This is a genomic window from Desulfobaculum sp. SPO524 (assembly GCF_044987625.1).
In the GTDB taxonomy this organism is placed as follows: Bacteria; Desulfobacterota; Desulfovibrionia; order Desulfovibrionales; family Desulfovibrionaceae; genus Desulfobaculum.
Window position 1 is genome coordinate 1 of the sequence record NZ_JBJDSB010000006.1, and the last position, 191,511, is coordinate 191,511.

At 64.0% G+C, this 191,511-nt stretch carries 156 protein-coding genes, 4 tRNA genes and 1 riboswitch; of the genes, 49 read left to right on the forward strand and 111 right to left on the reverse strand.

Going from position 1 to position 191,511, the window contains the following annotated elements:
- Positions 1 to 664 precede the first annotated feature (664 nt).
- Both ACI3L3_RS15450 and asnS read right to left on the reverse strand, forming a co-directional pair.
- Positions 665 to 1,243 carry a TetR/AcrR family transcriptional regulator gene (locus ACI3L3_RS15450; protein WP_404846204.1) on the reverse strand — a complete coding sequence of 193 codons (579 nt, stop codon included), beginning with the start codon at positions 1,241 to 1,243 and terminating at the stop codon, positions 665 to 667.
- A 1,030-nt stretch (positions 1,244 to 2,273) separates the two neighbouring features.
- The gene (gene asnS, locus ACI3L3_RS15455; RefSeq protein WP_404846054.1) at positions 2,274 to 3,665 is read right to left on the reverse strand and encodes an asparagine--tRNA ligase; all 1,392 of its coding nucleotides are present in this window, start codon (positions 3,663 to 3,665) and stop codon (positions 2,274 to 2,276) included.
- A gap of 229 nt (positions 3,666 to 3,894) precedes the next feature.
- On the opposite strand from asnS, the gene ftsY reads away from it, so the two are divergent.
- A complete protein-coding gene (gene ftsY / locus ACI3L3_RS15460; protein WP_404846055.1) occupies positions 3,895 to 5,406 on the forward strand; it encodes a signal recognition particle-docking protein FtsY in 1,512 nt (503 codons plus the stop codon).
- 138 nt (positions 5,407 to 5,544) lie between these two features.
- On the opposite strand, the gene ACI3L3_RS15465 is transcribed toward ftsY, so the two are convergent.
- From ACI3L3_RS15465 to ACI3L3_RS15475, 3 genes are all read right to left on the reverse strand, one after another.
- On the reverse strand, positions 5,545 to 7,701 hold the full coding sequence (locus ACI3L3_RS15465; protein ID WP_404846056.1) for a methyl-accepting chemotaxis protein: 2,157 nt from the start codon (positions 7,699 to 7,701) through the stop codon (positions 5,545 to 5,547).
- A 121-nt stretch (positions 7,702 to 7,822) separates the two neighbouring features.
- The gene (locus tag ACI3L3_RS15470; RefSeq protein ID WP_404846057.1) at positions 7,823 to 9,271 is read right to left on the reverse strand and encodes a response regulator; all 1,449 of its coding nucleotides are present in this window, start codon (positions 9,269 to 9,271) and stop codon (positions 7,823 to 7,825) included.
- Positions 9,268 to 10,653, reverse strand: coding sequence for a sensor histidine kinase (locus ACI3L3_RS15475; RefSeq protein ID WP_404846058.1), 1,386 nt, complete (start codon positions 10,651 to 10,653; stop codon positions 9,268 to 9,270). The genes ACI3L3_RS15470 and ACI3L3_RS15475 overlap by 4 nt, the downstream gene beginning before the upstream one ends.
- 199 nt (positions 10,654 to 10,852) lie before the next feature.
- Positions 10,853 to 10,932: riboswitch (cyclic di-GMP riboswitch) on the forward strand.
- A gap of 127 nt (positions 10,933 to 11,059) precedes the next feature.
- On the opposite strand from ACI3L3_RS15475, the gene ACI3L3_RS15480 reads away from it, so the two are divergent.
- On the forward strand, positions 11,060 to 11,563 hold the full coding sequence (locus ACI3L3_RS15480; protein ID WP_404846059.1) for a chemotaxis protein CheX: 504 nt from the start codon (positions 11,060 to 11,062) through the stop codon (positions 11,561 to 11,563).
- A 360-nt stretch (positions 11,564 to 11,923) separates the two neighbouring features.
- On the opposite strand, the gene ACI3L3_RS15485 is transcribed toward ACI3L3_RS15480, so the two are convergent.
- From ACI3L3_RS15485 to ACI3L3_RS15505, 5 genes are all read right to left on the reverse strand, one after another.
- Positions 11,924 to 12,649 (reverse strand): MgtC/SapB family protein, encoded by a 726-nt coding sequence (locus ACI3L3_RS15485; protein ID WP_404846060.1) that lies wholly within the window; start codon positions 12,647 to 12,649, stop codon positions 11,924 to 11,926.
- Positions 12,650 to 12,846: 197 nt separating this feature from the next.
- The gene (locus ACI3L3_RS15490) at positions 12,847 to 13,578 is read right to left on the reverse strand and encodes a M48 family metallopeptidase (RefSeq protein ID WP_404846061.1); all 732 of its coding nucleotides are present in this window, start codon (positions 13,576 to 13,578) and stop codon (positions 12,847 to 12,849) included.
- 236 nt (positions 13,579 to 13,814) lie between these two features.
- Complete coding sequence (locus tag ACI3L3_RS15495) at positions 13,815 to 14,309, reverse strand: YchJ family protein (RefSeq protein WP_404846062.1); 495 nt, start codon at positions 14,307 to 14,309, stop codon at positions 13,815 to 13,817.
- Positions 14,306 to 14,575: a hypothetical protein gene (locus ACI3L3_RS15500; RefSeq protein ID WP_404846063.1), complete on the reverse strand. Its 270-nt coding sequence runs from the start codon at positions 14,573 to 14,575 to the stop codon at positions 14,306 to 14,308. Before ACI3L3_RS15500 ends, ACI3L3_RS15495 begins: the two co-directional genes overlap by 4 nt.
- Positions 14,576 to 14,613: 38 nt before the next feature.
- The gene (locus ACI3L3_RS15505; protein ID WP_404846064.1) at positions 14,614 to 15,033 is read right to left on the reverse strand and encodes a NifB/NifX family molybdenum-iron cluster-binding protein; all 420 of its coding nucleotides are present in this window, start codon (positions 15,031 to 15,033) and stop codon (positions 14,614 to 14,616) included.
- Between the two features lie 72 nt (positions 15,034 to 15,105).
- Here ACI3L3_RS15505 and arfB point away from each other — a divergent pair, with 72 nt between their 5' ends.
- On the forward strand, positions 15,106 to 15,525 hold the full coding sequence (gene arfB / locus ACI3L3_RS15510; protein ID WP_404846065.1) for an alternative ribosome rescue aminoacyl-tRNA hydrolase ArfB: 420 nt from the start codon (positions 15,106 to 15,108) through the stop codon (positions 15,523 to 15,525).
- Between the two features lie 316 nt (positions 15,526 to 15,841).
- On the opposite strand, the gene pheS is transcribed toward arfB, so the two are convergent.
- The 6 genes from pheS to ACI3L3_RS15540 all read right to left on the reverse strand — a co-directional run bounded on the left by pheS (position 15,842) and on the right by ACI3L3_RS15540 (position 20,346).
- Positions 15,842 to 16,894, reverse strand: a complete 1,053-nt coding sequence (gene pheS / locus ACI3L3_RS15515; RefSeq protein ID WP_404846066.1) for a phenylalanine--tRNA ligase subunit alpha — start codon at positions 16,892 to 16,894, stop codon at positions 15,842 to 15,844.
- Between the two features lie 2 nt (positions 16,895 to 16,896).
- On the reverse strand, positions 16,897 to 17,250 hold the full coding sequence (gene rplT / locus ACI3L3_RS15520) for a 50S ribosomal protein L20 (RefSeq protein ID WP_404846067.1): 354 nt from the start codon (positions 17,248 to 17,250) through the stop codon (positions 16,897 to 16,899).
- Between the two features lie 93 nt (positions 17,251 to 17,343).
- A complete protein-coding gene (gene rpmI / locus ACI3L3_RS15525; RefSeq protein ID WP_404846068.1) occupies positions 17,344 to 17,544 on the reverse strand; it encodes a 50S ribosomal protein L35 in 201 nt (66 codons plus the stop codon).
- A gap of 131 nt (positions 17,545 to 17,675) precedes the next feature.
- Positions 17,676 to 18,203, reverse strand: coding sequence for a translation initiation factor IF-3 (gene infC / locus ACI3L3_RS15530; protein WP_404846205.1), 528 nt, complete (start codon positions 18,201 to 18,203; stop codon positions 17,676 to 17,678).
- Positions 18,172 to 20,121 carry a threonine--tRNA ligase gene (gene thrS, locus ACI3L3_RS15535; RefSeq protein ID WP_404846069.1) on the reverse strand — a complete coding sequence of 650 codons (1,950 nt, stop codon included), beginning with the start codon at positions 20,119 to 20,121 and terminating at the stop codon, positions 18,172 to 18,174. The genes infC and thrS overlap by 32 nt, the downstream gene beginning before the upstream one ends.
- A gap of 150 nt (positions 20,122 to 20,271) precedes the next feature.
- Positions 20,272 to 20,346, reverse strand: a tRNA-Val gene (locus ACI3L3_RS15540).
- A gap of 348 nt (positions 20,347 to 20,694) precedes the next feature.
- On the opposite strand from ACI3L3_RS15540, the gene ACI3L3_RS15545 reads away from it, so the two are divergent.
- The 11 genes from ACI3L3_RS15545 (at position 20,695) to ACI3L3_RS15595 (ending at position 35,134) form a co-directional block, all read left to right on the forward strand.
- Complete coding sequence (locus ACI3L3_RS15545; RefSeq protein ID WP_404846070.1) at positions 20,695 to 21,381, forward strand: glycosyl transferase family 2; 687 nt, start codon at positions 20,695 to 20,697, stop codon at positions 21,379 to 21,381.
- A 589-nt stretch (positions 21,382 to 21,970) separates the two neighbouring features.
- The gene (locus ACI3L3_RS15550; RefSeq protein ID WP_404846071.1) at positions 21,971 to 22,246 is read left to right on the forward strand and encodes a hypothetical protein; all 276 of its coding nucleotides are present in this window, start codon (positions 21,971 to 21,973) and stop codon (positions 22,244 to 22,246) included.
- A gap of 397 nt (positions 22,247 to 22,643) precedes the next feature.
- On the forward strand, positions 22,644 to 26,240 hold the full coding sequence (locus tag ACI3L3_RS15555; protein WP_404846072.1) for an EAL domain-containing protein: 3,597 nt from the start codon (positions 22,644 to 22,646) through the stop codon (positions 26,238 to 26,240).
- 516 nt (positions 26,241 to 26,756) lie between these two features.
- Positions 26,757 to 28,313, forward strand: coding sequence for an ABC transporter substrate-binding protein (locus ACI3L3_RS15560; RefSeq protein WP_404846073.1), 1,557 nt, complete (start codon positions 26,757 to 26,759; stop codon positions 28,311 to 28,313).
- A 198-nt stretch (positions 28,314 to 28,511) separates the two neighbouring features.
- Complete coding sequence (locus tag ACI3L3_RS15565) at positions 28,512 to 29,489, forward strand: ABC transporter permease (protein ID WP_404846074.1); 978 nt, start codon at positions 28,512 to 28,514, stop codon at positions 29,487 to 29,489.
- 2 nt (positions 29,490 to 29,491) lie between these two features.
- Positions 29,492 to 30,409 carry an ABC transporter permease gene (locus ACI3L3_RS15570; RefSeq protein ID WP_404846075.1) on the forward strand — a complete coding sequence of 306 codons (918 nt, stop codon included), beginning with the start codon at positions 29,492 to 29,494 and terminating at the stop codon, positions 30,407 to 30,409.
- Between the two features lie 81 nt (positions 30,410 to 30,490).
- Positions 30,491 to 31,408 carry an ABC transporter ATP-binding protein gene (locus ACI3L3_RS15575; protein ID WP_404846206.1) on the forward strand — a complete coding sequence of 306 codons (918 nt, stop codon included), beginning with the start codon at positions 30,491 to 30,493 and terminating at the stop codon, positions 31,406 to 31,408.
- A gap of 97 nt (positions 31,409 to 31,505) precedes the next feature.
- A complete protein-coding gene (locus ACI3L3_RS15580; protein ID WP_404846207.1) occupies positions 31,506 to 32,456 on the forward strand; it encodes an ABC transporter ATP-binding protein in 951 nt (316 codons plus the stop codon).
- A 91-nt stretch (positions 32,457 to 32,547) separates the two neighbouring features.
- Positions 32,548 to 32,865, forward strand: coding sequence for a GIY-YIG nuclease family protein (locus tag ACI3L3_RS15585; protein WP_404846076.1), 318 nt, complete (start codon positions 32,548 to 32,550; stop codon positions 32,863 to 32,865).
- A 3-nt stretch (positions 32,866 to 32,868) separates the two neighbouring features.
- Positions 32,869 to 34,470, forward strand: coding sequence for a peptide chain release factor 3 (locus ACI3L3_RS15590; RefSeq protein WP_404846077.1), 1,602 nt, complete (start codon positions 32,869 to 32,871; stop codon positions 34,468 to 34,470).
- A gap of 46 nt (positions 34,471 to 34,516) precedes the next feature.
- Positions 34,517 to 35,134: a 3'-5' exonuclease gene (locus ACI3L3_RS15595; protein WP_404846078.1), complete on the forward strand. Its 618-nt coding sequence runs from the start codon at positions 34,517 to 34,519 to the stop codon at positions 35,132 to 35,134.
- A gap of 255 nt (positions 35,135 to 35,389) precedes the next feature.
- Here ACI3L3_RS15595 and acs read toward each other — a convergent pair whose 3' ends face one another.
- The 4 genes from acs to ACI3L3_RS15615 all read right to left on the reverse strand — a co-directional run bounded on the left by acs (position 35,390) and on the right by ACI3L3_RS15615 (position 40,804).
- Positions 35,390 to 37,333, reverse strand: a complete 1,944-nt coding sequence (gene acs / locus ACI3L3_RS15600; RefSeq protein ID WP_404846079.1) for an acetate--CoA ligase — start codon at positions 37,331 to 37,333, stop codon at positions 35,390 to 35,392.
- Positions 37,334 to 37,470: 137 nt separating this feature from the next.
- Complete coding sequence (locus tag ACI3L3_RS15605) at positions 37,471 to 38,337, reverse strand: LytR/AlgR family response regulator transcription factor (protein WP_404846080.1); 867 nt, start codon at positions 38,335 to 38,337, stop codon at positions 37,471 to 37,473.
- Between the two features lie 157 nt (positions 38,338 to 38,494).
- Positions 38,495 to 39,082: a glycerol-3-phosphate 1-O-acyltransferase PlsY gene (plsY, locus tag ACI3L3_RS15610; protein WP_404846081.1), complete on the reverse strand. Its 588-nt coding sequence runs from the start codon at positions 39,080 to 39,082 to the stop codon at positions 38,495 to 38,497.
- Positions 39,083 to 39,307: 225 nt separating this feature from the next.
- Complete coding sequence (locus ACI3L3_RS15615) at positions 39,308 to 40,804, reverse strand: sodium-dependent transporter (protein ID WP_404846082.1); 1,497 nt, start codon at positions 40,802 to 40,804, stop codon at positions 39,308 to 39,310.
- 472 nt (positions 40,805 to 41,276) lie between these two features.
- On the opposite strand from ACI3L3_RS15615, the gene lepA reads away from it, so the two are divergent.
- The 4 genes from lepA to ACI3L3_RS15635 all read left to right on the forward strand — a co-directional run bounded on the left by lepA (position 41,277) and on the right by ACI3L3_RS15635 (position 45,664).
- Positions 41,277 to 43,082, forward strand: a complete 1,806-nt coding sequence (gene lepA, locus ACI3L3_RS15620; RefSeq protein WP_404846083.1) for a translation elongation factor 4 — start codon at positions 41,277 to 41,279, stop codon at positions 43,080 to 43,082.
- A 76-nt stretch (positions 43,083 to 43,158) separates the two neighbouring features.
- Positions 43,159 to 43,758 carry a signal peptidase I gene (gene lepB / locus ACI3L3_RS15625; RefSeq protein ID WP_404846084.1) on the forward strand — a complete coding sequence of 200 codons (600 nt, stop codon included), beginning with the start codon at positions 43,159 to 43,161 and terminating at the stop codon, positions 43,756 to 43,758.
- A gap of 182 nt (positions 43,759 to 43,940) precedes the next feature.
- Positions 43,941 to 45,470: a YifB family Mg chelatase-like AAA ATPase gene (locus ACI3L3_RS15630; RefSeq protein ID WP_404846085.1), complete on the forward strand. Its 1,530-nt coding sequence runs from the start codon at positions 43,941 to 43,943 to the stop codon at positions 45,468 to 45,470.
- Between the two features lie 20 nt (positions 45,471 to 45,490).
- Positions 45,491 to 45,664 (forward strand): hypothetical protein, encoded by a 174-nt coding sequence (locus ACI3L3_RS15635; RefSeq protein ID WP_404846086.1) that lies wholly within the window; start codon positions 45,491 to 45,493, stop codon positions 45,662 to 45,664.
- A gap of 59 nt (positions 45,665 to 45,723) precedes the next feature.
- On the opposite strand, the gene ACI3L3_RS15640 is transcribed toward ACI3L3_RS15635, so the two are convergent.
- The 5 genes from ACI3L3_RS15640 to ACI3L3_RS15660 all read right to left on the reverse strand — a co-directional run bounded on the left by ACI3L3_RS15640 (position 45,724) and on the right by ACI3L3_RS15660 (position 55,421).
- Positions 45,724 to 48,798 carry an EAL domain-containing protein gene (locus ACI3L3_RS15640; RefSeq protein ID WP_404846208.1) on the reverse strand — a complete coding sequence of 1,025 codons (3,075 nt, stop codon included), beginning with the start codon at positions 48,796 to 48,798 and terminating at the stop codon, positions 45,724 to 45,726.
- A gap of 190 nt (positions 48,799 to 48,988) precedes the next feature.
- On the reverse strand, positions 48,989 to 49,387 hold the full coding sequence (locus ACI3L3_RS15645; RefSeq protein ID WP_404846087.1) for a hypothetical protein: 399 nt from the start codon (positions 49,385 to 49,387) through the stop codon (positions 48,989 to 48,991).
- Positions 49,388 to 49,688: 301 nt separating this feature from the next.
- Positions 49,689 to 51,899, reverse strand: a complete 2,211-nt coding sequence (locus tag ACI3L3_RS15650) for a carboxypeptidase-like regulatory domain-containing protein (protein WP_404846088.1) — start codon at positions 51,897 to 51,899, stop codon at positions 49,689 to 49,691.
- Positions 51,900 to 52,253: 354 nt separating this feature from the next.
- On the reverse strand, positions 52,254 to 53,363 hold the full coding sequence (locus tag ACI3L3_RS15655) for a radical SAM/SPASM domain-containing protein (RefSeq protein ID WP_404846089.1): 1,110 nt from the start codon (positions 53,361 to 53,363) through the stop codon (positions 52,254 to 52,256).
- A gap of 9 nt (positions 53,364 to 53,372) precedes the next feature.
- Positions 53,373 to 55,421, reverse strand: coding sequence for a glycosyltransferase (locus ACI3L3_RS15660; protein ID WP_404846090.1), 2,049 nt, complete (start codon positions 55,419 to 55,421; stop codon positions 53,373 to 53,375).
- A 423-nt stretch (positions 55,422 to 55,844) separates the two neighbouring features.
- On the opposite strand from ACI3L3_RS15660, the gene ACI3L3_RS15665 reads away from it, so the two are divergent.
- The 3 genes from ACI3L3_RS15665 (at position 55,845) to ACI3L3_RS15675 (ending at position 58,396) form a co-directional block, all read left to right on the forward strand.
- Positions 55,845 to 57,347: a sodium-dependent transporter gene (locus ACI3L3_RS15665; protein ID WP_404846091.1), complete on the forward strand. Its 1,503-nt coding sequence runs from the start codon at positions 55,845 to 55,847 to the stop codon at positions 57,345 to 57,347.
- A gap of 6 nt (positions 57,348 to 57,353) precedes the next feature.
- A complete protein-coding gene (locus ACI3L3_RS15670; protein WP_404846092.1) occupies positions 57,354 to 57,446 on the forward strand; it encodes a MetS family NSS transporter small subunit in 93 nt (30 codons plus the stop codon).
- Between the two features lie 497 nt (positions 57,447 to 57,943).
- A complete protein-coding gene (locus tag ACI3L3_RS15675; protein WP_404846093.1) occupies positions 57,944 to 58,396 on the forward strand; it encodes a DUF2721 domain-containing protein in 453 nt (150 codons plus the stop codon).
- Positions 58,397 to 58,622: 226 nt separating this feature from the next.
- Here the strand turns inward: ACI3L3_RS15675 and ACI3L3_RS15680 are convergent, their stop codons facing one another.
- Positions 58,623 to 58,964, reverse strand: coding sequence for a NifB/NifX family molybdenum-iron cluster-binding protein (locus ACI3L3_RS15680; RefSeq protein WP_404846094.1), 342 nt, complete (start codon positions 58,962 to 58,964; stop codon positions 58,623 to 58,625).
- 587 nt (positions 58,965 to 59,551) lie between these two features.
- On the opposite strand from ACI3L3_RS15680, the gene ACI3L3_RS15685 reads away from it, so the two are divergent.
- Positions 59,552 to 61,858, forward strand: coding sequence for a methyl-accepting chemotaxis protein (locus ACI3L3_RS15685; RefSeq protein ID WP_404846095.1), 2,307 nt, complete (start codon positions 59,552 to 59,554; stop codon positions 61,856 to 61,858).
- 190 nt (positions 61,859 to 62,048) lie between these two features.
- A complete protein-coding gene (locus ACI3L3_RS15690) occupies positions 62,049 to 62,639 on the forward strand; it encodes a TetR/AcrR family transcriptional regulator (RefSeq protein WP_404846096.1) in 591 nt (196 codons plus the stop codon).
- 106 nt (positions 62,640 to 62,745) lie between these two features.
- Here ACI3L3_RS15690 and ACI3L3_RS15695 read toward each other — a convergent pair whose 3' ends face one another.
- Positions 62,746 to 63,024 carry a peptidylprolyl isomerase gene (locus ACI3L3_RS15695; protein WP_404846097.1) on the reverse strand — a complete coding sequence of 93 codons (279 nt, stop codon included), beginning with the start codon at positions 63,022 to 63,024 and terminating at the stop codon, positions 62,746 to 62,748.
- Between the two features lie 176 nt (positions 63,025 to 63,200).
- On the opposite strand from ACI3L3_RS15695, the gene ACI3L3_RS15700 reads away from it, so the two are divergent.
- Positions 63,201 to 64,109, forward strand: a complete 909-nt coding sequence (locus ACI3L3_RS15700; protein WP_404846098.1) for a Tim44 domain-containing protein — start codon at positions 63,201 to 63,203, stop codon at positions 64,107 to 64,109.
- A 644-nt stretch (positions 64,110 to 64,753) separates the two neighbouring features.
- Here the strand turns inward: ACI3L3_RS15700 and ACI3L3_RS15705 are convergent.
- The 7 genes from ACI3L3_RS15705 to flgB are packed head-to-tail and all read right to left on the reverse strand — an operon-like array spanning position 64,754 to position 70,765.
- Positions 64,754 to 66,064 carry a FliI/YscN family ATPase gene (locus ACI3L3_RS15705; protein ID WP_404846209.1) on the reverse strand — a complete coding sequence of 437 codons (1,311 nt, stop codon included), beginning with the start codon at positions 66,062 to 66,064 and terminating at the stop codon, positions 64,754 to 64,756.
- 2 nt (positions 66,065 to 66,066) lie between these two features.
- Entirely contained in the window at positions 66,067 to 66,825 is a 759-nt protein-coding gene (locus tag ACI3L3_RS15710; protein ID WP_404846099.1) for a FliH/SctL family protein, read from the reverse strand.
- Positions 66,812 to 67,807, reverse strand: coding sequence for a flagellar motor switch protein FliG (gene fliG / locus ACI3L3_RS15715; RefSeq protein ID WP_404846100.1), 996 nt, complete (start codon positions 67,805 to 67,807; stop codon positions 66,812 to 66,814). Before fliG ends, ACI3L3_RS15710 begins: the two co-directional genes overlap by 14 nt.
- A complete protein-coding gene (gene fliF, locus ACI3L3_RS15720) occupies positions 67,807 to 69,417 on the reverse strand; it encodes a flagellar basal-body MS-ring/collar protein FliF (RefSeq protein WP_404846101.1) in 1,611 nt (536 codons plus the stop codon). The genes fliG and fliF overlap by 1 nt, the downstream gene beginning before the upstream one ends.
- A 37-nt stretch (positions 69,418 to 69,454) precedes the next feature.
- Positions 69,455 to 69,892 carry a flagellar hook-basal body complex protein FliE gene (fliE, locus tag ACI3L3_RS15725; protein WP_404846102.1) on the reverse strand — a complete coding sequence of 146 codons (438 nt, stop codon included), beginning with the start codon at positions 69,890 to 69,892 and terminating at the stop codon, positions 69,455 to 69,457.
- A gap of 18 nt (positions 69,893 to 69,910) precedes the next feature.
- Positions 69,911 to 70,351, reverse strand: a complete 441-nt coding sequence (flgC, locus tag ACI3L3_RS15730; RefSeq protein WP_404846103.1) for a flagellar basal body rod protein FlgC — start codon at positions 70,349 to 70,351, stop codon at positions 69,911 to 69,913.
- Between the two features lie 3 nt (positions 70,352 to 70,354).
- Complete coding sequence (gene flgB, locus ACI3L3_RS15735) at positions 70,355 to 70,765, reverse strand: flagellar basal body rod protein FlgB (protein WP_404846104.1); 411 nt, start codon at positions 70,763 to 70,765, stop codon at positions 70,355 to 70,357.
- A 350-nt stretch (positions 70,766 to 71,115) separates the two neighbouring features.
- Here flgB and ACI3L3_RS15740 point away from each other — a divergent pair, with 350 nt between their 5' ends.
- The 3 genes from ACI3L3_RS15740 to hflX all read left to right on the forward strand — a co-directional run bounded on the left by ACI3L3_RS15740 (position 71,116) and on the right by hflX (position 74,411).
- Entirely contained in the window at positions 71,116 to 71,679 is a 564-nt protein-coding gene (locus ACI3L3_RS15740) for a tetratricopeptide repeat protein (protein WP_404846105.1), read from the forward strand.
- A gap of 235 nt (positions 71,680 to 71,914) precedes the next feature.
- Positions 71,915 to 72,514 (forward strand): IMP cyclohydrolase, encoded by a 600-nt coding sequence (locus ACI3L3_RS15745; protein ID WP_404846106.1) that lies wholly within the window; start codon positions 71,915 to 71,917, stop codon positions 72,512 to 72,514.
- A gap of 265 nt (positions 72,515 to 72,779) precedes the next feature.
- A complete protein-coding gene (hflX, locus tag ACI3L3_RS15750) occupies positions 72,780 to 74,411 on the forward strand; it encodes a GTPase HflX (RefSeq protein ID WP_404846107.1) in 1,632 nt (543 codons plus the stop codon).
- Here hflX and ACI3L3_RS15755 read toward each other — a convergent pair.
- From ACI3L3_RS15755 to asnB (ACI3L3_RS15765), 3 genes are read right to left on the reverse strand one after another with little or no spacing between them, the layout of a single operon-like run.
- Positions 74,356 to 75,510 carry a glycosyltransferase gene (locus ACI3L3_RS15755; protein ID WP_404846108.1) on the reverse strand — a complete coding sequence of 385 codons (1,155 nt, stop codon included), beginning with the start codon at positions 75,508 to 75,510 and terminating at the stop codon, positions 74,356 to 74,358. The two genes, hflX and ACI3L3_RS15755, sit on opposite strands and share 56 nt — an antisense overlap.
- Positions 75,511 to 75,529: 19 nt before the next feature.
- Positions 75,530 to 77,704: a hypothetical protein gene (locus ACI3L3_RS15760; protein ID WP_404846109.1), complete on the reverse strand. Its 2,175-nt coding sequence runs from the start codon at positions 77,702 to 77,704 to the stop codon at positions 75,530 to 75,532.
- On the reverse strand, positions 77,701 to 79,719 hold the full coding sequence (gene asnB / locus ACI3L3_RS15765) for an asparagine synthase (glutamine-hydrolyzing) (protein WP_404846110.1): 2,019 nt from the start codon (positions 79,717 to 79,719) through the stop codon (positions 77,701 to 77,703). Before asnB (ACI3L3_RS15765) ends, ACI3L3_RS15760 begins: the two co-directional genes overlap by 4 nt.
- 229 nt (positions 79,720 to 79,948) lie before the next feature.
- Here asnB (ACI3L3_RS15765) and ACI3L3_RS15770 point away from each other — a divergent pair, with 229 nt between their 5' ends.
- The 4 genes from ACI3L3_RS15770 to asnB (ACI3L3_RS15785) are packed head-to-tail and all read left to right on the forward strand — an operon-like array spanning position 79,949 to position 85,045.
- Positions 79,949 to 81,133: a glycosyltransferase gene (locus tag ACI3L3_RS15770; RefSeq protein ID WP_404846111.1), complete on the forward strand. Its 1,185-nt coding sequence runs from the start codon at positions 79,949 to 79,951 to the stop codon at positions 81,131 to 81,133.
- Positions 81,124 to 82,107: a D-glucuronyl C5-epimerase family protein gene (locus ACI3L3_RS15775; RefSeq protein WP_404846112.1), complete on the forward strand. Its 984-nt coding sequence runs from the start codon at positions 81,124 to 81,126 to the stop codon at positions 82,105 to 82,107. Before ACI3L3_RS15770 ends, ACI3L3_RS15775 begins: the two co-directional genes overlap by 10 nt.
- Complete coding sequence (locus tag ACI3L3_RS15780; protein ID WP_404846113.1) at positions 82,104 to 83,252, forward strand: radical SAM protein; 1,149 nt, start codon at positions 82,104 to 82,106, stop codon at positions 83,250 to 83,252. The genes ACI3L3_RS15775 and ACI3L3_RS15780 overlap by 4 nt, the downstream gene beginning before the upstream one ends.
- A 2-nt stretch (positions 83,253 to 83,254) precedes the next feature.
- Positions 83,255 to 85,045, forward strand: a complete 1,791-nt coding sequence (gene asnB, locus ACI3L3_RS15785) for an asparagine synthase (glutamine-hydrolyzing) (RefSeq protein WP_404846114.1) — start codon at positions 83,255 to 83,257, stop codon at positions 85,043 to 85,045.
- Positions 85,046 to 86,746: 1,701 nt separating this feature from the next.
- Here asnB (ACI3L3_RS15785) and ACI3L3_RS15790 read toward each other — a convergent pair.
- The 40 genes from ACI3L3_RS15790 to ACI3L3_RS15985 all read right to left on the reverse strand — a co-directional run bounded on the left by ACI3L3_RS15790 (position 86,747) and on the right by ACI3L3_RS15985 (position 128,076).
- Positions 86,747 to 88,507 (reverse strand): hypothetical protein, encoded by a 1,761-nt coding sequence (locus ACI3L3_RS15790; protein ID WP_404846115.1) that lies wholly within the window; start codon positions 88,505 to 88,507, stop codon positions 86,747 to 86,749.
- A 100-nt stretch (positions 88,508 to 88,607) separates the two neighbouring features.
- Entirely contained in the window at positions 88,608 to 89,366 is a 759-nt protein-coding gene (locus ACI3L3_RS15795) for a class I SAM-dependent methyltransferase (protein WP_404846116.1), read from the reverse strand.
- Complete coding sequence (locus ACI3L3_RS15800) at positions 89,363 to 90,541, reverse strand: hypothetical protein (protein WP_404846117.1); 1,179 nt, start codon at positions 90,539 to 90,541, stop codon at positions 89,363 to 89,365. The genes ACI3L3_RS15795 and ACI3L3_RS15800 overlap by 4 nt, the downstream gene beginning before the upstream one ends.
- The gene (locus ACI3L3_RS15805; protein WP_404846118.1) at positions 90,528 to 91,475 is read right to left on the reverse strand and encodes a glycosyltransferase family 2 protein; all 948 of its coding nucleotides are present in this window, start codon (positions 91,473 to 91,475) and stop codon (positions 90,528 to 90,530) included. Before ACI3L3_RS15805 ends, ACI3L3_RS15800 begins: the two co-directional genes overlap by 14 nt.
- Positions 91,472 to 92,116, reverse strand: coding sequence for a NeuD/PglB/VioB family sugar acetyltransferase (locus ACI3L3_RS15810; RefSeq protein ID WP_404846119.1), 645 nt, complete (start codon positions 92,114 to 92,116; stop codon positions 91,472 to 91,474). The genes ACI3L3_RS15805 and ACI3L3_RS15810 overlap by 4 nt, the downstream gene beginning before the upstream one ends.
- Positions 92,106 to 93,344 (reverse strand): DegT/DnrJ/EryC1/StrS family aminotransferase, encoded by a 1,239-nt coding sequence (locus tag ACI3L3_RS15815; protein WP_404846120.1) that lies wholly within the window; start codon positions 93,342 to 93,344, stop codon positions 92,106 to 92,108. The genes ACI3L3_RS15810 and ACI3L3_RS15815 overlap by 11 nt, the downstream gene beginning before the upstream one ends.
- Complete coding sequence (locus ACI3L3_RS15820; RefSeq protein WP_404846121.1) at positions 93,344 to 94,351, reverse strand: NAD-dependent epimerase/dehydratase family protein; 1,008 nt, start codon at positions 94,349 to 94,351, stop codon at positions 93,344 to 93,346. Before ACI3L3_RS15820 ends, ACI3L3_RS15815 begins: the two co-directional genes overlap by 1 nt.
- A gap of 34 nt (positions 94,352 to 94,385) precedes the next feature.
- The gene (locus tag ACI3L3_RS15825; RefSeq protein ID WP_404846122.1) at positions 94,386 to 95,495 is read right to left on the reverse strand and encodes a DegT/DnrJ/EryC1/StrS family aminotransferase; all 1,110 of its coding nucleotides are present in this window, start codon (positions 95,493 to 95,495) and stop codon (positions 94,386 to 94,388) included.
- Positions 95,495 to 95,977, reverse strand: coding sequence for an acyltransferase (locus ACI3L3_RS15830; RefSeq protein WP_404846123.1), 483 nt, complete (start codon positions 95,975 to 95,977; stop codon positions 95,495 to 95,497). The genes ACI3L3_RS15825 and ACI3L3_RS15830 overlap by 1 nt, the downstream gene beginning before the upstream one ends.
- Complete coding sequence (locus tag ACI3L3_RS15835; protein WP_404846124.1) at positions 95,974 to 97,008, reverse strand: Gfo/Idh/MocA family protein; 1,035 nt, start codon at positions 97,006 to 97,008, stop codon at positions 95,974 to 95,976. The genes ACI3L3_RS15830 and ACI3L3_RS15835 overlap by 4 nt, the downstream gene beginning before the upstream one ends.
- The gene (locus ACI3L3_RS15840; RefSeq protein WP_404846125.1) at positions 97,005 to 97,964 is read right to left on the reverse strand and encodes a glycosyltransferase family 2 protein; all 960 of its coding nucleotides are present in this window, start codon (positions 97,962 to 97,964) and stop codon (positions 97,005 to 97,007) included. The genes ACI3L3_RS15835 and ACI3L3_RS15840 overlap by 4 nt, the downstream gene beginning before the upstream one ends.
- Positions 97,961 to 98,989 (reverse strand): NAD-dependent epimerase/dehydratase family protein, encoded by a 1,029-nt coding sequence (locus ACI3L3_RS15845; protein WP_404846126.1) that lies wholly within the window; start codon positions 98,987 to 98,989, stop codon positions 97,961 to 97,963. The genes ACI3L3_RS15840 and ACI3L3_RS15845 overlap by 4 nt, the downstream gene beginning before the upstream one ends.
- 44 nt (positions 98,990 to 99,033) lie before the next feature.
- Positions 99,034 to 99,408, reverse strand: a complete 375-nt coding sequence (locus tag ACI3L3_RS15850) for an EamA family transporter (protein ID WP_404846127.1) — start codon at positions 99,406 to 99,408, stop codon at positions 99,034 to 99,036.
- A 29-nt stretch (positions 99,409 to 99,437) separates the two neighbouring features.
- Entirely contained in the window at positions 99,438 to 100,469 is a 1,032-nt protein-coding gene (locus ACI3L3_RS15855; protein WP_404846128.1) for a glycosyltransferase family 2 protein, read from the reverse strand.
- Entirely contained in the window at positions 100,466 to 101,341 is an 876-nt protein-coding gene (locus ACI3L3_RS15860; RefSeq protein ID WP_404846129.1) for a sulfotransferase family protein, read from the reverse strand. The genes ACI3L3_RS15855 and ACI3L3_RS15860 overlap by 4 nt, the downstream gene beginning before the upstream one ends.
- 53 nt (positions 101,342 to 101,394) lie before the next feature.
- Positions 101,395 to 103,410, reverse strand: coding sequence for a hypothetical protein (locus ACI3L3_RS15865; protein ID WP_404846130.1), 2,016 nt, complete (start codon positions 103,408 to 103,410; stop codon positions 101,395 to 101,397).
- Complete coding sequence (locus tag ACI3L3_RS15870; protein ID WP_404846131.1) at positions 103,407 to 104,561, reverse strand: radical SAM protein; 1,155 nt, start codon at positions 104,559 to 104,561, stop codon at positions 103,407 to 103,409. The genes ACI3L3_RS15865 and ACI3L3_RS15870 overlap by 4 nt, the downstream gene beginning before the upstream one ends.
- Entirely contained in the window at positions 104,558 to 105,571 is a 1,014-nt protein-coding gene (locus ACI3L3_RS15875) for a class I SAM-dependent methyltransferase (protein ID WP_404846132.1), read from the reverse strand. Before ACI3L3_RS15875 ends, ACI3L3_RS15870 begins: the two co-directional genes overlap by 4 nt.
- Positions 105,568 to 106,224, reverse strand: a complete 657-nt coding sequence (locus ACI3L3_RS15880; protein ID WP_404846133.1) for a PIG-L deacetylase family protein — start codon at positions 106,222 to 106,224, stop codon at positions 105,568 to 105,570. The genes ACI3L3_RS15875 and ACI3L3_RS15880 overlap by 4 nt, the downstream gene beginning before the upstream one ends.
- The gene (locus ACI3L3_RS15885; RefSeq protein WP_404846134.1) at positions 106,217 to 107,176 is read right to left on the reverse strand and encodes a class I SAM-dependent methyltransferase; all 960 of its coding nucleotides are present in this window, start codon (positions 107,174 to 107,176) and stop codon (positions 106,217 to 106,219) included. The genes ACI3L3_RS15880 and ACI3L3_RS15885 overlap by 8 nt, the downstream gene beginning before the upstream one ends.
- Positions 107,163 to 108,233: a radical SAM/SPASM domain-containing protein gene (locus ACI3L3_RS15890; RefSeq protein ID WP_404846135.1), complete on the reverse strand. Its 1,071-nt coding sequence runs from the start codon at positions 108,231 to 108,233 to the stop codon at positions 107,163 to 107,165. Before ACI3L3_RS15890 ends, ACI3L3_RS15885 begins: the two co-directional genes overlap by 14 nt.
- On the reverse strand, positions 108,209 to 108,958 hold the full coding sequence (locus ACI3L3_RS15895) for a WbqC family protein (protein ID WP_404846136.1): 750 nt from the start codon (positions 108,956 to 108,958) through the stop codon (positions 108,209 to 108,211). The genes ACI3L3_RS15890 and ACI3L3_RS15895 overlap by 25 nt, the downstream gene beginning before the upstream one ends.
- Positions 108,949 to 109,668, reverse strand: a complete 720-nt coding sequence (locus tag ACI3L3_RS15900; RefSeq protein ID WP_404846137.1) for a cytidylyltransferase domain-containing protein — start codon at positions 109,666 to 109,668, stop codon at positions 108,949 to 108,951. The genes ACI3L3_RS15895 and ACI3L3_RS15900 overlap by 10 nt, the downstream gene beginning before the upstream one ends.
- Complete coding sequence (locus tag ACI3L3_RS15905) at positions 109,658 to 110,683, reverse strand: hypothetical protein (protein WP_404846138.1); 1,026 nt, start codon at positions 110,681 to 110,683, stop codon at positions 109,658 to 109,660. The genes ACI3L3_RS15900 and ACI3L3_RS15905 overlap by 11 nt, the downstream gene beginning before the upstream one ends.
- Positions 110,680 to 111,750 carry an N-acetylneuraminate synthase family protein gene (locus ACI3L3_RS15910; RefSeq protein ID WP_404846139.1) on the reverse strand — a complete coding sequence of 357 codons (1,071 nt, stop codon included), beginning with the start codon at positions 111,748 to 111,750 and terminating at the stop codon, positions 110,680 to 110,682. Before ACI3L3_RS15910 ends, ACI3L3_RS15905 begins: the two co-directional genes overlap by 4 nt.
- A 33-nt stretch (positions 111,751 to 111,783) precedes the next feature.
- Positions 111,784 to 112,641 (reverse strand): ABC transporter permease, encoded by an 858-nt coding sequence (locus ACI3L3_RS15915; protein WP_404846140.1) that lies wholly within the window; start codon positions 112,639 to 112,641, stop codon positions 111,784 to 111,786.
- Entirely contained in the window at positions 112,638 to 113,963 is a 1,326-nt protein-coding gene (locus ACI3L3_RS15920) for an ABC transporter ATP-binding protein (RefSeq protein WP_404846141.1), read from the reverse strand. The genes ACI3L3_RS15915 and ACI3L3_RS15920 overlap by 4 nt, the downstream gene beginning before the upstream one ends.
- On the reverse strand, positions 113,960 to 114,826 hold the full coding sequence (locus ACI3L3_RS15925; protein WP_404846142.1) for a hypothetical protein: 867 nt from the start codon (positions 114,824 to 114,826) through the stop codon (positions 113,960 to 113,962). Before ACI3L3_RS15925 ends, ACI3L3_RS15920 begins: the two co-directional genes overlap by 4 nt.
- Positions 114,823 to 116,526: a class I SAM-dependent methyltransferase gene (locus ACI3L3_RS15930; RefSeq protein WP_404846143.1), complete on the reverse strand. Its 1,704-nt coding sequence runs from the start codon at positions 116,524 to 116,526 to the stop codon at positions 114,823 to 114,825. The genes ACI3L3_RS15925 and ACI3L3_RS15930 overlap by 4 nt, the downstream gene beginning before the upstream one ends.
- The gene (locus ACI3L3_RS15935; protein ID WP_404846144.1) at positions 116,519 to 117,802 is read right to left on the reverse strand and encodes a glycosyltransferase; all 1,284 of its coding nucleotides are present in this window, start codon (positions 117,800 to 117,802) and stop codon (positions 116,519 to 116,521) included. The genes ACI3L3_RS15930 and ACI3L3_RS15935 overlap by 8 nt, the downstream gene beginning before the upstream one ends.
- Entirely contained in the window at positions 117,802 to 118,887 is a 1,086-nt protein-coding gene (locus ACI3L3_RS15940; RefSeq protein WP_404846145.1) for an enolase C-terminal domain-like protein, read from the reverse strand. The genes ACI3L3_RS15935 and ACI3L3_RS15940 overlap by 1 nt, the downstream gene beginning before the upstream one ends.
- A complete protein-coding gene (locus ACI3L3_RS15945; RefSeq protein WP_404846146.1) occupies positions 118,884 to 120,314 on the reverse strand; it encodes an NAD(P)H-dependent oxidoreductase in 1,431 nt (476 codons plus the stop codon). The genes ACI3L3_RS15940 and ACI3L3_RS15945 overlap by 4 nt, the downstream gene beginning before the upstream one ends.
- Positions 120,315 to 120,323: 9 nt before the next feature.
- Positions 120,324 to 121,328, reverse strand: coding sequence for an ATP-grasp domain-containing protein (locus ACI3L3_RS15950; RefSeq protein ID WP_404846147.1), 1,005 nt, complete (start codon positions 121,326 to 121,328; stop codon positions 120,324 to 120,326).
- A 43-nt stretch (positions 121,329 to 121,371) separates the two neighbouring features.
- On the reverse strand, positions 121,372 to 122,544 hold the full coding sequence (locus ACI3L3_RS15955; protein WP_404846148.1) for a glycosyltransferase family 4 protein: 1,173 nt from the start codon (positions 122,542 to 122,544) through the stop codon (positions 121,372 to 121,374).
- Positions 122,541 to 123,650: a hypothetical protein gene (locus ACI3L3_RS15960; RefSeq protein WP_404846149.1), complete on the reverse strand. Its 1,110-nt coding sequence runs from the start codon at positions 123,648 to 123,650 to the stop codon at positions 122,541 to 122,543. The genes ACI3L3_RS15955 and ACI3L3_RS15960 overlap by 4 nt, the downstream gene beginning before the upstream one ends.
- Entirely contained in the window at positions 123,647 to 124,108 is a 462-nt protein-coding gene (locus ACI3L3_RS15965; protein WP_404846150.1) for a hypothetical protein, read from the reverse strand. The genes ACI3L3_RS15960 and ACI3L3_RS15965 overlap by 4 nt, the downstream gene beginning before the upstream one ends.
- 875 nt (positions 124,109 to 124,983) lie before the next feature.
- Positions 124,984 to 125,060: transfer RNA gene (locus ACI3L3_RS15970), tRNA-Glu, on the reverse strand.
- Between the two features lies 1 nt (position 125,061).
- Positions 125,062 to 125,137: transfer RNA gene (locus ACI3L3_RS15975), tRNA-Lys, on the reverse strand.
- A 120-nt stretch (positions 125,138 to 125,257) separates the two neighbouring features.
- A complete protein-coding gene (gene serS, locus ACI3L3_RS15980) occupies positions 125,258 to 126,538 on the reverse strand; it encodes a serine--tRNA ligase (protein ID WP_404846151.1) in 1,281 nt (426 codons plus the stop codon).
- Positions 126,539 to 126,795: 257 nt separating this feature from the next.
- The gene (locus tag ACI3L3_RS15985; protein WP_404846152.1) at positions 126,796 to 128,076 is read right to left on the reverse strand and encodes an adenylosuccinate synthase; all 1,281 of its coding nucleotides are present in this window, start codon (positions 128,074 to 128,076) and stop codon (positions 126,796 to 126,798) included.
- A gap of 162 nt (positions 128,077 to 128,238) precedes the next feature.
- Here ACI3L3_RS15985 and ACI3L3_RS15990 point away from each other — a divergent pair, with 162 nt between their 5' ends.
- Positions 128,239 to 129,657, forward strand: a complete 1,419-nt coding sequence (locus tag ACI3L3_RS15990; protein WP_404846153.1) for a transglycosylase SLT domain-containing protein — start codon at positions 128,239 to 128,241, stop codon at positions 129,655 to 129,657.
- On the opposite strand, the gene ACI3L3_RS15995 is transcribed toward ACI3L3_RS15990, so the two are convergent.
- On the reverse strand, positions 129,580 to 129,912 hold the full coding sequence (locus tag ACI3L3_RS15995; RefSeq protein ID WP_404846154.1) for a hypothetical protein: 333 nt from the start codon (positions 129,910 to 129,912) through the stop codon (positions 129,580 to 129,582). The two genes, ACI3L3_RS15990 and ACI3L3_RS15995, sit on opposite strands and share 78 nt — an antisense overlap.
- A 125-nt stretch (positions 129,913 to 130,037) precedes the next feature.
- Between ACI3L3_RS15995 and ACI3L3_RS16000 the strand changes: the two genes are divergently transcribed.
- Together ACI3L3_RS16000 and ACI3L3_RS16005 are read left to right on the forward strand one after the other, a co-directional pair.
- Entirely contained in the window at positions 130,038 to 131,312 is a 1,275-nt protein-coding gene (locus ACI3L3_RS16000) for an IMP cyclohydrolase (protein WP_404846155.1), read from the forward strand.
- A 173-nt stretch (positions 131,313 to 131,485) separates the two neighbouring features.
- Positions 131,486 to 133,534: a ribonuclease catalytic domain-containing protein gene (locus ACI3L3_RS16005; protein WP_404846156.1), complete on the forward strand. Its 2,049-nt coding sequence runs from the start codon at positions 131,486 to 131,488 to the stop codon at positions 133,532 to 133,534.
- 91 nt (positions 133,535 to 133,625) lie between these two features.
- On the opposite strand, the gene ACI3L3_RS16010 is transcribed toward ACI3L3_RS16005, so the two are convergent.
- From ACI3L3_RS16010 to ACI3L3_RS16060, 11 genes are all read right to left on the reverse strand, one after another.
- Complete coding sequence (locus ACI3L3_RS16010) at positions 133,626 to 134,921, reverse strand: hypothetical protein (RefSeq protein WP_404846157.1); 1,296 nt, start codon at positions 134,919 to 134,921, stop codon at positions 133,626 to 133,628.
- 2 nt (positions 134,922 to 134,923) lie between these two features.
- Positions 134,924 to 135,613, reverse strand: a complete 690-nt coding sequence (locus ACI3L3_RS16015) for an ABC transporter ATP-binding protein (RefSeq protein WP_404846158.1) — start codon at positions 135,611 to 135,613, stop codon at positions 134,924 to 134,926.
- Between the two features lie 31 nt (positions 135,614 to 135,644).
- Positions 135,645 to 136,865 (reverse strand): ABC transporter permease, encoded by a 1,221-nt coding sequence (locus ACI3L3_RS16020; RefSeq protein ID WP_404846159.1) that lies wholly within the window; start codon positions 136,863 to 136,865, stop codon positions 135,645 to 135,647.
- Positions 136,866 to 136,876: 11 nt separating this feature from the next.
- Positions 136,877 to 138,106 (reverse strand): ABC transporter permease, encoded by a 1,230-nt coding sequence (locus ACI3L3_RS16025; protein WP_404846160.1) that lies wholly within the window; start codon positions 138,104 to 138,106, stop codon positions 136,877 to 136,879.
- A 2-nt stretch (positions 138,107 to 138,108) separates the two neighbouring features.
- The gene (locus tag ACI3L3_RS16030) at positions 138,109 to 138,969 is read right to left on the reverse strand and encodes an outer membrane lipoprotein-sorting protein (RefSeq protein WP_404846161.1); all 861 of its coding nucleotides are present in this window, start codon (positions 138,967 to 138,969) and stop codon (positions 138,109 to 138,111) included.
- Positions 138,970 to 139,158: 189 nt separating this feature from the next.
- Positions 139,159 to 141,288 carry a TonB-dependent receptor gene (locus tag ACI3L3_RS16035; protein WP_404846162.1) on the reverse strand — a complete coding sequence of 710 codons (2,130 nt, stop codon included), beginning with the start codon at positions 141,286 to 141,288 and terminating at the stop codon, positions 139,159 to 139,161.
- Positions 141,289 to 141,371: 83 nt separating this feature from the next.
- On the reverse strand, positions 141,372 to 142,496 hold the full coding sequence (locus ACI3L3_RS16040; RefSeq protein WP_404846163.1) for an FmdE family protein: 1,125 nt from the start codon (positions 142,494 to 142,496) through the stop codon (positions 141,372 to 141,374).
- Between the two features lie 25 nt (positions 142,497 to 142,521).
- Entirely contained in the window at positions 142,522 to 143,190 is a 669-nt protein-coding gene (locus ACI3L3_RS16045; protein ID WP_404846164.1) for a TonB family protein, read from the reverse strand.
- Positions 143,187 to 143,600, reverse strand: a complete 414-nt coding sequence (locus tag ACI3L3_RS16050; protein WP_404846165.1) for an ExbD/TolR family protein — start codon at positions 143,598 to 143,600, stop codon at positions 143,187 to 143,189. Before ACI3L3_RS16050 ends, ACI3L3_RS16045 begins: the two co-directional genes overlap by 4 nt.
- Complete coding sequence (locus tag ACI3L3_RS16055; RefSeq protein ID WP_404846166.1) at positions 143,597 to 144,214, reverse strand: MotA/TolQ/ExbB proton channel family protein; 618 nt, start codon at positions 144,212 to 144,214, stop codon at positions 143,597 to 143,599. The genes ACI3L3_RS16050 and ACI3L3_RS16055 overlap by 4 nt, the downstream gene beginning before the upstream one ends.
- Positions 144,195 to 145,919: a hypothetical protein gene (locus ACI3L3_RS16060; RefSeq protein WP_404846167.1), complete on the reverse strand. Its 1,725-nt coding sequence runs from the start codon at positions 145,917 to 145,919 to the stop codon at positions 144,195 to 144,197. Before ACI3L3_RS16060 ends, ACI3L3_RS16055 begins: the two co-directional genes overlap by 20 nt.
- Positions 145,920 to 146,241: 322 nt before the next feature.
- On the opposite strand from ACI3L3_RS16060, the gene ACI3L3_RS16065 reads away from it, so the two are divergent.
- The 10 genes from ACI3L3_RS16065 (at position 146,242) to asnB (ACI3L3_RS16110) (ending at position 158,606) form a co-directional block, all read left to right on the forward strand.
- Complete coding sequence (locus tag ACI3L3_RS16065) at positions 146,242 to 148,386, forward strand: Tex family protein (protein WP_404846168.1); 2,145 nt, start codon at positions 146,242 to 146,244, stop codon at positions 148,384 to 148,386.
- A 217-nt stretch (positions 148,387 to 148,603) separates the two neighbouring features.
- Complete coding sequence (locus ACI3L3_RS16070) at positions 148,604 to 149,050, forward strand: hypothetical protein (RefSeq protein WP_404846169.1); 447 nt, start codon at positions 148,604 to 148,606, stop codon at positions 149,048 to 149,050.
- A gap of 9 nt (positions 149,051 to 149,059) precedes the next feature.
- Positions 149,060 to 150,187 carry a DegT/DnrJ/EryC1/StrS family aminotransferase gene (locus ACI3L3_RS16075; RefSeq protein WP_404846170.1) on the forward strand — a complete coding sequence of 376 codons (1,128 nt, stop codon included), beginning with the start codon at positions 149,060 to 149,062 and terminating at the stop codon, positions 150,185 to 150,187.
- Complete coding sequence (locus ACI3L3_RS16080) at positions 150,177 to 150,983, forward strand: class I SAM-dependent DNA methyltransferase (RefSeq protein WP_404846171.1); 807 nt, start codon at positions 150,177 to 150,179, stop codon at positions 150,981 to 150,983. Before ACI3L3_RS16075 ends, ACI3L3_RS16080 begins: the two co-directional genes overlap by 11 nt.
- The gene (locus ACI3L3_RS16085) at positions 150,980 to 152,158 is read left to right on the forward strand and encodes a glycosyltransferase (RefSeq protein ID WP_404846172.1); all 1,179 of its coding nucleotides are present in this window, start codon (positions 150,980 to 150,982) and stop codon (positions 152,156 to 152,158) included. Before ACI3L3_RS16080 ends, ACI3L3_RS16085 begins: the two co-directional genes overlap by 4 nt.
- Positions 152,155 to 153,015 carry a glycosyltransferase family 2 protein gene (locus ACI3L3_RS16090; RefSeq protein ID WP_404846173.1) on the forward strand — a complete coding sequence of 287 codons (861 nt, stop codon included), beginning with the start codon at positions 152,155 to 152,157 and terminating at the stop codon, positions 153,013 to 153,015. The genes ACI3L3_RS16085 and ACI3L3_RS16090 overlap by 4 nt, the downstream gene beginning before the upstream one ends.
- Positions 153,008 to 154,285, forward strand: coding sequence for a glycosyltransferase (locus ACI3L3_RS16095; protein ID WP_404846174.1), 1,278 nt, complete (start codon positions 153,008 to 153,010; stop codon positions 154,283 to 154,285). Before ACI3L3_RS16090 ends, ACI3L3_RS16095 begins: the two co-directional genes overlap by 8 nt.
- On the forward strand, positions 154,264 to 155,034 hold the full coding sequence (locus ACI3L3_RS16100; protein WP_404846175.1) for a TylF/MycF/NovP-related O-methyltransferase: 771 nt from the start codon (positions 154,264 to 154,266) through the stop codon (positions 155,032 to 155,034). The genes ACI3L3_RS16095 and ACI3L3_RS16100 overlap by 22 nt, the downstream gene beginning before the upstream one ends.
- The gene (locus ACI3L3_RS16105; protein ID WP_404846176.1) at positions 155,031 to 156,695 is read left to right on the forward strand and encodes a glycosyltransferase; all 1,665 of its coding nucleotides are present in this window, start codon (positions 155,031 to 155,033) and stop codon (positions 156,693 to 156,695) included. The genes ACI3L3_RS16100 and ACI3L3_RS16105 overlap by 4 nt, the downstream gene beginning before the upstream one ends.
- 3 nt (positions 156,696 to 156,698) lie before the next feature.
- Positions 156,699 to 158,606, forward strand: a complete 1,908-nt coding sequence (gene asnB / locus ACI3L3_RS16110; protein WP_404846177.1) for an asparagine synthase (glutamine-hydrolyzing) — start codon at positions 156,699 to 156,701, stop codon at positions 158,604 to 158,606.
- Between the two features lie 121 nt (positions 158,607 to 158,727).
- On the opposite strand, the gene ACI3L3_RS16115 is transcribed toward asnB (ACI3L3_RS16110), so the two are convergent.
- Positions 158,728 to 158,988 (reverse strand): hypothetical protein, encoded by a 261-nt coding sequence (locus tag ACI3L3_RS16115; RefSeq protein WP_404846178.1) that lies wholly within the window; start codon positions 158,986 to 158,988, stop codon positions 158,728 to 158,730.
- Positions 158,989 to 159,064: 76 nt separating this feature from the next.
- Positions 159,065 to 160,336, reverse strand: coding sequence for a M48 family metallopeptidase (locus ACI3L3_RS16120; RefSeq protein WP_404846179.1), 1,272 nt, complete (start codon positions 160,334 to 160,336; stop codon positions 159,065 to 159,067).
- Between the two features lie 44 nt (positions 160,337 to 160,380).
- Between ACI3L3_RS16120 and ACI3L3_RS16125 the strand changes: the two genes are divergently transcribed.
- Positions 160,381 to 161,184 carry a Mut7-C RNAse domain-containing protein gene (locus ACI3L3_RS16125; RefSeq protein WP_404846180.1) on the forward strand — a complete coding sequence of 268 codons (804 nt, stop codon included), beginning with the start codon at positions 160,381 to 160,383 and terminating at the stop codon, positions 161,182 to 161,184.
- 75 nt (positions 161,185 to 161,259) lie between these two features.
- Here the strand turns inward: ACI3L3_RS16125 and ACI3L3_RS16130 are convergent.
- Positions 161,260 to 161,336, reverse strand: a tRNA-Glu gene (locus ACI3L3_RS16130).
- Positions 161,337 to 161,595: 259 nt separating this feature from the next.
- Here ACI3L3_RS16130 and ACI3L3_RS16135 point away from each other — a divergent pair.
- Complete coding sequence (locus tag ACI3L3_RS16135; RefSeq protein ID WP_404846181.1) at positions 161,596 to 163,551, forward strand: methyl-accepting chemotaxis protein; 1,956 nt, start codon at positions 161,596 to 161,598, stop codon at positions 163,549 to 163,551.
- A 1,600-nt stretch (positions 163,552 to 165,151) separates the two neighbouring features.
- Here the strand turns inward: ACI3L3_RS16135 and ACI3L3_RS16140 are convergent.
- The 3 genes from ACI3L3_RS16140 to ACI3L3_RS16150 form a co-directional block, all read right to left on the reverse strand.
- A complete protein-coding gene (locus ACI3L3_RS16140) occupies positions 165,152 to 166,528 on the reverse strand; it encodes a sigma-54-dependent transcriptional regulator (protein WP_404846182.1) in 1,377 nt (458 codons plus the stop codon).
- 64 nt (positions 166,529 to 166,592) lie between these two features.
- Positions 166,593 to 168,026 carry a sensor histidine kinase gene (locus ACI3L3_RS16145; protein ID WP_404846183.1) on the reverse strand — a complete coding sequence of 478 codons (1,434 nt, stop codon included), beginning with the start codon at positions 168,024 to 168,026 and terminating at the stop codon, positions 166,593 to 166,595.
- 258 nt (positions 168,027 to 168,284) lie between these two features.
- The gene (locus tag ACI3L3_RS16150) at positions 168,285 to 169,460 is read right to left on the reverse strand and encodes a pyridoxal phosphate-dependent aminotransferase (RefSeq protein WP_404846184.1); all 1,176 of its coding nucleotides are present in this window, start codon (positions 169,458 to 169,460) and stop codon (positions 168,285 to 168,287) included.
- Positions 169,461 to 169,612: 152 nt separating this feature from the next.
- On the opposite strand from ACI3L3_RS16150, the gene sfsA reads away from it, so the two are divergent.
- A complete protein-coding gene (gene sfsA, locus ACI3L3_RS16155; protein ID WP_404846185.1) occupies positions 169,613 to 170,332 on the forward strand; it encodes a DNA/RNA nuclease SfsA in 720 nt (239 codons plus the stop codon).
- A gap of 10 nt (positions 170,333 to 170,342) precedes the next feature.
- On the opposite strand, the gene ACI3L3_RS16160 is transcribed toward sfsA, so the two are convergent.
- The 15 genes from ACI3L3_RS16160 to ACI3L3_RS16230 form a co-directional block, all read right to left on the reverse strand.
- On the reverse strand, positions 170,343 to 171,185 hold the full coding sequence (locus tag ACI3L3_RS16160) for a tetratricopeptide repeat protein (RefSeq protein WP_404846186.1): 843 nt from the start codon (positions 171,183 to 171,185) through the stop codon (positions 170,343 to 170,345).
- A gap of 100 nt (positions 171,186 to 171,285) precedes the next feature.
- Entirely contained in the window at positions 171,286 to 171,813 is a 528-nt protein-coding gene (locus tag ACI3L3_RS16165; protein ID WP_404846187.1) for a Tfp pilus assembly protein FimT/FimU, read from the reverse strand.
- Positions 171,782 to 172,234, reverse strand: coding sequence for a type II secretion system major pseudopilin GspG (gspG, locus tag ACI3L3_RS16170; RefSeq protein ID WP_404846188.1), 453 nt, complete (start codon positions 172,232 to 172,234; stop codon positions 171,782 to 171,784). Before gspG ends, ACI3L3_RS16165 begins: the two co-directional genes overlap by 32 nt.
- Positions 172,231 to 172,788 (reverse strand): hypothetical protein, encoded by a 558-nt coding sequence (locus ACI3L3_RS16175; RefSeq protein ID WP_404846189.1) that lies wholly within the window; start codon positions 172,786 to 172,788, stop codon positions 172,231 to 172,233. The genes gspG and ACI3L3_RS16175 overlap by 4 nt, the downstream gene beginning before the upstream one ends.
- Positions 172,785 to 174,170, reverse strand: a complete 1,386-nt coding sequence (locus tag ACI3L3_RS16180) for a hypothetical protein (RefSeq protein ID WP_404846190.1) — start codon at positions 174,168 to 174,170, stop codon at positions 172,785 to 172,787. Before ACI3L3_RS16180 ends, ACI3L3_RS16175 begins: the two co-directional genes overlap by 4 nt.
- Positions 174,167 to 175,213 carry a hypothetical protein gene (locus ACI3L3_RS16185; RefSeq protein ID WP_404846191.1) on the reverse strand — a complete coding sequence of 349 codons (1,047 nt, stop codon included), beginning with the start codon at positions 175,211 to 175,213 and terminating at the stop codon, positions 174,167 to 174,169. The genes ACI3L3_RS16180 and ACI3L3_RS16185 overlap by 4 nt, the downstream gene beginning before the upstream one ends.
- Positions 175,210 to 175,863: a prepilin-type N-terminal cleavage/methylation domain-containing protein gene (locus tag ACI3L3_RS16190; RefSeq protein WP_404846192.1), complete on the reverse strand. Its 654-nt coding sequence runs from the start codon at positions 175,861 to 175,863 to the stop codon at positions 175,210 to 175,212. Before ACI3L3_RS16190 ends, ACI3L3_RS16185 begins: the two co-directional genes overlap by 4 nt.
- Positions 175,860 to 176,294 carry a prepilin-type N-terminal cleavage/methylation domain-containing protein gene (locus ACI3L3_RS16195; RefSeq protein WP_404846193.1) on the reverse strand — a complete coding sequence of 145 codons (435 nt, stop codon included), beginning with the start codon at positions 176,292 to 176,294 and terminating at the stop codon, positions 175,860 to 175,862. Before ACI3L3_RS16195 ends, ACI3L3_RS16190 begins: the two co-directional genes overlap by 4 nt.
- A 2-nt stretch (positions 176,295 to 176,296) precedes the next feature.
- On the reverse strand, positions 176,297 to 178,081 hold the full coding sequence (locus ACI3L3_RS16200; RefSeq protein WP_404846194.1) for a GspE/PulE family protein: 1,785 nt from the start codon (positions 178,079 to 178,081) through the stop codon (positions 176,297 to 176,299).
- Positions 178,078 to 180,042, reverse strand: a complete 1,965-nt coding sequence (gene gspD, locus ACI3L3_RS16205; RefSeq protein WP_404846195.1) for a type II secretion system secretin GspD — start codon at positions 180,040 to 180,042, stop codon at positions 178,078 to 178,080. Before gspD ends, ACI3L3_RS16200 begins: the two co-directional genes overlap by 4 nt.
- The gene (locus ACI3L3_RS16210) at positions 180,039 to 180,860 is read right to left on the reverse strand and encodes a PDZ domain-containing protein (RefSeq protein ID WP_404846196.1); all 822 of its coding nucleotides are present in this window, start codon (positions 180,858 to 180,860) and stop codon (positions 180,039 to 180,041) included. The genes gspD and ACI3L3_RS16210 overlap by 4 nt, the downstream gene beginning before the upstream one ends.
- A gap of 391 nt (positions 180,861 to 181,251) precedes the next feature.
- Entirely contained in the window at positions 181,252 to 182,235 is a 984-nt protein-coding gene (gene galE / locus ACI3L3_RS16215) for a UDP-glucose 4-epimerase GalE (RefSeq protein WP_404846197.1), read from the reverse strand.
- A 114-nt stretch (positions 182,236 to 182,349) separates the two neighbouring features.
- Positions 182,350 to 183,585, reverse strand: coding sequence for a type II secretion system F family protein (locus ACI3L3_RS16220; protein WP_404846198.1), 1,236 nt, complete (start codon positions 183,583 to 183,585; stop codon positions 182,350 to 182,352).
- A gap of 91 nt (positions 183,586 to 183,676) precedes the next feature.
- Complete coding sequence (locus ACI3L3_RS16225; protein ID WP_404846199.1) at positions 183,677 to 187,942, reverse strand: acyl-CoA dehydratase activase; 4,266 nt, start codon at positions 187,940 to 187,942, stop codon at positions 183,677 to 183,679.
- A 3-nt stretch (positions 187,943 to 187,945) separates the two neighbouring features.
- Positions 187,946 to 189,025 (reverse strand): hypothetical protein, encoded by a 1,080-nt coding sequence (locus tag ACI3L3_RS16230; protein ID WP_404846200.1) that lies wholly within the window; start codon positions 189,023 to 189,025, stop codon positions 187,946 to 187,948.
- A gap of 156 nt (positions 189,026 to 189,181) precedes the next feature.
- Between ACI3L3_RS16230 and ACI3L3_RS16235 the strand changes: the two genes are divergently transcribed.
- Positions 189,182 to 190,075 (forward strand): GyrI-like domain-containing protein, encoded by an 894-nt coding sequence (locus ACI3L3_RS16235; protein WP_404846201.1) that lies wholly within the window; start codon positions 189,182 to 189,184, stop codon positions 190,073 to 190,075.
- 88 nt (positions 190,076 to 190,163) lie between these two features.
- Entirely contained in the window at positions 190,164 to 190,661 is a 498-nt protein-coding gene (locus ACI3L3_RS16240; protein WP_404846202.1) for a GyrI-like domain-containing protein, read from the forward strand.
- A 135-nt stretch (positions 190,662 to 190,796) separates the two neighbouring features.
- On the opposite strand, the gene ACI3L3_RS16245 is transcribed toward ACI3L3_RS16240, so the two are convergent.
- The gene (locus tag ACI3L3_RS16245; RefSeq protein WP_404846203.1) at positions 190,797 to 191,339 is read right to left on the reverse strand and encodes a GNAT family N-acetyltransferase; all 543 of its coding nucleotides are present in this window, start codon (positions 191,337 to 191,339) and stop codon (positions 190,797 to 190,799) included.
- Positions 191,340 to 191,511 lie beyond the last annotated feature (172 nt).

The following is a 191,511-nucleotide window of genomic DNA, read 5'->3' on the forward strand; positions in this document are numbered from 1 at the left end:
ACACCCCGCATCGCGGGAACCCGCATGAATGCTCGGTTTGCGCTTTCGCGCAGGAAGAGAGGGAAGACGCCTCCGGCGGGTTAAGGGAATGATTCCCTTAACAATCCCCAGGTTTTCGGGCCAGAAGCTGGCCCGAAAAAGGGTTTGGGTGGGTGATTCGCAGCAAAGTCACTCCGCGAAACCATCCCGCCCGCCCATATACTATAGAATGGGCCTCACCCTCTTCACGCTTCCCGTCTCCACTCAAACAGGGATCCTCACCGCCCATCCGGGCCACCAACGCCCCCCAAAAAACTCTCTTCCATCCACAATCGCGGGAGCACCACAGGGGTGACGACAGTACCCGCCAAAGGAAGCCGGTCTGTGCGCAAACGGGATATCTAAGGGCCCGCGGCCCTTAGACCGCCGGAGACAAACAAAAAGCCCTGCAGCCCCACCACTCGCCCCCCCACCACTCGCTCCTCCCGCACCTTTCCCGCCATCCTCGTACCACTTCCCATGTTGCCTCACTCGTCTCACCTCATCTCCCCTCCCCTACACACATTCCTCCGCCCGCCCCCACGACCCCACGCGCACACCTCTCCACAGGCCAAGGCATCGCCATAGAAAAAGCCCCGCTACCGGTGTTGGCAGCGGGGCTGAAAAGCGTTTTGGGGCCGCGGGCTTATTGGGGCTTGGCGGCGATGCTTCTGGTGACGAACTGATAGATGTCGTCGTACATGGTATCGGGATAATAGGGGGTCAGCAGGCGGGTACGTACGCCGCCGACGAGGTTGCACTGGATGGCGGTAGAGGTCTCCTCGATGGGGAGGTCGCGAATGGTGCCGTCTTTGACGCCGCGTTCGACGCTTGCCTTGAGGGTTTCGAGCACTTCGGTGAACTTGTGCTCCATCTCTTGCCTGTCGTCTCTGGTTTTGACGTCACTGTATGGCGAACAGCGAATGAGCACGAGGAAGTGCTCGTTGGGATCGATGGAAAACTCGAAATATTTGTGAACGAAGCGCTGCACGGCGTCGAGACCGTTCTCGGCGGGTGCGACGGCTTCGTTGAGCTGATCGACGAGGTGATGGAGAACGTCCATACCTGCGGCGATGAAGAGTTTTTCCTTGTTCCCGTAGTGATGGGTCAACAGTCCCAGCGCAACGCCGGCTTTCTCCGAGATTTTCTTAAACGTTGTCTCGGAATACCCGTACACACCGAAGAGTTCTTTGGCTGCTTCCAGCAAGAGTTCTTTTTTCGTCATGGTCACTACCGCGTGCTCCCTTAATGCTCTCTACCCTTGGCGCGGCAAGTGCTGCGCCTCTCCCCCAGCCTCTGACAGGGGCGTGCTCTTAGGGGAAAACCTGTTAAACGTTATGCACCAAACCGTCAATATCCCCAAGGCAGAAGACCGCCCTTACAGCCCCCGCGCTGACAAAAGACAAACCCCCTTGGACAAGGGGGTTTGCAGAGGAGGTGTTACTCAACACGATATAAAAACGCCCAAGGAAGTTTGAGCTTGAAGCCGAAAATTAGCGGTGTGATGAAATGCGTACATGCTGTGTACCGTGCGTGCTGGCTGGCGCTTTGCGCCGCGGCATTCTTGGGAGTGCAGTCAAGCCGGAGCGGTGAAGCAACCGCCCCGGCGGACTGTCTGTGCACTCAACCAATTCTCATGGTCACTGCCGGAACACCCGCATGTCCATAGCGGGCAGCAACGGATTATCGTTCAACCTCTGCCACTTGTCGCCTGTTCCCATAAGGAAACCATGTTCCGGCAAATATTGTGAAGCACGTGCGTGCGTCATTTCAATCATCGTGTCAGTGGGCGTTGATTGAACACACAACCAACTGACAATTCCTTTTTACGACCAGTCCCTGCATCCTGTCAAGCGTCTTTCTTCACAAGACTCGGTGATGGGCGCAAAAACGCTCGTTGCTGCTTCAATCGAACTGAAGTCCATGTTACTGTGCACAGGAAAGGAGGGGGAACTCATGCCGTGGGATCCAAAACAGCCAGACCGACGCAAAGGGGAACGTCGCCAAGACGACGATAGAAGACGCAACATACAAGACCGACGGTCCATTGCGGACCCGCTTGATATTGTGGAACGCCGCCGTAACGAACGCCGCAGCGAGGATGACCGGCGAAGTGGCGAGGACCGGCGCAAGGACGATATGAGCTAAAGCACAAGGCTGGTCAGCCCCGGCTGCTTCAACACGCGCAAAAAGCAGCGCCCCGATGGTCGACATCGGGGCGCTGTTGTTCTCTGACGCGGGGCGGCCCGCCGGAATTAGAATTCGAGATGCTTGGGCGTACGGGGGCAAGGGATGACGTCGCGGATGTTGGAAACGCCGGTCACCATCATGAGCAACCGTTCGAAGCCCATGCCGAAGCCTGCGTGGGGCACGGAGCCAAAGCGGCGCAGGTCCATATACCACCAGTAATCCTCTTCGGTGAGGCCAAGCTCCTCGATGCGCTTCTTGAGGACGTCGAGGCGTTCCTCACGCTGGCTGCCGCCGATAAGCTCGCCAACTCTGGGCACAAGGATGTCCATGGCGGCGACGGTCTTGCCGTCGTCATTCATGCGCATGTAGAAGGCCTTAATGTCCTTGGGATAGTCGTAGACGATGACGGGACGCTTGAAGTGCTCGTCAGTGAGAAAGCGCTCGTGCTCGGTCTGCAGGTCCACGCCCCACTCTACGGGATATTCAAAGCGGCTTTTGCCCTTCTTGGTCTTGGCATTCTTTTTCAGAATCTCAATGGCCTCGGTGTAGGGCAGACGCACGAACTCGTTGTTCTCGATGGAGTCGAGGGTCTCGGTGAGGCCCTTGTCCACCCACTTGGCGAAGAGTTCGAGGTCTTCGGCGCAGTGCTTGCGCAGGTGGCCGACCACGCTCTTGATAAAGGCTTCGCCAAGGTCCATGTCGTCGGACAGGTCGGCGAAGGCCATTTCCGGCTCAACCATCCAAAACTCAGCGGCGTGCCGGGGCGTGTTGGAATTTTCGGCGCGGAAGGTGGGGCCGAAGGTGTACACATCGCCCAGGGAGGTGGCGAAGATTTCCGCGGTCAACTGGCCGGACACGGTGAGGGCGGCTTCCTGCCCGAAGAAGTCATTCTCGGGGGCTTTGGCCTCGGTGCTGGCGGGGTCGAGGGTGGTCACGCGGAACATTTCGCCTGCGCCCTCGCAGTCGGAGCCGGTGATGATGGGCGAATGCACGTAGGCAAAGCCGTTGTCGTGAAAAAATTTATGAATGGCGTAGGACGCCTCGGAGCGGATGCGGAAGATAGCGCCAAACTTATTGGTTCGCGGACGCAGGTGCGCGATGGAGCGCAAAAATTCATCGGAGTGGCGCTTCTTCTGCAGGGGGAAGGTTTCGGGGTCGGCCTCGCCGACAACCTTGATGCCGGCGGCGCGCACTTCCCACTTCTGGCCCTTGCCGGGGGATTCCACAAGGGAACCTTCCACAGCAATGGAGGCGCCGGTGGTGACCTTATCAATGGCGTCCCAGCCGGGAATACCCTCGTCAGCAATGACCTGAATGTTCATGAGGCAGGATCCATCGTTAAGCTCGATGAAGGCAAACCCCTTATTTTCCCGCTTGGTACGGACCCAGCCCTTGACCACAATGTTCTCTACCGGCGCTGTAGCTTCCAGCGCCTGACGGACGCGAAGGCGATTCATCTGCATCTCCTGACAACTGTTCTCTCTAATGGTATGCCCAAGCCTCGCACTTGACGGAATCCGGCATCTGGGCAAAGTAACCCGGACCGACCACACGCCATGGCCGAGCACGTCCTATTAATGACTTGGCCGACGGCTACGCTGTATACGATTTTTTCATGAACCGCCACATCAGGGCGCTGCGCGAGTTGTCGCCTCCGCCACGCGTCATCACAAAGGGGACTCCGATATGGGCTTCTTCTCCAAGCTGAAATTCTGGGAAAAAGACAAGAAAAACGAGGCGGATACCGCGCCGGAACATTCTGCAGAAGACGCCGCCGTCCAGCAGATGCCTGCGGAAGAGCCCGCGCCCGCGGAGCCTGCGTCACCCGCGCAGACTGCTGACAAGACGCCCACCGCGCCCCAGCCCGAGGCCGCCGCGCCCGAAACGACTGCCCCTGCGCAGACGGATGAGGAACCCGCGCCAGAAGCCCCCGCTCCCACACCGGCCAAGGCGCCCGCGCCGGAGGCCCTTGCCCCCGAGGAAACTCCTCTGCGCGCCGAAGAGCCATGGCAGCAGGAACTCACCCTCAAACTGCGCGAGGCCGAACCCCGCCTGTCCGAATGGCTGACGCTTGTCCTTGAGGGCGTTTCGGAAAAAAGCCCGGAACTGTGGACGCGCCTGCGCTTTTTGTTCCGCGCCCTTGGCGCGCCGGAGGCCGAGGCCGACGACTTTATCCAGCGCTTCGACAGCTGGCTGGATATGATGGAATACGAAATGGTGGAGGACTTCCGCTCGGAGCTCCAATACCGCCTGGCCCTTGCGCTGGACCTTGAGGACGAAGAGGACGAGCGCAGCCGCCTGTTCCTGAAGCTGTCCGAAGGCCTTGAAAAGACCAAAGAAAAAATCTCCCGCCAGATCGAGGGCCTGCTGTCCAGCCACGACACCATGGACGACGCCTTCTGGGAAGAGCTGGAAGAAATCCTCATCATGGCGGACGTGGGCTACGAGGCCACCACCCAGCTCGTGGAAAACCTGCGCGAGCGCGTGCGCAAGGCCGGAACCACCGACCCGTCGGACTTTAAGGCCCTGATGCGCGAGGAACTGGAAGAGGTCTTCAAGACCGAGCGCCGCATCTCCGCCGTGAATCCGCCCGAGGTTGTGCTGATGATTGGCGTCAACGGTGCGGGCAAGACCACCACCATCGCCAAGCTGGCGCACCGTGCGCAGATGCAGGGTAAAAAAGTGCTGGTGGCGGCTGGCGACACCTTCCGCGCCGCCGCGCTGGAGCAGCTGGAAGTCTGGGCCGGACGCGTTGGCGCGGGCTTCTACGGCAAGGGCGAAGGCGCGGACCCCGCAGCCGTGGCCTACGAGGCCGTCGATATTGCCATCCGCGACGGCTACGACATGATTTTTGTGGATACGGCGGGCCGCCTGCACACCAAGGTGGACCTGATGGACGAACTGAACAAAATCTACAAGGTGCTGGGCAAAAAGCACCCCGGTGCGCCCCACCGCAGCATTCTCGTTCTCGACGCCACAACCGGTCAGAATGCCCTGTCGCAGGTGAAGCTGTTCTCCGAGTCCTGCGGCATTGATGAAATTGTCCTGACCAAGCTGGACGGCACGGCCAAGGGCGGCGTTGTTGTCGCCATTGCCCTGCAGTACGGCGTGCCCATTACCTTTATAGGCCTTGGGGAAAAGATGGAGGACCTGCGCCCCTTCAACGGGCAGGACTTCGCCACCGCCCTCTTGGGCTAACCCCCTCGCCCCAACCGACCATCATGCGCCCCTGCCATGCGGGGGCGCTTTTTTTTGGCAAGGCAACCCTGCCACGCAAAACGCAAAACGGCCCGGCGCAGAGTGCGCCGGGCCGTCGTCATGTCGTGCCGGAGCCTGTTAGGAGTTCTTGAGCTCCTCGATGAGGTTTTGCAATTCCTCGGCGAGGTGGGCCAATTCGGTCACGGCCTGAGCGGACTGGTTCATGGCCTCGGCGGTTTCCGTGGCGATGCGGTTGACCTCGTCCGTGCTGCGATTGATTTCCTCAGACGCAGCGGATTGCTCCTCACTTGCCGTGGCGATGGCCCGCACCTGGTCGGCGGTCTCCTCAACAATCCCCACGATGACGCGCAGGGTATCGCCGGCCTTCTTGGCGAGTTCCGTGGTGGTCGCCACAGTCTCGGCCGTGGAGTTCATCCCCTTGATATTGTTCTGCGTGCCTTCCTGAATGGCGGACACGGCGTCGCCCACTTCCTTGGTGGCGGCCATGGTCTTTTCCGCCAGCTTGCGGACCTCGTCCGCGACAACGGCGAACCCGCGGCCAGCTTCGCCAGCGCGCGCGGCCTCAATGGCTGCGTTCAGGGCGAGAAGGTTGGTCTGGTCCGCAATGTCGGTGATGACGTTCATAACCTTGCCGATGTCTTCGGCCTGCGTGCCCAGCTCGTTGAGGCCTTCCACCATCTGTTCGGCTTCGCCCTGCAGGCGGTCGATGCTGGTGACAACCTCGTCCACCACGCGTCCGCCCTCTTCGGCGTTGCGTCTGGCGTCCTCGGCGCTTTCTGCGGTCTTGCCTGCGTTGCTGGCGACCTCCAGCACCGATGCGTTCATCTGCTCCATGGCGGTTGCGGCCTCGGTGGTCCGCTCGCGCTGCTGCTCGGAGCCGCGGCTGGATTCCTCAATCTGCGACGCTAGCTCTTCAGAAGCGGAGGTGACGCGGCTGACAATGTCCGACAGTTGGCTGGCCGCCTGCAACATGCCCTCGCGCTTTGCGCTTTCGGCCTGCTTCCGGGCTTCTTCGGCCTCCTGCAGGGCCACATTGGCCTTGGCGCTCTGCTCTTCGGCCATTTCCGTCTTCTCGTCGGCGGTCTTGATGAGGTCCGTCAGGTTCTCCACCATGCGGGCCAAAGCGTTGAACAGTGTCAGCAGTTCGCCGCCAAAGCCCCGGGCATCGGGCATGGAGTCAAAGTGCCCGGCGGAGATATCCTCTGCCGCATTCACAAGCAGACCGATGGGCTTGGAGATGCTGCGCGCCACAAAGAGCACGATGAGCACCACGAGGGCGACCGCGCCAAGGGAAAGGAACGCGCTCAGCACCATAAAGGCCCGCACATCGGCAAAGACCTTATCCGTCGGCAGCGCAAGGCCGATGGACCACGGCGTGCTTACGCCTGCGATATTGATCGGTTCGAAGAGGTATTCATATTCCTCCCCGTCCAGCGGAGAATCGAGGTGCTTGACCCAGCGCTCGCCGTTTTTGATGGCGGCCAGCAGTTCGGCGTGGACCTCTTCCGGGAAGACCTCGGTGATGCTCTTGTTGCCGAACTTGGGATCCTTGTGCCCCACCAGCTTACCGCCGTTGGACACAACCATGGCGTAACCGGTGCCAAAGGGCTTGATATCCTCCACCATGCGCTGGAACGCGCCGATGGTAAAATCAATGCCGACAATGCCGATGAAGGTGCCGTTCTTGATCATGGGTACACTGATTGTGGCCAAAATTTCATCAACAACGGTGGTGGTGTAGGGTTCGGTCAACACCGGACGGCGGGAGTCGCGCGGTCCCTTGTACCACGCGCGCGTTTCGCCGGGGTTGTACTGGATGAGGTCCTCGGCTGCGATGCCGCCGTCCTTGCGGTAGAAATACGGTCCGTAACGGCCGTCCGGGCCGTACCACGGACGCACGCCGATATACTCGGCATCGCGGCCGTCCAGGGCATTGGGTTCAAACACTGCCTGAATGCCGTAGAATGTGGGATCGGAGAGGGTGACCTTTTTTTGCACCTCGTCCACGATGTCACGGCTCACTGCATCCTTGTGTTCGGTCATGGCGATAAAGGCGGCGGCTGTTGCGGCGGAAGCATCCAGCGCCTTTTCGATGTTGTTCTTCACCTGATTGCCGTAGCGTGCAGCCATCTGTTGCGCCATGGACATGGCACTTTCCTCGGCCATGGTCTGCGTGCGCTGCTGCACCACAAAGGTATACACGGCAAGGATAAGAATCATGGCCGAACAAATGCTCACGCCAATCTTCAAGCCAATCTTCATGTTCCTGAACATGCACGCCTCCAGCGCTGGATGTCTGTATAAAAAAAGATGAGGTATAGGTGAATATACCTCATCCACGGGACTTTTCACAAGTAGTGATATAATTTGGAACAAGATTGGCCGACTTTACTATTTATTTCGGCTCATTGCGTTCCGGGAGGGTGCGGGGAAGGGAAATGGTAAAGATGACGGTGCCATTTTGCTGTTCGAAGGATAAATGCCCGCCAAGATTCTTTAAATTGCGAAAACTGACGGCCAAACTCTGGGAGCCTTCCTCGCCATCGAAGGGCAGGAGCAGAAGTTCATTCTTTTTGGCAAGTTCCGCGCCGCCGGGGGCCGTTACCGTGAACACCACAGCCACATGCCCTGCAATGTCGCGGGTGGCAACATCCAGCGTACCTTTGTGCGACACCGCGCTTTGAATGTGATTCAAGACGTTCACAAAGGTTTCGGTGAGGATGTCTGCATCGGAATTAATGACGGCGAGGTCATTATCCAGATTGGTGGTAACGTCCAGCCGCTCCTTGGCGGAAGACCCGGACAGCCGGTCCAGACAAAAGGTGAGCAGCGCGTTCACTGAGCACATCTTGCTTTTGACCGGCACGGGCGCAAGGTAGGAGCTGATGCGGTTCATGAGTTCCTCAATGCGCTGGGTCTCGCTGAGGATGACCTCCACCTCGTCCATGTCCGGGTGCTTTTTGGCCAGCATCCGGGCAAAGCCGCCAAGTGCCATAAGCGGGTTGCGGATTTCGTGGGCGAGCTCGTGGGCGATGGCGCCAAGGGTGTTCAGCTTCTCCCGCTGGATGAGCACCTTGTCCAGAAACTGGCGCTCTGTGACATCGGTGATGAGGCCTTGCACGCGGGGGCCGAGTTCGGCGTCGTCGTCCGTCTCAATGGAATGGGCGTGCAGATAAAGCTGGTAACCATCCTTATGCTCAAAACGGAAATCCTGCGTAAAGCTCCCGGTCTCAAAGGCCTGCTGCAACGCGGCAAGCAGGGCCTCGCGGTCCTCTTCGGCGGCGTTATCCACCAGCCAGCGCGGCGCGCCCGTGGCCTCGGCAGGCGTATAGCCCAGAACGTTTTCGCAGGTGGCGTTGATAAAATCCAGCGTCAGGTCCGGCGTCAGGGAAAAAATGATGATGGGCAGATTTTGAATAAGATGCTGGTAGCGGTTTTGGGCGCGGCGCACTTCCTCGCGCAGGTCCTTGCGCTCCATGCAGTTGCGGATGGTCTGCTCAAGGATGTCGAAATTGATGATGGGCTTGGTGATATAATCCCACGCCCCGGCCTTGAAGGCGCTAATGGCGTCGCTGATGTCCGCTTTGGCGGAGACGATAATCACCGGGGTATCCGGCGTATGCTCCTGAATGCGTTCCAGCACCTCCAGCCCGTTCATCCCCGGCAGTCCCATATCCAGCAGCACCAGGTCCGGCAATTCGCGCTTAAAGACCTCCACGCCGCTTGGGCCGTCTTCGGCCTCCAGCATTTCGTAGCCGCTGTCGCCCAGCCAATCCACGATGGACTCGCGCACACGCATTTCATCTTCCACACTCAGGATGCGGACAACGCGCCGTTCGGTCATGACCCTGCCTCCTCAGTTCGCGCCGGAACAGGGAGCACCACCACAAAGGTGTTCAGCCCGTCGTCATGCTCGTACCACACCTTGCCGCCGTGCAGCTCCACAATCTGCCGCACAAAATACAGCCCGTGCCCCGTGCCCGCCTGCTCGGTGGAATTTTGCCCGCGGTAGCCTGCTTCAAACAGCTGTGCGGAGTCTGCCTCCGCCACGGGATTGCCCGACGACCCGACACGGAAGCACACGCCGTCGGCGTCCGCACCAAAGGCTTCGGAAACATGGCGCCACCCCACCACAAGGCGCTTCCCGGTCCCGTCCACCTCCTCGGCATATTTGGCGGCGTTGGAGAACAGATTGGAAAACACCTGCGCCATCAGGCCAACGTCCACCTGAAGATGCAGCGCCTCGTCCGGCGCGTCCCGCTCGCCCTGCTCCACTCGGATGGCGTTCTCGCGGAACCGCCCGGCATTTTGGGCAAGCTGCGGGTCAATAATCATGGATGGCAAGTGGCAGGTCCGGCGCTCCAGCACATAGTGCCCTTTTTCAAAGTGGCTCTGGCGCAGCAACGTTTCCAGATAGAGGCTGGTCTGCTCATAGTGGCGGGCAATTTCGTCGTACTGGTCCAACAGGTTCTGATGCACCTTGTGCAGCTCGTCGCTGTCGCCGCACTCCGGCACCACCAGTTCGCCCAGTTCGTCAATGCGTCGCCGCAAGCGGTTAAAATACAGCTTAAAGTACATGTTCGGCACAATGACGTTGTGCCCGATGTCCTTCACCAAGTTACGGATGAACTGCAAATGGTCGTGGTTGGCGCCATGAATCATGCGCAGGTGCTGCTGAAAACCGATGCGGTTCGCAAACTTTTCCAAAAAAAGTTGGTCCTGGGGCGTGAGTTTGCCCTTGGGGTCCACCTCCAGATAGCCGATGACGTCATCCTTGGGGGCAAAGGGCAATTGGTCGATAAAGCGGCGGTTGCCCCGGATGGGGGCGCAGAACCGCCCCTGCAAGCAGGAAGGGACAGATGGCAGGTGATTTGTGGACCGGCAGACGGCGTCCTCCTGCGGCATGGTGGAGTAGGCGCACTCCAGCTCCGAGGACGGCGTCAGCAAAAACAGCGCCGCGTCAAAGCCGAGGATGACCTTGGGCACCATCACGCACACGGCGTGGAAGTCCTCCTCGGATTCAAACTCCTGCACAAGGTCAAAAAAAATATTCAGGGTCCGGCTTTGGGCGGGCGGGAACTCATAGCGGCGGTAGTCCTCCACTTTTTGGAGCACCCGCATCCGTATGTGGTCCTCCAGCGCCGCGCCCGAAAGACGGCCCCCGCACGCGGGGGCATCGGCGCGGTCTTCGGCGGGCGCGTGGTCGTTCTTGTGCTTGTCGGCCATGGCGTATCCGATTCGTTGGGGAGTGCTCACGCAAGTCGCGTATACTACGACGCTCCCGCATTGTGGCACATTAAACCGAAAATTCAAGCACCTTTCGCGAAGCCGATGTGGCAAAAGGGATATGTGCGCCCACAAAATCTGCATACATCACTATAAAAGGGTTGACTCCCATAGAGGATTATATCTAGTTTCCATCTTCATCATGTAAAGCCAAACCCGTTGCGAGACGGGGACGGAAAGCCACGGGACTCGTGCCAACGAGTAAGCCGGGTTGCTGCAAGCGGCCAGTCGCGCACTGGTCCCGTCCCTTCGTACGGCCTGCAGGCCGTTTTTTTTGTGGAGCGTCGCTGGTGACGGGCAGGGTACAGGAAAGAGACCGGAAAGGTCCGGCCGAAGAGAGGATCAGATGTCCCGAATCGACGTGAATGTCGTCAACCCGTTTCTGACGGGCGTGCAGGATGTGCTTGGCACCATGGCGCGCGTCACCGCCCAGCCCGGGCGCCCGTACATCAAGCGCGACCACACAGCGCGCGGCACTGTTACTGGCCTTATCGACCTCAAGGGCGACAAGCCCGGAACCATCGCCGTCACATTTTGCGAGCGCGCGGCCTGCGAAATCGCCGGGCGTATGCTGGGCGAGCGCTTCGAAGTGCTCAACGCCGATGTCTGCGACGCCGTGGGCGAAATCACGAACATGATTTCCGGTCAAGCCCGTCAGGGTCTGGCCGCAAACGGCAGCAACTACAAGGCGGGCATCCCCTCCATCCTGCGCGGCTCGGACCACATCATCCAGCATTGTAGCGACGGCCCCATCCTTGCCCTGGCCTTTACCACCATGTTTGGCGAGGTCACGGTTGAAGTCTGCTTTGGCGAACGGCTGGAAGCCTGCATGTCCAACCCAAGGAACTAACCTCCGCTTCGGGCAACCGCTCACAGGCCCCCGCTCTTTGGCCGCCGCACCGCACATTCGCCAGCACCCGCTTTCCGCAGTCGCTCCCTTTTTCTCTTCTCCTCGCGCCTTCTCCGCCTCCGTCCCACCAGACGCTCCGCGCTACGGCGCGCCGCGTAGCCGCGCTCTTTGCCCCTGCGCGGCAGGATGCCCCATGCCCGGCGTCTGCCGAGGTGCGTCTTTCAGTCCCCGCCGGGTCAAGACCGAGCAGCCAGCCCACAGCGCCACCACGAAAAAACACGCCCACCGCAGCCGTATCGGCGCGGTGGGCGTGTTTTTCTACAGCATACGCTGTGGCGGGGCAGCGCCTGTGTGGGACCGCTATGGCACGTCGGCCTCTTCCCACGACACAGCCTCCAGCCCTTCCAGCTGGAGCAGGTCCCCCAAAATTTGGGCGCGCGGAATGTCGTCCTTGGACATCAGCCGCAAGCGGTAGGTGGTCAGCCCGTCCTTCACATTCTTTTGCAGATTCACGGTGTGGATTTGCACGCCGTGCATCTCAAGGACGTTGCGGATGTGCTTGAGCGTGGTCACCGGGCAATGGCACGAGACCGTCAGCAGGGAAAATAGATCGTGGGGGATGGTGCGCGTCAGCTTATGCCCAATGCCCGACAACAGGCTCAGGCTCACCAGCGTGACCATCACCGCGGGCGAATAGAACCCCGCGCCGCAGCACAGGCCAATGCCCGTCACCATCCACAGGCTGGCGGCCGTGGTCAGCCCGCGGACCGTGCCGCGTCCTTTGATGATGGCCCCCGCGCCCAGAAAACCCATACTCGCAATGGCGTAGGACGCAATGCGCGACGGGTCCAGACGCACGACACTGGCCTGCGTCAGATGGCGGTACATGACCTCCATCTCCACGGACAGCTGCATCATCAGGCACGCGCCAAGGGCCACGAGAATATTGGTGCGGAAGCCCGCAGCCTGCCCGTGGGCCTCACGTTCCCATCCGATGGCCCCGCCAAGAATGACGGCCAGCACGATTTTGCCGAACTGTTCGCCCAGATTCATCACGTCCGGCGTCAACAGACCAAGAACATCCATAAACTCTACTCCACCTCGAATTCCGCGGCGCAATGCGCAGTGTCACCATCTTGTAACATACCACTATTCCACGCAGAGCCAAAGCGCAAGCTCGCCCGCCCCGCCAGAGCGCGGCGCCCCTAGGCGCGCGGGCAATTCTCCGAGGCGAGGCCCATATGGTTCACGGCGCAAGGCCAGCGCGCCATCACAAGCCAAGCTTAGGACAGCCACAAGGGAACAGAAGCATTGGCCGCATTCAGCGCGCGGTCCAGCTCATACCAGCGGGGTTCATAGCGGGCCACAAGGGCCCAGAAATTTTGGGAATGGTTCATGTGCCGGGTATGGCACAGCTCATGGATAAGCACATACCGTGCAAGCTCACGCGGGAGGAACAGCAGGGTCCAGTTCAGGCTGATGGTGCCGCGCACGGAACAGCTTCCCCACCGTGTGCGCTGGCCGCGCACCTGCGCGCGCTCAAAAGGCAGACCAAGCTCGGCTGAGAGTTCGCGCAACCACGGCACCAGTACGGCGCGGCCACGGGCCTGCAGCCAGCGGCGCACAGCGGCGCGGGCGCCCTCGTTGCCGTCGCGCCCCGTGGTGACAAGCAGCCGTCCCGGTCCGCTTTGCCGCACGCGCGAGGTTGGCGCCTCCCGCTCCACAAACTCCAGCCGCCACGTTTCATCCACTGCGCAAAGATGCAAGGCATCCGGCGTGGCAACAGGCGCGCCGGGCACAATGCCCCGCCGCTCCAGCCGCGCAAAAGTCTGGCGAAGCCAGTCGGCCTTGTCAGCCACAATGCCCGGCACGCGCGAGGTATCAAAACCGCGCGGCACAACAATCTCAAGGCCCCTGCGCGGCGTCACACGCAGAATAACGCGCTTGGCGCGGGCACTCTCTCGGACCGTATAGTCCGGCAGCGGCGTGGGGGATGGCGTTTGAGATTTGGGCATGGCGACGTCGTAGGGTTGCCGTTGGCGGCGTAGGGGAAAGAGGCCATCTCAGGCAGACGGCGTGAAAGGCAAAAAAGCGAAAAGCCTCAAAGGGGTGCGCTCTTCTGGCGCGACGTTCCTGCAGGCGAAAGAGGAAACCGTGTCAACCACGAACGGCTCCCGCCCCGGGCGCGGGCAACGCAGGCATGCGCCGCCCGAAAACCGCCCGGTGGGAATATATATTGCGTCAGGACCGCCTAGCGGCCACAGCACTTCTTGAATTTTTTGCCGCTGCCGCAGGGGCACGGGTCGTTGCGGCCAACTTTGGGTTCCTCACGGCGCACCGTGGGATTGCCGCGCACGCGGCCGTCGGTGTACACCCAGTTGCCGTCCTCGCGCTCAAAAAAGCTGAGTTCGGTGTGCTCGTGGCGCACGCCGCCCTGCTCGTAGGTGGCGGTGAATTCCACTTCGCCGATGTTGTCATCCGGGCCGCCGTCCTTGGTGGAATGGACGGTCAGCCCCACCCAGGTGCTGGTCTCCGCCCATTCTCGCACGGCCTCGGGGTCGTGGTGGGGGCGCTTTTTTGCGCACAGGGTGTCGTACAGATAGTCCAGCGCGCCGTTACAGTAGGCGCTGTAGCGGGCGCGCATCAGCGCCTCGGCAGTGGCGGGAACTTCAGCGCCGATGATATACGGCTCACAGCAGGCAGCAAAGCCCTTTCCCGACCCGCAGGGGCAATTGGTCTGACTCATTCGGTGGTTCCTTTTTCGCCCGCCTGCCCGGCCTGAAAGGCCGCCGCGGTTTCCGCAGCCAGCGCTTCCATGCCGTCCTTTTCAAGCGGGGCGACATCTGTAAGAAAAGCTATGATAAATCGTACGCCATCACTGGAGAGTGACACCTTGGTCTCGGTGGTGTACGCCGCCAAGGCGGCCTCCAAGTGTTCGACGTAGGCGGCAAGAGATGCTACCTGCGCATCGAAGGACACCTCAAGACGAAAAAACGCCAACGCGGCGTCCATGGGAAATCGCTGTATGGCTACATGCGGTCCGTCAGACACTATTCCCCCAGCGGACGCAGGGTAGGTGCTTCGTGCCCGTGATGGCAGGCGTGGCCGTCTTCGTCGTGATGGTCGCAAATTTCGGCGTTGTCCTCGACTTCGCCAGCCAGCCACTTGGCCACAATGTCCTCAACGGAGCCATCGCAACCACGCAGTACCTGTATGCCGACACCGGCCAGCTTGTCCACTGCGCCCTGGCCCATGTTGCCAGCCAGCATCACGGTGACGCCGTCGGCAGCCAGCAGGTCAGCAACGTTGGACTTGCAGCCGCAGCCCTCGGGAGCGTCCACACGCGTTGTGGCGCTCACAGCCTTGGCGGCCTCGTCCACGGTCACAACCGTAAAATATTCGCAGTGGCCAAAGTGGCTGTCCACAACGGCAACATTGTCGACGGTCTTGGTCGGAAGCGCTATTTTCATGTGTCATCTCCTGATAGTCATGAAGGTGTAAGGCCCCTTTGGGCCTGCATAAGGGATAAAGGTAGATATGCAATGCTCAAAGTCAACAACAATTGCCAGATTTCCGATGGGGAAATAGGATTTGAAACCTCGCGGTCCGGCGGTCCCGGCGGACAGCACGTCAACAAAGTGGAAACCCGCGTCACTGCCGTCTTTGACGTAGCGGCCTCCGAAAGCCTGACCACGGACCAAAAGGCGCGCATTATGACGCGCCTCGGCTCGCGCCTCGACAGCCGGGGCGTGCTGCGCGTCAGTGTCAGCGACACCCGCAGCCAACAGCGCAACAAGGCCCTCGCTCTCGAACGCCTTGCTGAAATCCTGCGCGACGCCCTTGTCACCCAAAAGAAACGCCGCAACACCCGCCCCACCCTCGCCTCACGCCGCCGCCGGGTGGACAGCAAGAAAAAACGCGGCGCCATAAAAAAACTACGCCGGCGGGTGGATTCGGAGTAGAGGGGACGCGCTGCCGCGTGCCGCCTTTCCAGCCAGAGCAGAACAGCCCCGCATTCCGTCCCCTTTTTCCCTCCCCGCGCAACGCGCACGGGCCACGCCAGGGCCAATGCGACCGACCGCAATGTTCGACAGCGCCCGAACTCGTGCTTTCTATACCGCACAGCATAGCGAGCGCTTCCGCCCAGCAACATGAGAAGAGCTTCCGGAGGAATGAGCTGGCACCTCAGGCCCAACCAGCCCTTTCGCGCGCGATAAAAAAGCCCCCGCAACAGCGTTGCGGGGGCTTTGCCAGCGATAGTGTCCGGTCTGTTAGGACCTAGCAGAACTGTCGCAGGAAACGCGTGTCGTTCTCGAAGAACATGCGCAGGTCGCCGATGCCGTGCTTGAGCATGGCGACTCGCTCAATACCGAGACCGAAAGCGAAACCGGTGTAGACTTCGGGGTCGTACCCAACGGCCTTGAAGACCTCGGGGTCGACCATGCCGCAGCCGAGGATTTCAACCCAGCCGGTCTGCTTGCAGACGCGGCAAGGCTCGCCATCGACTTCACCGGTGCCGCCACACATCACACAGCTGATATCTACTTCCGCGCTCGGTTCAGTGAACGGGAAGAAGCTGGGACGGAAGCGCACTTCGGTATCTGTACCGAAAATCTGGCGCACGAACGACGTCAGCGTGCCGCGAAGGTCGGCCATGCTCACGTTGTGGTCCACAAGCAATCCTTCGATCTGGTGGAACATGGGCGTGTGCGTCAGGTCGGAGTCGCGGCGGTAGACCCTGCCGGGCGCGATGACCGCCACGGGCGGCTTGCGCTTCAGCATGGTCCGAACCTGCAACGGCGAGGTATGCGTCCTGAGCAGCACCTGATCCGTGATGTACAGGGTATCCTGCATATCGCGGGCGGGGTGCTCGGGGGGCAAGTTCAGTGCCTCGAAGTTGTAGAAGTCGGTTTCGACTTCGGGGCCGGTGACCACCTCGAATCCCAAGCCGCCGAACACGGAGCAAATATCCTCCATGACGGTGGTAATGGGGTGCAAGGACCCCATCTCGGGAGTGCGGCCGGGCATGGTGGGGTCAAAGGTCGCCATGGCGGCGTCCTCTTTCTCCTGTGCCAGGGCCTTTTCACGGGCGTCAAACAGATCGGTAAGCTCGGTCTTGACCAGATTACCGGTCTTGCCCGCCTCGGGGCGGTCTTCGGCGGAAAGGTCGCGCAGGCCGGCGAGCAATGTCGCCAACTGGCCCTTGCGGCCCAGGAACTTCACACGAAGTTCCTCCAGGGCCTCAGCAGAACCGGCCTGACCAAGCTCGTCCTTAAAGGACGGGATCAGGGCCTTGAGTTCGTCTATGAGCTTCTTTCCTGCGTCAGACATGATTAACCGAGCTTGGCTTTTGCGATCTCTGCCACCTTGGCGAAGGCAGCCTTCTCACGAACGGCGAGGTCGGCCAGAACCTTACGGTTCAGCTCCACACCGGCCAGCTTCAGGCCATGCATGAACTTGCTGTAGGACATGCCGTGCTCGCGGGCAGCGGCATTGATACGCATGATCCACAGCTTGCGGAACTCGCGCTTGCGGACCTTACGGTCGCGGTAAGCGTAAACGAGTGCGCGTTCGACGGTCTCACGGGCGGTGGTGTACAGCGCATGGCGTGCACCACGGTAGCCCTTGGCCATCTTCAAATATTTCTTATGACGTCTCTTGGCGTTAACGCCTCTTTTGACTCTCATCGTTCCTTTCCTCCTTTACCCTACCCCCAAGGTTACCCCGGTACGGCAGGGAGAACGATTTACAGGATGTTGTGTTGTAAAACGGTCGTCAGACTAGTTCAGCGCGGGAACCATGCGCTTCACGGCCTTCTCGTTGGTCGAATCAACGAGAGAGCCCTGACCCAGACGGCGCTTACGCTTGGCGCTCTTCTTGGTCAGAATGTGGCGCAGACCCTGCTTGCGACGGCGGATCTTGCCGGAACCAGTCTTGGTGAAACGCTTGGCAGCGCTTCTGTTGGTCTTGATCTTAGGCATTGTTGTCTCCTTAGCTGTGGAAAGCACACAAACAGCGGTCCCCGCGAGGTGGCAGGAACCGCCGAGCGTTTTCCTATTCCGGACATATCGCATGGCCGACAGGCGGCCGTGGCGTCGTTACGTGCGGAGGATTACGGCTTCTTGGCCAGCGGTGCAACCAGAAGACTCATGACACGGCCTTCGGAGCGGGGCTGCTGCTCGACACGTGCAATGTCGGATACAGCCTCGACCATGCGTTCAAGCATCATGAGACCACGATCCTTGTGCACGATCTCTCGCCCTCGGAAGAACACGGTCACCTTCACACGGTCGCCGGCTTCGAGGAAGCGGCGGACGTGCTTGAGCTTGGTGTTGAAATCATGCTCGTCCGTCTTGGGGCGAACCTTGATTTCCTTGATCTGGACGACGGACTGTTTTTTCCGGGCAGCCTGCAATTTCTTCTGCTGCTCGTACTTATACTTGCCAAAGTCCATGATCTTGCAGACCGGCGGCTTGGCATTAGGTGCCACTTCCACCAGATCCAGCCCAAGTTCTTGGGCCATCCGCAGGGCCTCATCAGTCGGCAAAACACCGGCCTGCTCTCCGTCAGCGCCGATCAACCGCACTTCGCGTGCGCGAATCTGCCTGTTACACCGGGCACGAATAGCTGCTGAAGCTATAGCTCATTCCTCCGCGTTTGAATGGTTCCAGGCTATCTGCCTGAACCATGTTTACAGCCTCCTCCAGGGTCTTGAGCCCCAGATTCTCTCCCCGAAGACGTACATTGACGCCTCCGGACTCTACTTCCTTGTCTCCCACGACAAGAATGTATGGCACCTTTTCAAGCTGCGCTTCGCGCACCTTGTAGCCGAGCTTTTCATTACGCAAATCCGCCTCCACACGAATTCCCCGAGCCTTGAGGAACTTGCGTGCCTCAACGGCGAAATCGTGCTGAGCGTCCGTGACGGTCAGGATGCGGGCTTGCTCCGGCGCGAGCCACGTGGGGAACGCGCCGGCGTAGTGCTCGGTCAGGACACCGATGAAACGCTCCACCGAACCCATGATGGCTCTGTGGACCATGACCGGACGATGTCTCTCACCATCCTCGCCGATGTAAACCATGTCAAATCGTTCTGGCAAGGTGAAATCGACCTGAATTGTAGAACACTGCCATTCACGGCCGAGACAATCGTGCAGTTTCACATCAATCTTAGGCCCGTAGAACGCACCGTCGCCTTCGTTGATTTCATATGGCAGCCCCATGCTGTCCATTGCTTCACTCAGGGCGGTGGTGGCGCGCTCCCAGTCCTCGGCAGAACCGATGGACTTCTCCGGGCGCGTGCTCAGTTCCATAGTGTACTCAAAGTCAAACAGACCCATCAAGTCCTGGATCCACTTCATCACGTCCTTGATCTCGTCCTGAAGCTGGTCGGGACGGCAAATGACGTGCGCATCGTCCTGAGTAAACTGGCGAACACGCAGCAATCCGTGCAGCACGCCGGACTTCTCGTGGCGGTGGACCACGCCGAACTCAAAATAGCGCTTCGGCAGGTCGCGGTAGCTGCGCAGATGGGAGTTGTAGATAAGCATGTGCGCAACACAGTTCATGGGCTTCACGCCGTAGGGCTGGTCGTCGATCTCCGTGAAGTACATGTTCTCACGGTAGTTGTCGTAGTGACCGGAAGCCTCCCACAGTTCCCGCTTCAGGATCTGGGGGGTGCGCACAATATCGTAGTCGCGGCGAAGCATCTCGCGCGAGACGAAGTCTTCAAGGATAGTGCGGAGCAGAGCGCCCTTGGGGTGCCAGTAGGCCATACCCGAGCCGCCACGCTCCTGAAAGCTGAACAGGTCCAACTGGGGACCCAGCTTTCTGTGGTCGCGCTTTTTCGCTTCCTCAATCTGCTTGAGGTACTTTTTCAGGTCCTTCTCGTTCGCAAAGGCGGTGCCGTAGATGCGCTGGAGCATCTTGTTGTTCTCATCGCCTCGCCAGTATGCACCGGCGCAGTTGGTCAGCTTGAAGGCCTTGAGGAAACGTGTGGACGGGATGTGCGGGCCACGGCACAGGTCAACAAAGTCGCCCTGGCTGTAGATGGAAAATTCTTCGCCACCCAGATCATCCATAATCTCGCCCTTATAGGTCTCGCCCATGCCGTCAAAAAGCTCTTTGGCTTCGGCCTTGGGGAGCACCTTGCACGAGAAGGAATGATCCGCGGCAATAATCTTGCGCATCTCGGCCTCGATGGCTTCGAGGTCCTCAGGTGTAAATGCGCGTTCGAAGTCGAAATCGTAATAGAAACCGTTCTCAATGGCGGGACCGATGGTCACCTTCGCGGACGGGAAAAGACGCTTCACGGCCTCGGCCATGATATGGGCCGCGCTGTGGCGGATAACGTCCAGACCTTCGGGGGTGTCATCGTATACAGGAATGAGAGCGGTGTCGGTCTCGGTGAGTTCGTGGCTCAGGTCCAGGGTGACGTCGCCGGACTTGCACGCGACGACTTTTTTGAACTTCTTGCCGGAGAGGGCCTCCTTGAGGGCTTCTCCGCACGTCTTCCCTGCCTGTGCCTCCACTGCCTTGTCGGCAACCAAAACCTGCACGTCACTGCTCCTTTCTTTGGATGGAGTTCCCGCCTACAATGCGGACCACTCCAGATGTTCGGGTTCCCGCCTACAGTGCGGACCACCCATTTTCAGGACACCAATAGCAATAAAGGGAGACCCATAGAGGCCTCCCTTTGTGATTTCGAATGGTAGGCCCGAGCAGATTTGAACTGCTGACCCCTTGCGCGTCAAGCAAGTGCTCTCCCCCTGAGCTACGGGCCTATTCGTGGTTCGTCGTTGCGAACGAGGTACTCTCTACAGAGACGCCACCCCGCCGTCAAGGATATTTTGAAAAAAAGTCGCTTTTTTTGGCCTCTGACAGCGGCTCTTTTCGCCTCGCACGCGCAATGCCCCAATATTACACTCTTTTTCCAAAAGGCGCACCCCCCGGATTTTCCACCCCTCATCACAGCCCCTTGGAATCCCGCCATCTTCTGCCCCGCCTACCGCGTCGACATATCATCGAAGCACAGCGATTCTTCCCAGCATTTGCGCGCACGCCGGGCATCGGCTACCGTGGCGGCATCTCCCGTATCATCAGCACAGTACCAGACCACGAGGCCAGCATCCATGCCGACCATTATCTATACTATAATCACCCCCAGCACCGCAGCGCGCCCCCGCGCCCTTTTCGCCGCCATCGCCAGCGTTGCTCAGGCCCATCAGACCCTCACCGCGACTGACGCCCCCGACGCGCACGTTGAAATGCTCATCGGCTACGACGGCGTCACCGGCCCCCGCGTCGCCCCAGACGGCGCGCCCGCGCCAGACTTCGTCCGCTTCTACGACCTCCCCCACGACGGCGACTACGGCAATGCCATACGCCACACGCTCCTTCGCGCCAGCCGCGGTACGCACGTCATCTTCCTCGACGACGACAACGCCCTGACACCCGACGCCTTGCGCATTCACTACGCGGCCCGTCACGCCGACCTGCACATCGCGCCAATTGACACGTCACGCGCCTTCCCCAATGTCCCCCAACTGCCCGTACACGACCCCGCCAAGCCCCTCGTGCGCCCCACAAACATCGACCCTCTCTGCATCTGCGCCACACGCGACCTCGTCGTTACCCGCTGCGGCGGGTGGACCAGCACAGGCGGCTACGAAGCCGACTACGTCAATATTCTCAAGTACTCCCGCCGCGCACACTCCACCATCGTCTCAGACGCCATCGTCGGCATCTACGACGCCGGAAACGGACTCGACAGCACCGGCGTCAACTGGCGACAAGCCGCCAAAGAGAAGAAAGAGTGAAGAGGGCCTCCGGCGGGTTAAGGAAATAATTTCCTTAACAATCCTTAGGATTTTCGGCGCGGAAGCCGCCCCGAAAATAGGGGGTGGGTGAACGGGGTCTTTCCCTTTCTTCTTACCCACTCAAAACAGGGATTCTCACCGCCCCTCACTCAGCGCCAACGCCCCCCCCAAAAAAAATCTCCCCATTCACACGGACGAGAGCACCACAGGGGTGACGACCGCCCCAGACAAAGGCAACCGGCATGTGCGCACATGGGATTTTTAAGGGCCCACGGCCCTTAAACCGCCGGAGGCTTCCCCTTCTTGCATCAGGTTCTCCCCCAAGCACCCAACAGGGATTCCCACCGCCCCTCACTCAGCCCCATCCGACACGGCCCTTTAGCCTGCGGAGCACAAACAGCCCCGCATCACCCGCCTCGCACGCCCCATACGCCACTCCCTGACCACCAACACACCGCGCGAACGCCCGAAATTTGAGAACAGAGAGGCGCCGCGGGTTTTTTCGGCGGGTATGTCTGGACAATGGTTGCCGGAGGCATTAGTTCTACGTGAAAACAGTCACAAACTCTTAAACGCAAGGAGTCTCGGAATGGATATCGAGAAGGACCGCAAGTGTCCCCATTGCGGCGAAACGCTTCAGCCCTGGATGGGTCCGCCGGAGACCGGCTGGGGTCTCATCTTGGTTTGCAATAATAACAACTGCCCGCACTTCTCCACGTCCAACGACACGGTTGCGGAGTATAATCCGGACTCGAAGCTGGGCTTCCGCTACGCCGAGGATCCCTCGAACGACTACACGTCGTTCAACCTTGCGAGCTACTGCGGGTCGACCTATATGGACATGTGCTCCAAGCAGAATGATTAATTCCACACCGTTATCATCAACAAAAAAGGCCCCGCTTCCGGCGGGGCCTTTTTCTTTGCCCTTTGCCTGAAATTCCTTCTTACACCGCCGCTGCTGGGGAGTGACTCCACATTTTGGAGAATGCTTTACACCCGACTTCACCATGTGAAGCCCTGCCCAAGACATTGATTTTGCGCTGTCTTTCGCCTGTGGATGCGCCAACGCAACAGCCGAAAGCACTTACCTGCCAGCACTTTTCACCTTCTTCACAGTTTGAAGCCGTGTTGACACCCGCTACGCATGACATGGGGCTACCAATATTGCGGCATCATATTGTTTTTATGCCTCCTTTTGCGTAAGCTATCCGCCATCCATGCAGCACCCTCATGTACTCAAAAGGATATGGGCCAACAGAAGTATGCTTCTGACGCTCAAAGTCCTGCTTGGCGTTACGACAGTCGTAGCGGTCTTTGCACTTGTGACGTCATCCATTGAGCGCAACGCCATTGAGCGTCACGAACAAACGTTCAACGACCAACAACATGTCCAAACGCGCATTGCGGCGCAGGGCTTCAAGCAGTCGCTGTCGGACCTTGATGGGACGATACGCGGCGCACTGCGGGCCATTACGCCGTCGCGTCTTGTTTCGTCCCCGCGGGCGAATGCGCCGGAGTTGCTTTCCATTTTGCGTGGCAGCCCGCTGGTGGCGGGGATGGTCCTGCTCCCTGACGACGGCTCGCCACTGCTGCTTGGCGAGGCCGAACCAGGCACACGCCTTTCGGAGGCCATTGTCCGATGGGTCGAAGCCCACCGCCTTGCCGCGCATGACATTCCGGGCGGGCCTTATGTTGCCCCGCTTGTCGTAACACCCAGCGACCAGCGCCTTGGGCTGCTCTATCCGCTCTCGCCGCACACTGGGGATCCGGCGGTGCTGGCCATCATCGTCAACCTGGAACACCTGGCGAACCTCTTCATCGCGCCACTCCGGTCCGGACAGTACGGCGCGGGCTTCCTCGTGGATGGTGAGGGTACGGTGCTGTACGACCATGAAACGGACATCATCGGGCAGAACATCTTTGAGGGCATGCACAAGGGGTTTGAGGACCTTCTCCGTGTGGATAAACGCATCACGTCGGAGCCTTCGGGCACGGACGCCTACACGTTTCCGCTTATGCGCGGGCTGGAAGTCTCGCGCAAGCTGGTGGCATGGACACAGGCGCACTTTGCCAATGCTCGGTTCTCGGTCGTCCTCTCGGCCCCGGAGCGCGAGATTGCCCATACGCTGTCTGACCTGCACACCCAGCAGGCCTTGGCGTGGGTTGTTTTGCTGCTGCTCCTGCTGGCAACGGGCGTTCTGGGCATGTTCCGCAATGTGATGCACCATGAAAAAACCTCGCGCCAGCGCTTGGCGGACATCCTTGAGCACCTGCCGGACCCAACTTTTGTGGTGGACGAGAAACAGCGAATTCTTGCGTGGAACAAGGCTCTTGAGGACATGACCGGCGCAAGCAAAGCGCAAATGCTGGGCGCGCCGTCAACGGAGATTGCGCGGATTTTCTTTGGTGACGAAAAACGCCCACTCCTGCTGGACGCCCTGAACGGCGCCGAACTCCCTGACGTGTACGACAATATCACGCGGGACGGAGACGTTATCCGCTGCGAAACCTTCCACCCGAATTTACGTGGCGGCGAGGGAGCGTATCTATGGATAACCGCCGCGCGCCTGCCGGACACCTGCGGCTGCCCGGCCGGGGGCATTGAAACCCTGCGCGATATCACCACCCGCAAGCATTACGAAGAGCGCATCAAATCCAGCGAGGAACGCTACGCCCTTGCGGTGGCCGGTGCCAACGACGGCATCTGGGACTGGGACCTGACGACGGACACTGTCTATTTTTCCCCGCGCTGGCTGGAAATCATCGGCCTGAGTCCTGCGGAGGAGCCAAAGGCCGTCACCCTTTGGATGGACCGCATCCACCCCGACGACAAACAACGGGTGCTGGCCTGCAACCATACGGTTATCCACGGCACACAAAACCACTTTGAGGTGGAATACCGCCTGCGGCATACGGATGGCAGTTACCGCTGGATTCTGGGCCGCGGGGCGGGGCTGCGCGCGGAGGACGGCTCCATCCGGCGCGTGGCGGGCGCGCATACCGACATCACGGAGCGCAAGCACACGGAAAACGTCAATGCCGTGCTGTTCCACATCTCCAACGCCATCAGCACCACGCGCGACCTCGACCACCTGTTCTCCTCCATCCACGCGGCGCTGAAGGCGTATATTGACGCGGACAACCTCATCATCGCCCTTGTGGACGAAGAACGGGACCGGCTGGAATTCCGCTACCTGCATGACGAGGTGGAAACGCACCTGAGCGCGCTGGAGAATATCTCGTCCACCTCGGTACGCGGCATGAACATGGAAGTCATACGCACAGGCCAGCCGCAACTGCTGCACCGCGAGCAGCAAATGGCCGTGGAGGTCATTGGCACACCGTCCGAGGTATGGCTGGGCGTTCCCCTCATGCTGGACGGCAAGGTCATCGGGGTCATGTCCACACAGGACTATGCGGACCCGCACAAATTCTCCGAGCTGGACGTGGAGCTTATGGTCTCGGTGTCGGAGCAGGTGGCCATGGCCATCCAGCGCAAGCAGAACGAAGAGGAACTCGCGCGCCTTGCCCTGCACGACCCGCTGACGGGCCTGCCGAACCGCAACCTCTTTTCCGAGCGCCTGGAGCGCGCCCTCCAGCGCACCAAGCGCCACGCGGCCTACCAGTTTGCGGTGCTGCTGTTTGACCTTGACGGCTTTAAGAAGGTCAACGACTCCTTTGGGCACCATGTCGGGGATGAACTCCTCACCCGTGTCGCCACGCGCCTGAAGCCCGCCCTGCGCAACACGGACACCATGGCCCGCCTCGGCGGCGACGAATTCGCCATCCTGCTGGAGGACTTCAACTCCACGCGTGAGGTCATCTCCATCGTCAAACGCATTCAAGGCGAGGTGGGGCGGCCCTACGTCACCGCGCAATCCACCATCACCATCTCCGCCAGCATCGGCATTGTCCTGCAGGGCACGCAGTACACGGATACCGAAGCCATCCTGCGCGACGCGGATACCGCCATGTATCAGGCCAAGGGCATGGGCAAGGCCACCTTCATGGTCTTCAACAAGGAAATGCACGAACAGACCGTGCAGATGCTGACCATGGAGCGCGACCTGCACAGCGGCGCGGCCAACGACGAGTTTGAACTCCAATACCAGCCGCTTTTCAACACAAAGGATTTCACGGTCTCCGGGGTTGAGGCGCTGGTGCGGTGGCGGCACCCGGAGCGGGGCCTGCTCAGCCCTGCGGACTTCCTTGGTGTTGCCGAGGACTGCGGCTTTGTGGCGCAACTGGATACCATGGTCATCGGCAAGGCCTGCGCGGACATGGCGCGCCTTGTTCAGTCGCCCCATATTCCGGGGGACTTCACTATGCATATCAATATATCATCCCTCCAGTTGCAGAATTCCGGCATCACCACCTCCATCGCCGCCTGCCTGCGGGAGTCCGGGCTGGCCCCGGAACGCCTGACGCTGGAATTTTCCGAGCACGCGGCCATGTCCGACCCGCCCGCCGCGCTGGAGACCTTCCGCCGCCTCAAACGCCTTGGGGTAAGCATTGCGCTGGACGACTTCGGGACCGGGCAGTCGTCGCTGTCGTACCTCCAGCGCTTTCCCATTGATACCGTCAAGGTGGACAGACGCTTCACCAACACCATCTGCACCAGCACAGAAGACCGCCGCACCGTGCGGTCCATGACGGTGCTGGCCGAAAGTATGGGGCTAGACGTCATCGCTGAAGGCGTGGAAACACAGCAGCAACTGGACCTGCTGCAGGAGTTCAAATGCGACATGGTGCAGGGTTTTCTTTTCGGAAAACCCGTGGCGTACGACAAAGTGAGCAGTATGCTGCAATCCATGGAAAAACTCGCATCCCCCCTTGCGCAAACCGAACACATCGCATAATCTATAATCGCGTGGTTCGCCTCTGCCTTATACGCCGCCCCCTGCCATTGGCGGCGCAGGCAACGGCCCAGCGCCTCCGTCCTCCAAACAGCGTGCTTGGATCCTCCTGACCGGTCCGGTGCGAAGCGGCACACCCCCCGCAACGCCCGGACCGCGTCACGTTTTGACAAAAACGCAGAATCCCACCATCCCACCACAGCCAATTTCCACAATAGCTGCGGCCGCAAGTCCCCGTATCCACTTTCATATTGTCAATTTCGTCATGAAAATGTAAGAGTGTCCAACGTCGTCCATCCCCGTGGTTTCGTTTTGGATACCTGCCACAGGACGAAAAGGGGCGTGTGGTGTCTGCGTCTTGCTTTCCACCGCACCTCCAGCAACATTGCTTTCGCGCCGTATCTTCGGTATTGCCGCGAAAAGATACGCATTTCTCATAGATGCGCATCAGGCTGCAGGCGGGGGCTGCCTGTAGCCCATGACAGTATTGTCACCCAACTACCTATTTGGAGGTGCTTGATGAGACGTTTTATCATTGCATGCATCTGCGCCGTTATGGTCGTGGGCATGAGCTCCATGGCTTCGGCAAAGACGCTGAAGGTCGCATTTGATGCCGACCCGGTTTCCCTTGACCCGCATGTGCAGCTGTCCGGCGGCATGCTCCAGTACTCCCACCTCGTTTTTGATCCGCTCATCCGCTGGACCAAGGACATGGCCTTCGAGCCGCGCCTTGCCGTGAAATGGGAGCGTATCGACCCCCTGACCATGCGCTTTTACCTGCGCAAGGGCGTCAAGTTCCACTCCGGCAACACCTTCACCGCTGCCGACGTGAAGTGGACCCTCGCCCGCCTGAAAAAAAGCCAGGACTACAAGGGCCTGTTCACGCTCTTTGATGAGCCCACCATCATCGATGACTACACCATCGATATCAAGACCACCAAGCCGTACCCCCTGCTGCTCAACATGGCGACCTACATCTTCCCCATGGACAGCAAGTTCTACACCGGCATGGACGAAGAGTCCGGCAAGCCCAAGGACGCCATCGTCAAGATTGGCCCCTCCTTCGCCCTGAACCACGAGTCCGGCACCGGCAAGTTCACCGTGACCCACCGCGAGCACGGCGTGCGCATGGTCTTCAAGGCTTTCCCCGAGTACTGGGACAAGAACTCCGGCAATGTTGACGAGCTCGTCCTCACGCCCATCAAGCAGGCCGCAACCCGTGTGGCTGCCCTCCTGTCCGGCGACGTTGACTTCATCATGCCCGTGCCGCCCCAGGACTACGACCGCATCGACGGCGACCCCCGCGTGAACCTGATCACCATGCCCGGCTCCCGTCTCATCACCCTGCAGCTCAACCAGAAGCGCCGCCCCGAGTTCGCTGACCAGCGTGTGCGTCAGGCCATTGTCTACGCCACCAACAACGCGGGCATCGCCAAAAAAATCATGAAGGGCCGCGCCACCGCTGCCGGTCAGCAGGCCCCCGAAGGCTACGTGAGCTTCCAGGAAGACCTGAAGCCCCGCTTCGACCTGAACAAGGCCAAGCAGCTCATGAAGGAAGCAGGCTACGCCGACGGCTTTACCTGCTCCATGATCGCCCCCAACAACCGCTACGTGAACGACGCCAAGATCGCGCAGGCCTTTGTTGCCATGCTCGCCAAGATCAACATCCGTGTTGACCTGAAGACCATGCCCAAGGCCCAGTACTGGGATCAGTTCGACGCTCAGGTTGCCGACATCCAGATGGTTGGCTGGCACCCCGACACCGAAGACTCCAGCAACTACACCGAGTACCTGCTGATGTGCCGCGACCTCGAAGCTGGCATCGGCCAGTACAACAGCGGCAACTACTGCAATGAGGAAGTGGACAGCCTCATCAACGCTGCCATGACCGAGACCAACCCGGCCAAGCGTAGCGCCATCCTCAAGAAGGCCGAACGCATCATCTATGATGACGCCGCCTTCGTGCCCCTGCACTGGCAGCACCTCTCCTGGGCCGCCGCCCCCAAGTGCAAGAACGTGGACGACATCGTCAACGTGATGAACTTCCCCTACTTTGGCGACCTGATCGTCGAGTAGCCAGCTTGGTCGGAGTCGTTGAGGACTTGCATAATTGACCACAAAAGTGTAAATCCCACCCGCTCCGGTGAAAGCTTTTGCAGGCCCGGTCGCCCTTTGGCGGCCGGGCCGAACAAAGGCTTTCGCCTTCCCATTCAGGGTGTTGCGCCCTTCTCGGGCGCGACCGCAGAATCCGCAAACTCACAACAAGCATAGGCCATGTTCGCATTCACAGTTCGCCGCATTGCGCAGGCACTCATCGTGATGCTGGTTATCAGCGTCATCGGTTTTGGCATCAAGCAGGCCGTCGGCGACCCGATCCGGGATATCGTGGGCATATCCGTGTCCGCCGCCGAAAGGGCGCGCCTTGCCGAGGAGCTGGGGCTTAACGACCCGCTCCCCGTCCAATGGGTTCGCTTCGTCAAGGACGCCGCTCACGGCGACCTTGGCCAGTCCTTCTTCTTCAAGCAGCCCGCTCTGGAAGTCATCATGCAAAAGGCCCCGGCTACGCTGGAGCTGGTCATCGTTGCTTCCATCATCATCTTGGTTCTTTCCATTCCGATAGGTATCTACTCGGCATGTAAACCGAATGCATTCCTCTCACGATTCTTCATGGGAGGGTCAATCATAGGCGTCTCGATCCCCGTCTTCTTGACGGCTATCCTGCTCATCTATTTCTTCTCGGTGAAACTGCACTGGCTACCATCATATGGACGCGGCGAAACCGTTATGCTGTGGGGATTCTGGAGCACCGGCTTCCTGACGGCGGATGGTCTGAAGCACCTTATTCTGCCGGGCATCTCGCTGTCCTCGGTTATGCTGCCGCTGTTCATCCGCCTTATCCGCGCGGAAATGAAGGAAGTGCTGGAAGCCGAGTACATGAAATTTGCCCGCGCCAAGGGCCTGAGGCCGTGGCGCATCCTCATTGTGCACGGCTTTAAAAACACCCTGCTCCCGGTCATCACCGTGGGCGGCGTGCAGCTGGGCACCATGATTGCCTTTACCGTTTTGACCGAAACGGTCTTCCAGTGGCAGGGCATGGGCTTCATCTTCCTGGAAGCTGTGGAGCGCGCAGACTCCTCGCTTCTGGTGGCCTATCTTGTGTTCGTCGGCGCCATCTTCGTGTGCGTGAACACCGTTGTGGACATCATCTATGGCCTGGTGAACCCCATGGTCAGGGTTGCAGGTAGGAAATAATAATGAGCATCTGGAAACGCTTCAAAAAGTCGTACTTCCTCTATAGCTTCCTGCGCGATCCGCTGGCTATGGGGAGCTTCATCATGTTGGTCTTCTTCGTGGTGGCCGGTTTTTCCGCGCCCATCACCGCGCCGACCAACCCCTACGACACATCGCAAATCAGCATCATGGATTCCGAGCTGCCGCCCATCTGGATGGACGGCGCGGACCCGAACTTCATCCTCGGCTCCGACGCACAGGGGCGCGACCTCCTGTCCACCATCCTCTACGGCACCCGTGTGTCTGTGGTTATCGGCCTTGGCGCCGTGAGCCTGCAGGCCATGCTCGGCATCCTTATCGGCCTTGTGGCCGGCTACCGCGGCGGCAAGCTGGACTCCATCCTCATGCGTGTGGCTGACGTGCAGCTGTCATTTTCCACCTATATGGTGGCCATCTTCCTCGGCGCCATCTGTCAGGCCGCCTTCGGCGTGGCCAAATACGAGCAGATTGCCGTGCCGTTCCTTATTTTCGTCATCGGCTTTGCCGAGTGGCCGCAGTATGCGCGTACCGTTCGCGCCTCTGTGCTGGCCGAAAAGAGCAAGGAATATGTGGAAGCGGCCCGCGTCATCGGCCTGCCGTCCCGCCGCATCATGTGGCGTCACATCCTGCCCAACACGCTCACCCCGGTGCTCGTTATCTCCACGGTGCAGGTTGCCAACGCCATCATGAGTGAGGCCGCCCTGTCCTTTATCGGTCTGGGCATGCCCGTGACCAAGCCGTCCCTCGGCTCGCTCATCAAGTCCGGCTTTGAGTACTTCTTTAGCGGCTCCTGGTGGATCACCATCTTCCCGGGCATTGTGCTGGTTGGCCTCATCCTGTCCATCAACCTGCTTGGTGACTGGATGCGCGACTTCCTCAACCCCAAACTGTACAAGAAGTAAGCCGTGAAGATTCAACCGCAAGACACAACCAACGAGACCGGCAAGCTGCTGGAAGTCCATGACCTGACGGTCAAGTTCGCCATGCGCAAGGGCACCCTGCCCGCGGTGAACAACGTGAGCTTCTCCCTGAATCCGGGCGAACGTATGGGTCTGGTCGGCGAATCCGGCGCTGGCAAGTCCGTCACCGGCTTTGCCATCCTGAACCTGATCAGCAAGCCCGGCTACATTGAGTCCGGCAGCGTCCGCCTTGAGGGCGAAAATATATCGGCCCTGTCCTACGACGAGATGCGCCACATCCGCGGCAACCGCATCAGCATGATTTTTCAGGATCCCATGATGACCCTGAACCCCGTGCTGACCATCGGCACCCAGATGGTGGAAACCCTGCAGGCGCACCAAAACATCTCGCGCAAGGACGCCGAGGCCATCGCCATTGAAAAGCTGCGCAAGGTGTACATTCCCTCGCCGGAAAAACGCCTGGAGCAGTACCCGCATGAGTTCTCCGGCGGCATGCGCCAGCGCATCGTCATCGCCATCGCCCTGCTCACCTCGCCGAGCCTTATCATTGCCGACGAGCCGACCACCGCGCTGGACGTGACCATTCAGGCCGAAATCATGGCCCTGCTGGAAGAGCTGTGCGAGACCGAAAACATGGGTCTCATCCTCATCACGCATGACCTCGCCGTCGTGTCGCAGGTGACCCAGAAGATCGCCGTCATGTACGCAGGCCGTGTCATCGAGATGGGCCTGACTGACGAAATCATCAAGAATCCCCTGCATCCCTACACCCGTGGCCTCATCAGCGCCCTGCCTCAGGCCGGCGGCGCCAAGGGCGCGCGGCTGGCACAGATTCCCGGTGTGATGCCCAGCCTGCTCAGCATCCCCAAGGGCTGCGCCTTCCACCCGCGCTGCAACATGTGCTCCTCGCAGTGTACGACGGAGCTGCCGCTCCTCACCTCGCGCGAATCCGGAAACCTTGTTGCCTGCCACTGTGTATAGGGAAGGACGGTAACTCTCTGTGAAGACTTCTGTCGATACGACCAATCCGCTGCTCGGCGTTAAAAACGTCGTTAAGCACTTTGATATCTCCGGCGGCATGCTGGACCAGATTAAGTTCAGCGGCGGCAAGATTCGCCGCGAGCAGACCCTTGTCAAAGCCGTTAACGACGTGACCTTTGACATCTTCCCCGGCGAGACGCTCTCCGTGGTTGGCGAGTCCGGCTGCGGCAAGTCCACCCTCGCCCGGACGGTGATGGGCCTGTATGCGCCCACCAGCGGCGAGCTGCGCTACCGCGGCGAGCGGTACGACAGCCTCACCGCCCGCCAGATGATGCCCTACCGCGCCAAAATGCAGATGGTGTTTCAGGCCCCCTACGCGTCCCTGAACCCGCGCATGACGGTCAAGCAGATTCTGGAGGAGCCGCTGCGCTTCCACTTCCCCACCCTTTCCGACGCCGAAGTGCGTGACAAGCTGGAGGAAGTGATGGGTCTGGTTGGCGTGCGCCCCGGCTGGGCCGGCAACTACCCCCACGAATTCTCCGGCGGCCAACGCCAGCGCATCTCCATTGCCCGCGCGCTGATGGTGGACCCGGAATTCATCGTGGCGGACGAGCCCATCTCCGCGCTGGACGTGTCCATTCAGGCGCAGATTCTGAACCTGCTTATGGACGCGCAGGACAAGCGCGGCCTGACCTACATGTTCATCAGTCACGACCTGTCGGTTGTGGAGCACATCTCCACCCGCGTGGCCGTGATGTACCTTGGTACGCTGTGTGAACTCACAGAAGCCGACAAGCTCTTCAACGATCCCCTGCATCCGTATACGCAGGCGCTGTTGTCGGCCATCCCCAAGCTGGGGCAGAAGGGATCGGATCACGTCAAGCTTTCCAGCGACGTGCCGACGCCCATCAACCTCCCTACGGGCTGCGTGTTCCACGGCCGCTGCCGCCACGCCAACGAGCGATGCCGCAGGGAAATCCCGAAGCGCATTGAGCCGTCGGCAGGGCACTTTGTTGCCTGCCACGCCGTGGAGGAAGGCCGCATCTAAGGTGCTGCACTTTCTGACCTTTTGGTAGTCATTCCCCGCCCGGGTCCGCCCGGGCGGGGATTCTGTTTCTCACACCTTCATTTGGGCAAGCATGGACAACGCGCCTCATACTCCTTGGTACGTCTACCTTTTGCGCTGCGCGGACAACTCGTTGTACTGTGGCGTCACCACGGATATCCATCGCCGCCTAAACGAACATAATTCCGGGAAGGGTGCCCGCTATACCCGCGGACGCGGACCAGTCCGGCTGGAGGCGTATGCCACCTTTGCCGACAGGGTCACCGCCTGCCGCGTGGAATACGCCGTAAAACAGCGGCCCGCCGCTGAGAAACCCGCCTTTCTACAACACATGCAGGACGTCCACGCCGCTGGGAAAGACTCTGGCGACACCGCGTCCTCCTTGGAGTGATTTGTGTCCAATACCGCTCTTGCAAATGAAATCCGCCGCGAGGTGGCCAAGCGCCGCACCTTCGGCATCATCAGCCATCCGGACGCCGGTAAAACCACGCTGACCGAAAAGCTGCTGCTCTTTGGCGGCGCCATTCAGATGGCCGGCACCGTCAAGTCGCGCAAGGCCTCGCGCCACGCCGTGTCCGACTGGATGAAAATGGAACAGGAACGCGGCATCTCCGTGACCTCCTCGGTCATGAAGTTCGAGCACAAGGGCTACGAGATTAACCTCCTCGACACCCCCGGCCACGCCGACTTTTCCGAAGACACCTACCGCGTGCTCACCGCTGTGGACTCCGCCCTTATGGTCATTGACTCGGCCAAAGGCGTTGAGACGCAGACCGCCAAGCTCATGGACGTCTGCCGCCTGCGCGACACGCCCATCATCAGCTTCATCAACAAGCTCGACCGCGACGGTCAGGACCCCTTGGACCTGCTGGCGGACATTGAAGAAAACCTCAAGATCGAATGCGCGCCCATGACGTGGCCCATCGGCATGGGGCTGGACTTCAAGGGCACCTACAACCTTGTGGACAACACCCTGCACCTGTTCAGCCCTGACAAGGGCGCAGAAGTACAGGAAGGCGTCATCATCAAGGGCCTTGACGACCCGCTGCTGGACGAATACCTCGGCGAGCAAGCCGGGCAGCTCCGCGACGAAGTGGAGCTTCTGCAGGGCGCGGCCAATCCCTTTGACAAGGAGCGCTACCTGAAGGGCGAGCAAACGCCCGTCTTCTTCGGCAGCGCCATCAACAACTTTGGCGTGCGCGAGCTGCTGGACCACTTTGTGGAGCTGGCTCCCGCGCCCGGTCCGCGCCCCACCACCACCCGTGAAGTGGACCCCACGGAAACGGGCTTCTCCGGCGTGGTGTTTAAGATTCAGGCCAACATGGACCCCCGCCACCGCGACCGCATCGCCTTTATGCGCATCAACTCCGGCAAGTTCACCCGAGGCATGAAGGTTAAGCACCACCGCATCGGCAAGGACATCCAAATCAAGGACGCCACCATCTTCATGGCGCAGGACCGCGCCAACGTCGATGAAGCCTACCCCGGCGACATCATCGGTGTGCACAACCACGGCACCATCAAGATCGGCGATACCTTCACGGACAAGGAAGCCCTCAAGTTCACGGGCATCCCCAACTTTGCGCCGGAGCACTTCCGCCGCGTGCGCCTGCGCGACCCGCTGAAGACCAAGCAGCTCCACAAGGGCCTCATGCAGTTGGCCGAGGAAGGCGCGGTGCAGCTTTTCCGCCCGCTGACCAACTCGGACTACATCATGGGCGCTGTCGGCGTGCTGCAGTTTGAAGTTATTGTCGCCCGGCTCAAGAACGAGTACAGCGTTGATGCGGCCTACGAGCCGGTAAACCTGCACACCGCCCGCTGGGTCAGCGCCGAAAACCAGCGCGACCTGGACGCCTTCCGCAAAAACTACATGGGCGACCTTGCCCTGGATGCGCAGGACGATCTGGTCTTTTTGCCCAACAGCATGTGGCGTCTGGAGTCCACCGTGGAGCGGTGCCCGGACATCACCTTTACAAAGACCCGCGAGCACAACTAGGCTAAAGCAAACACGCCGCCGCGAAAGCGGCGGCTGGACACAACCAATGCTTATGACGGATATATCGAAATATCAGGGTAAAATCGCAAAAGACGAAATTATGGCCCTCCCCCTGCGGGCCTGGGAAGGCGAGACGGAACTCGTGAATACGCCAGAGGCCGTGCCGGATGCGCTGAATGCACTCAGCGCCGCACGGGTCCTTGGCTTTGACACGGAATCCCGCCCCGCCTTTCGCAAAGGCAAGTACTATCCGCCGTCCCTCATCCAGTTGGCGACGGCGGACAAAGTGTTCATCTTCCAACTCTCCAAGCTGGAGTTCCCGGACGGGCTGTGCGACGTGCTGTCCAACCCCGCCATCGTGAAGACCGGCGTGGCCGTGCGCGACGACATCAAGGACCTGCAAAACATCAAGTCCTTTCCCGAGGACGGCTTTGTGGACCTTGGCGTAGTTGCGCAAGCGCTCAAGCTGGAAACCCACGGCCTGCGCAACCTCGCGGCCAAGTTTCTGGGCTTTCGCATCTCCAAGAGCGCGCGCTGTACCAACTGGGCCAACCCGCGCCTGACCAAACAGCAGATTGCCTACGCCGCCACCGACGCTTGGGTGTCGCGGGAAATCTACATGGCCATGGACGACTGCGGCCTGTTTGACATCCAGCCCAACTAAAACGCGGCCCTCCGGCCCAAAAAGCGAGCCCCCCGCATCCACGTGATGCGGGGGGCTCGCTTTTTGAGTCGGGGCGGGGGGACGCTCTGCGGCAACGCGCCTCGCCGGTGGCGCCGCCCTGCCGCGCAAGGCCGTGCGGACTCCAGCGCAGCGCCCCACCCTCTCTACCGGCCACGGTCGATGACTGAGCACGGCGGCTCCTGCGGCCCTCGGGAACATGGCGCCGGCCCAGCCCCAAGCGCCCCAGCGCGGCGGCTAGGCGTCGTCGTCCTGCACAAGGGAGGGCATATCGCCGGGGTCCTCGCCAAGTTCCTCGGCGCGCAGAAGCCGCCGCAAAATTTTTCCGCTGGGCGTTCTGGGCAGGCTGGCGCGCGGTTCAATGGTCTTGATTTCCGCAACGGAGCCAAGCTCGGCGCGCACGTGGGCGCGCAGGGCGCGGACAAGGTCGTCCAGCGACGCCCCGTCAGCGTCCCACTCCTCGGCCAGCACCACAAAAGCCTTGGCCACTTCGCCCTTGATGGAGTCCGGCACGCCGATTACCGCCGCCTCAGTCACGGCCTTGTGGGACACCAGCGCGCTCTCCACCTCGGCCGTACCAATACGGTGCCCGGCAATATTCATCACTTCATCCGCGCGGCCCTGAATCCAAAAATACCCGTCGGCGTCCTTGCGCGCCACGTCGCCGGCGCAATACACGCCGCCGGGGATGCGCTCCCAGTAGTCTTCGCGCAGGGCGTCCGGCGCGCCGTGGATGCCGCGCATCATGCCCGGCCACGGCTGGCGCAGCACCAAAAAGCCGCCCTTGCCCGCGGGCACGGGTTGGCCCTGCGCGTCCACAACATCGGCGTCAATGCCCGGTATGGGCCGGTTGACGGAGCCGGGCTTCAGGAGCGACAGCGGCAAGGGCGAGATGAGAATCATGCCGCTCTCGGTCTGCCACCACGTATCCATGATGGGGCACTCGGAATGACCGATATTCTTGTACAGCCACACCCACGCCTCGGGGTTGCACGGCTCGCCCACCGTGCCCAAAAGGCGCAGGGTGGAGAGGTCTTTTTGCCGGGGATACTGCGTGCCATAGCGCATGAGCATACGGATGAGGGTCGGCGCGGTGTAGAGGATGGTCACGCCATAGCGGTCCACCACGTCCCACAGGCGGTCCGCCTGCGGGTACAGGGCCGAGCCTTCATACATGACGGTAGTGGTTCCCGCGATGAGCGGACCGTACACCACATAGCTGTGCCCGGTAATCCACCCGGCGTCCGCCGTGCACCAAAAAATATCCGTGGGCTTGATGTCGAAGACCCAGTTCAGGGTTCGGTTCACGCCCACCATGTAGCCGCCGTGGGAGTGCACAATGCCCTTGGGCGTCCCCGTTGTGCCCGAGCTGTACAGGATGAACAGCGGATCGTCTGTATTGAGCACTTCCGTCGGGGACTCCGGGCTTTCGCGGCGCACAAGGTCAGCGTACCAGAGGTCACGCGGCTCGTGCATTTCGGCCTCAACATTGGCCCGGTGCACCACCACACAACTTTCCACGCCGCCCGCATCCGCGCCGGACAGGGCCTCATCCACAATATGCTTGAGGTTGATGACCTTGCCGTTGCGGTAGAAGCCATCGGCCGTGACGAGGAGCTTGGCTCCCACATCGCGCAGTCGGTCGCGCAGGACCTTGGCGGAATAGCCGCCGTAGACCAAGGTATGCACCGCGCCAATCTTGGCGACGGCCAGCATGGCGATGGTGACCTCCGGCAGCAGCGGCATATACAACACCACATGGTCCCCGCGCCCAATACCCAGCGAGCGCAGGGCGTTGGCGAAGCGGTTCACCTCGCGGTAAAGCTCATAGTAGGTGTATTTGCGCTGGTCGCCGGGTTCGCCCTCCCAGATGAGGGCGAGCTTGTTTTTGTTGGGGGAGTCGATGTGCCGGTCCAGCGCATTGTAGACGATATTGCACTTGGCTCCGGGAAACCACGTGTATTGCGGGGCCTTCGAATCATCGAGCACGGCGTCCCACTTCTTGAACCAGTCCAGCTCGTGCGCGGCGTCCTCCCAATAGGACAGGACGTCCTGCTCGGCCTTCTCAAGGGCCATGCGGTATTCCTGCGGGTTGACGTTCGCCTCGATGACGATTTGCGGAAGAGGACGGAAGACCCGCTCCTCCTGCAACAAGGCGTCAACAGCTCCTGTATGGTCCATCTCGAACTCCATGGTTACGCAGTTTCCACCACCGCTTCTTTGTCATAGCGCAGGTGGAGCCGCCAAGCGGCGACTATTCGGCCAAAGGGCCGTGCGGCGCGGTAAGCGGTCGCCGCGGGAAAGCATATTCGGTTGGGCTACAGCCCCAAAATTTTCTTCAGCTCGGCAATGCGCCTGCGGCTGATGGGCAGCTCAATGCGCGTTTTGCCCGCCGTTCGCAGCATAAAGTTGCTGCCCGGAAGCGAGGCGATTTCCGTCACCATGTCCAGATTCACCAAATATTTGCGGTGCACGCGGAAGAATCTGTGCATGCGCAGCCGGTCCTCCAGATTCTTCAACCTGTAGGACGTTAAAAACTTTTGCTTGGCCGTGTGCACGTAGGAATAATCCTCGTAGGCCTCAACAAAGATAATCTGGGTGTAGGGGATAAGCAGGGTGCGCCCGTCCATGGTGACGGCCAGCTTTTCGATGTCCACCTGCCGCGCCTGACTGGTGTAGTCCCACGCCTGCGAGAGTGCCTTGAGAAAGCGGTCCTCATCCTCGTCGCCAAGGTGCACCTGCACCGTGGCTTCCTCGCTCACCTCGGCGGCGGGTTCCTTCCAGTGCGCGGGCTCGGGTATTTCCTTATAGTGGGCGCGGAATTGCTTCAGGCGCTGGATGGTCTTGCCAAAGCGCTCACCCTTCACCGGCCACAGCAGGTAGTCCGTGGCGCCCATCTCAAAGGCGGTAAAGGCGAGGGTTTCATCCTCGGCAATAAAGACCATGGCGGGCTTGTGCTTTTTCCCGGACAGAGCTTGCGCCAGCTCAAAGCCGGACACCTCGCCGGGCAGGTCCACCGCGGTAAAAATGACGCCGTAGGGGATGTGCTCCAGCATGGCGAGGGCTTCCTCGCCGGTGACGGCCTCGCCCAGCACGCGGCAAAAATCCGCTTCGCCAAGGAGTTCCCGAAGGGACTGCCTCACGAGCGGGTCGCGGTGCACAAGCAGGACGTTCAGCTGGGACATGCGCCATCCATTGGGTTGAGTCGCGGCGGCCAAAGCACTTCTAATCCCTAGAGATAGCGTGAAAAAGCCCGGCAGGCAAGAACGCGCAGAACACCGCGCAAAACAAAGGCCCCGGCAAAGCCGGGGCCTGTTGTGTACAAAAGCGGGCGCGGAGAGGCTAGTGCGCCTTTCTCCACGGCTTTTCCTCGCCTACGGCAAGGCGGGCGATGTTGTCGCGGTGCCGCCAATAGACCAGCACACCGATAAGGGCCGCAAAGAGAGCGAGGGTGAACTCACCCGTCACCACCAGCAAAATGGGCAGTACGGTGACGAGGGTCAGGGAGCCGAGGGACACGTAGCCCGAGGCCAGCACCACAACCACCAGCAGCAGCGCGGAAATGACCGTGGACCACGGCGCAAGGGCGAGGAACACACCAACCGTGGTGGCAACGGCCTTGCCGCCCTTGCCGTTCAGGAACACGGAATACACGTGCCCCAGCACGGCGGCGAGGGCCACACAGCCCAAAAACACCTTGGACTGGCTGAACATGCCCGCAACCAGCACAGGCACAAAGCCCTTGCCAAGGTCGCCAATCAGCGCCAACACGCCATATTTGAAGCCACACAGGCGCGCCACATTGGTGGCCCCGGTGTTGCGGCTGCCTTCAAGCCGAGGGTCGATGCCGCAGCAGACCTTGGCGACCAACAGTCCGAAGGGCACGGCGCCCAGAAGATAGGTAATAGCGATCCAACCGAGTGACAGCATGGTTTTCTCCTTGATAAATGAACCTCCCCCACCTACCAGCACTTGCGCCGATGAGCAAGCCCGCAGGCCCCAGCCCGCGTGAACGCGGCAGATTCCTGTCGTTTTCGGCCCAATTCACGCCCATGGGCGCATACACCACGCCTCAGCGCCCAAAAGCGCAAAAAAACGGGCGCAGCCAAGCGGCCGCGCCCGTTCATAAATGGCAGTTGCCTTCGTTGCGGGTGGCTAACACTCGCGCTGGGCCGTCGCCAGCGAGTCGGAGTTCTTGGTCACCTGAATGAGCCAGCCCAGCAGCAGGATGCCCACGGCAATGCTCCAGCCAAACATGGTCAGGGCATGCTGGGGGTACCCACCGTACGGGGTGGTCACGTCGCCGATGAAGTTCTTGATGGCCATGTAGCCAAGCAGCAAGGGCGTCACGAACTTGAGGCTAAAGTTCCACCAGCGGCCAAGGGCAAAGTCGGACACGGCGTTGATGTGCCTGCGCAGGCCTTCAAGGTTGAAGAACCACGACATGGCCACAATTTCCACAAGGCCGGTCATCAGCACGCCAAAGTTCATGACAAAGTGGTCCACGATGTCCAGAACAAGCAAGCCGGCGTTGCTGGCAAACACGGCTCCGGCAAGGATGCCCGTGATGCAGTAGGCGGAAACAGCCTTGCGGCGCGAGATCTGGAACTTGTCGCGGATGGCGGCCACACAGGCCTCACAGATGGAAATCTGCGAGGACAGGCCCGCCACCACAATGGCGCAGAAGAACAGGGTGCCAAGCACCTTGGGCATGGGCATAAAGTTGATGGCCTGCGGGATGGTCACAAAGCACAGACCGACGCCGGAGCTGACCACTTCGCTGATGCCAACGCCCTTAGCGGCGGCCATGTAGCCCAGCACGCCAAAGATCATGATGCCCGCCAGCATGGAGAAGCCGCAGTTGATGAACACGGTCAAAAACGCGTTATTGGTGACGTCGGACTTCTTGGGCAGGTATCCGGCGTAGGTGATCATGATGGAGAAGCCCGCGCCAAGGGTGTAGAAAATCTGACCATAGGCGGCAATCCACACGCTGCCTTTGCCAAGGGCGCTGAAGTCGGGCTTAAAGAGCCAGTCCACGCCCTGCACAGCGCCGGGCAAAAAGAGCACGCGCCCCACAATGGCAAGAACCAGCAAAAAGAGGACGGGCATAAAGAACTTGCTGGCGCGCTCGATGCCAGCCTTCACGCCGCTGAACAGCACAACCCAGCACACGCCCCACGCCAGCAAAATAGCGCCAAAGACCGGCCAGTTCATGCCGCCGAAATTGGTGGGAGAATCAGAAATATTCAGGAACGTGTTCATGAAGAACTCGCCCGTATTGGTGCCCCACGCCTGTGTGACGGCAAAGCCCACATACGAAATGGCCCAGCCCACAACGGCGACGTAGTACAGGGAGATGACAAAGGCCACCAGCACCTGCCACCAGCCAATCCACTCCCACTTGCGGGAGATGGAGGTAAAGATGCGGGGGGCGGAGCCACGGAACTTGTGCCCCATGCCGTATTCAAGAATAAGCAGGGGAATGCCAGCCGTGAGCAGGGCGACCATGTAAGGAATAAGGAAAGCGCCGCCACCGTTTTCATAAACCATGTACGGGAAGCGCCAGATGTTGCCGAGACCGATGGCCGAGCCAACGGCGGCCATGATGAAGCCAACGCGGGAACCCCACGTCTCCTGTGTGTTGCTCATTTTGGATATCCCTTCCTTCGTCAAGCAAACAAATAATGAAACAAGTCGTGTCAGGACGTGTCCGTCTGCGGCGGACAATGCCTTAAAAGGCAAATTTCAATGCAGAAAACTTCCCTTTTGGAAACTTTAACCCCTTGCAAGTTCCTGCTTCGCAAAAAACCTGCTATAAAAAGTTCCCATACGGAAATAGCCTTATCGTCTACCCCTCCTGAACTGAACAATCAACCATTTTTCGAAATTTCCCGGTCGTGAATTCTTCCACATACCCGTGGCAGGCCGCTTTCCGGGCCGCTCCATGGGCGGGGTGCGCACGCAAAACACCAGCACCGGGGCTGGCGCGCCACATCGCGCCCACCCCGACAGTTTACTGCGCCAGCAACTGACATTAGACTTGTGCGGACAAATGCCGTACAGAAGACATCACACCCGTCCGGGTGCAAACCATGACTATCCAAGCAATCGTCGACGACATATGAAGAGCATAAAGAACACACGAAATTTCAGCATCATTGCGCACATCGACCACGGCAAGTCCACCCTTGCCGACCGTATCCTTGAGATTACGGGCCTCGTCAGTGCGCGGGAAAAGCGCGACCAGTACCTGGACAGGATGGAGCTTGAACGCGAACGCGGCATCACCATCAAGTCCCAGACCGTGCGCATTCCCTATACGGCCAAGGACGGCACCGAGTATGTGCTGAACCTCATCGACACGCCGGGCCACGTGGACTTCTCGTACGAAGTTTCGCGGTCCCTCGCCGCGTGCGAAGGCGCTTTGCTGGTGGTTGACGCCACGCAGGGCGTGCAGGCACAGACCCTTGCCAACGTCTACCTCGCGCTGGACAACGACCTTGAGATCATCCCCGTTCTCAACAAGATTGACCTGCCAAGCGCCGACGTAGACACCGTGAAGCAGGAGATCGAGGAAATGATCGGTCTTGACTGCTCCGACGCCATCGAAGTCAGCGCCAAGACGGGCATGAACGTGGATAAGGTGCTGGAGGCCATCGTCGCCAAGCTGCCGCCGCCGGTGGGCGACTCGGAAGAGCGCCTGCGGGCCGTCATCTTCGACTCGTGGTACGACACGTACCGCGGCGTGGTTGTGCTGTTCCGCATGCTGGACGGCACCCTCAAGGTGGGCGACCGCATCCGCATTCACTCCACCAAGCGCGCCTTCGACGTCACCAACCTTGGCGTCTTCTCCCCCAACCCCAAGGAAGTCAAAGCACTCTACCCCGGCGACGTGGGCTTTTTGTGCGCCAACATGAAGGACATCACCGATGCCCCGGTTGGCGACACCGTCACGCTGGAGAAGAACCCCACCGAGCTGCCCTGCCCCGGCTTTAAGGAAATCAAGCCCATGGTCTTCTGCGGCCTGTACCCGGTGGAACCCGCCGAGTACGAACCGCTCAAGGCCGCGCTGGAAAAGCTGCGCCTCAACGACGCGGCGTTCCATTTCGAGCCGGAAACATCCCAGGCCCTCGGCTTTGGCTTCCGCGCCGGATTCCTCGGCCTCCTGCATATGGAAATCATTCAGGAGCGCCTTGAACGCGAATTCGACGCCAAGCTCATCACCACCGCACCGTCCGTGGCGTATAAAATCATCACCACAGACGGCGTGGAAACCATTATCGACAACCCGAGCAATCTGCCCGACCCGCAGGCCATTTCGTCCTTTGCGGAGCCGTATGTGCGCATGGAAATCCACGTGCCCAACGAATTCGTCGGCCCTACGCTCAAACTGTGCGAGGAAAAGCGCGGCATCCAGAAGGATATGCGCTACATGACCTCCACCCGCGTCATCATTACCTACGAGCTGCCCTTTGCCGAAATCGTCTATGACTTCTTCGACAAGCTGAAATCCGTGACCCGAGGCTATGCCTCCATGGACTACGAGTTCATCGACTTCCGCGAAGCCGACCTCGTTAAGCTGGACATGCTCATCAATGGCGACGTGGTGGACGCCCTTGCCATCATTGTGCACCGCGAACGCGCGGCGCGCTACGGCCGCGCCGTGGCCCTGAAGCTGAAGAAGTCCATCCCGCGCCAGCTGTACGAGGTTATCGTGCAGGCCGCCATCGGCTCGCGCATCATCGCGCGCGAGCGCAACGCGCCCATGCGCAAAAACGTTACCGCCAAGTGCTACGGCGGCGACATCACGCGTAAGCGCAAACTTCTTGAAAAGCAGAAGGCCGGCAAAAAGCGCATGAAGAAGATGGGCAGTGTGGAAATCCCACAGGAAGCCTTCCTCGCCGCGCTCAAGGCCGAAACGGACTAAACCGCGCCAGCAACTCAGACGAACTGCGGAAGGGGCCGCCATGCCCCTTCCTCACATACCCAGAGGTTACGAACCCATGAATCCCAGATGGCACAAGGTCCTGCGTGATTATGCCGAAGCGCTCATCATCGCGCTTGTTCTTGCCTTTTTCATCCGCTCCTTTGTGGTACAGGCCTTTAAGATTCCTTCCGGCTCCATGCTGGAGACCCTCCAGATTGGAGACCAGCTTCTCGTCAATAAATTCATCTACGGGGTGAAGCTGCCCTTCACGGACGTGACGCTGCTGCCCATTTCCGACCCCGAGCACGGCGACATCATCGTCTTCCGCTACCCGCGCGACGAGTCCAAGGACTACATCAAGCGCGTCATCGGCACCCCCGGCGACACCCTTGAAATGCGCGACAACGTGGTCTACCGCAACGGCGAGCGCCTCGACGAGCCGTACCTCGCCGGACTGCCGCCCAAAAACTTCCCGCCCACGCACAACTTCGGCCCCATCACCCTGCCCGAAGGCAAATACTTCTGCATGGGCGACAACCGCGAAAACTCCTCGGACTCCCGCTACTGGGGCTTCGTGGACCGCTCGCAAATCATCGGCAAGGCATGGCGCATCTACTGGTCATGGGAGGCCCCCCTCAACATCCGTTGGGGCCGCCTCGGCCAACTGGTCGAATAGCCCGCCCCGCCGCGCCCACAACGCAACACACGGCCCGGTCCATTTTGGACCGGGCCGTGTTTCGTTTGTGGGCCTCTTGCCGCCCCACCCTCTCCGCCTGCAAATGCCGTTTGCATTCCTATATTCATCAATATATATACAGCACTGCCTGTTCGAAAAACCTTTTCCCCGACTGAAGCCACATGATTTCCACCGTTTCCTGCGCCGCCCTCATGGGCATTGATGCCTTCCGGGTGCAACTCGAAGTTGATTTGTCACGTTCCGGCATGCCTGCCTTTACCATGGTGGGCCTTGTGGAGGGGGCTGTGCGCGAAAGCAAGGAGCGCGTCCTCTCCGCCCTGCGCAACTCGGGCTTCAAGCTGCCGCCCTCGCGCATCACCGTCAATCTGGCCCCGGCAACGGTGCGCAAGGAAGGCAGCGCCTATGACCTGCCCCTCGCCCTTGGCCTGCTGGCTGGTGCGGGCACCATTGACGCCGGCGCCCTTGGCGGGTGGTACTTTGCCGGGGAGCTGTCCCTCAGCGGCGAGGTACGGCCCGTGTCCGGGATTCTGCCCATGGCCGTGCGCGCGCGGGACGAGGGGGCCAAGGGTCTCGTGGTCCCGGCGGCCAACGTCGCCGAGGCTTCGGTGGTGGACGGCGTCAGCGTCTACCCCGCCGCCACCCTTGCGGACGTGGTGCGCCACATTACGGGGGAAGCGCCCCTCGAGCCTGCCCCCAGCACCTTGCAGGACCTCTGGGCCATGCGCGAAGCCTTTCCCGTGGACTTCAGCGAAGTAAAGGGGCAGGAACACGCCAAGCGCGCCATAGAAATCGCCTCGGCAGGCGGGCATAATTTGCTGTTCATCGGCCCGCCCGGCAGCGGCAAGACCATGCTGGCCAGCCGCATTCCCACGGTGCTGCCGCCCCTCACCTTTGACGAAGCCCTTGAGGTCACCAAAATCTATTCCGTGGCGGGACTCCTGGACGGTGAACCACTCTGTGTGGCGCGTCCCTTCCGCCGCCCGCACCACACCATTTCCGACGCTGGCCTCATCGGCGGCGGCGCGTATCCGCGGCCGGGGGAAGTGTCGCTGGCCCACCGGGGCGTGCTCTTCCTTGACGAGCTTCCCGAATTCAAAAAGAACGTGCTGGAGGTGCTCCGCCAGCCGCTGGAAGACGGGCGGGTCACCCTGTCCCGCGCGGCAATCTCCCTCACCTACCCGGCGGACCTGATGCTGGTGGCGGCCATGAATCCGTGCCCCTGCGGCTATTACGGCGACGCCAAGCACGCCTGCACCTGCACGCCGCATCAAATTGGGGCGTACCGCTCGCGCCTGTCCGGCCCCCTCCTGGACCGCATTGACCTGCATGTGGAGGTGCCCGCCGTCAATTATGACGACCTGCGGGCGGACGGCCATGGCGCAGATTCCGCCACCATGCGCCAGCGCATCCTTACCGCGCGCAGCGTGCAGGCCACGCGGTACGAGGGGCAAACCATCTTGACCAACTCCGAGCTCAGCGGCCGCCTGCTGGAGCGCTACTGCGCCCTCACCAGCGCAGAACACGCGTTTTTGGAAAAGGCCGTGCACAGCCTTGGCCTGTCCGCACGGGCCTATACGCGGGTGCTGCGCATTGCCCGCACCATTGCCGACCTTGACGGCGCAGACGCCATCGCCGCGCCGCATCTGGCGGAAGCCATCAACTACCGAAGCCTCGACCGGCCGGGAATATAACCCCGCCACGGGAGGAAGCCATGTCCCTTCTCAAGCCCATGTGCGACATCTGCCCCATGCGCCGCCGCGCCGAACGCCGCCCGGATTCGCTGCTGGCCCGGCTATGGCGCTGGCACACCTCGTGGTGCCCCGGCTACCGCCTGTACCAGCGGCAAAAGCGCGCCGACGCCCCACGCCGCGTGCGCGAGCCGTAGTCCAGCGCAGTTTTCCACAGCGCGCCGACTTTTCCACATCCGCCCGGCGCCATGTGGCGCTAATCGGAGAAAATGCTCTTGAGCGCAAAGAACCGACGGAATTCGGTATGCGGGACAGGGCGCGAGAACAAGAAGCCCTGCGCGTGGGTGCATCCGTGCCGGCGCAAAAACTCCACCTGTTCGGGAGTCTCCACGCCTTCGGCCACCACGTTCAGGCCAAGGCTCTCGGCCAGTTGCAGGATGGTGCGGGGTACCACTTCGCTCTCGGGGTTCTCTCCGGTGATGTCCTGCACAAAGGAGCGGTCAATTTTAAGAGTATCAATAGGCAGGCGGCGCAAGTAGGACAGGGATGAATACCCGGTGCCGAAGTCGTCCAGCAGCACGCGCACGCCCATACGCGACAGCCGCCCCAGAATCTCCGAGGCCTGCTGCATATTCTGCATCAGCAGTGTTTCGGTGATTTCCACGCCCATCTGCCCCGGCGCAAGGCCCGTGCGGGAGAGAATGGTCCGCACCTCGTCAGGCAGATTGGTCCCGGCAAAGTGCCGCGCGGACAGATTAATGGAAATCTTGAAATCCTTGGCCCCTTCCTTTTGCCACAGGGCCACGCGCTCCGCCGCATCCTCCATGACCTGCAAGTCAATGGGCACAATAAGCCCCGTCTCCTCGGCAAGGGGGATAAAGTCGTTGGGCGGGACAATAGCGCCATCGGGCTGTACCCAGCGCACCAAGGCCTCCGCGCCAATGACCTCACCCGTAAACAGGTCCACCTGCGGCTGATAATAGCTGACGAAATTTCTGTGCTTCACTGCGGTGCGAAGCTCACCCTCAATGGTCAGACGGCGCATGGCCTTCTGGTTCATCTCCGCCGTAAACATGCTAAAGGAATTCTGCTCCGTGCGCTTGGCCTGATACATGGCCATGTCGGCATTTTGGACCAGCTCCTCCGGGCTGGAGACGCCATCGTCGGGATACACACTCACGCCGATACTAAAGCCCAAATAGAAATCCTGATTCCGGTAGTGGAAGGGCCGCGCAAAGCGGTCATTAATGGATGTGGCAAGGCGCGCCAACGCGTTGCCATCCTTGGCGTCGTCCACCACCACAAGAAACTCGTCACCGCCAAGGCGGGCCACGGTGTCCTTGCTGCGCACCACTTCGCACAGGCGCTCCGCCACCATGCGCAGCACTTCGTCGCCGCTTTGGTGGCCCAGCAGGTCGTTGACCAGCTTAAAATTATCAAGATCCAGCAGAAAAACGCCCACGGAGCACTTGCGCCGCTGGGCCACCTCTATGGCGCGCTCCAAGCGCTCCATAAGCAGGCGGCGGTTGGGCAGACCGGTCAACTCATCATAGAACGCCTGCTGAACAAGCTGCTCCTCGGCCTTTTTCCGCTCCGTAATGTCCACAAGGGACGCCACGCTGATGCGTTCGCCAGGAACCATAGCCACCGTAAGAGTGACATCGTGGGCCTTGCCCTCTGTATCGATAACACGCGCCTCGTACATGCGCGGCGCATCCATGGGGTCCTGCCGCCGCGAGCGGTGGTATTCCAGCATGCGGGGCACATCTTCGGGATGGAACAGGTCCACCCACGAGACCTTGCCCTCAAGCTCCTGCGCGGAGCGGCCAACCAACGCCTCAAACTCCGGATTCGCCAGCAGGATGGTGGTATCTTCCTCAATGAGCATGGTGGCCGCGCCGGTGTTCATGAACACCGTCCTGTACAGCTTTTCCGTTTCCTGCAGGGCAAGCTGGGTTTCCTCCAGCGCCGTGATGTCCACCATGGTTTCAAGAATGCACGCGCGGCCCTGCCACGTCACACGCGCGGCGGTGCTGACAATGCTCACCACGGCCCCATCCTTGCGCCGCAGTTGGCGGACCTTGGTCCGGCCCACATCCTCGGTATGCACCAGCGGGCATCCCGATGTATCCTCGGCCTTGCAGAGCCGGTCCACACAGGGCGCGCCCAGCACCTCCGAGGCATCCAGCCCAAACAGCTCCAGAACAAAAGGATTGACCTCCAGCACCTCCAACGACGATTCATCCACAATCATCACCCCAGCATGCAGATGACTGAGTATCTGACTGAAGAAGTGCTCATTCTCGCGAAGCTGCTCCAGCATGCCGTTGATGTCGTGCGCGAGCACGGCCACTTCGTCAGTGCCGCTCAGCTCCACGGCCCCGGAGTACCCCGGCCCCTTGGTAATGCGTGAGACCTGCCGCCCAAGGCGCGACAAACGCGAAACCACCAACGAATCCATCAGCGCGATAACCACAGCCACCAGCACCATCGCCGGAGCAATCACCCCTGCAATATGATACCGCACCACCCGCCCGGCAAGGGCGTGCAGCGGGCGGGGCATCTTGGCGGCAACCAACAGCGAAGGACTGCCGAACACATCGGCAACGGGCGCCACAGCCATCAAACGTGCCGGGGACAGCGCCCGGACAGTGCCAGGCGCATCAGCCAAATCACGCACAAGCTCCGGCACATTGGGCGCGCCCGCCACATACAGGGATAAATCCAACCCCGCCTCGGCCTCGGCGCGCTGCACAAAAGCCTCATCCATCACCCGTCCCATCACGCACGCCCCGCGCGGCGGACCGGACGGCATGCTCGTCAGCACAGGCATCGCCGAAACAATATGCGGCACCCCGTCAAAGAGCAGCACGCCAGACAAGCCCTCCGTGCCGTAGTCCTGCCCACGCAGCCACAATTCGCGCAGGGCCTGTCGTAACTGGCCGGGCAGAGGTAAAAAGACCCCCCGGTCAAGGTCTGCCAGCCGCCCGGTGGCAACGGAGCCATCGTTATGCAGGAAGACGACAAAACGCAGACGCTGTTCCTCAAAGGTAGAAAACGTCAGGTTGGATTCGACATACGCGGCGTTGCGGTTTTCCATGAAGGCGTAGGTGTCGTCCCACCATGCCCAGTCCCGCGTCAAAGACGCCAGCGAGTGGACCTCGCCGTCCAGAATATTGCGCACCCGCGTCAGGTCGCGAAGCGCATTCTCGCGCTCAACGGCGCTGAACCCGTCCGTATAAACCATAGATATAACCAAGACGGACAGAACCAGCATCGTTGCGCTGGCTAGGAGCACAACCGTGGTCATTGTGCTGCGCAGGGTCTTCATCACAATGTGGCCACCTCGCCGCAATTCGCACAGGTTTGGAGGGAGTTTTCACTCTACCACGCCTGCAGTGCCGAAACAATCTGCGGCGCACGCCCAATGCCCAGCGGACACTCCTTTTCGCCGCAAAAGCAAAAAAAAAGCGCCCGGGCATAAGCCCGGGCGCCAGAAAGGCACAAAAGAGGTGGCCGCGTTAGGCGACCTGGCGAAGCGCACAGCGCAGGAGCTTTTCCCCACACTGGAAGAGAATCTTCACCTTGTCGGTATCCACAAGCTCGCACACATAGCCGGTGCCGAACTTGGGGTGCTCGATAACGTCGTCCAGCTCGTACTCGCCCTGCATGCTGTAGGGCTTGGGAGCGTTTTCACTGCGGGCCTGCAGGGCCTTTTCCCACAGCTTGCGGACGGCTTCGGAATTGACGGCTGCGGCGGCGGCCTTCTTTTTGGACGCGGCGGTGCGGCGCGGGGTGCTGGCGGTGCTGCCGCCTGTGGCGCCGGCCTTGCGTACGGGGCTGACCTTGCCGCCGGAACGCTTGACCACGGTCGCGGAGGTTTCGGCCTTCTGCACGCGGGGCGGGCGATGCTTATGCATGCTTCCACACGCGCAGCACTGGACCTTGATCACTTCGCCATCAACCATGGCGGCAATGATATGATTCGTTACGTCCTTACACCGAGAGCAACGGGACTCGGTGTATCCACCTACAGAAAGCTTTTTTGTGGCCATACGTCTGTTAATCCTTGTCTCGAAAATCTGGGGGCAAACAAAAAACCACAAGGTTCAACCTTGTGGTCGCTGTGTTCCGGATGCGGACCTTTGCCTAGTCTTTTCTCAGACGCTTTGCAACCCCAAGATGAGGCGTACCCCGCGCCTTTTCTGCCTTTGCCAAGCATCACGTGGTGTTGGACGAGGTCCCCTTTTCACCTTTTTTCGCGCCGGCGCGCCAGCCCTGCTGGGGGGCTGATTTTCTATGGCGGCACAGTCCGCCAGAGGCCTCCTCGCCCATGCTCTCCGGGCTGGACGCAAACACCGCGCAGGAATTCGCCGCCTTGATGGCGTTATAAATCCGAAGAAAAGGCACAGGGATGACCAACTCCCATACCGGGTCCGGCTTCCCGGGGTAGGCCTCCCACGTGAGATTCTCGGTCAGCTCCGGTGAATTCGCCGGCAGGTAGACAAGCCCTGTATACTCCATCACCAGTTCAGGGACAGGCTCCTGCGCCCCCTCGTTCACCGCCGGACGCACCGCGGCAGACGTCACATACGAACCAAGTTCGTTCTCAAGCGAGGCGGCAAACTCACCGCCCAGTAAAAAAGAGCCATCAAGCAGCAGCGACCGCGCGTCTTCCCCATTTGCGCACCGCCCCTGCAAGGGGACGCGGATCGTCACAAAGGAGCCGTTATGGCACGTCACCTCAAGCCCCGACATATCCGGCCACACCTGCGCCAGCGCCCTGCCGTCGCGCCACAGGGTAAAGCGGCGCTCCGCGGCCACAGACGGCGCACTGGCACTCTGTGCGCGCAGGATAACCTGTGTCCCGTCCCATGGCGGCGGAGGCGTGCGGTAGGTGCACAGCGCCCAAATGGCCTCATCGCCGCCCTCGCATACAATGCGCCGCTCAGTTTCCCACGTTTCGGTCTGCGGGTTGTACAGGCGGCCCCGGTCCACGGACAGCACAACCTCCTCGCGCCCGGCGCGGACGCCCCCGGCAAACAGGCAGTCCACCCGCATAGGCAAGGGCTGACTGCTGTACAAATCATGCCCGAACGCGTCCGTGGAATCATACCCCAGCTGGCCAGCGGCAAGGTCCAGCCCCCCGGCAAAACGCCCGGCATCATCCCACACAAACCCGCCAAGGCGCAGTTCGGTCAAAGTTGCGCCGCGGCGCAGGTTCACCGCCAGTTGGCAGCGCAGCTCACGCCCGTCCTCAAGACGCGCGGTTATCGTCACGTCGTTGCGCCCCGGGACACAGTCCATCCCGCTCCAATCGCAGACCACGGCGCACTCTCCGCCCTGGACCTGCTCCACGCGCAGGGCGTCGGCCATGGGGCCCTCCACCTCGGCCGTAATGCGCGCCCCGTCAGCAATGGCCTCGGTGGACTCATCCGCGCGCTGCAGCAGGCAGGTCATGGCGCGGCGGGCGTAAGGGCCGTCCTCAAGGGCAAGATTCCATTGCGTCACGCCGCCAGCAAAGGCTGCGCGGAGAGCCACCACGGGGTTGAGGTCCACATCACTGCCCCCATCCGCCATCAGCCGCTCCCGTAGGGCCGCCTTGCGCTCAAGGGACAAAAGTCCCGGATTCTCAGCGTCGATGTCATCCAGCACCTTGGCGGCGACCTCGGCGTATCCTTCCCCGCCAAGGTCGACCATACGGGCGCGGAAGGACTGCGCCATAGCGGCGGCCAGTGGCGCAAGCTCGGCCTCATACCACTGGACGTCCTCGGGCGTCATGCGCAGGTCATGTGCCACGGCGTCCCACACCAGCGGGTCCACGTGCCCGTCGGCTACGCCGTCGGCCATATCCTGCCCCAGCATTGCCACCATGCAGGTAAAGCGCATATGCGCCGGCGCGGCAGCTTCGCCCGCCACATCTCGCACGGCGCGCTCCAATTGGCGGATGCCCGCCTTGGTCAGCGCCACGGCGATGATGGCGTCGTCGTCCATCTCCGCCTCGCCCACGGGGTGGTCCACCAAAACGTCCACCCCCGTGGTGCCCGCTACAAGAGCGACGGCATAGTCCATGGCCTGCCGCGTTAGCTGCCCATCAGGGCACCGGCCACGCGCAATCCAATACGCTAATTGGGAGAGGGGGGAGATTTGGCACAGGGTCTTGCCCTCTGCATGGGGGACGATGCCAAAGACTGATGTTTTCATGGCGAGACGCGTTTCCCCGCCACCAAGGGCCGCGCGCTTTTCCACGCCGCCGCTGAGTTCCACCCTGTAAGGACCGCCGTGGGGAATGTGGGCAATCTCATAATGCCCGGCCTCGGTTGTGGTGCCGCTGCCCACTTCCTCGCCGGTGGCGTAGTCGCGCACCACAACATCCGCCCCGGCAAACACCGAACCGCCCGCGCCACCATGGATGGTCGCAGGCTCGTCCATGCCGCGCCCGTCCGGGCCACACGCCGCCAGTATGACAGCGAGCGCCACCAGACACAGTCGCAGTCCATATGCCCGGCGTATGCCTTTCGGATTCACGACGGTATCAGTCCTCCACATTGTTTCGGACCGACTATATATAGTGCGCTTTTTGTGTCAACGTCTTTTACATATACAGCGCACGCACTGCGCAACAGAAACACACCGTGCTGTGCACGCCGTTTCCGCACACCTCTGCACAGCCTCGCACCTGTGCGCGGCTCTACTGCATCATTTTGCGTCTATATAGACTTGCCTATAGATTCAGTTTCATCACATGGCGGAGCTTTCAAGAGCAGGAGAAGGCAAGAACGGCGGCTAAACGCCACAAAGGTGGGGGCACCCCCGGCACGGGGGCGGGGGCTGATGGGTGGTGGCAAAGGCCGTGCGCAAGGCGTGAGCAACCTCCGCAAGGCGGGCGGCACTGTCAAAGTCCGTGCCGATGTGGGCGGTCAAGGCGTCGTACAGGGCCGTCCGCCGTGAAAAGGCCTCGCGAAAGGCCACATAGTCCGGCGCATCCCATATCTCGGAAAAGGATGACGTCGCAAGGGAGCCAAAGCCCACCCGCTCGGCCTCGCCCCAGCCCGCAGGCGTCAGCCGCGGATACGCGCCGCGCATGGGCGGGCACAGGTACACACAAGGCGACACCGTCCCGTCAGCGGCAAGATAGGCGTTTTCCAAAGGATTCTTGGGGCAGACGGGCAGTTCCTCGGTCCGTAGGTGCGGCGCGGCAAGCTCCACGTGGGACACAATGGCCGCCCAGCGCGCCAGCGCCACCGGCCACCACTGCCGTCCCCGGTCATAGGCCACAAGGCGCTGCTGAGCGGAGCAGCACACATGAACCATATTCGTGCACACCACACGGTCCGCGCCAAGCTCCGCGCACAGCCGCACTGCGCGCGGCAAATCGGCAAGGGTGCGCGGCGTGATGAGCAGATTGACGAGGAGCGGTGGGGATGTCCCCCGTCCCCGCGCGGCAGCGATATCCCGGATGGCCTGAGTCGCCGCGGCAAAGGTGCCCCCGCCGCGCAAGGGGTCCTGCGTTGCGGCGTCGGCCCCGGCAAGGCTGACGGCCATGGAATCCACCCCGGCCGCCACCAGCTCCCGCGCGCCATCGCGGGACAGCAGGACGCCATTGGTGGACAGGCTCACAAGGACACCGCGCGCCTTGAGCTGGGCAACACGGTCCGGAACATCGCCGCGCATCAGAGACTCGCCCCAGCCCTGCACGTGCACGGCGGAAAAGCGCTCTGCCGCATCCAGCATGGCGTTGCAAATTTCCGGCGGCATATCCGCATCAATCCACTGCTCCGGAAAATTGCCGCGCAGGCAGGTGACGCAGCGCAGGGTGCACCGGCTGGAAAGCTCCGCCTGCAACACCCCGTAAGGTCTGTCCTCGGTCATGCTGCGCGCCTCTGCCGCGTTCATAGCGCCCTCCTAAAGCACCGTCCGGAAGCTGCGCACCAAGTCGCGCACCATGCTCTGGTCCGCCAGCCGCCCTCCGTCCGCCGTCAGGCGCTGGAGCGCTCCGCGCACGTCGCGCTGGGCAAGGTCCGCCACCTCCTGCATAAAGGCCGTGAAGACCTGCATCTCCAGCACGTCGCGCACATGGATGGCGCGGTGACGGTGGCGGATATGCAGCAGCTCGCTCTGGGTTTTGGCGGCGTCGGACAGCGCGTCCTCGCTCAGCCATGCGAGGCCGGTATACTCCGGCACATGCACATGCGCGGACACACGCCCCACACGCAAAAAGAAATCCTGATCGCCAAGGGCCGTGTAGCGCGTGTCAAAAAACCCAAACACTTCATGCGCGGCGCGCCGCCACACCGGATGCGGGCCCACGGTGCACGACACCAAATTGTGCTCAAAGACATACTCCGGCCACACCCACGCCCCGCCATCACGCAGGGTGGGCGTATGACTGTCAAAGGTGCCGTGCGGCTCCTCGGTCAGTTTGGTGTCGCCAAAGGCAAGTTGCGCGGTGGGGGCGGCTTCAAGGGCGGCGCACAGCACCTCGCACGCTGTGGGGGCCAGCCGGTCATTGGTGCTCATGGGCATAATGTACTGCCCCGCCGCAAGGTGCACCCCAAGGTTCCACGCCGCATAGATGCCAATGCGCTCCGGCGTGCGGATATACCTGATATTGCCATAGCGCTTCTGGAAGTCCGCCACCACTGCGGCCTCCCCTTCGGGCGAGGCCGCGTCAATGACGATGATTTCCATATCTTGCGCCATGCTTTGGGCCTCAAGGTCCGCTAAGCTCTCGGCAATAAACGCCGCTGACGCGTAGGTGGAGACAATGGCCGTCAACGCGTACTCCCGCGCATGGTACCCCGCGTCGGACCTCGCACAGGAGGCCAACTGGCCGTCAAACTGCCGCCGCAGGGCGTCGTTGCTCATGCTCCGGGCTTCCTCATCGTCCGGCATTTCATCAAGATGAAAGGCCAGCACCTGCAACAAGTCCGCATCGCTTCCAAGCCCGCGCAAAAGCTCCGCCAAGGCAAGCACGGCGGCGCGGTCGTGACGGTTGGCCGCAAGGGCGGCGTCCAACAGACGAATCGCGCGGGCCACCTCCCCCCCGTCGGCAAGGGCGCGGGCCTCCTGCGCCACCGGCGGTCTTGGCTGGGCATCCAGCGAATACGGCGGCGCGCTCGTTGGCGCAGCGTGCACCACGGACGGCGGACAGTGGGCCTTGGGGATATAGGCCACCCATGTACCGTCAAGGCGCACAGGCAGTTGGGGAACGCGCAACAGGGGCATGGGGTGCCTGTCGTCGACAAGAAGGGCATGCTCGTGGGTCAGCCATTCAGGTGGGACGCCAACCCCCAAAAAATCCGGGGCCTTGCGGTGGATGGCGAGGAGCGCGCGGCGGATAAGGTCTGCCCAGTCCCGGTGAGCGCCACGCAGGGCCTCCACGGAGAGAGGTACGCCAAGGGTGCGGCGCGGCGCGACCAAAGCGTTCATGACCACGGCGGCGTCGCGGTGGTCCACAAAACAGGCGTCGTCTGTAACGGCCTCGGGCTGGCAGATGTCCCCTCGCGGCGAACGCTCCCACGCTTCCCCGCCGCCACGGCACAGCCACGCCGCAGGGCCGCCCCCGTCAGCGAAAAGTTCCATGCCGCCACTGCCCGGCGCAATTGGCGGCGCGCCGCACGCGCGCAGTCCCGGCGTCAGCACCAGCCGCACGGCCCCGCGCGGGGCGTCCGCGGCCATCTCCCGCGGGGGCGGAAGGGGCGGCGACACATGCCGAACGCCGCCGGGGAAAATCCGGGCCAGCACATCCGCCGCCGCGCCATCATCCATCCAAAACGTCGGACACACGCCCCACGCGTCATATATGGACAACGCCGTGGCAACAGCGGGCACAACATCGCGCCCGGAAACCGGCAACAGGTACTGGGAACAGCCATTTTTCCCTTTCGAAAGCACATTCGCGCAGGACGTGACCACAAGCCCTCCCGTGCAGAGAGTACAGAGTCTGGGCATACATTCCTGCTGCTTTTCTACTATAAAAAAAGCACTTTGAACACGCCGGTTCACACGCCGCCAGCGCCTTCCCCGATCACAAGACCAAAACGACGCATTTTGCGCCAGAACCAGCCCAAAACGGGCGCAAAAGTCGCCTGTTATGGGCGTTTTCTAGCAAAAGTGACCCTGTAATGTGAATTTGTCTCTAGACTTTGTGCATCAACAGGGGTATTCAGCAATGCTTATCCACAATCGGGGTTTCAGGCCTGTGGTTTCGTTGTGAAAAGCTCCGCTTGGGAGGGAGCTTCCCCAACAAAACCGGCACCGTGCCCCGACGGTGCATAACGAACCGAGACGAACCCAAAAGGGGTTGCACACCTCAGGGGTATGCAATGGGCTCTCCCGGTTCAGCAGAACCTAATCGCATAGGGAAGGTGAATAATGACTGAAAGAGAACAGTGGGGTTCGAGGATCGGTTTCATCCTCGCGGCCGTCGGCTCCGCCATCGGCCTCGGCAACATCTGGCGTTTTCCGTACATGGCGTATGAAAACGGCGGTGGCGCATTTCTGATTCCGTACATCTTTGCCATGCTGACCGCTGGCATCCCCTTCATGATCCTTGAATTCGGCCTTGGCCACAAATTCCGCGGCAGCGCTCCCAAGACTTTTGCCGCCATCAATCCCAAGTGGGAGTGGCTGGGGTGGATGCAGGTGCTGGTTGCCGCTGTTATCGCCGTGTACTACGTGGCGATCATTGGCTGGTCCATCGCCTACACCGGCTTTGCCGTCACGCAGGCATGGGGAACCGCGCCCAAGGACTTTTTCTTTGGCGAATTCCTCGCGCTGACGGGCTCGCCCTTTGAACTGGGCAGCCTGCGGCCGATCATCCTCGTTGCCACCATTGTCGCATGGGGCGTAACGTGGGCGGCCTGCATCTCCGGCGTGAAGGCCGGCATTGAACGCGCCGTCAAGGTGCTGATGCCTACGCTGTTCATCCTGCTGATGGTCATGATTTTCCGGGTGGTGACCCTGCCCGGCGCCAATGAAGGCCTCAACTGGCTCTTTAAGCCCGACTTCAGCGCACTGAGCAACTATAAGGTCTGGGTGGCCGCCTACGGACAGATTTTCTTCACCCTGTCCATTGGCTTCGCCATCATGATCGCCTACTCCAGCTATCTGCCCAAGAAGTCCGACATCAATAATAACGCCTGCATGACGGTGTTCATCAACTGTGGCTTCTCCATGGCCGCCGGCGTGATGATCTTTGCCGTCCTCGGCTACATGGCCGCCAAGCAAGGCGTTGGCGTCAACGAAGTGGTGTCCGGCGGCGTGGGACTGGCCTTTATCACCATCCCCACCGCCATCAACCTGATGCCCATGCCCGCCGTGTTTGGCACGCTGTTCTTCCTGGCGCTGACCATGGCCGGCATCAGCTCGCACATCTCCATTGTTGAGGCCTGCATCTCGGCCTTTATGGACAAGATGGAATGGACCCGCCGCAAGACCGTGAACATCATCTGCGGCACGGGCTTTGTGGTCTCGCTGGTGTTCTGCTCCGGCGCGGGCCTGCTCATCCTCGACATCGTCGACCACTTCATCAACAACTTCGGCATCATGGGCGGCGCAGTTGTGGAGATCTTCCTCATCACGTGGCTGTGCAACCTTGATGTGGTTCGCGACCACGTGAACCGCAACTCCGAATTCTATGTTGGTACGGTTTGGAGCGTGTGCTTGCGCTTCGTCACCGTGCCCATGCTGGGCTTCCTCTTCGTCACCAACCTCGTTGGTGACCTGAAGGCCCTGTACGGCGGCTACTCGCTCATCAGCATCGTGTCCTTCGGCTGGCTCGTTTTTGCGGCCACCGTGGTCATCGGCATCGCCATGCAGGCCAAGACCAGCCCCGCAGGCTACATTGGCTACACCGACAACTCCCTCAAGAGGTAAAAAGATATGACGACCGGAGCAATCATCATGATGGTCATCGGCCTTGGCATCACGTGGGGCGGCGCCGCCCTCTGCCTGAAAAAGGCCATGAAAAAATAGCGACCCTTTCGCTACTGCAATGGATGGGAGAGTGCCTGAGGGCGCTCTCCCTTTTTTTATGCATGAGGGCGCGGGCGAGGGCGCACCGCGCGCCGTTTTTCATGCCCCTGTAGAGCGGTGCGCCTGCTGAAACAGGCCCCAAGGCGCGCCGCACAGGCCACCAGCCCATCCAAAGCGGCAATGCGCCAGCACGACAATACAGTCGCACAGACGACACACAACACCATGCGCGGCCCAATTTCGCGCCACTTGCAAAGGCGAGCGTATGGGTTTTATACGTTTTTGCATGGCATTTTCGCCTCTGCGGCAGAAAAAGCGCATACGCATGCGATACACTCAGATTGTTATGCGTCTGGCTGGCGCTGGCAGAGGCTGGTTGCGCGCTTTTGCGCGTAGCCGCCCAAAGCCGTCGTTGACCCCCTAGCGGCGGAGGCGTAAGCCGCCAAGCTGCGCTCATGCGAGGTCGAGCGCTCTACTACCACCCTAAGGAGATACACATGACCATCGAGGCACTGACACGTGTCCTCCAAGCCTGCATCAGCCCTTGCGTGCTGATATCGGGCGTAGGACTGATTGTCCTTTCCATGACCAACCGGATTGGCCGCCCCATCGACCGCATCCACGTCCTGCAGGACAGGCTGAAGACAGCATCCGAGTCCGAAGCCGTCCTGCTCCACAAGCAGATTGACCTGCTGTTCAAGCGCTGCCGCGTGCTGCAGACCGCCATCAGCCTTGCGCTGTCCAGCGTGTTCTTTGTTAGCGTGATCATCTTGTGCCTGTTCGCCACCTTTGTGGTGGAGCTTCAGCTGCAGAACATCATTGAAGCCATGTTCTTTGCCGCCATCATCTGCCTGGTCTTTTCCATGGTCTTCTTCCTGTGCGACATCCGCATGACGCTCAACTCTCTGCAGGTTGAGCTGCACCCGCACGCCACGTCTTCCGACACGTAGCGCCCAAGACTTTGTCTGACGCAAAGGGGCGCGCCATGCGCCCCTTGCGACGGCATTCCCGCCCCGCGCGCCCGTGCGCGCCTCTTCTGGTCATATCTGCCCAGCTGACGCGGCCCCGCCACCGTGCAGTCATCGCACCCACGCACAAAACGCGCGCAGCGGCGCAATATGGCCACACACGCGCTCCGCGTTTGAGCTGGTTTCCACTTTGCGGTCAGGTCTTGCGCTACACGCCCTCGCGCATTAAGGCCGTAAAGGCGGCTATGGCGTCATCCACCGTCCCCGTAAAGGGGTAGGAGACCTTCACGCCCGCCTCGCGCAGAGCGCGCGCCGCCTTGGCGCCGCAATTGCCCGCCAAAACAGCCTCCACGCCCAGCTCCGCAAGCGTCCGCGCCACATTGACGCCGCAGCCCTCCTGCTCATCACGATGGGGATTGGGCACGGCGGTTTCCTCGCCTGTGGTTGTGTCGCAAATATAAAAGTAGTCGGCGCGGCCAACCACCGGCTCCACACGCGCTGTGCGCGTGGTCCCCGCACTGCAAATGGCAAATCGTGTGTATATTTTCATACCCGGACCATAGCAAAGCCAGTGCCACCGCCTCAAACGCCCTGTTTTCTCGCCATTTTCCCGTGTGAGCCTTCTCCACAGCTCCGCAAGCTGGGCGCAAAATGCGCCGCCCGTTATTTTCCGCGCCCCACGGGGATATTCAGCGATGTACCACATTCCGTTTCGTACGCAACAATATGGAGAAATCGCAATCTAGCACCGGAGCCAGCGCGTTTTGGAGCAAAGCACTATTGACGCATTCGCACCGGACGTTTATCCAAAACCACAAAGTAAACGCTCACCTAACAAAAAACGCGTAACCTGCCGATATCCCCTGCACAAGGAACATCGTTTTACGCAAATGGATGAGGAGACGGGCGATGCGATTTTCATCCGCAGCATGCTGGTGACGGCGCCACCGCACCAACGACGCACTGGGCGCATGTTCTGGAGGACAGCACAACACATAACCCGCTTGCCATACGAGACGAGCACAACCCGTCAAGCATCCGGGCCACACAACGCGCCACGCCGTGGGGGGCACGGCGCACCCGGTTTTGATGGTTGCCGCGCAAAGAAGCAGCGCGGCGGAGCAACGGAGCAGAGTCGTGAAGATCAAGAGCATAGCAACGGAATTTATTCTGGCAGTCGTCGTGGTGGTGGGGCTGTCCGTCGCGGCCATTGTCCTGTACGCCAACCACGCCATCTATCAGCTGGAGCTGGCGAACAATACCGCGTTCATGAACAAGCTGGCCGACTCCCTCGTGCAGGAGATTGACGACTTTTCGGGGGAGGGCGTGTCCATCGCCAGCAGCCTTGCCGGACAGCGCGGCATGATGAACGCCGCCGTGCGCGACACCGCCTATATCGTTAACAGCCAGCTGCGCGACATCGTCAAATCCAACGACAGGCTGGACACCGTGTTGCTCTTTAACCGCGACGGCAAAGTCGTCTCCGGCTTTGACGCCAACGGCCAAAAGCTCCGCGGCAAAAACGTCAAAGACGAGCCCTATTTCAGCGGCATCGCCAACGGCGACGAAGCCTTTGTGGACAAGAACCTTACGCCCTCGCCCTTTACCGGAGCCACGGTCATGAACATTGCCGCGCCCGTCACCCGCGGCGGGGAGTTGGTGGGCGGCATCCTTGTCTGCGCCAACTGGGACAGGTTCGCCGCCAACGACATTCTGTCCCTGACCATCGGCGCAAACGGCTACCCCATCGTCTTTGACCAAAACATGCGCACCATCGCCCACCCCGACCCGGCCCTCATGTTCAACGCCCCGCGCGGCAGCGCCCTTGAACAGCAGATTCAAAACGTGGGCAACGGCACCACGGAATATACCTTTGCCGGCGTCACCAAGCTCGGCGTCTTCCGCCGCGCAGAAGGCATAGGATGGAGCGTTCTGCTCAACGCCCCCAAGGCCGAACTGCTTGTAAAGGTCACCGCCATCCGCAACGTTCTGCTGTGCATCGGTGCGGCGGCCATCCTCTTCGTCATCATCGTCATGGGCGTATTGTTCCGCCGCCTTGTTGTCCGCCCGCTGGCCACCATCAACACCTTTTCCGAGCGCATTGCCGCCGGCGACCTCAGCGCCACGCTCACCGGGTCCTTCACCCACGAAACGGCGCGCCTCGCCAGCCACATCACCGCCATGACCGAGGAACTGAAAAGTAAACTCTCCTACGCACAGGGCATTCTGGACGGCATTGCCATGCCCTGCGCCGTGGCCGACACCACCGAGCGCATCACCTTCCTCAATGCCGCCATGGTGGACGCCGTTGGCCGCACAGGAGCGCCCGAGGACTACCACGGCATGACAACAGGCGAGTTCGCCTTTGGCGACGCCACGCGCCCCACCGTCCTCGGCAAAGCCCTGAAGGAAAACACACAGATTGCCAGCGAGATGGATTTCGTCACCCAGCAGGGGGACAAGCGCGTCTATTCCGTGGTGTCTACCCCCATTCACGACATGAACGGCGCCAGCACCGGCGCCATGACCATGTGGTTCGACCTCACAGAAGTTCGTCTGCAGCAGCACGCCATTGAGGAGCAAAGCGCCGTCATTGCGGACGTCGCCGCCCGCGCCTCGTCCGTGTCCACTCAAGTGGCCTCCGCTTCCGAAGAGCTCTCCGCGCAGGTGGAGCAGTCCTCCCGCGGCGCGCAGGAACAGCGCCACATGGCCAGCGAAGCCGCAGCCGCCATTGAGCAAATGAACGCCTCCGTGCTGGAAGTGGCGCGAAACGCCACCAGCGCCGCCGAAGTGGCCGAACGCACCCGCACCACCGCCGGCGAAGGCACCGAGGTCATCACCGCCGTTATCGAAGGGTTCGAGGAAGTCACCTCGGACTTTGCCTCCCTCGACACCTCCATGCAGGCCCTCAGCGAGCAGGCCGCGGGCATATCCACCATCGTGCAGGTGATTGAGGACATTGCGGACCAGACCAACCTCCTTGCCCTCAACGCCGCCATCGAGGCCGCCCGCGCCGGTGAAGCCGGGCGCGGCTTCGCCGTTGTGGCGGACGAGGTCCGCAAGCTGGCGGAAAAGACCATGTCCGCCACCAAGGAGGTCGGCCACGCCGTCAAGTCCATTCAAAACAGCACCGCAACCACCGTGGACGGCATGCACCGCTCCCAGCAAGTGATGGAAGGCATCTCCGCCCACACCGCCAACGCCGTGGCCGCCCTTGAATCCATTCGCGGCATGGTGGAAGAAACCACCGCGCAGGTGCAGTCCATCGCCAGCGCGGCCGAGGAGCAGTCTGCCGCCAGCGAAGAAATCAGCCACTCCGCAGGCGACATTAACCGCATTGCCGGAGAAACCGCAGAGGCCATGGGGCACTCCTCCACATCCGTCACGCAACTGGCGCAACTGGCCAGCGACCTGCAAGAAATGATTGCTTCCGTGAAGCAGTAGTGCGCACCGCCCCTCGTCACCACAGGGGCCGAGTAGACACTCGGCCCTTTTTTAGCATAGACAACGTGCCGATCATGCACGCTTTTCCATCGACAAAGCGCCCAAAGCGCTTTCCCCCGGTTGACGCAGTTGCCGTCACAGGCTAGGACCTGTGTGAGCACCCAATCCGCACAAGGAAGGACCGAACCGAGTGAGCGAAACAACACGACACAAAATACTCGACGCCGCGGCGCGCCTGTTTTCCGAACGCGGCTTCAACAATACCCCCACCAGTCTGCTGGCCCGCGAAGCCGGAATATCCGAAGGCAGCATCTACCGCCATTTCACCTGCAAGGACGAAATCTTCCTCAGCCTCATCACAGGCGTACGCGAGGAACTGGAGCTGGCGCTCAAAGACGCCATGACCCAAAGCCACTGTCAAAGCGGCCTCGCCCGCATTAGCTGTGTGGTGGAGGTCTACTCCAACTACGTCCGCGAAAACCGCCGCAACTTTGCCCTCATCTTCCGCGACGCGCCAACCCGCGCCGGGGACAATGGCTCCAAAGTGCAGGACGAACTGCGCGCCATTCACGACTTTATCCTCGGCAGCATCCGCCGCGCCCTTAAGCAAGGCATCGCCGAAGGCTCCATCCGCGCCGATATCGACGTCGTCACCACCAGCGCCATGCTGTGTTCCCTCGTTCTTGGCCTAACGCGCATGCGCTTTTTCGACTTTCTGCCCGACGACTACGTCGGCCCCGATGCCGTGCGCGAAACGCTGGAGCGTCTGCTCTCCGTTTAGCGCCCGCGCGTCCTACGCCACAAAAAATAATGAGCCGGGGCGGCAATGCCGCCCCGGCTCATCTGTACTCATCACATGCCGCTGCCTCGCAGCGACGCACAGCGCGTTAGCCGCGCTCGCGGATGTGGATGAGGTGATAGCCAAACTGGGTCTGGATAGGACCATGGACGGAGCCCACTTCCTCGTTAAAGCAGACGGTATCAAACTCCGGCACCATCATGCCGGGAGGGAAGGAACCCAGGTCGCCGCCGCGCTGGCCGGAAGGGCACTTGGAGTGCTTGCTGGCGAGCTCTGCGAAATCAGCGCCGTCCTGAATCTGCTGCAGCAGATCTTCACAGGCTTCCTTGGTCTCAACGAGAATGTGGCTTGCGGTACACGTTGCCATAGCGTGTCGCTCCTTGTTCAAATGGTGAAATGGGAAGTAACGCGGCATCGTTGCCGCAGGAAGGGCGAACACTGCCACGCACTGCGCCGCGATGCAAGTCTGTCCGGTATGCCTTGACACCCCCGCAATGCGCCATATATCCGAAGAGACGTGCAATTCTAAAAACGGATGACTTTATGAACAACGTGCTGAAATTTCTTCTTGTTCCCCTTGTTGTCGTCGCTATAGTCGCCATCAGTGCAGACTTTTCCGACGCACGACGCTTCGGCGGGGGACGATCCTTCGGCGGGAGCAAAAGCTTCAACAAAGGCTACTCCAAGCCCATCTCCCCCACACAGCGTTCCTCCCGCTCCGGCGCGGCAGTGAACAACAACCGCTCCCGCTTCGGCGGCATGGGCGGCATGCTCGGTGGACTGCTGGCTGGCTCCCTGCTCGGCTCCCTCTTCTTCGGCCACCCCTTCGCCGGCGGCGGGTTCATGGACCTGCTCCTGCTCGGTGGCCTCGCCTTCCTGCTCCTGAAGCTCTTCCGCAGCAGGCGCCGCGCCGCAACGCAATACGCAGGACAAGGAGCAGGCCTGTCAAACGGTGGAGCCGGCCCCGATTTTTCCGCACGAGGTGACTACGCACAATCCGACGCCGCACGCCGCGCTCAGGCCGGCTGGGGCGCCCTCGGCGCTCAGGCGCAGCCGCAAGAGGAATCCGTCTCCGTCCCCGACGGCTTCAATACCGACGAATTCCTCGAAGGCGCGAAAGTCGCCTTCAACCGCCTGCAGCAGTCCTGGGATGCGCGCGACCTGAACGACATCGCCCAGTTCGCCACCCCTGCCGTCATGGACGAAATCCGCCAGCAAGCCGAGCAGGACCCCAATCCGTCCAAAACGGAAATCCTCATGCTCAACGCCCGACTGCTCGAAGTGAAACCCATGGACGGCAAAATCGTCGCCACCGTGTTCTTCGACGCCTTCATGCGCGAAGACGCCGCCTCCGGCTCCGAACAGGTCCGAGAAGTCTGGCACTTCGCCAGAAATGAACACAACGAAAGCGACATGTGGCGACTCGACGGTATCCAACAACTCGATACCTAAACGCACCACAACACAACATTGCACGATAAAAGAGCACAGCACACGCTGTGCTCTTTTTTTGGCGATCCTTTCAGGAGGAAACAAGAAGGGAGAAAAGAGGGCCTCCGGCGGGTTAAGGAAATAATTTCCTTAACAATCCTTAGGATTTTCGGGGCGGAAGCCGCCCCGAAAATAGGGGTGGGCGTGTTCTTCTGCCTTCCCTTCAAACGCCAGACAGGGATTCTCACCGCCCTTCACACACCGCCAACACCCCCTCCAAAAAACTCTCCCCCATCCACCCGGACGAGAGCCGTCAGGGGTGACGACAGTTCCTTCCAAAGCCGCCCGGCCTGTGCGCAAATGGGATATCTAAGGGCCCACGGCCCTTAGACCTCCGGAGGAAAAAAAAAGCCCTGCCCAAAGCCAGACAGGGATTCTCACCGGTCTTCACACACCGCCAACACCCCCCCAAAAAAACTCTCCCCCATCCACCCGGACGAGAGCCGTCAGGGGTGACGACAGTTCCTTCCAAAGCCGCCCGGCCTGTGCGCAAATGGGATATCTAAGGGCCCACGGCCCTTAGACCGCCGGAGGCAAAAAAAAGCCCCGCGGTGAAACCACCACGGGGCGCATTCTGCACTACGTTTGTCGCCACAGCGGGGCGCCTAGGTCCCGACGAGGGACGTCAAGGCGCTGAAGCTGTCGTCGAGGGTCGCGCCTGCGCCGACCTGCTGTTGCAAATATTCCCGCTGTGGGCCGATGAGCTCAAGGGCGGCGTCGATTTCGGGGTTGGAGCCTTTGGCGTAGGCGCCGATGTTCACCATATCCTCAACGCGGTTGTAGGTGGCGAGATGGCGCACGAATTCCTGCCCGGCCTGCTGCACGGCGTCTGGCGTGACGTCGGCGCGCAGTCGGGAGATGCTCTTGAGCACGTCGATGGCCGGATAGTGGCCTTGGTCGGCGAGGTCGCGGGTGAGCACAATGTGGCCGTCAAGAATGGAGCGCACGCCGTCGGCCACGGGTTCGTTGAAGTCGTCGCCGTCGACGAGAACGGTGTAGATGCCAGTGATGGTGCCCTTGGACGAGCGCCCGGCGCGCTCCAGAAGCCGCGGTAGCTGGGCAAAAACGGAGGGCGTGTAGCCGCGCGTGGTGGGCGGCTCTCCGGCGGCGAGGCCGACTTCGCGGGCGGCCATGGCGAAACGGGTGACGGAGTCCATCATGAGAAGGACGTCCTTGCCGTCGTCGCGGAAATACTCGGCGATGGTGGACGCCGCGTAGGCGGCGCGCATGCGCACAAGGGGGCTGTTGTCGGACGTGGCGACGACGAGCACGGACCGCGCCATGCCTTCGGGACCAAGATCCTTTTCGATAAATTCAAGCACCTCGCGGCCACGTTCGCCAACGAGGGCGATGACGTTGACATCGGCCTTGGTGTAGCGCGCCATCATGCCCATGAGTGTGGACTTGCCGACGCCGGAGCCGGCCATGATGCCAACGCGCTGGCCTTTGCCGAGGGTGAGCAGCCCGTTGATGGCGCGCACGCCAACATCGAGTGGCTCGCAAATGCGCGGCCTGTCGAGGGGGTTCAGCGGCTCGGCGTACAGGGGATAGTAGCCGGAGGCGGCAATGGGCGCGCCGTTGTCGAGGGGCGCACCAAAGGCGTCGATGGCGCGGCCAAGGAAATTCTTACCGACGGGAAACAGCGGCGGCGTTGAGGTGTTCTTGATGAGGGAGCCGGGGCGAATGCCTCGCATTTCGCCGTAGGGCATGAACAAACACGCGCCATCGCGAAAGCCCACCACCTCGGCATAGATGGCCTTGTCGGAGCGGCCTTCGGGAAGCAGCTCGCACACGGCCCCGAGGGGCGCCTTGATGCCGCGCCCTTCGGCGATAAGCCCGACGACCTTGCTGACCTTGCCGAACACCTGACAGGGATTGGTATCCCTGAGCAGATTGATGCAGCCTTGCGGATTCAAACTCACTCGGATTCCCCGTTGTCGATGCCAAGCTGGGCGAAAATGGGTTCTACGGAGGCCCAGCGGCTGCCGATGGAGTTGTCCACCATGCCTTCCTCGCTTTCGAGGACCATACCGCCGGGTTCAAGGGACTCGTCGAGCTTGATGCCCCAGCGCTCCAGCGTGGGATGCGCGGAGCGCGCGCGGTCCAGCAGCGCCTGCATGATTTCCTCATCCTCGGGGCGAATGCGAAAGACGAGGCCGTCGTGGGTGTCGATGGCGTCGAGGGCTTGATCAAGCAGCGAGGCCATAACCTCTTCGCGGCGCTGGTCAAGCTCGACGGCCAGCAGACGCTCCACGGCGATGCGCACGAGGGAGACAATGTCCTCACGATGATGCTGCCAAATCTTGCGGCTGTCGCGGTCGACGGTCTCCATGGCGCGGGCGAGGGTCTCGGACGTCTGCTGCACGGCGGCATCAAGCTGGGCCTGACAATTGGCTGCGGCTTCATCCATGGCTTCCTGCGCGGCCTTTTCGCGAATCTGCTGCGCCTCGCGCATGGCCTGAGCGAGAATATCCTGCGCCTTGGCCGTGGCTTTTTCCTGCACGCGGCGCATGTATTCCTCTTCGGTCGTCAGGGACCAGCCGTGAGACTCCTCACCACCGCGCAGGCGGCTAAGTTCATCCTCGGAGAATCCCTTCCCGCCGACTCCTACAATGACGCGGCCGCCGGAGCGGCCTGCGTCTTTGGTATCGTTGTCGTGTTCCTTAGACAAAGACATCTCCGCCTCCGCGGCCGATCATGATGCGTCCTTCGGTTTCGAGACGCCGCACAATCTTGACGATGTTCTGCTGGGCCCCTTCCACCTCGGAGAGGCGTACCGGGCCCATAATTTCGAGGTCTTCGCGGATCATTGTTGCCGCACGTTCGGAGAGGTTGCCGAAGAACTTTTCCTGCAGTTCCTCGGTGGCACCCTTGAGGGCCTTGGTCAGGTCCTCGTTGGCGACCTCCTTGAGCAGTTCGCGGATGGAGCGGTCGTCCAGCCCCTTGATATCCTCGAACACGAACATGAGGTTCCTGATGTCCTCGGCCATCTGGGAGGATTCCTCTTCGATTTCGGAGAGAACCTCTTCCTCGGTGGCGCGGTCCACGGCGTTGAGAATTTCGGCAACGGCCTGAACGCCGCCAACCTTTTTGCCTTCCTTGCCGCCCATGGCGATGAGCTGGCTTTGCAGCACCTTGTCCACTTCCATAAGCATCTCCTCGGCCACGGCTTCCAGCCGCGCCAGACGCATGAGGATTTCCGGACGCACACCGGCGGGCAGAGCCTGCAACAGGTCTGCGGCCTGATCGGGGTGCAGGTGGCCGAGTATGAGCGCCAGCGTCTGCGGGTGCTCGTTGCGCAGAATCTGCGACAGAATGCGCGGGCTGACGTTTTCCAACTCGCGGAAGGGCGCGGGGCCGGAGTCCAGATCCAGTGCGTCAAGAATGTACTTGGCCGTCTCGGAATCGAGGTTGCGGGTCAAGAGCTTCTTCACGGTATCTGCGCCGCCCATGAGCATCTCGGCATTGAGAATGAGCTGATGATGATATTCACGCAGGACTTCTTCCACCTGCTCCTTGGGGATGGTTTCCATCTCCACCATTGCTTTGGATATCTGGGCGATGTCTGCGCGTTCAAGGCGCTTGAACACCTCGGCGGTAAACTTCTCGCCCATGGCAAGCATAAGGATGGCGGTTTTCTGCGCTCCTGTGAGACTCATTATGCGGTGGCCTCCTCTTTGAGCCATGTCTTAATGATGGCCATTGCGCCATCCATGTTCTGTTCAGACAGCTGTAAGGCATGCGCTCTGATGTCGTCCAGCTTCCGCACGGCTTCGAGGTCGCTCTCTTCGTCGTCGCCTTCCACGAGGGCGATGCGGCCCTCGCCTTCGGGCAGTCCGGCAATGCCTTCCACGCCTTCCACCTCGGTCTTGGGCCGGATAAGGGCCATGACCACGGGGCGAACCACAAGGATAAGGAAGAGGAAGATCAGCAGACCGTTGAGGAACGGCTTGCCCAGACGCTGCACATATTCCAGAACCAACTGGGCGAGGTCGGGGCGGATTTCCTGCTCCGGGCCGCCGAAGGAGATGCTGGAAACCTCAATGGTATCACCGCGGATGGTGTCCAGACCAACGGCGTTGGAGACAAGCTGCTGAATGCGGTCCAGTTCTTCCTGCGTTCTGGGCACGAAGTTGAACTCGCCCGTAGGCTCGCCGTCGGCGTTCATGACATCCTGATACACACCGTCCACGATAACCGCCACACTCAGGCGGTCAAGCTCGCCGATGGGGGAAATGATTTCCTGCTCGACCTTGTTGATCTCGTAGTTGGTGGTTCTGGTCTCGCGGGTGGCCTCCTGATTGGAGATGGCGTCGCCCGGTCCTTCGCCGCGGAAGTTCGGCTCATCGGCACCGGCATTCAGGTTGGCCGCGCCCTGCTGGGTTTCCTCGCTGCGCTGCTCGCTTCGCACCACGGCGCTGTCGGGGTCGTACTCTTCCTTGCGGGTGGTGGTCCGGCTGAAGTCCAGATCCGCGTTGACCTTGGCGATAACGCGGCCGGGACCGTACAGCGGAGACAGCATCTGCTCGATGCGCAGCTCCAGGGCGCGCTCCACGCTCATCTTCTGTTCCAGCTGCGTGGTGGACAGCGCCTCGGATTCTTTGGGGGAGTAGATAATTTCGCCCTTGGTGTCCGCCACGGTAATACGGTCCGTGGACAGGCCCTCAACGGACATGGACACCAGGTTGACGATGCCCGTGACTTCCTCGGGCTTCATCTTCTCGCCCTGCTTCAGCTTCAGGACGACGGACGCCGACGGATCGCTCTGCTCCTCGATGAAGAGGGTCTTGTGCGGCAGCACAAGGTGAACGCGGGCGCGCTCCACCTGCGGAAACTCGCTGATGGTTCGCGCCAGTTCACCCTGCAGGGCGCGCTGATAGTTGATGCGCTGGACGAAGTCGGTCTGGCCGACCTTGACCTCGTCGAAAATTTCGAAGCCGATGCCCTGCCCGTGCACCTTGCCCTCGCCAGCGACCTTGAGGCGCAGGTCATAGACCTGGTCTGCGGGCACCATGATGGTGGTGCCATCGTCGGTCAGCTTGTACTCAACGTTCTGCTTTTGCAGCATCTGGACGATATTGGATGCGTCCTCGGCGTAGAGCTTGGAGTAGAGCACCCGGTAGTCCGGCTGGTTCAGCCAAACAATGAGCAGAAAGAAGGTGATGATCACCATCCCGGCCAAACCGGCGACCAGCACGCGCTGTGAGAGGGTCGTCTTTCCCCAGAAAGACTTGGCTCGTTCAAGTGTGTCATTGGCGAAGGAGGGCATGAAACGGCTCCGTAGTATTACGTGTGGCTAACAGACGCTAGAAGTGCATCTGCGACAGTTGCTTGTAGGCCTCCATGACCTTGTTGCGCACGGCGGAGGTCATCCGCATGGCGACACCGGCCTTCTGGAGGGTGATCATCAGTTCGTGCACATTCTGGGTGCGGCCGGAGGCAAAGTCCTCAATCATGGCCTTTTTGTCGGCCTGCAGCTCGTTCACCTTGGTCAGGGATTCCGTCACCGTTTCGGAGAACGGCTTTTCCACTTCCATGAACTGCTTGGCCAGCTCCTGTGCACGGGCGGCGGTGATAGGCTCGTCCAGCCGCTGCTTGCGTACGGCGGTATCCACGGCCGTGGCAAAGCTGGAGGAACTCTTTTCCGTCTTCGCCACACTCGGGGTGGCGTTCAGGCCGTTAATGCTGCCTGTTTGCATGGCACTGCGGTAGGCGCTCAGGCCAACGCTGCGAATATCAACCATTGTTCTGCTCCCTTAGCGCTAGCGGCCGATTTCCAGGGCCTTGTTAAACATGCCCTTCACCGACTGGATGGAGGTGACGCCAGCCTCGTAGGCTCTGGTGGCGGTGAGCATGTGGGTCATTTCCTCAACGACGTTGATGTCCGGGTAGGACACGTAGCCCTGCTCGTCGGCATCGGGATGACCAGGTTCAAAGACGCGCTTGAGGGGCCGGGAGTCTTCGGCAATGCCGAGGACACGGCTGCCCTGCAATTCACGCGTCATGGCATCCTGCATGACCTTGGAAAACGGCGAATCCACATCGGTGGAAGCGCGAACCACGCTGCGCCTGCGGTAGGGGCCGCCCTCGGGCGTGCGCGTGGTTTTGACGTTTGCCAGATTCATGGAGATGACGTTCATGCTGGTGCGTTCCGTGGACAGGCCGGATGCGGCGATGTCCAGTGCTGTCATGAAATCCGCCATGACTTATCGCCCTCCTTCAGAGATGACTTTGTTCAGGCCCGCGAAGTTCTTCTTCATCACGGTGGTCAGGGCGTTGTACATCAGGGTGTTCTTGGCCATGACCGCCATTTCCTTGTCGAGGTCCACATTGTCCTCGCCATGGATGACGCGATGCTTCAGGTTCTTCACCAAATCGGGGCCAAAGGAATTGGCATCAAAAACGTGCGGGATATGGTCCTTTTTGGTCTTGGTGACCTTGCCCTTTGCGTCGAGGTCAAGAGCTGCCTGCAAGTCCTCTTCGAATTCAAGGCGGCGGGCCTTGTAGTTCGGAGTGGTCAGGTTCGCCAGATTGCTCATGACGACATTTTGACGCATAAGCCGCATGTCCAGGACTTTTCCGGTCAGATTCAGATGCGATCCGAAAAGGCTTTTCATTGCATGTTCCTCCTGCATTTTCGCCGCATTCTGCATGCGGCACCCCGGCGCAGGGCCTCCCCCGCACACCTTGAGGCACTGTGACCAAAGCAACGGGTGTGCCAATGCAATTAAGCATCTGATATACTTGAAAAAAGCAAAAGATTCGTCATATCGCCGCCCACCACTCCACCAAAAAAGCGTCAAAGAATCATGGCTGATAGCGCAGCTTTTTGGCATGTGCGTTGCACACAAATAGGCACCGGGCACGAAGTTCCGGACCGTAAGACAGGCAACCTGGCCCGAAATCTGCATATGGTTTAGTGCCGGAAAATTTTGACCCTACAGAGTCCCACGTGGAGGGGAAAACAATGAGTAACCATCTGGATTACGAGATCAACAAGGAACTTGGAGAGTGCTATCTCTTCATGGGCGACCTCGAAAAGGCGCGCGAGTATTACGACAAAGCCGTCTCCTGCAACGGCGTGCACCCCGACCCCTACCTGGGTCTGGCCACCATCGCCGTGCAGCAGGGCGAGCTTGAAAAGGCGCTGACCCTCTACCGCAAGGCCGCCGATGTGGCTGCGGACGACAAGTCCCTCGCCGGCATGGGTCTTGTGGAAATGGAGCTCGGACGCAATGACGAAGCCTTCGGCCACTTTGTCGAAGCCCTCGAAAAGAACCCCGAGAACCTCATCGCCATCTTCATGCTGGTGCAGCTGGGCCATGCGCTGGAGCGCATTGAAGAAACCCTGCCCCACATGGAGAACTACCTTGCCATTGATGCCGACAAGCACGACGTGCGCTACTCCATGGCGGGTTGCCTGTCGTGCCTTGGCCGCAATGACGAGGCCAAGACGCACCTTGAGAAGATTCTGGAAGGCGACCCCACCCACGAGGCCGCCCGCGAACTTCTCGACCAGCTTGGGTCATAACGGAAAAGCCGCCGCGCGTGACGTTCTGGTTCCCTCCCGAACTCCCGCCTTCCGGCATTTTCCGATGACACTATAATCTCCCCTCCCCGCTTGGTTCCCCAGCCCCGACCAGAGCTGCTGGGGCTGGGGTGCCAGGCACCCCAGCCAGCGGGAGGCGGAGCCGTCTTGCCTTGCCTCGCGCCCCGATTTCTGGCACAGCCTCCCCAACAGATAACCCTTTCAGCGAGGATTCGACATGGAGCTTGTGCCAATCCGTCGCGCTATTTTGAGCGTGACCGACAAGACGGGACTGGTTGAATTTGCACGTTTTCTTGCCGACAACGGCGTTGAACTTTTCTCCACGGGCGGAACGCGCCGGATGCTTCTGGACGCAGGCCTCACCGTCCACTCCGTCAGCGACGTGACCGGCTTTCCGGAAATCATGAACGGCCGCGTCAAGACCCTGCACCCCCACATCCATGCCGGCATCCTCGCCGACAAGGACAACCCCGACCACATGAAGACCCTTGGCGAGCTGAACCTCGCCCCCTTCGACCTCATCTGCGTCAATCTCTACAACTTTGCCGAAGCCGCCAAACAGGGCCTGGACCTGAAGGCCGCCATTGAACAGATTGACATCGGCGGGCCGTGCATGCTGCGCGCCAGCGCCAAAAACTTCCACTCCGTGCTTGTGGCCCCCGGTCCCCAGCACTACGAGCGCATCACCGCCGCCCTGTCGGAAAACGGCATGCAGGCCCCCCTTGCCCTGCGCAAGGACATGGCCGCCGCCACCTTCCGCCAGACCAACCGCTACGACGGCATGATTGCGGACTACCTTGAAGGCCGCGACGCCTAGCGGGCAGTCATAATGACGACGCCACAACGCCCCGGCGCAAGCACATGCTTGCGCCGGGGCGTTTTTTGACGCGGCACTGCGGCGCGCCTTGCCTGCCGCGCCGCGCCAACGTATACAGAAGGGGAAACCACGCGCGGCCCCTTGGCCGCGAAAGGGAGACAAGACCATAGCCGCAAAAGTTCAGGGCAACACCCAAGGCCTCAAGCCCAGTCAAATCAAGGCCATCAGCCGACTCTATACCCGCCGCTACCCCAATGATGGGGGCATGACGCCAGATCAGGCGCGGGAGCTCGCCATCCTCTCACGCGGCATCAGCCGCCAGATCGCCCTGCTCATCGACAGGCAGGGCAAGCCGTTCATGGTGCTGGTGGGCGACCCCGGCGGCATCTATATTCCCGACATTTCCGGCGCGCGCCGCGGCGCGGGACGCCTGCGCGGGTTGCGCCTTGTGCACACCCACCTTGCGGGCGAAGGCCTCACCGAGGAAGACCTCATGGACATGGTCTTTCTGCGCCTTGACGCCATCACCGCCCTGACCGTGGACGACATGGGCGGGCCTGTGGATGTGTACGACGCTACCCTTATGCCCCCCAATGACGAGGGCAAAAGTTACCGCCGCATGGGACCGGTGCCCTACCACCGAAACAGCATCGATTATCTGGCGCAGGTAGAAGCCCTTGAGGACGAGCTGGCGCGCTCCGGCGCGGTGCTGACCACCGGCGGGGACGCCTCGGGCAAGCGCGACAGGGCCATCCTTGTCAGCGTGTCCACAGCCCCGCGTCCGGCGCAGGAAATCTCCCTCACGGAGCTGGCCGACCTTGCGGACACCGCCGGGCTGGACGTTGGCGGCACCATGATTCAGCGCGTGCGCGCCCTGAACCCCAAGACCATCCTCGGCAAGGGCAAACTGGCGGAGCTGGAGGTCACCGCGCTACAGGAAAACGCGGGCGTTATCCTCTTTGACCAAGTGCTGACCCCGGCGCAGATGCGCAACCTTGCCGACGTGACGGAACGCAAAATTCTGGACCGCACCCAGCTTATTCTGGATATTTTTGCCCAGCACGCCACCACCCGCTCCGGCAAGTTGCAGGTGGAGTTGGCCCAGCTCCAGTACACCCTGCCCCGGCTGGTGGGCAAAAACGGCGCGCTGGACCGATTGATGGGCGGTATTGGCGGGCGCGGCCCCGGTGAAACCAAGCTGGAGCTGGACCGCCGCCGCGTGCGCGAGCGCATAACGCGCATCAAGAAGGAACTGACCGGCCTGCGCAAACGCCGCAAGGCCACGCGCATGCGCCGCGCCAAGGCCGGACTGCCGGTCATCGCCCTTGTGGGCTACACCAACGCGGGCAAGTCCACCCTGCTCAACACCCTCACCCGCAGTGAGGTGCTGGCCGAGGACAAGCTCTTTGCCACCTTGGACCCCACCACACGCCGCCTGCGCTTCCCCGAGGAGCGGGAAATCATCCTCACGGACACCGTGGGATTCATCCGCGAACTGCCCGACGAACTCAAGGAAGCCTTCCGCGCCACCCTTGAGGAACTGGACGCCGCGGACGTGCTGCTGCATGTGGCCGACGCCGGCCATCCCGAGCTGGAAACCCACATCGGGGCGGTGGAAGACATCCTGCGCGACATGGACCTTGCGGACATTCCGCGCATTCTGGTGCTGAACAAGTGGGACAGCATGAACGACGAACAGCGCATGCTCACCCACAATATGTACCCGGACGCCATCCCGGCCTGCGCGCAGGACCGGCCCTCCCTGCGCCCCCTTGTCAGCGCGGTGCTTGCCAAAGCCTTCCCCGGCTGGCGCGAGGCCACCACGCAGGACTGGGACCCCATCACGCCTGAGGGCGATGCAGAAACGGATGAAGCGTTTCCAGAAACCGGCGCATAACCGGAACATAATCAATATGCTCCCGCGCCGAGGCTGATACCTCGGCGCGGGGGACATCCCGCGAAAGCCTCGCAAACTCCAGCACATCCTCCCACTGCCAGTCTGCTTCAAGACGGCGGTACCACGGATAGTTCTCCGGCAGGGCCGGGTCCGCACAGCCCGCCACCACAGGAATACCGCGCGCCAAGGCGTCGCGCACCTTGATGGACGAACCTTGGGTCAGCCCCACACGGTGCATGGCCATACTGCCAAGGCAAATGTCCGCCGTAGACAGCAGGCGGTCCACCTCGTTGCGCCCCAGCACGCCGTGCCACGCAATGCGCGACAGTCCGAACACCCGCTCCCGCAGGCGCTTGTCCAACTGCCCGGCAATGTGCAGTTCAAAGGCCGGAGCGGCAGGGGCCTTGGCCATGCGCTCCAAAATCACATCCAGCCCGTGCCACGGCTGAAACTCCCCGGCCACCATCACAAGGCGAAGCGGCCCGCCGCGCTCCACATAGCCGCCGCCGCTTGGGGCAAAGCGGTCCACCTCAATGGCATTGGGATGCACCAGCCAGTGGTCGTTGCCCGCCCGCTGCGCCTCGGCCCGCGCAATTTCCGGCGTCACTCCCGCTATGGCCAGCGCTCCGGACTGACGGCGCGGCCCGGTGACGCGCTCCACACACGCGGGCAGTCGCCCGCGCAGTCCCATTTCCTTCACGGCCAGCGTGTGGTGCAAAAAAATGACATTCTCGCGGTGGCGCAGGGGCGTACTGACAATCTCGCCGGGATAATACCGCGCCAAAACCACGTCGTACTCCGGAGCAAGGCGCTCCACCGCCCTGTTAAACGCCCCGCGCGCCGGGCCAAGATTCAGGGTCAGTGCCCGGCCGGACAGCGAAATGCGCCCCCCGCGCCCCGGAAAAGTGCCAAGAAACGCGCGCGGCACATCGGGCATAATCAGGTTCACCCCATCCCGGCCATACTCCCAGTGCTGGGACACGACGTACACATCCCACTCGTCACCGCTCAGCGCCCGCGCCGCGCGGGCCTCGTCCATGCGTTGGCGGGCAATGCCGGGATAGTATTCCAAACTCAGTGATATATGGGCCAGTCGCACACTGCCTCCCGTTGTCCACCTATGCCGGATTGTCGGCAGTCTCTGCGGCTGGACCAAGGGCCGCGAGGCTCTGCCGCGCCCCGTCGTGCTCCGGCGCGCAGGCCAGCGCCATGTCCAGCAGTCCCCGCGCCTCATCCACGGCGCGCTCCATGGAAAAGGCCACCGCCATATCCACCAGCGCATCCGCGCTAAAAGGATTCACCGCCAGCGCGCGGCGAAAAAATATCATGGCCGCGCCGCGCTCGCCCATGGCAAAGGCGGCCTCGCCCCGCAGAATGAGCGCGCCCACATCCTCGCCGCAGTGCGCCAAAGCCTCGTCCAGCAGCTTGGCCGCCGTCCGGGCGTCGCCGCGCTCCATGGCGACTTCGGCCCGTAGCACCCCAAGCGCCACCGCTTCGCCCGCATCCTGCGCCGACGCGGCCCGCTCCTCGCGCCACTGATGACGCTGCGCGCGGGGCATGTCCAGCATCTCACGGCGCAGGGCGGCCTCGGCGCAGTCCGGGTCCATGGCCAGCACGCGGTCAAACCGCTCCCGCGCCAGCGCCATATCCTTGGCGGCCACCGCGCGGCGCCCCTCCTCAAGGAGCAACATCCGCCGCTGCCGCACGTCCAAGCGGTACAGCGCAAACTCATGCGCGGGCGCGCCCGGCTCCGAAGCCGCCACCTGAAACAGCCGCTCCGGCAGGTACGTCGCGCAAGCCCGACGGCTCACGGCCTGTACGTCCCATTCATCCTGCACCTTGCGGTTAAAAAACAGCAGCAGTTCCGGCGGGTCATCGCGCAGCAGGCCAAACAGCCATTCTTCATAGCGCAGCCGCCCACCGTGGCCGTACAGGAAAAACAGCGGGCGGCCAAAGTAATACCGCTGCGCATACAAATACATGGCCGGATGGTCGCCCCACACAAGCAGACGCTCGCCGGGCCGGGCCAGCTCGCCAACCTGGGTACCGATGTCCTCGGCCAGCCCATAAAACCCCCACAAGGACAGCGATCCGTCCGGATTCAGCCCCAGCGTGTCACGGCTGGCAAAGGGTCGCATGCGGATGCCCAGCCACACGGCCTGCGCCACCAGCACTGCCGCCACACCTGCGGCCCACGCGCCGCCCATGGCAAGCCCCGCCGCGCCAGCCGCCCCGGCCCACAAAGCCACCGGCAGCCACAGGGGATTGAAGTGCGGCGTAAAATAATTCTGCTGGAGGAGAAACGTCAGCAGCAGCGCGCCAAAAAGATACACCGTCAGCGCCGTGCCCCAATCAAGGCGTAGGGGCCATGTCAGCAGCCACAGCGCGGCCAAAAACACCAGCCCCGCGCAGTCGCGCAGGCTCCAGCGCAGGTTGGTCCAGAGCAGAGTCAGCCGCCTGCCGCGCGACTGGTCAGCGGCCATGCCGATGTAGCTGTCCCCTTCCTCGGCCACCTCATATTCCCACGAGCCGATGGCCTGATTCCACAGCCGCCGCGCACCGGGCAGATGCAGGCGCTCCAGCACATACAGCGCATACTCCACAAGGGGGAGGGTCAGATTCAGCACATACTGCCGGGGCGAGGCGCGGTGCACCAGCGGAATAATCGCGACGGGCGCGGCCATGACCAGCCCTGCGCCAAGGATGTACCACCCAAAGCCCGCCGAGCCGCTTGGAGCAAACAACAGCGGCAGAGGAAGCAGGCCAGCGCAGACAAGGCCCGTTATTTTGATGTGCACCATCCACGCCCCCATACCACCGGCCACGGCGCACAGGAGGGGACTCCCCGTCTGGAATCCGGCCACCCCGCACCCAAGGCCAAGGGCAAGGGGCAACAGCGACACGTGCTCGCCATAGGTCAGGGCAAACAGCGTGGCGGGCATAGCCACAACAATCAGCAGCGCCGTCCCGGCCAGCGCCCCGGCGCCCGGCCCAAAAATCTGCCCCCCCGCCCACAGCAGGGCAAGGCAGGTGGCAATCATCCACACGGCTTTTGCGGCGTAGAAAAAGGCCGGGGCGCGGCGCCGAAACACTCGCGTGGCAAGGGCGGATAACCATTCAATGCCAAAGTAGCCCACCGTGTGGAAGCCGCGCTCCCACAGCCGCGCGCCCTGCTCCTGAAACATGGCAAGGAAGAACCAATTCCCGTCATCCTCGGAAAAGGGGCGCAAACGCCAATCACGCAGCACCAGCCACCCGGCGGCGCCAAGCACCGCGCCAATCAGCCACATCACGCCGCACCTCCCGCGTCAAAGCTGACGTCAAACTCCCTCGCCCACAGCGCAAGGGACAGCGCCCGCCACAATTCCGGCCGCCACGGCCCGCCGCCAAGCGCGGCGCCAAGGGCGGCCTCAAGGCGCTCAGTGTGCACAACGCCGGACAGCCCGCCGCCCCGGAGCACCTCCGTCACCCAGTCCGCGCCCCCGCGCAGCCACGCGGCGTCCGGGGCGACAAATCCCACCTTGTCCCGCCGCTCCAAGACTGGCCCAAGCGCCGCGCCAAAGCGCCCGGCAAGGGCCTCACGCAGCACGGCCTTGCCGCGTCCATCCGGCCCGATGCGCAGCGCCTCCGGCAGGGACAACGCAAAACGGACCACACTCTCCTCCAGAAACGGCACCCGGCTCTCCACGCCACAGGCCATGGAATTACGGTCGGCGTAGCGCAACAGTTCCGGCAGCATGGTGCGCGTAGCCGCCAGCGCGCACTGGCTGCGCAAATACTGCGGACCTTGCGGCGCCGCGTCGGCGCATAGCGTCACGCCATGTCTGCGCAGCCACGCGGCGTCCACCCATGGCGGCAACAGCTCTGCGCCAAGAATGCGTCGGGCGGCCGCCTCCCACGTCGGCGGGGCAAGTATTTTCCCGCACCGCAGCGCAAGGCCGCGGCGGGAGCCGCCGGGCAACCCGCCAGCTCGCCACCAGAGCATCCCCACGCTCACAAAACGGCCCGCACGGCACAGCGTTGCCAGCCGCGCCGCGGCAAAAGGCAGGTAGCCCGCCAAAATTTCATCCGCCCCCTGCCCGTCCAGTACCACCCGAATGCCGCGCTGTGCGGCCCGGCGCATCACGCAATACTGGGCATAAATACTGGCCGAGGCAAAAGGCTCGCCATGCACCCGCACAAGCTGGCCTATGTCCCGGCGCAGGGCGTCGCCATCCGCAGTCACAAAATGGGGGCGCACGCCTGCGGCGCGGGCCGCGGCCTCGGCCCAGTGCCGCTCGCTCAGCGCCGGGTCCTGCGCGTCAAAGCTGAACACGGGAAAGTCCATCTCCGGAGCATGGCGGCGCATAGCCATGACGACACCGGACGAATCCAGCCCCCCGGACAGCGCCGCGCCAACCGGCACATCGCTGCGCATATGGGCCGCAACGCTCCGCAGAAACAGTGTCCCAAAGCGCCGCGCCGCGCTGTCCAGAGGCATCTGGACCTGCCCAAACCCCTCCGGAGTCCAGCGCCGGGGGGCATGGCGGCGCAGCCCGCGTCCGCCCGCACCGGGCAGGTCCACACGCAGGGTATGCCCGGCCGGCACCCGGTAAATCCGCGAGAAAAACGTCCGCTCTCCGCCATCCGTGGCCTGCGCGGCCAGATAGCGCGCCGTCTGGAGCGCATCCGCCCGCGCCCGCATCCCCGGCAGGTGCAGCAACGCCTGCGGCTCCGACGCAAAGGCAAACCACTGCTCTCCGGCGGCCCAGTACAGCGGCTTGATGCCCAGCGCGTCCCGCCCAAGCGTGAGGGTCCACCGCGCCCGGTCCACAAGGGCGTAGGCAAACATGCCCTGCACCTCCCGCAGGGCGCCGCGCCCACGCCGCGCCAACAGCCGAAGCAGCACCTCGGTGTCCGACGTGCCAAAAAACCGCTCCCCTGTAGATTCAAGCTCGGCGCGCAGGGCGTCTGCGTTGTAGATTTCGCCGTTGTACACCAGCCAAAACCGCCTGTCCGGCGTACACATGGGCTGATGTCCCGAGGGCGTCAGGTCGATGATGGAAAGGCGACGGTGGGCAAGAACAACGCCCGGCAAGGCGGCAGGAACGGCCTCCGCGGCGACGTGCGGCGCATAAGGCGTCTCGCCCCCGCGCGCCGCTTCGGGCGTGGCACTCCCCCACGCGGCATGGGCCTCACCGGATGCGGCGAGCATCGCATACCCCTCATCATCCGGGCCACGATGCGCCAGCGCGTCGGCAACGGCCCGGACAGCCCCAAGCCGCCGCGCATTCCCCCCTGCGCACACTACGCCAGCGATGCCACACATCGTGAGCCTCCCGAAATTTTTCAAGATTCTCAAAAGTAGCCGCGCACACGCATCAGGTCAAGGCGCTCCGAAAAAACACACGCATTCCATACGCCATGGCGCAGGCACACCATACCCGCGGCAAGCTACCACCCATAACTCCATGCCGCGCAGCACACAATGCAGCATCTTTTGCGTCAAAATACCGCCCCGCTTGTCTCTTTTCCGCGTGGCATGCTAACATATGAGAATGCTCAAGAATCCCCCTTCACCCCGGGATGCGTCCCGCCCTATCGTCAGCATCACGCCCCTGTCGCTGGACCGCGACAGCAGGACGCTGAAACAGGCGCGCGCCGCCGCGCATTTGGGGTGCCCCAGTGTGGTGACGCAGGCCTGCCCCGCCCAGCGTGGCGTAGACGGGCTGACGCTGCGCGCCGCCGCGCCCTGCCGCGAGGGCGGGGGACTTCTGGGCATTCTGCGCCGCTACCTATGGCAACTGGGCATCGCCACCTACCGCGCCACGCCGGCTGGTGCGCGCCTCTACCATCTGCACGCCCCCTATCAATTCCCGGCGGTGTACCTGCGCGCGCGCAAAGCCCGCGCGCCCCTCGTCTACGACGTGCACGACGACTACACCCGCATGGAGTCCCACAGCGGCGGCGTCCTCCACAGGCGCCTCTTCGGCCCGGCCCTTGCGCGGCTGGAGCGGCTGTGCATCCGCAAGGCCGCGGCCGTGGTCACGGTGTGCGAAACCATCGCCGCGTCCTATGCCCGCCGATTCGGGACGGAGGTTCTTGTGGTGCGCAACAGCCACGACAGCCGCACCGACGTTTCCCCTTCGTTGGCCCTGCGGGAGGTCTGCGGCGTTACAGACGCGGACCCCCTTGCCGTGGTCATTGGGCAAGCCAAGGCAGGCCGCGCCACAGGCGCCCTGCTTCGCGCCTTCGCCACGCTGCCAGACAACGCACACCTCGCCTTTGTGGGGCGGGGGTATGAGAATTTGCGCGGCGCCATTGCCGACCTTGGCCTCACCGGGCGCGTGCACCTTGTGCCGCCGGTTGCGCCGTGGGAGGTGGTCCCCTTCATCGCCGGGGCCGATGTTTCGCTCATCCTCTACACACCTATCAACGACAACTACCGCGCGTCACTGCCCAACTCGCTGTTTCAAAGCTTTGCGGCAGGGCTGCCGCTCCTGTACCCGGACCTGCCGGAAATCCGCCGCCTTGCCGAACGCTACGACGCGGGCCTGTGCATTGACCCGCACGACGAGGCCGCCCTTGCCTCCGCACTTCAGACGGTCTTCACCAACACAGAGCGCGCCCAGCACTTTGCCCATGGCGCGGCGCGCGCCCATGAGGACATAGGCTGGCACAAGGAAGAGCGCCTGCTCTTGGACCTTTACACTCGCCTTTTGGCGGAGGACGCATGCTCTTAGGATTCAACGCCGCGTTCCGCCTTGAATACGACATGACAACCCGCCCCATGAGCGAGGGCTATCCCCTTACAGCCTCGGCCCTATGGGGCATCACCCCGGAGGGGAACGGACCGTGCTACCGCGTGGAGGAAGGCGTCCTCCAGCGCTTCTACCCCGGCCTAGGCTGGCAGGTGAACCCGGCCTATGTGGCGTGGTGGGGCCTGTGCAACCTCGACGGCGCAGCCGATGACCCGGCAAAGCGCGCCCGCGTCTGCGCCGCGGCGGATTGGCTGTGGCACAACGCTCACGACCACGGCGCCTTTTCCGCATGGCACTATACGTTTCCGTGGATCCACGGCGGGCACCAGCTCAGCGCGCCATGGGCCAGCGCCCTTGCGCAGGGCCTTGGCGCCAGCCTGCTTCTGCGGGTCGGACGCCTTGAGGAGCGCGAAGAATGGCGCGGCCTCGCCTTCCGTGTGCTGGAGGCCTTCCGCCACGACATCGGCTCCGGCGGTCTGCGCACATGGCTGGGCGGCGGGCCGTTTTATGAGGAGTATCCCACCTCGCCCCCGACGTATGTTCTGGATGGATTTTTGTTTGCGGCCATTGCCTGCGCGGACCTGAAGGCCGAAACGGGCGACGGCTCGCTGCTCTCCGGCGCGGTGGATACGCTGGAAAGCGCCCTCATCGTCTGGGACTGGAACGGCTGCTGGAGCCGCTACGGCGCGCACGGGCCGCTGTGCTCGCTGGAATACCACCACCTCAACATTGCCCTGCTCACGGCCCTTGCCGATGTGCGCCCAAGCCCGGTGCTGCGGCAAACCGTAACCCGGTGGACGCGCTTTCGCGCGTCCTGCCCCATGCGGATGCGCATCCTTGCCGCGTACTATGCGTCCAATGTCCGCTACACCCTTGGGCCGGGCGGCGGGCTGACGGCCTTTGCCGCGCGCAAAGCCCGCGAATGCACGGCCAAACCCCACGGAGACAGCGCATGAACACCCAGCAGATGCTGCGCCTTGCCCGCACGGCATGGAATGATCCGCCGCTGGCCTCGCGCGCGCTCAAAAGCCGCACCGCCAGCATGCGCTACCACGTGCCCGGCCTGCTCACCGCGCCGCCGCCTGCGGTGGTGTACGTGGCGGTGAACTCCCGGTGCAATCTGCGCTGCCGCATGTGCGACGTGGGCCTTGGCGAAGCCGCCACCCCGTTTCATGATAAGCTGGCCGGTCCCGGACGGGATATGACCGTGGATGAATTCCGCGCCCTTGTGGACTCCACGGCGGACTTTGCCCCGCTTGTTTCCATCACCTCCACGGAGCCGCTGCTGTGGCCGGGGCTGTGGGACGCTCTGGAGCACACCGCGCGGCGCGACATGCACGCCGCCCTCACCACCAACGGCGCGCTGCTGCCCCGCATGGGCCGCGACCTTGTGCGCGCTGGCCTGCGCAGCCTGAGCGTGTCCCTGGACGGCCCGCCCCGCATCCACAACGCCATGCGCGGGGTGCCCAATTCCTTCCAAAACGCCGTGGAAGGCCTTGCCGCCGTGCAGGAGGAAAAGGCCCGCCTCGGGCGCGCCATGCCTACCATCACCATCAATTGCACCATCACTCCGGAGAACCACGCCTCCATCGCACAGTTGATGCCCCTGCTGGCGGACATCGCCCCGGACCTTGTCATCTACTCGCACATGAATTTTGTCACCGAGGCGCTGTCCGCGGCGCACAACACGCTGTTTTCGCACATTGGGCCCAGCCGCCCCATGTGCGTTGCTGGCATGGACCCTGCGGCGGTGGACCCGGCCGTCCTTACGGAGCAGTTTCAGCGCATTCTTGCCGCGCCCATGGGAACGCCGTTCCTCATCACGCCGCATGTGGTGACGCGGGAGGACATCGCCGCCTATTACGGTGAACCGTTCACCCCCTTTGGGCACCGCACCTGCTATGTCCCATGGAAATACGCGCAGGTGCTGGCCGACGGACGCCTGACCGTGCTCACCCGCTGCTTTGACGTAAGCTTTGGCAATGTGTTTGAAACGCCGCTGCCCCGGCTGTGGAATGGGGACGCCATGCGCGCCTTCCGCGCCGCCCTCAAGGAGCACGGGCACTTTCCGGCCTGCATGCGCTGCTGTGGGATGTTTTAACCATGTGCGGCATTGCAGGACATCTGGGAACGCACCGCCCAACCGAAGCCACCCTGCGCGAGGCCCTCGCGTCCATTGCCCACCGCGGGCCGGACGCCGAGGGCACATGGTTCGGCGAAGACATTGCCCTTGGGCACCGCCGTCTTGCCGTCCTTGACCTGACGGACGCCGGACGCCAGCCCATGCGCCGGGGCGCCCTGACGCTCACCTTCAACGGCGAAATCTACAACTACATTGAACTGCGCGACGAACTACGCGCCCTTGGCTACCGCTTCCACTCCCGCACGGATACGGAGGTGCTCCTTACGGCCTACGCCCACTGGGGGGAGGCCTGCCTCACGCGCCTGAACGGCATGTTTGCCTTTGCCGTATGGGACGAGGAGCACCGCACCCTGTTTTGCGCACGCGACAGGCTGGGCATAAAGCCCTTCCTCTACGCCGCCACGGATACGGACTTCATCTTCGCCAGCGAGGCCAAAACCGTGCTGCGGCTCTTGGGCGCGCCCGTGCCGCCGGATACCTCGGAAATTGCGGCGTGGCTGACCAACGGCTATTCCCGCTCGGACCGCACATGGTTTCAAGGCATCCTCAAGCTGCCGCCCGCCCACTGCCTGACGGTACGCCTGACTGGCGGCCGCGTGCGCCAGCATCTTGCCCGCTGGTGGTCCCTGCCAGACGCCGCGGAGGCCCGCGTGGACCCGGCGGAAGTCCGCCGCCTGCTGGATGCCTCGGTCCGCCTGCGCCTGCGCAGTGACGTGCCTGTGGGCTTTCACCTCTCGGGGGGCATCGACTCCAGCTCCATCGTGGCCCTTGCCGCCCATGCGGGACATACGCCCGTGACGTTTTCCGGCTACTTTGAAAACGCACCGCGCTATGACGAGCGCCCCCACATCACCGAAATGCAGCGCGCCTACGGTCTGCGCCACTATCAAACGGTCATCTCGCCCGAGGGCTTCAAGCACGGCATCACGGAGATGCTGCGCCTTATGGACTACCCGGAGGCCGGCCCCGGCGCGTATAACCAATTCGTCCTCAACCGCCTGATGCGCGAGAAAGGCATTGTCGTCTCCATTGGTGGACAGGGCGGAGATGAACTCTTTGGCGGCTACTGGCACCACGTCACCGCGCACCTGCGCCATCTGCTGCGCGTACGCAGCCTTGGCCCCCTCGCGCGCGACCTTGCCCTGCTGCTGGCCAGCCCGGTCTTTTTGGGCGAGGCCCTGCGCGCCCTGCGCCGCCGCACTCTGCCCGGCGCGCCCAGCCTGCTGGCGGAGGACCTGCACATCCCCCGGCCCGACGCGCCCCCACGCCGCGCCACCATCGGCGAGCGCCTGCGCGATGACGTGCAGCACTACCTCCCCGCGCTCCTGCATGTGGAGGACCGCACCAGCATGGCGTGGTCCATTGAGTCGCGGGTGCCGTTTCTGGACCATACGTTGGTGGAGTATGTGTTTTCCTGCTCGGCCACCAGCCACATCCACGGCGCGCGGCTCAAGGCCAGCCTGCGCCGGGCCATGAAGGCCCTCGTGCCGCCGGCCATTTTGCACCGCAAGGACAAACGGGGCTTTAATGCCCCACTTGGGGAATGGTTTGCTGGGCCGCTGAAGGGATGGACCAGTCAGACGCTGCTTGGGGATGGGGCCCTTGCCCCGCAGACAATTCTGTCCCGGCCTGCTCTGGAGGAAATGCTGCGTCAACATGCCCTGCCGGATCGGGACCTGTCCGACGCGCTGTGGAAGGCCCTCGCCATTGAGACGTGGCTGAATATCTACCGTCCACGCCTGCTGCTGTAGCTGTGGCAGGGGACTGCGGCGCGACGGCCTCGTCCGGAATCTCTCCGCCCCGGTCATCCTTATCTGCATCATCTTCTTCTGGGGCATCCTCTTGCGGAAGCGCCGCATCGGGGAGAGCTTCCCCTGCGCCGTCCTCGTCCCGCACCTCAAAGACGCCCGCCCAAATATTCGCCGCGGCCTTGTACTTGGTCAGCCGGTAGCCCTTACGCTGCAGCAGTTCCACATACGCGCCATAGGTCGTGCCCACCGCCCCGCGCGAGGGAACAAGCAGCACCACCTGCTCCGGGTCTGTGGCGATATAGGCCGCCACCTCGGCGTCCGGTTCGTCCTCGCCATAGCGCGCGCCCCAGCCAAGGGGCAGACCCGTGCGCACAAGCTCCGGCGCACGTTGCATGAGCACCGGCTTTTGGAACGCGGCGTACAGCACCGGCCGAAAGCCCGACTTTTGCACCACACGCACCACGGAACGATTCGCATCCCGCGTGCGGGTCAGGCTCTCGTAATTCTGCTTGATGAGGTACAGCCCGGCCACGGCAACCAGCACGCACAGCGCTCCGGCCATGTGGCGCGACATATCCGGCTGCATGCGCTGCACAGGGGAAAACGTTGTCGCAAGGGCCAAAAACATGGGCAGCAGCATGGCGTCGGCGTAGCGCAGGTTGCCGTAGGGGAACTCCCCCACCAGCCCGCCACACGCGATGGCCGCGCCATACACCACAAGGTACAGCCACACAAAGCCCGCCCGGGGCGTCAGCCGCCCGCGCCGCCAGCGCGACAGGGCCACGGCAAAAGCCGCCCCCATACACGTGCCCGCCAATATCTTCAGCACAAACAGCCCGCCGCGCATGGTCATCACGCCGTCCACACTCTGGCGGAAGGCTTGGAGCACCATAATCAGCCCCCCATGCACCACAAAGCGCACCGCCCCAAGCACGCCGCCATCCCCAAAGCCTGAGGAGGCAAAAAAATACGCGCGCATATCCGGGCGGCTCTCGTACCCAAGGTTGGTAAAGGGAAAGGCCAACTGCACCGCGCCCACAGCCGCAGGCAAAACCAGCACCGGCCACATGCCGCCCACAAGAGCAAGGACGCCGCGCACGCTGCGGGTTCCGGCGTCGCGCCACAGGCGCATCAGCCCAGCGCAGGTCATGCCCACCGCAACGGGAACAACAATGGTCAGGTTGCAAAAGATGCCGAGCAGCGCAAAGACAGCGCCGTGCCCCACCCTTTCCGCGCGGGAGAAGCCGCGCTCGGAGAGGCGCAGAAAGACAAAGAACAGCCAGCACCCCACCCCAAAACTGACGCCGTAGGTGATGACGGGAAACCGCGCCAAATGCAGGGCGTGGGTGGCAAAGGCCATAATGCCAAGAACCACGGCGTGCAGTTCAAAGCGCCCCGGCCACGCTCTGGCAAGGCCAAGCCGCACGCCAAGCAGCGTCACCACGGCCACCACCAAAGCCGGGAGCACGTAGCACCACAGCTCACCGCCAATCAGGCGGTGCACCACCCAGTAGTACAGACGGGCCGTCATAATGTACGCGCCGCCGCTGGCGTACTCCGCAAACGGGCCATCCACGCCGCGCATGAGGGCGTAGGCGTCGTAGCTGAACATATCCGCATGCAACTGCACCAGCCGCGCCCCAACCCCAACGCCAAGGATGGCCGCCACAGCCCACGGCCACAGGCCGCCCGGCGCGCGCACTACGGCCCCCCGTACCCGCGCGGCGACACCCGCACGGCAAACACATAGAGCGGCGTACTGGGCGCATGGCTGTAGCTGTAGCGCACGCCGCGAAGCTCCGGCTCAATGGCCGCCGTGGTAAACACCAGCCGCGCGTCCACACGCGCGCGCTCGCCAAGGCGCGTCACCCGTCCGCGCTCCACACCGTCAAGGAGCGCACGCTCCAATCCGGGCAGGCCCACCGGTTCCAGCCACGATGTGGTCCCGGCTTCACTGACCACCACATGCCGCACCCCATACCGGAACCGGAACACGCCAAGCACGTCCTCCTCATGCTCCGGGGGCACGGCGTCCCACAGATACATCATCCGCCGCCCGTCGCCGTCGAACAGCGCCAGCATGGGATCAAACACCAGCACGTTGCCGATGTCCTCACGGCTGAGCATCCCTTCAAGGGATTCCAGATGCTGACGGCGCACCGCGTTCTGGCGGAGGTTCTCCGCGTCCCACGGTGCCGGGGTCGTCATACCGCGAAAGCCATCCATCAGCCCAGAGGTCCCCAGATACTGTCCACGGTAGCCAATGTCGCTGGCGGAATGCACCACGCTGAGCATGGCAAGGGCCGCGCAGGCCAACGCAAAGCGCACCAAGCCCGGCGCGCCGCTGCGCAAAAGCGCCATAAACAGCGGCGGCACAACGGCGGTGAGGAGCATGGTCTCGTAGGTGAAGCGCGGATGCGGCAGGGCGTGGGCCGCAGCGGCCACGGCAAGGGGCCACAGCAGGCACAAAAGAACGGTTTCCGCGCGCCAGACGGTGGACGCCTTGGCGTCGCGCGGGGTGATGCGCAGGCCAAGGAGCATTATGGCGCAGACCATGCTTGTCGCCATCATATCCGCGGCCTTGCCCTGCCAGCTACTGCGCAGGTAGGCAAACGGACCCTTGGTGACCATATCCTGCAGCCGCGCCCACAGGTCCGCCACCAGCGCGCCAACACTCAGGCGTCCCGCGCCCTGCGTGGCGTCGAGATGCATCAGCCCCCTCGCCACCGCCCAAAAGAGCACGGCGCACACACCAGCCATGGCCGCGCAGGCAAACAGCAGTTGCCACCACTGGCGCACGTTGTGCCGCGCCAGCCACAACACCAGCAGGCACCCAAAGCCCGCCATGCCAAAGAGAAAAGGAATCTGATTCACATACAGCCCGGCAAGGGCCACACCGCCCGCCACAGCCACCCGCACCGCGCTACCGTCCGCCACACTCAGCCCGGCGCACAAAATGAACAGGCTCATCCAGAACAGCCCCGCCGCGTCATAGCGCGCCGCTGACCCCACATAGCAAAACGAGCGCAACATCACGAACATATACAGGCACGTCAGCACGCCCACGGCAAGGACGCCCCAATCCATGGGCCGCACCCGGCGCGGCATGGCCACCACCAGCGCGCACAGGCACAGGGCAAGGGACGCCGCGTTCAGGCCACGGGAAATGATGCGGGCGCGGGGGATGCGCTCAAGGGGCGGGGTATGCTCCATGACCAGCCCGTACAGATACTGCGTTATGGGCATCAGCACCGCCACGGGCAACAGGCGCGGCTCGCCGTCGGCGCGGTAGCCGTAGCTGGGGTGCCCGCGCTCGTAGCCCATGCGGGCCATGGTCATGGACATGGTCTCGTCGCCGGTGTTGGGGGTATCCACAGTGGGGACGTAGGCATAGAGCAGCGTCACCGCCACGGCCACGGCGCACAGCGCCGCGCAAAGCACCCGCTGCGTCCCGCGCGTCATGACCACCTCCCAAGAGAGCGAGCGCCCCTCAACCACGGAGCGCCAAAAGGCCGGGAACCCGCGCCACATATGGGCGCATAACCAATTCCTGCACGCCGCATCATCGCCGTTTCTCCCCATGGCAACACAGGGTCAGACCAACGGGAACCCGCCAGCCACGCCGCACCACCTGCCGCTCCGCCGCCATAGCGGCGGAAAACACCCACTCCACAACGCGTGGTGGATGCGCAATCTCCGCCGTGGTTGCGCCCCCGCCGCCACCGCCCCGCAGGCGCTCCCACGCGGCAAGCAGCATCGCCGGGGGCAGGCCAAGGGCGTTGAAACAGGTTCCCTGTACACCAACAAACCCCGCGTGGCGCATCATGGCCTCCACCCCGCCGGGAGAGAACCGCCGCGCGCCAAGGCCCGCCGCATCATGTCCGCGCATCAGCCATGAGTACGCCGGTTCCGTGAGCAGCAGCAGACCGCCGGGACGCAGCACCTCGTGCACCTGCTCCAGCACATCCTGCGGCGAGGGCACCCACTGGTGGTAGAGCACATTAAACAGCGTCACCACGTCAAAGCTCTCGGCCCGAAAGAGCCGGGACAGATGCAGGGCGTCTCCGCACACCAACGCGGCGCGTGGGTGCTTGGCGCGGGCGTGGGTCAGGGCGTAGCGGGACCGGTCCAACCCCACCACAGCGTCACAAAAATCCGCCAGCAAGGGGAGATGGCCGCCGGTGCCGCAGCCAATATCCAGCGCCAACGTGCCGCCAGCCTTGCAGCTCCGCAGCACATCGCTCACCAGAGCGCGGCGGGCGGTGAACCACCAGTGCGTGTCCTCCACTTCCGCAAGCTGGTCGTAGAGCGGCGTTCTCATGCGTCCTGCTCCTGGGGGAGAAGCTCACCGGGCAGGCGCGCCGTCCAGCCCGCGGCGGACAGCCGCGACAACAGTTCCGCATAGGCCGCGCGCACCTCTGCCCGCCCGCTGTAGTGCGGGTCCGGGTGCGTATTCACCACCACATGCCCACCAAGGCGGCCAAGGGCCTCCACCTTGGGCCACCACCACGCGGCAAGGGCGGCGGGCCGCACGCCCCCGTGTACAAGAGGCGCCTCAAAGGGCAGCGTACACGGCAGTTCCATCAGTCCGCCGCGCAGGGCGTAGGGGCGCACCTCGCCCACGCCGCCGCTCCCGCCGGGGCAGATGAAGTCGTTGTCCAGACAGGTCATGTCGTAGTCGAAAAATTCCCCCAGCACGTCAAACATGGCGTGCGTGCGGTACCAGCCCGGACCACGGTAGCCGCGCACCCCGTGGCGCCGCCGAAACTTCTCGTGCTCCAGCAGGGCATCGCGCAGCGCTTCGCGCGGCAGAAAGGCCTCGCCCATGTTGTGGGTCAGGCCGTGCTGGCCAATCTCGTGCCCGGCGGCGCGCAGGCGCTCCAGCATAATGTGGTCCACATCGTACTCGCCGGGGACCACGTTCCATATGGAATGCCACCCGTGCTCCTCCTCCACGGCGGCAAGCTCTTGCGCGGCGGCGACGCCCTGCGCCGTGTCGCAGTCATGGGTCAGCACCACCACGGACGGGGCGCCCGGCGCGCCGCGCACAACGCGTAAAAGCAGGGCGCAGCCGGGATTCAACGGCGTTGCCGGATGCGCACTGCCCGCAGCCCTGCCGCGCACCGTCAGTATCGCCCCGGCGAGGGCGCTGCGCAGTGGCCCCGGCACGCGGTGGTAGTGGAACGGCAGCCGTGCGGCCAATGGACACGTATGCTCCGGGCGGTAGCGCTCCTCACGTATGACGCGCTCCCACCGCTCAAACTTGAAGCCGCAGACCACCTCCCCGTCCTGCATCCACACCAGCGGCGCGTCCCCATGGGGAAAGCGCCCCCACACCAGAACGTCCCGCTCGCCATCCGGATGCAGGTCCGTCCGCATAAGGGACGCGGTAAAGGGCACTGTGGCGCGCAGCCCCTGCGGCCACAGCTGCTGGACGTCCCCGGCCGTGCCGGGCCGCAGTTCCACTGCCGTAAAGATGTCCCTAGGTGCCGCCATGCTCCACCTCCCCCCGGCTGTCGCGCTCTATGAACCAATTGGGCCGCGCACGGGCTTCGTCGAGGTTGCGCCACAAATATTCCCCAAAGACGCCCAGCATAAACAACTGCGCCCCGCCAAGCACCAGCACCGCCACCATCAGCGAGGCCCAGCCCTCCACATGCACATCATGCCCCAAAACCAGCCACACAATCCACAGCGCATACGCCAGCCCCGCAAAGGACGACGCCAGTCCCAGCCACGTCGCCACCTTGAGGGGCACGCCCGAGAAGGCGATGAACCAGTCCTTGGCAAGTTGCCAGCGCGCCCGCACGCTCCACTTGGAATGCCCGCGCGTGCGCGGACGGCGCGTATACTCCACAGCGCTCTGGCGAAAGCCCATCCATGCGATAAGGCCGAACAACGACGTATTGCGCTCGTGGCAGGTGCGCACCGCATCCACCACCGCGCGGTCCAGCAGGTAAAAATCCGCGCGCGACAGATCAATGCCGTCCCGCCGCCCGGTCGCGAGTCGAAGAAGCAGATAAAACAGCCGCGCGCTCAGGCCATGCAAAACGCCGTCATCACGGCGCTGGCGCAGGCCCCAAATCACCTGCGCGCCGCCGCGCCACTGCTGCGCCATGGCCGCAAGGGCCTCGGGGTCGTCCTGCCCGTCTGCGGCCATGCACACCACGGCGTCGCCCCGGGCATGCCACAGTCCGGCGCGCAGGGCCGTGTGGCTCCCGGACCGCCGCGACAGCCGAATGCTCCGCACCCGCGCGTCCCCAAGGGCCATTACGGCCTCAAAGGTGCCGTCCGTGGAATGGTCATCCACCACCAGCACCTCCACCTCGCCGCCGTCAGCCGCGCGGGTCAGGCAATCCAGCACCGCCGGGATGGTGGCGGGGATGTTCTGCGCCTCGTTATAGGCTGGGATAACGGCGGACAGCATCATGACGCGCCCCCATGCACGGGCCGCGCGGGCACGCCCGCCCACACTTCGCCGGGCGGCACGGCATCAAGGACCACCGCGCCCATGCCCACAAGGGCGCCCGCACCGATACGCGCGCCCTCGCGCAGGCGCGCCCCGGCGCCGACATAGGCCCCGCGCTCCACCACGGCGCCCCCGGCCACCATGGCGCCGGCGGCAATGATGGCATAGTCCGCTATCACGGCGTCATGCGACACCACTGCCCCGGCCATAATGAGCACATGGGAACCAACACGCGCCCCCGCGCCCACAAACGCGCCGGGCATAATAAGCACATTCACGCCAAGGGCCACGTCCCCGGCCACGCTGGCGTGGCAGTGGACCACCGTGGCGTAGCGCGCGGGCGGCAGGGCCAGCCCCTCCAGCACCGTCTGCCTGCACGCGTAGGTTGCCGGGGAGCCGGGCACAGCCAAAACCTGCGCCGAGGGCATACGCCCCAGCCATTCCCGCCCGCCAAGGACCGGCACGCCGCAGCATGTGGCCTCGTAGGTACCGGGGTCGTCATCCACAAAGCCCACAGGGCGCAGCGCGCCCCCGCGGGGCAGGCAGCACAGCGCCTCGCGCGCGTTACCGCCAAAGGGGAAAAGCAGCAGCTCAGTGCCCACGGCGTACCTCGCGCACCACGGCGTCCACCTGCTCGTCAGTCATGGTGTTAAAGATGGGCAGCAGCACCACGTGGGCGCGTGCGGCCTCGGACTGCGGCAAAGCGAGCGCCGTGCGGTACGGGGCCTCGGTGTGGGCGTTCATGACGCCCGGACGCGTGGCAATGCCCGCATCAAGCAGGCGCTGCATAAGCGCGTGCTGCCCTTCCGGCGCACCCGGCGCCAGCCGCACGGGATAGCTCATGGCGTTCCACCGCCCCCATGGTGGGTCCTGCGGCAGGGTGAGCCACGGCAGGCCGGAAAGCCCGTCGGCGTAGCGGGCCATAATGCGCCGCCGTTCTGCCACCATGGCCTTCAGCTTACCCAACTGGACAATGCCCATGGCCGCCTGCACATCAGTCATACGGTAGTTGTAGCCCGTGAGGACGTATTCCTCGATGGTCACCTTGCGCGCGCTGTGCCGCACCGCGTCGGACACGCTCATGCCGTGCTGGCGGTACAGGCGATAGGCGCTGTCGCTCCCCGCGTCGGCGGTGGTAATCATGCCGCCGTCGCCCGTGGTGAGAATCTTGCGCGGATGAAAGGAAAAACACGCCGCCGCGCCGTGGGGGCGGCCCACCGGTGCAAAGGTTTTGCCGCCATCGCACGAGAGTTCACTGCCCGCCGCGCAGGCCGCATCCTCCACCACAGGCAGGCCGTAGCGGGCGGCAATGTCCAGAATGCGCGCCATATCGCAGGGCATGCCCAGTTGATGCACGGGCATGATGGCCGCCACCCGCCCGGTCTGCTCCGGCGGCAGCAGGGCGAGGGGACTTTCAGCAGGCAGGCCGCCGCGCTCGGAAAACGCGTGATACACCGCGCCGCCATAGTGCGCGCAGTCCTCGTCCAAAAAGCGCTCCAGCGCGTCCGGGTCCATGTTGAAGGTGACGGGGTCCACATCCACAAAGGCCGGCTCCGCCCCGCAATGGCGCACGGCGTTTGCCGTGGCGATAAAACTGTGGCTCACCGTAACCACCACATCGCCATGGGCCACGCCCACGGCCTTGAGGGCCATATGCAGGCCCGTGGTGCAACTGGACACCGCGCAGGCATGGCGCGCCCCGCACCACGCGGCAAACGCGCCCTCAAACTCCGCCACACGCGGGCCTTGCGTCACCCATCCGGACAGGATGGCCTCGCGCGCGGCGGCGGCTTCCTCTTCACCCAGCCATGGCTTTGCTACGGGTATCATCACCACTGCTCCCAGTTCTGTTCCGGTGCCTCGCAGGCCAGTTGGTCCGCGCCTTCAGGCCGTCCACGAAACCACTCCACCGTGCGCAGAAGCCCCTCGCCAAGGCCAACCTCCGGCGTCCAGCCCGTCAGGTCCGTAAAGCGCGACGGGTCCGCCAGCAGGCGGAGCACGTCGCCGGGGCGGGCCTGCGTGTGGAGAGGCCTCGCGGCTTCGCCCCCTACCGTCTCCACCACCCGGCGACACAGGTCCGCGATGGAAATCTCGCGCCCACTGCCCACGTTAAAGGTGCCGCCGATGCAGTCCTCGCAGGCGGCGGCCATCTCCAGAGCGCGGGCGGTATCCGTCACAAAGGTAAAATCGCGCGTCTGCGCACCGTCGCCGTGGATGGTCACGTCCAGCCCAGCCAAGGCGCGCACGATGGACTTGGGGATAACCTCCCCGGCGTCGCCCCCATGGTGCGAGCGCGGGCCGTAGGTATTAAAGGGCCGCACAATGACCACGGGCATGCCGTAGGCGCGGTGGTAGGCGCGGGCGTAGGCCTCCCCGGCCAGCTTGGACGCTCCGTACACCGTGTGCGGACGCGGGGGATGATCCTCGTCCATGGGCGCGGTTCGCGCCGAGCCATACACCTCGGACGAAGAGCAGTAGAGAAACCGTCCGCAGCCCTCTCGCCGCGCCGCCTCTAGGAGCAACAGCGAGCCTTCGGCGTTGACGCGGTGATTGCGGTGCGGATGCGCCAACGAGTGCCGCACCCCAAGGCAGGCCAGGTGAAAGACCACGTCCGCGCCGTCCACGGCGCGGCGCACGTCAAAGGGGTCGGCCACACTGCCGTGGAGCACCTCCAGCCCGCCACGCGGCGTGGGCAAGGCAAGGTTCTCCCAGAGTCCATTGGAAAAATCGTCCAGCACGCGGACCTTGGCCCCGCACTCCAGCAGGCGGTCCACAAGGTGGGATCCTATAAACCCCGCTCCGCCCGTGACCAGACAGGTCTTACCGTCACATTCCATTGCTCCGCTCCCGGAATGAGCGCGCTATCCGGCGTCATCCCTTGGTCATCACACGGCGAAGGACCGTGGCCACATGGCGCACGCGCTCCTCGCCGAGTTCCGGATACAGCGGCAAAGACAGGGCGTGGTCCGCCACATGCTCCGCCACGGGAAAATCTCCACGCATATGGTCCAAAAACGCATAGGGCGCCAGAAGGTGCAGGGGCACCGGATAGTGTACGGCAGTGCCGATGCCCTCGCGCCGCAGGGCTTCGGCCACGGCGCCGCGCTGCTCGACAAGGACGCAGTACAGGTGCCACGCGCTCTCGCGGTCGGGCAACACCTCGGGCACTTGAAGTCCGGGCACTCCCGCTAGCAATGCACTGTACAGCGCGGCATACTCCGCCCGGCGCGCGTTGGCCCCGGCAAGGCCCGGCAGCTTCACCCGCAAGGCCGCGGCCTGCATGGCGTCGCACCGGCCGTTGTAGCCCTCCACGACGTGCAGGTGCTTTTTCATCTGCCCATGGTCGCGCAGGGCGCGCACGGTTGCGGCCAGTTCCCTGTCGTCCGTCACCACGGCCCCGGCCTCGCCGCAGGCGCCAAGGTTCTTGCCGGGGTAGAAGGAAAAGGCTCCGGCGTGGCCGATGGTCCCGGCCATGCGCCCCTCAAAGCGCGCAAGGTGCGCCTGCGCGGCGTCCTCCACCACGGGGATGCCCCGGCGCTCCGCCACATCCAGTATGCCGCGCATATCCGCGGGCTGGCCGTACAGGTGCACGGGCAAAATACAGCGCGTCCGCGGCGTGATGGCCGCCTCCAGATGCTCGGGGTTCATGTTGCGGGTCACGGGGTGCACGTCCACAAACACCGGGCGCGCCCCGGCCTGCGTAATGGCCTCCGCCGTGGCGATAAACGTCATGGGCGTTGTGACCACATCATCGCCGGGCATGATGCCCATGCCCAGCAGGATAAAGCGCAGGGCGTCAGTGCCGCTGCCCACGGCCACACAGTGCCGCGCGCCGCACTGCGCGGCGAATTCGCGCTCAAAGGCGTCCACCTCCTCGCCGCCCACAAAGCGCCCCGCATCCACAAGGCGCGCCCACGCGGCAAGGATGTCGTTGCGCACGCCCTTGTGCGCGGCGGCAAGGTCCAGAAACGGCACCTGCATCAGCCCTCCTCCACATCCTTCAGATACCGGGCGGGATTGCCCGCCCAGACCTCGCCGGAGGGCACATCGCGCGTCACCACGGCTCCCGCACCCACAACGGCCCCGCGCCCAATGCGCACCCCGCACAGGATAACGGCCCCGGAGCCAATGGCGGCGCGGTCCTCCACCGTGGTGGGAACCACGGTCCAGTCCGCGTCATCAAGAAGCGCGCCGTCCGGGCCAACGGCGCGGGGGTAGCGGTCGTTCACAAAGCTGACGTTGTGCCCCACAAACACCCCGCTTCCGATGCTGACGCCCTCACAAATAAAGGTGTGGCTGGAAATTTTACACCGCGCGCCAACCTCGACGCCGCGCTGAATCTCCACAAAGGTGCCTATGCGCGTGCCGTCGCCAATGCGGCAGCCGTACAGGTTCACAAAGTCGCGCACCACAACGTCCCGCCCAAGGATGACGTCCGGCGCGATGCGGCTGGAGTGGCTCATGCGCCCTCCCCGGCAACGGGCACCCGCGCCCCGCCACGCGCCACAGACTGCTGGGCGGCCTCCAGAATGCGCAGCATGCGCGCGCCGCTTGCGCCGTCGGTGAGGGGGGCGCGCTTCTCGGCCACGGCGGCGGCAAACTCGGCCACCACCCCGGCAAGGGCCTCGCCATGGGGCACATGGGGCGAGGTGACGCCGCCCGTGCGGTAGGACACAAGGGCGGTATCACGCGCGGCGCGGTCCGGGCGGGGCTGAATGGTGACGCCCTTGTCGTAGACCTTCAGGCGCTCTGCGGGGTCGAGGTCGTTCCATACCAGCATGCGTTCACTGCCGCCGATGATGGTCTTGCGGATTTTTACGGGGGACAGCCAGTTCAGATGCAGGTGGGCCAGAAAGCCGTTGTCGAAATCAAGGGCCACGTAGGCCATGTTTTCCTGCTCCCACCCGGCGTGGCGTGCGGCCTGCACGCTGACGGCCACGGGCTGGCGTCCGGTGAGGTATTCGAGGATGGACAGGTCGTGCGGGGCAAGGTCCCAGATGACGTTGACGTCGCGCTGGAAGAGACCAAGGTTGATGCGCACGGAGTCGAAATAGAGCACGTCGCCAAGGCTGCCCGCGTCGATGATGTCCTTCATCACGCGGACCACCGGGGCGTAGCAAAAGACATGGTCGCACATCAGGCGCAGGGAGCGCTCACGGGCAAGGGCCACAAGGTCCTCGGCCTGCGCCACCGTTGCGGCCATGGGCTTTTCCACCAGCACATGCCGCCCGGCCAACAGGCATTCACGGGCAAGGGCGTGGTGCGTGGCAACGGGCGTAGCAATGGCAACGGCCGTGACCTGCTCATCCGCCAGCACCTCGGCAAGCTCCGTACACGCCTGCACGCCGGGGTACGGGGCCAGCACCTCAGCAAGGCGCGCGGCGTCCACATCGCAGGCCCGCACAAGCCGCGTCTGCGGGCAGGCCACAATATTGCGCACAAGGTTCGGCCCCCAGTAGCCGCACCCCACCACCGCCATGCCAAGGGCGCTCATACGCCGCCCTCCCCGGACTCCAGGCCGATGGTCTCGCCCACCACATACAGCGGGCGGCGCTTCACCTCGTCAAAGGTCTTGCCGAGGTACAGGCCCAAGAGGCCCATGTTGATAAAAAGCAGCCCCCCAATGAAGTAGAGGGACACCATGACACTGGTCCAGCCCGGCACCGGGTAGGCCCACAAATACTTGCGCGCCATAAGAAACGCCCCGTAGCCAAAGGCAAACAGCGCCAGCACAATGCCAAGGCCAAAGGACACCGTCGCCAGCCTGCCGGACTGGGAGACGATAATGTCCACCGCCAGCGAAAACATGCGCGCAAAGCCGTAGGCCGAACGCCCGGCAAAGCGCTGCTCGTGCTCCACATCCACGGCCGAGGACGCAAAGCCAAGGGTGCGCACCAGCACATGAAACGCCCGGCTGCGCTCGCGCAGGCCGCGAAACGCCTCCACCACCTGCCTATGAAAAATGCCAAAGTTGGCGGTGCTGGGGTCAATGTCCACGCCGGACAGCACCCGCAGCGCCGCGTAGAACAGGCGCGAGCCCGCACGCTTGAGGGCCGAATCGCGCCGCGCCCTGCGCCGGGCAAACACGGCCTGATACCCCTCCTGCGCCCGCTCAAGCAGCGCCGGGATGGCCTCGGGCCGGTCCTGCAGGTCGCAGTCCATGACCACCACCCACTCCCCGCCCGCGCGGTCCAGCCCGGCGGTGATGGCATAATGCTGACCGAAATTGCGTGACAGCCGCACCCCGCGCACCCGCAAGTCGCGAGCGTGCAGGGCGGCTATCGCCTCCCACGAGCCATCCACACTGCCGTCGTCCACCATGATGCACTCAAAGTCCGCATCAAGGGGCGTCACCGTGGCGGCAATGCGCCGGTGCAGCTCCTCCAGACACCCCCGGGAATTGTACACTGGGGTCACGATACTGATGGTGGGCGCGCGGCGCGTCGTCATGCCAGAAGCCTCCCGTCAAGGACCACACTCTTCAGCACGCGCTGCGCCTCCAGCAGGTAGGCGTACCACTTGACGGTGACGGTGCGCAGGCCGGTATCTACGCGCCCCAGCTTGATGGCCTCGTAGATTTCGCGCACGGCCTCCGGCGGCGTATGGCGGGCGGTAAAGCCCAGCTCGTTATGGATGCGGGCAAAGGAGACGTTGTAGTCCCGGCGGTCCGGGTCCGAAGGGGTCAACTCAATGGTGATGGGAAAGGGCATGTTCTCGCGCACCATGTAGGCCACGGTGCGGATGCGGTAGTTCTGCTCGTCGCTGCCCACGTTAAAGATGCGCCCGGACACGGCGCTCTGCTCCGCAAAGGCCGCCAGCACAAAGGCGTCCACGGCGTCGCGCACGTGCACAAGGGGCCGCCACTGCACGCCGCCGCCAAGGATGTTGATCACCCCGCGCTCCACGGCGTGCAAGGTCATAATGTTGATGACAAGGTCAAAGCGCATGCGCTTGGACAGGCCATAGACCGTGGCCTGCCGCAGCACCGTCACCGCAAAGCCGGAGGAATTCAGTTCCAGCGCGGCGCGCTCCGCCGCAAGGTTGGCGCGGGCATACTCGGACACCGGGCGCGTTGGCGAGTCCTCGGTCAGCACGCCCTCGCCCGTGCCGTACACACTGCACGAACTGGCTAAAATATACCGTGCCACCCCGGCGCGGCGGGCCATCTCCGCCACATGGGCGCGGCCGCGGTGGTTGATGTCCTGGGTGAGCATGGGGTCAAGGTCGCCCGCCGGGTCATTGGACAGGGCGGCAAGGTCGCACACCACGTCCACGCCGTGAAACTGCTCCTCGCGGCAGCTGCGCACATCGCCCCGCACAAGGGTGAAGCGCGGATGCGCCATTGTCTCGCCCAGAAGCTCCGTCCCAAAGAAGTACCGGTCCATGCCAATGACGCTGTGCCCCTCGTCCAGCAAGCGGTCCACAAGGAGCGTACCGATATAACCTCCGGAACCCGTGACCAAAACAGTCGCCATGCATTCTCCCGCTGGCCGGGCCGCAGCCCGGATTATCTCGCCCCTCAGCCAGAACCCAGCCCACGGCTGGACACCACAATGCCAAGAACGATGAGCGCCACTCCCACCACCTTGTACACATTGACGGACTCGCCAAGCACCACGCCCGACAACGCCAGCACAAAGACAAAGGAGAGGCTCATAAACGGATACGCAAAGCTGAGATCAAAGCGCGTCAGCGCCGCCAGCCAAAACAGCGCGCCCACAAAGGCCGCAAACAGCCCGGAAAAGACCCATGGGTCCAGCACAAGGCGCAGCAGAAACAGCGCGTTGTCCACGCCCCCGCCGGGCAAGCCCCCCGTGCGCGAGACGCCCCACTTGATGGCCAACTGGCCGTAGACCGTGGTCACCACGGTGCCAAGGATGAACAAGTACCCCATGGATTCCTCGCGTATGCGTTTGGCGCGGATTACGTCCCGCCTTCGTCGCAGGCCTCACCTTTTGCGCCGGGCGAAGCGCACTCCCACCAATTGGTGCGCATAACCAGCTCGCGGAGGGGGGTTGCCCACGCAAGGCGCAGGGTGGCCCAAAACACAGCCTGCGTGCGCGCCGCGTGAAGCCGCGCGTGCAGGGACGCCGGGTCCATGCCGCGCCGGAGCGACGCCGCCGCCCAGCGGCGACCATTGCGCGCGGCAACGCCAAGCGCATGCCGGACCAACCGCCACCGCCGGGGCACACGCCCCCGGTACCGGGCGTACACCTCCATAGCGCCTTCATTGGCCATGCGCTGGCGCAGAAAGGCCACGGTCATCCGCTCCTTGGGCACGTGGTGCAGCACCACGGCGTCCGGCACATAGCCCACGGCCTGCCCGGTCCGCCACAGGGTGCGCATAAGGCCTGTTTCCCCGTCGCCCAGCCACACCGCGCCAAAGGCGTCCGGGTTGAAGCCGCCGCAGCGGACAAGGGCCTCGCGCCGCAAGGCCATGTTGACGCCGTAGAAGACCTCTTGCCCCTTGTTGAAGCTGCGCCCCCGGTCCAGCAGGCTGAGTTCGGCAAAGGTGCCAAAATCCCCGGCATACTCCGCCAACCACGTGGGGGGCGGAACGTCCCACACCGGACGCACCGGCCCGCCAGCGGCGGCCATGTCCGGGTTGGCGTCAAAGGCTCTGATATGCGCATCCACCCAGCCGGCATCAAACGTGGCGTCGTCATCGGTGTAGAGCAGTAAATCCGACGCGGCGGCGCGCGCTCCGGCATGGCGGGCATAGTGCAGGCCAAGGTGGCACTCCGGCACGTACCGCAGGGGCACGGGATAGCTCCCCGCCCGCCCGGTCACCATGCGGCGCACCGCATCATCCACGGCGTTGTCCACCACGATGACCTCAAAATCCGTGCGCGATTGCAGGCCAAGGCTCTCAATGCACCGCGCAAGGTCGCGCTCGCGCCGATAGGTCGGCACGATGACCGTTGCGCGGCGCGCTCTCCCGCCCGAAGCGCTCACCACAGGCCCCCTTTTGCGTACCCGGCGCGCTCCATGGCGCGCCGCCCCTCGCGCCACACGTGGTAGCGCTCCACAGGTCCAAGGCGACGCGGGGCGTACCCCACAAAGCCCTCCGGTTCCGGCACCACATCCTGCCCTAGGCGCGCCGCCCACTCCCCGCGCAGGGGCAGCGGCACGCCGGAGACCGCCTTGCCGTTCAGGCCGCGGCGGATGCTGTTGCGCGCCACGGCCTTGGCGAGGCCTTCGCCGTCCCACGCCATGCCCAAAAAATGACAGCACACACGCTCCAGCACGGAATGAGTGTCCGCCATAAGGTCCTCATACCGCACGGTACAAAAACGCTTGGGGCCCATCTCGCGCCCGCCCGCAAGGGCCGCATTCACATGACGCGACCACATCTGCGCCGCCTGCCGTGCGTCCGCCGGGGCCCAGTCCGCCCCCCATGAGCGCGCCGCCGTTAGCAGAGAGCGCACCACGTCGCGCACATCGCGCACCACATGGATAACCCGCGCCTGCGGCAGGAGCTGGGCGATTTCCGGCAGGAACAGGGCATGCGAGGGCGTCTTCTCCACAAACAGACCGCCCTCCGGCGTCGCCGCGCGCATGGGCTGCATCAGCGCCTGCATGTACGCCTGCAGGGCCACAAGGAAATCCTCCTCGCGCAGGTGACAGCCAAGGCCGACCATCCGGCCCGAATTCTCCGCCACATCGCGCTGCCACGCGCGAAGCTGTGGGCCAATATAGCTCTCGAACAGGCTACTCTCCTGCCCGGTGGCCACCAGCGGATGGCAGGCCAAAAGGCGCTGCATCCACGTTGTGCCACTGCGTGGGCTGCCCACTATAAAGACCATATCCGCGCCAAACTCTCGCACTGCCGACTCCAAGGCTGAAGGAGAAAACTCCACTGTGCCGTTATATCAGGATTTCAGTTCCACTCCAAACCCTTCTGCCACGTCAGGGAGGAAAACCGGCCCGACGCCTTTTGCCGCCCCAACCACTCCGAGGCATCGCCCCCGGATATGCCCCGGGCGCGGCTCATGAGGAAATCCGCTACCCGCAGCGCCGCGCCGCCGTCCGCTCCGCACAGCACCTCATCCAGCCATGGCTGCGCCGCCCGGCGCACCGCCTGCCGTGACTGGCGGGCGTCAAGGGCTTCGCGCACAAGGGGGATGATGTCCTCAAGGGCCGCGGCCTCACGGATGACAGGGCATCCGCTGGCCGACGGCTCATGCCGCGACAGCGCGTGCAGATACACCACCGGCACCCCGCACAGCAGCGCCTCCGCCACGGCGGACCCCATGTGCGACACCACCACGTCCGCCCGCGCCATAAGGTCCGGCAGCGGCAGGTCCCCCGCACGCTGGTACAGCACCGCAGGCGCCCCGCGTGATGTGAAATACGAATCGTATTCTATTTCGTATGACCCCGGATGAATGCGGTACACCACCTGCATCTGCGGCATCTCCCGCGCAAGGGCCGCCACGGCGTCGAGGGTGGCCCACTGGGTGTGCCGCCGCTCGCGCGTTTGCGTCCAGCCGCCGCTGTCGCACACCACGCACACCGGGCGGCGCAGGCCCACCCCCGCACGCAGACAGCGCAGACGCGCCGCAAGGGTGGCGTCCGGCGTCAGCCCATCAAGATACGCATCCCCAAGGGGCGGCACCCGCCCCGGCGCCGCGCCCTGACTGGCCACCAGCGCCGCGCTGTGCACGCGCCCACACGCGGCAAACTCGCGCGCCGCAAACACATCGCGCTCCGCGTCCGTGGCGCAGTGCAGGCCATGGCCCATGGTCACTGTGGGAATCCCCCGCGCCCGCGCCGCCAGCGTCTGCGCAGCCCCGCGCGGGTCCGTGGAAAACAAGTGCAGTACCACATCAGGCGCGGCCACATCGCACAGCGCGCCAAAGCGCGCCGCCCCGTGCAGACACTGCGGCAACGCCCCGGCCACTTCCGCGGCAATCTGCTCCACCAGCATTCCGGCAAGGGTGGGGCCAACCTCGCCGTACAAAAACGTCATCAGCCCTTCGTCACGCAGCAGGGCGCGCTCCAAATCGTCATCGGTCCATGCTCCGCGCCGGGGTGGCGCATCCGCCGCGTCCACATCCTCAAGGCGCAAGACCACCGCACCGCGCTTTTCGGCCCGCCGCCACGCCCGCAGGCCCAGACGCCCCGCAGCCACAACCAGCGCCACCTTCACCCCGCGGGCAAGGAGTTCGCCATACAGCGGTTCAAGGCGCGTCATCCCGGCCCCGCCCCACGTGGCAAGAAGCGCCCGCGCCCCGGTGCCAAGGGCTGAGGGCACCGCCTCCAGCGTACGTGGTACGGGCCGCAGCACCCGCCGAACAGCGGCGCGTGGCGCGCCCCACACACGGTGCAGGGCACTGCGCCGCGCCGGGGTAGCAGGCCCGCCAGCACCAGTGCCATTCGGCGCCTGCGAAATTTCCTCGCAGGTGATGCCGCGCTCGCGGCACAGGGCCACGAGGGCCTCGCGCTCCAGCCCGGCAGGGGAAGTCAGCAGGCCATACAGCCCCACCTGCGCGTCCTGCACCTGCCCAAGAAGCACATGAGCGGGCCGCTCGGCGTCCAGCACCATGCTCATGGTGGCGTGGGCCTGAATGGCCTCAAAAAACCGCAGCGTCAGGGAGTGGAACAAGAGGGCCAGCGGCGGCGCGCCGGCGATGTCCGGCGCGCTGGGCACCAGCATGCGCGACAGCTCCGGGGCGAGGTGCTCGTGCCAGCGGCTGGCAAGGGAGCGGGCAAGGTCGCACTGCGGCTCCTTGAGCATGGCGGAAGCCTTGTCCCCGTAGGGCGCATAACCAATTCCCGCCATGCCAAGAGCGTGGCGTGCACTGGCAGACAGCGCCACCACGCACCCTTCCGCCGCATGCATGCGCGCCCACAACGCGTCACGTGCGTCCGCCACAAAGAGCATCGTCTTCATGCGCCGCCCTCCCGCAAGGCGCACCTGTCCCATGCATCAAAGCGCGCATCCACCTGCGGATGCTCCGCAAAGAATGCAAGGGCCATACGCATGCGTTCGTCCTGCTCCTCCGCCGTCAGGTGGGGGATCTGCATCCGCGCCACCAGCGTGCGCGGGTGCAGGTCAAAGCGGTGCACCGCCACGCGGTGGAAATGTTCGGCCACAAACGCCAGCGTATCCGCCAGTTCCGCCGTCGTTTCCGTGGGCAGACCAACGATGATGTCCGTGCGCAGCCGCAGGGCAGGATTACCGCCACGCATACGAGACAGGTGGGGCGACAGCCCGCGCACAAAGGGGTCGCGCCGCATAAGGCGCAACAGGCGCTCACTGGTGGTCTGGATGGGCACCTTCACATTGGTGATGCGCGGATGGGTCAGGGCGTCCGCAAGCATCTGCCCGTACACACGAAACCACTTGGGGGCGATGTTCCCGAACTGCAACTGCGCCTGCGGCGCGGCGGCCAGCAGCGCGTCTACCAGCTCGGGAAAAACGCGCGGCGGGTCCATATCCACGCCCCACGAGCCGCTGTCGTTGCCGTCGATATAATAACTGCGCGCCCCGGCTGCGGCGTTACGCTCCACAAGGGCGACAATATCCTCAAGGGGGCGGCTCGTGGCCGAACCTATGCCGATTTTGTGCGGGCAATAGGCGCAGTGCTCGGTACATCCCTCCTGCACCACCACATAGCGGCGCGTGGGGTCCGGGTCGGCTGTATCCTCGGGGCGGAACGCGCTCTCATCCGGCAGGTCCGCAAAGGGCACCGTCACCTCATCCACCAACCCTTCCGCGCGCTCGGGATGCCGGGACGGGATGGTGATGACGTCCCGCGGCGTCTCTGCGGCATAGAAGGCCGGGTCCACCTTGGGCAGGCAGCCGTAGACCACCACCCGCCGCCCGGCCCCGCGCAGCGGTCCCATGCGCTCGCGAAACATATCGAATGACGCCAAAAACCCCGCGCACGCACCAATGAGCACCACCTCCGCCGCGTCCATATCCGGCACCTCGCGCCAGCCGTTAAGGCTCAAAAAGCGCGCAATCTTGCGCAGATGCAGCAGATAGGACGGACACATGGTGCTCTGCCACACGGCAAATGTCGTCTCGCGCCCGGTCATAGCCCCTCCACAGGCCGCCGCGCTACCACCCACATATGCGAGGACAGCCCGTTTTCCGCCAAAAACTGCTGAAACGACCCGCCAAGGGCGCCCCACTCGTCAAGGAGCACACGCCGCAGGAAGGGCTGGCCGGTCAGGTCCACCTCTCCGGCACGGGCCGCCTTGCGCACTAGTTCGGCGTCCAGCTCGCCGGGAGTGGCGACCTCCTCCACCGTCAGCCCGCACGCCGCCACCAGCGCGGGCAGGGACGTGGTGGTAAACAGATTCAGGTGCTGGTGGTTCACGGTGTTTGACGCTTCGCCAAGGTGGACAAGGTCAAAGCCCTCGGCATTGGGACAGGTGAGGACGAGCAGTCCGCCCGGACGCAGCACCCGCGCGCACGCCCGCACAAAGCCCTCCACGCTAAAGAGGTGCTCCACACACTCAAAGCTGACCACAACGTCCGCCGCATCCGCGCCAAGGTCCACCTGCTCCACCGACGCCTCGCACACGGTGAACCCACGCTCGCGGCAGGTTTCGGCCAGCCACGGCGTGGCCTCCACGGCGGTCACTGCGGCAAAACGCGGCATACTGCGCGCCTCCTCCAAGAAGAGGCCAAATCCCGGCCCCACCTCCACAAGGCGAAGCCCCTCGCCAAGGCCAAAGCGCATGCACAGCGCGTCCAGCCGCCGGGCGCGCGGAGCAAACAGCCGCTCGCGCCGCGCCTTTTCCGAGGCGGGAAAGAGTCTGTCGTTCTGAAAGCGGTACGAGGCGGAGCGCGCATAAAAGGCGGACAGCACCTCCGGCGTTGGGCGCGGGGAGACGTACACCGTGCCGCAGTTGGCGCACCGCCCCCAGCGCATGCCCTGCTTGGCGTACAGCGGCCGGGCGTCGTCCGCCGCGCAGGCCGGACAGGGCACCTGGACAAAGGACGCCGAGCGCGCGGACAACCACGCCACATCCTCGGCCACGCTGGCGTGGAAGTCCTCCATCAGGGCGTCCGGGCGGATGTCGTTTTCCTTCAGCGTCATACGCCGTCCCCTCCGCCGTTATCGATCCAAATGGCCTTCACCATGGCAAACCCCTCGGCGTAGGCGACACCGCTGCGCGCCCCGGTGCGGGCGTTTTCGCCCTTGAAAAAGGCTATCCACTCCTCGCCGCGTTTGGCGACCTCCGAGGCATGGGCGCGGATGGCCTCCACCTTGCGGTCCATAAAGTTCGAGATGTCCACGCAGTAGTTTTCTGTGAAGACGTCGGGGCTTTGGTACCAATTGCTGCGGTACATGAAGAGGTTGTGCACCTTGCGCCCGGCGGTGATGGACGCCGCGCCGGCGGCGGCGTGGTCCTGATGCACATCGCGGTTCCAGTGGGTGTAGATGGTGTCCACCCCGCGCTCGTCGATGATGGCGTCAATGTGCTGGATAAGCTCGTCGCAGTAGTGCAGGCGCTTGTTTTCATAGGGCAGGGCCACAAGCTCCGCCCCGATGATGGCCGCGCCGCGCTCCCCCTCCTGCCGGGCAAGCTCTGCGGGGCGCTCCCAGTGGTCCTTCTCCACCGTGTAGGCGGAATGGGTGAGCACCAGCATGGTCACCCGGTGCCCGGCCTGCACATGCCGCAACAGCGTTCCGGCGCACCCCAGCTCAATATCGTCAAAGTGCGCGCCAATGGCGAGGATGCTACGCACGCCCATCCCCCTCTGTTTGCCGGACCCGCCCCCGCCAGCGAAAGCCCACGGCGGGCAGGGTTCCGGATTCCACAAGGAACCTGTCCACAAGCCGGATATGCCGGGCAAGGCGGACCTCGTCCTCCGGGGCGGCGCACCGCAGCCCGCCGATGATGCCCGCGTAGAACGCGCCCTCCCAGTCATGGTCCACGGTGTCGAAGGTCTCTTCCATGGCGGCAAGCATGCCCTCGTGCGTGGCGGCAAGGTCATGGGGCGACTGCACGGGATTTCCCGCCTCGTCCTCGTAGCGCCCGCGCCGCAGGCACACGTCCAGCCGCTCCTGCAACTCGCGCTCACTGGCTAAGAGGGGTGCGGTCTCGTAGTACAGCCCGCCAGCGGAAAGGAGCGTCTCCACCAGCAGCCACACAGCGGCGGACGGGGCCGTCATGCGCTCGCGGCATGGCTCCATCACCACCACCTGCCCGCGCTCGCCCAGGAGCGCCCGCGCGCGGCGTGCGGCCTGCTGCTGGGCCGAAAAATGATGCAGGGCGTTGTTGAACACCACCACGTCAAAGCCGTCACCCGCGTCCAGCGTCAAGTAGTCCCCGGCCACGTAGACGACCCGCCCCTCCTGCGGGGGATTCTCCGCCGCGGTACGCCGCGCCACGTCGAGGCTCTCCTGTGAAATATCAAGGCCCACCACGTCGTGTCCCGCCCGCGCCAGCTCAAGGCTCAAATAGCCCGGACCGCACCCCACCTCCAAAATCCGCAAGCCCGGCGCAAGGCGCGCGGCCAGCCACCGGAAGCGCTCGCCATAGACAAGGTCGATGAAGCCCCGGTCCCGCCACGGATTGTTGCGGAACCACTCGCACCGCCCGCAGTGGCGCAGGTCCGGGATATGGCCAGCATCCACGCGCTGGCGGATTTGACTGTCAAAGGCCGCGGCTTCGGCGTCCATGTCATGCCGTGTCATGGGCATCCTCCATGACGTCGCCGTCCTCGGACTCCACAGGCATCATAGGGGTGGAGCAACGCGAGCACAGATCAATCTCGCGGATGCGTCCGGCCTTTTGCAGCTTGCGGTAGCGCTGCATCACAGGACCAGTCCACGCCTGCTCCAGCGTCATATCCCCAAGGGTACCCAGCACCACCTCGTCGGCGTCGTCGAGGTGGCAAAACTTGATGCCCCCCTCATGGGTCACCGCAAGCCGCTGCCACGGCTTCTCGCACACAAAGTCCGCCTTGTAGGCCACCTTATGGCGATAGCGGTCTTCCTCATCCCACTGAAAATAATTGATGTATTCAAGGAACCCCATCCCATCCACCACGTCCTGCCACATGCGCACCATGGCGTCGCGCTCGCCCGCGTTTTCCTTCATGAGCACCATATTGATGCGGATGAATGGGGTCAGGCTGCCGCGCCGGGCCTTCAGGTCCGCCATGCCGCGGATATTCGCCGTGACCCGATCATAGCTGGAGCCAACGCGCAGGGCCTCGTAGTGGGCCTTGTCCGGGGAATCAAAGGAGATGATGAGCTTGGTCAGCCCGGCATCCAGCAGGCGCTCCGCCATGGCGGCATCAAGATGCAGGGCCGAGGTATGCAGCATCACATCAAGGATGCCGCGCTCGCGGGCATAGGCCACCATGCGCGGCAAATCGCGGTGGAGCAGCGGTTCGCCGCTGGCGTTGAGGTTGACGGCGTACAGGCCTTTAGCCGCGCCTTCGTCAATGGCGCGGGCGTAGATGTCAAAGGGCATGTAAAAGGTGGGCGGCAGCATGCCGCGCCGGGCCATCTGCGTGCGCGGGCAAAAGGTGCACGACAGGGTGCACAGGTTGGTCAGGTCAAAGTCGAGATGCATGGGAAAGGGCCGCAGCTCCCGCCCAGCGGAGTAGCGCAGCCAGTCGCGGCGGTAGGCCTGAAATTCCGGCCCCATGTCCCGCTCCCACGTGGTGTTGAAATCGAGGAACTGGCAGCAGACGTTGCAGTCGCGCTCGGTCTTGTGCGTTAGTCCCGCATCCGGTTTGGGCATGGTGTCTCCTCCTGCGTCGCCCCCGTGTGCGCGGCGTTGCCGCGCAGGATGGCAAGGGCGCGCGGACCATGGTTGAACAGCGCATCAAGTACGGACATTCCCGGCTGAAACCCGGCAAAGGCCTGCGTGTAGGGCTGGCATTGGTAGCGCACGGTCTGGACGGCGACGCCGCTGGCGGCGAAGCGGTCCATGTCCATGTAGTCCGGCCCGGAAACGCCGCAGACGTACGTGCGAGCGCCCATATGGCGGCAGATGTCGTGGAGGAGTTCGGTAGAGGAGGTCGAGAACGGCGGCAGCGTCGAGGCGCGCACAGTGCGCCCCGCCAAGCCAAGGTACTGCCGGACAAACTCGATGAGGTCGATATTCAGATCGCACAAGAGGGTCCGCCGTGATTGGACGATATCACGCACCGCACAAAAAATCTCATGGAAAAACGGGGTGGCGGCATAGTTGTGCCGTAGCGCGCCAAGGTATTTGCGCCGCCACGGCGCGTCGTCGCACAGGGCCACGTCCGCAATGCGCTGGGTAAAGCGCCCGCGCGTGAGGACGGGCACCGTCACCCACTGCCAGCCCGTGGCCGTGCGGATGCGGTTGCGGTTCTCAAAGTAGCGCTTCTTATACTGCACCGTGTCGAAGTAGACCGTGACATCGCACAGGTCCATCTTATGAAAGAACCCAAGCCACGGCGCATGCTCCGGCTGCTGAATGGACAAGCTCAAGCCCATGCCGCCCCCTCGCGCGCTACGGCCACCACATCGGCAAGGGCATATGGCTCGGGCCGTCCCATGGCCGCCAAACGCTCATGCAGGGCGCGGATGCGCGCCAAATCGCGGGCGGTGTCCACGGTCAGGCGCAGGTCCGGCATGCGGCACGGCTCCGGCGCGGGCAGAATACGCGTTTGGAAGTCCTGCGGGTGGCGAAACACGTATTCGTTCACATGCTCGCGGTCGAGGGCGCGCGTGGCGCGCCGCCGCAGGGTCAGCAGCGCGCTCATGGCGTACACCTCCACCCCGGCCCCCTCCGGTATGCCGCTGCCGGACTCGTTGCGGTTGGAGGTATAATCCAGCCCCTCGGCGCAGTGCGCCGCCAGCACCTGCGTGGCAAGTTCCGGGCAGACCAGCGGATTATCGCAGGTGACGCGCATCACGGTGGTCAGGCCGTATTCCTCACCCGCGCGGGTCAGGCGTTCCAGCACGTCATCCTCCGGCCCGCGCGTCACATCCACGCCAAGGCGGCGCGCCGCATCGGCCAGCCTGTCATCCCCCGGCCCGCTGGGCACGGCCACCACCAACGCCTGCGCCCCGCGCACATGGCGCAGACGCAGCACCACCCGCTCAAGGAGTGTTCTGCCGCAGATGTCCATCAGCACCTTTCCCGGCAGGCGGCTGGAGCCCATGCGGGCCTGCACCACTATTCCGGCGCGGCTACGAGGCATGGGCGTCCACCAACTGCGTCAGGGCCTCCAGCACGCGCGCCGCGCCGCGCCCGTCCACGGCCAGCCGCCCCTGCTCCGAGGCAAGGCGCAGCCACGCGGTATCCGCAAGGCACTGCCCAATAAGCTCCGCCGCCACCTCGGGCGGGGTGTCCGCCCCGCGGCCATGCAGACGCGCAAAGCCTGCGGTCTCGGCGGCCTCGCCGCGTTCGTACTCGTGCGGGTCCTCCCAAAAGACAAGGGACGGGGCGCCGCAGCACGCGGCCTCAAACATTGTGTTGCCGCCGGCGGAGATGAGCACGTCTGCGCTGAGCAGGTGCTCCCACATGTCCGGCACATCCACCAGCACCTCATGGCTGTAGCCCGCGTCCTCAAGCAGGCGCTCAAGGGACGCGGCGTAGGTAAAGGCGGGCCCGCACACAAAGTGCACACTGCCGATGCACTGCGGCTGCTCCCGCGCCAACAGCGCAAGGGCGCGGGCGATGACCAGCGTCGCACCGGAGCGGTCCACCCCGCCCATACTGACCACAATGCGCCGCGCCGTCCCCAGCTCCGCGCGCGGCCGCGTATGGGCGTCCTCGAACTCCGGCCCCATGATGAGATACTGCGTTCCTGCCAGCACGGCGCGATAGCCATCCGGCAAGCGGTGCCAGCGGCGCACCGGGGTAGGATTCACCACCACGTCCGCGCCGGGGCGGCCCTCGCCGAATTCCTCCACAGCGCAGGTCACAAACCCCGCCGCAGACACAGGCGTAAAGTCAAACGCCTCGGGCGTTCGCACATCCACGATGGCGATGTCCGGCCCGTTGCCGCCAAGGGCGCGCAGGGCGCGGGCGTCCGGGGCATACTCCGCCGCACTGATGCCGCGCCGCCGCAGGGTGCTGGCGGCAAGGTCGCCAATGCCCAGCATCTGCGTGGGCAGTCCCATCCTGCGCCCGGCCTCGGCAACGGCCAGCATGGTGAACACGTGTCCAAGTCCTATCCGGCGATGTCCTTCCGCAACGAGTACGAGCGTCATGGGGCCTCCCGCTGTGGTTCATCGGGCACTATGCCCACGTGGTCTGCCTCAAGGGGTGTTTCGGCCGGAATGTCACGTGTGGCGCGCATACCCACCACACGCGGCAAATACTTGGGCGGCAGGCCGTAGCCGGGGCGGCGCACGTCCACATCGGCCTCGCCAAGGATCTCCCCGGCTTTTACATCGCGCATGACCACCACGCTGACCTTGTTGGTGCGCATGTTGCGCTCCTCCGCCGGTGTGGGCCGCTTTATCCCGTCCCCCAGCGCAGGAAGCACGTGGCGGGCATAGCTCACCAACCGCCGGAACTCCGCCTCGTCGGAGGACAGCGCGCGGTCCGAGCCTTCGGTATTGCCCTCGCACCAGTAGTGGCGCTCAATCATATCCGCGCCAAGGGCCACGGCCGCGCGCGAGCACCCAATGCCCACGGTATGGTCCGAAAACCCCGTAGGCAGACCAAAGGCGGCCTTCATGGCGACCATGGCGCGCAGGTTTTGTTCCTCGGGCCGGGCGGGGTAGTTGGAGACGCAGTGGAAGAGCAGCAGCTTGTCGTTGCCGCGCGCCAGTATGGCCTCCACGGACTCGCGCACCTCCTGCAGGGTGCACATGCCGGTGGAGAGGAAGATGGGCTTGCCCGTGTCCGCCACAATTTCCAGCAGCGGAATGTGCGTGGCGAGGTCGGAGCCTATTTTGTAGGCGGGCATGTCCAGCTTTTCCATGAGTTCCAAGTCGCGGATATGGCTGGGCGCGGAAAACACCGTCACTCCCCGCGTGCGGCAATGCTCCACAAGGTGGCGCTGCACGGACGGGGGCGTGCAGTTTTCGGCAAACACCTCATACTGCGAGCGCTGGCCCACGCTGCCCATGTCAAAGCGGTTGTCACGCGTGGTGATGGTCTCCGGGTCAAGGGTCTGGAACTTCACGGCGTTTGCTCCGGCGCGCACGGCGGAATCCACAATGCGCTCGGCCTCGGCCTCGCCCGCGAAGTTTCCGGCCACCTCGGCCATGAAATAGACCTCCCTGCCGGTTCCGATGGTGAATCCGTCGAGTTCAACTGTCCGAGACATGGCAACACTCCTGAAGGTTCGCCGGTAGCGGGGCTACACGGTATCCATAAAGGTCTTTTCCACCCGAGAGAACAGGGCCAGCCCGCAGACCAGCACCAGCGCCGACGCTCCGGCCGAATAGGCCAGCCGCGCCCACGTAAACGCCCCCTGCCCCAAGAAGACGTAGCGGAAGGCCTCCACCACCTCGGTCATGGGATTGGCGAGCACCAGCAGGCGGTAGTCCTCCGGCACCGAGGATAGCGGATAGATAATCGGCGTCAGATACATGAGCAGCTGCACCCCAAAGCCGATGAGGAAGCGTAAATCGCGGTAGCGCGTGGTCAGGGACGACACGAGGATGCCCCCGCCAAGCCCCAGCGCGGCCATAATCGCCACCAAAAAGGGCACCACGGCCACGGCGGCGCCCGGACGGGCACTGACCTCACCGGACGCATAAAACGCGTGCAGGACCAAAAAGAAGGCGAATTGCAGGGCAAAGGTGAACAGGTTGGACAGCACCACGGACACCGGCACGGCAAGGCGCGGAAAGTACACCTTGCCAAATATGGCCGCATTGGCCACGAAGGTGTCCGAGGTTTTGGTCAGGCACGCGGCGAAGTAGCGCCAGCACACCACCCCGGCAAAGTAGAACAGCGGTCCGGGCACGCCGTCCGTGGACAGCCCGGCCATCTTGCCAAAGACCACGGTGAAGACAACGGTCATGAGCAGCGGCTGGAGCACAAACCACACCGGCCCAAGGATGGTCTGCTTGTAGCGCGAGACGAAATCCCGCCGCACCAGCAGCAACACGAGGTCGCGGTACTCCCACAGGGCGCCAAGGCCGATGTCCAGCCAGCCGCGCCGGGGGGTGATGATGGTGGTCCACGGCATATCGTCCTCGCGGCGGGTCATGCGCCCTCCTCCACTGCCGCACGGCGGCGCGTCCACGCCACACGGGGGCGGATGTAGCCCTTGCGCGACACGCTGGACACGTTCCGCGGGTTGAATCCGGCAAACACCACGTCAAAGCGCAGCGCGCGCTGCAACGCCACATGGTGCCGCCCCGGAGCCTGAACGGTCACGTTCACCCAAAACCGCTGCTCGCCAAACAGTTCCGCCGGAAAGCGCGCCACGGATTCCCACCGCCCCGGCGCAAGGGAAAAATCCTCCTCCGGGGCCAGGCCGTCGGCGCTGTCCGCCGTGACGATGGGGTCGCCCTCGTCGTTGGTCAGCATCACCACAATGCGAAACTCCGCCGCCGGCGACAGCACGTCGTAGACCACGCGCAGGCAGACTTCCTCGTCGGAATGAAAGCGCGTCCGCGGCGCGCCGCCGGCGTCCTCAAGGCGTAGCCGCACAGGGCGCACAACCTCCTCGCCGTCCGGGGCGTAGGGCACGGCGCGCTGGGTGAGTTCCTGCGCTCCCACCTCGGCCCTTACGTCGCCGCGCACGCCAAGGTAGTGGTCCACAGCGCTGGCGGTGTCGCCATCAAAGGCCACGCGCCCGTCCTCCAGCACGATGGTGCGCGAGCACAGGCTCCGTACGGCGGCCATATTATGGCTCACAAAGAGCACAGTGCGCCCCTGCCCCGCCACATCGCCCATCTTGCCAAGGCAGCGCTTTTGAAAGGCCGCGTCGCCCACGGCCAGCACCTCGTCCACCAGCATGATGTCCGACTCCAAATGCGCGGCCACGGCAAAAGCAAGGCGCACATACATGCCCGAGGAATACCGCTTCACCGGCGTATCCACAAAGCGCCCCACGCCGGAGAACTCCACAATCTCCGAAAACTTGGCCGCAATCTCCGCGCGGCGCATTCCAAGGATAGCCCCGTTGAGGAAAATATTCTCGCGCCCCGTCAGCTCGGGATGAAAGCCCGTGCCCACCTCCAGCATGCTGGCCACACGGCCACGCAGCTTCACGTGCCCCTGCGTTGGCAGGGTCACGCGGGTGAGTATTTTGAGCAGGGTGGACTTGCCCGCGCCGTTGCGCCCCACAATGCCCAGCACCTCGCCCTTCCCCACATCAAGGTCCACCCCGCGCAGGGCCCAGATGTGCCCGCTTCGCGGCGCGGCGCGCTCCAGCCCGCTTTCGTGCACCACCGCGGCGGGGTCGTCGCGCCCGGTGCGGCGCGCCCACCACGACTGGATGTCCCGAAACAGCCAGCCCGTATTCACCACCCCAAGGCGGTACCGCTTGGCAAGCCCCTCAACGCGCACGGCAACTTGGCTCATGACGCGCCCCCAGCAGCGGGGCCAAGGCCAATGGCCTCGCAGCCCGCATCCGGGAAATACGCGCCAAGGCGCACCAGCCGCCGCTCCTGCGCCGGGGTCAACGCCCCGCGCCCGCGCCCGGCGCGGCCTACGTTGAAGTTGCGCGGCGATGCGGCGGCCTGCACAGCGCGGCGGACGTCGCTGGCGTCAAACCCAAGGGCCAGCGCCCCGCCAAGGCGCGTCAGCGCCGCCGCCGGGTCCGCCGTCACCTCACCGTAGCCGCACCACGCGGCGTCCAGCCCGCCCGCGCAGGCCCGCTGCCACGTAGCGTAAAAGCGCACCAACCACGGCGCGGCATAGTCCACCAGCAGGTCCATCTGCCGCTCCTCGTCCCACGCGGCAAACTCCGGCCCGCATGGGGCGATAAACAGCGCCGATGTGCGGTGGCGCCACGCCTCCCCGTCAAGCTCATGGATGCGCTTAACGAGAACCTCGCGCAGGCTGACCAGCACGTCGCGGACATCGCGGTGCAGGATGACCGGCCGCAGCCCGCACTGGCGCACAAGGCGCAGGTTCCCTGCCGTCGGCAAAAAATGGTGCTGGGCCACAAAGCCCTGCGGCCATGCGTCAAGGATGGGGGCAAGGGACAGATTCTGTTCCGTGTCCGCATAGTCCGTCACCAATGGCCGCTGGGGGCAGCGCAAGGCGTGGGCAAGAAGCGTGGTCACAAACGACGAGGCACTGCGCGGCATGGCGCACACCACCACACGGGGAGAGCCGCCAAACAGCCCGCTCATGGCCCGCCGCCCCAGCGCAAGGGCCGGTGTCGCCCGCGCGCCGGCCACCCGCGCCGCACCGCGCCTCAGCCGCTGCCGGATATTCACGCGCCCTCCACCGGTTTTTGCGCCACAAAGGCGTAGTTGGTGGGCCAGCCCAGATGCTCGTCCGGGTTCTGGCGGATGCCCTGAAAATAGCGCACATCCACAAGGCGCAGGCCGCAGTCCGCCAGCATGGCGCGCATCTCGTCGGCGCGCACGGCGCGGGCAAAGCGCGTGTCGCGCCCAAACCACCAGCGGGCAAAGGTGCCTACGAGGCCTTGCAGGCCGTAGCGCATCTTCTGCACGCTACGGTGGCGCAGGCCGTCAAGGCAGTACATGACGAACCACCCAAGGCCGTTCACCGTCACGCACACCAGCCCGCCAGGCCGCAGCACCCGCGCCATTTCGGCAAGGGCCTTGTCCTGCCGCGTAAACATCAGCACCCCGGCGCACAGCACGCGGTCAAAGCTGGCATCGGCAAAGGCGAGGCGCTCGGCCACGCCGTCCTGCACGGTGATGCGCTGGGCGCGGCCTGGATGCTGGGCAATGGTCTGCACGCTGGTCTCGCGGAAGACGCGGTTTGGTTCAATGCCCACCACCTCGGCGGCGTCCTGCGCAAAGGCAAGGAGCCACTGCCCGTCGCCGGAGCCGACCTCCAGCACCCGCGCGCCCGGGCTGGTCAGGCCGAGGCGTTCCAGCCGCTCGCGCCAATAGCCAATGCCCTTGGCAAAAATCGTCTCACGCCCGGCGGCCCATGAGGTGTCGCGCTCCGTCCGCTCACCGCGCGGCCACACAAGGCCCACGCCCTTGGCCAGTGTCCACGCCGCCGCCTCTATGCCCGCCACGGCCAGCATGTACGGCGCCCCGCGCCCGCGCAGCAGCCCATGCCGCACCCGCGCCCGAAGCGCCCGCCCCATGCGTCCAAGGTATCCGGGCCGCCGCGGGGGAACCTCGCCGTAGCGTCCGTCCCAGCCCCGCCACCACTGGTAGGCATTGAGCGGATGCACCACCATGTGCACCACCTCGCCGCGCTGCGCGCGGCGAAGCCGCCGCAGCGGCAGCCCCGGCCACACGGTCCAGCCGCCGCCTCCGGGACCAAGGTAGTCGATGAGCCACACATCACAGGGCGGCACCGGGCCATCCATGGTTTCGCGCACGTAGCCGCCACAGCCACCGTCGTGGTAGTCCACACCAAGGTCCTGCGGGGGCACGGCGTCGTACAGGTCGCGGCTGGCGCGGCCCATGCCGTCTATGCCCGGATGCCCATGCCCCACCACGCCGCGAACGCGCTGCCCCGCAATGCGGGCCATGCCCTGAATATCCTCCCGCAACCGGGCAAGGCCGTCGCCGCCCCCCTGCACCTGCGTGTACAGGTGGTCGGAGTGCACGCCCACCTCCATGCCCGCACCGGCCACCGCCGCGGGCACGCCGCTGTCCCACACGTCATAGTGCCGGGCCGTCTCCGTCAAAAAGTAGAAGCTTGCGTCAAGCTCCAGTCCGCGCAGGTGCCGGGCAAGGGGCGCGGCAAACTGGAGCCCGCCCGGGTCCACATCCACCCGCAGGACCACATTCACCACGTCCGGGTCCGCGCGTCCGCCGCCGTCCACCACAAAGTCCGCCACCGCGTGCACGCGGTAACGCGGCAACGCAAGCTCGGCAAAGACGCGCTCATACGCCGAAGCAAGGGGCGCCGGGGCATCGGTTGCCGGGGCGTCCAGCGCGCCGGGGGCGGTGTGGAGCGTGGCATGGGGCGCGGCGTCAGGCATGATCATCCTCCGAAAGGGTTTGCAGCACGCGCCCCAGCACTGGCCCACGCACGCACAGGGCCGAAAGCCCCCCAGCGTCCACCACGGCGCGGATGCGCTGACGCACGGCGCGGCGCGACAGCCCAATGCCCGCCACGGGCGCGGCCTGCGGCGCGCAATACCACTGCGGCGGCAGCTCCCCGCGCGCCACGCGCAGCAGACGCTCCGCCACCACCTGCGGGCGGCGGTGCCGGTCCACAAACTCCCGCGCCGCGTGGGCCGTGCGGCGGCGCTCCTCCGCGTCCGTCAGCAGAACGCGCAGGCGCTCCTTTACCGCGCGGGGCGGGACGACATTGTCCAGCGCAAACGCGGCGTGCGCGGTCCAGCGCCGTATCCACTCGGCCACACTGCCGCCCACCACGCAAGGGACGCCATAGCGCGCGGCTTCCGTGGCAAAGCCCGGCATGGGTGTGTCGGACCGCAACTGGTCCACAGCCACGTCCGCCCCGGCAAGGGCGGCAAGAACCTCGGCGTGGGGGACGCCGGACAGTTCGCGGTAGTCCACGCTCACGCCCTCCGCCGCAAGCTCTTTCACCATACGCGCAATCTCCGCCGAGCCTTTGACCGCCATGGAGGACGGGCAGTGCACCAGCACAGGCGCGCCCCCCGCACTCCTACGCGGCGGCGCGGCGGTCTGCGCCGGGGCGGGAATCCCCACGCGGAAAACGTTCACAACAGGCCGGGAAAAGAAGTGGGCAAAGGCCGGATTGCAGATGACGGCGTCCGCGCCGCGCTCCATAGCGCGGCAGGCGCGGGCCATGCGCCGCGTGTGGCGGATGATGTCCTGCGCCGAATCCGCCGGGTGAACGGCGTCCAGATACGGCGGACGCACATCGCCGCCGTGGCACATGCACACCACCCGGCGGCCAAACAGGCGCAGCACCCGCCAATCCGCAAAGCTCCGCACCACGCAAAACGAGGACCGGAAGGAAAAGATAAACACATCATGCGTGGCCGCCGCCCACGCGAAACAGACCACACCCAGCGCGCGCACCAGCGCCTCCACCAGCCACCGCCACACCACGGGCGAACCCTCGCCCTTCAGCCGCGCCAGCGCGCCAAAGCACCGGGTGAAGAAATGCCGCTCACCGGGGTAGCCATAGCGCTCCGGGTACATCTCCACCACCGTGGCGCGGACGCCGCAGGCGGCCATGCCCCCGGCAACACCGGAGGCAAACCCCGCAATGTTCGCCAGCCCAAGAAAAACCCGTGGCCGCTCACGTCCCACACGCGCCATTACCAACTCCGCTCCGATGCGCTGCGAAGCGCCACGCAGGTTGCCGCATCCACCGTTGGCGCGCCGTCCACGACCAGCGCGCCGTTCTCACGCCGCACCACCCCGCCCAAAAGCGGCGCGCTCACGCGGGCAAAGCCGCTGCACTCCAGCGCGCCCGTAAAGGCCTGCGGCGCGGCGGTGCGCACCAAGGCCTCGCCAAGGTTGCTGATGTCCGTTCCCACGCCGTTGCCAAGGGTCACGCACAGCCCCAGCGCGCGGGCATGCCGCGCCAAATCCGCGCACGCGGACAGCCCCGGATGCTTGCACAGCTTGAGCTTGACCCCGCACGCGCCAACGCGCGCCGCCCGGTCCACATGCTCCGCGCGGTATATCGGCTCATCCAGTAGCAGCGGGAGCCGGGTGGACGCGCACAGTGCGGCCATGCCGTCCCAATCGTCGCGGTGCAGGGGCTGCTCCACCCAGCGCAGTTCCGGCCCGACGCCGGCAGTCTCCAGCGCGTGGCAAAACTCCCGCGCCGCTTCCGGCGAGTAGCCCTGATTCGCATCAAAGCGCACCTGCGCCCCACAATCCCGCGCGCGCTCCAGAACCAGCAGGGCCGCAACAATGTCGCTTTCCACATCGCGGCCGATCTTCATCTTGAATTCCGTGGCCCCGGCTGCGCATGCATCCTCCATCACGCAGAGCAGGCCCTCCTCGCCATCCGCGTCCACAGGATGCACCAGCGGAACGCCAAACCCGCCCTGCGCGTGCTCCAGCCATTTCGGCAGCTCCAGCGCGGCGCCCATGGCCGACGCGGCAAAGGGGTTCTCCCGCGCGTCCATGGTGGCCCGTGCCAAGGCTCTGTCGAAGGACAGGCCGACCACAGCGCGGCACAGGGCCTGCGCGCCCGCCGCCACCTCGTCCACGCCATGCGCGCCGTAGCCCGGCAGGGGCACAGCCTCGCCAACGCCGCAGGAGCCGTCCGCCATCTGCACAAACCCCCACACCACAGCAAATTCCTCAAGTGTGGCAAAGGACAACTGATACGGCCCCACAAGAGGCCGTCGCACCACACCGCCGCAGGCAAAGTCCACAACAGCCGTCATAACGGGTACCCCCCGGCCAGACGCCTGCGCGCCAGACTGCGCAGGCGCACGCGGCGGCTGTCCATGGCCTCGCGTCGGGCGGCCATAACGCGGGCCTCGTGCTCCGGGGCGTCACGCAGGACGTAGCCCACGGGATTATAGCTCACCACGCCGTCCAGATACCGCGCCGCCGCCAGCCGGGCCGCAGCCACAAGCCGCCCCTGATGCACCAAGTGCCCAAAGGCCACGCCAAGGCGCTCCATATCGCTCACACGCCCGTCCACAAGCTCCGCCCGCAAGGGCCGCGACACCACAGTATGCTGGCGGATAAGCGAGGTAATCACCCGCGCGTGCAGGTTCTCGTCCCCGCCCGCCTCCACAAGGGTCAGCGGCGCAAACAGCGTGTCAGACAGGGCATAGTCCCCGCGCCGCAGGTAGCGCATGCGCTCCATGAACACCTGATACGCGGAGCGCACCAGCCCGTAATCCACCACGGACACCGTCACCGGAACAATGATGTCCTGATCCAGCAAACGCGGGTGCAGCTCGGTAAAGTCATCCTGCCCGCGAAGCAGGCAGCGGTAGTCCTCATCCGCGCCAACACTGGCGGGGCACATGTCGCAGGCGCGGCAGCGCTGGATATCCATGCGGGTGATGTCCATCACCTCGGCGTCCACCTCATCAGCAAACATCTCTGCCAACTCCGACGCCGCGGCCACACCCTCGCGCCGGGCATCCTGCAGCACCACAAAGGCCACGCGGACCTTGTCGTCCAACCGCCCGCCAACCTCGTGCCCAAGGAGCAGACGCGCCAGCCTGCGCCCCGTGCCCAGAGCCGTGGCAAGGCCCTGCTCGTCCTGCGGTGCGGTGCCAAAGGTTCCGGCGTGCACGGTACCGCCGTATTGCGATGTGGTTTCGGAGTCGTTCCCGACGGCCAGCATGCCAAGGCTGACCATGTCCAGCACCTGATAAATAAGCGCCGTCTCCTGCCCGCCATTGCGCTTTGCCCCCACGGCAACTCCGCCGTACAGGGTGTTGGTCATGGCCTCGCGCAGGTAGCTGTCCGCCCGCAGCATGCCCACAAGCTCCTGCACAAGGCTGGAGCGGTCGCCAAAATACACCGGGCCGGACAGGAGCACCGCATCGGCGGAAAGCAGGTCCGCGCGCAGGTCATCCGCGTCGGCAACGGTGCGGTCCGGCAAAAAATGCCATGACAGAGAACGCCACCCAACGTCCGCGCCAAGGTCCTGCGCCGCCCACAGGGCCGCGACAAGGGCTGCATCGGAATTACTCAGCCCGCGCGAGCCGTCGCCGCGCCGCGCCGCGTCCGTCAGCCACGCGGCAAGGGCGTCCCGGCTTGGCACGTCCTCCAACCGGGCCAGAAGCGCGCTGGCATCCTCCGGGCGCACTGCAGATCGTAAACTGCCCGCCAGACCAAGTACTTTCATGGAAACTCCTCAGGCAAAGGGGTCCACGAGGGCTTCATCACTCACCACCCGCGGCGCGTAGGCGCAGGTCACCGTCAGCATGGCGTATCCATTCGTGCGCGGCGGCACGTCTCCGCCCGCCAGCACGTCGAACAGATGCCGGAAAAAGTTCTCCCCCGCAGGGATGCCCACAAGGGCCGATGAATTGGAAAACCGGGGGTTGATTTCCGTCACCGCGTAGCCGCCGCTGTCGTCGGTCCACACCTGAAAGTTGCCGGGGCCGTCATAGCTCAGGGCGGCAACAAGGCGCTGCGTCATGAACGCCACCTCCGGCGGACAGGGCACAGTGGTCCCCCGCGTAATGCCGCCCCCCGCGCCCCAGCCGTGGCGGTGCAGCACCACCACCCGCCGCACACTGCCGCGGATGGCAAAGAAATCCACATTCAGCTCCCGCCGCCCCTCCAAATGCTCCTGCACCAGATACCGCGGCGCCCTGTCACCAAGGCGTTCCAGCCACGTGGCAAGCTCCTCCGGGGTCTCAAGGCGCTGGAAGAAATAGTCCGGCGAATTCTTCATGCCCGCATGCCCCGGCTTCAGGCACACGGGAAAGGGCACACGCTCCGGGGCCGCCGCCGCATCCGGCAAGGGCGCGGTCCACGGCAGGGGGATGTCCAACTCGCGCAGAAAGGAATGCGTGCGCCACTTGTCCATGCACAGGGTCACCGTATCCTGAGGCGCGCACACCACGCTGGCGCCAAGCGCCCCAAAGCGCTCGCGCTGGGCGGCAAAGCGCTCCAAATCAAGGTCCGCCAGCGGCAGGATATGCGTTATACCTTCCCTGCGGCAGATGGATTCCACGGCGTCCAGATAGGTCGGCGCGCCGGAGGGCGGCACCCGGTAGCATACGTCCGCCGCAATGACGCCCGGTGCGGTGTAGTCGATTTCCGTCGTCACCAGCCGCGTCACCTGCGGGCATTGCCGGATGGCATCCAGCAGGATATTGCGGCGTCCAGCCGTTGGGACAAGCACTCGCATTCAGGTCCTCCGTCCGCGCGTGTCCGGCGCGGTCGTCAATTGGTTATCCGGCCTTGTATGACGCGGGTTCCAGCATGGCGTCCCGGCACAGGACGGCGTACTGCTCCGCGTTTGTTGTCCATGAAAAATCCTGCTCCACACGCCTCCGCCCCGCCGCGCCATAGCGCCGCCGCAGAGCCGCATCGTCCAAGAGCCGCCTCAGGCCCGCGCGCAGGGCGTCCACATCGCCCAACGGGTACAGGATGCCCGTCTCCCCGTGCGTGACCAGCTCGTCCGTACCGCACACCTGCGTTGCCACCACGGGCAGGCCGCTGGCCATGGCCTCCAGCACCGTATTGGGCAGCCCCTCCCCCTGCGAGGGGAAAGCAAAAACATCCGCCGCCGCGTAGACCTCCGGCAGGCGCGCCCGGTCCACCCAGCCCAGAAACGTCACCCGGTCCGCGCAGCCGCACGCCGCCACCTGCGCCTCAAGGTCCGCCCGGCGCGGGCCGTCTCCGGCAAGGGTCAGGGTCCACGGGCCATCCAGCCCCGCCACAGCCGCCACAAGGTCCTTCACCTGCTTCTTGTCGCTCAGGCGGCCTGAAAACAGAATGCGGTGCCCCTCATGCCCTACGCCGCCAGTCGCCCCATCACGCCCCGCCTCCGGCGGCGCAAAGGCCGCGCAGTCCACGCCGTTGGGGATGACATGGACAGCAAGCTCCGGCGCGGAGCGCCGCGCCATGTCCGCCAGCCCCCGGCTCGGGGCCGTCACAGCGAAGGCCCCGCGCCACAGGCGCACCAAAAACGGACGCAGGACCCTGTGCGGGCGCTCCAGCCGCTTGGGCGGGTGCCCCGGCACGTCACCGCCGCGAAGGGAAATGATATACGGCACGCCGCCAATCCGGCGCAGGGTTGCCGCCACCGGACCGGACGGAAAGCCAAAGAACGCGATGACCACATCCGGGCGCGCACGCTGGGTCAGCATGCGCAGGCTGGCGCTGAGGGCAAAGGTTGCCATCTCAAAGGGGGTGGAGCGGTCCTTGCGGCGGCGCAGGCAAGCCACGCGCAGCACATCGTACCCGTCGCGCCGCTCCCGGCGCGGCAAGCCGCCGTAGGCCGCCGTCAGCACCGTGATGCTATGCCCCATACGCGCCAGCTCCCGCGCAAGGTGCGCCGTCGCGTTGCCCGCGCCAGCGCCAAGGGGCGGCAGTTCATAATTCACCAGCCACAGCTTCACGAAGCGCTCTCCTGCGCCGCGCCGGGCTGGAGCGCCTGAAGCCGCGCCGCAGAGTACGCATCCTGCGGGTTAAGGTGCAGGGCGATGCGGTACAGGCTGACGCTGCGGCCAATGTCGCCGCGCTCCAGCACCACCGTGGCCAGCGCCGCCGCCACCGCGCCCTCATCCGGCATGGATTGGCGCAGTCCGCCCAGCAGGTGCTCCGCCTCACGCGCGCGCCCGCCCTCCAGCATCCGCTCCACACGGCACAGGCACGAACACAGCGCATGCCATGAGTCTAAAGGCATATCCTCCCGCAGCGCCGGGCGCGGCAAGGCGCCCGCCGGCTGCGTCATGTGCTCCCAGTCCGTCCCGGACAGCACCTCGCGCACCTCGTCAAAATTGCTGATCATCTCGCCAAGGCCCCGGCCGGAGCTTCGCAGCGTGGTGCGCAGGTCCGTCTGCGGCGCTACGCCCAAAAACTCCTCCAGCCCCCGCAGCACCTGCGCGTTACACCCACCGGGGTCCTCCCGGTCCTTGGCGCAGGCCTCAAGGTGCACCTCGTGCGAGGCAAACCGCGAGCGCAGGGCCTTGCGGTTTTGCTCTATCTCCGCCACGCGCCGCGCAATGCCCGCCGCCAGCCGATCCGCCTCAATATGCACTTGCGGTGGGTCCATCGGGCCCGTTCCATGCGCGCGCCCGCCGCCGGACACCCGCAAATGATTGCGTACCGACGAGACAATGCTCTCCAGCACATTCAGGCGAATCAGGTGCACCATGCGCACGCCGCGTTCCTGCAAAATTTCCATCAGCCCCGGCACCAACGGAATTTGGTCGTACTTCAGGGCAAAGCCCTTGGCGCGCTCGTCCTCTGCCGAGGCAAACAGCCCGTCCAGATACGTCCGCACCACGGTCATGCACTGCGGCGGCGCAAGGTGTTTCGGGTCGCTCTGCACCCAGCCCGCCCAGTACGCATAAAAATTCTCCGGCGTCCGCATCCCCTGCCCCAAGAACACCTCCGGAGCCACCGTCACATCCGGATGCGCCGACAACACGGAACCAAGGTACGCGCTCCCCGAGCGCTGGGTGGACACAATGGCAAACGGACACTCAACACAAGCTGTCATCGCGCGGCTCCCTCTTTCGCGTCCCGCCGCACACGGCGGCTCACATATTCCCACATCACCCACACAACGCCATACTGCGCCGCCAAGGACGCCACACGCGGGGCCGGGTGCTGTATCCCCTGATGCACCCGCTCAAACGCCTCCAGCCACCACCAGCCTGCTCCCGTCATCCACACAAAGTGGAGCAGGTCCGGAACAATCCCAAACACCGCGCCCGTCAGCACCAGCAGCCGCATCCGCCCCGTGCACTCCTGACACGCGCCCCACACCAACGTGCACATCAGCATGCCGTCCACCAAAACCAACGCGCCCTGCTCCGGAGTCAAAAACCACGGCTCCCAACTCGGCGCGATGTCCACCACCAAATGCGCCGCAACCGCCAGCACCGCACCCAGCACAAAGCGGCGCGTCCCCACAGCCAGTGCAACGCCTATCAGCGCATGGGGCGTCGCCATCATGACAGCGCCCCGCCATCACACGTGCAAAACACCCGCACAATTATCACCTTCATACCCACCCCCCACAGCACAAAGCCCCGCCACACAGGGTCAATGCATTGACCTCACCCCTCTGCACGCCGCACAGCGCCCATGGTAGAGACTCACTATAACTGTACACAAAAACACACGTTTTCCACAACGCCCATTTTCACTTTCGCCCTCAAACAGGCACAGAGACTAACAGTGCATACCATTGCATGCGCAATGTTGCACGGGGCGTGCCGTGGGGCAGAGAAGGAAAAAGCGAGGGCAAGGAGAGGAAGAGGGCCTCCGGCGGGTTAAGGGAATGATTCCCTTAACAATCCCCAGGATTTTTCGGGCGGAAGCCGCCCGAAAAATAAGGGTGGGTGGGCGGGTTCTTCTGTCTTCTTTCCATGGGAACGCCCGAACAGGGATTCTCACCGCCCTTCGCTCAGCGCCAACGCCCCCCAAAAAATCTCTCCCCATAAACACGGACGAGAGCCGTCAGGGGTGACGACCGCCCCATCCAAAAGCAACCGGTCTGTGCGCACTCGGGATTTTTAAGGGCCGATGGCCCTTAAACCGCCGGAGGCAATTCTTCCTCACCGCACCTTCCCCCACTCCCGCCGCCACAACACGTCGCTTCCCCACGGGCACAGCCCGCTGCCACAGCAGTACCCCTGCCACACGCACAAAAAAAACGCGCAGAGGTTTTTCCTCTGCGCGTTAGGTCTTGCGATTGTCTCCTGCCGCACCAGCGGCGGCGGACAGACGGTCAGACGGCCCCTCACCCTCAGTCTGGGCGCGGGCGGCTGGCTGGGCGATAGACGCAAAAAAGGCTTACGTGAAACACGTAAGCCTTATTTTGTCCTTGGCGTCCCCAAGGGGATTTGAACCCCTGTTATCGGCGTGAGAGGCCGACGTCCTAGGCCAGCTAGACGATGGGGACGTGGTGGGCCGTACTGGGCTCGAACCAGTGACTCTCTGCTTAAAAGGCAGATACTCTACCGACTGAGTTAACGGCCCGCTGAGGGAGCAGTTTGTATGCCCTCAGGCCTTCCCTGTCAAGCACATTTTTCGCACTTTTTCATTTTGGCCGAAACCAGCATGACATGCGCAAAAAGGCTGGGCGGGAAGAAATGTATTTTACGCTTTCGGGCGGATGACTTCAAGGCCGCCCATGTAGGGGCGCAGGGCTTCGGGGATGACCACGGAGCCGTCGGCCTGCTGGTAGTTCTCCAGCACGGCGACGAGGGTACGCCCCACGGCGAGTCCGGAGCCGTTGAGGGTATGCACGTACTCGCTCTTTTTCTCGCCTTTGCGGCGGAAGCGCATGTTCATACGGCGCGCCTGAAAGTCCTCGCAGTTGGAGCAGGAGGAAATTTCGCGGTACTTGTCCTGCCCGGGCAGCCACACTTCCAGATCGTAGGTCTTGGTGGCGGAGAAGCCGATATCGCCGGTGCACAGGGCCACCACGCGATAGTGCAGGTTGAGCTTGCGCAGGATGGTCTCGGCGTGCATGCGCATTTCCTCAAGGGCGTCGTAGGAGTCCTCGGGCTTTTCGATGCGCACCATTTCGACCTTGTGGAACTGGTGCTGACGGATGAGGCCCTTGGTGTCCTTGCCGTAGGACCCGGCTTCGCTGCGGAAGCAGGGGGTGAAGGCGGTGAAGCGCTGGGGCACGTCGTCTTCGGTGAGCAGTTCACCGGCGTAGAGGTTGGTCAGCGGCACTTCGGCGGTGGGAATCATGAAGTAGTCCCAGCCTTCAAGCTTGAAGAGATCCTCTTCGAACTTGGGCAGCTGGCCGGTGCCGGTCATGGTCTCGCGGTTGACCATGTAGGGGGTGATGCATTCCTCGTAGCCGTGCTCGTCGGTCTGCACGTCCAGCATAAACTGGGCGATGGCGCGCTCAAGACGTGCGGCCCAGCCGCGGTAAACGGCAAAACGGCTGCCGGTGAGGCGTGCGGCGCGGTCGAAATCAAGGCCGCCAAGCTCAACGCCGAGTTCCCAGTGCTCTTTGGGGGCGAAGTCCAGCTGGGGTTTCTCGCCCCAGATGGCAACCTGCGGGTTGTCGTCTTCGCCTGCGCCTTCGGGGGTGGACTCGTGGGGGATGTTGGGCACGGCCATGAGCCATGCGTGCACGTCGTCATCCACGCCCTTGAGTTCGCCGTCCAGTTCCTTGATGCGGTCGTTGACCTCGCCCATGCGGGCGACCAAGTCGTCGGCGTCTTCGCCGTTTCGCTTGCGCTGGCCGACTTCCTTGGAGGTGGCGTTGCGCTCGGCCTTGAGGCGTTCCACCTCGGCCAGCAGTTCACGGCGGCGTTCGTCAAGGGCGAGGAATGCGTCCACGTCCACCTTGGCCCTGCGCTTGTCGAGGGCGTCCTTCACCACATCCAGATTCTTTCGGATGAACTTGATATCGAGCATATGTGCCTCCGGCACCGGGGAAAGGGGAGCCTCCGTCGTGCGGACTGGGGCTTTCCTTTCCCCGGAACCCTTCCGTTTCGCGGTAGAAAATTCGTGTGTCATTGAGGGCGCGTCCACAGCGCCCGGTCAAGCCGCAACATATACCGATTCCGCGCGCGTCCTGCAAGCCACGCGGCGCGCGGGGGATGCGCGGACAAAAAAGGGGCGCCCCGCTTGTCGTGCGGAGCGCCCCAAACCTCTCTACGATAGGTCCGGCATTAGCGGCAGATGGTCTGCTCGCGGCCGGGGCCGACGGAAATGATGGACACCGGGGTGCCAAGCACTTCCTCAACGCGGCGAACGTAGTTCTGCGCGTTTTCGGGCAGGTCGTCCCACGTGCGGGCGGAGCTGATGTCCTCGGTCCAGCCGGGGAGCTCTTCGTACACGGGGGTGACGTCGGCGAGGCCGTTCTCTTCCTGCGGGGGATAGAGAATCTGCTCGCCCTTGTAGGTGTAAGCGGTGCAGAGCTTAATGGTCTGCAGGCCGCCCAGCACGTCCAGCTTGGTCATGGCGATGCCGGTGGGGCCATTGAGGCGCACGGACTCGCGCAGGACCACAAGGTCCAGCCAGCCACAGCGGCGGGTACGGCCGGTGGTGGCACCAAACTCAGCGCCGGTCTGCTGCAGATGCGTGCCGTCGGCGTCGTCCAGCTCGGTGGGGAAGGGTCCTGCACCAACGCGGGTGGTGTAGGCCTTGACCACGGCCTGGATGCGGTCCAGACGGTTGGGTGCACAACCGCTGCCTGCGGCGGCGTTGCCGGAAACGGTGTTGGACGAGGTGACGAAGGGATAGGTCCCGTGGTCGATGTCCAGATGCGTTCCCTGCGCGCCTTCAAACAGCACGCCCTTTCCGGCGTCCATGGCCTCGCCGATGCGGCCGGCCACGTCGCCAACGTAGGCCTGCATTCGCTCGGCCACGGGCTTCATCTCATTGAACACGTCCTCGACCTTGAGCGGCTCCATGCCGTACAGGGCCGTGAACAGGGCGTTCTTCTCCACAAGGGCGCGCTCGATCTTGGCCTTAAAGAGCTTCATGTCGGCAAAGTCGCTGGCGCGAATGCCGATGCGGGCCATCTTGTCCTCGTAGCAAGGACCGATGCCACGACCGGTGGTGCCGATCTTGTGCTCGTCGCTCTTTTGCGTTTCACGCGCTCCGTCGAGGAGTTTATGATAAGGCATGATGACCTGGGTCTTTTTGCTGACAAGCAAACGACCCGGGGCAACGTTGATGCCCTTGGCTGCGAGTTTGTCGACTTCCTCAAGGAACACAACGGGGTCGAGGACCACGCCGTTACCAATGAGACAAGCCTTTTCCTGGTGGAGGATGCCGGAGGGGATGAGATGGAGAATGTGCTGCTCTCCATCAACCACAAGGGTGTGTCCGGCGTTGTTTCCGCCCTGAAAACGCACAATTACGTCTGCGTCTTCTGTAAGCAGGTCGACGATTTTTCCCTTCCCCTCGTCTCCCCACTGGGCGCCCATTACAACAACATTTGACATTTCTCTCTCCTTCTGTAAGAAGCGCTGCTTTCCGCGCGCTTTTTTGCCGCGACACACGGCAAAATGCATTCCTACCTAAAAAACGCTGTCGATAAAGTCAATATTACAATCTGATATCCCTTGGTAGGCTTTTTGCTAGTTCATCCGTGAGGATGGAGGCCTATGAAACGACATGCGAAAATATTTGCACGCCCCGGATTGTGGGTGGCTGTGGCCATCACGTCCATCGTGCTCGTCCAGTTGGCGCTGACATTCAGTTGGCGCGGCACTGACGCACCCCCGAAACTCCGGGTTGCCGCCCCGGCCCTTAAATGGGTCGAAGGCGGGCTCTCCCCTTATGGCCCAGGGTTCGAGCAAGAGCTGCTCGACTCCTTCTGCCGCCAAAACGGCATGCAGTGGGTCTGGAAAAAAACCAACTCCTGGGACGACGCGTGGGAGATGGTCCGCAACGGCGAAGCCGACGTGGTGCTGGGGCTTGGCTCCAACCCGCCGGACAGCCTTGACGTGCCCATTGCCGCTGGCCCGGCCTACGCGCAATTTGCCCCCATGCTCATCCGCGCCAAGGGCGCGCCGGACCCTGCCGAAACCTGCGGCTCGGTTCTGGTGGCGTGTGCCCCCGCACTGGTTGCGGCCTCCGCCGCAGCGCATTCCACGCAGGACGGCTGCGCGCCTACGCCTGTTGCCCCGCCGGACACGGCCCTGCAGCCGGTGCTGGACTCGCTGGACAACGGCGGCCCCTCGGCCGCGCTGGTGGACAGCGGACGCTTCCGGCTTTTGCAACCCTTTTACCATACCATACAAAGCACAAAGAAACTGCCCGGTTCCATTGAATACCGGTGGTTCTGGAGCGAGCGCTCGCCCGAGCTGGCCCGCGCCCTTGCGGACTTTTGGACCCGCACCATGGACAACGGCACCTACCGCGCGCTGTATGAAAAATATTTCGGCTTTCTGCCCGAAAAAACGGATTATTACGAACTGTATCACCTTCTGAAGACGCTGCGCAACAAACTGCCGCGCTACGAGGATGAAATCCTTGCGGCAGCGCGGGAGAACGGCATTGACCCGCTTCTTCTTGTGGCAGTGATCTATCAGGAATCGCGTTTTGACCCACACGCCCGCAGCAAGACGGGCGTGCGCGGACTGCTGCAGATTACGCGCACCACGGCCCGGGAACTGGGCGTGAACCGCAACGACCCCTTTGAAAGCATCAAGGGCGGCGCGCGTTACCTCAAGCAGCTGTACCGCGGCTTCGATGACATGGACCTTTCGTTCTTTGACCGCTGGTTCTTCACACTGGCCGCCTACAACCGTGGGCGTGGCCATGTGAGCGACGCCATACGCCTGTCCCACGCTCTTGGCGGAACAGGCTCGTCATGGCGGGAACTCAAGGCTGTGTTCCCCAAGTTGTCATACGAAAAGTATTACAGGAATGCGAAGTATGGATATACGCGAGGATACGAGGTGGTGCACTATGTGGAAAAGATCCGCTACTACTACTACATCCTACACGGACTCGTCGTCCTTTCGCGGCCGGAAGCGCAGCAGCTTGCCGCGTTTACCGCCAGTTCCTCCGTCCTTTAGGAAGGGGTTACTCATGCTTTGCGCCGGGGGGACGGGTTCGTCGCCGGGAGTTGCCCGCTCCTTCCAGTGGTAGTTGAAGAGCTGGTTCTTCCAGCACACGGTCTGGATGAGGCCAAGGATGATGACGGCCTCTTCCCAGCGTTTTGTGGGTTCGTACTGCTGAACGATTTCTGCGTACTTCTCCCAAAGGTTGGCAAGGGAATCCTGATCATAGGCCATAAGCTTCTGGGCCAGCTTCGAAAGCGCCTTCTCCACGTCTATCTCCAAGTCTGCGTTGTCTTCTGATTGTGTGCGCCCCGTGGGGACTTTGGCAAATTGCCCCACGAGCGGCGGTATGGTAACAGCACTTCTTCACCACGTAAATCCGAGGAGACCCGGCCATGAGCGACCTGAAAAAGATGTACCGCACCCTCACGCAGGACCCGTTTCCCAGTGAAATGAGCCTGCGCATCGGCGATCAGGAACTGCGCTTTACCAAGCGCACCTGGACGCTGGACGGCGAGGAAAAAGGCCTGCGGTACGGCGAAAACCCCGACCAGCCCGCAGCCCTGTTCGAACTGACAGGCGGCGGACTGGAACTGGACGGCGTTTCCTTCCGCGCAGCGGGCGAGGGCCTTGTCTCCGCCCTGACCGAGGAACATATGCTCCAGGCTGGCAAGCATCCCGGCAAGATTAATCTGACGGATGTGGATAACGGCATCAATATTTTGCAGTACCTCACTGCCAAGCCCGCCGCCGTCATCCTCAAGCACAACAATCCCAGCGGCGCAGCATGGACCGAAGACGGCATCGCCGCCGCCGTGGAGCGCGCCTTCCACGCGGACCGCATCGCGGCCTTTGGCGGCGCGGTTATCGTCAACCGCCCCATCGACGACGAAACCGCCGAGCTGATCAACTCCTCGTACTTTGAAGTGGTGGCCGCTCCGGCCTTTGAGGGGAGCAGCCTTGCCACCCTCAAAAAACGCAAGAACCTGCGCATCCTGCAGATCCCCGGCCTTGCCGAGCTGGACAAGCTGATCGGCGTGCCCTTCCTTGACCTGAAGAGCCTGTCCGACGGCGGCGTGGTGGCCCAGTTGTCCTTCCGCAACCGCATCCTCAGCGCGGAGGACTTCATCCCCGCCGAAGCGGAAAAGGACGGCAACACCTTCATCGCCCGCCAGCCCGACGCCCGCGAGGCCGACGACCTGCTGTTTGCCTGGGCCGTGGAGGCCGGCGTGACCTCCAACTCCGTCATCTTTGTGAAGGACGGCGTAACCACCGCCATCGGCACCGGCGAACAGGACCGCGTGGGCTGCGTGGAGCTGACCATCCACAAGGCCTACACCAAGTACGCGGACCTGCTGGCCTCTGACGAGGAAGGCTGCTCCCTGTACGAGCTGAAGCTGAAGGCCAAGACCGACGACGACGCCGCGGCCAAGCTGGCGGACATCGAGGCCCGCACCCGCGAGGCCAAAGGCGGCCTTGCCGGTTCCGTGCTGGTTTCCGACGGGTTCTTCCCCTTCCGTGACGGCGTGGACGTGGCCCTTGAGCAGGGCATCACCGCCATTGCCCAGCCCGGCGGCTCCATCCGCGACTGGGAAGTCATCACCGCCGTGAACGAGGCTTCGCCGCAGGTTGCCATGGTCTTTACGGGCCAGCGCTCCTTTAAGCACTAGACTGATACCCGCGGCGGCGGTGCTCCGCCGCCGCGTTCCTCTCACCTTCCGGGCCCTCCGCCCGGAGCGCGACGCTTCCGCCCCACTCCCCGGGCGGGCCGACTGGTACGAATCCGGATCGGGAAAGAAGGCCGCACGGCACCACCGCGCGGCCGTAAAGGCAAAAAGGACTTATGAGCTCACCCATCGTACGACACCCCGCATCCGGGTGCATTGTCGAATTTATGCACGGCAACCGGCCCAATCTGGCCTGGGTTCTGGAAGACCAGTCCGGCCGCTACCGTGTGCTGACCATCACCAGCAGGGAAATGAAGCTCCCCGGCGCTCGCCTGTTGCCGTGGACCGGCCCCGCAGAAAACAGCGGGCTGAACCGCGAGGAAATCATGGAGCGCCTGCGCCACCACCAGGAGCGACGCGACGCCCTTGCCAAAGACATCGACCCCAAGGAAATCTGGGACCTGAGTCAGGGCGAGCTGGACCGCGCCACCACGGAGTGGTTTGCCGGGCTTATCTGGGACGAGCCGGACATTGATCAGGTGGCCGCCATGGGCCACGTGCTGCTGGACTATAAGACCCACTTCAAGTTCAATCCCCCGGACTTTGAAATCTACTCCGCCGAAACCGTGGAAAAGCGCCTTGTGGAGCAGGCGGCCAAGGAAGAACGCGAACGCGTTGTCGCCGCCGGCCAAAGCTTCTTCCATGCGCTGTGGAACGCACGCACCAAGGGCCAAGTGCCGCCCAAGAATCCGGACGAGGAAATGACGGCCAAGCTGCGCGATGTGCTCTACGCCGCCATGGCCGACACCTCCGGCACCACGGAACTGACCATCTGGAACGCCGTGCGCAAGGGCCTGCCCGACGATCCGAACCTGCCCATGTATTTGGGCCAGACCTGGGGCATCATCCCCGAACATTTCAACGTGCAGCTCCTGCAGGAAGGCTACGACTGGGGCGATGAGTGGTCCCTTGAGCACTCCGCCGAGCTGCGCCTGCGCGAAAACCAGCTCCGCGAGATGGCGCGCGAGCCCGAAGAATCTCCCTTCGTCAGCATCGACTCCGCCACCACCCGCGACATTGACGACGCCTTCCATGTCCGCCGCCTTGAGGACGGCACCCTGCGCCTGCAGATTGCGCTGGCCTGCCCGTCGCTGACATGGGAGTTCGACTCCGAGCTTGACCGCGCCGTACGCGATCGCGCCAGCAGCCTGTACCTGCCCGAGGGCACGTGTCACATGCTGCCGGAGTCCTATGGCCTTGGCCTGTACAGCCTGCAGGAGGGCGAAGCCCGTCCCGCGCTGGTGCTGGACTGCCTGCTCACGCCGCAGGCCGAACTGGTCCGCGCCACACCGCGCGTCACATGGGTGCGCCTTGCCGCCAACAGCACCTACGAGGCCGTAGAGGCCGCCCTTGAGGACGGTTCCGCCGACGAGAACCTCACCATCGGTGCGGAACTTGGCCGCCTGCTGCGCGACAGGCGCATTGCCAACGGCGCGGTGATTGTGGACCGCCCGGACCCCAGCATCACGCTGGAGGGCGAAGGCAAGGACACCATCGTCCACATGACGCGCCGCGCCGATACGCCGCAGGCCCAGCTGATGGTCAGCGAATTTATGATTCTGGCCAACTCCACACTGGGCGGCTGGGCGCAGGAAAAAAACATTCCGCTGCTGTACCGCACGCAGGACATCACCCTGCCCGGCGACGCCGCCGGCGTGTGGTCCACGCCCGAGGACTCCTACCGCGTGGTGCGCCTTATGGCCCCCACATGCCTGGAGATGTCCCCCAAGCGCCACGCCACGCTGGCGGTGACGGCCTACAGCCCCATCACCTCGCCCCTGCGCCGCTATCCGGACCTCCTCAACATGGCGCAAATCATCCACTACCTGCAAAACGGCGAGCCGCATCTGGACGCCGACCGCCTCGGCCGGATGATTCCGCTCATCAACGCCCGCAACGAGGCCGTGGGCCGCATCCAGCGCTACCGCCCTCGGTACTGGAAGCTGGTCTACTTTAGCCAGCACAAGCACGACTACTTCTCCGCCATAGCCGTGGACGACGGGCAGCTGGTCACCGTGGCCCTGCCGGAAGAACAGCTCTACCTGCGCGCGCCGCAGAAGCTGTTTGGCGACAAAATCTACCCCGGCCAGCGCTTTCAGGTGCGCCTGAACAAAATCAACCCGCGCCTGAATGAAATCCGCATCGTTGAGGCGCTGGAAGAATAACCCGGCCCCTCCCCGCATCACAACCAAACGGCCCGCACCACCACTGGTGGCGCGGGCCGTTTTTGGTCTGCGGGCGGTGAAAGACTGCGGGCTAGAAATACCACCCCACCCAAGCACTGACCCGGCGCGCGGGCTTCACGTCCACATCCATTCCCGGCGGCGTTCCCGGCAGGGGATAGCCACCGAACTCCGTCCCCGCATCCCCAAAGGGCAGGCTGGCGTGGACCGTCAGGTCCATATTGTCGGCAAGGTCGATGCTCACGCCCGGCAGCGCCGTGCCCGACCCGTCATCAAGGTTCACCATGCCCGTGGCAAACACATGCACAAGGGGATGCACCTCGCAGTCCACATGCGCTCCGGCGTAGGCCGTTCCAAGGGTGTACATCTCGCCACGGGCAATGCGCCGCGCCACGGCGGGGTCCGTATACTGGTCCGAAAAATCATTGCGGGACAGGCCGTTGGCGTGCAGTTCCACATAGCCGTACCAGTTCCTGCCCCCCGCCACCCACGAGCGGTCCACGTTGGCTGTCACAGACGCATAGCCGCTGCGCCCACGGCTGGCGGTGTGCAGGGCCGTCCATGTGCCGTCCACGCGCCACGCCGCGTCCCCGGCGTAGCCCACAAGGCCAAGGCCCGCCACGGTATCCCTGTAGTGCCGCGCGGCCAGAAGCTCCACCTCGGTGGAACCAAAGGCCAAGCCCACCTTGCCGCCGACCGACGCCTGCTCAAAATCCACATCCCGCGTGGCCGCATCCCGGCGCGGAACGTACATCACCTGCACATCCGCCCGCCCCGCCGGAACCCGCACAAAAACCATATCCTCGCCGGTCTTGTAGTCGCGCTCGATATCCGTTGGCGCAAAGGGGCTAATGAGGTCCATGGGATTAAACAGAAAGCCATGCCCCCACGTCACGGCCTGCCGCCCCACGCGCACCTCGCCCCACGGGGGGGTATAGGCCGCATAGAGCCTGTCGATGCGGTGGGTCACCACGTCCCCATCGTCGTCGGTGGCAACGTGGGACAGGTCCAGAAAGGAAGTGGAATCGTCCACAGGCGGCGCGAGGGTGACGCCGGAGAGCATGGAATACCTGTCGGCAATGCGCTGGGCGTCGCGCCGGGACTCACTGTGCCCGGCGATGACCTCATAATGCATTTCCGTATGCACGCGGCTGCCGAGAAAGGCCCGGTGCTTCAGGCGCGCCTCCACGCTGGCGTCGGTGTTGGGGGACAGGCCAACGCTTTGGCTGAGGGTGTCGTCGCGGGGAAAGCTGGTGCCCACGCGGGCCTTGAGGTGCCCGCCAAGCTCCTGCTCCACCGCCGCCCCCCGCGCCCACGCAGGCGCGAGCAGCGCAAGGCAGACAAGCGCAGCACACAGCGCCCGGCGCATAGCTACTTTCCCCCGCCCATCTCGCCGTCCACACGGCCATCCTTGATGCGGATAATCCGCTGGGCGTAGTCCATGACCATCCTGTCATGGGTGGAAAAGATAAACGTCACCCCGCGCTGGCGGTTCATCTCGCACATCATTTCAAGCAGGCCGCGCCCGGTGTCGGAGTCGAGGTTGGCGGTGGGCTCGTCGGCAAGGACGATGGACGGACCGGATACCACAGCGCGCGCCACGGCTACCCGCTGCTGCTGTCCGCCGGACAGCTCCGCCGGGCGGCGTTCATACAGCCCGGCAAGGCCAACGTCATCAAGGATGGCGCGCGAGCGCTGGCGGCGCTCCTGCGCGCCTACGCCCTGCATCAGCATGACGTATTCCACATTCTCCTGCGCGCTGAGGACGGGGATGAGATTATAGGCCTGAAAGATAAACCCGATGGTGTTCAGGCGAAGCTCCGCAAGGGCGGACTGGCTCATGTCCGACAGCACGCGCCCGCCAACGGAGACCGTGCCGGAATCCGGCGCATCCAGCCCGCCGATAAGGTTCAGGAGCGTTGTTTTGCCCGACCCCGACGGCCCCGCAAGGGCCACAAAGCCCCCCCGGTCTATGGTGACGGAGACGCCCCGCAGGGCATGCACGGGCACACTGCCCTGCGTGTAGGTCTTGGTCACATCCTCGCACACCACCATTGCCATGCGGCTCTCCTTGTCCGTTCCGGGACCGGTCTCAGGTATGCGCCAGCGCTTCCACCGGAGTGATGCGCGCCGCGCGCTGGGCGGGGTAGAGGCTTACCACCAGCCCAAGGCCCAGCACCACGGCGTTGGCGATAACGATATCACGCACGGCCACCTGCGGATGCACAATGCGCGGCACGCCAAAGAACTCCGCCCCATCGGCAAAAAAGGACAAATTCAGCCCGCTGTCCGGCACAAGGGCCAGACAGCCAAAGCCCAGCGCGTTGCCAAGGGCCATGCCCACGATGAGGAGCAAACTTGCCTCGGTGAGCACCCCGCGCAGTATCCACGCGGGCTTAAAGCCAAGGGACTTGAGCAGGCCAAACTCGCGGATGCGCTCCAGCACGGCCATAAGGATGGTATTCACAATGCCGAACCCCATGGCCGTAAACACCACCAGATACCACAGGTACAAAAACTGCTCGAAGATTTCGAGGTAGGCCCGCAGCATGGGTACCACGTCCTCCCACGTGAGCACCTGCGCCCCTTGCGGCAGGGCGCGGCGCACCGCTTCTGCGGCCTTTTGCGCCATAGCGCGCCGGGGCAGAACAACGGATACACCCGTCACGGCCTCGCCAAGGTCCAGCATGGCCTGCGCCGCAGGCAGGGTGACAAAAACGTAGCGCTTTTCCGTGGCCTCCAGCTCCGCGCGGTACGTGCCCCGAATGCGAAACGCCCGCGAGGCAATGCGCCCCGACGCATCCCGCGCCATAAGGATGAGCTTGCGCCCCGGCCGCGTCTCGAACTGCTTGGCCAGCGCATGCCCAATGACAATGCCGCGCATATCCCCAGCGGCAAGGCCCTCGCCCGCCTGTATATGCGCGCCGTAAAAGCTCACGCGCGGTTCCGTTTCGGGGTCGATGCCCACAAAGGACACGCCAGTGGAATGGCGCGCGTTGGAGGCCACGGCGCTCACCCGCACGCGCGGGCTCATGGCCGCCGACGGCGCAAGCGCCGCGCGCAGCGTCTCCAGCAAGGCCGGGCCATCGGCAAGGCGATGGTCGAGAACCGGGTCCTCGTGGTAGCCAGTGGCGTGCACGCGCAGGTGCCCCACCAGCGTGCTGATGGCGTTGCCCAGCATGGCCTCGGCAAAGCCCCGCGACAGCGCGCCAAAAAAGATCATGGACCACACGCCAATGATGACGGCGGACAAAATAACCCACGTCCGCCGTGGATTGCGCCAGATATTGCGCCACGCCAAAAGCATATGCATTGCGCCGCCTCCTACCCGCCCTGCATGGCGTCCACGGGCCGCAGCCGCCGCGCGCGAAGCGCCGGAAACAGCGCGGAGAGCATGGTGATGCCAAACACCATACTCGGCCCGATGATGACGGAAACCAGCGACAGCTGCGGATACATCCGCTCCGGAATGCCATACTGCCGCAGCATGGCCCCGGCCTCGCCAAGGGAGATGCCGTGGGTCTGAAAATACAGCGTCACCACACTGCCCCCGATGGCGCCAAGGATGATGCCCACCACACACAGCGCGGCGGACTCGTACAGCAACACCCGCACAATGCGCCACGGCGACGCGCCCACGGCCATCAGCACCCCAAACTCCCGCGTACGCTCAAACACAGCCATCACAAAAGTATTCAGGATGGAGAAGGCCACCACCACAATGAGAATAAGATAAAAAATGCTGGAGCTGGTCAGATCCATCTGGATGCTCTGCAGCAGGCCGGGCATGAGTTCGTCCCACGTCATCACGCTCAGGCCCGTTACCCCCTGCTCCTCAAGGTCCGCCGCAATGCGGGCGCGCAGGGGCGGAACCGCGGCTAAGGACTGCGCCCACAGCACCACCTCATGCACGGCCCCGCGCATGGCAAAAACCTCCTGAAAATCCGTAAGGCGCATGTGCACGGTGTTGCGGTCAAAGGCGTCCTGCCCGGTGCTGAACACGCCCTTCACCGTCAGCGCCGTGGCCGCAATGGAGCCGTCGCGCCCTTGCCCAAGCAGCACCAGTTCATCCCCCGGCCCAATGCCGAGATTTGTGGCCAAGATGCCGCCCACAAGGGCCATGTTGGCGTCGCCGGCTTCCAGATACGCGCCGCTGCGCACGGTTTGCGCCAGTGTGGAGATACGCGCCTCGGCCTCGGGCTGGATGCCCACAATCAGCGCGCCGGAGGTGCGCTCATCCGACGATACAAGGGCGAACCCGTTGGCGCGCCGCGCCACGGCCTCAACGCCCGCCTCGCCCCGTACCACATCCGTCACGGCGGCAGGGTCCGCCACCACGGTACGGATACGCCGCTCCTTGGCATAGCCCTCGCCCAATATCTGGATGTGCCCGGTGTGGATGTGCACGGCGGAGTCAATCATCGTCTCATAGGTGCCAAGCTGCCACGACACGGAAAAGACCAAAAGCCCCGCCGCAAAGGCCACGGCCAAAATGGTCAGCGCGGAGCGGCGCGGATTGCGCCACACATTGCGCCACGCCATGGCGACATCCATGCTCACCGCTCCCTCACGGGGGTGGAGAGCCAGCGGATGGTGAAATAGCGCTCCGGAATCTCCACGCCAAAGGCGAGGTCCGTGTACTCAAGGCGCGTCACGTGGCCCGGTTCCTCCACCTTTTCCATCACCCACAGCCGCGGAAACAGCCGCCCGCCCATCATGGCGATGTCCGACGCGGTCATGCGCTTCACGGGGAGCATGTCCTCGTCGTAGAACACCTGCTCCAGCAGGATGTAGTCCTCGCGGATGCGCAGGGTCTGCTTACCCCAGACCACAGGCGCGGCGGGCTTTGGCAGGCACTGCACATGGTACACGGTCAGCCCCCCGTGCTGCGAAGTCCCTGTGCGGGTGTGCGTGTAGTCGGCCAGCAGGCTGTTGGCCTTGGCGAGGTCGTTGTTGGAGAAGTCGGACCCCATCCACGACTGCGCCATCATGGAAGGGGGAATTTTGATGGTGCGGTTGATTTTAGGGTTGTAGGTCCACATCTCCTGCTGTTTTTTCAAGGTGCCGTTGTTTCGGTCCTTGGCTGGGGCCAGCACCTTGAACACGCTGTCATCGCGCCCAAGGGTCCACGCGCGCAGAGTCATGCGGCGCTCCCAGTCCGGACGGCTGATGGTCATCTCCACCGTGGAGATGGACGACTCCCCGCGCCAATAGTCCATGGCGCCGGAGACCACCTCCTCGGCCGTTGGCCCGTCCTGCCCGCTCGCGCGGCCGGGAGCGAGACACAGCGCCGCCAACACCACCACGCAGGCAAGTAGCGCGCACCGCCAAAAGGCGCGGGACATGCGCCGGAGTTCGGCCCGGTCCCCTTCGTCCTCATCATTCAGACCACTTACAGAAAGAAGAGAGAATTTCATGATTCTTTAACGGTATGAAAGTGCGGGAGAAATGTCCACAAGGGATGCGCCGCGCGAGCCGTGTCACACACAGCCCGCGCAGGGAAGTAGCGCGCCGCACCAACGCACGTCGGCCCAGCCACGCTGCACAAGGCGCGAGGCTGGGCCGACGAATTCTTTTCATTTCTACGCCGCATACGGCGCACGGCGCTACATGCTCACGGAGAAGCTCACGCCGAAGTTGCGTTCGGTTCCGGGGTAGCCGTCAACGTTCTGGTACCGCTCGTCAAAGGCGTTGTTCACGTAGACTTTCACCGTGCCATCAGACAGCCCCTTCCACTCGTCGAACAGGGTATGCTCCACGGCAAAGTCGAAGAGATGGAAGGCATCGAGGTCCTCGGTATGGGAATCCACAACGTCCGTATTTCTGTCGTAGTTGATGATTTCCGTCGTTTGCTTGTCCTTAAACTGATAGTTGGCGATGAGCGTCGTCTGGGGCGTCAGCGCGTAGGAGAGGCCCGCGTTCACACGGTGCTTGGCGCGCTGGTCCACGGCCTGCTCTCCGGCCAACTCGCCGCCAAGGGAGTCCATGTCGATATAGGCGTAGCCCAGTGTAAAGGCCAACTCGTCCGTCAGGTGCCCGCCAAGGACAATCTCCACGCCCTTCTGTTCCACCTCATCAAGGTTGATCTGATAATCCTTATAGTCCGGCAAAACAGAGAAACTACGGTTGTATGTCATATAGTCGTATATTTTGTAATATGAGAAATCGACCTTCATGGTGATATCACCGGTCAGACGACGCTGAAGCACAAGGTCGTAGCCCATGCCATGCTCTGGGTCGAGCCACGCGCCGGTGGGGCGGCCCTGCGGGTTCATATTGCCGTGGTAGTCCGGCGCGCGCCAAATGCGGCTGACGCCCACAGACACACTGGTATCGCGCAGGGAGGCGTCCACGTCGTCCAGCTCCCACGTCAGGAAAGACTTGGGGGTGAAGCCGTCAAAGGTACGGTTAATCCAGTCGTCCTTGTAACTGATCCACTTGTCACCGCTGGACTTCACGTTGGCGGTCCATGTCTCCACAGACTCATACCGCGCGCCAAGGCTCAGGTGCAGGCGCGGGGTGATGTCCCAGTTGTGCTCGGCAAAACCCGCCAGCGTGCGTACACGCTCGTGGCTGGCGTAGGCAGAATCCCAGTTCGTCCGGCCATAGCCGTCCAAAAGCTGGCTGCCCTCCACACCAACGGTCAGGGTGTTCTCGCCGTTGATTTCAACCACATCCATAAGCTTCACAGCGCGCTGTTCCCACTTGGTATTCCACGAGCCGTCCTGCACGGGGCCGCCCCCGCGGGGAATCTCATCATACTTCCGGTCCCGGTTCTCGGTGCGGTGCGAGGCGGCCACGGACACTTCGCCCATGCCCGTGGGCTTCACAAAGTACAGGTCCACGGACTGCGCGACCTTGTCGGACGCGGGATGCTGCCAGTCGCTAAATTCCGGGGTGTCTTTATCCACGTGGGGGTAGTCGTCGTCAAAATCGGCCTGCGTCGGATCATTGGCTACGGCAAGGTTTCGGTCCGCGTCCACATACAGGTAGCTGAGGGTTAAAAAGCCATCATCCTCAAACAGGTAGCCGCCGCGGCCGTAGAAGGTATCAATCTCCGCGTCGGTATGGCGCAGGTAGCCATCCGTGGTGTAGCGCTGCACGCCAAGGTCGTAGAACACGCTGTCCACACCGCCGTGGCCGTCCAAGTGCGTGCTGGCGGTGTTAAACGAGCCATAGGACGCGCTGAAGTTCACCTGCGCGTCCTGAAGCTCCTCACGCGAGGGCACGCGGGGGCGGATGTTCAGCACGCCGCCAAAGCTCTTGGCCGGATACAGCGCAGAGTGCGGACCGGGCAGAATTTCAATATCGCCAATCATCCACAGTGGGATAAGCGCGCCATAGTCCACAATGTTGCTGGACTTGCGCCCGCCGCTCTGGCGGATGGTCAGGCCGTTCATGGCCGTAGAAAAGCGCGTGGAATCAAAGCCGCGCAGGTAGACGCTGTCGTCTTCCGGCACCATGTCCGACTCCTGCCGGAAGTCCACCAGAGGCATCGTCCGCAGCACATCCACAACGCTGGCGGGCGTCCCCGGCAACTCGTACTCTTCAATGTCGATGGTTTCGCGGCGCGGCTCCAGCGTCACCGGACGCGCGCCGCGCTCCATGACGTGAACGGTGCCAATGTCCAGCACCTCGTCCTTCTGTTCCACATCCTCAGCCAGCGCCGGAAGGGCGCACAACACCACCAGAGCCGCCGCGATAAGCGCGGCCCTGCATGAAACAGGCACAACCATGAAAGCTCCCCCTTGCCGCGCCGGGCGCTGCACTGCGCCCGGCGCTCTCTGTACTCAATTGGAATTGGTGATGAATGGTCCCGCTACAGGGCAGACAACGCCGAAATAACATCCACGCCTGGGCGCATCAGCGCGCGCGGCGTCTGGCCGGGGGCAAGGTCGGCGTCCTTCACCCGCGTCACAAGGCCGCGCGCCGCGTCCATGTTGTCCATGAACCACAAATCCGCGTGGAGCTTATCAAGAATGGTGACGCCATAGGGGTCGCCGCCGTAGGCCTTCTTTGCCTCGGCAAAGTCAAAGCCCAGCATAGTGGCGTGCCACGGCGCATCCCCCGTTTTGGTGAACACCACGGAACACACGGAGGGCAGCGGCTTCGGCCACGCGGCGACCTCCTCGTCCGTGGGATAGAGCACGGCGTAGGCGCGCTTGCCCGGTGTGGCATTCAGCAGTGTGGTCAGGGCGTCTTCCTTGCACCATGGCTTCAGGCTGAGGACGAACACCTTCGTGTCCGGCCCGGACACAAGGTGCTCGCGGATGTAGGACGCAATGGCGAGGCCGGAGGACACGCCTGGGCACAGATGGTCGTGCACCTGTACGGCCCGCAGCAGGCAGGAGTCCGCGCCGTGGTCCGCAGCATTGATGGCGGTGATAATGCGAAACGCGTTGCCGCCAAAAAGCGCCTTGCCTTCCGGCGCGCTGAGTTCCTCCGGATGGGCAAAAAGATACTTTGCCTCGATGCGGCGCACCTGCACCGTGGTCGCCACAGGGCGCGCCTTATTCTTGCCAAAGGCCTGCTGGACGTCCTGCGCGGTGTACTCCAAATAGGCGCAGCGCCCGCTGCCAGCATCGTAGAAGGCAAACCACAGCGGCGCGTCAAAGCGGCTTTGCACGGTGATGAGCCGCGCCGCGCCAATGCTGGCCCCGGTGGCGCGGGTCACGCCATCAAGGCAGCCCTGCGTATCCAGCCCCTGCGGCAGGGCAAAGCCCGCGTTGGTCATGACAATGGCGGTGCGCTCCTGCCACGGCGCGCCAAGGGTTCCCGCCGCCTGCGCGCTGGCAGCAACGCCAAGGGCGACCGCTTTGTCATACTGCATGGGCTGCTTGGCCCCCGCGTAGGCAATGTGCGCAAGGCACAGCACCAACAGCGCGGCCAGCGCCACGCCTCTGCCATAGGACGCCAAGACGCCGTCTCGTTCCTGATATCGCATTGCTTCTCCTCCGTATGGTGATGAATCAGGTCAGCAGAAACTGCACGCCAACCTGAAGGCGAACCGGCAACTCAAACAGCCCCGCCGGGGGGCAGGGAAACGGCGCGGCGCGCTCCACAGCGCGGGCCGCGGCCTCATCAAGGGCCTTGGAGCCGCTGGTCTGCGCCACGGTCACCGCAGACACAGCCCCGTCCCTGTGCAGAACAAACCGCACCACAACCTGCCCCTGCCGCGCCGTGGCCTTGGCCTGTTCGGGATAGACCTTGATGGCATCCACGCGCATTTTGAGCAGTTCAAAGTAGTCCCGCTGGCCCATGAAGCCCGCCATGGCATCGCTGGCCGTAGCGGCCACGCCAACCGGTCCGGCAAGGGCGGCCATATCGCCCACCGCGCCCGGAGCCGCGGGAATGGTCGGCGCATCCACCGACGCGGTTTTCACCGGCGTAGGCGCGGCCATGGGCGGGGCCATGGCGCGCACGGGCTGCGGCGAGACGGGCGTTGGCGCATCCAGCCTGCGGCGCGGGGTGGGGATATCGCGCCCGGAATCCGATGGGACGTCCGCCATGTCGATTTCAATGGCGGCAAGGCGCTCCGGCCCAGGGTTCGGCGCGGCCCACAGCCCAAGGCACAACGCAACGGCAAACACACCCACAAGGGCGGCAAACAGGCCATCCTCGCGCACGGCGTCCATCATTGCCCCGCGCCCTTTTCGGTGGCGAGGCACAGCTTGGACGCCCCGGCGGCCTTCACCGTATCCATGACGTGCACGGCATTATCCAGCACCAGCTCCCGGTCCGCGCGGATGATGACGGCCTTGTTTGTGCGCGCGGCAAGGCGGCCCTTCACTTCCGTAAACAGACTGGCGTCCGGCACAGGGTCGGCGTCCACCCAGGTTTTGCCCGCGGCGTCCACATAGACCACAAGCTCGCGCTCCACCTGCGGGGCGGAGGCCTGCGCCTTGGGGAGTTTGACGGTGATGCCCTCGTCCACCATGAAGTTGGTGGTCAGCAAAAAATAGATGAGCAGCAAAAAGACAATATCGATAATGGACGTCAGGGGAACCTGCACGCCGTAGCGGGGGCGGGAGTCGGGACGGACCATCATGCCTTGCGCTCCGGTCCGGTCAAAGTTTGCAGGTAGGCCACTGCCCCGCGCCGCAATCCGGCCTCGTGCCGGGTGATGCGCGCCATCAGGTAGCTGTGCGCGGCCATGGCGGGCAACGCCACGGCAAGGCCAAGGGCCGTTGTGAGCATGGCTTCCCAAATGCCGCCCGCAAGCACCGCAGCGTTCACCTTGCCGCCCATTTCCTGAATCACCATAAAGGCCTTAATCATGCCGATAACGGTGCCCAGCAGCCCAAGGCTCGGCGCAATGTTGCCAATGGTGGCCAGCAGTTGCGTACGGCGGGAGAGGTGGCGAAGCTCATCGTTGGTGGCGCTTACAAGCACGGTTTCCATCATTTCCCTGTCCGCCGCGCTGACGGGCAGCACCTGCGCCAGCACCCGGCCAAGGGCGCTGTTGTCGCCATCCAGCATGGCGCGCGCCTCGCCGCCGCGGCCATCGCGTACAAGGCGGCCTAGGCCGCTTGCCAGCTCCGCCCCGCGCACCCGCACGCGGGAAAACACCACAAGACGCTCCACAAAAATGGCGCACACCAGCACAAAACACGCAAGAATGGGATAGACGAGAACGCCCCCCTTACCCAGCAGTTCCAACATGATCCCTCCGCGTCGTTGCCGCCGCGCTGTCGGCGGCGTCCGTCACGCCAGCCCGGGGCTGGCCTTTGGTCAAATCCGGTTCGCCGTCAAAGTCCATGTCCTGCGACGTGGACACAAGGCGTCCCTTGGCATCATAGGTTTCCCACACATCAGGGCGCCCATCGCCGTTGGTGTCCTCCCACACTGCGGCGACAACGCCGCCGTCGTAAGTAAAGACTTCCTCGGGCGAGCCGTCGCCGTCTTTGTCGCGCTCGGCGCGCAGGGCATCGCCGCCGGGGCCGTAGAACCACGTCAGCACGGCCCCGCTGGCTTCGCGCTCGCGGCTTCGCTCCAGCGCGCCCTTCTCGTCAAAGAACTCGGCCATCTGCACCGCGCCGTCCGGCTGGCGGTACTCCTTGTGGCGCAGTAGGCCCGCGCGGTAGCACAGACGGTATTCCGCCACGCCGTCCCCGTCGCCATCCTGCGTCAGCACCATGTCCCAGCCCTCGTGGCCGTAGCGCTGGGTGATCTCAAAGCGGCCATCACCGTCCGCATCGCGCGTCAGGCGGGTCTTGTTGCCACCAGCAAACCACGCCCGAAGGTCCACGCGTCCATTGCCGGACTCGTCGGACTCCATAAACGTCACCTCTCCGCCGGTCAGGCGCTGCCACGTATCAATGCGCCCATTGCCGCTGCGGTCATGCTCCACGCGCACGCACTGGCCGCTGGCGTCGTAGTTTTCCTTGTGGTCCGGGCGTCCGTCGCCGTCCGCGTCACGCGTGAGGCTGGCGCGCACGCCACCCGCAAACAGCACCACGGTTTCGCGGCGTCCGTCGTGGTCCTCGTCGCGCTCAAGGCGCTGAGGGATGCTGGCGGCGTAGGTCTGCACGGTGTCAAAGCGCCCATCGGCGTTGGTGTCCTGCCGCACCGTGGCGGGGACGCCCTCGGCGTCCAGCAGGCGAACCGTGTCACGCGCGCCGTCGCCGGTGGTGTCGGCCTCCTGCCGCACGGGGCGGCCCTTGGCAAAATATGTTGTCAGGTCCAGCCGCCCATCCCCGCTCACGTCCTGCTCCTGCCGCTCGGGCAGGCCCGCGCTATACATGGTACGGCGGGTCAAAACGCCCTGCGGCGTGCGCTCCTCCTGCAGGACGGGCTGTCCGCCCTCGTACTGGCGGACCATCTCGGCCCAGCCGTCCTCGTCCACATCGTGCTCACTGCGGCAGACGTTGCCGTCCGCGGCAAAGCTGTACACAGCCTCGGAAATGCCGCTTTGGTCGGCGTCCACACGCCGCGTGCGCAGAACGCCGCCGTCATACTCCTGCCGGCTCTCCCACACGCCGTTTTGGTCCACATCCACCGTCACGGCGGCGAGCACCCCATGGGCATAGGACTGCACCGTGTCCAGAACGCCGTCCCCGGTGCTGTCGCGGCGGATGGTCAGGGGCTGGCCCTTGGCATCAAAGCGGGCGTCGTATTCTACCTGTCCGTTTGCGGCGAGGCGCTGCTGGTGCTGGCGCACACCGCCCGCGTAGGTTTCGGTCCACTCCCACAGGCCATCGCCGTCAGCGTCGCGCTCCACGCGGGCGATGGTGCCGCCCTCGTAGTGCTGGCGCAGTTCAAACCGGCCGTCAGCATCGGCGTCCACCTCAAGGCACGTCAGGTGCCCGCCCGCATCAAAATGCGCCACGCGGTCCACCACGCCGTCGCCGTCGGTGTCCTTTTCCATCGTCCTCGCCTGCGCGGGGAAGGAAAACCCCGCCAGCAGCAAGACTATCGCGAGAATATGAAACCTTTTTGCACCCATAGACCCACCTCTTGAGTCCAGGTCCGTACTATCTTTTTTGAGTTAGAGCAATTTTTCGCATAATCATTTTTTTTTACTCATCGTAATTTCATATGAAATATAGAAACGTGTCACTCTGGGCTGATTTTCCGCCCCTGACCGCCCTTTGGCGCGGATTCTCCCCCTCCTGCCTCACAACCCCCTTGACCTCGACGCGCCCTTGCGTATCCAATGCGCGCGAACCTTCTCACCATAAGGACACCGCATGACACCACAGCATTGCGACACCATAGCCAAAAGCCTCGGCCTGTCTCAGGCCGCCATTTCCGCCACGGCGGAGCTTCTGTCCGGCGGGGCCACGGTTCCGTTTATTGCCCGCTACAGAAAAGAACAGACCAAGGGGCTGGATGAAGTCCAAATCGCCGCCGTGCGCGAGCAGATGGACCGCCTTGCCGAATTGGACAAGCGCCGCGAGTCCATCCTCTCCTCCCTCACCGAGCGCGACCTGCTGACGGATGACCTCAGGCGCGCCGTGGCGGGCGCGGCCACCTTGGCCGAGCTGGAAGACATCTACCTGCCCCACCGCCCCAAGCGGCGCACCCGTGCGGAAATGGCGCGGGAAAAGGGCCTTGCCCCGCTGGCTAAGGCGATTTTGGTGCAAAAAGGGCTGGACCCGGAGGACGGCGCGCGCCGCTTTGTGAATGCGGAAAAGGGCGTACCGGACGTGGACGCCGCCCTTGCCGGAGCGCGCGACATCATTGCCGAGGTTGTGGCCGAGGACCGCGCCGCGCGCGAAACCCTGCGCCAGCTCTTTGCCCGTCAGGGCGAACTGCGCTCGGCTGTGGTCAAGGCCAAGGCCGAGACGGAAGCCGCCGCCACCTTCCGCGACTATTTTGACTGGGGCGAGCGCGCGGCCAAAGCGCCGGGACACCGGGTGCTGGCCATCCTGCGCGGGGAGAGCGAAGGAGTGCTCCGCGTAAGCCTGCGCCCGGACGAGGACGCCGCCCTCTCCCGTCTGAGCCGCCGCTTTGTGCGCGGCAAGGGGGCAGACAGCCAACAGGTGCTGCTGGCCGTGCAGGATGCCTACAAACGCCTGCTTACCCCGGCCATGGAGAACGAGGCCAAGGCCGCCCTGAAGCTGCGCGCCGATGACGAAGCCATCGCCGTCTTTGCGGACAACCTGCGCGAACTGCTGCTTGCCGCGCCCCTTGGGCAAAGGCGCGTGCTGGCCCTTGATCCGGGCTACCGCACCGGGGCCAAGCTCGTCTGCCTTGATGCACAAGGCGCGCTGCTCACGGAGACGAAAATCTTCCCCACCCATGGCGGGCGCAAAGCCGAGGAGGCCGCGCGCACCGTCACCGACCTGTGCAGCCGTTACGCCATTGAGGCCATCGCCATCGGCAACGGCACAGCCGGACGCGAGACGGAAACCTTTATCCGGGGCCTCTCCCTGCCCGGTGCGCCCGAGGTTGTCATGGTCAACGAAGCCGGCGCGTCGGTCTACTCAGCCTCCGCCACCGCGCGCGAGGAATTCCCGGACCATGACGTCACCGTACGCGGGGCGGTCTCCATTGGCCGCCGCCTCATGGACCCACTGGCCGAGCTTGTTAAAATCGACCCCAAGGCCATTGGTGTTGGACAGTACCAGCACGACGTGGACCAAAAGAAACTGCGCGCCGCGCTGGACGCCGTGGTGGAGCACTGCGTCAACGCCGTAGGCGTGGATGTGAACAGCGCCAGCGTGGAGCTCTTGTCCCACGTGTCGGGCCTTGGTCCGTCGCTGGCCAAAAACATCGTAGCCTACCGGACGCAGAACGGTCCCTTTGCCTCCCGCGCGCAGCTCAAGAAGGTCCCCCGCCTGGGGCCCAAGGCCTTTGAGCAGTGCGCGGGCTTTCTGCGCGTCACCGGCGGGCGCGAACCGCTGGACGCCAGCGCCGTGCACCCGGAGCGCTACGCTCTTGTCCGCCGCATGGCCGGAGACGCCGGATGCACCGTCCCGGACCTCCTTGGCAGCGCGGACGCGCGCGCTCGCATTGACGTGAACGCCTACGTGGACGGCGAGGTCGGCCTGCCCACCCTGCGCGACATTATGAGCGAGCTGGAAAAGCCCGGACGCGACCCGCGCAGCAGCTTTGAGGTCTTCTCCTTTGCGGACGTGCACGACATAAAGGACCTGGAACCCGGCATGCATTTGCCCGGCATCGTCACCAACGTGACCACCTTTGGCGCGTTTGTGGACATTGGCGTGCACCGCGACGGCCTTGTGCACATCAGCCAGTTGGCCGAACGCTTTGTGCGCGACCCGGCCGAGGTGGTCCGCGTGCGCCAGCAGGTGCGCGTGCGCGTCACCGAGGTGGACCGCGAACGCGGCCGCATTGGCCTGAGCATGAAGGACCTTGCTGACCAGTAGCACCAACTTCTCCACCACAAGCACACAGCCCCCCGATCACCGGGGGGCTTTTTTTGGGCACGCCAAAATCCCCTCCACACGCGCCACGCGCCTGCATCGCGGGGCAAACCGCGCGCCAAAGCGCCGCGTACAACTCTGCGCCATACTTGCGCTTCCCGCAGTTTCAGGTATTTTTGATGGAATCGGTCAACCCTCTTGCCCTTGCGGGGAGGCGAGCATGGTGGAGCGCGTGGAGAATGCAGGCCGCATTCTGGCCATACTGGTGCGGGCTGGTCACAGCGTGGACGGCATTGAGTTTTTCACGCCCGGGGACTTTTCGCAGCAGCTCGCGTCCATGCGGCGCCCCAGCGGCCACGTCATCCCCCCGCACGCGCACAACCCCGTCCAGCGCGAGGTGCTTCTGACGCAGGAGGTCCTCTTTGTCGTCAGCGGGCGGCTACGGGTGGACTTCTACGACGACGAGTGCGCCTACCTCTCCAGCCGCATCCTCACCGCCGGGGACGTTATCCTTCTGGCTTCAGGCGGGCATGGATTCGAGATGCTGGAGGACACCCAGCTCATTGAAGTCAAGCAAGGTCCCTACGCCGGAGACCACGACAAGACGCGCTTTTGCGGAGTGGACCGCGACCAGACCTTCATCCCCGAAACGGACGAGACGGACTAGGAGACGCCAGTGTCCGACTTTATCCCCGTATGCACCCCGGTTCTCGACGGCAACGAACAGCGCTACGTGACACAGTGCGTGGAAACGGGCTGGATTTCGTCCGAGGGCGAATTCGTCCGGCGGCTGGAGGACGGCATGGCGCGCCACTGCGCCCGCTGCCACGGCATTGCCGTCTCCAGCGGCACCGCTGCACTGGAAGCCGCCATGCACGCCCTCGGCATCGGCCCCGGTGACGAAGTCATCCTGCCCACCTTTTGTATTATTTCCTGCGCCGGCGCCGTGGTGCGCTGCGGCGCGCGCCCGGTGGTGGTGGACAGTCTGCCGGACACATGGTGCATGGACCCCGCCGCCGTACAGCGCGCCCTGACCGCCAAAACCCGCGCCCTGCTGGCCGTGCACACCTACGGCCTCACCGTGGACATGGCCCCGCTGGTGGACCTTGCCCGGCGCGAGGGCCTTGCCCTTATCGAAGACGCGGCGGAGGCCCACGGCCAAAGCATCGGGGACGCCCCCTGCGGCAGCTTCGGCGACATCAGCATCTTCAGCTTCTACCCCAACAAGCTGGTCACCACCGGCGAAGGGGGCATGCTCCTTACAGATAGCGACGCCCTTGCCCAGCGCCTACGCGAGCTACGCAACCTCTGCTTTCAGCCCGAGCGGCGCTTTGTGCACCAGACGCTGGGCTTTAACTGGCGGATGTCCAACGTGCAGGCGGCCCTTGGCGTGGCCCAACTGGAGCGCCTGCGCCCCCACAGGCAAAAAAAACGCGCCATCGGCCAGCGCTACGCGGAGCTTTTGGCGGACACGCCCGGCCTCATACTGCCCAGCCCCACCGGACCGGGATGCACCAACGACTACTGGGTGTTTGGCGTGGTTCTGGATGATGACATCCCCCTTGGCGCAGAGGACGTCATGCGCCGCCTTGGCGAAGCAGGCATCGGCACGCGCCCCTTTTTCTGGCCCATGCACGAACAGCCCGTGTTTTTGAATATGGGCTTCTTTGCCGGGGAATCCCACCCCGTGGCCGAACGCCTAGCCCGGCGGGGCTTCTACATTCCAAACGGCCTCGGCATAACAGAGGACGAGCAACAGCGCGTCGCCCGCGCCGTGAAGGAGGCGCTGCGCCATGTCGCATGACCCCACAACGCCGCACGGCGATGCCTCCGCCATCTTTGACGAATACGCAACGTATTACGATCTGCTTTACCCAGAAAAAGATTCCAAGGCCGAGGCCGCATTCGTTCTGGAGCGCCTTGCCGCGCACACGGGCCAGCCCAAAACGCTCCTTGAGTTTGGCACCGGCAGTGGACGCCACGCGGAGCACTTTGTCCGGCAGGGGGTGGCCGTCACCGGCGTGGAGCGCAGCCCGCGCATGCTCACGCTGGCCACGGCGCGGAATATGGACGTGACCTGCGCCATGGGCGAGCGCCTGACCTACGTGCAGGAGGACATCCGCACCCTGCGCCTACCGCGCACCTTTGACGCCGTTGTCGCGCTCTTTCACGTCATGAGCTACATGGCCACGCCGCAGGACCTTGCCGCCGCCATGAACGCCGCAAGCAGACACCTGCGCCCCGGCGGCGCGTTTTTGTTCGATTACTGGTACGGTCCCTGCGTGACGGCCCAGCCCCCGCAAAAAACGGAAAAGCACGTGGACGCCGAGGACGTGCGCCTGCACAGGCGCACCACGCCCACCATGGACCCCGCCGCGCACACCGTCACCGTGCACTTTGACCTCACAGTGGAGCGCGAGGGCGCCCCGGCCCGGCACATCAGCGAAGACCACATCATGCGCTATCTGTTCCAGCCCGAGGTCACCGCCGCCATGGACGCGGCAGGGCTGGACCTTGTGGAACAGGGCGAATGGCTCACCCGGCGCGAGCCCTCGCCCGAGACCTTTGGCGTCTACGCCGTGGGGGTGAAGCGGGCATGAAGGGCGCGGTCTGCATCGTTACTCCCTACGCACGGCCAGAGGTGAACCCCACCCTCGTCAATCTGGCCGAGGCCCTGGCCGCACGCTTCTACCGTGTGGACATCCTTGGTCCGGACGGCGATATGCGCGTCAGCCTGCCGGACGGGCTGACCGGCATTGTGGCGGAGCACGGCCCCTGCAACCCCATGGCCCCCTCCCCTAGCGGCCTGCGGGGGCGGCTGGTCCGGCGGCTGCGGCGCACGCGCCGCCCGCGTCAGCTGTGCGCCAGCGGCTACAAGGCCATCATCGGCGTGGACCCGCGCGGGCTGGAGATGGCCCACCGCCTCAACACCCACGCGCGCCTGCCCCTTGTGTATCTGTCCTTTGAAATCATGTTTGACGACGAGCTCACCCCGGCAGAGCGCCCCCTGCGCGCCGCCGAGCGCGCGGCCTGCCGCGACGTGCAGCTCACGCTGGTGCAGGACGCCGGACGCGCCATCCTGCTGGCCGAACAAACAGGCCTGCCCCGCGAGGACATGGTCCTTGTGCCCAACGCGCCCCTGCGCACCCCCCTGCGCGAAACGCGCTGGCTGCGCAGCCGCCTTGGCATCCCGGACGAACGGCGCATCGTGCTGTATGCGGGCAGTCCGTCCAGCTGGGCGGGCCTACACCTGTGGCAGGATATGCTGGCCACATGGCCCGAAGAGTTCCTGCTGGTGGTGCATTGCCGCTCCGGCCTTGGTCCGCGCATGGACGCCCACCTCGGGCGGCTGACCGAGAGCGGACGTCTGCTCCTCTCCCACGGTCCGGTACCGCCGGAGGTGCTCCCGCAGGTCTTTGCCTCTGCGGATTTTGGCTTTGCGCCCTATATGGCCACACCGGACGACTGGACCAGCGGCAAAAACATCACCCACATCGGTTTTTCCTCGGGCAAAGTGGGCTGGTACGCCCTGTGCGGCCTGCCCATCCTTGCCAGCGCCCTGCCCGTGTTCTCGCGTGAATTCACGCGCTACGGGTGCGGACGCATCTACGAGCAGGCCTGCGAAACCGGACGCCTGCTTACGGAAATGGACCGCGACTACGCCTTCCACTCGCAGGAGTCCCAACGCTTTTATGACGAACGCCTCGACCCCGCGCCCGGACTGGCCGCATTCTGCGACAGGCTGGAAGCCCTGCTGGCACAGGAGGCCGCGTGAGTACGCCCGTCATCTCGGCCGTTCTCGGCTCCTACAACCGGGCGCGCTTTTTACGGCGCACCATCGCCAGCCTGCGGCGCGAACTGGCCCCCCACCCGCATGAAATCATCGTGGTGGACGGCGGTTCCACGGACGGCGCCATCCGCTGGCTGTGCTCGCAAAAGGACGTGGTGACCATCGTCCAGCACAACCGCGGCACGTGGCGGGGCGCGCCCCTGCCGCGTCGGTCGTGGGGGTGGTTTATGAATCTGGCCTTCAAGGCCGCGCACGGACGCTACGTGCTCATGGTCAGTGACGACGCCCTCCTCGTCCCCGGCAGTGTGGACGCGGCCCTTGCCCACCACGGCGCCCTGACCGGCGAAGGCCGCCGCGTCGGCGCGCTGGCCTTCTACTGGCGGGACAGCTTCCGAAAGCGCCCCTACATCGTCGGGCATTCCTTTGGGGGCAAAATCTTCGTGAACCACGGCATGTATCTGCGCGAGGCCTTGGAGGATGTGGGCTACTGCGACGAGGACGCCTACAGCTTCTACCACGCCGACGGCGACCTGTGCATGCGCCTGTGGGACCGGGGGTGGGAGGTCGCGGACGCGCCGCGCTCCTTTGTGGAGCACTTCCCCCACGCCACCAAGGCCATACGCCAAGGCAATCTGGCCCGCGCGGACGAAGACTGGGCCACCTTTTGCCGCCGCTGGAAGCCGGATGACGGCTCCACCACCGGGGCCATCACCAGCCCCCATGTGGACACTTCGCGCACGGCCCTGCGCTTTCCCGCGCGGGACATTGCGGCGCTGTACGCGCGGCGCGCCATCTCGCGCCTGCGCCGCCTTGCCGCCACAAGGAGGGCGCCCCATGCGTAACGCCCTGCGCGCCCTGCGCGACACCTTCCGCGAGCTGACGGGCACCGCCGATGCGGCCACGCGCTTCCGCCAGCTTCAGCGCCGCCTGCACCCCAGGACCATCGCCGCCCATGATGAGCTGCTGGACTGGGCCATCGCCGCCGCAGACAAGGACGCCCCCGCGCCGCAAAGCGCCAGCCTCGCCGCAGAAGGGCTTGCCCTGCGCGCCAAGGCCCTGCATCACTTTACCGGACGCCTTGCTGGCAGCCCTCTGCGCGTGCTGGTGCATGTCCCCCCGGCTTCGGTCTCCCCCGCCGGATACTCGGCCTACACCAATCTGGCCCAGAGTCTGGACGTGCTGGGCGTGCCCACGCTGGCGCAGCCCTTTGGCGCGCCATGGCGGGAAGCGCTGGAACGCCTTGCGCCCAACGTGTTGCTTACCAGCGACCACCGCGTCTACCTTGACGACATCGACCACGACGCCCTAACGGACTACCGCCAAAGCGCGCCCCTGCATCTTTTCCTCACCGCATCGCCCGAGGGCGGAGCCGACGCCCCCCTCAGCCAGCGCCTGACCCGCGCCGAAGAGCTTGGCGTACGGGGCTACATGTCGTGGCATGCGCGCGAGTCCTTAACCCATGAGGACTATGCCCCGTTCCATGACCGGGGCCTGCCCATCCTGTCCGTGGAGTTTGGCGCCAATATTGTGGACTTCTACCCGGCGCCGGGTATCCGCCGGGACATTGACTATGTGTTTCTGGCCTCGTCCAACCGCTCCAAGTGGGACCGCTACGCCGACTGGCTGGCCCCCATCCTGCGCGAGAGGGCGGGGTTCGTGGACGGGCCGGGATGGCGACATGCGCGGCGGTGCCTGCTCTCCGACGCGCCGCCAGCAGCCCAGCGGAGCATCCTTGCCCGCGCGCGGGTGGGGCTGAACCTGCACCTTGCCTCGCAGTTTTCACGGCCAACGGAGCTGAACGAGCGCACTTACATCCTTGCGGCCTGCGGCGTGCCTCAGTTGGTGGACCGCCCCGCCCTGCTCCCGCGCCGCTTTGAGGAGGACGCCCTCTTTGTGGCCGACTCCCCGGCGGCCTACCGTGACCTGCTGCGCACCATCCTCGCGCGGCCAGACGCAGCGGAAAAGCGCGCCCGCGCGGCCCTGCGTACCGTCTTTGACAGGCACACCACCTTCCACCGCGCCGAAGCCTTTGCCCAGGAGCTTGCCGCCCTTGTCTGCCCCGCCTACACCACCGCCCAAGGAGACGCCCCATGCCCATCCTGCGCCGGATAAAGAACTGCCTCGTCCGGACCGGAACGCAGGCCCTGTTCAGCGCCGTCAACCGTCCGGGCGGGCGCTTTCATCTGGTAAGCCGCCCCACATGGCACTGGACCATGCCGGACTGGGACGCCGTACACGCCATCGCCCGGATGGACGACCCGCGCGGGGCGGACCTGATGCGCCTGTACGCCCTGCACGCCAACATCCGCCGCGTCCTCGGCGCAGGCGTCCCCGGCGCACTGGCCGAGCTTGGCGTCTACCGCGGCGTGACCGCGCGCCTTTTCCGCCATCTTGCGCCGCAGCGGCGCCTGTACCTTTTTGATACCTTCGAAGGCCTGCCCCAACGCGATATCGACGCCGACCCCGTCAACAAGGCCGGGCGCGAATGCGCCAACACCAGCCTTGATCTGGTGAAACAGCGCGTCGGCGAGGACGGCGTCACCTACTGCCCCGGCTATTTTCCCCAAACGGCCAGCGCCGTACCGGACGACGAACGCTTTGCCGCCGTGCATCTGGACTGCGACCTGCTGGAACCAACCCGCGCCGGGCTGGCCTTCTTTACCCCGCGCATGAGTCCGGGGGGCATCATCATTGTGCACGACTACGCCGGAACCCGCTGGCCCGGCGTGGCCGAGGCCGTGGACGGCTTTTGCGCAGGACGCAGCTTCCGCCCCGTTATCCTGCCCGACGCATCCGGAACCTGCATCATCGCCATCCCCGCCGCGCAGGCGGAGCCAGAACGCGCACGGAGTACCACATGACCACCTCCAACGACGACATCCGCCGCCTTGCAAAGCGCCTCCAACTGGACCCCAACGGTTTTGAGTCCAACCTTGCCCTTGGGCTGCTGCACTTCCGGCGCGAGGAATACGCCGACGCCCTCACCCGCCTCTTGAAGGCCATTGACCAGCGCGAAACGCCTGAGCTTGTGCTTTTTACCGGCGCTCTCGCCCATGAGACAGGGCAGGCGGACACAGCCGGGCGTCTGCTGGAGCGCGCCGTGGCCCTTGCCCCGGACGACGCCGACGCCCACGCCCACCTTGGCCGCTACCGCGCCGCACAAGGCGACATGTCCGGCGCGCGGGAGCATCTTGAACGCGCCCTTGCCCTGCGCCCGGATGATGCGGAACTGCATAACGATATTGGCGTGGCCGCCTATTCCCTTGGCGACCTGCCCGCCGCGCGCCGCGCCCTTGAGCGCGCCACACAGTTGGCCCCCCAGCAGGACACCTTCCGCGCCAATCTTGGCTACGTGCTGGTGTCCCTTGGCGAAGTAGACGCGGCCACGGCCATCGTCACCGCACTGGAGGGCGAAGGCGCAGAGGATGAAGCCCACCGCCTGCGTGAAGCCATCGCCGCCCCCGGCGCGCCCGCAGCCAGCCCCGGCGAGCCGCCCTTGTCCTCGCGCCTTGGGCGCATTTCGCCCATGAGCATGATTGGCAATTTTGGCGAAGGGGCCGGGGAGAAGCGCCCCGCGCTGTCAGTCATCGTCCCCGTCTACAACGAAGCCGGCAATATCACCTCGCTGTATAAAGAGCTGGCCGAGGTGCTGGGCGCCCTGCACGAAACATGCGAAATCATCTTTATTGATGACGGCAGCACCGACGGCTCCGACACAGTGCTGGCGGCCACGGCGGAAAACGACCCCCGCGTGAAGGTCATTGAATTCCGCCGCAACTACGGGCAAACAGCAGCCCTGTCTGCCGGGTTCAAATACTGCCGGGGTGACATCGTCATCACCCTCGACGGCGACCTGCAAAACGACCCGCACGACATCCCCCGCCTGCTGGAGACCATGGCCGAGGGGTATGACCTCGTGAACGGCTGGCGCAAATACCGCAAGGACGCCGCCCTCACCCGCCGCCTGCCCTCGTGGGTGGCCAACCGCATCATCAACAAACTCATTGAGGGCACGGGCGTGCAGTTGCGCGACTACGGCTGTACCCTCAAGGCCTATAAGCGCGGCATTATCAAAAACATCCGCCTCTACGGCGAGATGCACCGATTCATCCCCGTCTTTGCCGCGTGGCTGGGCGTGCGGGTGGCGGAGATTGAGGTCCACCACCGCCCACGCATCCACGGCGAGGCCAAGTACGGCCTCTCGCGCGTTCTACGCGTGGTGCTGGACCTCATCGTGGTGCGGTTCTTTTCGGATTATATGACGCGGCCTATTCATTTCTTTGGCAAAATCGCGTGGCTGACCTCCGGGGCGGGCCTTGGGGGCGTGGCGCTTTTGGCGCTACTTAAGGGAACGTTAGGGCTTGGCGTGTCGTGGGGGATACTGCTGGTACTGGCGGCCCTTGCGCTTATTTCGGGGGTCCATATCGTCTTCATGGGCCTTATCGGCGAGCTGCTTATCCGCTCGTACTTTGAGGGCCAGCACAAGGACCAGTTCGTAGTCCGCAGGGTGCGGGGAGAATAGCGTATGTGCGGCATTGCCGGAATACTGCACGCAGACGCCCGCCCGGTGGACGACGCCGTCCTTGACGCCATGACCGACGCCCTTGCCCACCGGGGACCGGACGGACGCGGCACACGGATTCTGCCCGGTGGTGGCGGGCGCGCCAGCGCAGGGCTTGGGCACCGCCGCCTTGCCATTGTGGACCTGTCCGAACGCGGCGCACAGCCCATGTGCAACGAAGACGGCACCATCTGGCTCACCTTCAACGGCGAAATCTACAACCACCAATCCATCCGTCCCGTCCTTGAGGACCGGGGGCACGATTTTGCCTCGCGCACGGACTCGGAAGTCATCATCCACGCCTATGAGGAATGGGGGAAGGACTGCGTGCGCCGCCTTGACGGCATGTTCGCCTTTGCGGTGTGGGACTGCGCACGCGGGGAACTGCTTCTCGCCCGAGACCGATGGGGCAAGAAGCCGCTCCACTACTGGGCGGATAACCAATCGCTGGCCTTTGCCTCCGAGCTTGGCGCACTACTCCTCGCCCCCCAGATTCCCCGCCGGGTCGACGTGCATTCCCTGTCCCGGTTCCTCCTGCACGAGTACGTCCCCGCGCCGCACTCCATCATCGAGGGCGCGGCCAAGGTTCCGGCGGGGCATATGCTCCTCTGGTCCGGGGGTACGCCGCGCATTGAGCGCTACTTTGAGCCGCCTTTTGTGGACGCCTACGCGGACCTCTCCCTGCCGGAAGCCACCGCGCGCCTTGAGGGCCTGCTGAAAGCCGCCGTGGAAAAGCGCCTGATGAGCGACGTGCCCCTTGGCATCTTCCTCTCCGGCGGGCTGGACTCCAGCGCCATCACCTCGCTGATGGCCGAGTGCCTGCCGCCGCAGGACATCCGCACCTTCTCCATCGGCTTTAAGGAGCAGAGCTTTGACGAGTCCCCCCATGCACGGGCCGTGGCCTCAGCCATAGGCACCCGGCATCACGAGCGCCTGCTCACGCCGCAGGCCATGCTGGACATCCTTCCCGGCGTGCTGGACAGCCTGTCCGAGCCCATGGCCGACCCCAGCATCCTGCCCACGTCGCTGCTCTCCGCCTTCACGCGCGAGCATGTCACCGTGGCCCTTGGCGGCGACGGCGGCGACGAGCTTCTTGCCGGGTACGATCCCTTCCGCGCCCTGACCCCGGCGCGGCTTCTGGACGCCCTGCCGCGCGGCCTCATGCGCCTTGCTACGCGCGCGGCGTATGCCGTCCCGGCCTCGGAGCGGAATATGGGGCTGGTCTTCAAGGTGCAGCGCTTTTTGCGGGGCATGGGCTACACCGGGTGTCAGCGTCAGCAGGCGTGGCTTTCCGCCTTCCTGCGTGAGGAACAACAGCCCCTGCTGCACCCGGACGCACAGGACGCCGTGGCGGGCTTTGACCCGCTGGATGACCTCGCCGCGGACTGCGGCGCACGCCACTTTGCCAGCGATATCGACATGGCCTCGTATTTCTACCTGCGCTACTACATGGCCGGGCACATCCTCGCCAAGGTGGATCAAGCCTCCATGAGCCATTCGCTGGAGGTGCGCGCGCCATTTCTGGACACGGACCTTGCCGCCTTTGCCTGCGCCCTGCCCCCGCGCCACCGCCTGCGCGGCATGACCAGCAAGGTCATCCTGCGCCGCCTGCTGCGTGACCGTGTACCCCGCAGCATTGCGGCGCGCGGCAAAAAGGGCTTCGGCATTCCGCTGGCCGCATGGCTTCGCGGTCCCCTGCGCCCGCTGGTGGAGGACACCCTTTCCCCCCGCGCCCTTGCGGCGGAGCCACTCTTCAACACCAAGGCCGTCCGCGCCATCGTGGACGAGCATATGTCCGGGCGGCGCGACAGGCGCAAGGAGTTGTGGACCCTTATCTGCTTTCAGTCATGGAAGCGCCGCTTCTGCCCCTAACCGGCCCCGCTCCCTCAGAAAACGCGCGCAGATTCTCCCGCTCGCCCCCCCCCTCACACGCAAACAGCCCCGGCTCCCATATGGGAACCGGGGCTGTCCTTCACAGCGGGCCGCGTGCGGCCTACTCGTCGTCTTCCGTCTTTGCGGAGCGGGTCTTGCCATACTCGACACGCGCTTCCCAGACCTTTTTGCCAATACGGCGGCCAAGGTCGGCCTGCCGGGAGCGGATGAGCGCTTCGGCGGCCTCGCGGTTGCCCTCTACCTTGAGCATGGTCGCGGATTCGAGATCCCGCAGATATTTCTCGCACTCCCGGACAAGTCCGGACAGGTCGAGTGTGCCGAGTTCCTCAGGAACCCGCACAGAACGTACTTTGCGCGGCATTGCGTTATCCTCCGATACCATGAAATACGATATGATTACATTTTGTCAACGCCGCGTCTGGTGCCTGCTGACGCCTCTATGCCGGTTCGCTGGCTGACCGGGGCGCGTCCTGCGCCGCCAGCCGCCGCAAAGCGCGGATGCGGTCCAGCACCGGCGGGTGCGAATAGTTGACGAACACATACGCCGGATGCGGCGTTAAATTCGACAGGTTGGACACGGACAGCGTCTTCAGCGCGGTGACAAGGGCCTCCGGGTCGCCCGTGGTGCGCGCGGCAAAGCGGTCCGCCTCGTACTCATGACGGCGCGACACAGCCTGCGCCGCCACGGACAAAACAAGGGACACCGGCGTATACAGCAGCATAAAGAACACCAGCCCGGCATACACCGTGGGCTGGGCCATGCCGAACGCCCCGGCAAGCTCCGCGTCCGTCAGGAAAAAGGACATTAGCCAAAACACCACGCCCGTCTTGATGATGGACACCACAAGAAAGCGGCGCACATGCCCAAGGGAGCTGTGCCCCACCTCGTGCGCCACAATGGCGACAATCTCACGCGGGGTGTGCTTGTCGATGAGGGTGTCGAACAGCGCAATGCGCTTGCGCTTGCCGAAGCCCGTAAAAAAAGCGTTGGATTTGGCCGAGCGACGCGAGCCGTCTATCACGAACAGGCCCGACAACTCAAAGCCTACCTTGTCGATGTAGGATTCAATGGCGTCGCGCAGCTGGCCCGGCTCCAGCGGGGTAAAGGTATTGAACAGCGGCAGGATAAACGTTGGCGCAATATACTGCAGGCCAACCATCACACATACCAGCGCGCCCCACGCCCACAGCCACGCCAACTCGCCCGCCGTGGTAAAGAACCACAACAGCATCGCCAGAATGGGCCCACCAATGGCAACGGTCAACAGCCATGACTTGGCCCTGTCCATGGCGAACGTCGCAAAGGTTGTGGTATTGAATCCAAAACGCTCCTCAAGGACAAAGGTGCGGTACAGGGCAAAAGGAACAAACAGCACCTCATTCAGGGCCAGCAGGATGCCCATGAACACCAGCCCCGTCACAAGGGGACCGCCGCCAACGGCGCGGGCGACGGCGTCCACCGCCGGAAAGCCCCCAAGCAGGATAAAGGCAACCATGGCCGCCAGCCCAACGGTATCCGCCACCAGCGAATACCGCGACGTGGCGCGTGTATACTCCTGCGACGACGCATAGGCCTTCGCATCAAAAACATCCGCAAACTCCTGCGGCACCGTGGGGTCCAGCGCGGCGGCATTCAGGCGGGAGACAGTCGTATTCACGGCCCAGCCAAGGACCATGGACCCAATAATGACAATGAGATAGATATTCATGGCAGGCTCTACTCGAATGTTTGACGACAACAAGCGGGGATGAAGTGGTACACCCTGTCGCAGTCTTTCGGTTCCACGGTGACATACGGCAATTCCTGAAGCCCGGCAACACGCGCCGCGCCTTGTCCGGACTCTCCAGCCTGCGCGAGGCCCGCTCACGCGGAGAAATCACCGTCCCAGCAGCCCGAAGCGCCGCCATCAAGGACGAGATTGAAGCCGTCGGTGTGCCGCACACCGAGGTAGGGCGCATTCTTATGGCCGGCGTGCCCTGCGGTTTTGACACGCACCTCGCGCCGGGAGCCGTCTACGACGTGCATCCCCTCGCCCCGCCCGTGGACGTCACCACGCCCCATCCGCTCCACCCCACGCCCTTTCCGGGGGTGCGCTTTATCGTGGACGTGAACGTGCGCCAACTGGGCACCCTGCTGCGCCTGCTTGGCTGCGACGCGGCCTTTGACAACGTATGGGATGACGATGAAATCGCCCGCCGCGCAGAAAAGGAACGCCGCATCGTCCTCACACGAGACCGCGCCCTGCTCCACCGCTCCGCCATCGTCTGGGGCCGGCTCATCCGCAGCGCCGCGCCGGACGATCAACTGCTGGAGGTGCTGCATCTCTTCGGCCTCACTGGCCCCTTCACCCCGTTCACGCGCTGCCTACGCTGCAATACACCCCTTGAGCGCGTCCCCAAGGCGGACATCCTCCACAGGCTTCAGCCGCTCACCAAAAAATACCATACCACCTTTCACATCTGCCCGACATGCCAGCGCATTTACTGGCCCGGCACCCACAGGGACGCCATGCTGGAGCGGCTGGCACGGCTGGGGATTCGTGTTGGAGGGGGGTGATGGTTGAGGGGAAAGAGGGAGAAAGCAAAGAAAAAGCGGCCGACGCAGAATGCGTCGGCCGCTTTGGTATCGAAGTGGCGTCCCCAAGGGGATTTGAACCCCTGTTATCGGCGTGAGAGGCCGACGTCCTAGGCCAGCTAGACGATGGGGACGCGCTGGCGGTCCGGGTTGTCCGGATGCCGAGTGGTTATGAAGGAGGGGGTGGGGGAAGTCAAGTGGTTTTTCTCCATCCACCGGCAGCACAAGCGTACCGCGCTCTTGGGTCCGGCGGGGCATGCGTTGTTCACCCTGCTAGGCGTGGACTTTTTCGCCCGTCTGGGGCTTAATATGAAGGATTGGTGTGCTGCAGCAAGCGCCCGACCAATACGCAACGCATAAGCCAAGGAGAGCGCAATGGGGATACGTGTAAAGATGCTGGCTCCCCTCTTGATGGTGGCCTTACTTATGGCAATTTCCGGTTATCTGGTGTTGAGCAGTCAGTTCAACAAACTGGAGAAATCCTTCGTTTCTCTGACGCTCCAAGGCAAAATGGATGACGCACAACAATCCATCGCCCAAATGTCCCACAACGCCCTTCAGCAAGCCGCCCTCTTCAGCCAAATGCCCGCGGTGGTGCGTGCCTTCGAGATTGCCCATCAAGGGAATATGGACGCACCCAAGGACCCATTTGCGCAACAAGCGCGTGAAGAACTCCGCCGCTCTCTCGCCTCCATACTTAATGGCTACAAATCCATCGTCGGCACCTCCTTTCGCGCGCACTTTCACTTACCGACGGCACGCAGTCTTGTACGCGTCTGGCGCGACAAACAGGCCAAACAAAACGGCCAATGGGTCGACATTTCGGATGATTTGTCCACATTCCGCAACACGGTCATCGACGTCAACACAACAAAGGCCCCCCTTCAAGGCATTGAGCCAGGTCGCGGCGGCTTCACCATTCGCGGCCTTGCGCCCGTCACCTCACCAGACGGCACCCACCTTGGTTCCGTGGAAGTGCTTATTGGTTTTGCCAGCGTTTTGCAGGCTCTTGAATCCTCCAAGCACATCCGCACCCAACTCTATATGGACGCCGCCCTTCTGCCCATCACCACAAGACTCCAGAATCCGGAACGCAATCCCCTGCGCGACGGCAAATATGTTCTCGTCTACGGCAAGGACAACACCGAGGTGCAAAACCTGACAACCGCCGACTTTCTCGCTCAGGGCATGAAAACGACCCACGTCGCGCTCAAGGGCGCTTCCGCCCTCGGGGCCCTTCCTGTCAAAGACTACCGCGGCAACGTTATAGGCTCCATCGTCATGGCCATGGATATTTCGACCCAGCTCGCCATGGTCAGCACCGTTATGTGGGCCATGGCCGGAATTATCGCCATTCTGGTCGCGGTGCCCATCGTCATTATTCTCTTTGTGCTCCAACGCGCAGTCATGCTCCCCGTGCGCGACTGCGCCCACATCGCCACACAGATTGCCTCCGGCAACCTGCAATCCGCCCGCGTCGCAGAACGTTCGGACGAAATGGGAACCATCTTCAGGGCCATGCACACCATGCAAGACAAACTGACCGACACCATCAGCGACGCCCAAGACGTCGCAGCAGACGTCGCCGACGAGTGCAGCACGCTTGCCTCTTCCAGCGAAACTCTGTCGCAAGGGGCAACACGACAAGCCGCCGGACTTCAGGAGGTTTCCGCCAGCATGGAGGAAATGTCCGGCTCGCTCAAGCAATCTGCCGAGATCGCGGGCAAGACAGAGTCCATTGCTTCACAGGCCGCCCAAAATGCGCAGACAGGCGGCGATACGGTCAAGCGCACCGTAGAAGCCATGAAGAAAATTGCAGAGGAAATCACCATCATTGAGGACATCGCGAGGCAAACCAACCTGCTCGCCCTCAACGCCGCCATTGAGGCCGCCCGAGCGGGTGAGGCAGGCAAGGGCTTCGCCGTGGTCGCCGCAGAAGTCCGCAAACTCGCCGAACGTTCCGGCACAGCCGCCGCAGGCATCTCCGAGCTGTCCAGCAGTAGCGTCAGCGTCGCGGAAGAGGCCGGGCGGCTCCTCGAACAAATGGTCCCCGACATCCAAAGCACCGCCGACCTCATTCAGGAGATATCTGCCGCCGCCACAGAACAAAGCGCAGGGGTCACTCAAGTCACTGATACGCTCCATGATCTCGACGCCGTCATCCAAGAGAACGCCTCCGCCTCGGAACGACTGGCCACAACCGCCGCTTCTCTTTCGTCCAAAGCCACAATCCTGAAACGCTCCATGAGTTATTTTCATGTGAATGGCGCAAGGAACAACACGCTTGAAGCAGGGCGCGTGGCATCGTTGGAACAAGGGGAGAAGGCTGGCGAATTTGAACGGTATTAAGGTTTTTGGTTGAAGTGGGGTTGTAAGGAGGGGGGGGGAGAGGGGAAGAGAGGGAATGCGGAAATCAGGAAGAGAAAGAAGAGGAAGAAGAGAGGAGGACGAGGAAAAGGTCTTGGTGGTGTGGCGTTGTGGTGGCGGGGCCAAGAGGTGCTTTCGATGTCGAAGAAAGGCGGCTTTGGTGGTGGTGCGCTGTGTTGGCGGGGCCGAGAGGTGCTTTCGTTGGTATTTCTGTATGTTGTCGCCGTGTCTCCGACGGCCAAAGGGTGATGGGGGAACCTTGCAGGATTCCCCCCGCACCCTCTGGACACCCGCCCCCCTCCAGCCGGAGCCGGATGGATGATGGAGGTGGACACGAAGCGGTCTCGGGCGTGATTTTTTACGCTATGGGCGGCGGGCTGACCGGGTGCTGTGCGCGTGAGTTGGTGGTGGGCGTGTGGCGGCGCGCGGCACGGGCTGGGCCGCTCTGAACGCTTGGAAGCGTTCGAATGCTTTGAGATTCCGTGCTTCGCGCGGAGGGATGGTGGTTGGGGAGTTTGGGAATGAGGTTGGAGATGGGGAAGGATGGCGGCGGGCTGACCGAGTGCTTTGCGCGGATGTTCGCGGTGGGCGTGTGGCGGCGCGCGGCACGGGCTAGGCCGCTCTGGACGCTTGGAAGCGTTCGAATGCTTTGAGATTCCGTGCTTCGCGCGGAGGGATGGTGGTTGGGGAGTTTGGGAATGAGGTTGGAGATGAGGAAGGATGGCGGCGGGCTGACCGAGTGCTGTGCGCGGATGTTCGCGGTGGGCGTGTGGCGGCGCGCGGCACGGGCTGGGCCGCTCTGAACGCTTGGAAGCGTCCGAATGCTTTGGGTTTCCGTGCTTCGCGCGGAGGGATGGTGGTTGGGGGAGTTTGGGAATGAGGTTGGAGATGGGGAAGGATGGCGGCGGGCTGACCGAGTGCTGTGCGCGGATGTTCGCGGTGGGCGTGTGGCGGCGTACGGCACGGGCTAGGCCGCTCTGAACGCTTGGAAGCGTTCGAATGCTTTGAGATTCCGTGCTTCGCGCGGAGGGATGGTGGTTGGGGAGTGTTGGAAATGAGGTTGGAGATGGGGAAGGATGGCGGCGGGCTGGCCGGGTGCTTTGCGCGGATGTTCGCGGTGGGCGCGTGGCGGCGCGCGGCACGGGCTAGGCCGCTCTGAACGCTTGGAAGCGTTCGAATGCTTTGGGATTCAGTGCTTCGCGCTGGGGAATGGACTCACGCGACTCGGTGAACTCTTTTTACGGAACGCACATTCCTCACCTCTCCCCTTCCTTCGGGAATCATAGAAAAAACAAAGCCGTATTACAGTCGTAATACGGCCCCATCATTTCCCAAACAGGGATTCTCACCGCCGCGCCCAAGGCGCAACGCCCCCCAAAAAACTCTTCCCCTCCACGCGGACGAGAGTCGTCAGGGGTGACGATTGTCTTTTTCACGGCACCCGGTCTGTGCGCACATGGGATTCTTAAGGGCCCTCGGCCCTTAAGCCTGCGGAGCACAAAACCGTATGCGCCTTCGCCTCATCCAGCCACGCACCACCGCCCCCACCGCAACACAACGCACCACGGCGCCATGTGCCGCCCTACTTCTGCCCGGTGATGCCGTACTTCTTCAGCTTGTACTGCAAAAGCGACTTGGAAATGCCAAGGGCTTCGGCGGCTTTTACTTTGACGAAGTCGTTACGGGCGAGGGCGCGGCGGACGAGGGCGGCCTCGATTTTTTCGAGGGTGTCGCTGAGGTTGAGACGCGAGGGGAGCAGGTCGACGGCGCCTTTAAACTGCGATTCTTCGTCACGCACTTCTGCGGGGAGGTCGTCCACAGCGATGGTGTCGCCGGAGGTGAGGACGACGCAGCGCTCGATGACGTTTTGCAACTGGCGCACGTTGCCGGGCCACTCGTAGCCGGAGATGTAGTTGAGGGCTTCGGAGGAGAAGCCTTGCAAATCCTTTTCATTTTCCGAGGCGTATTTCTGCAGAAAATGTGCGGCGAGGAGCGGAATGTCCTCGCGACGCTCGCGCAGGGGGGGCATCTGTATGCGCACCACGTTGAGGCGATAATAGAGGTCCTCGCGGAAGGTGCCGTCCTGCACGGCCTTGGCAAGGTCCACATTGGTGGCGGCCACGATGCGAATGTCCACTTCTATCTCGGCGGAGCCGCCGACGCGCTCGAACTTGCGTTCCTGCAGCACGCGCAGAAGTTTCACCTGCAACTCGGGAGTGAGTTCGCCTATTTCGTCGAGAAACAGGGTGCCGCCGTTGGCGAGCTCGAAACGGCCACGGCGGCTGGCGACGGCGCCGGAGAAGGAGCCTTTTTCGTGGCCGAAAAGCTCACTTTCCAAAACACCGGGGGCGAGGGCCATGCAGTTGACGGAGACGAAGGGCGCGTCCTTTCGCGGCGAGGCGAAGTGGATGGCGCGGGCGACAAGCTCCTTACCGGTGCCGGATTCGCCTTCGATGAGTACGGTACTGCGTGTGGGCGCGGCTTTGTCCACCATGTCGAGCACTTGGTGCATGGCCTTGGACTTGCCGATGATGTTGTGCAGGCCGTAGCGCTCTTCGAGGTTCTCGCGCAGCAGGCGGTTGCTGCGGTGCATGTCGGCAAGCTGCGTGGCCTTGGCAATGGAGAGAAGCAGCTCCTCATTGGAAAAGGGCTTGGTGATGTAGTCGAAGGCGCCGATGCGCATGGCCTCAACGGCGGACTCAATACTGCCGAAGGCGGTCATGATCAGCACGGGAATATGGGGATAATTCCGGTGCACGTGCTCCAGAACCTCGTTGCCGGAGAGCTTGGGCATCTTCATATCCGTAATGAGGACGTCCACTTCGGACTCCTCCAGATAGGTCAGGGCCAGTTCCGGATCGGATAGCGCGGTGACGTTGTACCCCGCCTCGTCGAGGAGGGCTTCGAGTACGACCAGATAGTTCCGTTCATCGTCGAGTACGAGAATATTATGCGCCATTGTTGCCTGTCACCTTGCTGAACTGAAACGTGAATGAAATCTGCATGCTGCCGGACGCGCTGCGTTAGGCGGCGGGAAAAACGATGACCACGCGGGCACCGCCGCTTTCGGCGTTTTCGAGCTGAAAGTCGGCGTTGTGGCTGGCCAGAATGTTGGTCACGATGGCCAGCCCGAGTCCGGTGCCATTGTGCTTGGTGGTATAGAAGGGGTCTGTGGCCTTTTCCAGGACTTCTTCCGAGAATCCCGGACCGTTGTCGGTAATGGCGACGCGCACGCCGCGCTGAATGGGACGCGCCACAACGGAGACCTTGCCGCCGTCGGCCACGGCCTGCAGCGCGTTGCCGATGATGTTGTATACGGCGCGGTAGAGCAGGTCCTTGTCGCCGCGCACGAGAAGGCCCTCGGGCACATCCTTCACCACGGCAACGCCGCGCTCGCGGCATTCGTGCTCCAAAAAGGCCACGGCCTGCCCAAGCACACTGCCGATATCCACCTTTTCCATACGCGGATTCTTGGGCCGCGCGTAGTCGAGGAAGTCGTTGACGGTCTGGCCGAGGCGGCGGATTTCGTCGTTCATGACCTCAAGCATGCGCGTGGAGGAGGGACTTTGCTCGGTGCTGGCCTTCTTGAGCAAAAATTCCGCGCTGGACTGGATGATGCCGAGGGGGTTGCGGATTTCGTGGGCAATGCCCGCCACAACGCGGCCCATGCTGGCGAGCTTTTCGGCTTGGTGGAGTTCGCGCTCCAGCTTTTCACGCTCGGCCACGCGCTGGGCGTTAAGCTCGTCGGCCTTGTGAATCATCGCCAGCAGCACAAGGAACAGGACAAGGGACGACACAATGGCCGTGAAGATAATCAGCCACTGAAAGCTGATGACGGTCTTGTAATCGTCAGTGATATCCTGTGTGAATTCAAGGATACCCATGGTCTGCCCCGATGGCCCACCCGGAAAGAGACTGCGCTCGGTACGCAGGGGATAAACCATGCGCAGCACCACACTTTTGGGCTGCATGTCAAAGTCGAACATGGCTTGCCACGGTGGTACGCGGCTTATGACCTCAAAGCTGTGCTCCAGCTTATTGAAGGCCTGACGTACAGCGGCCCCGGCCAAATCCCGCCGCCCCACAACGTCCTTGTTCAGGGAAAAGGAGACGACCTCTTCGTTGTCGTAGATGCGGAACTCAAAAACGTGCTGCCCATGGATTGTTTCCCTGATGACGTTCTCAAGCTGCCGGTATTGCTCGGGATTGGAGAGCTCAATATGCCGAAAGCGCAGAAGCGTCGGCACGGTGAACCGCTGAAAAACTTGGTGGTTGATATTTTCGGCGAGCAGGTGGGCAAATTCCTGCTGCTTGGTGAGCAGGGTCTGGCGCGCGTAGTTGGCCATGATGACGGACAAAAACAGCCCGGACGCAAGAATGAGCGCCAGCGAACCCCATGACAGGAACTTCGCCAGTTTGAACGGCGCGGCGCCGATATCGGTACGTTGGGCGTTCACTCGTTTTCCTCCGCCGGGGCTGGCCCGAATAGCAGGCCTGAACCATCAGGCCCATACATATGACATGCGTTGAATCACAACCATCTGAAACACTTTGGAGCGTAGACAGATGCGGCCACCATACGCCGCGGCAACCACAAGCGGCTCTCGCCATGGCGGCAGGCGCGGCCCGCCACAGGCGCAGGCCGCGTCCGCCAAAACATCAACGGTCCCGGCCGGGCCGAAACCACACGCGCCGCCAAAGGGCGCGCCATAACACTATTTTCCCGTCAGCACGCGCCCCACGCGGGTGAGGGCGTCCACGACGGTGTCGTCGTCAAGGGCGTAGGAGAAGCGCACGCAGGCGTCGTCACCAAAGGCCGCACCGGGCACGGCGGCAACTCCAGCCTCTTCCAGAAGCAGGGTGCACAGCTCCGTGGAATTTTTGAACCTGTCGCAGTACAGCGCGCTCACGTCCGGGAAGATGTAGAACGCGCCATCCGGACGCGGGCACACAACGCCGGGCCACGATGCCACAACGTCCATGGCCTTGTCGCGGCGGCGGGCAAAGGCGTCGCACATATCCCCAAGCATTTCGCGCGGTCCGGTGAGCGCCGCAAGGGCCGCATGCTGGGCAATGGAGCACACGTTGGACGTGCTCTGGCTCTGCACCTTGGACATGGCTTTGACGAGGTCAGGATGCGCAAGGGTGAAGCCCACGCGCCAGCCCGTCATGGCGAAGCTCTTGGACAGACCGTTCACTACGGCCACGGATTCGGGGTGCTGCTCCCAAAAGGGGGCAAGGCTCACCGGTTCTGCCGGGGCGTAAACGAGGCGGTCGTAGATTTCGTCGGAAATGACGAACACCCCGCGAGACACCGCCCACTGCGCAATGGCGGTGAGCTCGGCCTCGGTGTACGCAACGCCCGTGGGGTTGGACGGCGAGTTCAGGATGAGCGCGCGCGTGCGGGGCGTGGCCGCCCGGTCCAAATCCTCGGGCGTCAGCTTAAAGCCCTGCGAGGCCGGAGCGCCCACCACAACGGGCACGCCGTCGGCCAGCTCCACCATAGCGGGATAGCTGACCCAGTACGGCCCGGGGATGAGCACCTCGTCGCCGGGATCGAGCAGGCATTGCAGCAGGTTATAGAGCGCCTGCTTGCCGCCGTTGGTCACGATGGTGCTGTCCGCCCCTGCGGACGTTCCGTAGTACGAATTGAAATACTCTGCGACAGCTTCGCGCAGGGCCGGGATGCCCGGAACCTGCGTATAGCGCGTCATCCCGTCGTCCACGGCCTTCTTGGCGGCATCGCAAATATGCTGCGGCGTCGCGAAGTCCGGTTCCCCAACGGACAGGCTGACAATCTCGCGCCCCTGAGCGCGCAGTTCCATGGCCTTACTGCTCACGGCCAGCGTCGCGGACGGCTTGACCTGTGCAATTTTCTTCGAAAGTCTCATAAACCACCTGTATCACAACAAAAGAGAATACCAACTCCCCTCAGCCGCTGTTCGTCTCCCCGGTTGTAGTGGAATTTCCCATGAAATGAAAGCCGTCAGCCCGCCCCGGGCGCGCCTTGACCTTTGCCATGGCGCGGAGCACAAGGGCCTGTATGCCAACATCACACCCCCCTCTTCTTCCCTTTCCCGAGGACTGCCTCACCGGCCGGTTCATCCGCCGCGTCAAACGCTTTAGCGTGGAGGCCGACGTGGACGGCGCATCCGTATGGGCGCACACCAACAATTCCGGCAGCATGCTGGGTCTGCTGCGTCCGGGGGCGGAGGTTTTGCTGTCCCCTGCGGCCAACCCGAACCGCAAGCTCAAGTACACGCTGGAGACGATGGACTTTCACGGCACACGCGTGGGCGTGAATACCCTGACGCCAAACCGCCTGCTCAAGGCGGCATTTTATGCGGGAGTTTTGCCGGAAACGGCGGGGTATACCGAGTTCCGCGCGGAGTCCACCATTGGGGATTCGCGCCTTGATGCGCGCCTTGATGGGCCGCAGGGCGCGCTGTACGTGGAGGCCAAAAATGTCACCCTTGTGGAGGATGACGTGGCGGTGTTCCCGGATGCGGTGACCACACGCGGGCAAAAGCACCTGCGCGAGCTGATGTCCCTTGCCGGGCAAGGCATCCGTGTGGCGTGCTTTTATCTCATCCAGCGCGATGACGCCTCGTGCTTTGGCCCGGCGGACTTCATCGACCCGGAATTTGCGCGGCTGCTGCATATGGCGGCGGAGCGCGGCGTGGAAATTTGGCCCTATGTGGCCACGGTCACCCCGCGCGGGATTAGCCTTGGGCGCCGCCTGCCCTACGTTGGAGGCGCCTAGCCCTCCGGCATTACAGCTTGGCCTTATAGGCCTCGTACTGCGTACACAGCCCAAGCTCGCACGCGCGGCGCAGGTCGGCCATACCCTTGTCCCGTGCCCCGCCACCAAGACGCAGCACCCCCCGGTTCACATAGGCTTCGCCAAGTGACGGCATGCGGGCCACGGCGCGGGTGTAGTCGTTTTCCGCGCCGGGCATATCGCCAGCCGCCTCGCGGACACGGGCGCGGTTGTAGTAGTACCGGGCCACCCCCGGCTCAAGAGTGATGGCGCGCGTCAGCGCGGCGTCGGCCTGCGCCACACGGTCACAACGCAGCAGCGCCACTCCAAGATTATTCCACGTCCCGCTCTGGTCCGGCGCGCGGTCCGTTGCGGCGCGCAGGTCGCGGCAGGCCTCGGCATTGAGACCAAGGGCAAGGTTGGCCCGGCCACGGCTGGCGTACCCCGCCGCCGCATCCGGCGCGTAGGTGATGGCGGCGCTGAAATCCTCGGCCGCAAGGCCTGCTTCACCAGCCGCCAGCCACGCCCGGCCCCGGATAAGCAGCGCGGAAGCGCTACGCGAATTCCGGGTAAGGGCGGCGTCGCACGCGTCGCGGCACTCGTCAAAGCGGTGGAGGCCGAACAGGGCAAGAGCGCGGTTAATGTGATAGCCCGTGACGCCCGGCTGCGCGCGGCACGCGGCGGTGGCATCATGCAAGGCGGCTTTGGGGCGGCCAAGACGCAGCAGCAGCGCCGCACGGGTGTTCATATCCCGCGCTGTGGCATGGCCGCTGGCCACAAGGGCGTCAGCGCGCCGCAGGGCCTGCTCAACGTCCCCAAGCAGAACGGCGTCCAGCAGGGCCACCCGCTGGGCCATGGGTGCTGACGACTCCTCCGCCACGTGGGACCGCGACGCGCACGAACACACCACACAAGCGCACAACAGCGCGGCGCAACACCGAAACACCCTGCCCATATCATCCCCCATCTGCTCTTGTATCAATTCGTTCCACGGGCGTGCGGCTCACCGTCACACGCTGGCTGAGGGCCTTCACCCGCGCCCACACACGCGCCCGGCCATCCCCGACGCACAGGACCACAGGCTTCACCAGCCCGGACGGCTGCGCCACAAGCACCACCTGTCCGGCATCCTGCCGTCCCAAAGCCGCCGTGCGCGCCCAAAGGATGCGGCGCGGGTCCCGCACGGTCACGCGCCCAGCGCGGCGCTGCGGGCTTTCCGGCGCGCCTGAGGGGCGCGTCGCCACCGTTTGGGCGTCCAAATCCACAATCACCTGCCATGGCTGGCCCGTCAGCATGGCCTGCGTGCGGGCGCGTTGCACCACGGCGGCGCACCGGCGGGCCGTCGCATACAGCGCCTCCGCGCCGCCAGCCCCGCGCCACGGCGCAAGGGCAAACCCCGCGACGCAGGCCGCGATGGCCAGCACGACCAGCACCTCTACAAGCGTGAAGGCGCTATTCGATGGTCCAGCTACCGATGTCCGCATCGTCGCCCACGCCGCCACGTTGGCCGTCCGCGCCATAGGAAAGCACATCAAAAGGCCCATGCTCGCCCGGACTGAGGTACACATAGCGCGTGCCCCACGGGTCGCGCGGCACCTTGGCGATATAGCCGTGCTTTGGATAGTCACGCGGAACGCGGCCTGTACGCGGCTTGGTCACAAGGGCGTCCAGCCCCTGCTCCGTTGTGGGGTAGGCTCCGCAGTCGAGGGCGTACTTGTGCAGGGCGGTGGCGAGGCTTTCCATCTGGAGCTTGGCCTTCACCACGCGCGCCTTGTGCGGCTCGCCCATAAGACGCGGCGTCACCAGCCCGGCCAGCACGCCCAGAATCACTATGACCACCATGAGTTCCAACAGCGTAAAGCCCCCGCGCCCTCTCCGGCGCGGCGGTGTGGTGCGCGGTTTCACCGTGCGTCCTCCCTTTGTACATCTGCGCCGCCGGGGGCGGCGCGGGATATGGTCGCCGTCACGTTAACGGCGCGCCCCGACGTGTCAATTTCCAGCGCGGTGAGCGCCCCGCCACTCACCTGCTCCGCCCGCCACAAACAGCCAAGCACCGCACCAAGGGGCGCGGCCGCCCCCTCCCCCTGCGGAGCAAAATGCACGGTAACGGCATGCTGCGCGCCGTCATCAAGGCGCATGCCACTGCCGACGCCGGACGCCTTGGCCGCCCAGAAGAGGACATCTCGCAAACTGCTCTGCGGGCCGGGAATGGCCGCAGACTCCTGCGCCGTCGCAAAAATGGATTGGGGCCGCCTTGTTGCAATGTCGGCGCGGTACTGCGCGGCCTCGCGCCGCACGTGCTCTGTCGTGGCGACGGTGGCGGCGTAGTGAGCGCGCGCCTGCTCCCGCTGCTGGGCCAGCAGGACCAAACCAGCCCCCGCCGCCAGCAGGGCCGCAGCGCTCACCCACCGCCGCAGCGCCCCACTCCGCACGGCGCGCAACACGCCACGCACGCTCATCGCGCGCCCCGCAGTTGCGCGGTCAGGCGGTAGACGGCGCCGCGTCCGCCAGACGTCCTCGGCCCGGCCTCACAGCGCACGGCGTCAAACTCCGGCGACGCCTCAAGGGCGCGGGCGACAGCATCCGGGCTGACCGCCCCGTCCACACGCACCGTGCACCGCAACCCTTCGCCATCACAAGAAAACTGCACCAGACGCATCTTCGCGCCCGGAACGGCGCACCGCGTCAGCGCCACCAGCGCGCCAAGAACGCGGCCCTGCTCCGCCGCGCCTTCCACGCGAAGGGCCGCACGGCGGGCGCGAAGGATAGCCGCATATTCCTGCGCGCTGCGTCTGCCGGAAAGGCGGGGCAGCGCCTCATGAACGGCGGCGTGCATGGCCTCCACCTGCGCCGCCGCGCCCCGGTGGTGATCGGCAATATCCGCCCCCAGCATTCCGGCAAGGCTGACGCAGGCAAACCCCGCACAGGCCGCCACCACCCCGCGCGACACACCGCGCCGCGCCCCGCCACGCCGCGACGCAAAACACAATCCCGGTCCACGCTGCCGCGCCACGGCGGCAAGGCCCACCGCCGCGGAAAACTGCGCTGCATCCGCGCCGTCCATATAGCCCGGCACCTTGGGCGGCGGTGCGGGCGAGACTTCAAGCCCGCACAAACGCGCGGCGGCCTCGGCAATGGTCCGCGCGAGGCCCGTATCATGCCCCGTCCACACAATCCGCGTGGGCACGCAGATGCCGCGCTCCCGGCACCACACGGCCCACATGGCAATGCGGCGCGGCGCCTCCTGCGGCGGCGCGTCATCATCCAAAGATTCCGACCGGACAAACACAACTTCCCCGCCCGCCACGGCCACAAGGTCCACCACCGTACCCCGCAGGTCCATGACCAGCGCGTCCGAGCCGCCCTGCGCAGCCAGCGGCGCAAGGCCAAGCTGCGCAGGCCACACCGAGCAGGGCGTAAGCCCTACGCGGCAAAAGGCCTCAACCATGGCGCGCACGCGTTCCCGGTCCACCGCGGCGGCCAGCACCGTGCGCTGCGCGCCGCTGCGCCCCGTGCGCCGCCACGCGGTAGCAAGGCCATCAAGAGGCGTAGGGAGTTCCTGCTCCAGCGCCAGTTCCACCGCCTGCGCAAGCCGCCCTCCGGCGCGGCGGGGAAAGGAGAAGGGACGCCACAGCATGCGCTCCGCGCCTAGGCCCACGGCGCAGGCCGACCACGACATACCGCGCTCGCGCGCCGCATCCGCAATGCGGGCCGCCACGGCATCCGGCGGACCATCCGGAGCATCCACAAGCGCGGCGGCGCGAACGCGTGGCCGCACGCCAACACAGGCCACCGGCACAGGACGCCGGGACAAATCCACACAGAGTCTACCGCCCATCATGCCGCGTTTGTTCCTTCTCGTTGTCCTGTCCAGACCTGCGACCACACGACCTGCGAGGGGCCGCCGCCAACGCGCCGCACCGCCATACGCATGCGCCGCGTCACCCGCCCACAGCGGGCCTCGGCGTCCACCACAGCCACACGCGCGCGCACATCCACACACCGGACCACCACCGCCGCGAAGGATGCGCCGCCCGGCCCGCCGGGATGCAGATGCCAGCCGGGCACCCTACTACGCCGCGCATTACGCCGCCCGGTCTCCACAGCCCGCCAAAAGGCTTCACCCCGCTCCGGCGCCGTCACCAGCGCCATGACCACCTCACGCGGGGCGGTATTGATATTGATGCGTCCGCCCGTGTCCTCCACCGTAAGCAGCCTGCGCGCCTCAGCCGGCGGAAGCACGTCGCCCACCGTCAGCCCCGGTCCCACAGGCATCATGAGCGCCTCGCCAAGGGTCCGCAGCGGGCGGTTTGGCGCGCGGGACCCGCCCGGCGCAGTTCCAAAATGTTCCGCCTGTCCGCCGCCCCCACCGGCCATGCACGCGGCGTCATCCGCGTCCATCCAGTCCCGCATGCGGCCAAGAATCCGCCGCGCCTGCGCTGGGGACAGTGGGCGGCCTGCCTCCTGCGCAGCCAACCGCACCAGCCGCACGAAAACCCCGGCAAGGCCGCTTGCCTCCCGCACCTCCTGCGCGCGCAGCCGCGCCAGTGCGTTGAGGGGGAACTTCCCCGTCTCGTCTTGGATGGTCACGTGCAGCGCGCCCGTTGTGTAGCCCGGCACCGCCGCGCCCCCTTGCGCCTGCTGCGCCGCAAAGCGCGACAGATGCAGGCGCTCCGGCGCCGCGCGCTCAAAGGCCGCGCGCCCGGTGGCGATGCCCGCTTCAGCCAACGCCGTTGCCCCGGCCCTGTCCCGCAGCCACGCGGAACCGGCCTGTTCCACCCGCACGCTATGGGCGAGTTCCAGCGCCCACCACGAGCCGAGCGCCAGCACCACCAGCACAATGAGCACCACGCCCCCGCGCTGTTCCTGCCCGCGCGCCGTCATGGCCGCTCCCCGTCAGCAGGGCGAAGGGCCGCCGCGCGCACCGGCGCGGCAATGGTAAAGACGCGCCCATGCCCCTGCCCCATGGCAAGGCCAAGGCGAACCCGCACCACGCGCAGCCCCCGCGCCGCGTCGCCATCTTCCACGGCAATATCCATACTGCTCACCGCGTCAAAGACTTCCGCGCGCGCCCATGGGCCATCATCCGGCCCGCAGGACGCGCGCTCCTGACGGAAAAGTGTGGCGCGGCCGTCCCGGCCCTCACCCGGATGCAGAATGTACCGGACACGCTGCACCGCGTCCGGCTCCAGCGCCCTCCCCTCAAGGGGCTGCGCCCGGGTTGTCAGGTCCAGAACAGTCCGCGCCGTGCGGGCTGGCAGCTGCACCTGCCCGCCCACGCCGCGCGGCTCCTCATTTCCACGCGGCAGGGTCCGCACCACTTCGGCGGACCGTAAATCATCCTCCACAAGCGCAAGGCCAACCCGCGCCGCATGGCGCGCCGCCTGCACATCCCGCGCGTCCTGCACCCCGCGCATCAGTCCGCGAAGCGCGCCCAGCGCGCCAACAATCAGCGCCGCCGCCACGGCCAGCGCCACCAGCGTCTCCACCAGCGTAAAGCCACGGCCAGCACGCATGGTGACGCAAGACGTCATGACCGGCGCTCCGCAGGGCCGCCCTCGCGGTTCCGCAAGACCTTGGCGGTTTCAATGGCATAGCTATGCTCGCCCGCCTTCCCCCACCGCGCAGTGAGACGCAAGGCCAGCACTCCCGGCTCCTGCCACCATGTTGTCGTGGTCCACGTCACGTCCGGCGTCGCCGCCGGCGTCTGGCTTCCGGAATCAGTCGCGGTGCCGGGGACAAAGCGGCGGCCGGGCGGCTGGGCGCGCCATCGCGCCAACTGGGCCACGGCCTCACGCACCACTGCGTCACGCCGGGACAGGGCCGCAACCTCGGCCTGACTGCGCTGCACGCCATGCAGCACGGCCACAAGGCCAAGCCCTGCCAGCGCCAGTGCCACCAGCGTTTCCACGAAGGTGATGCCCCGCTGCGCCGCGCGCCGTGTGGGATGCCCGTACGCCTGCACGCCTAAGCCGTCCTCGTCACGCGCAGCACTTCGGCAACGCTGGTATTTCCGGCTACAACGTCCCGGCAGGCCGATCGCGCCAAGGGACGCATGCCCCCTGCCACTGCGTGTCGGCGCAGTGCCTCGGCATCGGCCGTCTGCGCCACAAGCCGCCGGAAGGATTCATCCACACACAGCACCTCCATCACGGCCTTGCGGCCCCGGTAGCCTGTGCCCCGGCATGCCTCGCACCCGCCAGCACGGTACAGCCCGGCCCCGCCAAAAGGGTGGGACAGCCCAAGGTCCCGCAATTCCTCCGCCTGCGGCTCATACGCCTGCGCGCAGGACGGGCACAGCCGCCGCACCAGCCGCTGCGCCACAATCCCGCTCAGCACGGACGACAGCAAAAACGGCTCAATGCCCATATCCACAAGGCGCGTCACCGCGCTGGCCGCGTCGTTGGTGTGCAGGGTGGCGAACACAAGGTGCCCTGTCAGTGCGGCCTGAACCGCAATCTCCGCCGTTTCCCGGTCGCGGATTTCGCCGATAAGGATCACGTCCGGGTCCTGCCGCACAATGGACCGCAACCCGGCCGCAAAGGTGAGGCCGATGTTCTCCTGCACCTGCATCTGGCCGATGCCGTCCAGTTGGTATTCCACCGGGTCCTCAATGGTCAGGATATTTCGGCCCGGCGTATTGATGTGCCGCAGCAGGGCATAGAGTGTGGTGGTTTTGCCGCTGCCCGTCGGGCCGGTGATAAGCACCACCCCGTGGGACAGCGCCGCCAGCCCCGTAATGCGCCGGATGTCCTCCGGCGGAGCGCCCAGCTCATCAAGGGACAGCACCCGCGCGCTCTTCTCCAACACGCGCAGGACCACGCGCTCGCCATAGCCCGTTGGCAGGGTTGCCACGCGCAGGTCCACCTTGCGCCCCCCAAGGGCAAGGGAGATGCGTCCATCCTGCGGCAAACGGCGCTGGGCAATGTCCAGCTTTGCCAAAATCTTCAAGCGCGAAACCATGGCCGCATGCAGCCCCGCCGCAAGGTGGCACCTGTCGTACAGCACCCCATCAAGGCGAAAGCGCACCCGCAGGGACTCCGGGAAGGGTTCAATATGCACATCGCTCGCCCCCTCGCGGATGGCGCGGGCGATGATGGCGTTCACCAGCCGAATAAAGGGCGCGTCGCTGGTTTCATCCAGCAAATCCCTCGCCGACGCCTCAATGTCCGCCTCCGCGTCCAGCCCTGCGCCTACGCCCTCTCCTACGCCCGGCATGACAATGCCGCCAATATCATCACCGTCCGCCTCGCCATACGCCGCGCCCAGCAGCGCGACAATGCGCGAACGCGGCGCCACCGCCACCCGCACATCCGCGCCGAACACCGCCGCCGCGTCCGCGGCCACCAACAGCCCGTCCGCACCGGCCACAGCCAGCACGCGTCCGCCACCATCGCGGCACAACACCGCGCCGTGGTCCTTCATGTACAGATAGGGCACGGCCCCAAGGGCGTCCGTATCCGCCGTGGCATCGGCAAGGTCCGTCACCGGCAATCCATACTGCCCGGCAAGCACCCGCGCGGCGTCCATCTCCGCCATATGTCCCGCGCGTACAAGCCCGCGCAACAGCGCCTCGCCCGTCGCGCCTGCCTCGCGCCGCAGAGCCTGTGCCGCCTGCTGCGGCACCAAGGGGTGCGCCCCCAGCGCGTCATCAAGGGACTGGCGCCCTAACGGAGCCTGCGGCTCGCGGCCTTGTCTGGTGCGCCCTTGTCTGGCCTGCCCCTGCGCCGTGTGCCGATGAAGGACGCTCATGGTTCCAGCACCGGTTGCGGCAAGGGCGGCGGCGCAATCCATGCCTCGCCGAGGCCGTCATCATCCACGCCCACGCGCTCCAGTTCGCGCCGCTTTTCGCGCGCGATGCGCGCGGCGTGCTCCGGGCTGTCGATGATGCGCGGCGTTAGGAAGAGCAACAAATTCGTATCGCTCTGCCGGGTGCTCTTGGACTTGAACAGCCACCCCAGCCCCGGCACGTCCCCAAGGCCCGGCACCTGATTGCGGTCGCGCGATTCGTCGCGGCTCAGCAGGCCCGCAATGACAATGGTTTGTCCATCGCGCACCTGCACTGTGGTTTCCACCTCGCGCTTTTTGGTGGTGGGGGCGAGGAGCAGCGGCTCGCTCTCGCCAACGGACACCGTCTTGTTCACCACACGGCTGACCTCCTGATGCAGGCGCAGGCGCAGCATGTCGTGCGTGCCAATCTGCGGGGTGACCGTCAGCTTCACGCCCACGTCCTTATAGGTAATGCTCTGCGTGGACTCTGTGTCTTTGCTCTCCGTGGTGACGCGCTCCACAAAGGGAATGGTGTCCACCACGTCCACCCGCGCTTCTTCATTATCCAAGGTCAGGAGCTGGGGCGTTGCCAGCACCTTAAAGCCCGTATCCACCTTGGACGCAGAAATGAGCGACTCCACGGAATTAAAGCGCTGGTCGCCAATGGTGAAGGGAAACAGCACCAGCCCCGCCGAAAATCCGGACGGCATGGAGAACGTCTCGCGCGCGCCATCCACCACGCCGGGCGCGCCGCCGGGGTTGGAGCCGCCAAAGACCAGCGCGTCCGTGCCGTCGATGCGCGTTGTGCCACCGGCGGACCAATTCACCCCAAAGCTCAGGCCCTTATCCGCGGAGACCTCCATAATCAGCGCCTCCACATACACCTGCCGCCGCGCCACATCCAGGCGGCGGATCATCTGCGACAGCACCGCGAACTCCTCCTGCGGCGCGGCAATGGCAAGGGCGTTGGTCGCCGTATCCGCCACCACGCTGATATGCCGCCGCGTGGCATCCGTACCCGTCTCGCCCGCGCGCTCCTCCATCAGCGTGCGCAGCACCTCCGCCGCGCTCGCCGCGTCCGCATTCTCCAAATACACAAGGTGCACCGTGCCCGTATGCTCCGGCGTCGGGACATCCATGGCGCGCACCAGCCGCCGCACAAGCTCCACGTCCTCCTGCACGCCCACCACGATAACCGTATTCGTCCGCGCCAGCCCCGCCACCGTATGCGACACACTCTCGCCCCGCCTGAGGCGCGCCTCGCGCCGCTCCGCCAGCAGGCGGGTCACCACCTCCGCGGTGGCCGGTGCGCTCCCATGGCGCATGGCAAACACACCCACATGCCCATCGCGCGCCGCCGTATCCGCGCGCCGGACAATGCCCGCAATGCGCTCCACATTGGAGCGATAATCCGTCACAATCAGCATATTTCCAGCCGGATAGTCCGCCATCAGCCCAGCCGCAGACACAAGGCCGGAGAGCGCCTTGCGTAAATCCAAACTGCTGGCGTGCGTCAGGGGGAGCACCTGCGTCATCACCGCTTCGCCGCCGGCCGAGGGCCGTAGCCCGGCGCGGGTCGGGACGCTCATACTCTGCGCCTGCGCCGAGGGGACAATCTTCGTCACCGCCCCCTGCTCCACCGTGGTAAAGCCGTGCACCTCCAGCACCGACGCAAAGACCCCATACGCCTCATCCGCTGTAATGGCGCGCGGCGACAGCACCGTCACCCGCCCCTTCACCCGGCGGTCCACAATAAAATTCCGGCCCGTCACATCGCTGATGTACTTGATGAGCGACCGGATATCCGCATCCTCAAAATCCATACGCACGCCATCCGCCCCAGCGCCCTCACCGCCGTCAGCCGCCACAACGCCGCCAACCAGCAGGCACAGCACCGCCGCAAGCGCCATGGCGCCAACACAAGCCCCGCGCGCCCACATCATCGGAGAGTCACCACCAGAGTACGGCGCACGCCCTTCCGCAACAGCTCCACCTCAAAATGCTCCCGCCCCAACTCGTCCATCAGGCCCAGCGCCTCAGGCAGGCTCGTTACCTGCCGTCCGTTCACCGCCGTAATAAAATCCCCCTGCCGCAGACCAAGGCGGGCAAAGAAGCCCCCCTCCTGCACCCACTGCACACGAAAGCCCCCACGGCCCTTCTCGCGCCCCGGCGTCATCGCCGCCTGCCGCAGCACCGCAGACGGACTCCGCACAATGGTCTGGAATTCTTGCCGATCCAGCGTGTATGACATATCGTCATACATTGGTTGTTGTCGGTATGCCGCCGGCTTTGCGGAGCGTTCCGCGCCATCAAACAGCAGCGCAACACGCCGCCCGTCACGCTCCAGCACCGCTCCGCGCCGGTACACGGACACAAGCCGCGCCCCGCCGACTGCATCGCCCACACGCAGCGCATTCTCAGCGCCGCCACACGCAATCACAGCCCTGCACAGCCGCGCATCATGCGACACCATAGTCCCCCGAAGCGACACCTCCGGCCCCGCAAGCGGCAAGGCATCAAGTTCACTGTCATCACGCCGCGCCGCCTGTCCCGGCAAAGGCGCAAGAACGTCACTCCCCGCCGCAACCTCACAGTCCCGTAGGCTTGGCGCCCGCCAGCCCTGATGCGCGCCCAAAGGCGCACGCAGCGGCGCCGCCTCCAGCACAGGAGAGCGCCAAATCTGTACAGCTTCGGCAAGCCAATACAGACCGGCGCACACAAGCACAAACACGACAAACCACGACACACAGCGCATCATCATCCTCTCAGCATCGCGAGAGCGCCGCACAACTGGCCAAGACAGCGCAGCAAATACGGACCACCTGTAACGATGTCCCTATTGCCACTACTTGACACCCATTTTTCAGTCAACGCCAAAGGGGACATGGCACGGGGGCCTCCATGAGGAGGGAAAAGCTGTATGGAGGATGGAGACGCCACGCGTTGTGTGCTCCGCAGGCTCAAGGGCGCGGCCCTTGAGAATCCCAAGTGCGCACAGGCCGGGTGCGTGTGGATAGGACGGTCGTCACCCCCGGCGTGCTCTCGGCCGTGTGGAGACAAAGAAAAAACGCCCCCGTCATCTCTGACGGAGGCGTTCTTAGATCGTTTTTTTATCGAGTTACAAAGCCGTCTTCTCGTTCACCGGCCTTTGTTTACTCACCATGATGCGCTTTGTGCCAGCGACAGGCGGTGCCGACGATGTCATCGAGGTTGGTGTAGCGCGGGGTCCAGCTGAGTTCGGTTTTGGCGCGTGTGGCGTCTGCCACGAGCATGGGCGGGTCTCCGGCGCGGCGGGGGGCGTTTTCTGCTGGGACGGGGGAGCCGAGGGAGCGTCCTACGGCGTCCACGACTTCTCTGACGCTGGCGCCGTGTCCGGTGCCGAGGTTGATCATGCGGCTTTCGCCACCGTCCAGCAGCACCCCAAGGCCGAGCACGTGGGCGTCGGCAAGGTCGGTGACGTGGATGTAGTCACGGATGGCCGTGCCGTCGGGGGTGGGGTAGTCCTGCCCGAAAATCTTGATGGGTCCACGGCGGCCAAGGCCCGCCAGCACGGTGAGGGGGATGAGGTGGGTTTCGGGGTCGTGATCCTCGCCAATCTCGCCGTCGGGGTCGGCGCCTGCGGCGTTGAAGTAGCGCAGGGCCATGTGCTTGATGCCATGGGCGTGTTCAAAGTCGCGCAGAACCTGTTCAATCATGAGCTTGGTCCAGCCGTAGGGATTGATGGGGCGCTGGGGGAGCTGCTCGGTCATGGGCATGGTCTCGGGCACACCGTAGGTCGCGCAGGTGCTGGAAAAAATAATATTACCGCAATTGTGGTCGCGCATGGCTTCCAGCAGGTTCACGGTGCCGTACACGTTGTTGCGATAGTACTTACCCGGATCCTCCACGGATTCGCCAACATAGGTGTACGCGGCGAAATGGATTACCGCGGCAGGTGCGTACTTTGCGAAGGCGGCGTCCAGCGCGGCGCGGTCCTGAATATCCCCTTTGACGAGGGGACCCCACTTCACGGCCCATTCATGTCCATACACCATGTTGTCAAACGTGACGGGGGTGTAGCCTGCGGCCTTGAGCTGTTTGCAGGTGTGACTGCCAATGTATCCGGCACCGCCGGTAACGAGAATATTCGTGCTCATCGCGTGCTCTCTTGCGTGCGTTGAATGTCCGCGAAAAAAGCCCCGGGCGGGGCGTACTGGTCCAAGGGTACGGTTTCCTGTGGCTTTTGTCACCACCGGGAAGGCGAGAGGGGTTTAGCCGCTCAGAAGGCTGCCCATCTCGAAAAGTGGAAGCATAATGGCCAAAACAATGCCGCCAACAATGGAGCCAAGGACGAGAATAAGGACCGGCTCCAACAGCGCCATCCCGCGCGAGAGGGCGCCCTGCACGTCCGCTTCGCAGGCGCGGGCCACGGTGCGGAGCATGTCGGCAAGGGCGCCGGACTCCTCCCCTGCGGCAATCATTTGCATGTCGCCAGCGTCAAAGAGCTTTTGGCGGCCTAGCGCTGCGGCCAGGGTGCCTCCGGCGATGACGTCACCACGCACGCTGAGGCTCCCGCGTTGGAGGGCCGCATTGCTCAAGACGCCCTGCGTGATGCTCAGAGCTTGATGCAGGGGTACCCCGTGTTTCAGGAGCAAATAGAGCGTCCTTGCGTAGCGCCCCGCGTCGAAGCGCCGCCAGAGCGTGCCGAAAAATGGCGTGCGTAGCGCGGCGGTATGGAGGGTGCGGCGTCCTGCCGCAGTGCGGGCCCACAGCCGAAGGGCAAGGGCGGCGACAAGGACGGTTGCCAGAATCCACGGCCACCACACAGTTACGGTGGTACTCAGAGCCATCAGCACCTGCGTTGGCGCGGGCAGTGCGTGGTCAAAATCCGTAAAGATTGCCGTGAGGCGCGGTACAACAAAGGCGAGAAGAAAGGCGACCACTCCTGCGCCAACGCAGCACAAAAAGGCCGGATAGGTCAGCGCGCTTCGGATGCGGCGCCGCAGGGCGTCATAGCGGGTGGTTGCCGCGCCGATTTCTCCCAGCACGGTGGCCAGCATTCCGGAGGCCTCTCCGGCGCGCACCATGGCGAGAACCATGGGGGAGAACTGCTGCTGCGTGCGCTCCATAGCCTCGGCAAGGGTGGCCCCGGCGCGAACCTGCTCGCGAATGCTGGCGAGGATGCGCTCCGGGCGCGCGCCAACACCGTGCTGCAGCATGCTGGTGAGCGCGGCGTCGAGGGGAAGCCCTGCATCCAGCAGCGTGGCAAGGCGGGTGGTCATGGACGCAAAGTCGCGCGGGGCAAGAGGCGAGCGCATCCGGGCGGCGAGGGCCCTGCGCAGTGAGGAGGGCGTGCTCGGCGCGCCACGGCCAACGTCCTCCAGCCACAAGGGGACAAGGTGGCGCTCGCGCAGGATGCGCCCGGCCTCGAAGCGGCTGGCGGCATCCACGGTGTCCTTCAGCACCTTGCCCTCTGGTGTGGCGGCTTCAAATCGAAAGACTGGCATTTGCCCAACGCTCCTCACGTGTCCCAAAGCCTTCGCATATCCGGTACAGAAGGTTCTGTATCGTGGCTTGGCAGGAAAGGAAAGGGCTTGGCTAGGTTGCGGGGACGGGCGCTCCTGTTTCGGCCTGCCGCTGGGCGCGGGCTTTGGCCTGTTCCATGAAGGCCTCCACGTGCAGGCGGTTTGCCGGGGACGCGGTGCCGTCAAAGGCCAGAGAGATGCAGGGGACGCCATAGTGGTGGCTGACGGTACGCAGCAGCGCTGTGACGACGGTCCCGGGCATACAGCCAAAGGGCATGACATTGATAACGCCATGGCACCCGGCGTGGATCATATTCACAGCCGCGCCAACGCTGAGCACCGCCTCCCCGCGCAGGCTGTCGTTGATGTAGGGCGCTGCGGCTCGCAGGGTGGCGGCGGTATCCGGTTCGTGGATGGTCCGCAGGTGCCCGTCAAAGACGTGCTCAAGGCGGCGCTGGATGCCCGCCTGCACCCGCCGGGTCATGCCGAGGGTGAGCAGAGCGCGCAGGTCGCGTTCACGGCAGGCGTCCTGCACGGACATGGCGTTGACGTAGGCAATCCATTCGCCGATGGGGGCAAGCCATGGCTCCCCGCCAAGCTCCATGACCTTGCGGCAAATCTCCTCATTGCAGAAGGCGTTGGAGCGCACGTAAATTTCCCCGACGATGCCGATGCGGGGCACCAGTGGGCTATGGCCGCTGCGCAGGGCGGCGAAATCATCACGCGCGGCGGCAAGGGCGCGCGGCGCGGCATCAAGCGGCCCGCGTAGCGCCAGCCGCAGGCGGCGACTGTGCTCGCGGTGGCAGGCGTCCACCTGTTCGGGGTCTGCCGCGTTGGGACGCGTTTCGTGCAGGCATTTGGTCAAGAGGTCGTAGGCGACGATGCCGTACCAACAGCGGCGGGCGAGGTCGCGCCCAGCAATGCCCAAGTCATCATACAGGCGGGCGGATTGTTCCGGAGCGTACAGGGCAACATCCGCGTAGCCGAGGGACTCCAGAACCATGCTTTGGGCGTGGTTGTATTGCCCAAAGCGGCACGGGCCGGTTCCCCCGGGCATGAAAAAGGCAGAATGCTGCGGCTGAAAGCCCGGCTCCGCGCATTTTGCCAGCACATCACCAAGGGTGGTGGCGTAGGGATAGCACTCCTTGCCGGAGCACTCCCTCCGCGCGAGGGACACTGTGTCCGGCGTGGTACGCGGCAGCACCTCGGCCTCGACACCGCAGGCCCGAAATGCGGATTCCAGTCCGTACGAGCCGTCGGACATACGTGGCAGGTACACGGTGCGCCCGCGTCCTGTATACGCGGCTGGGCGCGGCAGGCGGGGGCGCATAGCGCGCTGCTCGCGTCCGGCCTTGCGCCGCGTGCCTATGCTGTCCCAAAAGGCCTCCACCCGGGTGATGATGCCTGCGTCCGCGCTGTGCTCATCAATTTCCAGAAAGAGGGCGGGCGTTCCCGCCAGCTCACGTTCGGCCAGCGAGTTAATGAAGGCGTCCGGCCCGCAGGAAAAACTGCCAATGCAAATGGGATACAGCCGCGCATCGCCGCGCACGGCGCGAAGCGCGCGCAAAATGCGCTGCCCGGAGCGCCAGTACATGGTCCCCCACGTCTCGCTGACGTCCTCTGCCGGCAAAAAGTCCATGGGGATGGCCGGGATGCCAAGGCCCGCCAGCTTTCGCGGCAGGTCGAGGTTCATGCCGGAATCAAAGGCGTTGTAGGGGCGCCCCACCACCACGGCGGCCTCGGTGTCGAGGTGCTTCAGCACTTCGCGGCCCTTGGCGCGCAGGCGGTCCTCAAAGTCGTGCTGCGCTGTCCACGCACGGGAGAGCGCCGCACGGACTTCGCGGCGCGAGACGCGCCATGGGCGGAGTGCGGCATGCAGTTCACGCTCCACGGCCCGGGCGCCGTGGCGCAGGTTCAGGGCTGGGGCCACCACGGCCGCGCGCGGGGCAAGCTGGCGGACCTGAAAGGGATAGCTCTGCGTCAGAGGGCACGAGAGGCCGTCGCCGTGCGGGTCGTCCGGAGTGTTCATGTTGATGAAGGACGGAACAAACAGCGCCTCGCACCCTTCCCCGGCATCGAACTGCGAGTGCAGCAGGTGCAGGGCGTGACCGAGGGCGGCCTTGACCGGGAAACAGGTGTCCGCAAGCACCGCCTCGGCCCCGAGGCGGGTCACTGCCGCGCGTGTTGCGGGGGAGAGGACGGGTTCAAACCCGCATTCCCAGAGAAAAGTCGTCACAAAGGGCAACAGGTCGTGCAGGAAGAACGCTTGCGGCACGCCCATACGCCCTCGCCGCGCCCGTCCGCCCGCTTGACGAAAGTGCTCGCCGCGCTGTGTATGCTCGGCCATAAGGGCGCGGTGGCGGAAGGCGAACAGGTCCTCTCCGGGTGGCTCACTTGCCCGGCGGATGTCGTACTTTTCGCAGCGTCCGCCGTAATACAAACTGTCTGACTCACCTTCGATGCGTACGGCGCGGATTTCGCACTGGTTCTCACACCCTTTGCAGGTAAAGGATTTTTGCTCGTAGCGCCGTTTACCAAGGTGGAAGCCGCGAAACGCCGTGGGGCGCTGGCCTTCAGCGATGGCGTCGCGCGCGGACAGGGCCATGCCTATGGCTCCGGTGACGTCGTGGTGCTGGGGGATCATGATGGGCGTCTCAAGGATGCGCTCAAAGGCGGCGATGACGGCGCGGTTGAAAGCCGTGCCGCCCTGAAAGAAAATCCGCGAGCCAATGCGTCCCTTGCCCACAACGCGGCCCAGATAATTCTCCACAATGGAATAAGCCAGCCCGGCCAGCAGGTCGTCCATGCCCGCCCCTTGCGCAAGGGCGGAGAGCAGGCTGTTTTCCATAAACACCGTGCAGCGCTCGCCAAGGCGGCAAGGCGCAGGGGCGGTAAGGGCGCGCCGGGCGAATTCGCCCGTGATATCAATGCCCAGTTTTTCGGCCTGTTCCTCAAGAAAGGACCCGGTGCCTGCGGCGCAGGCCTTGTTCATGGCAAAGTCGGCAATGACGCCGTCGTCAATACTGATGAATTTGGAGTCCTGTCCGCCTATCTCGAAGATGGTATCCACGGCGGGATCAAGGAAGACTGCCGCCCGCGCCTGCGCCGTGATTTCATTGAGCACCACGTCCGCGCCAATAAAGTCCGCAATCATATACCGCCCGGACCCTGTGGTGCCGGCCCCGCAGATGCGTACGCGTCCGCCAAGCTCATGGCCAATTTCGCGCAGACCGCGCCGGACGGCCTCGATGGGACGGCTGGCCGTGCGCAGGTAGCGCCGCGCCAACACGCGTCCTGCCGCGTCCACAACGGCAAGATTGGTGCTGATGGACCCCACGTCCACGCCAAGGTAGCCGTCGCAGCCTTCCGGCGGGAGGGGGGCGACATCATTGGTCATGGATTCCGGGTGTCGCGCGGCAAACGCTGCGGCATCATCCACAAGGGGCGCGCGCACATCGCGCCCGGTGCGGCGGGCCTCGCACCGTTTGCGCAGGGCTGCAAGGACGGCCGCATCCAACCATGCCCCGCGCCCCTCGCGCTGAGCGATGAGGGCCGCGCCATGCGCGCCCGTGGTGGTGGGCTGCGGCGGCACATGCAGGGCGTCCAACCCCAAAACTTCCCGCAATGCCCGGCGCATTCCGGCGCTGAGCGCCACGCCGCCCACAAAGGTCACGGGCTGGCGCACCGCCCGGCCACGGACAATGGCTCCCTTGAAATTGCGTGCCACGGCAAAGCACAGCCCTGCCACGATATCCGGCACGGACGCGCCAACCTGCTGCAGGTGAATCATGTCCGATTTGGCAAAGACGCTACACCGTCCCGCCACACGTGGCGGCTCCGGGCATTCTAGGGCCACAGCGCTAAAATTCTGAATGCTAAGGCCCATACGTTCGGCCTGCTGGTCCAAAAAGGCCCCGGTCCCAGCCGCGCACACGGAGTTGAGGGAGAAGTCGTCCAGCACGCCGTCAGCAAGGGTGATAAGTTTGGAATCCTCACCGCCTATTTCAATAATTGTGGCCGCTTCCGGCACGGCGGCCAAAACACCAGCCGCATGGGCCGCCAGCTCCGAAATATGTTCGGCTTTTGCCTCGTCGGCCAGCCGCCGGGCGCCGGAGCCCGTCATGGTCAGGGCAAAGCCGCCGTGGGCGTCCAGGGCGTCAGCCAACAGGCGCAGGGCGACGGCTTCCGGCTCGCCTCTATGGCGCTCATAACGCTGGACAAGGGGAGAGCCGTCCGCATCAAGGACCACCAGTTTCACACTGACCGAGCCGACGTCCAGCCCGCCCCAACACTCCGCCCTCATTGCCGCTTTGCCGTGTTCCGCGCGTCGTGACCGCATGGCTTACTCCGCCGCCGTGGTTGAGGGTTCCGCCGCATCGCGCAGCCGCCGTAAGAATTCGCGCAGGAATGCCGCGTCCATGTCGCGCCCCCCAAGGCGCAGCCGTTCCAAATGCGCCACACGGTTGCCCCGGGGCGTTGTCACCACCGCGATGCGGACCTCATGGGTCTGTGCGCCGGAGCCAAGGGTGCCCGCCCACGTGTTCTCCTCCGCCTGCCGCCACGCGCTCGCGCGCCCTTGCTCGGCAGTAACGGCGCGCTCCAGCACGGCAGGGGTCACTGCCGCCCCGGAACCAAGCGACATGCCGAGGAAATCCCCTGTCGCGGAACGCACTACCAGTGGCAATGCGGCGACATCCGTATCAAGCGTTGCGGCCGCTGATGCGCCGCCCTGCGGTGATGCCTCCTGCTCCTGCGGCGCGCGCGGGGCCTCACGTTGTGGTCCGGGCGGTTCGTCCTGCGGAGCGGTTTGGCGGGGCGGCTGCTCTTTTGCGTCCACACGGCCCACGCTCCAGCGCTCCGCCCGGCCGTTCTTGCCGCGGATTGTCACCACGCGCGCCCCCGGCGCCTCGCCAGCGCGACAGCCGCTGCGCAGGGCCGAGACGTCTTCCCGCAGCCGCGCAAGTTCCTCCAGCATTTCCGGGCTGTCAGCGCCGCCTGCGCCCACGCCGCCCAAAGCCTGCGCGCGGCCAAGGATGGCGTCTATGCGCTGCTCCAGCGAGGCCACACGCTCCATCACGGCGGACTGGGCGGACTCCAGTTGCGTGAGGCTGCGTTCAATGCCGCCCAGCACGTCCGCGCCCGTTCCCCGAACCCGCCGGATACCCGGAGCGCGCCCCTTCTCGCGGCATGAGGGGAACTGCTCATACAGGCGCTGGCGCACCTGTTCCACAGAAAGGCCCTCGCCAAAGCCCTCGCGGATGGCGCGGCACACCGCAAGGCACTGCGGCGCCAGTCCAAGGGGTTTGCCTGTGCGCGCAATGGGCAGGCACTCCGGAAACTTGGAGCGGTAGTTCTTTACGGTGGAGACGGAAACGCCTAGAGACTCCGCAATTTCGGCATGCGTCAGTACGTCGTCAGGCATCGACACTCCCGGACTCTTAAGATTACAGGGTTTCCCGATGACGATACGACGTTTTGAGCCCTTGAGCAAGACGCTATGGAAATCGCTTTGCGTCCTTTTCAAATGCCGCTAGCATACAGCGCAGAGCACTCACCCCATACCAACAGGACAACCGCCGTGACGACACAGGCCAGCCAGTACACCTACGCCGAACGCATCCACAAGGCGCTCCTCTACATTGAACAGCACCTTGCCGAAGACCTCTCCCTGGACGCCATTGCCGAGCAGGCGTACCTGTCGCCGTTTCATTTTCATCGGCTGTTTACGGGCATGGTGGGGCAAAGTGTGAAGGCCTATCAGCGCCGCCTGCGCCTTGACCGTGCGGCGTCATGGCTTCTGTATTCCTCCCGCAGTATTGCGGACATCGCCCTTGAGGCCGGCTATGAATCGCAGGAAGCCTTCACCCGCGCTTTCAAGACGCATTTCGGCACGCCGCCCAAGCGTTTTCGTCTTCATGGCTCCCCTGAACTGCTTGGCCGCGGCGGCAGCCCGCGCGAAACGTTGTGCGCGCATCCAGACTATGCGCTGGACCGCTTTGGTCTCAGCATCACCGTCAGGACCATCCCCGACGCCGCCGTGCTTTCGGTCCGGCATGTTGGCTCCTATTACGACTGCGGCTGGGCGTGGGAGACCCTGTGCGGCTGGGCCGGGGCGCAAGGGCTACTGACGCCGCAGACCCGTTTTTTCGGCGTCAGCCACGATGACCCCGCCATCACGCAGGACAATTTCATCCGCTATGACGCCTGCCTGACCATCAGCGGCGAGGTGCCCCCGCCGCCGGCTCCCATCACGCCCATCACCATTCAAGGCGGCGACTACGCCTGCTGCACCTACACCGGGCCATACGACAACCTCCAAGCCGTGTACGCCGCCATCTGCGGGCAGGGCATTCCGCCCCTTGGCCGTGAATTCCGCAACGCCCCCAGTGTGGAGTGCTATCTTAACACCCCGGAGCATACCGCCCCGGAGGACCTGCGGACCGAGGTGCGCATCCCCCTTGTTGCCCGCTAGGCAAAACAGCAAAAACGGTCAGGATTCCCATCCCCCGCACGCGCTATAAGGGCAGGACAGCAACACCTACACCCCGAGGAGGTTCTCCATGCCTGAAAAGACGTTTTCCCTTGAAGCCTTTGGCGCAACCGCAGAGGTCAAGACACTTGCCCCCATGCACGTCGCCAAGGTGCGCCACGTCGGCCCCTATGAGGAGTGCGAGCAGGTTTGGACCACGCTCATGGAATGGGCCATCCCCGCCGGAGCCGCGACCGAGGACGCCCTCTATCTTGGCGTCGGTCACGACGACCCCGCCGTCACCTCGCCGAACCAGATTCGTTACGATGCCTGCGTCACCGTAGACGACTCCATCGCGCCGACGCCCCCCGTGGAGCTGATGGACATTGATGGTGGAGATTACCTTTGCGCTGTGGTCAAAGGCCCATACTCCGAGCTGAAGCACGTCTACGCCGCCCTCATGGACGAAGCGCTGCCTGCCCTTGGCCGGGAGTTCGATCCCAAGCCCTGCGTGGAAATCTATCTGAACGATCCCCGTCACGTCCCGCCGCAGGAACTGCTGACGGAGGTGCGCCTTGCCGTGAAATAACGGCCATGCGCCGAGAAAAAGGCATCATAAAGCCCGCCGCGTGTTGATACACGGGGCGGGCTTTTGTGTTGGTGAAGGGGGAAGTGGGGTGTGCAGGAAAGAGAGGAGAAGGAGGCGGAAAAAAGAGGCGGGAGATTATTCGCTCCAGTATTCCTGCTTATTCAGCTCGTCCGCGCAGTTAATGGTTCCCTGCACAGTGCCTAGCTCAAGGCCCAGCGGCTGGACCATCCACCCGTCCTGCATCTCTTTGGGGATTGGATACGGCGGGTACAGACCAAAGGGGTGGGCGGGAACAAAGCCGTGTTTGGGATAGTATTCGATGTGACCAAGCACGAACACGAAGCCGAAGTTCATGTCCTTCAGGTGGCGCAGTCCGGTTTGGATCAACAGCCCGCCAATCCCCTGCCGCTGAGCCTGCGGCGTCACAGCCAGCGGAGCGAGAATCGCCGCGCGGGCGTCACTGCCAGAGATCGTCACTTTCGTAAACAGAATGTGCCCCACAGCCGTGTCGCCATCGAAGGCCAGCAGCGAACACAGCGGCGCCGCGCTCGGGTCGCGTAAGAGGTTCAGCGTCAGCTGCGCTTCGTCCTCCTGACCAAATGCCGCCGAATGAATGCTGAAAATTGTTTGGATATCGGCGTCAGTAGTCGGGCGTATAGTGATGTTTTTCGCGCGCACTTCATTCTCCGGTGTGGGTTTGTCAGTGAGAGAGTTGTTGTCCTGTAAGGACGTTAACGCAGGGCGATGGTGGAAAGTCAATGTTTGAATTGAGGGGGGGCAGAGGGATGGTGGGTCTTGGGCATAAAAAAAGCGCCGACGGCGTGGTGTGGCTGTTGGCGCTTTTTGGGCA

What these genes read in the sequence shown, in the direction of transcription:
- ACI3L3_RS15805 (WP_404846118.1), bottom strand. Translation starts at nt 91,475, where the DNA reads ATGATGCTGTCCGCCGTTATCCCAGCCTATAACGAGGCGCAGAACATC.
- ACI3L3_RS15480 (WP_404846059.1), top strand. Translation starts at nt 11,060, where the DNA reads ATGTCCCGAATCGACGTGAATGTCGTCAACCCGTTTCTGACGGGCGTG.
- ACI3L3_RS15820 (WP_404846121.1), bottom strand. Translation starts at nt 94,351, where the DNA reads ATGGAATGTGACGGTAAGACCTGTCTGGTCACGGGCGGAGCGGGGTTT.
- ACI3L3_RS15570 (WP_404846075.1), top strand. Translation starts at nt 29,492, where the DNA reads ATGAGCATCTGGAAACGCTTCAAAAAGTCGTACTTCCTCTATAGCTTC.
- ACI3L3_RS16100 (WP_404846175.1), top strand. Translation starts at nt 154,264, where the DNA reads ATGCCCATCCTGCGCCGGATAAAGAACTGCCTCGTCCGGACCGGAACG.
- ACI3L3_RS16105 (WP_404846176.1), top strand. Translation starts at nt 155,031, where the DNA reads ATGACCACCTCCAACGACGACATCCGCCGCCTTGCAAAGCGCCTCCAA.
- ACI3L3_RS15675 (WP_404846093.1), top strand. Translation starts at nt 57,944, where the DNA reads ATGACCATCGAGGCACTGACACGTGTCCTCCAAGCCTGCATCAGCCCT.
- ACI3L3_RS15545 (WP_404846070.1), top strand. Translation starts at nt 20,695, where the DNA reads ATGCCGACCATTATCTATACTATAATCACCCCCAGCACCGCAGCGCGC.
- ACI3L3_RS15815 (WP_404846120.1), bottom strand. Translation starts at nt 93,344, where the DNA reads ATGATACCCGTAGCAAAGCCATGGCTGGGTGAAGAGGAAGCCGCCGCC.
- sfsA (WP_404846185.1), top strand. Translation starts at nt 169,613, where the DNA reads ATGCCAACATCACACCCCCCTCTTCTTCCCTTTCCCGAGGACTGCCTC.
- serS (WP_404846151.1), bottom strand. Translation starts at nt 126,538, where the DNA reads ATGCTCGATATCAAGTTCATCCGAAAGAATCTGGATGTGGTGAAGGAC.
- rpmI (WP_404846068.1), bottom strand. Translation starts at nt 17,544, where the DNA reads ATGCCTAAGATCAAGACCAACAGAAGCGCTGCCAAGCGTTTCACCAAG.
- ACI3L3_RS15905 (WP_404846138.1), bottom strand. Translation starts at nt 110,683, where the DNA reads ATGACGCTCGTACTCGTTGCGGAAGGACATCGCCGGATAGGACTTGGA.
- ACI3L3_RS15550 (WP_404846071.1), top strand. Translation starts at nt 21,971, where the DNA reads ATGGATATCGAGAAGGACCGCAAGTGTCCCCATTGCGGCGAAACGCTT.
- ACI3L3_RS15615 (WP_404846082.1), bottom strand. Translation starts at nt 40,804, where the DNA reads ATGAGCAACACACAGGAGACGTGGGGTTCCCGCGTTGGCTTCATCATG.
- flgB (WP_404846104.1), bottom strand. Translation starts at nt 70,765, where the DNA reads ATGAAAAGCCTTTTCGGATCGCATCTGAATCTGACCGGAAAAGTCCTG.
- ACI3L3_RS15490 (WP_404846061.1), bottom strand. Translation starts at nt 13,578, where the DNA reads ATGCCCAAATCTCAAACGCCATCCCCCACGCCGCTGCCGGACTATACG.
- asnB (WP_404846110.1), bottom strand. Translation starts at nt 79,719, where the DNA reads ATGTGTGGCATCGCTGGCGTAGTGTGCGCAGGGGGGAATGCGCGGCGG.
- ACI3L3_RS15825 (WP_404846122.1), bottom strand. Translation starts at nt 95,495, where the DNA reads ATGCAGGTGCCGTTTCTGGACCTTGCCGCCGCGCACAAGGGCGTGCGC.
- ACI3L3_RS15890 (WP_404846135.1), bottom strand. Translation starts at nt 108,233, where the DNA reads ATGCCCAAACCGGATGCGGGACTAACGCACAAGACCGAGCGCGACTGC.
- ACI3L3_RS15840 (WP_404846125.1), bottom strand. Translation starts at nt 97,964, where the DNA reads ATGACGACGCGCCGCGCGCCCACCATCAGTATCGTGACCCCAGTGTAC.
- ACI3L3_RS16040 (WP_404846163.1), bottom strand. Translation starts at nt 142,496, where the DNA reads ATGCGATATCAGGAACGAGACGGCGTCTTGGCGTCCTATGGCAGAGGC.
- ACI3L3_RS15670 (WP_404846092.1), top strand. Translation starts at nt 57,354, where the DNA reads ATGACGACCGGAGCAATCATCATGATGGTCATCGGCCTTGGCATCACG.
- fliE (WP_404846102.1), bottom strand. Translation starts at nt 69,892, where the DNA reads ATGGTTGATATTCGCAGCGTTGGCCTGAGCGCCTACCGCAGTGCCATG.
- ACI3L3_RS15770 (WP_404846111.1), top strand. Translation starts at nt 79,949, where the DNA reads ATGCTCAAGAATCCCCCTTCACCCCGGGATGCGTCCCGCCCTATCGTC.
- ACI3L3_RS16180 (WP_404846190.1), bottom strand. Translation starts at nt 174,170, where the DNA reads ATGATGGGCGGTAGACTCTGTGTGGATTTGTCCCGGCGTCCTGTGCCG.
- plsY (WP_404846081.1), bottom strand. Translation starts at nt 39,082, where the DNA reads ATGCTGTCACTCGGTTGGATCGCTATTACCTATCTTCTGGGCGCCGTG.
- ACI3L3_RS16055 (WP_404846166.1), bottom strand. Translation starts at nt 144,214, where the DNA reads ATGTTGGAACTGCTGGGTAAGGGGGGCGTTCTCGTCTATCCCATTCTT.
- ACI3L3_RS16010 (WP_404846157.1), bottom strand. Translation starts at nt 134,921, where the DNA reads ATGCGCCGGGCGCTGTGTGCTGCGCTTGTCTGCCTTGCGCTGCTCGCG.
- fliG (WP_404846100.1), bottom strand. Translation starts at nt 67,807, where the DNA reads ATGAGTCTCACAGGAGCGCAGAAAACCGCCATCCTTATGCTTGCCATG.
- ACI3L3_RS15865 (WP_404846130.1), bottom strand. Translation starts at nt 103,410, where the DNA reads ATGAAGACGATGCTCTTTGTGGCGGACGCACGTGACGCGTTGTGGGCG.
- ACI3L3_RS15475 (WP_404846058.1), bottom strand. Translation starts at nt 10,653, where the DNA reads ATGGCCGACAAGCACAAGAACGACCACGCGCCCGCCGAAGACCGCGCC.
- ACI3L3_RS15645 (WP_404846087.1), bottom strand. Translation starts at nt 49,387, where the DNA reads ATGCATAAGCATCGCCCGCCCCGCGTGCAGAAGGCCGAAACCTCCGCG.
- ACI3L3_RS15595 (WP_404846078.1), top strand. Translation starts at nt 34,517, where the DNA reads ATGCTTATGACGGATATATCGAAATATCAGGGTAAAATCGCAAAAGAC.
- asnS (WP_404846054.1), bottom strand. Translation starts at nt 3,665, where the DNA reads ATGAATCGCCTTCGCGTCCGTCAGGCGCTGGAAGCTACAGCGCCGGTA.
- ACI3L3_RS15910 (WP_404846139.1), bottom strand. Translation starts at nt 111,750, where the DNA reads ATGTCTCGGACAGTTGAACTCGACGGATTCACCATCGGAACCGGCAGG.
- ACI3L3_RS15450 (WP_404846204.1), bottom strand. Translation starts at nt 1,243, where the DNA reads ATGACGAAAAAAGAACTCTTGCTGGAAGCAGCCAAAGAACTCTTCGGT.
- ACI3L3_RS16230 (WP_404846200.1), bottom strand. Translation starts at nt 189,025, where the DNA reads ATGCCTGACGACGTACTGACGCATGCCGAAATTGCGGAGTCTCTAGGC.
- ACI3L3_RS15565 (WP_404846074.1), top strand. Translation starts at nt 28,512, where the DNA reads ATGTTCGCATTCACAGTTCGCCGCATTGCGCAGGCACTCATCGTGATG.
- ACI3L3_RS15465 (WP_404846056.1), bottom strand. Translation starts at nt 7,701, where the DNA reads ATGTTCAGGAACATGAAGATTGGCTTGAAGATTGGCGTGAGCATTTGT.
- ACI3L3_RS16025 (WP_404846160.1), bottom strand. Translation starts at nt 138,106, where the DNA reads ATGGATGTCGCCATGGCGTGGCGCAATGTGTGGCGCAATCCGCGCCGC.
- ACI3L3_RS15985 (WP_404846152.1), bottom strand. Translation starts at nt 128,076, where the DNA reads ATGTCAAATGTTGTTGTAATGGGCGCCCAGTGGGGAGACGAGGGGAAG.
- ACI3L3_RS15960 (WP_404846149.1), bottom strand. Translation starts at nt 123,650, where the DNA reads ATGACAGCTTGTGTTGAGTGTCCGTTTGCCATTGTGTCCACCCAGCGC.
- ACI3L3_RS15930 (WP_404846143.1), bottom strand. Translation starts at nt 116,526, where the DNA reads ATGCCTGACGCCGCGCCCCATGCCACGCTCCACACCGCCCCCGGCGCG.
- ACI3L3_RS15470 (WP_404846057.1), bottom strand. Translation starts at nt 9,271, where the DNA reads ATGACCGAACGGCGCGTTGTCCGCATCCTGAGTGTGGAAGATGAAATG.
- ACI3L3_RS15605 (WP_404846080.1), bottom strand. Translation starts at nt 38,337, where the DNA reads ATGTCCCAGCTGAACGTCCTGCTTGTGCACCGCGACCCGCTCGTGAGG.
- ACI3L3_RS15500 (WP_404846063.1), bottom strand. Translation starts at nt 14,575, where the DNA reads ATGGACGCCGCGTTGGCGTTTTTTCGTCTTGAGGTGTCCTTCGATGCG.
- ACI3L3_RS15505 (WP_404846064.1), bottom strand. Translation starts at nt 15,033, where the DNA reads ATGAAAATAGCGCTTCCGACCAAGACCGTCGACAATGTTGCCGTTGTG.
- ACI3L3_RS16160 (WP_404846186.1), bottom strand. Translation starts at nt 171,185, where the DNA reads ATGGCCCAGCGGGTGGCCCTGCTGGACGCCGTTCTGCTTGGGGACGTT.
- ACI3L3_RS16210 (WP_404846196.1), bottom strand. Translation starts at nt 180,860, where the DNA reads ATGATGATGCGCTGTGTGTCGTGGTTTGTCGTGTTTGTGCTTGTGTGC.
- ACI3L3_RS15775 (WP_404846112.1), top strand. Translation starts at nt 81,124, where the DNA reads ATGCTCTTAGGATTCAACGCCGCGTTCCGCCTTGAATACGACATGACA.
- ACI3L3_RS15745 (WP_404846106.1), top strand. Translation starts at nt 71,915, where the DNA reads ATGGAGCTTGTGCCAATCCGTCGCGCTATTTTGAGCGTGACCGACAAG.
- ACI3L3_RS15575 (WP_404846206.1), top strand. Translation starts at nt 30,491, where the DNA reads ATGCGCAAGGGCACCCTGCCCGCGGTGAACAACGTGAGCTTCTCCCTG.
- ACI3L3_RS16080 (WP_404846171.1), top strand. Translation starts at nt 150,177, where the DNA reads ATGTCGCATGACCCCACAACGCCGCACGGCGATGCCTCCGCCATCTTT.
- ACI3L3_RS15915 (WP_404846140.1), bottom strand. Translation starts at nt 112,641, where the DNA reads ATGACCCGCCGCGAGGACGATATGCCGTGGACCACCATCATCACCCCC.
- ACI3L3_RS16115 (WP_404846178.1), bottom strand. Translation starts at nt 158,988, where the DNA reads ATGCCGCGCAAAGTACGTTCTGTGCGGGTTCCTGAGGAACTCGGCACA.
- ACI3L3_RS16000 (WP_404846155.1), top strand. Translation starts at nt 130,038, where the DNA reads ATGAGCGACCTGAAAAAGATGTACCGCACCCTCACGCAGGACCCGTTT.
- flgC (WP_404846103.1), bottom strand. Translation starts at nt 70,351, where the DNA reads ATGGCGGATTTCATGACAGCACTGGACATCGCCGCATCCGGCCTGTCC.
- ACI3L3_RS15835 (WP_404846124.1), bottom strand. Translation starts at nt 97,008, where the DNA reads ATGAGCGCCCTTGGCATGGCGGTGGTGGGGTGCGGCTACTGGGGGCCG.
- ACI3L3_RS15650 (WP_404846088.1), bottom strand. Translation starts at nt 51,899, where the DNA reads ATGGACGAGCCTGCGACCATCCATGGTGGCGCGGGCGGTTCGGTGTTT.
- ACI3L3_RS16070 (WP_404846169.1), top strand. Translation starts at nt 148,604, where the DNA reads ATGGTGGAGCGCGTGGAGAATGCAGGCCGCATTCTGGCCATACTGGTG.
- ACI3L3_RS16175 (WP_404846189.1), bottom strand. Translation starts at nt 172,788, where the DNA reads ATGAGCGTGCGTGGCGTGTTGCGCGCCGTGCGGAGTGGGGCGCTGCGG.
- ACI3L3_RS15800 (WP_404846117.1), bottom strand. Translation starts at nt 90,541, where the DNA reads ATGGCGGCACCTAGGGACATCTTTACGGCAGTGGAACTGCGGCCCGGC.
- hflX (WP_404846107.1), top strand. Translation starts at nt 72,780, where the DNA reads ATGACGCCAGATCAGGCGCGGGAGCTCGCCATCCTCTCACGCGGCATC.
- ACI3L3_RS15700 (WP_404846098.1), top strand. Translation starts at nt 63,201, where the DNA reads ATGAACAACGTGCTGAAATTTCTTCTTGTTCCCCTTGTTGTCGTCGCT.
- galE (WP_404846197.1), bottom strand. Translation starts at nt 182,235, where the DNA reads ATGAGCACGAATATTCTCGTTACCGGCGGTGCCGGATACATTGGCAGT.
- ACI3L3_RS16185 (WP_404846191.1), bottom strand. Translation starts at nt 175,213, where the DNA reads ATGACGGCGCGCGGGCAGGAACAGCGCGGGGGCGTGGTGCTCATTGTG.
- ACI3L3_RS15740 (WP_404846105.1), top strand. Translation starts at nt 71,116, where the DNA reads ATGAGTAACCATCTGGATTACGAGATCAACAAGGAACTTGGAGAGTGC.
- ACI3L3_RS15585 (WP_404846076.1), top strand. Translation starts at nt 32,548, where the DNA reads ATGGACAACGCGCCTCATACTCCTTGGTACGTCTACCTTTTGCGCTGC.
- ACI3L3_RS15680 (WP_404846094.1), bottom strand. Translation starts at nt 58,964, where the DNA reads ATGAAAATATACACACGATTTGCCATTTGCAGTGCGGGGACCACGCGC.
- ACI3L3_RS15495 (WP_404846062.1), bottom strand. Translation starts at nt 14,309, where the DNA reads ATGAGTCAGACCAATTGCCCCTGCGGGTCGGGAAAGGGCTTTGCTGCC.
- gspD (WP_404846195.1), bottom strand. Translation starts at nt 180,042, where the DNA reads ATGATGTGGGCGCGCGGGGCTTGTGTTGGCGCCATGGCGCTTGCGGCG.
- ACI3L3_RS16225 (WP_404846199.1), bottom strand. Translation starts at nt 187,942, where the DNA reads ATGCGGTCACGACGCGCGGAACACGGCAAAGCGGCAATGAGGGCGGAG.
- ACI3L3_RS15990 (WP_404846153.1), top strand. Translation starts at nt 128,239, where the DNA reads ATGAAACGACATGCGAAAATATTTGCACGCCCCGGATTGTGGGTGGCT.
- ACI3L3_RS15660 (WP_404846090.1), bottom strand. Translation starts at nt 55,421, where the DNA reads ATGCCCAGACTCTGTACTCTCTGCACGGGAGGGCTTGTGGTCACGTCC.
- ACI3L3_RS15780 (WP_404846113.1), top strand. Translation starts at nt 82,104, where the DNA reads ATGAACACCCAGCAGATGCTGCGCCTTGCCCGCACGGCATGGAATGAT.
- ACI3L3_RS15900 (WP_404846137.1), bottom strand. Translation starts at nt 109,668, where the DNA reads ATGCCTCGTAGCCGCGCCGGAATAGTGGTGCAGGCCCGCATGGGCTCC.
- ACI3L3_RS15630 (WP_404846085.1), top strand. Translation starts at nt 43,941, where the DNA reads ATGATTTCCACCGTTTCCTGCGCCGCCCTCATGGGCATTGATGCCTTC.
- rplT (WP_404846067.1), bottom strand. Translation starts at nt 17,250, where the DNA reads ATGAGAGTCAAAAGAGGCGTTAACGCCAAGAGACGTCATAAGAAATAT.
- ACI3L3_RS16030 (WP_404846161.1), bottom strand. Translation starts at nt 138,969, where the DNA reads ATGAAATTCTCTCTTCTTTCTGTAAGTGGTCTGAATGATGAGGACGAA.
- ACI3L3_RS15885 (WP_404846134.1), bottom strand. Translation starts at nt 107,176, where the DNA reads ATGACACGGCATGACATGGACGCCGAAGCCGCGGCCTTTGACAGTCAA.
- ACI3L3_RS16150 (WP_404846184.1), bottom strand. Translation starts at nt 169,460, where the DNA reads ATGAGACTTTCGAAGAAAATTGCACAGGTCAAGCCGTCCGCGACGCTG.
- ACI3L3_RS15950 (WP_404846147.1), bottom strand. Translation starts at nt 121,328, where the DNA reads ATGCGAGTGCTTGTCCCAACGGCTGGACGCCGCAATATCCTGCTGGAT.
- ACI3L3_RS15940 (WP_404846145.1), bottom strand. Translation starts at nt 118,887, where the DNA reads ATGACGGCTGTTGTGGACTTTGCCTGCGGCGGTGTGGTGCGACGGCCT.
- ACI3L3_RS15665 (WP_404846091.1), top strand. Translation starts at nt 55,845, where the DNA reads ATGACTGAAAGAGAACAGTGGGGTTCGAGGATCGGTTTCATCCTCGCG.
- ACI3L3_RS15640 (WP_404846208.1), bottom strand. Translation starts at nt 48,798, where the DNA reads ATGAAGACCCTGCGCAGCACAATGACCACGGTTGTGCTCCTAGCCAGC.
- ACI3L3_RS15485 (WP_404846060.1), bottom strand. Translation starts at nt 12,649, where the DNA reads ATGGATGTTCTTGGTCTGTTGACGCCGGACGTGATGAATCTGGGCGAA.
- acs (WP_404846079.1), bottom strand. Translation starts at nt 37,333, where the DNA reads ATGGACCATACAGGAGCTGTTGACGCCTTGTTGCAGGAGGAGCGGGTC.
- ACI3L3_RS15850 (WP_404846127.1), bottom strand. Translation starts at nt 99,408, where the DNA reads ATGGGGTACTTGTTCATCCTTGGCACCGTGGTGACCACGGTCTACGGC.
- ACI3L3_RS16140 (WP_404846182.1), bottom strand. Translation starts at nt 166,528, where the DNA reads ATGGCGCATAATATTCTCGTACTCGACGATGAACGGAACTATCTGGTC.
- ACI3L3_RS15635 (WP_404846086.1), top strand. Translation starts at nt 45,491, where the DNA reads ATGTCCCTTCTCAAGCCCATGTGCGACATCTGCCCCATGCGCCGCCGC.
- ACI3L3_RS16065 (WP_404846168.1), top strand. Translation starts at nt 146,242, where the DNA reads ATGACACCACAGCATTGCGACACCATAGCCAAAAGCCTCGGCCTGTCT.
- ACI3L3_RS15875 (WP_404846132.1), bottom strand. Translation starts at nt 105,571, where the DNA reads ATGACGCTGAAGGAAAACGACATCCGCCCGGACGCCCTGATGGAGGAC.
- ACI3L3_RS16035 (WP_404846162.1), bottom strand. Translation starts at nt 141,288, where the DNA reads ATGGTTGTGCCTGTTTCATGCAGGGCCGCGCTTATCGCGGCGGCTCTG.
- ftsY (WP_404846055.1), top strand. Translation starts at nt 3,895, where the DNA reads ATGGGCTTCTTCTCCAAGCTGAAATTCTGGGAAAAAGACAAGAAAAAC.
- ACI3L3_RS15580 (WP_404846207.1), top strand. Translation starts at nt 31,506, where the DNA reads ATGCTGGACCAGATTAAGTTCAGCGGCGGCAAGATTCGCCGCGAGCAG.
- ACI3L3_RS15710 (WP_404846099.1), bottom strand. Translation starts at nt 66,825, where the DNA reads ATGTCTTTGTCTAAGGAACACGACAACGATACCAAAGACGCAGGCCGC.
- ACI3L3_RS16220 (WP_404846198.1), bottom strand. Translation starts at nt 183,585, where the DNA reads ATGCCAGTCTTTCGATTTGAAGCCGCCACACCAGAGGGCAAGGTGCTG.
- ACI3L3_RS16045 (WP_404846164.1), bottom strand. Translation starts at nt 143,190, where the DNA reads ATGATGGACGCCGTGCGCGAGGATGGCCTGTTTGCCGCCCTTGTGGGT.
- lepB (WP_404846084.1), top strand. Translation starts at nt 43,159, where the DNA reads ATGAATCCCAGATGGCACAAGGTCCTGCGTGATTATGCCGAAGCGCTC.
- asnB (WP_404846114.1), top strand. Translation starts at nt 83,255, where the DNA reads ATGTGCGGCATTGCAGGACATCTGGGAACGCACCGCCCAACCGAAGCC.
- asnB (WP_404846177.1), top strand. Translation starts at nt 156,699, where the DNA reads ATGTGCGGCATTGCCGGAATACTGCACGCAGACGCCCGCCCGGTGGAC.
- ACI3L3_RS16200 (WP_404846194.1), bottom strand. Translation starts at nt 178,081, where the DNA reads ATGAGCGTCCTTCATCGGCACACGGCGCAGGGGCAGGCCAGACAAGGG.
- ACI3L3_RS15845 (WP_404846126.1), bottom strand. Translation starts at nt 98,989, where the DNA reads ATGGCGACTGTTTTGGTCACGGGTTCCGGAGGTTATATCGGTACGCTC.
- ACI3L3_RS16240 (WP_404846202.1), top strand. Translation starts at nt 190,164, where the DNA reads ATGCCTGAAAAGACGTTTTCCCTTGAAGCCTTTGGCGCAACCGCAGAG.
- ACI3L3_RS15965 (WP_404846150.1), bottom strand. Translation starts at nt 124,108, where the DNA reads ATGATGGCGACGCCCCATGCGCTGATAGGCGTTGCACTGGCTGTGGGG.
- ACI3L3_RS15920 (WP_404846141.1), bottom strand. Translation starts at nt 113,963, where the DNA reads ATGAGCCAAGTTGCCGTGCGCGTTGAGGGGCTTGCCAAGCGGTACCGC.
- ACI3L3_RS16020 (WP_404846159.1), bottom strand. Translation starts at nt 136,865, where the DNA reads ATGCATATGCTTTTGGCGTGGCGCAATATCTGGCGCAATCCACGGCGG.
- ACI3L3_RS16120 (WP_404846179.1), bottom strand. Translation starts at nt 160,336, where the DNA reads ATGAATATCTATCTCATTGTCATTATTGGGTCCATGGTCCTTGGCTGG.
- ACI3L3_RS15935 (WP_404846144.1), bottom strand. Translation starts at nt 117,802, where the DNA reads ATGGCGCGTGTGGGACGTGAGCGGCCACGGGTTTTTCTTGGGCTGGCG.
- ACI3L3_RS15560 (WP_404846073.1), top strand. Translation starts at nt 26,757, where the DNA reads ATGAGACGTTTTATCATTGCATGCATCTGCGCCGTTATGGTCGTGGGC.
- ACI3L3_RS16165 (WP_404846187.1), bottom strand. Translation starts at nt 171,813, where the DNA reads ATGCGGACATCGGTAGCTGGACCATCGAATAGCGCCTTCACGCTTGTA.
- ACI3L3_RS16190 (WP_404846192.1), bottom strand. Translation starts at nt 175,863, where the DNA reads ATGACGTCTTGCGTCACCATGCGTGCTGGCCGTGGCTTTACGCTGGTG.
- ACI3L3_RS15945 (WP_404846146.1), bottom strand. Translation starts at nt 120,314, where the DNA reads ATGAAAGTACTTGGTCTGGCGGGCAGTTTACGATCTGCAGTGCGCCCG.
- ACI3L3_RS16135 (WP_404846181.1), top strand. Translation starts at nt 161,596, where the DNA reads ATGCTGGCTCCCCTCTTGATGGTGGCCTTACTTATGGCAATTTCCGGT.
- lepA (WP_404846083.1), top strand. Translation starts at nt 41,277, where the DNA reads ATGAAGAGCATAAAGAACACACGAAATTTCAGCATCATTGCGCACATC.
- ACI3L3_RS15695 (WP_404846097.1), bottom strand. Translation starts at nt 63,024, where the DNA reads ATGGCAACGTGTACCGCAAGCCACATTCTCGTTGAGACCAAGGAAGCC.
- ACI3L3_RS15795 (WP_404846116.1), bottom strand. Translation starts at nt 89,366, where the DNA reads ATGAGAACGCCGCTCTACGACCAGCTTGCGGAAGTGGAGGACACGCAC.
- ACI3L3_RS15895 (WP_404846136.1), bottom strand. Translation starts at nt 108,958, where the DNA reads ATGGGCTTGAGCTTGTCCATTCAGCAGCCGGAGCATGCGCCGTGGCTT.
- fliF (WP_404846101.1), bottom strand. Translation starts at nt 69,417, where the DNA reads ATGCCCTCCTTCGCCAATGACACACTTGAACGAGCCAAGTCTTTCTGG.
- ACI3L3_RS15830 (WP_404846123.1), bottom strand. Translation starts at nt 95,977, where the DNA reads ATGAGCCACTCCAGCCGCATCGCGCCGGACGTCATCCTTGGGCGGGAC.
- ACI3L3_RS16005 (WP_404846156.1), top strand. Translation starts at nt 131,486, where the DNA reads ATGAGCTCACCCATCGTACGACACCCCGCATCCGGGTGCATTGTCGAA.
- arfB (WP_404846065.1), top strand. Translation starts at nt 15,106, where the DNA reads ATGCTCAAAGTCAACAACAATTGCCAGATTTCCGATGGGGAAATAGGA.
- ACI3L3_RS15655 (WP_404846089.1), bottom strand. Translation starts at nt 53,363, where the DNA reads ATGAACGCGGCAGAGGCGCGCAGCATGACCGAGGACAGACCTTACGGG.
- ACI3L3_RS16095 (WP_404846174.1), top strand. Translation starts at nt 153,008, where the DNA reads ATGCGTAACGCCCTGCGCGCCCTGCGCGACACCTTCCGCGAGCTGACG.
- pheS (WP_404846066.1), bottom strand. Translation starts at nt 16,894, where the DNA reads ATGTCTGACGCAGGAAAGAAGCTCATAGACGAACTCAAGGCCCTGATC.
- ACI3L3_RS16060 (WP_404846167.1), bottom strand. Translation starts at nt 145,919, where the DNA reads ATGGAAAAGGACACCGACGGCGACGGCGTGGTGGACCGCGTGGCGCAT.
- ACI3L3_RS16050 (WP_404846165.1), bottom strand. Translation starts at nt 143,600, where the DNA reads ATGATGGTCCGTCCCGACTCCCGCCCCCGCTACGGCGTGCAGGTTCCC.
- ACI3L3_RS16085 (WP_404846172.1), top strand. Translation starts at nt 150,980, where the DNA reads ATGAAGGGCGCGGTCTGCATCGTTACTCCCTACGCACGGCCAGAGGTG.
- ACI3L3_RS15870 (WP_404846131.1), bottom strand. Translation starts at nt 104,561, where the DNA reads ATGACCGGGCGCGAGACGACATTTGCCGTGTGGCAGAGCACCATGTGT.
- ACI3L3_RS16015 (WP_404846158.1), bottom strand. Translation starts at nt 135,613, where the DNA reads ATGGCAATGGTGGTGTGCGAGGATGTGACCAAGACCTACACGCAGGGC.
- ACI3L3_RS15790 (WP_404846115.1), bottom strand. Translation starts at nt 88,507, where the DNA reads ATGACGCGCGGGACGCAGCGGGTGCTTTGCGCGGCGCTGTGCGCCGTG.
- ACI3L3_RS15555 (WP_404846072.1), top strand. Translation starts at nt 22,644, where the DNA reads ATGCTTCTGACGCTCAAAGTCCTGCTTGGCGTTACGACAGTCGTAGCG.